The organism is Aureimonas pseudogalii (assembly GCF_014196835.1).
In the GTDB taxonomy this organism is placed as follows: domain Bacteria; phylum Pseudomonadota; class Alphaproteobacteria; order Rhizobiales; family Rhizobiaceae; genus Aureimonas; species Aureimonas pseudogalii.
Genome location: NZ_JACIEK010000009.1, coordinates 1 through 185916 on the forward strand (window position 1 = coordinate 1; position 185916 = coordinate 185916).

A 185916-nucleotide genomic window follows, 5' to 3' on the forward strand; every position below is an offset into this window, starting at 1 on the left:
CTTCAAACTCCTTCCCGAACCGGCGCTGCGGCTTGCCCATGAAATGCTCCTCTTTCCTTCAGAAGAGCTCTCCACTTTCCCGGGGCAAGTCCAGCGCCGCCATGGCGCGGGTGCGCACCAGGCGATGGTCCGACGTCGTGACGCGCACCACCATGAGATCGCCGAAGCGCCGGGCACTCATGCTGGCGGTAAAGGCCTCCGCCTCTTCGGGTGTCAGCACGAGTTCGGCGGTGGGCGCCATGGCGTCGCGCCAGGCGGCGACGCGGCTCGGCGCATCGCCGTCGCCGGGTCCAAGTTGCAGTTGAACGATGCCGTTGCCGTTGGCCTGATCCGTGTCCTCGTTCCCATCCTCGTGCGGCCCGACCATACCCGTTTCCCTCCCGGCTGCCTGCCCGAGCATCGCCAGACCGGACATTACACGCCAAACTTGGCCTTCCGCACCCCCATTGTGTCCGGTGCCCCCATGAGGCGATTGACGCGTCCGGGTTCGATGATCACGCATTCGTGTCGGTGCGACCCCGGGGTCGACCTGCAAGCAAGACACGGGGCATGAGCCGATGACCACGACCTTCCGAGCCCAGCCTGCCATCACGGTAGGAGACCGCCCCTCCTCCATCGTCGCCGCCGACGTGAACGGTGACGGGCTCCTCGACCTCGTCACGGCGGACTCGGGCAGCGGCTCGGTGACGGTGCGACTGGGCACGGGGACCGGCTCGTTCGGGGCGGGACGATCGTTCGGAACCGAGCTTGCCCCGGGATCGGTCGCAGTCGCCGACGTCGATCGCGACGGTGACCTCGATCTCATGGTGACCAACGCGGCCGACGAGAGTGCATCCGTGCTTCTGGGACGCGGCGACGGCACGTTCTCACCTCAGGTATTCTACGGGACCGGCGGGTTTCCGGTCTCGATCGCGGTCGGCGACATCAATCGGGACGGGCACCCCGATTTCGTCACCGCCAACAACTTCAGCCACGTTACGTCGGTCCGTCTGGGGGATGGACGCGGAACGTTCTCGAACGGCACCGACGTCCGCAGCGACGACTTCTCGTCGGCCGTCGGCCTGGCGGACATCGACCGGGACGGACGGTTGGACCTTCTCGTCGCCAGCGAGTTGAATGACCGGGTGTCGGTCTATCGCGGGGCGGGCGACGGCACCTTCGCAGGGCCGCGAACGGTGTCGGTCGGTTTAAGCCCCTCGTCGATGACGATTGCGGACGTGAACGGCGACGGGCACCTCGACATTCTCACGGCCAACGAGAGCGCAGGCACGGTCTCGGTGCGGCTTGGGGACGGCACCGGCGGCTTTTCCGGCTCGACCGAGGTCACGGTCGGCGGCGCTCCCAAATCGGTGGTGGCAGCCGATGTGAACGGTGACGGGCGCCAGGATCTGGTCGTCGCGAACTCGGGCAGCGACACGGTGTCGGTGCGCTTCGGCGCCGGGAACGGCAGCTTCACCGCGGGCGCCGACTTCGCGGTCGGGCACAGGCCGACCTCGGTGACGGTGGCGGACGTCGACGGCGACGGGCGCGCGGACATCGTGGTGGCGAACGGCGATTCGAACACCGCGACGGTGCTGATCAACGCCAACGTCACTGCCGTCACGGCGATCGATACGACGCTTCCCTCCGCATCCGGATCGCCCGCTGCGGTCGGGACGGGCGGAACCTTCATGTTCGCGCTGGGCACGCAGACCCCGGTTTCGGTCTCGACGAGCGGAGGCACGCCGTATCTGACCCTGTCGAACGGCGGGCAGGCGGCCTATTCGGGTGTGGGCACCAGCGGGCGGCTGCAGTTCACCTACACGGTCGCGCCGGGTCACGACACGGCGAACCTGACGGTCACCGGGCTCGAGGCCAATGGCGGGAGCATCCGCGATCCCGGACGGACTAGCTTCGGTACGGCCACGAGTGTCGCAGTCGGGTCGGGTCCCCATTCCGCCACAGTGGCGGACGTGAACGGCGACGGAAAGGCGGACCTTCTTACCGCGAACGTGAACAGTGGCACCGTCTCGGTGCGGCTGGGCGCGGGCAACGGCACCTTCGTCAACGCCGCAGATGTCGCGATCGGGTCGAGTCCCCAATCCGTGGCGGTGGCGGACGTGAACGGCGACGGAAAGGCGGACCTTCTTACCGCGAACGTGAACAGTGGCACCGTCTCGGTGCGGCTGGGCGCGGGCGACGGCACCTTCACCAACGCCGCCGATGTCGCGGTCGGCTCCAGTCCCTCCTCCGTGACGATGGCGGACGTGAACGGCGACGGAAAGGCGGACCTTCTTGCCGCGAACTCTGGCGGCAAAACCGTCTCGGTGCGTCTGGGGGCGGGCGACGGCACCTTCACGGACGCCGCCGATGTCGCGGTCGGGTCGCGTCCCTTCGCCGTGACGGTGGCGGACGTGAACGGCGATGGAAAGGCGGACCTCCTCACCGCGAACTCAGGCAACTACACCGTCTCGGTGCGGCTGGGCGTGGGCAATGGCACCTTCACGGACGCCGCCGATGTCGCGGTCGGGTCGAGTCCCTTCTCGGTAACGACGGCGGATATGAACGGCGACGGAAAGGCGGACCTCCTCACCGCGAACGCTGGCAACAACACGGTCTCGGTGCGGCTGGGCGCGGGCGACGGCACCTTCACGGCCGCCGCCGATATCGCGGTCGGGCGAATTCCCCGATCCGTGACGGCGGCGGACGTGAACGGCGACGGAAAGGCAGACCTCCTCGTTGCGAATAGCAATAGCAACACCGTCTCGGTGATCCCGAATACGTCGCGCTCGTCGGCCGATCTCGACTTCGCCAGCGTCGCCACCGCTACCGGTGCGTCCACCGGCATCGCCGTCGACACGCTCGCCCCTGCCACGCCCCTGATCACCTCCGCGGCGCTGACCAACGACGCAACCCCCGTGCTCGCCGGCACGGCCGAGGCCGGCAGCACCGTCACGCTGACGATCGCCGGCGCGACCTACACGACCGTGGCGGCCAGCGGCGCCTGGAGCCTCGATCTCGGCACCGCGACGCCAGTGTCTGGCACGCTGGCGCTCAATGCCAACGGCGCCAACGCCGTCACCGCCACCGCCACCGCCACCGATGTCGCCGGCAACGTCTCGGCGGTCGCCGCCACGCAGACGCTGACCATCGACACCACCACGCCCGCCGCGCCGACGCTGGCGCTCGCTGCCGACACCGGAGCCAGCGCCAGCGACGGCCTCACCAACAACGATACGGTGACGGTCGCCGGCCTCGAGCCGGGAGCGACCTGGCAATACTCCTTCGATACCGGGAACACCTGGAGCACGGGCAGCGGCACGAGCTTCATGCCGGCGGTCGATGGCGTCTGGACAGCCTCCGTGCGCCAGACCGACTATGCCGGTAACGTCTCATCGTCTTCGGCGACTCTTTCCTTCACGCTCGACACCGCCGCACCGGTGGTCACGGCGGTGTCGATCCCCGACGCGCCGCTGCGCATCGGCGACCTCGCGACTGCGACGATCTCGGTGGCGAGCGACGCCGACACCTACGCGCTCGGAGCGGGCTCGACGATCGCCGGCTTCGCGCTGGGCGCTTTGACGAAGGTGAACGCCACGACCTACACCGCGACGTTCACGGTCGCGGAGGGCGCAAACGTCGCAGCAGGCGCCGATCTGCGGGTGAACCTCGTGCTCGTCGACCGCGCCGGCAACGCGAACGCCGCCTATACCGGCGCGATCGCGCAAGGGAACGACGCGATCGACGCCACGCGGCCCGCCTTCGCCACCGCCGCGGTCGACGGCAGGACGCTGACGCTCACCTACTCGGAGGCGCTGGACGGAACCCGCCTGCCCGCCCCTGCCGCCTTCACCGTTCTGGCGGGAGGACAAGCGGTGGCGGTGACGAGCGTCGCCGCGAGCGGATCGAGCGTGACGCTGACGCTCGCCGCGCCGGTGGCGAACGGCCAGAGCGTGACGGTGGCCTACGCCGACCCCACGACGGGCGACGACGCGGCGGTCCTGCAGGATCTCGTCGGCAACGACGCGACGACGCTCGCCGCCACATCGGCCACCAACGGCACGCCGGTTCCGCCGCCGCCGCCGGTCTCACTCCCGGTGTCCACGACCTCCTCGAACGGCCCCGATCTCCTCGCCGGCTCCATCGGCTCCGACCGTCTCGACGGGGGCGCCGGCGACGACACGCTCGACGGCGGCGCAGGCTCCGACACGCTGATCGGCGGCGCGGGCTCGGACCGGATCACCGCCACCCCCGGCGCGGGCGAGCGGGCCGAGCTCTATGGCGGCAGCGGGCCGGTGGATCCGGGCGACGCGGCCGACACGATCACCGTCTCGGGGGCGGGCTCGGCCACCGTCTGGGGCAATGGCGGCGACGACCTCGTCACCTACACCGCCTCGGGACCGGCCACGATCTACGCCGGCGTCGGCGCCGACGGCGTCGACGTCGCCAACGGCGCGGCCAACCTCGTCTATGGCGGCACCGGAGCCGGCGACGCGATCACCGTTCGCGGCGACGGCGCCAACACCCTCTATGGCGGCTCGCTCGAAGCCGACCCGCTCGACGGGGCGGACCGCATCCTCGTGGTCGGCAACGGCGCCAACACGCTCTTCGGCAATGGCGGCGACGACGTGATCGTCCTCGTGGGCACCGGCGCCAACACGATCTACGGCGGCCTGGGCAACGACACGATCACCGGCGGCTCGGGCGCGGACCGCATTGTCGCGGGACCGGGCTCCAACGTCGTCACCGGCGGGGCGGGCGCCGACCGCTTCGTGTTCACCGCGGGCGGCCAGGACGTCGTCACCGACTTCGATTTCGCAAGCGGCGACCGGATCGAGCTCGGCGGACAGCCCTACAGCTTCACCCAGACCAGCGACGGCTTTGCTGCCATCCTCGTCGGCGTGAACGGCAGCGCCGGTCTCATCGTCCTGCAAGGCATCGCGCCCGGGAGCGTCGCGACGGACTGGTTCGCCTGATCCGCCGACGCGCGTCAGGCACGCAGAGCTTCGATCGCGTCTGAAGGCCGGCGTCTCCGGCCTGACGCGTGGTGATCATCGAACAGCACCGCTCCGGAAGGTCGCCTTCCGGAGACATCGTCCGTTGAGCACAAGTTGAATCAATACAATCGTCCATACTAACTATTACGCAGTAAAGAGGATGCGGAAGCTCGGCCGTTAACTTTCATTCCGGTCTGCGCCAGCCAATTGTCACGGCACATAACGCGATCAAGACGCGCCGGAGCTACCCGCCATGCAGTCCTACCGGATCCTCGGTGTCGACGTCACCGACCAGCCCCTCGACGATGCCCTGGCCCTGATGCAACGCCTCGTACGCGCGCAGGGACCGCGCTCGCTCTTCTTCGTCAATGCCCATACGCTCAACGAGGCCTGTCGTGATCCCGGCTATCGCGCGGTTCTGCGCCGCGCCAGCCGCATCTACGGCGACGGAACGGGCGTGCGCTGGGCGGCTCGTCTCTCGGGTCTGGAACTGCGGGCCAACCTGAACGGGACGGACCTCGTGCCCGCCCTGCTGGAGCGGAGCCAGGGACTGCGCTGCTTCCTGATCGGCAGTTGCCCCGAACGCAACGGGCGCATCCTGGCGACCCTGCGCCAGCGCTTCCCCGATGTCGAGTTCGTGGGCGCCCATCACGGCTATGTCGACGACGCGCAGAGCCGCACCCTGGTCGCCGAGGTGCAGGCGTCGCGCGCCAACCTCGTTCTGGTGGGCATGGGCAACCCGTTGCAGGAACGCTGGATCGACCGCTACGGCCCCGACATGCCGGGCGCCCTGTGTGTTGGCGTCGGCGGCTTGTTCGAATACTGGAGCGGATCGCTGACGCGGGCCCCGGCCTGGGTCCGCCGCCAAGGTATGGAATGGGTGTATCTGATGCTGCGGCAACCCTGGAAGGCGAGGCGTTATCTCCTCGGCAATCCGCTCTACATCGCGCGCGTCCTCGCCAGCCGATGGGCGCACGGCCGGGTGCTTGCAGCCCTGGGCATCCGGCAGATCCCCCTTGGTTGAGCGCCCCATCGATCGCCGACGCTGGCTCGCCAAGAAGAGCGCCCGTCTCGCCGTCGGCGCCCTTGGCGCTCCCGCGACGATCGCGCGCCCGAAAGGTGTCCGCGTTCTCACCTACCACCGCTTCGGCGCGGGCATCCGCATGCCCTTCACGGTTTCGGGCCGCCAATTCGAGCAGGAGATGGCCCATCTGTCGCAAACCGGACGGGCAGTCACGCTCGCCGATGTCGCAGCCCATGCCCTCGGTGAGCGCTCATTGCCTGACGGCTCGGTGCTGGTGTCGATCGACGACGGCGATCCGTCCGTGCACCACCTGGCGCTACCGATCCTCCTGCGCCACGCGATCCCGGCCGTCGTCTACGCGCTGGCGGGACAGCCGGACGGCTTCGACATGATGACAAGTGCGGAGTTGCGAGAGGTGGCGGACGCCGGCCTCGCCATCGGCTCCCATTCGCTGAGCCATCGCTCCATGGCGAAGCTGTCGCCGTCCGAGGCGAAGCGGGAAGCCACGGACTCCCGGCAGCGTCTGGAGGACACGATCGGCCGTCCCGTCTCATCCTTCGCCTATCCCTTCGGCACCCGGACCGACGTCGACGAGAGAACTGCCGCGATCCTGGCAGAGGCCGGCTACCGAACCGCCTTCACCTCGTTGCACGGTGCCATCGTCGCGGGAGCGCCGATCGCGAACCCGCTTCTCCTGCCGCGCATCAAGGTCGAGTCGGGCGACCCGCGATGGCTCTTCCCGCGCCTTTGCGAAGGCGCCATGGATGGTTGGCGACGGATCGACGATAGGATTGGCCTGCCCCGTTAGGTGGCCCGATCGAATCTCATGCATGGTGCGTTTGTCGGCGACGTCTGGGGTGGCCGGAGAAGCGGGTGGGCAGTGGCGCAGCCACGGCACATGATCAGGTCTGTGATACGGAATTGGGCTACATGGATATGCTTCATGAGCCGTCGGCCCGATTTGAAATGGCGCAAGCAGCGCAACGGCGTCTGGCATCTTGGCCAGCGCATCCCGTCGATTGGCTTACGTCAACGAGTGAGGCAGTGCCCGCTTCGGCTGCAAGACCGACGCATTCTCCGAGGCGATTTTCGTTCGGCAGCGCCCTCTCCGCCACGCAAAGCCTGCAGAGGTTCGCGGTATGGAAAGTCGTTGTCTGAATCTCGTGTAACGTCAGATGGCCGGCATCGAGGGATCGGCCCTTCCGCTTCCTGTTCCCGACCTGTTCGATCTGGTCGGGCATCGCGGGTCTCGCGTCTGTCGTGCTCCGTCGACGGCTAGGAGGTCGCCCCGGGTTTGCGCGGGGCGTTCCCTGCTATCTCGACAGCGACTTAGGGTTAGCAGGGCTCGAGACCCATCGGTCGGGCTAACGGCTCAAGCCGCGTTTCGGGTCGATCGCCTGGGTGATGCGCTCGGCGATGTCGGTCACCGAGGCGCCGTACGGGATGCGGTCGAGGACGGTGCCGGCGGGGTCGACCACGAGGAGCGAACTCGTGTGATCGACCGTGTAGGTGACGGCGTCGCTCGCATCGTTGCGCGCGACGTAGATGCCGTTGTTCCAGGCAAAGGCGTCGATGGCTTCGAGCGTGCCGCCGACGCCGACGAAGGCCGGGTCGAAGGATTGCAGATAGGTCTCGAGAACCTCCGGCGTGTCGCGAAGCGGATCGACGGAGACGAAGATCGGCTGCACCCGGATGTGGTCCGCCGGAGCGAGGGAGGCGAGCGCCGCGTGGAGTTCCCACAGCGTCGTCGGACAGATTTCCGGACAGTTCGTGAACCCGAAATAGACGATCCGGACGCGTCCGGCCCCGTCCGAGCCGTCGTAGGGCCGGCCGGCCTGGTCGACCAGGCCGGCTTTGGGAACCACGAACGTTTCGCTCGCTTCTGCCGCACCTGCCGCGCCGAGCAGAGACATGAGGAACAGGGTCAACCCGAGGGCGAGGGTCGGTCGCTTCGATGCCGAGCGTCGGCGATACGACATGATCGAATTCCTTGATGGCATACGGTCCGATGCGCTGCGGGCTTCGAGAGCCCGCAGCGCATCGGCGATCAGTTGGAAACCTGGCACTGCTTGACGGAGCCGGGCGCCGGGTCGCCGAAGGTGGCATTGTCGCAACGCGGGCTCGTGATCGCCTGCCGGGTGGCGTAGGCGCCGTTCAAGCCGTAACGGACAGTCTTCCTACCCGGGAAGTTGCAGACCTGGCCTTCGTTCGCGCAGGTCTGCCAGTTGGCCGACGGAGCCGAGGCCGACCAGGCCTGATTGGCCCCGTTGTGGCAGTTCCACTGCCAAACCTGCGCGCCGCTGGCGGTGGAGACATTGGAAACGTCGAGGCACTTGTTCGTCGCTTTGGACACCAGCGAGAGCCCGGACGTCGTCTGGACCGGCTTCCACACCTGGTTGTCGCCGCCCCAGCAGGGCCACTGCACGAGCTTGGCGCCGTCTTCGGTCTTGGACTGATAGACGTCGACGCACTTGTTCGACTGACCGTTCACCAGCATGAACCCGCCGTTCGCCGCACGCCAGGACCAATTCTGGATGGAGGCGCCGGAGCGACAGGTTTCCTGCACGAGTTCGGCGCCGTCGCCCTGCGACCCGCCCTTGATCGAAAGGCAGAGTTTGGACTGGGACGCGACGATCGGCGTCGTGGAGCCGGCTGCCGGGGATCCGGCCACGGAGCCGGTGGGTACCGGATCGGAATTGGGCGTCGTCGTCGGCGTGGTCGTTGGCGTCGCTCCCGGGTTCGCCGTGCCGATCGAGGCGGGCGAGGTCGGAACGTCGCTCGGAATGTCGGAGCCGTCGTCGCCGAGGGGGCTGGGCAGGCGCACATACTTGCCGACGGAGGCAACGCCCGCCGTGTCGAAGGCGAAGACCATGTAGAGGCCGGGCGTCGCGTTCACCGCGTCGTTGGGGAAGGTGACGGTGTAGTTGTTCCCGTCCGCGCGGAAAGCGGCCTCGAAGAAACGCTGGTCGGTGTTGTAGCCGTGGGTGACCGCGCCGGTCTTGACGATCGTGATGCGCCGGACGGTCTTGTCCGTGGTGATCTGGAAGGGCTGCCCAAGCGCGATCTTCACGGGGCCGCTGAGGATGGACGGGCGCACTGCCGGCTTGCCGGCGGCGTCGAGCAGATAGTCGGGCGTGTAGATCTCGGCATTGCGGCCGACGACCGGCCCCGGCGCGCCGCCGCCGCCCACGAGCACCCGGCCGTCCTTCATCAGAATGGCGGTGGAGTGGTAGAGCCGCGCGACCCGCATCGTCGCGTCGGTCCGCCATTTGTCGGTGTCGGGATTGTAGAGTTCCGCCGTGTTGGCAACGTTCTGGAGTTCGTTGTTGCCCTCGGATCCTCCGACCACGAGGACTTCGCCGTTCGCCAGCACCGTGGCCGTCGGAAAGTGGCGCTTGAAGGCCATCTTCGTGTCGCGTCTGGTTTCCGGACGGTTGCGCAGATCGAAGATGGTCGCGACGTCGGAGCCGGGATGGCCGTCGCCCGTGTTGTTGCCATGCGAGCCGCCGCCGATCTGCATGACGACGCCGGGCCGAACCATGAGGCCACTCGAGGTCGCGCCGTAGTTCGTGCCGGTAAACGGCTTGACGTCGCTCACCGAACCGCGGCCGGAGTAGTTCAGGCGGTAGGTATATTTGCCGGCGATGACGAAGACTTCGTCGTTTCCGACCGGGTAGATGTGCGGGTACCAGAACGGATTTCCGGTCGCGGCCTGATCGCCGCGCCGCATCGGCGAGTTGCCGGTGCCCGGCAGTTCGGTCCAGTTCTGGCCCGGCGTGTAGATCTCGGTGATCTCGGAGGCGTTCGTCTGGTTGCCGTAGGCGGGAGAGCCGCCGTGGACGAGCACGCGGCCGTCGGACAGCGTGACGAGGCTGGCATAGTAGCGCGGATACTTCATGGACGGCATCCGGGCGAGGCCGGACTGGGGAGACTTGAAGCCGAAATCGGCGACCTTCTCGTTCGAGTTGCCGCCGGCGATCATCAGCCGCATGTTACCGGCCTGCAGGATTGCGCCGACGCAAAAACTGTTGAAGTCGGTCAGGTTCGGCAGTTTCAGATGGGCATTGCCGCCCGTTCCCTTCGTGGGATCCCAGATGTCGAAGTCGAAGCCGCCCTGGCCGTTGGTCGGCGTGGCGCCGAACGTCATGATCTTTCCATCGGGCAGCAAGGCTGCATGGATCGGGATGAAGTTCCACTCGAACGGGCCTTCGAAGCTTCCCGCGGATGCGGCGCTCGAAAGGCCCAGCGACACGAGCGCACCGGCCGCAGCCGACCTCAACGCTTTCATGATCGATGATCGTGGGAACATTAACTCATCCGTCCTCTTTTGTATTATCAAGGTCGCCTTGATGACACTCCGTATAAAGCAGATAACAGACGGAGATGTGTTAACGTAATGACGGCTTATGTTTTCGTATCATTGATGAACAATTGACGAAAAATAGTTGCTTCATCGACAAACCATCGTCCACGGAAATTCCGAACGACGACCAGTTGATGGTGGCAACCGCCTGCCGAGGAGCCGACGACACGTGCCAGGAAGGACGAGTGCAGTCTCAGTGGCGGCGCGTCGCTTCCGACATCTTTCTTCGCAGGCGCTGCGACCAAGGTTCTGCGTCGCACGCCGGAATCCAGACGAGGGATGGTCACGTGCTGCCTGCCGGTGAACCTCGTCACCCGCAATTTCGGGGTTCGGCGCCTGGCGCCCGAACTCGACCATCGCAGCCGGTGATGCCGGCATCGCGACCATGACGACGGGTCCGCCGATGAGACCGATGTGACCACGCCGGCAAGCGCGCGGCCTTCAAGGATCGAGAGGCTGAAACCGAACTTCGTCCCGACACGCGATGCGCCGCGAATCCGGTGCTGCACCGGTGTCGCTTCGGAGCGCAATTTTGTCGACGGGATCGCATCGCCTCCCGTTCTACCGGCGGAAGGGGATCGAAGTCTCGACGAACAGGCCTTGCAGGCGCCGGTCCTGGCCCTTCGACGTCCTGCTCGAAAGCCTCGCCGCCGGGAGGGTCCTGCCGGGCGACGCGCGCGAACCGATCCCTTGTCGATCCTGGTCGTACCGCTCGCCTGCGTATCCAGCGTGCTGGCGGATGAACTGGCGGCATTCCTGCGAAGGCTGCCCGGCGTCGGGGTTTGAAGCGGTCGCCTTCGAAGCGACGGAGGTTTGAGGACGACTGGCGTGGCCGGATCGATCGCCGTCCTCGGCGACGACCCTTGTTCAAGGGAGGTCGTTCGACCGTCGAGGCAGCGCCGCCGCGTCGCCACCATCTTATGCCGAGCGGCGCTCACTCGGCGCCGGCCGCATCGCCTTTTGAATGATGCCGCGGCCGAAGTGACCGTTGCCGAGCCGCCAAACCAGACCCGACCCCTCGCCGTCGGCCGGTTTTAGGGGTCAGGTTTCAGGGCTTTCGAAGGATTGCGAAAGACCCGTTCGTGCGAACGAGATCACCGTGCGGGCGTCAGACGTCCTGCGACATGAACGCAACCGCCGCGAAGATCGATCCGATGATCGCGACGACGACGAGCACGAGAGCGAATCCTATGGCGAGCTTCCGACCACGGCCAGCTTCGGGTCGCGGCTCGTCGGGCATCCCGCTCATGGACGATTACGCAGCGCTTGCAGGGCGTCTCGGAGCCAACGTGGGATCCTTTTTCTTCGGAGACGGCAGCAGCCCTTCCTTCTGCAGTGCCTTCCGTGCGGCCTTGCGGGCACGCCGAACGGCTTCCTGCTTCTCGCGAACCCGCTTTTCCGAGGGCTTCTCGTAGAACGAGCGCGCCTTCATCTCCCGGAAAACGCCTTCGCGTTGCAGCTTCTTTTTCAGGGCCCGAAGGGCCTGATCCACATTGTTGTCTCGGACGTCGACTTTCATTGGCTTTCCCAAACCTGCCACTCGAAGGCACTGCGTGTATCGTGTTGCCGGGGCTGGGTCGAGGAGACAGATTGCATTTTCCGCCCGTCTGGGCGATCGACGTCGCTCGCGCATGGAGCCGCGGGGCAGCAGACCGTTCCTCGGCCTCTCGCCGCGAGCATCGCGGTCCCCTCGCCTTGCTCTCTGTTCGATGGGAACAGCCTGCTGCGCCGCTTCGTCGATCGCCCGTTCGCGCAGGTGCAGGACGCCAACGACATTCGGACGTCGCTCGAAACCATGCGCCGCGACGTCCTCGTCTCGTTCTTCACCACCGATCTCGAGACGCCGGGGGGAACCGTCGCGAAATACGCCAGCCGTCGGAAGAACGCCGCCCTCGCCCGGCCCTCCTTTCGCGGCGTTCACGCGGGCGCCGTCTCCCGGCGGGGTGATGCCGAGCCTCCATCCTCGTATCGAAACCCGAGCGCGAGGGCTCTCAACCCTTCACGGCGCCGTTCGACAGGCCTTCCACGAGGAAGCGCTGGAGATAGACGAACCCGATCGCCACGGGCACCACGGCCAGCACGGATGCGGCCGTGAGCGCACCCCAGTCGGTCTGGTGCGAGCCCTTGAAGATCATGATGCCGGGCGTCAGCGTGCGGCGGGCATCCTCGTTGACGAGCACGTAGCCGAACATGAACTCGTTCCAGGCGGCGATGAAGGCGAAGACGGCGGTTGCCAGGATGCCGGGTGCCGACAGGGGAACGAGGATGCGGAGCATGAAGCCGAGGCGCGAGCACCCGTCCATCTCGGCCGCCTCCTCCAGCTCGCGCGGCACCGCGTCGAAGAAGCCCTTCAGCATGAAGGTGACGAGCGGGATCATGAAGGTGCAGTAGACGACGATCAGCGCCGTGTAGGTGCTGAGAAGGCCGAGATTGCGCATCAGCACGTAGAGCGGGATCAGCAGGAGGACGCCGGGGATCATCTGCGACACGACCAGCGCGGAGCCCACGAGGCGGGCCGGAGACAGGTGCCCCCAGCGGCTGAGCGCGTAGGCGGCGAAGATCGCGATCACCAGCGTCAGGATGGTGGACGCGACGGACACGATCACGCTGTTGCGCATGTAGGTCATGAAGGCGCTGTCGAAGACCACCTTGCGGAAGTTCTCCAGCGTCGGGGCGTCGATCCAGAAGGTCGGATCGGTGCTCATCACCTCCGAGGCCGGTTTCAGCGCCGTGTCCAGCATCCAGAGAAAGGGAAACAGGCAGAAGACGGAGAACAGGAGGAGGACGGCGTAGGTGACGCCTTGGGCGGCGAGGCGGTGGCTTCGCGACGTGACCATGGTTCAGCGTGCTCCCCGTGCGCGAGCTGCGTAGAAGTAGACGAAAAAGATCGTCGCCATGAAGGCCATGGACATGGAGGCGAGCGCGCAGGCCGCGCCGACGTCGAAGTCCTGCATGGCATAGCGGTAGATCATGATCGGCAGGGTCTGCGAGGCGTCGAGCGGACCGCCCTGCGTCATCACCCAGATGAAGTCGAAGTTGATGGCGGTCCAGACGACATGGATGAAGATCAGCGTCAGCGACACGACCTTCAGATGCGGGAAGGTGATCACGAAGAAGCGCCGGATCGTGCCCGCTCCGTCCATCGCGGCGGCCTCGTGCAAGTCGTTCGGCACGGCGAGGAGGGCCGCCAGCAGGCTGATCGTGTAGAAGGGAAATGAGCGCCAGACGTTCACGAAGGTGACGGTGAGGAGAGAGGTGTCGATGCCGCCGAGCCAGTCGCGCGGGCTCTCCAGCAGGCCGGCCTTCACCATCCAGGCGTTCAGGATGCCGTAGTCGGGGTTGAGGAGCCACATCCAGTTGAGGCCGGCAATGGCGATCGGGATGACCCAGGGCACCACGACGATCGCCCGGAAGACGACGCGGCCCCGGATGGGCTGGGCGAGAGCCACCGCCGAGGCGAGCCCCAGCGCGTACTCCCCCGCCACCGACAGGATCGTCCAGACGGCGGTGTTGACGAGGGCGGGAAGAAAGGCCTCGTCGTCGAGAATGGTGCGGAAGTTGTCGAGCCCGGCGAAGCCGGCCGTCAGGGGATCGACGAGATTGACGTAGCGCACGCTCTGCCAGACGACGCTGACGAGCGGCCAGGCTATCAGGAGCAGCAGAAGCACCGCCGTCGGCGCCAGAAACAGCGCCGCCACGCCCGTCACGCTCGACCGGCGGGATCGGGAGCGTGCGATCTCGGCGCCCGGCGCGTGCGGAACGGCGGCTTGCGTGGCGGACATGAGAGCCGATCCTTCTCTTGAGCGGACCCGTTGGAACCTGTCGACCGGACTGCTCCGGCGCGGGGGCGGCAGGCCGTCTTCGAAGCCGCACCTGCGCCGGGGCCTCGAACACGGGGCTCCGGCGCCGCATGGCAGCGCGAGAGCCCCCCAACGTCTCGAACAGGCGGACGTCGCATGCCGTCACGCGGCAAGGACGGGACGCCCGTTCCTTACGGGCTCGACATCTGGCCGGACTGGCGCAGGCTCTTGTTGACCGCCTCGCCCAACCGCGCCGCGACCTTCTCGGGCGCCTCGTCCTTCAGGAGGACGCGACCGATCGATTCCTCCATCGAGCGTGTGATGGAGCCGAGCGCCACGGGCGGGAAGGAGACGCCGATCGGGGCCAGCGAGGTGAAGGGCTCGCCCCAGACCTCGTCGCCGACGACGTCGCTGCGCGCGGAACTGTCGGGGTACATCTTCGCCTGCACGTCCTTGTTCAGCATGAAGGACGCGAACTTCCAGACGGCGTCCTCCTTGTCGCCCTTGTAGACGTAGATCGGCGCGATCTCGAAGAAGGTCGCGGCCTTCCTGCCGGCGGGCGGCGCGGCGACGAGGACGTCCTTCATCTCCTTCGGGTTCTGCTCGCTGCGCGAGCGCATCCAGGGGCCGTTGACGACCATCGCATACTGGCCGAGGCCGAAATTGGTGTCCTCCTCCTCCCAGCCCCAGCCGCTCGCCTGCTTGGCGACGACGCCCTCGTCCAGCATGCGGCGATAGAAGGCGAAGACTTCGGCGGCGCGGGCAAGTTCCGCCGGGTCGTCCTTCCAGGTGTTGCGATACTTGCCGTCGGCCTGGCGCCGGGCGATCTCGACGTCGTTCTGCGCCAGGAACATGATGAGCTCCTGCGGCGAACGCACCCCGCGCCCGGCGATGCCGAAGCCCGGCTTGCCGGTCTTCTCGCGGATCGCCTTGGCGGCGGCGACGAGCTCGTCCCAGGTCTTCGGCGGCTCCGAGACCCCGGCCGCCTTCAGCATGTCGGAATGGTAGAGAAGGCCGCGCAGGCCGAGATAGTTCGGCAGCGCGACGAGCTTGCCCTCGACCGAGAGCTGCTCGAGGGCGTTGGGATAGAGCTTGTCGCGATCGGGCCATTCAGCCATCCGGCCGGTGAGGTCTGCAAGCGCGTTCATCCGGTTGAGCTCGCCGAACCATTCGATCAGACCCCAGGACAGATCCGGCGCGTCGCCCGCCGAGATCGCCGTGACCAGCTTGTCGTGGAGGGCGTCGAAGGCGATGACCTGCGTCTTCACCTTGATTTCGGGGTTCGCCGCCTCGAACTCGGCGATCGCGGCCTGCGCGGCCTTGGCGTCCGACTTGCCGGGATCCCAGCCGGTCCAGAAGTCGATGGTGACGGGCTCGGCGACGGCGGAGCCGGCCATGAAGGGCAGACACAGCGTGGCCGCCAAGAGCGAACGGCGAAGGACGTTCATGGTGTTCTACCTCCCGAAAGAACGATGATGGGCAAGCGAGACGCCGGCAGGCTCGGCCGGCGGAAATGGCTCAGGCGACGATCTGCTCGTCCGGCGAGACGGTTTCGTTGCCGGTGCGGCGGGCGCTGCGGATCTCCTCCACCGAGCGCACGGGCAGGCGTGCGGCGCCTTCCCACTCGCGCCGCTTCACGCCGGACCCGGCGAGACGCGCCTTCGCGTCGTCGATCGCCCCGGCATATTGCGGCAGCCATTCGGCCTGCGCCACGAGGAGTTCGTCGACCATCTGCCAGACCTCGTCGGGCGTGCAGACCGCGCCGACCAGCGGATCGTTGAGCACGGCGAGCTTGAGCAGGCCGACGTCGCCCGTCACCGCCGCCTTCACCGCCATGCGCTGCACGTTGATCGAGGCGATGCAGGGCGTGGCGCAGGCGTCGGGCAGCGTCAGGCCCGCCACCATGTTGAGGCCGAAGCGGTCCACGAAGCCGGTGGTCTCGATGATCGCATCCTCCGGCAGGTTGGTGACGAGGCCGCGGTTCTTGACGTTGAAATGCCCGCGATAGACGCGGCCCGTCTCCAGCGCCTCGATGATGTAGCTGGCATGTTCGGTGGAGCGGCGCGCCGGGTCGATCGGCTTGTCGGAACTCGCCAGGAACTGCGGGAACTCCTCCTCGAACCAGTTCCGTCCTTCCGTGCAGACGCGCAGGTAGCCGCCGGTCTCTCCGTGGATCCAGTCGGACATGTCGATCCAGCGCCCGATCTCCTCCGGCCGCTTGCGGTACCAGGGCAGATATTCCGACAGGTGGCCGTTGGATTCCGTGGAATAGACGCCGAACCGGCGGAGAACGTCGATGCGCACCTTCTCCTGCGAGGAGATCACGGGATGGCGCTCGTAGGCCGCCAAGAGCTCGTCGCCCGAGATCTTCCGCCCTTTGACGCGGACGTCGACATACCAGGTCTGATGGTTGATGCCCGTGCAGACATATTCGAGATCGTCGGGATTCTCGACGCCGAGCACCTGCGCCATCTGCCTGGCGCCGTGCTGGATGCCGTGGCAGAGGCCGATCGTGTCGACGCCGCCATGGTCGATCGCCGCCCAGGTGTTCATCGCCATGGGATTGGCATAGTTGATCAGCCGCGCGCCCGGCTCGGCCACCTCGCGGATGTCGCGGCAGAAATCGAGCACCGCGGCGATCGAGCGCTGGCCGTACATGATGCCGCCGGCGCAGAGCGTGTCGCCGACGCACTGGTCGACGCCGTAGCGCAGGGGAATGCGGATGTCCTCGGCGAAGGCCTCCAACCCGCCGATCCGCGTGAGGTTGACGACGTAGCGCGCCCCCGTCAGGGCCTCGCGCCGATCGGGCGTCGCGACGATCCGCGCCGGCAGTCCGTTGGCGGCCACCATCCGCTCCAGGATCTCGCGTACCATCGCGAGGTTGTGGGCGTTGATGTCGGTCAGGACGAACTCGGCACCCTGCAGTTCGGGCACGCAGAGTATATCGCGCACCAGGGTCCGGGTAAAACCGACGCTACCCGCACCGATGATCGCGATTCTCAATCCGCTCATGTTCGTTCCTGCTGTTGAAGGCGCCGCTCGCTCGCGAGGGCCTGCCTTGAAGCGCTACGTCCTCGCTTCGAGCCTCTCCGCATGATTTATGGAAGACCGGATCCGGGAAGAACAGAGGAGGTCCATGCTCTCATGGGTAATTCCATGCTCGATCGGCTGGTGGCGCGCGGACCCTTCCGGCAGACCCTCTCCTTCCCCCGCCGCCATGACGGGTTCCACATCATGGCGACGAGCGCAGGCCATGAGCTTGCAAGCGGCCCCGGCTACGACTGGAACGGCCGCACGCGCGGCCACACCCCGTTTTCGATCCTCCAGCACACGATCTCCGGGGCCGGCCGACTGCGCTACGAGCGGCGGGACTTTCGGATCTCGGCCGGCGAGACCATGCTGGTGTCCATCCCGCATTCGCATCGATACTGGCTCGAAGCCGGCGAGAGCTGGCGCTTCTTCTGGATCGCGATGAGCGGCCAGGAGGCGCTGCGGCTGCACCGGGCCATTCTCGCCGCGTCCGGTCCGGTCTTCCGGCTGAGCGACCAGACCGCAGACATTCTCGCCGGCATCTGCCTGCAGCTCTGTCGCCCCGACACGTCTGCGGGACAGGCGTCGAGCGAGGCCTATCGCGCGACCATGGCGCTTCACGACGACCTGATGGCGCGCATCGACACCGGCACGGGAAGCGCGGTGGCGCACCGCGCCATCGACCGGGCCGCCGCCCACGCCCGCGCCCATCTCGACGCGCCGCTCGACGTCGCCTCGCTCGCCGCGGTGGCCGGCCTCAGCCGCGCCCATTTCGTCCGCCTGTTCACGCGCTTTCAGGGGGTCTCGCCGTCGGAATTCGTGTTGCGAGAACGCATGGGCCGCGCGACGCGCCTGCTCGTCAACGGGCAGCTCAGCATCAAGGACATCGCCGACATCTGCGGATTCGACGACCCCAACTACTTCGCCAAGGTGTTTCGCCGGACCTACGCCATCAGCCCCTCGGAATTCCGCACCACCGGCATGTATTCGGCCGCTGCCCAACCCTCCCCGCCGCCGGCGACCTAGAGCGGACGCGTCCAGCGCCCGCCGCCCGCCGGGCGACGAGCCCATCTGTCCAAAGGCTCCGACAACCTCTAGTCTTGCCACGGGGACTTGGGGGGAAGCGATCATGATGCGCATCGCACGGCGGCTGACGGGCATGGTTCTGGGGCTCGTCCTGGTCGGCGCCTGCCCCGACCCGCTTCTGGCGCAGGTCCCCGAGCGCACGATCGTCGCGGCCCCCGACGCCGACTTCTACGGGCACGACTACGACATCCTCAAGGATGCCGACCAGAACCTCTGCGAGACGGCGTGCCTCGCCGACAACCAGTGCCGGGCCTTCACCTTCAACACCGCCAAGGGCTGGTGCTTCCTGAAGAGCGAGGCGGGAGAGCTGCGCGCGGCGCGCGGCGTCGTGTCCGGCCGCATCGCGGTGGCCGCCACACCGGCCGAAACCGAAACGCTCGAACGTCAACGCAACACCGAGCTCGCGAAGCTTCCCGGCCTCGACCTCGATGCCGCCCGCAGCTTTCGCCTCGCGCTCGCCGACGAGGCGCCGGACGCGAGCGTCCCGGCGGGCGAGGCCTTGTGGAGCCAGGCCGATGCCGCGCTGACGGCGAAGGATTTCGCCCGGGCCATGGCCGCCTATCGCGAGGCGCTGCGGCGCGATCCCGCGTCCGCCCGCGCCTGGCTCGGCCTCGCGCTCGCCAGCCTGTCCTTCACCTCCGACGACGATCAGGCCGTGCAGGACGCCCGGTCCCTGCGCCAGCCCGCCGCCGTCAACGCCTACCAGGCGGCCGGCGACGATCGCGAGAAGGCCGCGGCGCTCGATTTCCTCGCGCAAGGATTTGCGACCGACGAGGACTGGAAGAACGCGATCGGCACCTGGCGCGCGGCGCTGGCGATCGCGGAGCGGCCGGAGGCGCGCACCCGGCTGGAAGCGGCCGTCGCCGAGCACGGGTTCCGCATCGTCGGCAACTCCGTCGACAACAACGCCGCCGCGCCGCGCATCTGCCTGAATTTCTCCGAGGCCCTCAGCCCGTCGATCACCACGGGCGAGACCGCCGGCGACTATCTGCAGGTGGAGGGCGGCGGCACGCTGCCCGTCTCGGCGAGCGGATCGCAGATCTGCGTCGAGGGCGTCACGCACGGCTCGCGCTATCGGCTCGTGGCGCGCAAGGGCATCGCCTCGGCGGGCGGCGAGACGCTCGCCAAGAACGTCGAGACCTCCATCTACGTCCGGGACCGCGACCCCTCGGTGCGCCTGTCGGACAACGCCTACGTGCTGCCGGCGGGCGGCGAGGCGTCGATCCCCGTCACCAGCATCAACACCGACGTGATCGAGGCGCGACTGCTGCGCGTCGGCGACCGGGCGCTCGCCCGCACGATCGGCGCCGGCCGCTTCCTGACTCAGCTCGACGGCTATACGCTGGGCGAGGTGAAGGAGACCGACGGCGAGACGGTCTGGTCGGGCGAGGTGGACGTCAAGCGCACCGCCAACGAGGAGGTGACGACCGCCATTCCGGTGGCCGCGATCCTCACCGAGCGCAAGCCCGGCGTCTACATTCTCTCGTCCAAGGCGAAGAACGCCCGCGCCGAGGACGAGGCGCCAGCGACGCAATGGTTCGTCATGACCGATATCGGCCTTACGAGCTTTGCCGGTGAAGACGGCTTTCACGTCTTCGCCCGATCGCTCGGCACCGCCGAGCCGATGGCCGGTGTGAAACTCGACCTCGTCGCCGTCAACAACGAGATCCTCGGCAGCACCCTGACCGATGCGGCCGGCCATGCGCGCCTCGCGCCCGGCCTCCTCAAGGGCACCGGGGGCGATCGCCCGGCGCTTCTCACCGCGAGCCGCACGGATGGCGACTTCTCCTTCCTCGACATGACCGCCTCGCCCTTCGACCTCGCCGACCGGGGCGTCGAGGGCCGCGAACCCGCCGGGGCGCTCGACGTGTTCGTGACCACCGAACGCGGCATCTACCGGGCCGGCGACACGGCGCATGTCACCGCGCTGATGCGCGACGGGCGCGGCGCGGCGGTGGAGGGACTGTCGGCGACCGCCATCCTCAAGCGACCCGACGGCGTGGAGGATCGCCGCCTCGTGCTGCAGGCATCGGACGCCGGGGGGCTCGCCTTCGACCTGCCGCTTCAGGGCAATGCGATGCGCGGGCTCTGGACCCTCGCCCTCCACACCGACCCGAAGCAGCCCGCGCTCGCCTCCACGTCGCTGCGCGTCGAGGATTTCGAGCCCGAAAAGATCGACTTCGACCTCGCCCTGCCCGATCAGCCGATCGACCCGGCGGCGCCGCCGAGCCTCGACGTCGCCGTGCGCTACCTCTTCGGCGCGCCGGCGGCGGGGCTCGAAATGGCGGGCGAGACGGTACTGAGCGCAGCGGACGGGCTCGCCGCCTATCCTGGCTTCCGCTTCGGCCTCCAAAACGACGCGCCGACGCCAACACGCCTGCCCTTCGAGGCCGATCCGACGGCGGAGGACGGCACGGCCGCCCTCGCCCTTGCGCCCTTCGATCCGCCGGTGACGACCAGGCCGCTGCAGGCCACCGTCCAGCTTCGCGTCACCGACGCAGGCGGCCGGCCGGTGGAGCGGAGCGAGACGCGCCCCCTCCTCGGAACGAAGACGCGCCTCGGCGTGCGCCCGCTCTTCGACGGGGCGCTCGGAGAGAACTCGGAAGGTAGCTTCGAGATCATCGCCCTCGGCGTGGACGGCGCGCGCACGGCGCGTGGCGACGTCGGCTGGGTGCTGAACAAGGTGACGACGGACTTCCAGTGGTATTCCGTCAGCGGGCGCTGGAACTACGAGACCACGCAGCGCAAGGAGCGCGTCGGGAGCGGCACGCTCGCCGTTTCCGCCGGCGAGCCGGCCAAGCTCTCCGTCCCGGTCGCCTGGGGCAGCTACGAACTCGTTCTCACCAACCCCGCCGCGGACGCCCTGCCCACCAGCATCGCCTTCGAGGCCGGCTGGTATGCCGCGCCGAAATCGATGGAAACGCCCGACATCCTCAAGCTCTCGCTCGACAAGCCGCGCTACCGCGTCGGCGACACGGCGATCGTGCACATCGAGCCGCGCTTCGCCGGCAAGGCCGAGGTGCTGGTGATGGACGAGCGCGTGGTGGCCACCGTCGCCGCCGACATTCCGGCCGAGGGCGGCGACGTCCGTCTGGAGGTGACGCGCGACTGGGGGCCGAGCGCCTATGTCGCGGCCGTGCTCTATCGGCCGATGGACCTCGCGCAGAAGCGCATGCCCGGCCGCGCGCTCGGCCTCGCCCATGCCGGCGTCGAGCCGGGCGAGCGGGCGCTGGCCGTCTCCATCGCGGCGCCCGAGCGCATCGCGCCGCGCTCGACGCTCGACGTCGGGGTGCAGATAGCCAACGTCCAGCCGGACGAGACCGCCTACCTGACGCTCGCCGCCGTCGATGTCGGCATCCTCAACATCACGCAGTTCGCGTCGCCCTCGCCGCAGGACCATTATTTCGGGCAGCGGCGACTCGGCGTCGAGATCCGCGACCTCTACTCGCGCCTGATCGACCGGATGCAGGGCGCGCCGGGCTCGGTGCGCTCGGGCGGCGACGCCGGGGCCGACGGCTCGCGCCCGCCGCCGATGGACGATCTCGTCGCGCTCTTCTCCGGCGTCGTCACGGTGGACGCGAACGGGCAGGCCACCGTCCCGCTCGACGTGCCCGACTTCAACGGCACCTTGAAGCTCATGGCGGTCGCCTGGTCGAAATCGGGCGTCGGCGAGGCGAATGCGGAGGTCGTGGTGCGCGATCCCGTGGTGGCGCAGGTCAGCCGCCCCGCCTTCCTCAGCCCCGGCGACCGCTCGCGCATCCAAGTGGACCTCAACCATGTGGAAGGCCCCGCGGGCCGCGTCCGGCTGTCCTTGTCGGGCGGCGGCGAGGCGCTGCGCATCGAGGCGAACGCCGAGGCCGATCTCGAACTGGCGGAGGGCGGCCGCGCGCGGCTTCTCGTGCCGGTGGAGGCGCTGGCGCCCGGCGAGGGCGCGATGGAACTCGCGCTCGTCACGCCCGGCGGCGAGCGGCTGACCAAGAGCTTCTCCCTCCCCGTGCGCTCCATCCAGCCGCATGAGGTGAAGAAGAGCCGGTTCGAGATCGCCGCCGGCGGCACGCTGGAGCTCGGCCCCGACGTCCTCGCCGATTTCCAGAAGGACACCGGCCGCGCCACGCTCTCGGTTACCCGTTTCGGCGGCTTCGACGTGGCGGGCGTCGTCGCGGCGCTCGACCTCTACCCCTACGGCTGCACCGAGCAGCTGACGAGCCGCGCGCTGCCGCTTCTCTATCTCGACCAGACCGTGCTGGCCGCGGGCCTGCCGGGCACGCAGGACGTGGCCGAGCGGGTGAAGACCGCGATCCGCGGCGTTCTCGCCAACCAGGATTCGAGCGGCAGCTTCGGCCTCTGGTCGCCCGGCAGCGGCGACCTCTGGCTCGATGCCTACGTCACCGACTTCCTGACGCGGGCGCGGGAAACGGGCTACGACGTGCCGGGGGAGGGCTTCACGCTCGCGCTCGACAATCTCGCCAACGGGATCGCCTACCTGCCCGACCAGCCCGACTGGTCGAAGGCGGCCTACGCCTACTACGTGCTGGCGCGCAACGGCCGGGCGGCGATCGGCGATCTGCGCTACACCGCCGACAACGAGGCCGCCGGCTTCCAGACGCCGCTCGCGCAGGCCCAGCTCGCCTCCGCCCTCTCCTTCTACGGCGACGCGGCGCGGGCCGAGACGCTGATGCACCTCGCGGCAACCCATGCCGCCAGCGGAGCGGACATGACCGCGCGGAGCGACTACGGCACCCCCCTGCGCGACGGCGCGGCCGTTGCGACGCTGGCGCTCGAAACCGGCGTCGGTGGCGTCGATCTCCAGCCGCTTCTTGCCCGAGTCGCCGCGGAGCGCGCGGCCAAGCGATACACCTCGACGCAGGAGGACGTCTGGTCGCTGCTCGCCGCCCATGCCGCGATCGCCAGCCAGCCCCCGCAGCTCGACGTGGACGGCACGCCCCATGAAGGCGGCTATTCGCAGGCGCTCGATGCCACGCGCCTCGCCACGCCCGTACGGATCGGCAACCGGGGCGACGCGCCGGTGTCGGCCGCCGTCACGGTCGCGGGCGTGCCGCTCGTGGCGCCGCCGGCGGAGGCCTCCGGCTACGAGATCACACGCACCTACTACACGCTGGAGGGCGAGGAAGCCGACCCGGCGGCGATCGCGCAAGGCGACCGGCTGGTGGCGGTGATCGACGTGCTGCCGGTGGACAAGGCGGCGGCGCGGCTGATGATCGACGACCCGCTGCCGGCGGGCCTCGCGATCGACAATCCGTCGATCCTCAAGGGCGGCGACGTCGCGGCGCTCGACTTCCTCGAGCTCACCGGCGAGGCCGCGCATACCGAGTTCCGCGCCGACCGGTTCCTGGTCGCCGTGGACAAGCCGGAGGGCTCCACCGCCGCCCTGCGCTTCGCCTACATCGTGCGGGCGCTGTCGCCGGGCGAGTTCGTGCACCCGGCCGCGATCGTCGAGGATATGTACCGGCCTGAGCGGCGCGGGCGTACGGACGAGGGACACGTGTCCGTCGTCGGCCCGTTGCGCTGAGCGTGCGGCGGCGGCGGCTCCTCGGTGCGGCGCTCGCAAGCGGCCTCGCGCTGGCGGGCGTGCTCATTGGATGGTGGCAGGTGGAACGCGCGGTCGCGACGCGTGCGGCGGCCATCGGCGAGCCCGAGACCGGCTTCGTGGTGGAGGCGCGCGACGGGGCGCTCCTGCGCGCCTTCGCAGCCTCGGACGGGCGCTGGCGCATGGCCGCCGCCGTCGGCGACGTCGATCCCCGCTTCCTCGCCATGCTGGAGGGGTGGGAGGACAAGCGGTTCCGCACGCACGAGGGCATCGACGCCGTGGCGCTGGCGCGCTCCGCCGTCGATTCGCTGCGCCACGCCCGCATCGTCGGCGGCGGCTCGACGCTGACCATGCAGGTGGCGCGCCTCACCGAGCGCCTGCCGACGGGAAGTCTCCGGGCCAAGGGCCGGCAGTTCCTCGGCGCCCTAGCGCTGGAGCGCGCGCTCGGCAAGGACGAGATCCTCTCGCTTTATCTCCAGCTCGCGCCCTATGGCGGAAACGTCGAGGGCATCCGAGCCGCGAGCCTCGTCTGGTTCGGCCATGAGCCGAAGCGCCTGACGGCCGGCGAGGCGGCGCTGCTCGTCGCCCTGCCCCAGTCGCCCGAGCGCCTACGCCCGGACCTCGCACCCGAGCGCGCCCGGGCCGCGCGCGACCGCGTGCTCGACCGGATGGCCGCGATCGGCCTCCTGCCGGCGGCCGAGGTCGATCAGGCCAAGCGCGAACCGATCCCCACGCGCCGTCGCGCCATGCCGATGCTGGCGCCGCACGCTGCGAGCGAGGCGCGCGTGCGGGCGCTGAGCGAGCGCAGCGGCCGCCGCGCCGCCCGGCTGACGATCGACGCCGCGCTGCAGGGGCGACTCGAAGCCTATGCGCGCGAGAAGGCCGCCGCCCTGCCCCGCCCGCAGAGCCTCGCCATCGTCGTCGCCGACCACACGACGGGCGAGATCCTCGCCTCCGTCGGCTCACCCGACGTCTTCGACGCCGGCCGCCAGGGCTATGTCGACCTCACCAAGGCGCAGCGCTCGCCGGGATCGACCTTGAAGCCGCTGATCTACGGTCTCGCCTTCGAGCGCGGCGTCGCGCATCCCGAGTCGCTGATGGACGACCGGCCGACCTCCTTCGCGGGCTACACGCCCGGCAATTTCGACGGCAGGTTCGAGGGCACGCTCACCGCCCGCCGCGCGCTGCAGCTCTCGCGCAACCTGCCGGCGGTCGAGCTGCTCGCCGCGGTCGGCCCCTCGCGCCTCGTCAGCCGCATCCGCCGCGCGGGCGCGAGCCTGGAGCTCGGCAACCGCACGCTGCCGGGCCTGGCCATCGGCCTCGGCGGCCTCGGCATCTCGCTCGAAGACCTCGTGCGCGTCTATGCCGGCATCGCCAATGGCGGCCTCGCCAAGCCGCTGCGCATCGACGCAGACGCGGCGCTGGCAGCGGAACCGGCGAAGCGCATCCTCTCCGAGCAGGCGGCGTGGTACCTCGCCTCGATCCTCGCCGGCGCGCCCGCCACCGCCAAGGGCCCGCCCGGCACGATCGCCTTCAAGACCGGCACCTCCTTCGGCTATCGCGACGCCTGGACGCTGGCCTTCGATGGGCGCCATGTCGTCGGCGTCTGGCTCGGCCGTCCCGATGGCGCGCCGGTGCCGGGCCTCGTCGGCCAGGATGCGGCGGTGCCGGTGATGCGCGACGTCTTCGCCCGGCTGGGCCTGCCCACCCGCCTGCCCGGCCCGCCGCCGGGCATTCTCACCACGGCCGCCCGCCTGCCGCCCGCCATGCGCCACCTCTCGCCGAAGGGCGGGGCAGCACCCGGCGATGCGCCGGAGATCGTGTTTCCGCCCGACGCTACGCGGATCGAGCTCGGCCTGTCGGACGGCGCCCCTTCCGCGCTCAGCCTCAAGGTGCGCAACGGCCGTCCGCCCTTCACCTGGTATGTCGACGGCCATGCCGCCCTCACCGGGCTCTTCGACCGTCAGGCCGCCTGGCGCCCGAGCGAGCCGGGCTTCGTCGAGATTTCCGTGGTGGACGCCGCCGGCGGCGCCGCGACGACGCGCGTCTTCGTGGAGTAGCAAGCGGTTTCGAAAGCTCCCGGCATGGGACCGCATCGGCAGCGATGCGACCGGCGCCGAGTGCCCGCAGCTCGGCCAGGCGGGGTTACGGACCGCCCGCCGGACGCTCGGCGTTCCCGCGTCCCGCCTGCGAGGCCGAGCCCGCCGGGCGGCAGCGAGGACGCCGATGCTACGCCGACTCCAGCAGCAGCAATCGGATCGCGTCGGCCGATCTCGCCTCGGCGTTGAGGAAGGCTTCGAGCTTGGCGTTGCGATCGAGGCGCAGGGAGAGGAGGTCGCGGATCGACGCCTCTTCGTCGGGCGTCCCGGTCCCGAGGCCAAGCGCCGTTTCCAGGCGAACGATCTCGGCGACGCTGGCATGGCCGAGGCGCGTCAGGTCGCTCCGGGTCTTGGGGTCGATCGCGACGTAATCCACCGGCCAGCCCTCTCGCCCGCTCGTCAGGTCCTCGCCGACCACTTGGCCTTCCACGACCACCCGCACGCCCATGTTGCGCAAGGTGGTAAGGTCGGCGCGAATGCGCTCGAGGTCGAAGCGCCCGAGGCCCCGGGCGATCTGCAGCTCGAGCCGCGCGGGCGGCAGGCCCGTCTCGCGCAGCGCCAGTGCGACCGCCCCCGGCAGGTCGCTGCTGAAAAGCTGCACGGAGGAGATGGGAACGCCGACGGTGACGAGCGGCCACTGCGCGGCGGCGCTGCAGGCGGCACGAAGGATCCAATCTCCCAGCGGCACGACGAGACCGCTGCTTTCGGCCAGCGGCATGAAGGCCGGCGCCCTCAATTGACCGCGGTCGGGATGGTTCCACTCGACCTGGGCTTCCACGGCCGTCAGAACCCGATCCTCGGCGGTGAAGCGCGGGCGGAAGAAGAGCGCGAACTGCTCGGCCTTGATGCCGAACTGCATCTCGTCGGCAAGGTGGCGGTTGGCCTCGGATTCGTCGCCGGGCGCCCCGTCCGAGAAGAAGGTGTGCGTGCCGCGATGACCGCCCTTGGAGCGATAGAGCGCGACGTCGGCATGACGCAGCAGCTCGTCCGCGTCCACCGAATCGACCGGCGCCTGCGCGATGCCGATGGACAGGCCGACGCTCAGGCTCGTCTTCTCGTGACGGATGGGATCGCGCACCGCCGCGATCAGCTGCTCGGCAAGTGCACCCGCCGCCTCGCGCGACAGGTTGGGCGCCACGACGACGAACTCGTCGCCGCCGACGCGCGCCCCGAGCTGGTCGGCCGCGAGCGTCAGGCGCAGCCGAGCCGCGATCTCGCGCAGCACGTGGTCTCCGACATGGTGCCCGAACGTGTCGTTGATCGGCTTGAAGTGGTCGAGGTCGAGATAGAGGACGGAGAGCGTGCCGTCCGGCTCGCGCAAGGCTTCGTGCATGAAGTGCGAGAGACCGAGACGGTTGGGCAGCCCCGTCAGACGATCCTGGAGCACCTCGCGCTTCGCCTTCGTCAGGTTGTCGGCGAGCGCCACGTCGGCGGTGATGTCGGTGGCGATCTTGACGACCTTGAACGGACGCCCGTTCAGATCGAAGATCGGATTGTAGCTGGCCTGGATCCAGACGTCGCGTCCGTCCTTGGCCGTGCGACGGAACTTGGAGGACAGGAACGAGCCGCTGCGAAGCCCCTCCCAGAACTGGCGGTACTGATCGCTCTCGGCGAAGCTCGGATCGACGAACATGCTGTGGTGGCGCCCGATGATCTCGTGGCGCTCGTAGCCCATGGCATCGAGGAAGTTCGCGTTGGCATCGAGCAGCGTGCCGTCCATGTCGAACGAGACGACGCATTGCGACTTGCGGATCGCGGCGATCTGGCCCTCGTGATCGGACTGGCGCAGCTTCTGGGCCGTCACGTCGATGGCGTTCTTCACGACCTTGAAGGGCCGCCCGTTCATGTCGAAGATCGGGTTGTAGCTCGCCTGGATCCAGACCTCGCGCCCGTCGCGGCAGATGCGCTTGAACTCGCCGCTCTGGTGCTCGCCGGCCGCGAGCTTGCGCCAGAAGGACGGGTAGTCGTCGCCCGCCTGCTCGGCGTCGGGCACGAACATCCTGTGATGGCGTCCGCGCACCTGCGACAGAGGGTAGCCGGTGAGCTGAAGGAAATTGTCGTTGGCGTCGAGGATCGTGCCGTCGAGGGCGAAGGAGACCACGGCCTGCGACTTGTGCATGGCGGCGATCTGCCCCTGGTGGTCGGCCTGCCGGAGCTTCTCGCGCGTGATGAAGGTCGCGTATTTCATCACCTTGAAGGGCTTGCCGTTCAGGTCGAAGACCGGGTTGTAGGTCGCCTGCAGCCACAGCTCGGAGCCGTCCTTCGCACGCCGCCTGAACTCTCCGGTCTGATGCCGCCCGGCGCAGAGCTCGCTCCAGAAGATCTCGTATTCGAGCGAGTGGGCATGAGAGGGATCGACGAACATGCGGTGATGCCGGCCTTCGATCTCCTCGAACCGATAACCGACCGCCCGAAGGAAGTTCTCGTTGGCGTCCGTGATCGTGCCGTCCATGGCGAAGCTGACGACGCATTGCGACTTGTGGATGGCGGCGATCTGCCCGTCGTGATCGGCTTGGCGCAGCTTCTCGGTCGTCACGTCGGTCGCATATTTCACCACCTTGAACGGGCGACCACGGACATCGAGGATCGGGTTGTAGGTGGCCCGGAGCCAGACGAGACGCCTGTCGCGGCCGAGACGCCGATACTCGCCGGCGCCGTGATGGCCGGCCCGAAGGCGCGTCCAGAACGCTTCGTAGTCCGCGCCCGCCGCCTCGCCCTCTTCGACGAACATCCGGTGATGGCGTCCGACGATCTCGTCCAGCCGATATCCCGTGGCGTCGAGAAACAGCGGATTGGCATCGAGGATCGTGCCGTCGAGCGTGAAGTGGATGACCGCCTGCGAAACGTTGATGGCGGAGATCTGGCCGCCTTCGTCCGCCGTGCGCGCCCTGCGATCGGAGATGTCGCGCAAGAAGACGACGACCTCCTGCAGTTCGCCCGCCTCGTCGCGCATCGGCACATAGGTCGCCTCGGCCCAGAAAGGCGTTCCGTCGCGTTTGCAGCGACGCACTTCGCCCGTGTAGGACAGACCTTGCGTGAACGCCTGCCGCACGCCGTCCTCACCGTCCTCTTCGCCGTCATGAGGCAGAAGGATGCTGCGGCTGCGCCCTGCGAGATCCCAGGCGCTGTAGTCGAAGAGTTCCAGAAACCGCGCGTTGGTTCGCAGAATCGTGCCGTCGGGCGAGAGCGCGACGCGCGCGACGAACCGATCGAGCGCTCCCATGTCCGACGACGTCGCGCGGTTGTCGGTGATCAGCTGGAGCACGAGAACATCCTCTGCGGCGGCAATGAGTTGCTGAACGCGAGGCGGCTCAAGCAAAGTCTATTGAACATGAGGATGCTTACCCGATCGTGAATCGGACGGTCGTGAGTTAAGGATCCTCCCCGGAAAATGCCGCAAACAACGTCGCGTACAAGCAAGTCGCTTTAACATTTGATTGTCGGACAGCATCCACGGTTTCGTGATCCACATTCTTGTCGGGCGGCTCGCCCGACGCGCCGCCCGTTCTCCCGACACTCCGATCGGACGTCCACAGGCGGACGAGACGTCGCCTTCCCCCGGGACCGCAAACCTTGTCCTCGAAAGCCGATCCGACGCGCCGAATTCTGCCAACGGCGCCGCCCGCCGGGGGTTCGGACAAGTGTCGAGGCTTCATCAGCCGAGCCGGCGCCGGCCGCGCAACGGGCTTCGCGAATGGTGCTGCGGTGTCGCGCCGACTTCCCGACAAGTGGGCGGCTATGAAGTCTTCCTTACCATCCGGGTTGGACCCCAGCCGGCATCCCCTAGCTGACCTCGTCTGGAACAGGTCCAATCTGTGATGCGCGAACGTCGGAGCGGCTCATGAAACTCCGGCATGCCGGGATAGGCGGTCTCGCTCTGGCGGCAGCGGCCGGCGCGGGTTTCCTGGCGTTGGCCTGGGAGAGCGAGATCGCTCCGGTCGCCCGCCCCCAGGTCGCCGCGTTCGACCCCGCTTTGGTGAAGCAGGGGGCCGATCTCGCGGCCGTCGGCAACTGCGTCGTCTGCCACACGGCGCCGGGCGGCAAGCCCTTCGCCGGCGGACTTGAATTGCCGACGCCCTTCGGCACCCTCTACTCCACGAACATCACGCCCGACGAGGCGACCGGCATCGGGCGCTGGAGCGAGGCGGCCTTCGGACGATCCATGCGCGAGGGCGTCGATCGGGCGGGCCGCCACCTATATATCCGGCATTCCCCTACGATCATTTCACGCTCGTCTCCGACGACGACAACCGCGCGCTCTACGCCTATCTGATGACGCGCGAGGCGGTGTCGGCCGAGCCGCCCGAGAACGAGCTGCCCTTCCCGCTCGACATGCGGATGATCCTGGCGGGGTGGAAGCTGCTGTTCCTGCGCGAGGGAACTTTCCGGCCCGACCCCACCAAGGACGAGGTCTGGAACCGCGGCGCCTATCTGGCGGAAGGGCTCGGGCATTGCGGCGCCTGCCATACGCCGCGCAACCTCCTCGGCGCGGAGCGCAAGGGCGAGGCGCACTTCGCCGGCGGCGAGGCGGAAGGCTGGACGGCCTACGCCCTGAACGAGGCGTCGCCGGCCCCGATCCCGTGGGACGTCGACAGCCTGACGCACTACCTGCACGGGGGCTGGGAGGCGCGGCACGGCGTGGCGCGCGGCCCGATGGCGCCGGTGAACAGCAATCTCGGCACGCTGCCCGAGGCGGACTCGCGGGCCATCGCCACCTATGTCGTCTCGCTCATGGGCGAGCCGTCGAGCCGGACGCGCGAGCGCGCCGACGCGCTTCTGCGCGAGGACGAAGCCCACCGGCCCGGCGCGCTCCCGGCTTCGGCCGGAAGCCAGACGGCGCCCGTCTCCGCCGACCCGGGCGACCGGGGCGCGGCGATCTATGCCGGCGCCTGTTCGAGCTGCCACGACGCAGGGCGCCCGCTCCCCTACGGCGGGCTCCGGCTCGACCATTCGACGGCGATCAACGGGCCGACCCCGGCCAATCCGATCCACGTCATCCTGAACGGCATTCCCGCGCCCGAAGGCGAGCGGGGGCCGATCATGCCGGGCTATGACGGCGCGCTCGACGACGGACAGATCGCCGATCTCCTCGCCTACATGCGCCGCACCTTCAGCGACCGGCCGCCCTGGGACGATCCGGCCGAGCTGATCGCCACATCGCGCGCCCGCGGCGCGCAGGGCCAGCGCTCGCTCGGCACCGGTTCCGACGCTCCCGCCAACCCTTCGAAGCAGGACACCTCATGGTAAGCCTCGTCGTCAACGGCACCGCGCACGAGATCGAGGCCGACCTCGACACGCCGCTCCTCTACGTTCTGCGCGACGAACTCGGCCTGCACGGTGCCAAATACGGCTGCGGCCTCGGCCAGTGCGGCGCCTGCACGGTGATGGTCGGCGACCAGGCGGTGCTCTCCTGCGTGACGCCGCTCGTGGCGCTGGCGGGAAAGCGGGTCACCACCGTCGAGGGGCTGGGAACGATCGAGGCGCCCGGCCCGATGCAGGCCGCCTTCATCGCCGAACAGGCCGCCCAATGCGGCTACTGCATTCCCGGCATGATGATGCGCGCGCAGGCCCTCCTGCAGCGCGACCCCGACGTTTCCGACGCGGCGATCCGCGCGCACATGGAGCCCAATCTCTGCCGCCGCGGCACGCATATGCGCATCGTGGCAGCGATCCGGCGGGCGGCGGGCGAGATGCGAACGAGGGGCGCGCAGGCAGCCGCGACGAGGGCCGGCTGATGTCGCCCTCTCACACCCCTTCGCTCTCGCGGCGCAGCGTCCTCCTCGGCACGGGCTCGCTCGTGCTGGCCTTCTCGCTTCGCGACGCCTTCGGCCAAACCGTGACCTCGCCGGGCAACGAGGCCCAGAACTTCCAAGCCGTGGAGGAGATCGCTCCCGAGCTTCCCGGCAGTTTGAAGACCAATCCCGATCTCGAATCCTGGATCCGTATCGACGCGGCGGGACACGGCACCGTCTTCACCGGCAAGGCCGAGCTCGGCCAGGGCATCAAGACCGCGCTGCTGCAGATCGCGGCCGAAGAGCTGGAGATGCCGTTCGAGCGCCTTTCGCTGGTTGGCCCCGACACGGACCGGAGCCCGGACGAGGGCTTCACCGCCGGCAGCCACTCGGTGCAGGACAGCGGCACCGCGATCCGTCACGTCGCCGCTCAGATCCGCGACATCCTGATCGCGGAAGGCGCCCGGCGCTGGGGCGTGCCCGTCGAGGGCGTGCGGGCCGAGAACGCCGCCGTGGTGGCGCCGGACGGGCGCAGCCTGCCCTTCGGGGCGCTCGTCTCGGGCGAGCGGATCGAGGGACGCGCCGGGCCGTTCGCCCGGCTGAAGCCGGCCGACGCCTTCCGCGAGATGGGCCGCCCGCGGGCGCGCATCGACATTCCCGGCAAGGTCACGGGCGGCGCGGCCTATGTGCAGGACATGCGCCCCGAGGGCATGGTGCATGGGCGCGTGGTGCGACCGCCGAGCCCGCGGGCGCGCCTCGTCTCCGTCGACACCGCGCCGGTCGAGGCCATGCCGGGCGTGCTCGCCGTCGTGCGCAACGGTTCCTTCCTCGGCCTCCTCGCCGAAAAGGAGTGGCAGGCCATCAAGGCCCTGTGGACCCTTTCGTCGCTGGCCCGCTGGGAGGAGCGCGAGAGCCTGCCCGATGCCGCCGCTCTGTCCGAGGCGATCCTCGCCTTCCCCGCGCAGGACGGCGTCGTCGCGAAGGACGGAGAACTCGGCACCGCCGGTCTCACCCCCTTCGAAGTCACCTTCACGCGGCCCTACCAGCTTCATGCCTCGATCGGCCCCTCCTGCGCGGTGGCCGTTCTGAGCGAGAGCGTCACCACCGTCTGGACGCACACGCAGGGCGTCTATCCCGATCGCGAGGCGATCGCCGAGATGCTAAGGGTCGAGGCGACGGCGGTGCGTTGCATCCACGTCGAAGGGTCGGGCTGCTACGGGCACAACGGGGCGGACGACGCGGCGGCGGATGCGGCCCTCCTGGCGCAGGCGCTGCCTGGCCGTCCCGTGCGCCTCCAGTGGATGCGCGAGCAGGAGCACGCCTTCGAGCCCTTCTCGCCGGGCATGGTGACGCGCGTACGCGCCGGCACCGACGCCGACGGCTCGATCGTCGACTGGCGCTACGAGGTCTGGAGCAACACGCACAACTCGCGGCCCGGCGGCGCGGGCGCCCTCCTCGCCGCGCAGCATCTCGACCCGCCCTTCGCGCCCGCCGCCCCTCGACTGCGCATCACGCCCGAGGGCAACGGCGACCGAAACTCCAACCCGCTCTACGCCTTCCCCAACCGCGACGTCGTCTGGCACTTCGTCGAGGAGATGCCGTTGCGCGTTTCGGCACTGCGCGGCCTCGGCGCCTACATGAACGTCTTCTCCATCGAGAACGCGATGGACGAGCTGGCGGCCCGCGCCGGCGCGGACCCGGTGGCGTTTCGCCTGCGCCACCTCCGCGACGAACGCGCCCGAGCGGTGGTCGAGCGGGCGGCCGCGATGTTCGGCTGGAAGCCCGGCCAGACGGCGCCCGCGCACCACGGCTACGGCTTCGCCTTCGCCCGATACAAGAACCTCGCGGCCTATTGCGCGGTGGCGATGGAGGTCGCAGTCGAGCCCGACACGGGGCGCGTGCGGATGCGTCGGGCCGCCGCGTCCGTGGATGCCGGAGAGGTGGTCAACCCCGACGGGATCGCCAACCAGGTCCAGGGCGGCATCCTGCAGTCGGCCAGCTGGACGCTCTGCGAGGCGGTGACCTTCGACCGCACCCGCGTCACCTCCGTGGACTGGTCGACCTATCCGATCCTGCGCTTCGACGCGCTGCCCGAGGCCATCGACGTCGAGATCGTGCCGCGTCCCGGCCTGCCGTTCCTCGGCGCCGGCGAGTGCAGCCAGGGACCGGGCGGCGCGGCGCTCGCCAACGCCATCGCCAACGCCATCGGCCGCCGCCTCTACGACCTTCCCCTCACCCGCGAACGAATCCGCGCCGCGGCCGAGGCCTAGCCTGCGATGGGTGCGGGGCGATCGAAATGGACGTTCCTGTGGTCGGGTGGAGGTGATCGGCACCCGTCGATCTCTTGCGTGGGGTCACAGGGCGCGGACGACGAGGCCGGATGAAGAGCTGTCGGGAGAGCGATCAGGCCTTCCCCATGTGACCGCGAGCACTCGAACGACTGCGATGGTCAGGCGCCGACGCTTGGCGGTCCGGAGATAACGATCGTACGCCCTCGCGCACGGCCTTCATCGCGCTAGCTATGCCGATCCAGACCGAACGCAAATCGGTTCGGCGGTGCGGTGCGGCGCAAGAAAGATTCGACCCGGCGTCATCGACCCGGAACCTTCCACCGACCTCGTCGGCCCTCGATCAACGGAGCTTCGCATGACGATCGCCACACGGCGCCTCGGCCGCACCAACTGGAACGTCTCGGAAGTCGGCTTCGGGGCCTGGGCCATCGGCGGCTCCTGGGGCAACGTGGACGAGGCCGACGCGCGCGCCAGCGTCCATGCCGCCCTCGACGCCGGCATGACGTTCGTCGACACCGCCGACGTCTACGGCGACGGGCGCTCCGAGCGCATCATTCGCGACGTCCTGAAGGAGCGCGGCGGGGAGCGCCCGATCGTGGCGACGAAGGCCGGTCGCCGCCTGAACCCGCACGTGGCGGACGGCTACACCCGAGCGAACCTCGAAGCCTTCGTCGATCGCAGCCTCTCCAACCTCGGCGTCGATGCTCTCGACCTCGTCCAGTTCCACTGCCCGCCGACCGAGGTCTACTACCGGCCGGAGGTGTTCGGGGCGATGGACGATCTCGTCGCGGCCGGCAAGATCCGGTTCTACGGCGTGTCCGTCGAGAAGGCGGAGGAAGCGCTCAAGGCGATCGCCTTCCCGAACGTCTCCACCGTGCAGATCATCTTCAACATGTTCCGGCACCGTCCCGCCGAACTGTTCTTCCCCGAGGCTGCCCGCCGCGACGTCGGCGTGATCGTGCGCGTGCCTCTGGCCAGCGGCATGCTGACGGGCAAGATGGACGGGGGGTCGGTCTTCGCCGCCGACGATCACCGCAACTTCAATCGGCATGGAGAGGCCTTCGACGTCGGCGAGACGTTCTCCGGCGTGCCCTACGACGCCGCGCTGGAGGCGGTCGAGGCGCTGCGGTCGCTGGTTCCCGGCGACGCCTCCATGGCGCAGTTCGCACTGCGCTGGATCCTGATGGAGGAGGCCGTCTCGGTCGTCATCCCCGGTGCCAAGAACCGCGATCAGGCGGTCGCCAACGCCGGGGCGAGCGCCCTGCCCTCGATCCCGGCCGACGTCATGGACGGCGTGCGGTCGATCTACCATGATCGCATCGCCCCGCACGTCCACCAGCGCTGGTAGCGCGCCGACCACGCGGCTCGGCTGCTCGCCGCTCTTTGTCTCCCGGTGGGATAGATCGGGCGGAGCCGGGCTTCAGCGTTCGGCCCGGCGCGCCCCAACGTGAGATCGCGACGACACTTCGTCCGCGAAATCCTAGACGCTCCACTTGGGATGCGGCGTCGCGGCGAGCAGGGCTCGTGTGTAGGCGGCCTTCGGGGCGGCGAAAAGTTCGGCGGTGTCGTTGTCCTCGACCACCTTGCCGTTCTGCATCACGAGGATGCGGTCGGCGAAGTTGCGCACGACGGGCAGGTCGTGAGTGATGAAGACGTAGGAGAGGCCGAGCCGGTCCCGCAGGTCGGCGAGCAGATCGATCACCTGCGCCTGCACCGACACGTCCAACGCGGAGACCGCTTCGTCGCAGACGATGAGCTCGGGATCGCTCGCGAGCGCGCGGGCGATGGCGATCCGCTGGCGCTGTCCGCCCGAGAACTGGTGCGGATAGCGCTCCGCCCATTCGGGCTTGAGGCCGACGAGATCGAGAAGCTCGCGCACGCGCTCGTTCCACGCGGCCTTCGGCAGGATGTCGCGATGGATGCGCCAGGGCTCGGAGACGATCGCATGGACGCTCATGCGCGGGTTCATCGAGCCGTAGGGGTCCTGGAAGACCATCTGCACCTTGCGGCGCAGCTTCAGGAGGGCGGGCTCGTCCATCGCGAAGATGTCCTCCCCGCGAAACAGCGCCTCGCCCGAACTCGGCTCGTTCAACCGCAGCAGCATGCGCGCGATGCTGGACTTGCCCGAGCCGGATTCGCCGACGATGCCGAGCGTCTCGCCGCGCCGCAGGGTGAAGGACACGCCGTCCACGGCCTTCGTGGCGCTCGCGGCCTTCAGGAAGCCGCGCGACAGGTGGTAGGTCTTGGTGAGGTCGCGGACCTCGAGCAGCGTCTCGCGTCCCGCGTCGACGCCGGCGCGCCGCGGTGCGCCGCTGGCGGGCAGCGCGTTCATCAGCTGCTTCGTGTAGGCGTCCTTCGGGTCGGTAAAGACCTCGCGCGCCGCGCCCTCCTCCACGATCCGGCCGCGCCGCATCACGATGACGCGGTCCGCCATGGCGCTCGCGACTTCGAGGTCGTGCGTGATGAGCACCAGCGCCATGCCGAACTCGCGCTGGAGATCGCGCAGGAGATCGAGGATCTGCGCCTGAACGCTGACGTCGAGCGCCGTGGTCGGCTCGTCGGCGATGAGGAGCATGGGTTCGAGCGCGATCGCCATGGCGATCATGATGCGCTGGCGCTGGCCGCCGGAAAACTCGTGCGGATAGCGATCGACGCGGGTCTCGGGCTCGGGAATGCCGACCCGGTGCAGGAGCTCGATCGTGCGGGTCCGCGCCTCCCGGTCGCCGCAGATGTCGTGCGCCCGGAAGACCTCGGCGATCTGCCAGCCGATCGTGTAGACGGGATTGAGGTGGACGAGCGGGTCCTGGAAGATCATCGCGACCCTGGCACCGTTGAGCGCGCGGCGCTCGGCATCGGGCAGGGACGCGAGATCGCGGCCGCCCAGAAGGACGGTGCCCGAGACGATGTCGGCGGGCGGGCGGTCGAGGATGTCGAGGACGGTCGAGGCGCTGACGCTCTTGCCCGAGCCGCTCTCGCCGAGAATGCAGAGCGTCTCGCCGCGATGGACGCGGAAGCCGATCCCATCCACCGCGCGCACGGGCTGACCGTCCGACAGGAAGTCGACGGTGAGGTCGCGGATCTCGAGCACGGGCGGTTCGATCGGGCTCATCGGGCGGCCTTGCGAAGGGACTGGAGACGCCAGCGTTGCTGCGGATCGGAGGCGGTGCGCGCGAAGCTCGCCACGATGTTGAGCGCGAGCGTCGTCATCATGATGAAGAGGCCCGGCCAGAAGGCGACCCACCAGGCCGTCTGCAGATAGCCGCGGCCCGTTGCGACCATGGCGCCCCAGGTGAAGTCGGGCGGCTGGATGCCGAGGCCGAGGAAGCTCAGCGCGGATTCGGCGAGGATCACCGAGGCGAAGTCGATGGCCGCGATCGTGACGAGGGTCGGGATGGTCAGCGGCGCGATGTGGCGCAGCAGGATGCGCGTGTGGCTCGCACCCATCGACCGCGCGGCTTGGACGAACATGCGCTCGCGCAGCTCCAGCACCTCGGCGCGCGTCGTCCGCAGGTAGATCGGGATGCGCGTGACCGCGAGGACGATGATGAGGTTGGTGACGCTGGGCCCCAGCAAATAGAGGACGATGAGCGCCAGAAGCAGCGAGGGGAAGCTCATGATGACGTCGGCGACGCGCAGGATCACCTGCGAGGTCCAGCGGCGCGAATAGCCGGCGATCAGCCCGAGCAGGCCGCCGACGAGCATGGAGACGACGACGGCCGCCGCCGCGATGCCGAGCGTGTTGCGCGCCCCGACGAGAAGGCGGGCGAGCAGCGAGCGGCCGAGGGTGTCGGCGCCGAGCACGTAGAGCCAGCCGGCTTCGAGCGTGAAGGGCGGCAGGTTGCGCTGGCGCAGGCCGAGCTTCGTCGCGGCATCGCCCATCAGCACCGGCGCGAGGATCGCCGTCAGCGCCAGGACGACGAGGAAGACGACGGAGGCGAAGGCGAGCTTGTCGCGCCACAGCCAACCCGCCGCGACCCTCCAGCCGGCGGTGCGGACGGCCTTTGGCTCGGGCGCGGCGACGTCGCTCATCGTCTCAGGACCGGATGCGGGGATCGAGTGCGGCATAGATGAGGTCGATCATGATGTTCAGGAGGAAGATCGCGCAGGCCGTCACGAGGATCGTGCTCTGCACCACGGCGAAGTCGCGCTGGACGATGGAATCGATCATCAGCTTGCCGATGCCCGGCCAGCCGAAGATGGTCTCGACCACGACGGCCCCGTTGACGAGGCTGGCCGCGAGATCGCCCGCCACGGTGACGACGGGCAGCATCGAATTGCGAAGGCCGTGGCGCAGCAGGATGGAACGGGGCGGCACGCCCTTGGCCTTCGCCGTCTTCACGTGCGGCTGCGAGAGGACGCCGATCATCGTGCCGCGCACGACCTGCACGAGGAGACCGAAGGGGCGGAGGCAGAGGACCGCGATCGGCATGATCCAGTAGATCGGCCCGCCCGTGCCCGATGTCGGCAGCCAGCCGAGGCCGACGGAGAAGACGAGGACGCCGACGATCGCCACCCAGAAATCCGGGGCGCTCGCGCCGGCGAGTGACAGGAACGCGGAGGCGCGGTCGAACCAGCCGCCGGGCTTGGCGGCCGCCAGCGCACCGACGAGAAGCGCGGCGAAGAGCGCGATGCCCATCGCGATCGCCGCCAACTGGAGCGTGCGCGGGAACGCCTCGAGCGCCACCTCCATCGCCGGCCGGTTCTGGCGGAGCGACATGCCGAAATCGAGCCGCGCGAGATCGGCGACGTAGGTGGCGAACTGCACGACGACCGGCTGGTCGAACCCGTTGAGCCGGTTGAACTCCTGCCGGGCCTCCAGGCTGGAATCCAGTGGCAGGAAGAGGGCCGCGGGATCGCCGGTCAGGCGCGTCAGCGCGAAGACGAGAACGAGAAGGCAGAAGATCGAGATCGCGCTGTTGAGGGCGCGCTTGCCGATGAAGCCGAACATGGATGAGCCATCGTCTGGCGACGCGACGGACGGGCCGCAGGCGTCGTGCCCGCGGCCCGTCCGTCGGCGTCGCTACTTGAAGCGGATCTGCGACAGCGGGATCTCGCTGTTGGTGGCCAGGCTCGGGCGCCAGTCGATGCGCGGACCGACCGCCGTGTAGCCCACCATGTGGAACATCGGCACGTCGGCCGCGAGCCCGTCATGGACCTTGCCGAACAGGGTCTGGAAGCCCTTCGTGCGCTCCTCCCCCGTGGCAGCGAGGATGGCGTCGATCTCGCCGTCGAGCGCGGGATCGCCCAGCGTCGCGTAGCTGCCGGAGGAGCGGTAGAGCAGCGGCACGGTGAAGGCCGCGTCGCCCTTGTTGTTGTCGTGCTGCACCTGGAGAAGCGTCGGGCCGCGATCGGCGGGGAACGGCTTCTGGAGGTAGCGCGTCCAGTCCGCGACATCGAGCATCGTGAGCTTCATGTTGAAGCCGGCATCAGCCCACATGGCCATCATGGCTTCCATCGCCTCGGTGCCGTTCGGATAGATGCCGTTGCGCCCGACGAGGTTGATCTCGGTCTCCACCGGCACGCCGGAGGCCTTGGCCTCTGCCAGCAGCGAGCGGGCGCCCTCGGGATCGAAGGCCCAGGGTTTGAGGTCCTTGTCGTGACCGTTGATGCCGGGCACGACCATCTGCGAGGCGCGCAGCGCGTCGTCGCCGAACAGCCCGGCCATGCCCTCCCAGTCGATCGCCATGTTCAGCGCCTTGCGCACCCGAACGTCATCGAGCGGGGCGTAGTCCATGTCGATGCGGACCGCGGTCGTCTCGGAGTTGAGATAGGAGAAGTCGCGTGCCGGATCGGTCGCGTCCTGCAGCGCGATGGTCGGCGTCAGGTCGGCCTCGCCGGTCTGGATCATCGCGACGCGCAGCGAGGATTCGCCGCGCCAGACATAGGTCGCCTTCGCCACTTGCGGCGCCTCGCCCCAGTAGCCGTCGCGACGCGTGAGGACGATGCGCTCGGGCGTCGATTCCGCCAGCGCGAACGGGCCGGTGCCCACCGGCTGGTTGGTTGCCTTGTCGGCAGGCGTCGCGGGCGAGACAATCATCGCGACGCTGATCAGCGTCGGCAGGATCGGCTGCGGCTGCGTGGACTTGATGTCGACCGTCGTGGCGTCCACCGGCGTCACGGTGATCGTGTCCGAGCCGAACTTGGCGAGGTTGTTGCAGGTGAAGGCCTTGCTCGTCAGCCGATCGACGGAGAAGCGCACGGCCTCGGCGTCGAAGGGCTTGCCGTCCTGGAAGGTCACGCCCTCGCGCAGCTTGAAGCGCCAGGTCAGCGGGTCCGTCTGCTCCCACTCCGTCGCGAGCTTGGGATCGACCGAGCCGTCGGCGGGATCGACCACGGTCAGCGTCTCCGTGATGTTCTGGCTCAGCACCTGCCCGACATCGGTGAGGATGGAGCCGCAGGGCTCGAGATTGCTCGGCTGCTCCGGCAGGACGATCGTGATCTCGCCCCTCGCCTGCGCGAGGGCGGGTCCGGCGAGCGCGCCGCTGAGAAGGGCGATCGTGAGGGATCGCAGGCGTTGTCGGGTCATGATCATCCTCCCAAATGATTGAAGTCTCGGCAGAGCCAGCGGGCGGACGCCTCCACGCCCGGCCGGAAGCCACGTCGGATCAGGCGTTGCGTTCGATGAGGGCCGCCAGCATGCCGCGCTCCTCGGAGGTGAGGTCGGTCAGCGGCGGGCGCACGGGGCCCGGCGTCTGGCCGACGATCTCGACGCCGGCCTTGATGATCGACACGGCGTAGCCCGGCTGGCGGTCGCGGATCGCGGCGAACGGGTAGAAGAAGTCCCGGAGGATCCCCTCCATCACGCTCGTCTCCCCTGCCCGCAGCGCCTTGTAGAAGCGCAGCGCGAGGTCCGGCACGAAGTTGAAGACGGCCGAGGAATAGGTCGTGACCTTCGCGGCGTTGAAGGCCTCGGCGTAGAGTTCGTGCGTCGGCATGCCGCCGATGTAGCAGAGCCGGTCGCCGAGCTTCACCGAGACCTCGCGCACGAGCGCGATCTGCCCGGTGCCGTCCTTGAAGCCGATGAGGTTGGGGCAGGCCTCCGCGAGGCGCGCCAGCGTATCGGCGGTGACGACCGAATTGGCGCGGTTGTAGACGACGACGCCGAGGCCCGTGGCATCGCAGACCGCCTTGATGTGGCGGAAGAGCCCCTCCTGCGAGGCGCCCATCAGATAATGCGGCAGAAGCAGAAGGCCGTCGGCGCCTGCCGCTTCGGCGCGGCGCGCGATGTCCTTGGCGAGTTCGGTGCCGAGGCCGCAGCCGGTGACGATGGGAACGCTGCCGGCCGCCTCCTTCGCCGCGCGCGTGACGTCACCAATCTCCTCCGGCGTCAGCGAGAAGAACTCGCCGGTGCCGCCGGCCGCGAAGAGCACGGTCGCGTCGTAATTCGCCAGCCATCCGACATGCCTGCGGTAGCTTTCGAGGTTCAACCGTCCATCGTCGCCGAAATGCGTGACGGGAAAGGACAGGAGCCCAGCGGACAACGCGTGCTTCACTTGGTCAGGGGTCATGCCACACACATATGATGATTTGTATGGCATGACATAATATGACTACGCAGAGCGCGTCAACCCGTCCCCTCGCTCGGCCGCGTGCGCATCAACGCCCGGTAGCGTTTGATGCCGCCCTGCAGGTGGCGGCGCATGGCATCGCGGGCGAGATCGGGATCGCGGGCCGAGATGGCGTCAGCGACCTCCTCGTGCTCGCGCAGGAGAATGGCGTCGCGATTGGGAAGCGGATCGACGCCGCCCATCGCCGAGCGGAACTTCACACGCGGAATGATCCGTCGCCCCACATGCTCGAGGAACCCGCGAAAGCGCGTGTTGTTCGTGGCGGTGGCGACGGCGAGGTGGAAGGCGAAGTCGGCCTCGTCGGTCGATTGCCCGCGCGCCACGAGGTCGCGGAACTGATCGACCAGCGATAGGATCTCGGCCTCCTGCGCCGGCGAACTACGCAAGGCGGCCAGCCCCGCCGCCTCGACCTCGACGCCGACCCGAAGCTCGAGCTCCTCGATGATGTCGGAGATCTTGTCGGTCGCCTGGCGAAAGAGCTCCAGTCCCGCAGGGGGTTGCTTCGGTCCGAGCACGAAGACGCCGACGCCGTGGCGCGAATCGACGAGACCATCCGCCCGCAGCGCTGCAAGCGCTTCGCGGACCACGGTGCGACTATAGCCGAACCGGGCGACCAGCGCCGGTTCGGTGGGCAGCTGGTCGCCCGGCGCATAGTCCCCCTCCTCGATCTGCCGGCGCAGAGCCTCGGCGACGACCTCCCGGAGGGGTTGCGAGTGAGGAGCCTTCGAAATACGGACCACGAGATGCTCCAGGCGTGAGAGGGCAGCGTCTTACCTAAGCCGACGCGTTGCTTCTGTCATCATATGACTTGCGGAAGCGGACGCTCGACGGGACGATCGCGTCCGACGTCGGATGGCACGTTCGATCACGGTGGGTGATGCCCGCGAAGTTCACAGCCAACCTTATCGACCACGTTGACGTGTAAAACGATTTACGGTAAATCGATTTACGGCGTTGGGAGGCGCGAGCGGATGTCGGGCAAGCGGATTTCGATCAAGGACGTGTCGGCGCTCGCCGGCGTTTCCGCCGCCACCGTCTCCAACGTGTTCAGCGGCACCAAGCCCGTGAACGCGGCGCTCGAAGCGCGGGTGCGCGACGCGGCAGCCCAGCTCGGCTACCAGCCCGATCGCGCGGCCTCGCAGCTGCGCTCGGGCCGCACGCGAGTGATCGTGGTGCTCGTGCCCGACTTGCGCGACACGTTCTTCGCCAGTCTCGTCACCCGCATCGAGAGCCTCGCGCAGGACGAGGGCTACGACGTCGTGGTGGCGAGTTCGCGCGACGATCGCGGCGTCGAGGCGTCCCGTCTCGCCGCGCTCCTCGCCTGGCGCCCCGCCGGCATCCTCGCGGTGCCCTGCTCGAACGAGGTTCCCGCCGCTCTGGCGCGGGGGCCGGGCCGCCCGCCGGTTGTGCTGGTGGACCGCGTGTCGCTCCCCTCCCCCTTCGACACGGTGACGCTCGACAATCGCGATGCCGGCGAGATCGCCGCGCGCCATCTTGTGGACCAGGGACACCGCGACATCCTCCTCGTCGCCTCGCGCATGGACGTCGCGCCCGTCGCCGCACGCCTCGAAGCCGCCGCCGAGCATATCGAGCGCGAGACCGGGCACCGGGCGACGATCCTCGAACTCGGCTCCTCGGTGGAGCGCGGCGCGGCGCTCTGCGCGCGCTGGCTGGAGCGCCATTCCGTGCCGGACGCGGTGATCGCCGCGACCAACGTCACGACGCTCGCGGTGCTCACCGCCTTCGCGCAGTTCCGCATCGCGATTCCCGATCGGTCCTCGCTCGTCGCCTTCGACGACGACGCCTGGATGGGCGCCCGCAACACCGGCCTCACCGCCGTGCGCCAGCCCGTCGACGCGATGGCCGAGGCGGCCTGGGCGCGGCTTCTCGTGCGCATGCGCGAGAGCGGCGAGGCGCCGCCCGTCTCCATCGTTCACGAGGCCGAGCTCATCGTGCGCGCGTCCGTGGCGCCGCGCGAGCGGCCTTCGATGCTGGTGAAGCCGAAGGCTCAGGCTCAGGCCAAAGCACCACCCCGCACGCCGCGCGGCACCGCGCCACTACCGAAGGTGCACTAACACCCGTTCGACATTCGCCGGAGCCTCGTTGCTCCACGGTCCGCTGGCGATGGGAGGTGGCGACGCGCGACACGCGGCGCCATCCGGCGGGCCAAACTCATCCACTGGGAGGAAAGCATGAGAGCACATCACACCGCACGCGTAGGTCTCGCCGCTCTGGCACTGAGCCTGACCGCCACGGGCGCCGCCTTCGCGCAGAGCAGCGATCTCGAGGCGACCGTCGCCTTCCTGATGCCCGACCAGGGCTCGACACGCTACGAGGAGCACGACTTCCCCGGCTTCAAGGCCGCGATGGAGAAGCTCTGCCCGAAATGCACGGTGATCTACCAGAACGCCGATGCCGACGTTTCGCGCCAGCAGCAGCAGTTCAACTCGGTGGTCTCGCAGGGCGCCAAGGCGATCGTGCTCGATCCCGTCGATTCCACCGCCGCCGCTTCGCTCGTGCGTCAGGCGCAGAGCCAGGGCATCAAGGTCATCGCCTACGATCGCCCGATCCCGCAGATCAAGGCCGACTACTACGTCTCGTTCGACAACGAGGCCATCGGCAAGTCGATCGGCGACTCGCTCGTCCAGCACCTGAAGGCGAAGAACGTGCCGGCCGGCGAGGGCAGCGGCCTGCTGCAGATCAACGGCTCGCCCACCGACGCGGCGGCCGGCCTCATCAAGAAGGGCGTCCATGCCAGCCTCGACGCCAGCGGCTATCCGATCCTCGCCGAATACGACACGCCGGACTGGACGCCCGCCAAGGCGCAGCAGTGGGCCTCCGGCCAGATCACACGCTTCGGCTCGAAGATCGTCGGCGTCGCGGCGGCCAACGACGGCACCGGCGGCGGCGCGATCGCTGCGCTGAAGGCGGGCGGCGTCAACCCGCTGCCCCCGGTCACCGGCAACGACGCGACCACCGCGGCGCTGCAGCTGATCATCGCCGGCGACCAGTACAACACGGTGTCGAAGCCGAGCGAGACGGTGGCGGCCGCGGCGGCCGACGTCGTGGTGAAGCTCCTCTCCGGCCAGACCCCGGAGGCGACCACCACCCTCTACGACACGCCCTCGCAGCTTTTCGTGCCCGTGGTGGTGACGGCCGAGAACTTCAAGGCCGAGATCATCGACAAGAAGATCGCCGCCGCCGCGGACCTCTGCACCGGGCGCTACGCCGAAGGCTGCAAGAAGCTCGGCATCGCAAACTGACCGTCCCGCACTGACGCCTCGGGCCGCCCGGACGCAACCGTCCGGGCGACCCCGTCCCCTCTCGCGCAGCCGATCTCGAAAGGTCTTCCACAGATGACGGATCCGTCCCACGACGCGACCGGCGGCCGGGTGCCCGTGCTCAGCCTTCGCGAAATCTCCAAGAATTTCGGCGCCGTCTCGGCGCTCACCGACATCGAACTCGACGTCCACGCCGGTGAAGTCGTGGCGCTGGTCGGCGACAACGGCGCCGGCAAGTCGACGCTGGTGAAGATCCTCGCCGGCGTCCACCAGCCGAGCTCGGGCACCATCCGCTTCGCCGGCGAGCCGGTGCGCCTCACCGACCCCGCCGCGGCGCTCTCGCTCGGCATCGCCACGGTGTTCCAGGATCTGGCGCTCTGCGAGAATCTCGACGTCGTCGCCAACATCTTCCTCGGCCAGGAGACCAACCCCGCCGCCCTCGACGAGGTGTCGATGGAGGTGCGCGCCTGGACGCTTCTGAACGAGCTCTCGGCCCGCATTCCCGACGTGCGCGACGTCGTCGCCTCGCTCTCGGGCGGCCAGCGCCAGACCGTCGCCATCGCCCGCTCGCTGCTGACCAACCCCAAGCTCATCATGCTCGACGAGCCCACCGCCGCGCTCGGCGTGGCGCAGACCGCCGAGGTGCTCAACCTCATCGAGCGCGTGCGCGACCGCGGCCTCGGCGTCATCATGATCAGCCACAACATGGAGGACGTGCGCGCCGTCGCCGATCGCATCGTGGTGCTGCGCCTCGGGCGCAACAACGGCGTGTTCGAGCCCGACGCCTCGAACGGCGAGCTTGTCAGCGCCATCACCGGCGCCTCCGACAATTCCGTCTCGCGCCGAGCCGAACGCCGCCGCGCCGCCGGCCCCACCCCGCCCGCGCAGGAGCTGCCGGCATGACCCCCGACACGAAAACTCCCCCGGTCTCGTCCCCGATGGGCCGGCCGCTCCTCGACCGCGCCGACGAGCGCGTGCGCCACGAGGCGGGCGTCGCCGGCGCGATCCGCGCCTTCGTCACCCGCGTGCGCTCGGGCGATCTCGGCTCGCTGCCGGTGATCGTCGGCCTCTTGATCATCTGGACGGTGTTCCAGGCGCTCAACCCGATCTTCCTGTCGAGCAACAACCTCGTCAACCTGCTCTTCGACCTCTCGACGGTCGGCGTGATCTCGCTCGGCATCGTCTGCGTGCTCCTGCTCGGGCAGATCGACCTCTCGGTCGGCTCGATGAGCGGCTTCGCCTCGGCGCTGGTCGGGGTGCTCTGGGTGAACGAGGGCTGGCCGATCGCGGTGGCGATCGTCGCCGCGCTCGCCCTCGGCGCGGCGGTGGGCACGCTCTACGCCTTCTTCCTCAACCGCTTCGGCATGCCGAGCTTCGTCTCGACGCTCTCGGGCCTCCTCGCGATCCTCGGGCTGCAGCTCTACATCCTCGGCTCCACCGGCTCGATCAACCTGCCCTACGATTCCTGGATCGTCGATTTCGGGCAGATCCTCACCATGCCCGACTGGGTGGCCTACGCGCTCGTCGCGCTCGCGGGCCTTGCTACCTTCGCGCTCGGCGCGCGCAACGCGGCCCGCCGCAAGGCGGCCGGTCTCTCCAGTCGCTCCACGGCCAGCCTCCTCCTGCAGGCCGGCACCCTCGTCGTCGTGCTCGAGGCCCTCGCCTGGTATCTCAACCGCGACCGCGGCGTGCCGTGGATGTTCGGGCTCTTCGTGGCGCTGGTGCTGGTGATGCAATACGCGCTCACCCGCACCAAGTGGGGCCGCTCGATGTTCGCGGTCGGCGGCAACCAGGAAGCGGCGCGCCGCGCCGGCATCAACGTGCGCCTGATCTATGCCAGCGCCTTCGCCCTCTGCTCCTCGCTCGCGGCGCTCGGCGGCGTCCTTGCGGCCTCGCGCCTCGCCTCGGCCAGCCAGCAGGCCGGCACGGGCGACGTCAACCTCAACGCCATCGCCGCGGCGGTGATCGGCGGCACCAGCCTCTTCGGCGGCCGGGGCAGCGCCTATTCGGCGCTGCTCGGCATCATCGTGATCCAGTCGATCGCCAGCGGCCTGACGCTGCTCAACCTCTCGTCGTCGCTTCGCTACATGATCACCGGCGGCGTCCTCGCCATCGCCGTGATCGTCGACTCGCTCGCCCGCCGCTCGCGCGTCTCGCACGGCCGGGCCTGATCCCTTCGGGCGCCGCCGGCCGAGCGCGGCGCACCGTCCCTCAATCCTTCGATCGATCGCGGGAACGGCCCCGAGCGCGGCCCTCGCGACAGGAGACAAGCGCCATGAAACAGCAGGATCTCTCCGGCAAGGTCGCCGCCATCACGGGCGGGGCCTCCGGCATCGGCCTCGCCTGCGCCGAGGCGCTGGTGGAAGCCGGCGCCCGCGTCTTCCTCGTCGATCGCTCGCGCGAGGGGCTGGACGCCGCCTGCGCCCGCCTCGGCGAGCGCGCCTCGCCGATCGTGGTCGATCTGCTCGACCCCGCCAGCGTCTCCGGCATGCTGCCGCAGATCCTCGATGCGGCCGGGCAGCTCGACATCTTCCACGCCAATGCCGGCTCCTATGTCGGCGGACCCGTGCTCGAAGGCGATCCCGACGCCTGGGACCGGATGCTCAACCTCAACGTCAACGCCGCCTTCCGCTCCATTCAGGCCGTGCTGCCGCACATGGCCGAGCGCCGGACCGGCGACGTCATCGTCACCAGTTCGGTGGCGGGCATGGTGCCCGTGGTCTGGGAGCCCGTCTACACCGCCTCGAAATTCGCGATCCAGGCCTTCGTCCACACGGTGCGCCGGCAGATGATCCCACATGGCGTGCGGATCGGCGCGGTGTGCCCGGGCCCGGTGGTCACCGCGCTCATCGCCGACTGGCCGGCGGCCAAGCTCGAAGAGGCCAAGGCCAACGGCAGCCTGATGGAGGCCGAGGAGGTGGCGGATGCCGTGATGTTCATGCTGACGCGCCCGCGCCACGTCGTCATCCGCGATCTCGTGATCCTGCCCCACAGCACCGATCTCTGACCACCAACAGCCTTGAACGCTGCGGGGGCGCTCGCCGATAAGGGGCCCGTCCCTCGTTTCCCACGAACCGGACCCGACATCATGGACAGCGTCTTCCTCGGCATCGACGTCGGCACCGGCAGCGCCCGCGCCGGGCTCTTCGACCCCGCCGGCCGGCTTCTCGCCAGCGCCAAGCGGCCGATCCGCATCTGGCACGAGCCCGGCGACATCGTCGAGCAATCGTCCGAGGACATCTGGCAGGCGATCTGCGCGAGCGTGCGCGAGGCGTTGGCGACCGCGAACGTCCGGCCAGAGGCCGTCCGCGGCCTCGGCTTCGACGCCACCTGCTCGCTCGTGGTGGTCGATCCTGCCGGCGCGCCGCTCGCCGTCGGGCCCTCCGGCGACCCGGCGCGCAACGTCGTGGTCTGGATGGATCACCGCGCCATGGACCAGACCGCGCGCATCAACGCCACCGGGCACCGCGTGCTCGACTATGTCGGCGGCACCATCTCGCCGGAGATGGAGACGCCGAAGCTCCTCTGGCTGAACGAGAACCTGCCGCAGACCTATCGCGATGCCGGGCATTTCTTCGACCTCGCCGACTACCTGTCGTGGCGCGCCACTGGCTCCGCCGCGCGCTCGGTCTGCACGCTCACCTGCAAATGGACCTATCTCGCGCATGAAGGTCGCTGGGACGCCGACTATTTCCGCACGATCGGGCTCGGCGATCTCGCCGACGACGGCTTCGCGCGGATCGGCGACACCGTCGTCGACATCGCGACGCCCCTCGGCCAAGGCCTGACGGACGCCGCCGCCGCCGAGCTCGGCCTCGTGCCCGGCCTTCCCGTCGGCGCCTCGCTGATCGACGCGCATGCCGGCGGCGTCGGCACGATCGGCGCGCGGTCGCAGGACGGCGCGGCCGCCGATCCCGCGCGCGAACTGGCCCTCATCATGGGCACCTCGCTCTGCTCGATGGCGCTGACCCGCGATCCCGTCTTCGTGCCGGGCATCTGGGGCCCCTACCGGGGCGCGATGCTGCCGAGTTACTGGCTGCTCGAGGGCGGCCAGTCGGCCTACGGCGCCGCGCTCGACAGGATCGTGTCGCTGCACCCCGCCTATGGTGAAGCGCAGGCTGCCGCGAGCGCCGCCTGCGCGCCGCTTCTCGCCTTCCTGGAGCGGCGCGCGGTGGCGCTGGCCGGCTCGGTCGAAGCGGCCGCGACGCTCGCCGGGAAGCTTCACGTCGTGCCCGAACTGCTCGGCAACCGGGCGCCCGAAGCCGATCCGCACGCCACCGGAATTATCGCCGGCCTGACGCTGGCGAGCGGCATCGACGACCTCGCCAACCTCTTCGTGGCCACGCTCTGCGGCCTCTGCTACGGCACGCGGCAGATCGTCGAGGCGGCGAACGTTCAGGGCGTGTCGTTCGAGCGGATCGTCGTCTCCGGCGGCGCGGCGCGCTCGCCTCTCCTGCGCCGCATCCTCGCCGATGCGACGGGTCTCTCGGTGGCGCTGCCGGTGACCGACGAGCCGGTCCTCCTCGGCAGCGCCATGCTCGGCGCGGTGGCCTCCGGCGCGCATGCCAGCCTCGAGGCCGCCGCCGCCGCGATGAGCCGCAACGGCGAGACGACCGTGCCGGACACCGGTGAGGTCGCGGCCTTCCACGAGCGCAAGTATCGCGCCTTCCGCCTGCTCCAGACCAGCGAACGGCAGATCCGCGCGCTGATGACCGCGGGCTCATGACGGGGCGCTGATCCCGGCCCTGCCCCCCCCCCCGGCGCGGCGAAGCGGCTTTCCGGTCGCGGCGCTGCGGCGTCCAGCACGTGTGGGACACCGGTCTCGTCGCGCGAGGCAATCGCCCGCGCCGTGCAGTTCCCGTAGGAGTGCAAGATCCGGTCCGTCGTCTCCGAACGGCGCACCGATATTCTCAACGATGCCGGCAGCAGGCTATGCCCGCGGGACCTGCGGGACCATCACCAGACGATTTACATCAACTTGTATCTAGTAGTCTTAACGGCAATTTCGTCTTCTGACCGAGATATCTTCGGCTGACAAAAGTGTGATCTCGTGTCATCTAGACACTACAGGACGCGGCGACAAGCCGGCGACGACTTCGATCCCGCCCCACTCGATTGATCACATCACCGTTTCGACCGCGCTTCCGCTTCGCTTGGCGGACGACGATCCCGCTTGTCCGGATCGCGATGCAAGGCGTCGATTCCGAAGGAGGACCTCATGCTGCCCATCGCCATTCTCGGTGCCGGTCTCGCCGGTCTCACCGCCGCCCGCGAGCTTCGCGCGCAGGGCCTTCCGGTGATCGTCTTCGAGGCGGGCGCGGCGGTCGGCGGCATGGCGCGCAGCTTTCAGGACGCGGAGGGCTTCACCTACGATTTCGGCGCGCATTTCATCAACAACCGGCTGGCCGAGGCGCTCGGCGCCGCCGACATCTGCCGCACCGTCAAGCATTACGGCGAGGCCGTCGCCATCGACGGGCGCTCGTGCAGCCACCCGTTCGGCCTGCTCGCCAAGCCCGGTTTCGTCGTCTCGGCGCTCCGCGCCAAGCTGCGCGCTCGCGTGGTGAAGACGGCCGAAGACTGGTTCCGCCAGTCCTACGGCGACGCGCTGGCCGAGCACGTGGCGATGCCGCTCGCCGAAGCCTGGTCCGGCGCCCCCGCATCCTTGCTCTCGCCGGCGGTCGGCGACAAGTTCGGCGCGGGTCTCCTGAAGTCGCTCTATCTCAGCGCTGCCGCGCGCGTCAGCCGCCGCGCCGTCTGCAACGGCTACTCGCACGAGATGCCCGAGAGCGCCGGCATCTACCACGTCTATCCCGAAGGCGGCCTCGCCGCCCTGCTGGAACCCATGGTCCGCGCCCTCGGCGACACCGTCCGCCTCGAGTCGCCGGTGGAAAAGATCGTGGTCGAGAACGAGCGCGTCGTCGCCGTGCGCGTGAAGGGCGAGACGATCGCGGTCTCGGCGGTCATCAGCACCGCGCCGGTGCCGGTGCTACCGAAGATCGTCGAGGGCACGCACGCGCTCGATCATCTCGCGTCCTTCCGCTACCGGCCGATGGTCTTCGTCAACCTCAAGTTCGAGGGCCGCGGCATCCTGCCCGACACGATGCTCTGGACGCCCGACCGCTCGCAGCCCTTCTTCCGCGTCACCGAGGCACCGATCTCGATGCCGTGGCTGGCACCCGAGGGCAAGACGATGGTCACCTTCGACATCGGCTGCGAGGTCGGCGACGAGCATTGGACCCTGTCGGACGAGGCGCTGGCCGAGCGCTGCCTCGCCGGTTTCGCCAAGCTCTATCCCGGCATCGACACGCGCTATCTCGGCGCGGCCGGCGTCATCCGCACGCCCTATGCCTATCCCGTCTATCTCGCGGAATACGAGACGGCGCGCCGCCGCTTCGCCGAGACGACGGGCGTCGCCGGCCTCTACAGCATCGGCCGCAACGGCGAGTTCGCGCACATCCTGATGGAGGACGTCTACTGGCGCACGCTCCGCCGCATGACGGACGTCATGGCCTATGTCGGCGCCACCCGCCGCGAGCGTTTGGACGTCACCGAAGCACAAAAGCCTCGCTCGGCATGGGGTTGGCCCCGCAAGGCCGCCCTGCCCGCGGGCGGCGTCGTCGCCTGACGGCGCACGACCTTCGCCGGGAATGACATGCGACGAAGAAGGATGGCGTCTCCGCGAGGTCCAGCCTTCCGCTTGTCCGGTCGAAGTCGGATCGTCGGCGCGCGATGCAGCGGATCGCGCCGCGCGTACAGTCGGAATGAACGAGCATACCACCCTCGCTCACCACGACTGTCGTTTCGAAGCGATCTCGGTTCCCGCGCGCACGGTAGGCGATGACCAAGATAAGGGAATCCGTTGAGCTTTCCCTTCAAACCAACGAATGTCAGCGAAGTAACATAAGCATCTGCGACCGCGAGTGTTCGAAAAGTAACATCGAGGATATTTGATACAGGCAATCGTCGTCGCCTACGAAAATCCTCGCAACCGATCAGTGTCGGCATCGACTGGCGTCGATGCGACTCCAGACCGGTAACGCACGCTGACCAATCTTCGTAAAACTCGTTTGGCGAAACAGAACGCGTTTGGCGAAGAGCTACCCGTCTAAGGACGACGGACTCTATTGGTCTCAGTCCAGCCACAGGGAACCACGGCGCCCACGCTCGGAGTCGCCACTCTCGCGGTTAACCGCCTCGTCGTCCTCGAACTCCTGCTGGACGATCCAGTTTTCCGTTGGGGTCGCGGCCGCTGGCTCCGCCGCGCAAACATCGCGTTTCTTTTCTGCGCTCTCGACCGTACGCGGAGGAATGGAACTGTGGCTCATCACGGTGCCTCCTATTGTCTAAGGACAACAACCTCCGTGAAGGCTTCGCAGTTCCCCGAGTACGTTCGCCGACGACCGAAAGAGGACGACGGGGAGAACTGCTTTCGCCTCCCCGAGCGAGCGCCACCTCGCAGCTACGGTCGGCTGGCACGGTGGCGGCCTCGCGGCCGCCACCGGCCGATCGTCAGGCCGTTTCGGTCTTGCGCGGGGCGCGGCGCTTGCGGGCGGGCTTCTCGGCCTCCGCGTCCGGCGCGACCTCCGGCTCCATCTCGATTTCGGGAGCCGCGTCCTCCACGGGCTGGGCCTTGCGGCCGAGGCCGATCGACTTGGCCAGTTCCGAGCGCTTGGCCGCGTAGCTCGCCGCCACCATCGGATAATCGGCCGGCAGGCCCCACTTCTGGCGATAGGCCTCCGGCGTCAGGTCGTAATGCGTCATCAGGTGGCGCTTCAGCGACTTGAACTGCTTTCCGTCCTCCAGGCAGATCAGGTAGTCGGGCGTCACCGACTTCTTCACGGGAACGGCCGGAACCAGCGGCTCGGCGACGGCCGGCTCTTCCGCCACGGTCGCCGATAGACCGAGTGCACCGAAGACGCTCGCAATCAGTCCGGCCAGTTCATCGCGCGGAACATGGTTCTTGCTGACATAGGCGGCTACGATTTCCGCAGTCTGCTGACGGCGCTCGGAAACGTCGTCATTCTCTATATCCATTGCCATTTTTCTCTCTTCGCAAACCGAATTCGTCTCCGCTGCTTTAACCCGCAGACGCGAGATTGCAAAGTCGATGTTCGAGATTTGTTTGTTCGGGTCTTCTGCAGGACTGTCAAATTCAGGTTGAAATGACCACCAGTCCGCCGTGCAACCGCCGGGCTGCTTGTATCTCCCCGTCGAGCGGGCGCACCGTCCTTTCACAACGGGCGCATTGGCCGATGGAAGACCGCCGTTTGCGACGACGAATTCGATCGTGCCTCCCCGGTCGTCGATTTCTGCCTTTTCGAGGTCTCGGAATCTTGAACGAATGCAGACCCGAATTTGCGGCGGCATGGCACGAACGAGCGGCCGGCGCGTTGGAGGGCGAACAGGAGGCGCATCATGACGAACGACACCACCGGAGCACCCGCCGCAGGCCCCGATCTGGAGGCCGAGGAACTGGCGGCCAAGACCAACGTATCGCTCGAGGAAGCGCAGGCGATCATCCGCTCCAAGGGCCACGACCGAGCGACGCAGGATGGCGCCGCTCAGGAACTCAAGACCGAGACGACGTCGGACTGACGCGTCGAACCTGACGATCGGCGGGCGGCACAAGTCGTGTCGCCCCGGCAAACCGTCGTCGTAAGACGAGGTCGGCGGGAGATCGACGCTGGCGATCGAAACGTGACGACGTCATCGGATCACCCGCTGGTTTTGTCGCTTGCTCGGAAGGGAGTTGCGTTCAGCCCCGTTCGAGCTTGAGGGTGATCCGCTCGATCACGTCGGACACGCCGAGAAGATGCTGCACGAGGCGCTGGTCGTTCTCCTCCTGGCGGACCTCGACGTCGGCTTCGCTCGAACCTGCCTCGGCCAACTGTCGCTCGAGCGCGGCGATGCGGCCCCGGGCCTCGTCGAGTTCGTCGGTCGCCATGATCGCCGCCATCACGGTGAGGCGCAGGTCGCCGATCTCGCCGAACGACCCGCGCAGTTCCGTCACCCGCCCATCGACCTCGGCGGCCAGCCCTTCGAGATGCGCCTCCTCGCCCTCGGCGCAGGCCATTCGGTAGGTCTTGCCATCGATGGTGACGACGATCTGGGGCATGGGAAATCCTTCTGAAGCCGCGCCGTCGCGCCGAGTGTCGAGAACCCTGACTGAGCGTCACGAACGCTGGCGGGCCAGCACGTCGCGGATCTGCTCCATCGCCGTGACGAGGCGCCGCGACACCTCGCGGTTCGCCGCCTCCAGCCGCTGCGCCCGCGTCAACGCGGTGTCGAGTTCGGCGGCGAGCTTGGAGCGGTCCGCCGTCATGCGCTGCACCTCCTCTTCGGCCGCCAGCACGATGTGGTCGCGAGAGAGGCGTGCGTCGACCGCGCCCTCCAGCCGTTCGAGCACGTGCTGCAGCCGGAGAGTGGCGTCGTGCAGCGGGGTTCCGGCGCCCATCAACGGCCTCCTCGTTCGATTCGCGGCCGGAGGCGGATACGGCGAACCGCGCGGCAAGCATCCGTTCCGCTTTAACCGCATCGCGCGGGCGTGAAAAGCACTCCCTCCCGTATCAACTCGCGGGAGAGCAGCGAGCGGGGCCGTCCGGCTCGCGCTCGCGCCGGCTGCGGCGCTTTTCCGAGCCGGCCGCAGCGGAAAAGCGGCACTGGCCCCTTTCCCCGCCGCGTGAACGCTTTATGAAGCGCAGGAACGGAACCACCGGTCGCCGCACCGGTGGTCCACCCCGAGCTTGCCGCGCCCGGCCACCGGCCGTCGCGGCTGCGGACGGCCCATTCCGGATCCGTCCTTCCAGGAGAAGAAGACCATGGCAGTTCGCGTCGCCATCAACGGATTCGGCCGCATCGGCCGCAACGTTCTCCGCGCCATCGTCGAGTCGGGCCGCACCGACATCGAGGTCGTCGGCATCAACGATCTCGGCCCCGTCGAGACCAACGCCCATCTCATCCGCTTCGATTCGGTGCACGGGCGCTTTCCCGGCACGGTGACCGTCGCGGGCGACACGATCGACGTCGGCCGCGGCCCGATCCACGTCTCGGCCGAGCGCGACCCGAAGAACCTGCCGTGGGCCAAGCTGAACGTCGACGTCGCGCTGGAGTGCACGGGCATCTTCACCGACCCGGCGAAAGCCTCGGCCCATCTGGAGGCCGGCGCCAAGAAGGTCGTGATCTCCGGCCCGCTGACCAACGCGGTAGACCAGAAGACGATCGTCTACGGCGTCAACCACGACACGCTGAAGGCCGGCGACCGGATCGTCTCCAACGCCTCCTGCACCACCAACTGCCTCGCCCCCGTTGCCAAGATCCTGAACGAAGCCATCGGCATCGAAACCGGCTTCATGACCACGATCCACTCCTACACGGGCGACCAGCCGACGCTCGACACGATGCACAAGGATCTTTACCGGGCTCGCGCCGCGGCGCTGTCGATGATCCCGACCTCGACGGGCGCGGCCAAGGCGATCGGCCTCGTGCTGCCCGAGTTGAAGGGCAGGCTCGACGGATCCTCGATCCGCGTGCCCACCCCCAACGTCTCGGTGGTGGACTTCAAGTTCGTCGCCAAGCGCGCGACCAGCGTCGAGGAGATCCAGGGCCTCATCCGCGCCGCCGCCGACGGCCCGCTGAAGGGCATCCTCGGCTACACCGACGCGCCGAACGTCTCCCACGACTTCAACCACGACCCGCATTCCTCGGTCTTCGCCATGGACCAGACCAAGGTCATGGACGGCACGTTCGTTCGCATCCTCTCCTGGTACGACAACGAGTGGGGCTTCTCGAACCGCATGTCGGACACCGCCATCGCCCTCCACCAGGTCGGCTGACGGCCATGCTCTTCCGGCCCCTCGCCGCGCGCAACGTCCGCTGGGCGCCGCTCGCCGGCGAGGGGCTGGAGCATCTGCACCTGACGGCGACGATGGGCGGCATCGCCGCGCGCTCCGTCGTCGTCGGCGAGCGAAGCGGGGTGCCCTACGGCGTCACCTACGACATCCGCTGCGACGGAGACTGGCGCGTGACGCAGTTCCACGTCGAAGCCGTGCATGGCGACCGGCTGGCGATGCGAAGCCCGGCGCCCGGCCTGTGGCTGGCCGACGACGGAACCGAGCGCGCCGATCTCGCCGGCTGTATCGACCTCGATCTTGCCGGCACGCCGTTCACCAACACGCTGCCGATCCGTCGGCTTGGCGCAGCCCTGAGCGAACCCACCGAGCTTCGCATGCTCTACGTGCCGTTCGACACGTTCGAGGCCTTTCCCGACGCGCAGCGCTACCGTGCGATCGAACCCGGCCGGCGCTACCGCTACGAGGCGGTGGACGGCACCTTCGCGGCCGACCTGCCGCTCGACGAGGACGGTCTCGTTCTCGACTATCCCACCCTCTTCCTCCGCCTCTAGCCGCCTTCCCGAAGCGCGCGGCCCGCACCGATGGAGCCTTCGATGACCCCCTTCAAGACGCTCGACATGGCCGATCTCGCGGGCAAGCGCGTGCTGGTGCGCGTCGATCTCAACGTGCCGATGAAGGACGGCGCCGTCACCGATGCGACGCGCATCGAGCGCGTCCTCCCCACCATCCGGGCCGTGACGAGCAAGGGCGGCAAGGCCATCCTCCTTGCCCATTTCGGCCGCCCGAAGGGCAAGGTCGACAAGGCGCAGTCGCTGGAGCCGATCGCCGCGGTGCTGGCCGAGAAGCTCGGCCAGCCCGTGGGCTTCGCCGACGACTGCATCGGCCCGGTGGCCGAGGGCGTCGTCGCCAACATGGCGGCCGGCGACGTTCTGTTGCTGGAGAACACCCGCTTCCACGCGGGCGAAGAGGCCAACGACGAGACCTTCGTCGCCGCCCTCGCCTCGCTCGGCGACGTCTACGTCAACGACGCCTTCTCGGCCGCGCATCGCGCCCACGCCTCCACGGAAGGGCTCGCCCACCACCTGCCCTCCTATGCCGGTCTCACCATGCAGGCCGAGCTGGAAGCGCTGGAAAAGGGCCTCGGCGCGCCTGAGAAGCCCGTCATCGCGATCGTCGGAGGCGCCAAGGTCTCGACCAAGATCGACCTCCTGCAGAACCTCGTGAAAAAGGTCGACTGCCTCGTGATCGGCGGCGGCATGGCCAACACCTTCCTCGCCGCGCAAGGCAAGGACGTCGGCAAGTCGCTCTGCGAGCACGACCTCGCCGATCTCGCCCGCACCATCCTCGCGAACGCGGCCGAGGCCGGCTGCACCATCCTCCTGCCGACCGACGCGGTGGTGGCGCGCGAGTTCAAGGCCAACGCTGCGAGCGAGACCGTCCCGGTGGACGCCGTGCCGGCGGACGCGATGATCCTCGACGTCGGCGCCGACAGCGTCGCCGCCGTCACAGCCTGGATCGACAAGGCGAGGACCCTCGTCTGGAACGGCCCGCTCGGCGCCTTCGAGATCCCGCCCTTCGACGTCGCCACCATGAGTGCCGCCCGCCACGCCGCCGAGCGCACCAAGGCGGGCCGACTGGTCTCGGTCGCCGGCGGCGGCGACACCGTGGCCGCCCTCAACACGGCCGGGGTCGCCGACGAGTTCACCTATGTCTCGACGGCGGGCGGCGCCTTCCTCGAATGGATGGAAGGCAAGCCGCTGCCGGGCGTCGACGCGCTGAAGGCCTGACGCGCCGGTTGTCGGCGCCCTCGATGCGCGACACGCTCCTCTCCTGGCTTCTCCTGCCGGTCTATGTCTGGTAGGGGATCGCCCTTCGCCGCCACGTCGAACGGATGATCCCGCCGGCCGGCCCCGCGCATGGCTCGGTCGGCCTCGCCCTCGTGCAAGGCTCGTTGGCGACGGACGAGGCCGGCGACCTCCCCCAGATCCGGCTTCTCGTCCTCGGCGACAGCTCGGCGGCGGGCGTCGGCGTCGAGCGGATCGAGGACGGGCTCGCCTGCCGGCTGGCCGAACGGCTGCACGACCTCACCGGTCGCCCCGTGCTCTGGCGCGCGGCAGGCTTCAACTCCGCAGCCTCGGCGGATCTGCGCGATCATGTCGTGCCAAACCTCGCGCGCGAACCCTACACGCACGTCCTGCTGACCACCGGCACCAACGACGTGAAGAACTTCCACGGCGCGCGCCGGTTCAAGCGCGAGTTCGGCGGCCTTCTCTACGCGCTGCGCGCCCGCTGGCCGGAGGCGCGCATCGTCTGGTCGCCGCCGGTGGACATGCTGCGCGTGCCCGCGCTGGCGCCTGGGCTGGCGAAGGTGCTGCACCACCGCGAGCAGGTCCTCGGCCGTCTCGGCCGGCGCCTGTGCCTGGAGCGCGGCGTCGTGCCCGCCACCACCCTGCCGCGCGTCGAGCCCGCCGGCTTCGCCCGCGACGGCTTCCACGCCTCGGCGGACGGCGCGGCCTACGCGGCGGGGCATCTGGCGGGCACCGTGCTGGGCACGGGCGACGGCGTGCCGGCTTACCCGCCCTCGATCCGCTGAACCGCGCGACCCATGCCGTGATTTCGGAGCCTCCGATCGCGGCCGGGCAGGCGACGCGCCGCAGCTGAGGCGGCAAGGATCGGCCCTTGGGCGCGCCGGGGACCGCTCGGCTTCAGTCCCCTTCGTCCTCGTAGCCCACGAGATGCAGCGGGCGGGCGCGGACGCCCTGCAGCGCGCACCAGCGCACCAGCGCCTCCTCGCGCCCGTGCGTCACCCACACTTCCCTTGGCGCGATCTCGGCGATGGTCTCGACCAGCTCGTCCCAGTCGCAATGGTCGGAGAGGATGAGCGGCAGTTCGACGCCGCGCTGGCGGGCGCGCTGGCGCACGCGCATCCAGCCCGACGCGAAGCACGAGACGGGATCGGGAAAGCGGCGCGCCCACTTGTCGGCGAAGGCCGAGGGCGGGCCGACGACGATCGCCCCTGCGAAATCGGCCTTGCGCGCGCCGTCGTCGGCCTTCGAGGCGGCGATCGTGGCGGGCCGGAGGTCGCCGAGCGCGATGCCCTCGCTCTCATAGAAGTCGCAGAGCTTCTTCAAGGCGCCGTGGATGTAGATCGGGCGATCGTAGCCTTCCTCGCGCAGCATGCGGATCACCCGCTGCGCCTTGCCGAGCGCATAGGCGCCGACGAGATGGGCGCGCTCGGGAAACTGGCGCGTGGACTGGATAAGCTTTCTCATCTCGGCCCGCGATTCCGGATGGCGGAACACCGGCAGCGCGAAGGTCGCCTCGGTGATGAAGACGTCGCAGGGCACCGGCTCGAAGGGCTCGGCCGTCGGGTCCTCGCGCCGCTTGTAGTCGCCCGACGCCACGATCCGCATGCCGCCCCATTCGACCAGGATCTGCGCCGAGCCGAGCACGTGGCCGGCCGGATGGAACGACACGGCGACGCCGTTAATCACCGTGCGCTCGCCCCATTCGGCGGTCTGGCGCGTCGCCGCGAAGTCCTCGCCGTAGCGCAGCGCCATAATCGCGAGGGTGCGGCGCGTCGCCATCACCGCCTCGTTGCCAGGGCGGGCGTGATCGGCATGGCCGTGCGTCACCAGCGCGCGCGCCACCGGCTTCACGGGATCGATGTAGAAATCGCCGGGCGGGCAGTAGAGGCCCTTCGGCGTCGGTCGCAGCAGGTCTTCGAAACGGGCCATGACGAAGCAGATAGGCGCGGCTTCGCCGGGAGGAAGCGTCCGGCACCGCGCGGTATGCCCGCGAGGGAGAAAGCCCTTGCGCAGCGGCCGTTCCCGCCCGCATAAGCGCCCCATCCCACCCCGGATGGCCCCTCCCGGATGCCCCGCGCTTGACCACCCCGTCCCACCGCTCCGGCGATCCGCTCGCCGACCGCCGCGCCGACTATGCCGAAGCCTATGCCAAGGCCGGCGACGCGGCGGCGGCCGCCGATCTCATGCGCCAGGCGCTGGACCTCGCGCCGGACTGGCCGCTCGGGCGCATGCGTCTGGCGAGCTTCCTCGAAGAATCCGGTGCGGCAGGGGACGCCGCGCGTGTCTACGAAGCGGTGGCGGCGGCCGACCCCGCCGACCCCTACGGCGCCGGGCTGAAGCTCGCCGCACTCGGGCAGGCCCCCGCGCCCGCCGCCCCGCCGCCGCGTTTCGTCGCCGGCCTCTTCGACCAGTATGCCGCGAGCTTCGAGACGCAGCTGGTGGAGCGCCTCGGCTACCGCGTGCCCGAGACCCTGTTCGCGGCGCTGATGGAGGCCGCGGGCGCAGGCGCCCGCTTCGCCCGGGCGCTCGATCTCGGCTGCGGCACAGGCCTGATGGGCCAGCGCCTGCGCCCCGTATCGGACCGGCTCGACGGGATCGACCTGTCCGCGGGCATGCTGGAGAAGGCGCGCGCGAAGGGCATCTACGACGCGCTCACCGAGGGCGACGTCTTGGAGGCGCGCTCCGGCGACGGCTCGCTCTACGATTGCATCGCCGCCGCCGACGTCCTCACCTATCTCGGCGATCTCGCGCCGGTCTTTGCGCGTGTCGCTTCGCTGCTCGCGCCCGGCGGCCTCTTCGCCTTCTCCGTGGAAGCCGACGACGGTGCGAACGGCTTCGCGCTCAAGCCCTCGCTGCGCTACGCCCACGCGCCGGCCGAGCTTGCCGGGATGCTGCGGGAGGCCGGTTTCGAGTTGCAGCTCGACCGCCGCACCGAGCTGCGGCGCGATCGCGGCGAGCCGGTGCCGGGGGCGCTGATGGTGGCCCGCCGGGAGGGGTGACCCGCCCCGTTCCCCGCGATTGCGCTTTGGCGCGAGCGGGCTATTCTCTTCGCACCTGCGAACAAGAAAGGGCCGGCCCCATGTCGAGCGCCGAAGCGGAACCCTCCGCCGAGATCGAGACATTGCGCGAGGCCGAGACGCTGCGCCGTGCCCATCGCTTCGGCAACTGGTCGGCCACCGCCACGCGTCATTCGCCGGTGGAGGACGCGCTCGGCATTCTCGCGGGCGTGACGCTGACGGCGGTCGGCATCGCCGTGCTCGGCCATCTCGGCTTTCTCACCGGCGGCATGGCGGGCCTCGCCTTCGTGGTGCACTACCTCACCGGCTGGAACTTCGGCCTCGTGTTCTTCGTGCTGAACCTGCCCTTCTACGGGCTGGCGATCGGCCGCATGGGCCGCTCCTTCACGGTCAAGACCGCCTTCGCGGTGGGCCTCCTCTCGCTCATGACGGCGTTTTCCGGCGACGTGCTGCGCTTTGCCGGCATTCAGCCGCTGGTCGGCGCCGGCCTCGGTGGGCTGATGATCGGCTTCGGCCTGCTGGCGCTCTTCCGCCACCGCTCCTCGGCGGGCGGCGTCGGCATTCTCGCGGTCTACCTGCAGGACCGCTTCGGCTGGCGCGCCGGGCTGACGCAGATGGCCGTCGATCTTCTCGTGCTCGTCACCGCCTTCGCGGCGGTGCCGCCGCTCGCCGTGTTCTATTCGGTGATCGGCGCGGTGGTGCTGAACCTCTTTCTGGCGATCAACCACCGCACCGACCGCTATCTCGCGGTCTGACGCCTTGGCGCGCCGCCCCTGAGTCTTACCTCAACGGGTGTGACCGTCCTCGCCCCGCCCCCCGCTGACATGCCCCCCGGCTTCGCCCTGCCGGAGCCGTTCCTGCGCTGGTTCGCGGCCAAAGGCTGGGCGCCGCGCCCGCACCAGCTCGACCTTCTCTCGCGTGCCGAGAACGGCGCCTCGGTGCTGCTGATCGCGCCCACCGGCGCCGGCAAGACGCTGGCGGGCTTCCTGCCCTCGCTGGTCGATCTCACGCGCCGGCCGAAGCGCCGGCCGGGCACCCGGCCGCCCGGCATCCACACGCTCTACATCTCGCCGCTGAAGGCGCTCGCCACCGACATCCAGCGCAACCTCACCGGCCCCGTCGAGGAGATGGCGCTGCGCGTCACCATGGAGGCCCGCACCGGCGACACCTCGCAGTCGCGCCGCCAGCGCCAGAAGCTGACGCCGCCCGACATCCTCCTGACGACACCCGAGCAGCTGGCGCTCCTCATCTCCGGGGCCGACGCGGAAGGCTTCTTCTCGGACCTGCGCTACGTCATCTTCGACGAGCTGCACTCGCTCATCACCTCCAAGCGCGGCCATCTCCTGGCGCTCGGCCTCGCGCGGCTGCGCAAGCTGCGTCCCGACCTGCAGACGGTGGGGCTCTCGGCCACGGTCTCCGACCCCGACGAGCTGCGCGAGTGGCTGGTAGCGCAGACGCCCGAACGCAGCGATCCTGACACGGGCGAGGTCTTTCCCGCCGAGCGCCCGCTGGCCGACCTCATCACGGTGGAGGGCGGCGCCAAGCCGGAGATCACCATCCTGAAGTCGCGCGAGCGCGTGCCTTGGCAGGGTCACACCTCGCGCTACGCGATGCCCGAGGTCTACGAGGCCATCAAGGCGCACAAGACGACGCTGCTCTTCGTCAACACGCGCTCCCAGGCCGAGAACCTCTTCCAGGCGCTCTGGCGGATCAACGAGGAGACGCTGCCGATCGCCCTGCATCACGGCTCGCTCGACGTGTCGCAACGCCGCCGCGTTGAGGCGGCGATGGCGGCCAACGAGTTGCGCGCAGTGGTGGCGACCTCGACGCTCGATCTCGGCATCGACTGGGGCGACGTCGACCTCGTGGTGCATGTCGGCGCGCCGAAGGGCGCCTCGCGCTTGGCCCAGCGCATCGGGCGCTCCAACCACCGGATGGACGAGCCCTCGAAGGCCATCCTCGTGCCCGCCAACCGTTTCGAGGTGATGGAGTGTCAGGCGGCGCTCGACGCCAACTACCTTGGCGACCAAGACTCGCCGCCGATGCGCGAGGGCTGCCTTGACGTGCTCGCCCAGCACGTGCTCGGCATGGCCTGCGCCGAGCCCTTCCGCTCCGACGACCTCTTCGCCGAGGTGACGAGCGCCGCGCCCTACGCGAGCCTCGACCGCGCGACCTTCGAAGCTGTGGTGGATTTCGTGGCGACCGGGGGCTACTCGCTGCGCGTCTACGAGCGCTACGCCAAGATCCGCCTGACGGAGGACGGCACGTGGCGGGTGACGCATCCCTCGGTGATCCAGAACTACCGGATGAACGCCGGCACGATCATCGAGTCGGAATCGTTGCTCGTGCGGCTGGTGCGCGCCAAGACCAAGTCGGCGATGGCGCGCGGCGGCCCGGTGCTCGGCAAGATCGAGGAGAACTTCCTTGAGACGCTAGCCGTCGGCGACACGTTCCTCTTCTCCGGCCAGGTGCTGAAGTTCGAGGGCATCCACGAGATGGAATGCCTGGTGACGAAGACACAGAGCGAGGAGGCGAAGGTTCCCTATTACGGCGGCCAGAAGTTCCCGCTTACCACCTTTCTCGCCGAGAAGGTGCGCGAGATGCTGGGCGACCCCGCCAAATGGGGCTCGCTGCCACCGCAGGTCGGCGAATGGCTGGCGATTCAGAGCCGCAAGTCTGTGATCCCCGGCCCGAACGACCTCCTCATCGAGACCTTTCCGAACGGCAACCGCTTCTTCATGGTGGCCTATCCGTTCGAGGGCCGGCTCGCGCACCAGACGCTCGGCATGCTGCTGACGCGGCGGCTGGAGCGCCTGCGCGCCAAGCCGCTCGGCTTCGTCGCCACCGACTACGCGCTCTCGATCTGGGGCCGGGCCGACATGGGCGCGATGATCGCCGACGGGCGGCTGAAGCTCGACGAGCTGTTCGACGAAGACATGCTCGGCGACGATCTCGAAGCCTGGATGGCGGACTCGTGGCTCCTGAAGCGCACCTTCCGGCAATGCGCCATCATCGCCGGCCTCGTGTTGCGCCACCAGCCCGGCAGCGAGAAGACGGGCCGGCAGATGACGGTGTCGTCGGATCTCGTCTACGACGTGTTGCGCGCCCACGAGCCCGACCACATCCTGCTGCGCGCCACCTGGGCGGACGCCGCCACCGGTCTCCTCGACGTGCGCCGCGTCTCCGACCTCCTCGCCCGCATCAAGCACCACATCCTCCACCGCGACCTCGAAGAGATCTCGCCGCTCGCCGTGCCCATCATGCTGGAAGCCGGCCGCGAGCGCGTCGAGGGCGAGGCCCGCGACGAGCTGCTGGAAGAGGCGATGGAGCAGGAAATGGTCATCAAGGCGCTGGGGGAGATGACGGATTTCCGGTCGAACTATCTGTAGTGGGCGCGGCAGCGCGGATTGCGACGAGCGGTTCCGCGGGGAGAGGCGATCGTCCGCAGGCGCAGATCGCCTCTCGCGAACGACGTATCGGCAGCGAGGGGCGAGCCCGAGCTGGACGCCGAGCTTTCCTGAGCCGCTACCGCGTGAGCGCCAAGGGTTTCGAGATGGAACTCACGATCTGTCGGACCGCGCGATCGATGTCGGCCGGGCTGGAGGCATCGTAGTAGTCGCTCTTGGCACTGACGCAAGCGGCCATGTTGCCATCGATAAAGCTGTGGAGCCAATTCGTAATCGCCGTGAATTTGTCATTCACGTCACCTGCCGGTACGATGTACTTCGTGTTGAGCGCAATCAACCTGACCCCTTTGTTTTTGAGGGGTTGACACATTTTTGGATCGAAGGACTGAATTCGCCCACCCCAGTCACCGGCCGTTGGTTCAAAATATTTGAATCTCGGATCCCAAGTAATTCCGTCTCGGTCCGGATACTCCATTTGCGTATCCTCGGTACCATCGGTCATGATGACCACGATAGATTTCGTACTCATCTGCGTCAGCCCGTCGCCCGGTACGCCGACGAGGTCGTTGAGCGCCTCGAAGGCGACATGAGCGTTCGTCCCTCCCTCTCGGGTCGACGTCTCGATACCGGCGATCGCTCTCGTGGCGGCAGTCCGGTCTCCCGTCGGACTCAGCAACGTGGCGAAGGACGAATGAAACGTATGGACTGCCACCCGGTAGCGTTTGTTCTCATTGTCCAAAAGGCTGGTTGCGAGTTCCTTGACGGCGTCCCGCACGACGTCGATCCGCATCCGTGCGCCGTTGTCGTGCGCCATCTCGTAGGTGCTCAGCGTCGGATATCGGGGATCGTTGCTCTTGAACTCGGACTGAAGGATGTGACAGCCGAAAGCGCAGTTGTTGAGTTCGATTCGCGAAGTCCCGTTGCCAAAGCGCCGAACCTTCATTTTCCGGATGATGTCCTGATCGATCTCCGTCGCGCCGATGCCCATGGACTGCGAGACGTCCACGAGGACGTGCACGTCGACATAGGGTGGCAGCGTCATCGACGCTCCCGACGCGCCTGCAACTTGAAATTCCTCCCTCCCGAAGAGCCTTGCGAACACGGTCGGGACGTTGGCTGCGTATTGGGTTTCAGAGCTGATCGTACCGCCGGAGACCGTTATCTTGACGGTCGCAACCTTCAGGGCGGAATCCATGATGCGGCCGGACTGGGCCGCGAGATAAGCCTTCCCCTCCTGCTCGCCCGATGCGATGGCCTCAGCCTGGCTGCGACTACCTTCGTTGATGACGTCGACTGTTCGCCGGACGGCGGCCAGAGCGGCGCTGTCGATGGCAAGCTCAAGGCGCCGCTTCACCAGAACCGACTTCGCGTAATCCGTCGCCAGGCCCGTGAACCCGAGGAGCGGGACGAGCACCAGGCAGAAGATGATGGCGACGCTGCCCCTCTGATCACGACCGAACGTCGCTCTGGGTTTCGATCTCATGGGACGACCCCCGGGCAAATCGTGAAATTCGGATTGGGGGCGCCGATCGCTGAAAGTGCGATATTTGTGGCGTTGCGCGGCAGGAACCAACTCGACTCGACCATCGTGGTGGTCAGCGCGCGCGCCATGCCATCGAGGAAGGAAGCCGTACCTGTCAGATAGGGTTCGTAGGGAAGCGAGGCGCGAACGTGCAGCACGCTGCCCGGCCCGTAGAGCTCGTCCGGTATCACGTCGGACGTCGGCCTGATGGCTCCGCCGCGATAGATCTTCCCGCAGGTGATCGGCGCCTGGCCGACGCTCCAGGAGACGTTGCCATCGTATTGGCAGTCGGTCTGGCAGGATGGGATGCGCTTGGTGAAAGCGATGCTGGTGATGGTGAGCGAGAGGACGTCGCTCCAGCGGGACGCCTTCCGCCGCACGGCGACGCGCTGCGCTTCCGCGGCGATGAGGGGTGCCGCGCTCCAGATGCGCTGGACGTCGGCCACCTTCGCCGCAGCCGGAAGCTGCGAAGCCATCTGTCCGACCATGCTGACGACCTGCACGACCTGGTTGTTGGTCTGGATGTACTTGCTGACCTCGAAGGTTCCCAGAAGCAGGATCAGCAGAACCGGGAGAATCATGGCGAACTCGATCGCGACCGAGCCATCACGCTCGTCGGCAAAGCCCAGGAAGCGCCGGTTGAGCCGCATCACTCGCACGGCCCCGTTCGCCGTGCTTCGACGGGTTCGATGCGCCACGTGGCGAAGGATTGCAGCATGGTTACGCGCTGGCCGCCGTACAGCGTGAACATGCCAGCCGGCAGGAACGCGCCCAGGACCGGGGCCTGGGGATAGGAGACGCGCAGGAACATATACTCGCCTGCGGCGCCAATACAGAACGTCGTTCCCGAACTCGAGCCGATCGGCGTCTTTGCCCAGGTTTCGCTGTCGAAATTGGCGTTCGAAGCCGACAGAATACCGGTGTCCACGATGACGCGCGAGCAGTCCAGGGAGGAGCCCATGGCAGGACAGAGGCGGTTGTTCCGGAACTTCTGGACCGTGTCATCCTGGGCACGCTGGGAGATGCCGAGTTGGATGGTCCGCGAGGCGGCGACGGTCGCATCGTCCAGCCGGTGCTGTAGGAAGAGAAGGTAGCCAACCTCGAAATGCCCGAGGAGCAGCATGAAGAACGTCGAGCCGAGGATGGCGAATTCGACGGCCGCGGTTCCGGCCGTGTTCCTGGCGAATACGGACGTCTTCGACAGCACTTTCGGACCCTTCATCTATCGTGGTGGATTACACCTGCCAGTAGATTAGCGGGGATGGATTAAGACAAGTCTAACAGTTGGTAAGTAATCCTTCCCACATCCGACAAGACATAGAGAACTCGGGTGACGACGACTGGCGAAGACGACGACTGGCGAAGCAGTTGCGCCAGAGGGGAAAGCGGTAACCGTTCCAAGACCCTGCATCCTCAGACGGGGAGTTCCACCCTTATCGACGGCCAGGAGAGGTGGAGGCCGCCCGTGCGAAGCTCGAGCCCGCATAGGCGCCCCCCTCAATGCCCCGCGGGCATTTCCAGAGCGTCCGCGCGGTTCTGGATCGTCAGCTTGTCGACGATCGTCTGCGAGGCGGCGTTGAGGCCGATCGCCTCCGTCTCGACGCCGGCCTTGCGGAAGCGCAGCACCACCTTGTCGAGGGCGCCGACGCCGGTGAGATCCCAGATGTGGGCGCGCGAGACGTCGATCACGACGCGGGCGAGCGGCTCCTTCACGTCGAAGGCTTCGACGAACTGGCCGGCCGAGGCGAAGAAGACCTGCCCCTCCACCACGTAGGTCCGCTCGCGACCGTCCATCGAGCGCGTGGAGGAGACCGCGAAGATCTGGGCGATCTTGGAGGCGAAGAACAGGCCGGAGAGGAGGACGCCGGCGAAGACGCCGAGCGCCAGATTGTGGGTCCAGACGACGATGATCACGGTCGCGAGCATCACCAGCGAGGAGCGACGGGGATGGGTGACGAGGCTCTTCAGCGAGCCCCAGTCGAACGTGCCGATCGAGACCATGATCATGATCGCGACGAGCGCCGGCATCGGGATCACCGCCACCCAGTCGCCGAGCACCACGATCATGAAGAGCAGCGCGACGCCGGCGAGGAAGCACGACAGGCGACCGCGTCCCCCTGAGCGGATGTTGATGCCGGACTGGCCGATCATCGCGCAGCCCGCCATGCCGCCGAAGAAGCCGGTGACGAAATTGGCGATGCCCTGCCCCACGCATTCCCGGTTCTTGTCGGATGGCGTGTCGGTGAGATCGTCGACAACCTGCGCGGTCATCAGCGATTCCAGGAGGCCCACCATCGCGATGCCGATCGAGTAGGGCGCGATGATGCGCAGCGTCTCGAGCGTGAAGGGCACGTCGGGCACGAAGAAGCTCGGGAAGCTCGACGGCAGCTGGCCCATGTCGCCGACCGTGCGCACGTCGATGCCGAAGAGGAGCGCGGCCGCGGTGATCACGACGATCGCCACGAGCGGCGAGGGAATGGCCTTCGTCAGACGCGGAAAGAGATAGATGATGGCGAGCGCGGCCGCGACCAGCACGTAGGTCATGCCGGGAACGCCGATGAGTTCGGGCATCTGCGCCAGGAAGATGAGGATCGCCAGCGCGTTGACGAAGCCGGTCATCACCGAGCGCGAGACGAAGCGCATGAGGTCGCCGAGCCGGGCGAAGCCCGCGATCGCCTGGATGATTCCCGCCAGCACCGTGGCGGCGAAGAGATATGGCAGGCCGTGGTCGCGCACGAGCGTGACCATGAGAACGGCAGTGGCGGCGGTGGCCGCCGAAATCATGCCGGGGCGCCCGCCGAAGATCGAGATCAGCACCGCGATCGAGAAAGAGGCGTAAAGCCCGACCTGCGGATCGACGCCCGCGATGATCGAGAAGGCGATGGCCTCGGGAATGAGGGCGAGCGCCACGACGAGCCCGGAGAGGAGATCTCCCCGGACGTTGCCGAACCAGTCGGCTTTCCAGTTTTGGGTCGAGAACATGGGAACAACGAAAATCTGGACGACGTCCCGCGGGAGCGCATGGATGGCCCGGCGTGGCGGCAATGTCTGAACGTCGTCTGGATGAGCCGAGGGATAGGCGCCCGGCATAGCCACCCGGGAATGACGTCGCCCAGGTCCTTCTGCCAGGGCTTCATGCTGGAAAACCGCGCCGAGATCAACTCCTTCGTGATCGCACGGCCTTGGGCCGCCCGCCGCGATGCCGCAGGGCCTTGCGATCCCCGCGGATTTGGATTCTGAAAAGGGCGAGACGAACGGGCAGGACCGACAGACGCATGAACATGATCCAGCGGCGGCTTCGGCACGGTGAACAGGCGGGGATCGAAACCGAGCTGAACGGCGGGCTGCTGGTCTGCGACCCCTCCGGCGTCGTCTTCGCGCCGGACGAGAGCCTCGTGATCGTCTCCGATCTGCATCTGGAGAAGGGCGCGGCCTTCGCGCGGCGCGGCATGATGCTGCCGCCCTACGACACCGCCGCGACGCTGGCGCTGCTCGACGCGGCGCTCGCTCGCTACGGGCCGCGGCGCGTCGTCTGCCTCGGCGACAGCTTCCACGACCGGCACGGCGCGGCGCTGATGCCCGCCCCCTACCGCGAGACGCTGGCGGCGCTGATGGCGGGGCGGGACTGGACCTGGATCTCCGGCAACCACGACCCGGAACCGCCGGCCGGTCTCGGCGGCACCACCACCGAGGAACTTGGCCTCGGCCCCTGGCACCTGCGTCACGAGCCGACGCCGGGCGGGCGAGCCGGCGAGATCGCCGGGCATCTGCATCCGGTGGCGAAGGTGTCGGGGAACGGGCGCTCGGTGCGCGGCGCCTGTTTCGCCACCGACGGCGCGCGCATGGTGATGCCGAGCTTCGGCGTCACCACGGGCGGGCTCAACGTTCTCGACCGCGCCTTCGACGGGCTCTTTCAGGTCGAGCGCGCACGCGCCTACGTGATCGGCGTCTCGCGCATCTACCCGATCGCCTTCGCCTCGCTCACGGCGCGCTGAGCGCGTCGTCTTAGAAGGCGACGGGCTGGGACGTCGCGAAGGCGACCGCGACGAGGCAGGCGACCACCACGACGGTGAGCACGATGCGCAGCTGCGCGAACCACGGCGTCTCGATGCGGCCCTCGCGGATCGCCGTCACGTCCCACACGCCCTGCACGCAGAAGGCGACGGCGAAGCCGACGAAGTTCCAGGGCTGCGGCAGCTGGACGATGACCCAGGCGGCGATCGAGGGGATCACGGAGAGCGCGATCGTGGTCGGGCTCTTGCGGCCGGTCTCGTTCAGCGCCGCGCCCCAGCGGATGCCGCCGAGGAACGACAGGATCACCGCGGCATAGGCCGAGACGGCGAACCACACGTAAGAGGGATCGGCAACCTCAGAATAGGTCGCGATCAGGTATGTGCCGACGATGAAGGGGATGAGGCCACCCAGCCCCAGAATCCAGGCGGCGCGGACGAGCTGGTCGGCGCGCGAGCGAAGGGGCGCGTCGTGAAGAGGGGTGGTCATGCGTTCAGTCCCGCTTGAAGATGATCCGGCCGAACCAGCCGGTGAAGATGGCGACCGCGACCGCGAGCATGCCGTAGAGGACGCCGTTGCGCGCCGCGAAGACCGAGATCTGGTTCTCGAGGCCGGTTTTCACGACCCAGAGATCCTCGCTGCGCTCGCGCACGAACGTGCCCTCGCGAAACAGGATCGCCCGCGCCACGTGCCGCCCCACCGGCATGTCGGGCGGCAGCACGAGATTGGCCCGGAACAGCGTCGACGACACGAACTCGATCGCGCCGACGGCTTCGGTGTAGAGCCCGCTGCCGATCTTGAGCCGTCGCAGCGCATCGGCATAGTCGGTGCCCTGCCCTGCGCGAGCCTGACCTGCGCTCGCCCTCTCGAAGCCGAGATCGTCCAGCCCGAGCGAGAGCTGGCGCAGCGTCACCGACGGTGCGATGTCGCGCACCGGCCGGGTGCTGGCGAGCGAGTAGGACAGCGGCACGCCTTGGAAGCGCTCCGAGCCGCGATTGACCCAGAGCCCGAAGAAGCGCCGCTTCTCGCGCACCACGAGGTCGCGCTTGGGGCCCTCCAGCACCACCACGATGTCGTAGCGCCCCTGGCGCAGAATGCGCTGGTCGGCATTGTCGAGGGCGCCGAAGACCACGAGCCGCGCACCGCCGAAGCCCGCGCCCACCGAGATCGTCTCGGTGGAGAGGCCGATCTCGAACGTCTCGACGCTCGGCGGGGTGGCGCTGCCGTCGGCGTCCGCGGTCGCCGGGGCGGCGACGGGTGGCGCCGGCTGCTGCGCGGCGGCCGGGCCGACCAGGAGGGCGGCAAGGAGGGCCAGACGACGCGCCGCCTTCACACGCTCTCTCCGCTCGGCAGCGTGATGGAGAAGATCTCGCCGGGCGCCACCACAAGTTCGACGAAGAGGCGCACCGCGACGGCCAGCACCAGCAGCGCCAGCAGCGCGCGCAGCTGCTCGCCGCGCAGCTTGCGCCCGGCATCGGCGCCGAACTGCGCGCCGACGACGCCGCCGAGCATCAGGAGGAAGGCCAGCACCACGTCGATCGTGCCGTTGGTGGCGGCCTGCAGCACCGTGGTGGTGGCCGCCGTGAACATGATCTGCACGAGCGAGGTGCCGATGACGACGCTGGTCGGCACCCGCAGGAGATAGATCATCGCCGGCACCATGATGAAGCCGCCGCCGACGCCCATCACCGAGCCGAGGATGCCGATGGCGAAGCCGAGGCCGAGCACGGGAATGGCGGAGACGTAGAGCTTGGAGCGCTGGAAGCGCATCTTCAGCGGCAGCCGATGCACCCAGCTGTGCTGGCCCGAGCGCCGCACCTCGCCCGAGCCGCCGCCGCGCACCCTTCGCATGGCGCGCAGGCTCTCGCTCAGCATCAGGGCGCCGACGGTGCCGAGCATCACGACGTAGAGGATGGAGACGGCCAGATCGAGCTGACCGACGCGCCGCAGCAGCGTGTAGAACCAGACGCCGAGCGCCGAGCCGACGATGCCGCCCGCGATCAGCATGGCGGCGAGCTTGAGATCGACCGTGCCGCGCTTGTAGTGCGCGAGCGCGCCGGAGAAGGAGGCGGCGATCACCTGATTGGCGCCGGTCGCCACGGCCACCGCCGGCGGGATGTTGTAGAAGATCAGCAGCGGCGTGATGAGGAAGCCGCCGCCCACGCCGAACATGCCCGACAGGAAGCCGACCGCGGCGCCCATGCCCACGATGATGAAGATGTTCACCGAGATCTCGGCGATCGGCAGATAGAGCGTCACGGGCGGCGGCCCCGCAGGCGAGGAAGGAGGCCCGCCGGGCGCTTCGGCGGACGATCGATGCACCGAAAAGGGGCGGACCTGTCTTGGCCCGCCCCTTTTCCCCTGTCAAACGTGTTCGTGCGACCGCGAGCGATCAGGCGTCCTTGCGTTCGAGCAGCGCCCGGATGAGCGGCTCGTCGACCTTTCCGGTGGCCTGCAGACCGGACTTCTCCTGGAACCGGCGGATCGCCGTCTCGGTCTGCTCGCCGACGATGCCGTCGGGCCGGCCAGGGTCGAAGCCGAGCTTGATCAGGATGGCCTGCACGTTGCGGATCGCCCGCGTCATGTCGACCGAGGCGGTCTGGTTGCCCTTGCCGGCCCAGTCGGAGGGGATGTCTACCGTGTTGGCGAACTCGACGCGGGGCGTCGGCTTCCACGCCGCGACTTCCGCGTCGATGCGCGTGCGCACGTCCGGCGCCAGCGACTTGCCGACTTCGCCCATCTTGGCGAGCGCGTCCTTGTCGCCGCTCTGGCCGACGATCTTGAACCAGCGGTAGGATTCGCCGAGATCCTGCGGAACGCCGGCACCGCGGGCATAGAGGATGCCGAGATTGTACTGGCTGTCGGGCATGCCGTGCTGGGCAGCCTTCACGAACCACTGCGCCGCGGTCTCGGGATCGGAGACGCCCTCGATGCCGGTGGCGTAGAGCACGGCGAGATTGTGCATCGCGCGCACGTTGCCCTGGTCGGCCGCCAGGCGATACCAGTCGCGCGCCGCGCCGGTGTCGCGCGCCGCGCCGTTGCCCTTCTCGAACAGGGTGCCGAGCGAATACTGCGCCGGCGCGAAGCCGAGCGAGGCCGAACGAGCGAACCAGGTCATCGCGGCGGCCGGATCGGGCGCGCCGGTGCGCCCTTCCATCAGCCGCAGCCCGACCTCGAAGAGCGCCACGGGCTCGCCCTTCACAGCGGCGTCCGTCAGCGCCTTCGGGCCGATGTCGGCGGGCATGGCCGGCATCGCGCCGCGTGCGTCCGTCGGCAGCTTGGCCTCGGCGCTGGCGAGGAGGGTCGCCCCCGCGGTTGCTGCGGGCGCCGCGATCGCGGCGGCTTCCGCCACGGCAGGTTCGCTTTCGGCAGCTTCCGGCAGAGCCGCGACGGCCGGACCCGCCGCGTCGCCCGCCGGCATCGCAGCCGAAGCCCTTTCCGCTTCGCTCGGCACCGGAGGAGCTTCGGCGGAGGCCGGCTCGGCGACGATGGAGGGGGCGACGGCCAAGGCCGGCGCCACGGTCTCGGCGGCGAGATCCACGACCGGCGCGGCGAGCGACGATGCGGGCTCGGCGCTCGCCGCAGGCGCGGTCGTCGCGGCAATTTCGGTGGAGGGCGCGTCGAGAGTGCGGGCGGGACCGGCGTCGGCGACGATCGCCTCGAGCCCGGCGCCGTCGTCGGCGAGATACTTGGCGCCGAGCGGGATCGCCATGAGCGCCAGAAGAACGGCACCCACCGCCATCAGGATCGGCTTGCGGCGGCCGGCCTTGTCCTCGTGCGGGCCACTCTCGTCGCCCTGGCGATCGCGCTGCGCTTCCGCCTCGGCGGCGGCGGCCATCGCGGCCTTGCGGGCGGCGGCGATGAAGTCCGCCTTGGCGATCGGTTCGGCGGACGCCGGCTCCAGCCCGCGCTGCTGCAGGCGCACGCGCTCGATCAACGCGGCGATGTCGGGTGCGCCGGAGCCCGGCTCGAGCGGTCGGTTGGCTTCGCGCGAGACGAACTGGTCGGCGGCATCCAGCGAGGGGGCGTCGAGCGAGGGAGAGACGGTGGAAGACCAGCTCGGCTCCACCGCATCGTCGAGGGCCTCCTCGGCCGTCAGCAGCGGCGGATGGACCCGCTCGGCCAGCGACGGCGCGGCGTCGGAGACCGCCGGGCGGCGCGACAGACGCCGGTTGATGGCGGCCCGCAAACCCTTGGGTTCGTCGGCAACCACCGAAGCCAGGGCTGCCGTCTCGAAGCTGGACGTGACGGGAGTCTGCGCCGAGGCGGGCGCGACGCTCGCGGCCTCGCCCATTGCGACCTCGGAACTTGCATTCTGGCCGCGCAGTTCGGCCTCGATGCCGGTCAGGCGCTCGACGATCTTGGAGAGCGTGGCGTGCACCGCATCGAAGACGCCGTAGGCGCGCTCGTCGCTGTCGCGGCAGAGCGCTTCGAGATTGCGAAGGTCCTGTGCGAGTTCGCGCACATAGACGTTCTCGCGGCGACCGTCCTCGTCCTGCATGCGACGCACGGCCTCGTCGGCCGCGGTGCGCGCCGCCACGAGGATGCTGTCGCGATTCTCGTCGAGCTGGCGCTCCAGCACGTCGAGGCGGCGGGTGATCTCGGTGCCTTCTTCGCCGCCGAGGCCGGGGGTGCCGGCGAGATGATCCGCCAGCCGTCCGACCTGCATCTCCAACGCCTGGACGACGGTGGGATCGACGCCCTTGGTGCCGGCGGACTCTTCGAGACGCGCGGCAAGCTTGTTCAGACGGTCCTCGAAGGCCGCCGCGCCGGCGCCGCTCTCGGCGCGTGCGAACAAGGTCTCGACCCGCTCCGACAGCGTGTCGATGCGCTGTCCGAGATCGGCGTCGGGACGCGCGCCCATGTCCTCGATGCGCTCGGCGAGCGCGGCGATCTGCACCGACAGGAGATCGGCCTCGCCGCTCTCGGCCAGACGATCGACACGCGAGGCGAGCTCGGCGACGCGGGCCTCGATGCGCTCGATCGGCGCCATGTCGAGCTCGACCTGGCGGTAGGCGGTGGCGGTGACGATGGCGGCGGAGATCTCGTCAAGACGCTCCTCGAGAATGCCGAACTGTTCGAGATCGGGCTCGCGCATTTCGGCGGCCAGCCGCTCGACGCTGTCGGCGAGCGCCTGAATGCGCCCTTCCATCTGGTCGATCTGCAGGATCTCGGGCAGGCCGACGAGCGCCAGCTCGATCTCGCCCATGCGGTCCGAAAGACGCGCGATGCCGGCTTCCAGATCGCCCGTGGAGAAGCGCTCGGCCATGGCGCCGAAGCGCGCGTCGAGCGCCTCGGGCGAGCTCGCCTCGGCGATGAGATCGAGCTTGGTGCGCAGCCCCCCCAGTTCGTCGCGCAGGAACCGGGTCAGCGTCTCTTCGGTCTGGATGCGCGAGGACTCGAGATAGCGCGACTCGAACTCCTCCCAGCGCTGCTGCACGGCGAGGATCTGCTCCTCGGTGGCGAGCGAACGCAGCGATCCGCGCAGCCGCTCCAGCTCCACCCGCAGGTCGCGCTTGGCCTGGTTGTCGAGTTCGATGCGGTCGGCGATGCGGCTCTCGAAATCGTCCCAGCGCCGCTGCACGGCCTCGACCGATTCTTCGCGGGCAAGCTGGCCGACCATCGTGGCCACCGAATCCAGCTCGGTGCGCAGCGCGTCGATGGAGGTCTGGTCGGCGGTGCCGACCGTCAGCTCCGTCAGCGCTTCCATGATCTCGAAGATCTCGGCCCCGATGCGGTCGGCGCCCTGGCGCTCGGCGATCATCGTCTTCAGGTCGGAGAAGGAATGGCGCAGCTCCTCGAGCCGCGGCGACAGGTCGGGCGCGGTCTGGGCGACGATGTCGGCGCGCAGCGCCGTCAGCTCGCTCGCCAGATCCTTGACCATCGTCAGCGTCGCGCTCTGCATCTGCAGCTGCTCGACCTCGCCGGCGATCGTGCCGAAGCGGCGGTCCGACGTGCTCGCCTTGGCGCGCGGCGCGGGCGTGCGGGGCGCCGGCTGCTTCGACACCGGGTCGGCGTTCAGCTGCCGCTCCACCGTCATCGTCGACACCGCCTCTTCGAGCGCGGGCTTGCGGCTGCGGCGGCTGGCCGTCATCGCGCGAAGGCGCACGCTCGGCGAGTCCGGCGTCGGCGCCTCGGCGGCGGCCGGCGTGACCTCGGCATGCGGCGGCTCCACCGAGGCCGCCTCGGCCGGATCGGGACGCCGTCCCACCGCGAGGCGCGACAGGCGTGCTTCCAAGTCTTCGAGCGTCTTCGACAGCGACGAGAACGAGGGATCGGCGGCGCGGGTCTGCGTGTCGGCACGAACCTTCAAGCGGGGCTCATTGGGGGACATGTTGTGCTCCTCTCACCGCCACCTGCCTCGGGTGATCGGCCGACCGGCTCGACCCGGACTATCCTATGCGCGGCCTCGAACACGGCCGGCTCCGCATTAAGGGAATAGTAAGAGAAGCGGGATTGAAGCTGGATTGGCCGTAAAGAAACCTTGCGGTATCATGAGTGCGGTCACAAGATCGACCGTCCAGCCACACGACCGGCGAGATCCGGCGCCCACACGAAGCCAACCTCCGACAGACATCGATGCATCAGACGACATGACCCGATCGACCATGGCAGAGAACGCCGACACCGATCTGCGGATCGGCATTCACCAGTTGTTGAATGCGCAGAGCGGGGATGAACACGCTCCCTCGATCTACCGCATCGGCGACCTCGCGCGCGAATTCGGCGTCAGCCTTCGCACGCTGCGGTTCTACGAGGGGCTCGGCCTCGTCAGCCCGCAGCGGCGCGGAACGACGCGGCTCTACTCGAAGCGCGACCGCATGCGGCTTCGGCTGGTGCTGCTCGCCAAGCTCCTCGGCTTCTCGCTCACCGAGGCCAAGCAGATCATCGAGATCTACCACGAGCCGAATGGGCGCCGAAGGCAGCTCGAGCGCGCCCTGCAGCGGTTCGAGGAGCAGCGCGAGATCCTGCTGGACCAGCGGCGCGACATCGAGGAATCCATCGAGGCGATGGACGTCTCGCTCGATTTCGTTCGCCGTCGGATCGCCGAGAACTATTGAAGCGCACAGCGAAAGAGCACCCGGCCGGCCGCCGCGGATCGCGACAGTTAACGGTTCCCAGCGGCCGAACATCATGAAGGAATGATGAAGATCGGCGGCGAATTGCCTTGCGTTCTCGGCACGCGACCTATGCACGGAACGGCATAGCTCTTTCTGCTGCGGTGCATCATATGTCTTTGCGGGAGACGACACGTCCACCAGCTTGAAGAGACCGACCGATGACTGCCCGTACAGACCGCCTCGAATCGCACCCCACCCGCCTCGGCTTCACGTCGCGCCGGCCCGTGACCCTCGATCGTTCGCGTCCGTCCACCCGTTCGCTGCAGTCCTCGGGCCGTCCCGTGTTTCTCGACATGGACCCGCTGACGCATCTCACCGCCATTCGCGGCTCGATGTTCGAAGCGGCTGCTCCGCACCGCGTCTGAGACTTCCGCGGCGCCAAGCGCTGCGCGAATACATTCCGCGAAGACCCATTCATCCGACGAGGCCCCGTGCGGCAACGCGCGGGGCCTTTTCGTTTCGAACTCGCGATACCGGCCCGGCGAAGGGCCGGCCGACCTCACCGTCCGACGGGATTGAGATTGCGCCGCAGATGCAGCGTGACCCACTCGTCGCGACGCAGCGTCTGATGGTGGAACAGCCCCTGCTGGCGATAGGCCGCGAGCACGCCGTTGCGCTGACGCGCTAGAATCCCTGAGAGGATGACGTCGCCGGCGGGCGCGAGATGGCGGGCGAGCACCGGCGCGAGCCTCATCAGCGGTCCCGCCAGAATGTTGGCGACCACGAGATCGAAGGGCGCGAAATCCCGGAACGCCGGCGCCGAGAAGCCCGTCGCCGTCGCCAGCGTCACGAAGTCGTGGACCTGATTGGCCCGCACGTTCTCCCGCGCCACCGCGACCGCCACCGGATCGATGTCGGTCGCCAGCACCGGCACGCGGGCGAGCTTGGCGATGGCGATCGCCAGAACCGCGCTGCCGGTGCCGAGATCCAGCGCCACCGCGGGCCGGCGCCGGCGGATCACCGTCTCGATCATCGACAGGCACCCCGCCGTGGTGCCGTGGTGTCCGGTTCCGAAGGCCTGCCCCGCCTCGATCTCGATGGCGAGATCGTTGGAGCGCACGCGGTCGCGGTCGTGCGCCCCGTGCACGAGGAAGCGGCCGGCGCGCACCGGCTTCAGGTCGGCGAGCACCTGCGCCATCCAGTCGATCTCCGGCAGATCCTCTCGCTCGCAGCCGAAGCCCGCGAAGGCATGAACCACACCGGCCTCGTCGACCTCGCCGGCCTCCTCGAAATAGACGGAGACCTCGTGGATGTCGGCCGCCTCGTCGATCTCGGTGATCGCGACGGGCGAGCCGTCCTCGCCGAACAGCACGTCGAGGCGCTCGTAGAGCGCTTGCGCGTCGCGGCGTGAACCGCGCGCATGGAAACGAACCTGACCCAATGACGTCTTCCCTGTCTCGGCGAGCGCGATGGCTCAGGCCGCCGCGAGGCGGGCGAGCTTCAGCTTGGCGGCTTCGGGATCCTCGCCATAGGCGATGGTGCCCTTGAAGGCGCCGGCGCGGTCGAGCAGGATCACCGAGGCCGTGTGGTCCATCGTGTAGTCCTCGCCCTGCGGCACCTTCTTGGCATAGATGCCGAACCCGTCCAGCATCGCGGCGACCTTGGCGGGATCGCCGGTTACCGCCGTCACGTCCGCCCCGATCGAGCCGACATAGGTGCGGAGCACATCGGGCGTGTCGCGCTCCGGATCGACCGAGACGAACACGATGGCGAGGTCGCGCCCTTCGGCCTTCAGCGCCTTCTGGTAGCCGGCGAGCTCGTAGAGCGTCGTCGGACAGACGTCCGGGCAATGCGTGAAGCCGAAGAACAGGGCAGTCGGGCGCCCGCGCAGCACCGACTCGCTCACCGGGCCGCCGTTCTGATCGACGAGCTGGAACGACGAGCCGTAGACGCCGGCATCGCGAACCGCGCTCGTCTCCTGCCGCCCGAACACCACCACGAGCACGAGCAGCGCGACGATGGCCGCCACGAGCACCCAGAGCGCCCAGCGCAGCGCATGCGCCTTCCGGCGAGGAGGACGGGATGTCGGATCGGTCATTGCGGCCTCGTGATGCGGATTTCGCCCGGTCCTACAGGAAAGCGGGGCGCCGGGCAAAACACGCCGAGTTTGTCAGCGCGTGCGCCGTTCCGCCCAGCCGAAATAGGCGAGCGCCGCCAGCGGGAAGGCGCAACCCATCGCCGCAACGCCGCGCCAGCCCGCCCATTCGAGCACCGGGCTCGTGAGGGCCGAGCCGAGCGCGCCGCCGAGGAAGAAGGTCGTCATGTAGACGGCGTTCAGCCGGTTGCGGATGCTCTCGTCGAGCTGGAAGATCTCGCGCTGGCCGATCACCAGATTGGCCTGCACGCCGAGATCGAGAAGGATGCCCGCCACCACGAAGGCGGCCAGCGACCCCGCGCCGAGGAAGGCCAGCGCCATCGCGCCGGCCACGAGCGAGATCGCGCCCATCGTGCCGATGCGCGACAGGCCGCGATCGGCGAGCCGCCCAGCGACGGGCGCGGCGAAGACGCCGAGCACGCCGCTCAGCGTGAACAGCGCCACGGCCTGGGGCGACAGCGAGAACGGCGCGTGGAGGAGCACGATCGGCGCGCCCGTCCAGAAGATGCCGAAGGCGGCGAAGAGCGCGGCATGATAGAGCGCGCGCCGGCGCAGCACGGGCTCGCGCACGAAGAGCCGGCCGAGCGACGCGATCAGCGCGCCGTAGCCGACGCGCCCCGCCGGCATCCGCCGCGGGAAGAGCCGCAGCCCGGCGAGCGCGAGACCCGCGACGAGCACGGCCGACAGCACGAAGACGCCGCGCCAGCCGACGAGGCCCGCCAGAAAACTCGACAGCGGGCGGGCCAGGAGAATGCCGCCGAGAAGGCCCGTCATGATGTTGCCGACGACGCGTCCGCGCGTTTCCGGCGGCGCGAAGGAGGCGGCGAGCGGCACGATCATCTGCGCCGCCGCGGAGGCGATGCCGACGCCGAGCGTCGCCGCGAAGAGGATCGCGGCGGTGGGCGCCAGCGCCAGCGCGACGAGGCCGAGGATCGCGGCTCCCATCGTCCCGAGCATCAGCCGCCGGTTCTCCACGACGTCGCCGAGCGGCACGAGCAGCACGAGGCCGATCGCGTAGCCGAGCTGCGAGGCGGTGACGATCGTGCTTTCCAGCGCCGGCGGCAGGCCGAGATCGTCGCCGATGAGGGCGACCACGGGCTGCGCGTAGTAGAGATTGCCCGCGAGCGCGCCGGCGGCCACGGCCATGAGGATCGTGGCGGCGCGCGAGATCGGCGCGGTGGCGGCGGCCTGTGCGGGAGGTTCGAGCGTCGTCATCGCATTTCTATAACCCCTATGCCGCATCGCAAGAAGAGGTGCTGACGACGACGCAGCGTTGCGGATCTTGCCCGGAGCACGGACGCGGCCGTGGCGCTTGAGCGTGCAAGCTGGCGAAATCTTGATCGCGGAAGTGCAGGGAAACGTGTCCCCGCCCTTTCGATCGTTCACCTCACGTCCCTATATCGGTGGACGACTTCAACCAGGAAGGACCTCACTCGATGAAGATCACACGAAACGGGCGCATCGCTGCCGTGGTGGCCGCGCTGACGATGGCGTTCTCGGTCGTGCTCGTCGATCATGCCGAGGCCCGGCGCGGCGGCAGCTTCGGCAGCCGGGGCACGCGCACCTTCCAGTCCGCGCCCGCCACCAACACGGCACCGGCCGCGGCGCCCGTGCAGCGCTCGATGACCTCGCCCGCCCAGACCGCCGGTGCGGCGACCGCCGCGACCGGCGCGCGCTCCGGCATGTTCGGCTCCGGCTTCGGCGGCGCGATGATGCGTGGCCTTCTCATCGGCGGTCTCTTCGGCGTGCTGATGGGCGCGGGCTTCGGCGGCATGGCAGGCATGCTCGGCTTCATCGTGCAGATCGCGCTTCTCGGGCTGCTGGCCTACTTCATCATGCGCTTCCTTCGTCGCCGCTCGGCCAACCCGGCGATGGCCGGCACTTCGCCGGCTGGCGCGGCGGGCAACGGCAACGCGGGTCGCTCGATGTTCGAGGGTCTGAACCCGCGTGCCAATGCCGCCCAGGCGACCGGATACGGCAGTGGCCCGGCCGCAAGCGGGCGTCCGGGCACCGATGCGATCGGCGTCGGCAAGGCCGATCTCGACGAGTTCGAGCGCACGCTGCACGCCCTGCAGGCCGCCTTCTCGCGCGAAGACTACGCGGCGCTGCGCGAGATCACGACGCCGGAGGTCATGTCCTACCTGTCCGAAGAGCTTGCCGGTAACGCCGCCCGCGGCCTCCGCAACGACGTGTCCGACGTCAGCCTGCTGCAGGGCGACGTGGCCGAGAGCTGGCGCGAGGGAACGCGCGACTATGCGACGGTCGCAATGCGCTACGCGATGATCGACACGATGCGCGACCGCACGACGGGCGCCCTCAAGGAAGGCGACGCGTCGCAGCCGGTGGAATCGACGGAGGTCTGGACCTTCGTGCGCGAGCCCGGCGCCGACTGGAAGCTCTCGGCGATTCAGGAAGCCTGATCGTCGTCTCGCACTGAACTTCGACAAGGCCCGCGCGAAACCCGTCGCGCGGGCCTTGTCGCGTCAGGAGAGGCCGACCGAGCGCAGGAAGGCGACCGAGGCCGTGCCGACGATCACGGTCTGCAGGAGCGAGAGGCGCAGCGCGAGAAACCCGCAGAGAACGATGACCACGCGCTCGGCCGTGTCGCCGTCGATCAAGACGGGCGAGACGATGGCGGTGAGCACCGCCGCCGGCACGGCGTTGAGCGCCGCGTCGAGACGCGGGGGAATGCGCTCCATCCGCGCCAGTAGAAGATAGCCGCCGACGCGCGTGCCGTATGTCAGCACCGCCGACAGCGTGATCAGCCACCAGATGTCGTTCATGCTGCCGCTCCCCTTCGGCCGGCGCGCAGCGCCGCCACGGCGACGCCCGCGAGGCCTCCGAGCGTCACGTGCCAGGGCGGCCCGAGCGTCGCCGCGGCGAGAATCGCGACGAGGGCAGACACGCCCGCGACGATCCAGAAGCCGTCGCGCGCGCGGAACGCCATGGTCTGCGCCAGGAAGTAGACGGGGATGGCAAAATCCAGCCCGTAGCGCCGGGGATCGTCGATGAGACCGCCGAACACGGCCCCCGCGAGGCTCGCCAGCGCCCAGCCGACATAGAGCGCGAGGGCGAAGGTGAAGTAGTAGGTCTTGCCGAGCGAACCCCTCGCGGCCCGCGCTTCGGCCGCCGCGAAGGAGGGATCGACCAGAAGGAAGAAGGCGGCGGCCTTCGCCGGCCCGGAGAAGCGCTGGAGATGGCGCCCGACCGACGCGGAATAGAGGATATGGCGGGCGTTGATGGCGAAGACCGCGACGAGAACCGCCCAGAGCGGCGATCCGACGCCGATGAGCTGCAGCGCCAGGAACTGGCTGGCGCCGGCATAGACGATCAGCGAGAAGCCCAGCGTCTGCGTGACACTGAGACCCGACGAGACCGCGAAGGCACCGTAGACCGCGCCGAAGGGCACAAGCGCCACGAGAAGCGGCAGGCTGTCGCGCAGCGCGTCGGAGAAGTCGGAGGTCGGGCGCACGGCGGACAAGCCTTCGATGGAGTCGGGACCGCTTCTACCGCGTTCGGCCGGGAACGGCGTGTCGGCGCGGCCACGCCACCGTGGAAAGTGCGAGGCCCCGATCGTCGCGCGGGAGCATCGCCCCGTCACCCGGCGGGTTCGGCCGCGTTCCCCACCTCCAAAGAACGGCTGCGACTTGCGCTCAGCCGCGAAGCGACGACCCGGTGCGACCCCGGACGAAGGCGGCGAGGACCGCGCGTTCCGCCGGGCCGGCCTCGTGCAGGTTGCGGAAATCGCCGGCCGAGAGTTCGCGCACGTGCCGGCAGTCCGGCCGGAAGCGCGCGCCGACGCAGGAGCACGCGAGGCGCCAGGAGCCGTCGCGCTTCGCCGAGAGGGTCACGTCGTAGGGCGTGCCCTTGGAGCCGAGCACCACGAGGCGATGTGCGCCGTCCGCGGGGCGCGGCAGCCGCGCCGCCATCGCGCGGGCAGCGATCCCCTCCGACGCGCGGGCGCGCATCGCCGCCACGGGCTTGGCGAGCCGGGTGGTGCCCGCGAGATCGCGAATGTCCGCGGCGCCGGTCTCGCGCACCGCCTCCAGCGCGATGCGGGCGCAGGCATAGGCGTCCTCGCCCGCATGGTGATGCGTGAATCCGACCTCGAAGCGCGCGGCGAGCGCCGACAGCCGGCGGCTCGGCATGTCCGGCCACAGTCGGCGCGCCACCGAGACGGTGCAGAGCGAGGCGAAGGCGGGATGCGCCAGCCCGTAGAGCCCCGCCGTCTCGCGGATCACGCCGAGATCGAAGCTTGCGTTGTGGGCGAGCACCAGCGCGCCGTCGAGCTCGTCGGCAAAGCTCTCGAAGACGGCGGGAAATTCCGGCGCGTCCTCCACGTCGCGCGGGCGGATGCCGTGGACGCGGATGTTCATCGGGTCGAAGCGCATGTCGCGCGGACGGATGAGATGATAGGCGCGACGCGTCACGACGCCGCCCTCGACGAAGGCGAGGCCGACGGCGCAGGGGCTGGAGCGCGCCGCATTGGCGGTCTCGAAATCGATGGCGACGACGGTCATCGCGGCTCTCCCCTTCCCGGCTCGAACGCGTCGGTCGCCGGCATTCGGTCGGCATTTTCTCTTCGAATCATCCGGTGCCGATCATGTCCAGCCATTCGTCCTCGCTGACGACGCGCACTCCATGCTTCTGCGCGTCCGTGAGCTTCGAGCCGGCGCCCGGCCCGGCCACGACGAGGTCGGTCTTCTTCGACACCGAGCCCGCCACCTTGGCGCCGAGCGCCTCCGCCCGCTCCTTCGCCTCGATCCGCGTCATCTTCTCCAGCGTGCCGGTGAACACCACCGTCTGCCCGGCGACGGGCGAGCCCGCCGTCACGGGACGCGCCGGCGCCTCGGTCTCGACCCCCGCGGCGAGCAGCGCCGCCACGGCCTCGCGATTGTGCGCCTCCGCAAAGAAGCGGGCGAGCGAGAGCGCCGCCACCGGGCCGACGTCGGGCAGCCCCGCGAGCACCTCGTAGGCCGGGCCCGGCCGGGCCTCTACGGCTTCGGCGAGCGCGGCGCGGCGCTCTGCGGCTTCGGTATAGCGCTCGCGCAGGCTCAGGCGTTGCGCGCTGTTGAGGCGCAGGCGCTCACTGCGGGCCGGGTCGAACTCGGGATCGGCGAGTTCCTCAGGCGTCACGGTCGCCAGCCTCTCCATCGTGCCCTCGCCGATCTTCGGGATGGCGAGGAAGCGCGACCATGCCTCCCCCGGCTGGTCGGCGAAGGCCGCGCGCGCCGCCGCTTCGATGGCGGGAACGTCGGGAAAGCTGCGAGCAAGCGCCTTGGCCGTGGTCTCGCCGATTTCGGGAATGCCGAGCGCGAAGACGAAGCGATCGAGCGCGATCGAGCGCCGGGCGTCGATCCCGTCGACGAGGTTCCGCGTCGCCTTCGTGTAGTCGTAGGCCTTGCGCTTGCCGCGCGTCTTCGGCGCCAGACCTTTGGCCGCCAGCGCCGCGTCCTCCTCGGCTTCGTTGGCGAGGCGCAGCGCCAGCGCCCGCTCCTCGATCAGCGTCTTCAGCGGCTCGACGGGAAGCCGGAAGATGTCGGCGGGCTGCTTCACCAGCCCGGCGTCGAACAGCGCCTCCACGAAGGTCTGACCGAGGCCCTCGATGTCGAAGGCGTTGCGCGAGACGAAGTGCTTCAGCCCTTCCTTGGCCTGTGCCGGGCAGGTCAGGGTCGCGGTACAGCGGCGCATGGAACTTGGCCGCCCTGTGCGAGGGTTGATCTCGCGCTCCGCCTTGGAGCCGCAGACCGGGCAATGGTCGGGAAACCGGAAGGGCTCCGGCCCGCGTTCGCCCTCGGCCACGTCCACCACCTGCGGAATGACGTCGCCGGCGCGCTGGATCACAACGGTGTCGCCGACGCGCACGTCGCGCCCACCCCGGATCGGCTCGCCCTCGGCGTCGCGCCCGGCGATGTAGTCCTCGTTGTGCAGCGTGACGTTGGAGACCACGACGCCGCCGACGGTGACGGGTTTGAGGCGCGCCAGCGGCGCCAGCTTGCCGGTGCGCCCGACATTGATGTCGATCGCCTCGACGATCGTCGTCGCCTGCTCGGCCGAAAACTTGTGGGCGATCGCCCAGCGCGGCGAGCGCGACACGAAGCCGAGATCGCCCTGGAAGCCGAGATCGTCCACCTTGTAGACGACGCCATCGATGTCGTAGCCGAGCGTCGCGCGCTGCGATTCGATGCGGCGATAGTGCTCGACCAGCCCCTCCACCGTCTCGAACCGGCGCATCAGCGGCTGGGCACCTGCATGGGGTTGCAGATTGGTGCGGAAGCCCATGCGCCCGAGCGCCTCGACCACCTCGCTCTGCGTGTCGCCGGGCCTCTCGCTGACCTCGCCCCACGCATAGGCGAAGAAGCGCAGCGGACGCGAGCGGGTGATCTCGGGGTTCTTCTGGCGCAGCGATCCCGCCGCCGCGTTGCGCGGGTTGGCGAACTGGCGGACCTTGCCCGGCGCCGGCTCGCCGTCGTCCTCGTCCGCCCCGTCGTCGGTCTCCGCCGTGCCGGCGAGCCCCGCGTTCAACGCAGCGAAGTCGGCATGGGTCATGTAGACCTCGCCGCGCACCTCGAAGACCGCCGGCCGCGCATGGCTGAGGCGATGGGGAATGTCGTCGATCGTCAGCGCGTTGCGCGTCACGTCCTCGCCCACCGCCCCGTCGCCGCGCGTCGCCGCGGAGACGAGACGCCCGTCCTCGTAGCGTAGCGACAGCGAGAGGCCGTCGATCTTCGGCTCTGCGGTGATCGCCAGCGGCGCGTCGTCGTCGAGCGCCAGGAACCGCCGGACCCGGCGGGCGAAATCCACCACGTCTTCGTCGGAAAAGGCGTTGTCGAGCGAGAGCATCGGCAGCGCGTGCCGGATCTTGGCGAACTTGGCGGAGGGCTCGGCGCCGACCCGCAGCGAGGGCGAGTCGGTCCGCACGAGATCGGGGAAGCGGCGCTCGATCGCGGCGTTGCGACGGCGGAGCGCATCATAGGCAGCATCCGAGATCGTCGGCGCGTCGCGCTCGTGATAGCGCCGGTCGTGCTCGGCGATCTCGCCGGCGAGGCGCTCCAGCTCGGCCGCGGCCTCGCCCGGGTCCAGGGTTTCGACGGCTTTCAGGTCGGGCATGGCGGCGGCAGTCTCGCTCTCGGAACTCGGTCCGAGTTCTAGCGCCGGCGCGCGCCGGAGTCTCGCCCCGCGAGCCTCAGCCGGCCGCGCCGATCAGCCGCGCGGCGGCCGCGCGCGCCTCGTCGGTCACGCTCTCGCCCGCGAGCATGCGCGCGATCTCCTCGCGCCGCGCCGGCACGTCGATCGTCTCGACACGCGTCGACAGGCGCTCCTCGCCGGGCACCGCCTCGCCCTTGGAGATGAGCAGATGCGTCGTCGCGCGCGCTGCCACCTGCGGCGCATGGGTGACGGAGAGCACCTGTACCCGCCCCGCCAATCGCGCCAGCCGCCGGCCGATCGCGTCCGCGACCGCACCGCCGACGCCCGTGTCGATCTCGTCGAAGACCAGCGTCGGCGCCGAGCCCTTGTCGGCGAGCGCCACCTTCACCGCGAGGAGGAAGCGCGAGAGCTCGCCGCCCGAGGCCACCTTCATCATCGGCCCGGCGCGCGTGCCGGGGTTGGTGCGCACCCAAAATTCCGCCGTGTCGATGCCGGCGGCGCTGCGCTGCGCGGCGTCGCTCGCCATCTCCACGATGAAGGCGGCGCGCTCGAGCTTCATGTCGGGCAGCTCGGCCATGACCGCCGCCTCGAGAAGCTTCGCGGCCTCGTGGCGCTTGATGGAAAGGGCGGCGGCCCGCTCGTCGAAGAGCACGCGGCGCTCGCCGACCTCGCCCTCCAGCTGGCCGAGGCGCTCCTCGCCGGCATCGAGCTCGGCGAGATCGGCCACCATGCGCTCGGTGAGCGCGGCGAGATCGTCCACAGGCACATTGTACTTGCGCCCGGCGGCGCGCAGCGCGAAGAGCCGCTCCTCCGTCTGCTCCAGCGCGCGCGGGTCGAACTCAAGGCTGCGCAGCGCGCCCTGCAGGCTCATCTGCACGTCGGACAGCGCGTCGAGCGCGGTGTCGAGGCGGGCCAGCGCCTCGTCCAGCAGGCCCGGCAACTCGTCCTTGCGCCGGTCGAGGCGGCGCGAGAGACCGGCCAGCCCCGGAATGGGCGAGGCCGATCCCGCCAATTCCTCGTGCGCATCGTTGACGTCGGTGGCGATCTTCTCGGAGCGCATCATCCGGCCGCGCGCTTCCGCGAGTTCCTCCTCCTCGCCGACGGCTGGCTTCAGCTCCGTCAACTCCTCGACGGACGAGCGCAGATAGTCGGCCTCGCGGGCCGCTGCTTCCACGCGCTTGCGATGGCGAGTCAATTCGCTCTCGGCCTTGCGCCAGGCTTCGAAGGCGGCCGTCACCTCCCCCGCTTCGCCCGTCAGCCCGCCATACTCGTCGAGAAGCCGGCGGTGGGCCTCTGGGTCCACCAGCGCCCGGTCGTCGTGCTGCCCGTGGATCTCGACCAGCGTCGTGCCGATCTCCTTCATCAGGGAGACGCTGGACGGGCGGTCGTTGATGAAGACGCGCGTGCGCCCGTCGGCGCTCTGGATGCGGCGCAGGATCAGGTCGCCGTCGTCGTCGAAGCCGTTTTCGGTGAGGGCGCGCCGCGCGGGATGGCCGCCCGGCAGGTCGAAGACCGCGGAGACCTCGCCCTGCTTGGCGCCGTGGCGCACGAGGCCGCCGTCGCCGCGCCCGCCCAGCGCCAGCGACAGCGCGTCGAGCAGGATCGACTTGCCGGCGCCGGTCTCGCCGGTCAGCACCGACAGGCCGTCGTTCAGCGCGAGGTCGAGCCGGTCGATGAGGACGATGTCGCGGATCGAAAGGTGAACGAGCATTGAGGGACTGCTAGACCGGCGCGGCTGGATTGGCAATCGGCGCCGTGTCGGCGGCTTGCTCGCTACATAGGCTCCCATCCCACCCGCAGGAAGGCTCGCGCGGCGGCGAAACGGCGGCGCGAACGAAAAAGGCCGCCCGAAGGCGGCCTCGATGCGGGGGTGATTGCGCGGTCAGGAGCGCGGCGGCTGAAGCTCGCCGCTGACCTGCGCCGTGGTCGAGCGCGCCGGTGCCTCGCCCGCTCCGGTGATGCGGCGGGTGGCGTTGGCGAACCATGAACTCGTGCCGCCCGAACGCGGCTCAAGACCCTTCGACTGCAGCAGCGCGTAGCTGTCCTTGTACCACTGCGATTCCGGGAAGTTCTGCCCGAGCACGGAGGCGGAGGCCTGGGCTTCCTGCGTCAGACCCATCGCGTAATAGGCCTCCGTGAGGCGGGCGAGCGCCTCCTCGACATGATTGGTCTGCGGGAAGGTGTCGACGACGTTCTTGAAGCGGTTGATCGCCGCGATGTACTCGCGCCGCTCCAGATAGTAGCGGCCGACCTGCATCTCCTTGCCGGCGAGCTGGTCCTTGCCGACGCGGATCTTGGTGCGGGCGTCCTCGACATATTCGCTGTCGGGGTAGCGATCGACGACCTCCTGCATCGCCTGCACGGCGCGGGCGGTGTCGGTCTGGTCGCGCGTGACGTCGGGGATCTGCCGGAAGTAGGAGAGGCCGATGATGTACTGCGCGTAGGCCGAATCCTCGGCGCCGGGATAGGTGCCGATGTAGCGGCGTGCCGAGGACACGGCCTCGTCGTAGTCGCCCGAGCGGTAGCTCGCGAAGGCGCGCATTACGAGCGCCTTGCGGGCGTATTCCGAATAGGGATGCTGCTTGTCGATCGCCTCGAACTTCTTGGCGGCTTCGCCGAGACGTCCGCCTTCGAGATTGGCGAGGCCCTGGTTGTAGAGCACGTCGGCCGGCTCGGTCTGCGAGGCCAGCGCCAGCGCGTCGATGTCGTTATCCTTCGACGACATGCAACCCGCGAGCGTCAGGGTCGACGCGACGGCCAGCGCCATCGACACGGCCGGAAATCGGCCGGACAGCGGCATCTTGTAACCCATCGGACTGGTTCCCCCTGGTATCCCGGACACGGCGTCCCCACGCCCTGCTTGCACTCTCTATCCCGAGGGTGCGAGCCGCGACAACGCTTCAGGACGTTTTATGATGCCTTTTTTAAGGCATCGTCCGATTGGCCGCTTGGCCGGCGGGCTTCAGAGAACCTGCGGACCGAATGCGGGCGCGGCCGCGGCCGAGACCATCGGGGCCTGCCGAATCGGATCGGTGCGGCGCTTGGCGCCGTTCACGAATTCGAAGGCGGAGCGATCCGCCATCAGCGCCTCGAGGGCCATGGCATTGAGGCGGTGCCCGCCACGGAACGAGCGATAGCAGCCGAGGATGCGTGCGCCGGCCAGCGCCTGATCGCCCACGGCGTCGAGCGTCTTGTGGCGCACGAACTCGTCCACGAAGCGCAGGCCGCCGGGATTGATCACGGTCTCGTCGTCGCCGATCACCACCGAGTTCTCGAGCGAGGAGCCCAGCGCATGGCCGGAGGCCCAGAGCCGCTCGACATCCTTCATGAAGCCGAAGGTGCGGGCGCGCGCCAGTTCGTCGCGAAACAGGGTGGGCGTCAGGTCGGCGGCGAAGCGCTGGCGACCGATGGCGGCGCTGGCGAACTCGATCTCCACCTCGAAGCGGGTGCCCTCGTAGGGCAGATATTCAGCGAAGCCGCCGTTCAGCTCGACGCGCACCGGCTTGAGCACGCGCACGAAGCGGCGCGAGGCGCGCTGCGACACGACGCCGGCGTTCTCGATGGCGCGCACGAAAGCGTCCGCCCCGCCGTCCATGATCGGGATCTCGTTGCCGTCGATCTGCACGACGACGTTGTCGACCTCCATGGCGTAGAGCGCGGCCATGATGTGCTCGATCGTGGCGACATGAGCGCCTTTACGATCGCCGACGATCGTGGAAAGATCGGTGGACGAGACGTTGGCCGAGACGGCCTTGATCTCGTGGATGAGGCCGGAGGCCTGGAAGACATGGAACACGATGCCGGTGTCGGCCTCGGCGGGATGAAGCGACAGTTCCACGAGCGATCCGCTGTGGACGCCGACGCCCTCGAACCCGATCCGTGCACCGATCGTCTGTTGCTTCGTCACCACGCTACGCATCCTTACTCGCCGCCTCCCGGAGCGCGCCCTTGATCGGAGCGAAGCTGTCTCGCGGAGGCTGGAAAACCGCGGCGCGGATCGGAACGGGACCCGGGAACGCACGCGACGAAATCATGATGTCAAACTAGGTCGAAGGCGGATTGTGTCCAAATCACGCTTTCTTACCCAGTGTTACCGCGCACTCGGTTAACCAAAGATTTCCGGTATGGAAAACAATGCCCTAACGAAAACGGCCCGCCCTGGAAGGGGCGGGCCGCGGCCGGATTGCGATGTTCTTGTGAAGGTCAGTTCGACTGGCGGCGCAGGAAGGCCGGGATCTCGAGCTGGTCTTCCTCGCCGGCCGGGCGGCCGAGCGACTGCGGACGAGCCGCCGAGTCGGCTGCCTGACGACGCGGCGCATAGGGGCTCTGCTCCGGCGCGGCGCGGCGCTGGCCTTCGCTCGGGCGGGCCGGACGCACGGGATCGGCGAGGATCGCCTCGTCCTCCTCGCGGCGCGACAGGCCGGTCGTCAGGCGACGCAGGAGACCCATCGGACCCCGCTCCTCGTGCGCGGCGTCGTGCGCGGCGCCGCGGCGCTCGATCTCGGCCTGCACCACCGGCGGGAAGTCCTCGACGCGCGGCATGCGGGCCTGGGCCGGCTGGGTCATCGGCTGGCGCGGCGCGGCAGCGCGCGGCTGAACCTGCGCGATCTCGGCCTCGAGGGCGGCGGTGAAGTCGTCCTCGATGTCGGCCATCGCGGCCACCGGCGCGAAGATCGGCTGCGTCGGCGCGGCCGGCTGCTGCATCGCGGGCTGGGCCTGCACTGGCGCGGCGACGGGTGCCGCGACCTGCACCGGCTGTTCGACGGGAGCATTGCGGATGCCGGAGACGGGCCGTGCCTCGGGCGAGCGGTTGTAGACCTCCATGGCGGCCTTATCGATGCCGGTCGCCACGACGGAGACGCGGATCACGCCTTCGAGGTTCTCGTCGAAGGTCGCGCCGAGGATGATGTTGGCATCCTGGTCGACCTCCTCGCGGATGCGCGTCGCCGCCTCGTCCACCTCGAAGAGGGTGAGGTCGCGCCCGCCGGTGATCGAGATCAGGAGGCCCTTGGCGCCCTTCATCGAGGTCTCGTCGAGCAGCGGGTTGGCGATCGCGGCCTCGGCGGCGGCCATCGCGCGGCCTTCGCCGGACGCTTCGCCCGTGCCCATCATTGCCTTGCCCATCTCGCGCATCACAGAACGCACGTCGGCGAAGTCGAGATTGATGAGGCCTTCCTTGACCATCAGGTCGGTGATGCAGGCGACGCCCGAATAGAGCACCTGATCGGCCATGCCGAAGGCGTCGGCGAAGGTCGTCTTGTCGTTGGCGATCCGGAACAGGTTCTGGTTCGGAATGACGATGAGCGTGTCGACGTTCTTCTGCAGGTCCTCGATGCCCTGCTCGGCGATGCGCAGGCGACGCTGACCCTCGAAGTGGAACGGCTTGGTGACGACGCCGACCGTCAGGATGCCCTTCTCGCGCGCCGCGCGGGCGACGACGGGGGCCGCGCCCGTGCCGGTGCCGCCCCCCATGCCGGCGGTGACGAAGCACATATGCGAGCCGAGGAGGTGGTCGCAGATCTCGTCGAGCGATTCTTCCGCCGCGGCGCGACCGACTTCGGGCTGCGAACCCGCGCCGAGGCCCTCGGTGACGGCGACGCCCATCTGGATGACGCGTTCGGCGCGCGAGGAGCGCAGCGCCTGCGCGTCGGTGTTGGCGATCACGAACTCGACGCCCTCGAGCCCGGCGTTGATCATGTTGTTCACGGCGTTGCAGCCGCCACCGCCCACACCGAACACGGTGATGCGCGGCTTCAGCTCGGTGATGTCGGGCTTCTGCAGGGTGATGCTCATCGTCGTTTCCTTTTTTACAGGCGGCCGCCTCGCCCCGCCGGCCATGTCATTTCGTAGAGATCAGCGATGCGTGGCGTGCACCGTATCGTTCGACGATGGCACGAAGCTTGCCATCGCTAAGGTGTCAGAAGCTCTGGCGCAGCCAGGAGCCGAACCGTCCGACCCGCGTGCGCTGGTCGAAGGCGAAATCGAGGACGGAATGCTCCGGCACGTGCTCGACCGAGGCGATCTGCGGGTAGATCAGCAGGCCCACCGCCGTGGCGAAGGCCGGGCTCTTGTTGGAGGCCGAGAGGCCGGCGACGCCGACCGGGCGTCCGAGGCGCACGTTCCGGTTGAGGAGCGTGCGCGCCGCGTCGTTGAGGCCGGCGAGTTGGCTGGCGCCGCCGGTGAGCACCACGCGCTTGCCGATGACGTGGCCGAGATTGGACGCCGCCAGCCGGTCGCGGATGAGTTCGAGCGTCTCTTCCACCCGCGGGCGGATGATGCGGGCGATGAGCGAGCGCGACACCTGGATCGGCGCATCGTTGCCCTCGTCGCCGAGCGGGGCCACCGACACGGTCTCGCCGTCGGCGAGCTGGCTCGGCAAGGCGTTGCCGTGCATCACCTTCAGCCGCTCGGCCTGCTCGGGCCGGATCGACAGGCCGCGCGCCAGATCCATCGTGATGTGATGGCCGCCGAGCGCCACCGCGTCAGCATAGGCGAAATGGCCGTTCTGAAAGATCGAGATCGTGGTGGAGCCCGCGCCCATGTCGATGCAGGCCGACCCCATGATCGCCTCGTCGTCGACGAGGGTCGAGAGGCCGGAGGCGTAGGGCGTGGCGACGAAGGCCTCGACCACGAGATGGGCGCGGTTGATCGCCGTCTCGAGGTTGCGCAGCGGCGTTTCCTCGGCCGAGAGGATGTGGAGTTCGGCGCCGAGCTGCGAGCCGGTCATGCCGACCGGGTTCTCCAGCCCGCCCTCGCCGTCGAGCAGCAGGTCGAACGGCACCCGATGAAGCGCCACCCGGCCCTCGCGCAGCGGCGTGTGGGCGGCGCGGTCGAGCACCTGACGAAGGTCGAGCTCCGATACGTCGGTGCCCTCCACCGCCACGCGTGCCGAGCCGCGATGCGACTTCAGCCGGCCGGCGGCGACGGAGACGATGAGGGATTCGATGGTCAGCCCGGCCATGCGCTCGGCCGCGTCGACGCAGAAGCGGATCGACTTCTCGGCCGCGTCGAGATCGACCACGACGCCCGACTTCACGCCGCGCGAACGCTGGTGGCCGATGCCGATGACCTCGGCGACATGGGTGCGCCCGGGCAGGATCTCGCTTTCGGGCCGGGGCTTCAGGCGCGCGATCAGGCACGTGACCTTGGAGGAGCCGACGTCGAGCACCGAGATGGTGCGGGTGCGGCGGTCCGAGGGCTTGCGCATGCGCGGCAGCTCGTCCTGGGATTTGGAGAATAGGCTCATACCGGCTTCTCCTTGCGGGCCTGCTTCACGATCTTGTCTCGCTCCTTCAGGGCCTTTTCGCGTCGCTCGCGCGCCGCCGCGGTCAGCTTGACGACGACCCGGTCTTCGAGCCGCATGTCCACCGAGACGATGTCGCGCGACAGGAGCCCCTCGGTGCGGTCGAGCCGCATCACGGCGGCGGCCGCCTCGATCGGCTCGAGTTCGGGCAGGCGCACCACCACGCCGTTGTCGAGCCGCAGGTCCCAGCGCCGGTCGCCGACGCGCACATAGGCCTTCACCCGCGTGTCGAGCTCGGGCACCAGCGCCATCTTATCGAGGATGTCGGAGGCCTCGCGCGCCGCGCCCGGCCCCACCACGAACGGTAGGTCGGTGAAGCGCGTGGTGGCGTAGGGCACGATCTCCTTGCCGTCATGGTCGACGATCCAGAGATCCTTGTCGCGCTGCCACAGCGCGAAGGGCTGCTTCTCGACCACGGCGATGCGCACGCGGTTGGGATATTCCTTGACGATCGTCGCCGTCTCGATCCAGGGCATCGCCTCGATCGACTGGCGGGCGGCGTCGACGTCGAGCGCGGGCAGCGTCTGCGCGCCCGTCATCCAGAGGGTCTGCAGGAGATCGATCTCGCTCGTCTCCGAGAAGCCGGTGACGTCCACGCTGTCGATGGAGAGACCGAGCGGCTCGGCGAGAACGTCGACCACCGCCGCAGTGTGCGAGCCCAGCACCATGCCGTAGAGCGCAGTGGAGCCGAGAAGGCCGACCGCCAGCGTGCGGAAGCGCGGCAGGCGGACGCGATGGACGTTGCGCAGCGAGAACACGACCTTGCGGCCGAGGCGCTGGAGACGGAGCACGAGCGGGCTGACCCGCTGGAAGCTCGGCATGGAGAGGCGGCCACTCAGCGCTTGCACGAGGCGTCCCTCACCATCCAGGCGAGCAGCTCGCCGAACGAGTGGCCGGCGGCGCGCGCGATGTCGGGCACCAGCGAGGTGCCGGTCATGCCGGGCTGGGTGTTGATTTCCAGCCAGGCGAGTTCGCCCGAGAGGTCGTCGTAGCGGAAGTCCGAGCGCGAGACGCCGCGGCAGCCCATCGCCTTGTGGGCGGCGAGCGCGGCCTCCTGCACGCGGCGCGAGACGGCGGCGGGAATCGCTGCGGGAATGACGTGGTTCGACCCGCCGGGCGCATATTTGGCGTCGTAGTCGTAGAAGGCATGGTCGTTGGAGGTGATCTCGCAGACCTCAAGCGCCACGTCGCCCATCACGGCGCAGGTCAGCTCGCGGCCCGGAATATAGCGCTCCACCATCACCGTCTCGCCGAAGGCCCAGTCCGGCGACTGCAGTTCCTGCGGCGGATGGGCGTGGTCGGCCCGCACGATGAAGACGCCGAAGGACGAGCCTTCCGCCACCGGCTTGACAACGTAGGGCGTCGGCATGACATGCGTCCGCCCGGCTTCGCGCCGGTTGACGAGCTTGGATTCGGCCATCGGGATCTTCGCGGCGCGCGCGACGATCTTGGCCTTCTCCTTGTTCATCGCCAGCGCCGAGGCAAGCACGCCGGAATGGGTGTAGGGAATTTCGAGGAATTCGAGGAGGCCCTGGATCGTGCCGTCCTCGCCGAAGGGTCCGTGCAGGGCGTTGAACGCCACGTCCGGCGCCAGATCCTTCAGAACCTGCGCGATGTCGCGACCGACGTCGACCTTGGAGACGCGGAAGCCCTCGGCCTCCAGCGCCTCGGCGCAGGCGTTGCCCGAGGAGAGGCTGACGGGCCGTTCCGTCGAGAAGCCTCCGTACAAGACCGCGACATGCAAGGTCATCGACCCCAGTTCCCATTCATTCCATCACCCGAGACCATTCATCGCCCCCCGATGGTTAAGCGGGCGTTAAAGGATCGGACGGTTCGAAAGAAAATCGTAAGGCCGTTCGAAAAGGCGGCGTTTACCGTGCGGGCGGCACGCCGCGCGAGGGCGCCCAGGACCATTCGCCGAGATCGGGGTGACGACGACGGAACCTCCGGTAGGAGCACTCGTTGGGCTGCCGCGATCACACGATCTTGAAGGGATGGACGCGCCTATGATCTCCTGGCTGCAATTCGGCGACCTCCATGCCTGCGAGCAGGACGACTGGGCCAGTCTCGAACTCTTCCGGCAGCTCGTCGCCTCGGCCAACGCGAACCTCGTCGGTCAGGTCGACGTCGCGGTGCTGCCCGGCGACAACGCCAACCACGCGACCGAAGAGCAGTTCTCGAAGATCGCGGAGATCGCCCGAACGCTTCGCCTGCCGTTGCACGCGCTGCCGGGCGACCATGATTTCGAAGCCGGCTCGCTCGACGGCTTCGCGCGGCATCTTGGGCAGGAGCCCCTGCCCTATGCGCTGACGCTGGCAGGCGCGCGACTTCTCTTTCTCGACATCGTTTCGGCCGGCAGCGGCGGGCCGGATTTCCGGCTCGGCGCCAGCCAGACCCGCTGGCTGAAGCGCGAACTCAATGCCGCGCAGGACTCCGGCCAGTCGGCGATCACCTTCATGCACGCCTATCCCGGCGACCTCCGCGCGGGCGCGGACGAGGTCGCGTCGATCCTCGCGGCGGGCGGCGTACGGTTCGTCGGCACCGGCCACACCCATTACAACGAGCTCCTGAACGACGGCCGGGTGATCTACGCGGCCACCCGCTCCACCGGCGAGATCGAGGAGCCCGGCGGTCCCGGCTTCTCGCTCGGCGCGCTCGACGGCGACGCCGTCAGCTGGCGCTTCAAGGCGCTGGACGCGCCATGGCCGTTCACGCTGATCACCGCGCCGGCGGACGTGCGCCTGATGACCGACCCGCAGTCGCGGACGCAGGTTCCCGAGGCCGAGTTCCCCATCCGGGCGAAGGTCTTCGGCGCCGACGTCGCCGCCGTCTCGGCGCGGCTGGGAACGCGCGAGATCGCGCTGGCCGATGCCGGCGGCGGCGTCTGGTCGGCTTCGTCCGGGGCGGTGGAGCCCGGCCTGCATACGCTCGCCGTCACCGCGCGCTCGTCGGCGGGGAACGAGGACACCGATCGGATCGACGTGCTCGTGCGCCCGCCACGCGAGCGGCCGCGGCGCAGCGAGACCTTCGCGCTCGGGCGCGATCTCCATTCGGTCGGCCCGTGGCCGGCGCGTGGCATTCCCGGCGGCCAGCTCGGGCCCAACAAGAACGGGCTGAAATGGTAGGCGTGCCCGCCCCCGACCTCAGGGGGCGAAGGGTTCCACGGCGGCGCCCTCAGTGAAGCGGCCGAGGCGCTTGATTTCCCATTCGAGGAGGATGCCCGCCGTCTCGAAGACGCGCCGACGCACGGTCTCGCCGAGCGCTTCGAGATCAAAGGCCGAGGCGGCGCCGGCATTGATCATGAAGTTGCAGTGAAGCGCCGACATCTCGGCGTCGCCGATGCGAAGGCCGCGGCAGCCCGCCCGGTCGATCTCCTTCCAGGCCGAGGTGCCCGGCGGGTTCTTGAAGGTCGAGCCGCCGGTCTTCTCGCGAACCGGTTGCACGGTCTCGCGGTGATGCTGGACCTCTGCCATCGCGGCACGGATGGATTCCGGGTCGGCGGGCGGTCCCTCGAAGAGCGCGGAGACGAAGATCAGATCGTCCGGCGCGTCGGCATGGCGGTAGGAATAGCCCATCTCGGCCTTGCTCAGAACGTGCACCCGTCCCGCCCGGTCGAGCGCGCGCGCCTCCACCAGCCGATCGGCAGTCTCGACGCCGTTGGCCCCGCCGTTCATGCGGATGGCGCCGCCGACCGAGCCGGGAATGCCATGCAGGAAGTGGAAGCCGCCGAGCCCGGCCTCCAGCGCCACCGCCGCCACGCGCTTGTCGGACGCCGCAGCCCCGGCGCGGATGCGCCCGTCGCCGAGCGCCTCGACCTCGCCGAAGCCCTTGGCCGGCAGCCGCAGCACCACGCCCCCGACGCCACCGTCGCGGATCAGGAGGTTGGAGCCGATGCCGACCACCGTCAGCGGCACGTCGTCGGGCAGCGCGGCGAGGAAGGCCGCGAGATCGGCCTCATCGGCGGGCTGGAACAGGAGATCGGCCGCCCCGCCGGTGCGGAACCACGTGATCTTGGCGAGATCGGCGCCCGGCGTCAGCCGGCCGCGAAGACCGTGGGCGGGATCGGCGAGGTGATCGCGAAGCGCGGCGGGCGTCATGCCGCGGGCGCGGTGCCGAGCGCGTCGAGCTCCTTCGGCAGGGCGTAGGCCCATTGCGTGATCGAGCCGGCGCCGAGGAAGACCACCATGTCGCCCGGCTGGGCGATCTTGTGGATCAGCGGCGCGAGCTCGGCGGGACCGTCGACGAGACGGGCGTCGCGGTGGCCGCCGAGGCGCAGGCGCTCCACCAGCATCTCGGAATTGACGAACTCGATCGGCTCCTCGCCCGCCGCATAGACCGGCGCCAGGATCACGGTGTCGGCGTCGTTGAAGCAGGCGGCGAAGTCGGCGAAGAGGCTCTGGAGGCGCGTGTAGCGGTGCGGCTGCACCACGGCCACGACGCGGCCTTCGGCGGCCGAGCGCGCCGCCGAGAGCACGGCGCGGATCTCCACCGGGTGGTGCCCGTAATCGTCGTAGACGTCGATGCCGTTGGACTGGCCGGTGTGGGTGAAGCGGCGCTTGACGCCGCCGAAGGCGCCGAGCCCGCGGCGGATCGCCTCCTCCGTGATGCCGATTCGGAAGGCGACGGCCAACGCCGCCGTGGCGTTGGAGACGTTGTGCCGGCCGGGCATCGGCAGCACGAGATCGGTCATCGTCGTGCTCTCGCCGGTGATCCGGTCGCGGATCGTGACGTCGAAGGTGGAGTTCGATCCCTTGGCGCGCACGTTCTCGAAGCGCACGTCGGCCTGCAGATTCTCGCCATAGGTGATGATGCGGCGATCCTCGATCTCGGAGACGAGCGTCTGCACCTCCGGATGGTCGAGGCACATCACTGCGAAGCCGTAGAACGGCACGTTCTCGACGAAGGCACGGAAGGCGGCGCGCACCTTGTCGAACGTGCCGTAATGGTCGAGATGCTCGGGGTCGATGTTGGTGACCACGGCGACGTCGGCGGGCAGCTTGAGGAAGGTGCCGTCGCTCTCGTCGGCCTCCACCACCATCCAGTTGCCCTCGCCCATGCGGGCGTTGGTGCCGTAGGCGTTGATGATGCCGCCGTTGACGACGGTCGGGTCCATGCCGCCGGCATCGAGCAGCGTCGCGACCATCGAGGTCGTGGTGGTCTTGCCGTGGGTGCCGCCGATGGCGATCGCCTGCCGGAAGCGCATCAGCTCGGCCAGCATCTCGGCGCGCCGCACGATCGGCAGCAGCCGCTCGCGCGCGGCCGACAGCTCCGGGTTCGAGCGCTTGATCGCGGTGGACACCACCACGACCTCGGCGAGCCCGAGATTCTCGGCGGCATGGCCGATATGGACGGTGACGCCCTTCTCGCGCAGGCGCTGCACGTTGGCGTTCTCGGAGGCGTCGGAGCCCTGTACGGTATAGCCGAGATTGACGAGCACCTCGGCGATGCCGCTCATGCCGATGCCGCCGATGCCGATGAAATGCACCGGGCCGATATTGGGCGGCATCTTCATGGCGCGCTCCTTCGAAGTCTCATCAAAAAATAGGGCGAAGTCTCGTCAAAAAATCAGGGTCGGTTTCCCGGGCCCGCAATAGACGCCACGAGATCGGCGAGCAACCGGGCGGCATCGGGAATGCCGACCGACTTCGCGGCCTTCGCCATGCCCTCGGCATAGGTCGGCTCCTCGGCGACGCGGCGGATCAGTTCGGCGAGACGCGAGGCCGGCAACTCCCGCTGCGGTGCCACCACCGTGCCGCCCTCGCCCTCGAGCCGCGCCGCGTTGGCGGCTTGGTCGTGGTCGAGCGCATGCGGATAGGGAACGAGCACCGAGGGGCGGCCGATCACGCAGATCTCCGACACGGTGGAGGCGCCGGACCGGCTGACCACGAGATGCGCCGCGCCGATGCGCGCCGCCATGTCGGAAAAGAAGGGCGAGACCTCGGCGGGAATGCCGGCCGCGGCATAGGCGGTGCGCACGTCCGCCTCGTCCTCGGGCCGGGCCTGCTGGGTGACGCGCAGCCGCGCGCGCAACGCCGGGCTCATCAACGCAATTGCGGCCGGCAACGCCTTGGAAAAGAACTGCGCGCCCTGGCTGCCGCCGAACACCACGAGGCGGAACGGCTCGTCGTCCTGGCTGGCCGCATAGGGAATGGAAGCAGCCTCCAGCACGGGCGGGCGCACCGGATTGCCGGTCACGGTCATCTTGGCCTTGATCGCGGCATCGGCGTGATCCTGCGGAATCCCGGCGGCGATGGCGCGCACGCGCGGCGCCAGAAACTTGTTGGCGCGGCCCATCACGGCGTTCTGCTCGTGGATCATGGTGGGAAGGCCCACCTGCACGGCTGCCATCATTGGCGGCACCGTCGGATAGCCGCCGAAGCCGATCACCACGGCCGGGCGCAGGCGCTTCATCAGGGCGATGGCGCCGCGATAGCCCCGCCAGAGCTTGAGGCCGGCCTTGAGGATCGCGACCGGGTTCTTCGAGCCGAAGGTGGCGGAAGGCACGACATGCACCTCGTCCGCCGGGAAGGCACCGGCATAGCGTCCGCCCCGCTCGTCGGTGGCCAGATGCACGGCATAGCCGCGGCTCTTCAGCTCGTGCGCCAGCGCCTCGGCGGGAAACAGATGCCCGCCGGTGCCGCCGGCGCAGAGGAGGATGGTCTGCGTCATGGAATGCTTCTTCGGAGGTCAGCGGGCCGCGGCGAGCGCGCCCTGGAACACCATCGTGCGATCGACCAGGCGGTCGGTCTGCGAGACGTTCTCGGCGCGCTTGCGGGTGAGCGCCAGCACGAAGCCCGCGCCGATCGCCACCGCCAGCATCGACGAGCCGCCATAGGAGATGAAGGGCAGCGTCATGCCCTTGGCGGGCATCAGCTGCAGGTTGACCGCCATGTTGATGATCGACTGCAGGCCGAACAGCATCACGAGGCCGGCGATCGCGAGGCGGCAGAACGTGTCGCGCTGCTGGAAAGCGACGTTCAGCCCGCGCATCACGATGAAGCAGAACACCGCCGTCAGTGCCATGCAGGAGACGATGCCGAACTCCTCGGCGATCACCGAATAGGCGAAGTCGGTATGGCTGTCGGGCAGCAGGCGCTTCACGGTGCCCTCTCCCGGCCCCTGGCCGAGCCAGCCGCCGCGCATGATCGCCTCCTTCGCCGTATCGGTCTGGAACGTGTCGCCCTCGCCCGTCAGGAAGCGGTCGATGCGCGAGGCGACGTGCGGGAACACGAAATAGGCCGAGCAGAAGCCGACGAGCCCGAGCCCGCCGAGCACCACGATCCACAGCCAGGGCAGGCCCGCCATGAAGAACAGGCAGCCCCAGACGCCGGTGGTGAGGATGGTCTGCCCAAGATCGGGCTGCGCGACGAGCAGCGCGCACACCACGAAGAGCAGCATGATGGCGAAGAGGTTGCCGGGCACGTCGTGCCGACGCGAGCGCTCGGCGAAGAGCCAAGCACAGATCACCACGAAGGACGGTTTCATGAACTCGGAGGGCTGGATCGTCAGCGGCCCGAAATCCATCCAGCGGCGCGCGCCCTTCACCTCCATGCCGAAGAACAACGCCATCACCATCAGCACCAGCGAGCCACCCAGCATCAGCGCCGACATGCGCCGGATGCCGCGCGGCGAGAGCAGCGAGGTGGCGAGCATGGCGACGATGGAGGGGAACAGGAACAGCGCGTGGCGCTTCACGAAGTGGAACGGCTCGAGGCCGATCTTCTCGGCCACCGGCGGGCTCGCGGCGAAGGACAGCACCATGCCCCCAATCATCAGGATCAGGAACGCCGCGAGGAACCAGCGGTCGATCGACCACCACCAGTCGCTGATCAGGCCCTTCTTGGCGCGGCTGCCCATGGTCTACCCCTTGCGGAACAGTTGGATCGCGGGGAGTTGCTCCACCGCGCGGCGGAAGCTCTCGCCCCGGACCTCGAAATTGCGGAACTGGTCGAAGCTGGCGCAGGCCGGCGACAGGAGCACGACCTCCTCGACGCCCGAGCGTGCGGCGTCGCGCGCCGCGTTCTCGACCGCGACGTCCAAGGTACCCGAGATTTCGTAAGGAATTCGTTCACCAAGCGTGGCGGCGAAGGACGGCGCGGCCTCGCCGATCAGGTAGGCCTTCGCGATGCGCGGGAAGAGCGGTTCGAGCGCGTCGATCCCGCCCTCCTTGGGCAGGCCGCCGGCGATCCAGTGGATACGCTCGAAGCTCGCCAAGGCGGGCGCGGCCGCATCGGCATTGGTGGCCTTGGAATCGTTGACGAAGAGCACGGGGCCCTGGCGCCCGATCTCCTCCATGCGATGGACGAGGCCGGGAAAGCTCCGGAGGCCCGCGAGGATGGCGTCCTGTGCGACGCCGAGCGCTTCGAGCGTCGCGACGGCGGCGGCCGCGTTCTGCCCGTTGTGGCGCCCGCGCAGCGAGCCGATGCCGGCGAGCGGGTAGCGCCGCGCGATCGTGCCTCCTACGGCTACGAGGATCGATCCGTCCGCGAAGAAGACGCCGCTCTCCAGCGTCTTTTCCTTGGAGATGCGCACGACGACGTTGCCCTCGCTCTCGTGCCAGTCGGCGATTCCAGCGCAGAAATCGTCGTCGACACCGATCACCGCGGTGCCGGCGTCCTTCAGGAGCCGCGCCTTGATCGCCGCGTAGTTTTCCATCGTGCCGTGACGGTCGAGATGGTCGGGCGTGAGGTTCAGGAGGATGCCGACGGTGGGGCGGATCGAGGGCGTGAGGTCGATCTGGTAGGACGAGCACTCGACCACGTAGGTGCGCTCGGGCGCCGGCGGGTCGAGCGTCAGCACGGCGACGCCGATATTGCCGCCGAGCTGCACGTCGCGCCCGGCATGGGCGAGGCAATGGGCGATCAGCGCGGTGGTGGTGGACTTGCCGTTGGTACCGGTGATCGCCACGAAGGGCGCGCGGAGGCCGGACGCGGCGTCACGCTCCCGGGCGAAGATCTCGATGTCGCCGACGATGGGCACGCCCGCCTCGCGTGCCAGATCCACAGCCCAATGGGGCTTGGGATGCGTCAGCGGCACGCCGGGCGACAGGACCAGCGTCTCGACGGCGGACCAGTCGAGCGCGTGCAGATCCCCGGTGATGATCCCCTCGTTCGCGGCGGCCTCGACGCTTTTCGGATTGTCGTCGAAGGCGACGAGACGCGCGCCGCCGGCCTTCAGCGAGCGCGCCGTCGCCAGCCCGGAGCCGCCGAGGCCGAACAGCGCGACCGACCGGTCCTTGAAGGTGCTCGCCGGGATCATCTCGCGGCCCTCAGCGCAGTTTCAACGTGGAGAGGCCGACGAAGGCCAGCAGCAGCGCGATGATCCAGAAGCGCACCACGACCTGGCTCTCGGTCCAGCCGAGCTTCTCGAAATGGTGATGGATCGGCGCCATGAGGAAGACGCGCTTGCCCGTGAGCTTGAAGGAGGCGACTTGGATGATCACGGACAGCGCCTCGATGACGAAGAGGCCGCCGATCACGGCGAGAACCAGCTCGTGCTTGGTCGCCACCGCAATGGTGCCGACGAGACCGCCGAGCGCCAGTGACCCCGTGTCACCCATGAAGATGGCGGCCGGCGGCGCGTTGAACCAGAGGAAGCCGAGCCCCGCCCCGATCACCGCGCCGCAGACCACCGCCAGTTCGCCCGTTCCCACGACGTAGTGGATCTGGAGGTAGTTGGCGAAATTGGTGTTGCCTGCGAGATAGGCGATGAGGCCGAAGGCGGCGGCGGCGATCATGATGGGCATGATGGCGAGGCCGTCGAGCCCGTCGGTCAGGTTCACCGCGTTGCCGGCGGCCACGATCACGAAGGCGGCGAACACGGCATAGAACCAGCCAAGATCGATGAGCAGCGACTTCACGAAGGGGATCGACAGCGAGGTCGCGAAGGTGCCGGTCTGCGCGTAGATCATCATCACCGAGGCAATTGCGGCGATGACGAACTCGAAGGCGAGCCGCAGCTTGCCGGAGAAGCCCATGTGGCTCTGCTTCGTCACCTTCAGGTAGTCGTCGTAGAAGCCGATGGCGCCGAAGCCCATCGTTACCACGAGCACCGTCCAGACATAGAGATTGCTGAGATCGGCCCAGAACAGGGTCGCGACGAGGAAGCCGGACAGGATCATCAGCCCGCCCATCGTCGGCGTGCCCGCCTTCTTGAAGTGGGTCTGCGGCCCATCGGCGCGAATCGGCTGGCCGCGGCCCTGCCGGATGCGCAGGTTCGAGATGATCGCGGGGCCGAACAGGAACACCACGATGAACGAGGTGATCATCGCGCCGCCGGTGCGGAATGTGATGTAGCGGAAGACGTTGAAGAACTGGGCGTCTTCGGCCAGCGCCGCAAGATAGGTGAACATGGCTTCAGGCTCCCTGCCGAAACTCGTGTGGGGCAGGTTCGCCCGAGAGGGGCGCAGCGAATTGCGCGACGAGGTCGTCCACCACCTTCGAGAAGCCGATGCTCTTGGACGCCTTCATCACGACGACGTCGCCGTCGCGAAGATGCGCGAGAAGGCTTGCCCGAACCTCGTCGGGGCCGCCCAGCCACTCATGCCGCACGAGACGCTCCAGCGCGCCATCGAGCGCCTGCATCTCGGCGCCGGCGAGCAGCACGAGATCGGCCCGCGCTTCGAGCACGGGCTCGGCGAGCGCGAGGTGAAGGTCGCGCGAGAAGGTGCCGAGCTCCAGCATATCGCCGAGAACCGCGATGCGTCGGGCGCCCTCGCCGGGCTGGGCCGCGGCCAGCAGCCGAAGCGCGGCGCGCATCGAGGCGGGATTGGCATTGTAGCTCTCGTCGATCAGCGTGGCCGTACCGCCATCGGCGAGCGCCAGCACATGACGCGCGCCCCGCCCCTTGCCAGCGCGCCACGAGGACAGCGCCTCGGCGGCCTGCGTCACGTCGGCGCCGGCGAGATCGGCTGCCCCGAGCACGGCGAGGACGTTCTGCGCCAGATGCCGACCCGCCGAGGGCAGGCGCACCCGCACCTCGGTGCCGTCGATCCGGGCGGCGATTTCCGATCCCTCGCCGGCGCCGGCAAAGCGCAGCAGCCGGTAGTCGGCGCCCTCGTCCTCGCCGAAGGTGGTGATGCGCGTGACGCCCTCGCGCTCGGCCATGAGGCGCAGAAGCGGTTCCAACGGGTCGTCGGCATTGAGGACGGCCGTGCCGCCGGGCACCAGCCCCTCGAAGATCTCGCCCTTGGCCTCGGCGATCTCTTCGAGATCCCGGAAGAAACCGAGATGGGCCGGCGCGATCAGCGTGACGATGGCGACGTGCGGGCGCACGAGCTTCACCAGCGGCCGGATCTCGCCGGGATGGTTCATGCCGATCTCGAACACGGCGAAGCGGGCGTCGACGGGCAGGCGCGATAGCGAGAGTGGCACGCCCCAATGGTTGTTGAACGAGGCGGCGGAGGCATGGACGCTGCCCTGCCCTTCCAGTGCATGGCGCAGCGCCTCCTTCGTGGTGGTCTTGCCGACGCTGCCGGTCACCGCCACGATCCGGGCGGTGGAGCGCGCCCGCGCGGCGGCGCCGAGCTTTTCCAGCGCCACCAAGACGTCGTCGGCCACGAGCATCGGCGTCGCCAGACTTCCGAGCGCCGGCAGCTTCTCCTTGGCGACGACGAGCAGCGCCGCACCGGCCGCGATGGCCTGGCGCAGGAAGGCGTGGCCGTCGAACTGGTCGCCGCGGATCGCGAAGAACACGTCGCCGGGCTCCAGCGAGCGGGTGTCGATCGAGACGCCGCCGACGCTCGACGGCATGGCGCCGATCGGCCGCCCGCCGGTGGCCTCGGCGATCGCGGCGCCCGTCCAGAGCGCGGCGCTCATCGACCTGCCCCCGCGATCGCGGCGCGAACCTCGTCGTGGTCGGAGAAGGGCAGCGTGACGCCGCCCGCCGTCTGGCCGTTCTCGTGGCCCTTGCCGGCGACGATCACGGTGTCGCCGGCCCGCGACATCTCCACCGCGCGGGCGATCGCGGCACGCCGGTCGGCGATCTCCTCGGCGCTCGGCACGGCCTCCAGGATCGCGGCGCGGATTGCCCCCGGCACCTCGGAGCGCGGGTTGTCGTCGGTGACGATCGCCACGTCGGCGAGACGACCGGCGATCTCGCCCATGATCGGCCGCTTGCCGGTGTCGCGGTCGCCGCCGCAGCCGAAGACGCAGATCACCCGGCCGGTGGTGAAGGGGCGCACCGAGGCGAGCACGTTTTCGAGCGCCTCGGGCTTGTGCGCGTAGTCGACGAAGACGGGGACGCCCGCCGCCGTGGTGCCCGCGAGGTCGAGGCGGCCGGGGGCGCCCTTCAGATGCTCCAGCGCGGCGAGCGCGTCGTCGACATTGACGCCGGTCGAGATCGCAAGGCCCGCGGCGACGAGCGCGTTCGCCATTTGGAACTCGCCGGCGAGCGGCAGCACGATGCGGTGGATCCGCCCCATCGCCTCGATCTCGGCGACCTGGCGGTGGCGCTCGTGTTCGAGGCGCTTGAGTTTGAGGAACCCGCCCTCGCGCCCGACCGTGATGACCGTCGCACCCGCGCCCTTGGCCACCTCCACCGCACGCGACGACCAGCGGTCGTCGGCGAAGATCACCGCCGGAGCGCCCTTCGGCAGCAGCGTGTCGAAGAGGCGCATCTTGGCCGCGAAATAGTCGTCCACCGTCGCATGGTAGTCCATGTGGTCGCGGCCGAGATTGATGAAGGCGGCGGCGCGCAGCGGCACGCCGTCGAGCCGGCGCTGCTCCAGCCCGTGGCTCGACGCCTCCATCGCCGCATGCGTCACGCCCTCCGCGGCGAGTTCGCTCATGAGCTTGGCCAGCGCCACGGGCTCGGGCGTCGTCAGCGTGCCGTAGTCGTCCCGGGTCGGCGAGACCACGCCCGTGGTGCCGATCGAGGCCGCAGCCTTGCCGGCGGCGGTCCAGATCTGGCGCGTGAAGGCGGCGATCGAGGTCTTGCCGCTGGTGCCGGTGACGGCCACGACATGGGCGGGTTGGGCGCCGTAGAAGCGGGCCGCGGCCAGCGCCAACGCCCGGCGTGGATCGGGCGCGCTGAGCTGGGGCACGCCGAGCTCGCCGCTCCCCTCGCCGGCGCGCAGGACCGCGGCGGCGCCCGCGGCGAGCGCGTCGGAGACGAAGGCGGCGCCGTCGGCGCGCGTGCCCGGCAGCGCGGCGAAGAGGAAGCCCGGCCGCACCGCGCGCGAGTCCGAGGTCAATCCGGTGATCTCGACGTCGCGGCCGTTACCGCCCGACGCGATACCGTCGGCGAGTTCGCTCAGCTTCATCCAGGCTCTTCCCGCGTCTCATGGAAAAAGCCGGCGTCGGCCGCCGGCCTTTCGTTTTCGTGATGATCGTCGTCGGCGTCTTAGAACACCCAGCCTGGCGAATGAAGCGTTTTGGCGTCAGTAGGAGACGAGGAGCTGCTTGCCGGTCTCGCCGAAGTCCGGCGCCACGTTGAGGAAGGTTGCGGCGCGGCGCACCACGTTGCCCACCATAACGCCTGCGTTGAAGCCGGCGGTGGCGTTCGGATCCTTCTCGAAGCGCTTGGGCTCGTCGATGACGACCGCCACCACGTAGCGCGGCTTCTCGATCGGGAAGGCGCCGATATAGGCGTTGAAGCGCTTGTCCTTGGAGTAGCGACCGTTCTCGACCTTCTCGGCCGTGCCGGTCTTGCCGCCGACATGGTAGCCGGGAACGTTGGCGCGCTTGCCCGAGCCCTGCTCGCCGTTGAGGCGGAAGATGCCGCGCATCTCGTCGGAGGTCTGCTGCGAGACGACCCGCGTCTTGAGCGCATCGGCCTCTTCCTTCGTGCGGGGCAGGAAGGTCGGCGGAATGTACCAGCCGCCGTTGGCGATGGCGGCGGCCGCGACCACCGTCTGCAGCGGCGTCGTGGAGACGCCGTGGCCGAAGGCGATCGTCATCGAGTTGATCTTCTTCCAGACCTTCGGCTGCGTCGGCGTCGCCACCTCGGGCAGCTCGGTCTTCATGCGCGACAGGAGGCCGAGGCGCGTCAGGAACTCCTTGTGCCCGTCGATGCCGATGAGATCGGCCTCGCGTGCCGAACCGACGTTCGAGGAATACTCGAAGATCTCCGGCACCGAGAGCGGCCGCCCCTTGCCGTGGAACTCCTTGATGGTGAAGCCGGCGACGCGGAAGGGCCGGGTGTCGAAGATGTCGGTAACCTTCACCTTGCCCGAATCCAGCGCCATTGCGGTGGTGAAGATCTTGAAGGTCGAGCCCATCTCGAACGTGCCCGCCGACATGCGGTTGAGATTGTCCTTCTTCAGGGCGTCGCCGGGCGTGTTGGGATCGTAGTCGGGCACCGAGGCCATGGCGACGACCTCGCCGGTCTCGACATTGATCACCACGCCGCCCGCGGCGATCGCCTGATAGCGGCCGAGGCCGGCCATCAACTCGTCGCGCAGCACATGCTGAACACGCAAGTCGATCGAGAGCTTTACCGGCTCCATCGCGTCGTTGGAGGCGAAGCCGCTCGTCTGCAGGTCGCGGAACCCGGAGTCGTCGACATACTTCTCCATGCCGGCGATGCCCTGGTTGTCGACGTTCACCGCGCCGACGATGTGCGACGCGGTGGGGCCGCCCGGATAGAAGCGCCGCTTCTCGGTGCGGAAGCCGATGCCGGGAATGCCGAGCGCCAGGATCTCCTGCTGCTGGCGCGGCGTCAGTTCGCGCTTCAGCCAGGCGAAGCCGGCCTTCGACGACAGCCGGGCGTGCAGCACCTTCGGGTTGAGGTCCGGCAGCACGGTCAGCAGCGATTCCGTCGCCTCGTCGGCGTCGACGATGCGCTTGGGCTCGGCGAAGAGCGAGGCGGTCTTGATGTCGGTGGCGAGAACCTCGCCGTTGCGGTCCACAAGGTCGGGCCGCGTAATCGGCCCGGCGCCCGACGCGGCGCGGTAGGTGTCGTTGGGGTCGGACACCGCGCCCCACATCACCAGGCGTCCGCCGATCACGAGATAGACCGAGCAGAACAACGCGGTGGCGATCGCGAAGCGCGCCTTGTTGCGCGGCGCCTCGACGCGGCGGGGCTTCAGCCCCAGCGTCGGCGCGGCCTGTGGTCTGGCCCTCGCGGGCACGAGCTTGCGAAGGTCGATCATCGAGCCTTGGCTCCCGCGGCGGAGGCGAATTTCTGGGGCGAGGTCGCGCTCGGCTCGGGCAGGAGCTGCACGGGCGGCGCGGGAAGCTGGTTCGGCTCGACGATCTGCTCGGGCTGGGTCGGGCGCAGGCGCAGATCACCCTCGAACGCCTTCGCCAGCTCCTCCAGTCGGTTCGGCTGGTTCATCAGGCTCCAGTCGGCCTCGAGCAGCTTGATGGTCTCGCGCTCCAGCGCGATCTTGCGGTCGAGCAGCATCACCTCGTGCTCAACCGCCTCGGCCTGGTACTTCTGGCCGAAGGTCCAGGCGGCGGCGGCGAGCATGATGACGACGAGGAGGACGTCGAACGTCTTCAGGATGGGCATTCAGGCTCCGGACGGCGGCAGGTCTGCGAGGGTCGGCAGATCGGTGAAGTCCATCGCGCCGGCGCCGGAGCGCGCGGGCGCCTCGGTGCGGACGGCGGATCGCAGCTTGGCCGAGCGGGCACGAGGGTTGGAGGCGATCTCCTCGTCCGTGCCGGTGGCGGCCTTGTTGCGCGAGTCGAATGTGCGGTCCTTATGCTGAACATCCGGTAAATGCCGCGACACCGTCGCGGCCTCGGAGCGGTCGCGCAGGAAGCGCTTGACGATGCGGTCCTCCAGCGAATGGAAGGTCACGACGCAGAGCCGGCCGCCGGGCTTGAGCACCCGCTCGGCCGCGACCAGCGCGCGCACGAGTTCGCCGAGCTCGTCGTTGACGAAGATCCGCAGCGCCTGGAAGGTGCGGGTCGCCGGATCGATCTTGTCTTTCGGGTTGCGCCCGATGGTCCTGGCGACGAGGCCGGCGAGATCGAGCGTGCGCTCGAAGGGACGCTCCGCCCGGCGCGCGTCGATGGCGCGGGCGATGCGCCCGGCCTGCCGCTCGTCGCCGAGGAAGTTGAAGATGCGCGCGAGGTCGCCGATCTTAAGCCGGTTCACGACGTCGGCCGCCGTCGGCCCGTCGCGGCTCATGCGCATGTCGAGTGGCCCGTCCTTCTGGAACGAGAAGCCCCGGTCGCCATCGTCGATCTGCATGGAGGAGACGCCGATGTCGAGCACCACGCCGTCGAGCGGCCCCTCGCCGCGCTCGGCGACGATCGCCTCCAGATCGCCGAAGCGACCATGGTGGAGCGCGAGGCCGGGATGGGCGGCCAGCATCGGCGCGGCCGCCGCGATCGCGGTGGGATCGCGGTCGATGCCGACGATGCGGGCGCCGCGCGAGAGAAGGGCGGCCGAATAGCCGCCCGCCCCGAAGGTGCCGTCGACCATGCGGTCGCCGGGCTTCGGGTCCAGGGCGTCGAGAACCTGACCGAGAAGCACCGGAATGTGACGAACCGGTCCGCCATCGGCAGGCTCCTCGGCCATGCCGTGATCCGTCATCATTCCGGTGTACTCTCGGACACGCCCCGACCTTGGCGGCGCGCGGTGAGCCGCGCCCTCGCCTCGGCCCTGTGGGCTTCGAACCGGGATGGCTCCCAGAGTTGAAAGAAGTGGCTGCGCCCCACGAAGGCGACCCGATCGGTGATGCCGGTGTGGGTTCGGATGAAGTCGGTGATCATGATCCGCCCCTCCGAATCGAATTTCAGGAAGGCGCCGTCCCCGTAGGCGAAGAGCGACATGTCGGCGTACTCCTCGCTGAACGGATCCTCCTCGGCCATCCGCGTCTCGTAGCGCTCGAGCAGATCCATGCCGCCGACGTCGATCGCCGACTGCCCGATCGCCTGCAGCGCGTAGAGCTCGCGGAATCCCTTGGCGGCCAGCACCTGCCGGAACGGCGCGGGCACCGACGCCCGCCCCTTGGCGTCGATGTTGTTGATCGAGTTGGACAGAAAGCGGTCCGACACGTTCGACACCCGGCTCCTGTTTCGAACACTCCCGCATTCGGCTGACGCTCGCTCCCGGTTTCGATTCTGAACACGCAAACGCACGCGCAGGGCGGCAGGCCGCCTCGCACCCCCGATCGAACAGACCGAAGCTCGCAACTTCCGATGTATGGAATCGACTCGTGAACGAGCCTTATTTCGATGAAGATTGGGATAACATGGGACCCCATGGGGGTCAATGGGAACGCGGCCGTCGCGATCCACCCGGGCGGGCATACCCAGCGCCCGCACCTGCCGCTCAAGCCATTGAGATCATTATGGTTAATTAGGCGCTTGGTGATGGTGTCGAAAGCCGCCGACGCGGTCTTCGCAGTGCGAAAAGGTCCATCTTTTCAGAGGGTTTGGTCCGCTCTTTCGACCCCGTTCCCGCCGCCACAATTTCCGGCTTGTGCACAATGATCTCGCGCAAAAGGCGCAACGATCCGATGAGCGAGGCGCGATCCCACGCGCTGGAAGAGGCGGCACGCGGGCGCCCTGACAACGAGCCGCCGGTGCACGAAGGGGCCCAGGGTGGGATGCTGTCCCATGGCAAAAACCCCGCCGCGCTCAGAAGCGGACGGGGATGACGGTTCGGCTGTGTGAAAATACCAGTCGGCCTATAAGCCGGGTTCTGTGCACCAGCTTGCGCTGGGCGGCGACCATTCCTCTGGGACGCCGCTCGCGCGGCGCCTCTAGCAACCCACCCGAACGACCGGCCCGGAGAGGGCTGGCGGTTTCCCGCCGCGTCGTTCCTATTCGGTCTTGCTCCCGGTGGGGTTTGCCCTGCCGCCCCTGTTGCCAGCGGCGCGGTGGGCTCTTACCCCACCGTTTCACCCTTACCTCCCATGGGATCGACACCCGGCGGGAAACCCGCCCGGTGCCGCATGGAAGGCGGTCTGTTCTCTGTGGCACTGTCCCTGGGGTCGCCCCCGCCGGACGTTATCCGGCACCGTTTCTCCGTGGAGCCCGGACTTTCCTCCCTCGCCGTCTTTCGACACGTGACGAGAGCGGCCGCCCAGCCGACTGGTGCCCGCGGTGTCGCCCGCCAGGCCGGCCAAGTCAACCGCAGCCGGTCTCAGTGCGGGCTTGTGTGCCCCTGCTAGATCGATGCGAGGACGACCTTGACCTTCTCGCAATAGCGGGCGGAGGTCGGGTTCATGCGCTTGGAATAATGGCCGGCATTGTACTTGAGGATCGTGCCGCAGAGCGTTCCGCCGCCGCGGCGCTCGGCGCCGGCGAGATACTTCATGCCGTATTTGATGTTGACGGCCGGGTTGTAGAGCGCGTTGGCGTCGCCTTCGAAGCCCATGTCGCGGGCCGTGGCGGGCTTGATCTGCATCAGGCCGATCTCGCCGGCGCGGCCGGTCACGTCGATGCGGTAGTTGCTCTCCACCGAGACGATGGCATGGGCGAGTTCCACGGGAACGCCGGCCGCCTTGGCCTCGCGCTCGATGATGTCGGCGAAGGGCCGGCTGCGAAGGCTCGCCGTCTCGGACGCGTTCTGCATCGGGGCAGGATCGGCCGCGTCGGAGGCGGCGGGCTTTCCCATGGGTGCGAGGGAGGTGGAGGAGGCGGTGTCGGCGGCGGCCCCGGAAATCTGGGCAAGCGAAATCGTCACGGCGCAAGCCATGGCAGGCAGTCGTCTCATTTCAGTCCTAGCGGATTGTCGGCACGCCCGCTCTACGCGCCGGCTGCCGTCCCCAGTTCAGCCGCAAGATCCGCAGCGGCGATGACGAGAGGGGTTTTGCCCGCGAAATTCACCGCGAATGTGGTCGTGCGGTAACGGAACATTAAAAGCTGAAACAAAACGAGTTCGAGGCTGGCGGGAACCTTGTGCCCCGCAGCATATTCAGAAGCTCTTGAGCAGCGCATGTAGGGTGGCGACGGTCGCGGCATCCGCCACCCCGTCGATGCGCGATGGCCGAAACCGGCGCTGGAAGGCGATGGTGGCGAGACGCGTGTGTGCCGTGAAAAGTCCATCGACATCAATGGTATAGCCGACCATTCCTAGCATGGACTGATAGGCTGCTACCGGCTCGCCACGGTCGCCCTGCGACAAAAACCGGCCACTGCGCAAGTTCGATGGCGGAACCCAACGCCCGACGCCGGCCCGGAAAAGTTGATCCCAGGGAAAGAGTTCGCCGGGATCTTCCTTCCTCGCTGGCGCGATATCGGAATGCGCCACGATGTTGGCGGCCGGAATCTGCCAGCGATCGACACAATCGCGACACAATCGAACGACCGAGGCGATCTGCTCGGGAGGGAATGGACGGTAGCCGTGCTCATGGCCGGGATTGACGATCTCGATGCCGATCGAGCGCGAGTTGACGTCGCCGTGCCCTGCCCAGTTCGACACACCCGCATGCCAGGCGCGGCGCGCCTCGGGCACGAGTTGCACGACGCTGCCGTCCTCGTCGACGACGTAGTGAGCCGAGACCTCGGCGGCGGGATCGGTCAGCCGTTCGAGTGCTGCCGCGGCACTGACCATGCCGGTGTAGTGGAGGACGAGCATGTCCGGGCGTTCCACGCCCACGCGCTCGCCCTGGTTGGGCGAGGCAAGGATTCGATCAACGAGCCTCGTGTTGGGCGTCACGTGACCGCCAGCTTGCCGACGGTCTCCCACGCGGCGTTGATCGCCTTCATTCGCTCGGTCGCAATCGCCATGAACTCGCTGGGCACGCCGCGCGCGACCAGCCGGTCCGGATGGTTCTCGCGCACCAGCGCGATGTAGTGCTTGCGGATCGTTTCCGGCGAATCGGTCGGCTCGACGCCGAGCACGGCATAGGCTCCGGCTTCCCCGCCCGAGATGTGGCGCGCCTTCAGCCGGTCGAACTGGCGGGCGCTCAAGCCGAAGAGCTGCGAGACGCGTTCGAGGAAGGCGAGTTCGCGCTCGTGCACGAAGCCGTCGGCGCCCGCGATGTGGAAGAGGCCGTCGAGCACATCGACGAGCAGCGCGCACTCGCCCTCGCCGCTCTGGCAGAGACCCCGCATCTTCAGCGCGTAGCTCTCGAAGCCGGCCGTGTCCTGCTTGGCGAGGTCGTAGAGCCGGAAGACGTTGCGCACCTCATCGGGCGGGATCTGGAAAATACGCCGAAAGGCGGAGATCTCGTCCTGGCTCACCACCCCGTCGGCCTTCGCCATCTTGGCCGAGAGGGCGATCATCGCCACCGAGAACGCGACGCGGCGGCGCGTTTCCGCGTCGCCGGAGAAGCTCGACCGGATCCGCTCGACGATCGCCTCGATGGTGGAGAGGCCGCTCGACGCGAGATCGCGCAGCAGCTGGCCAAGGCTGGAGAAGATCGACATGGGGTCCATTCCCATTCGCGACTCTTGCGTCGCACGCTTCTTCTACTGCGTTGCCGTGCTCTCCGAAAGCGGACGAAGCGGATGACGGTGCGTTTCCGCCGCCGGCCGATGGTCAAAACGAAAGAACCCGCAGCGACGGCTGCGGGTTCTCGGGTGCGCTTCGGCGATGCGAAGGGAGAATCAGTTGGCCGGCGCGGTGGTCCCGGTGGTGCCGGTCGCGGGCGTCGTGGTGGTCGTCGTGCCCATCGTTCCCGTGGTGCCCGTTGCGGGCGTGGTGGTGGTGGTCGCGGGCGCGGTGGTCGTCGTGGTCGCAGCCGGCGTCGAGGACGAGTTGTCCGAGCAGGCGGAGAGCGCCAGGAGGGCAGCGGCGCCGAGAGCGAAAGTGAACGTCTTCATGATAAGTGGTTCCTTGGTTCAAGGGTCGTCCCGGCGTTCAACGGGCGGATCGCCGATTGGTTCGCTTAATTCGCCATCACGCATCATTTCCTCCGGTCACGCTTCGGCCATCACGTCGCGGTGTGACGTGCCGACGGCCCAGCTTCGCGAAAGCTGCCGCCGCGAGGGTCGCGAACGGCCGACGGAGGAACGGGAATGCTGGCACGACGACTGGGCGCAGGCACGATGCGGCGCGTCCCGAGAGGCCGAGCGGCGCTGCTCGCGACCGTCTCAGCGGCGCTTCTGACCATTGCCGGCTGCCAGAGCGCCTCGCTCGACGCAGGTGATCTCGGCCTCACCAACATCTCGGGAACACGGCCCGACCATTATCCCGTGCACGGCATCGACGTGTCCAAGTACCAGGGCGAGATCGACTGGCAGGCCGCGCGCCGAGGCGGTGTCGCCTTCGCCTATCTCAAGTCGACCGAGGGCGGCGACCGGGTCGATTCGTCCTTCGCCCGCAACTGGAAGGACGCGCATGCGGCCAACGTGCCGCGCGGCGCCTACCATTTCTTCTACTGGTGCCGGCCGGGCATCGAGCAGGCGCGCTGGTTCATCTCCAACGTGCCGAAGGACCGCGACGCCCTGCCCCCGGTGATCGACGTCGAGTGGACGCCGGATTCGCCGACCTGCACCCGCCGCCCGCCGCGCGACGAGATGGTGCGCGAGATGAGCGCCTTCATGGACGCGCTGGAACGCCATTACGGCGTGCGCCCCATCGTCTACGCGCCGATCGACATCCATCGCGACCGCCTCGTCGGCACCTTCCCGCAGCACCAGTTCTGGCTGCGCGGCGTGAAGGACCATCCCGACGTCAACTATTCCGGACGCGACTTCCGCTTCTGGCAGTGGACGGCGACGGGCACCGTGCCGGGGGTCAAGGGCGAGGTCGACCGCAACGCCTTTTCCGGTAGCCGGGACGACTGGAAGCGCTGGCTCGAAGCGCACCGCGCGCCGTCTTGACGCCTCCGCTTCTTCAAAGCGCCGCTTTTGCCGGGTTGAGCATGCGCCATACCCCATCCTCGCGAGGTTTTCCGCCATCATGACCGCCCATCCCCTGCGTCTTGCCCTTCTGTCCGCCGTGCTTCTCTCCGGCGTGGGTGCGGCCGCCGCGCAGGCGCCCCAGTGCGGCGGCGACTTCGGCCAGTTCCTCCAGGGCGTGCGCGCGGAAGCCGCCGCCAAGGGCATGTCGGCCCGCGCCATCGACGCCTCCCTCGCCAACGTGAACCAGGATCAGAAGGTGCTGGCGCGCGACCGCGGCCAGGCCGTGTTCCAGCAGGCCTGGAGCCAGTTCCAGGGCCGCATGGTCAACAAGGACAGGCTGGCGCGCGGCCGGGCCAACCTCGAAAAATACGCCTCCACCTTCCGTCAGGTCGAAGCGCAGACCGGCGTGCCCGGCGCGGTGATCGCCTCGTTCTGGGGCCTCGAGACCGACTACGGCGCGGTGCTCGGCGACTTCGATACGCTAAGCGCGCTGGCGACGCTCGCGCATGACTGCCGCCGGCCCGAGATCTTCCGCCCGCACCTTCTCTCGGCCATCGAGCTGGTCGATCGCGGCTACCTGCGGCCCGACCAGATGAAGGGCGCCTGGGCCGGCGAGCTCGGCCAGACGCAGATGCTGCCCGAAGACTACGTCGCCTTCGGCACCGACCAAGACGGCAACGGGCAGATCAACCTCCTGACCGACGTGCCGGACGTCTTGATGACCACCGGCAAGTTCATCGAATCCATGGGCTGGCGCCGGGGCGAGCCCTGGCTGGAGGCGATCCGCATTCCCGCCGCCTTCCCGTTCGACAGGGCGGCGCTCGTCAACAAGGAGCCGCGCTCGGAGTTCGCGCGTCTCGGCGTCACCAAGTCCGACGGCTCGCCCCTGGAGCGCGACGGCATGATGGCCTCCATCATCCTGCCGCAAGGCAAGGGCGGCCCCGCCTTCCTCGCCTTCCCCAATTTCGACATCTACCTGCAGTGGAACAACTCGCTGACCTACTCGCTCACCGCCGGCTATTTCGGCACGCGGCTGGACGGCGGCCCGGCGGTGGACATGGGCAATCCGCAGCCCGGCCTCGACGGCGACGGCATGAAGAGCCTGCAGCAGAAGCTGGCGGCCAAGGGCTACGACGTCGGCAAGATCGACGGCATCCTCGGCGCCAACACCCGCGCCGCCGTGCGCGAGGAGCAGCTGAAGATGGGCGTCGCGGCCGATGGCTGGCCCACGGCGACCTTCGCCGCCGCGCTCCGCTAAAGCAGCGCTCGGCGCCTCGCCTTCGCCGGTTGGTCCGGCGGAGGCTCGCTCAGGGCTCAAAGCACACTGCGGATCGCGAAGGACGAGTTGATCCGCACCACGCCCGGCAGGCGCGACAGCACCTCCTTGTGGATGCGCTCGTAGTCGCCCGCCCCGCTCGCGTCCAGCCGCAGCAGATAGTCCTCCTCGCCGGTCATCAGATAGCACTCGCGGATCTCGGGATGCCGGCGCACCTCGGCCTCGAAGCGGTTGAGCACGTCCTCGGTCTGGCGCTCCAGGCCGATGCGCACGATCACCACGTGCCCCTCCCCGGCACCCGGTCCCGCGGTGATCGTGGTGTAGCCGCGGATCACGCCCGTCTCCTCCAGCCGCTGTACGCGGCGAAGGCAGGCCGAGGCCGACAGGCCCGCCGTCTCGGCCAGCGCCACGTTGGTGATGCGGGCGTTGCGCCGCAGCGCGGCCAGAATGCTGCGATCGATCCGGTCGAGACGCTCGGTCATTCCTGCAGCCTTTCGAAGATCGTTGCGTGTGACTGCCGAGAACCGCACGTTCTGCGGCGCTTCGCCAGTACATGCGACGATCCTTCGGCCATCATCACCGTCTCGTGCAAGCGTGCGACGTTGCCTCCGGCTGGAGTTCCCCATGAAGATCGCAGTCCTCGGCAGCGGCGTCATCGGCGTCACCTCCGCTTGGTATTTGGCACAAGCCGGCCACGAGGTGGTGGTGATCGACCGGCAGACGGGGCCGGCGCTGGAAACGAGTTTCGCCAATGCCGGCGAGGTCTCCTTCGGCTACTGCTCGCCCTGGGCGGCGCCGGGCATCCCACGCAAGGCGCTGAAATGGCTGTTCATGGAGCATGCGCCGCTGATCCTGCGGCCCAAGCTCGACGCGGCGATGCTCTCCTGGATGGCGCAGATGCTCGCCAACTGCACGAGCCGACGATACGCCGTAAACAAGAGCCGCATGCTGCGCCTCGCCGACTACAGCCGCACGGCGCTGGCAGAGCTGCGCCGCGACACGAACATCGTCTACGACCAGCGCATGCAGGGCACGCTGCAGCTCTTCCGCACGCAAGCCCAACTCGACGCCTCCGCCAAGGACGTGAAGGCGCTCGCCGCGGACGGCATTCCCTACGAGGTGCTCGACCGCGATGGCTGCATCCGCGTCGAGCCGGCGCTCGCCGCGGCGCGCGACAAGATCGTCGGCGGGCTGCTGACGCCGAAGGACGAAACCGGCGACTGCTTCAAGTTCACCAACGCGCTGGCCGAGATGGCCGAACACCGCGGCGTGCGCTTCGCCTACGGGCGCACGATCCGGCGCATCGTGACCGAGGCCGGGCGCGCCGTCGGCGTCGAGACCGACGCAGGGGTCGAGCGTGCCGACGTCGTGGTGGTGGCGCTCGGCAGCCATTCGCCAGCGCTGGTGCGCCCGCTCGGCATTCGCCTGCCGGTCTATCCGGTGAAGGGCTATTCGATGACGATCCCGATCGTCGATGCGGCGCGCGCGCCCGAATCGACGGTCATGGACGAGACCTACAAGATCGCGATCACCCGCCTCGGCGATCGCATCCGGGTCGGCGGCATGGCCGAGATCTCCGGTTACGACCGCACGCTGCACGAGGCCCGCCGCCGCACCCTCGAGCATTCCGTGACCGATCTCTTTCCCGGCGGCGATCTCGCCCGCGCCAGCTTCTGGTCGGGGTTGCGGCCGATGACGCCGGACGGCACGCCGGTGATCGGCGCGACGAAGGTGGCCGGCCTCTTCCTCAACACCGGACACGGCACGCTCGGCTGGACCATGAGCTGTGGATCGGGTCGCCTGCTGGCCGATCTCGTCGGCGGCCGGCCGGCCGAGATCGACGCGCGCGATCTCGCGGTGGCGCGCTACGCCCGCTGACGCCGCGCGGAGGCCGCCGTCAGGCGCACCATAAGCCTCGAACAACGAAGGCCCCAATCCATCGGATCGGGGCCTTCGCATGTTGGACAAGTAGGAAGATCGCCGCTTACTGCGCGGCCTGCGCGGTCTTCGTGTTTTCCAGCCGCTCACGCACGAGGGTGCGCAGGCTTTCCAGATCCTTGGCGAAGGAGCGGATGCCCTCGGCGAGCTTCTCAGTCGCCATCGCGTCGTCGTTCATCGCCCAGCGGAAACTCTTCTCGTCGAGCTTGATCGGCTCGACCTTCTGCGCCGTCTCCGGCGAGAGCTTGCGCTCCAGCGTTCCCTGGTCCTCGGCGAGTTCCTTGAGGAGCGCAGGCGAAATCGTCAGCCGGTCGCAACCGGCCAGCGCCTCGATCTCGCCCGTGTTGCGGAACGAGGCGCCCATGACCACGGTCTTGATGCCGTTCGACTTGTAGTAGTCGTAGATCGCCCGCACCGAATGGACGCCGGGATCGGTCTCGGCCGTGTAGGTCTTGCCGGTGGACTTGGCGTGCCAGTCCATGATGCGGCCGACGAAGGGCGAGATCAGGAACACGCCGGCTTCGGCGCAGGCGATGGCCTGCGTCTTGTTGAAGATCAACGTCAGATTGCAGTCGATCCCCTCCTTCTGAAGGATCTCCGCGGCGCGGATGCCCTCCCAGGTCGAGGCGAGCTTGATGAGGATGCGCTCGCGTCCGACGCCGCGCTCCTCATAATCGGCGATGATCCGGCGACCCCGGTTGACGGAGGCCTCGACGTCGAAGGACAGGTCGGCGTCGACCTCCGTCGAGACTCGGCCGGGCACGATCGCGGCGAGCGCCGAGCCGACCGAGACGGCGAGGCGATCGGCGACGGCGTTGACGACCTTCTCGCCGGTGCCGCCCTGCGCCGCGCCCCAGTGCAGCGCCTCGTCGATCGCGTCGGAGAAGGCGTCCGACCCGATCGCCTTCAACACGAGCGTCGGATTGGTGGTGCAGTCCACCGGCTTGAGCGCACGAACGGCCTCGATGTCGCCGGTGTCGGCGACGACCGTCGTCATCTCGCGGAGTTGGTCGAGCTTGGATGCCATGATCGCTGCGCCTTCCTGATGGTCGCGTCGCGGATCTTCGGGTCCAGCCCGCGCCGCCGCGCACGAGTCGCGTTTCTGGCTCTTATATAGGCGCTCTGCCCGGCACTCAAAAGCACAACGCGCCTTTCCGAAGGGCAGGATCGTGAAAAAACCCTCCCGGACATCGCGCCGGACGGGATCGGATCGTCCGGCGCGGGCGGGATCAGGCGGCGTTGGCCGCTTCCATCGGCGCGTCTTCCATGGCGCGCATGTAGACGTCGAGCAGCGTGTCGTGCTCGTCGCGCTCGTCCTGGTCCTGCTTGCGCAGCTTGATGATCTCGCGGATGATCTTCACGTCGAACCCCTCGCCCTTGGCCTCCGCGAAGATTTCCTTCTTGCCTTCCGACAGTTCCTGGATCTCGAGTTCGACCTGCTCGATGCGCTCCACGAACGAGCGGATGCGACCGCCTGCGATACCGACCGTGTCCGACATGGTGTCTCCTTTCAGACCTTGCGGCCGCATGATTGCCGCGTCCGGTTAGGAGCGCGTTAACGACGCGCGGTTCGAGCGCCCGATGACAGGGTGTTCCAATGACGGAAACCTCTCTGGCCTGGAGCGTTGTCCCTTCCGAACCCACAACGGGAGTGATCGCATGTCGAACATCGAGCCCAACATCATCGACCCCGCCAAGGGCCCGCCCGTCCCGCCGCCCGACTCCAATCCCGATCTGCCGGGCTACCTCCCCGGCGGGCCGGACGAGGTCCGCGAGCCCGCGTCGGACGTGCCGCCGATCGAGCCTGATCCGGAAGAAGGCGTGCGCCGCGTACCCGACGACATCGAGCGCCTGTGACGACGCCGATCGGGTCGCGGCTGCCAATCGCAGGGGAACGTTCCGAGAGGGGCGGGATTGTCCTGGCAACCGAACGAGCCGCGGCCTTTGCCGCGAAGATCGGATCAGGAGACGAACCATGAAGATGATTCTTGCAGCTGCTGCCTTCACGATGATCGCCGGCGCCGCATCGGCGCAGACCACGACGACCACCACCGCTCCCTCGAACGATTCGTCGGTCATGTCCGGGTCGTCGACGATGAACAACAACGACGCGGCACTGCCGGGCGGAAGCGAAGCCAAGCCGACGACGGCAGCGCCGGTCGTGCGTCCCGAATCGACGGGCGGTGGCGCCTCCAGCCAGCCAACGTCGAGCTCGCCGTCCACCACCGAGCCGGCCAGCGAGTCGACCCCGTCGGGCGGTGTCGTGCCGGGCCAGACCCCCGAGTAAGCTGACGCCGACATCCGGTGATGCAAGCCCCCCGTTCGACGCAGGTCGGGCGGGGGTTTTCGTTTGTCGGCTTTGATGCTGCGATCGGAGTGTCTGACCCTGCAGAGGCAACGCGACCTTCCTATATCGACGCGATGAGCCATCCCGACGCCCCCTCCCCCCGCGTGACCGGCGACACCGAAGCTGCGCCGCCCCGGTTCCGGGATCTCGAAACCTGGAACCGAGGCGATCTTCTCGCCGCGCTTCTCGACGGGCAGGCGGTCAGTCTCGCCGCCGTACGAGCCACCCTGCCCGCGCTGGAGGCGGCGGTGGAAGCCGCTTCGGCACGGCTCGCCGCGTCGGGCGAGGCGCGCCTCGTCTATGCCGGGGCGGGAACGTCGGGTCGCCTCGCGATGCTGGACGGCGTCGAACTCGGACCGACCTTTGGCTGGCCGTTCGAGCGAATGGCCTTCCTGCTGGCCGGCGGCTCACAGAGCGTCGCCCGCGCGCAGGAGGGCGCCGAAGACGACCGCGCCGCCGCCAACCGCGCGCTGGACGATACCGCCGTCGGGCCGGCCGACGTCGTCGTCGCGCTGGCGGCGAGCGGCCGAACGCCCTTCACTTGTGAGGTGGTGGCGCAGGCGCGGCGTCGCGGCGCGCTGACCATCGCGATGGCCAACAATCCCGAGACGCCGCTTCTCGCCGGCGCCGAACACGCCATCCTGCTCGAAACCGGCGTGGAAGTGCTGGCAGGCTCGACGCGCATGGCGGCCGGCACGGCGCAGAAGATCGCGCTCAACCTCTTGTCGACCGCCGTCATGGTGTCGCTCGGCAAGGTGTTTCGCGGGCGCATGGTCGACATGCGCCCGACCAACGAGAAGCTGCGCCGACGCGCCGCGCGCATGATCGCGGACGTCACCGGCTGCGACGAGGCAACGGCGACGGCTTCGCTCACTGCCTGCGGCGACGACATCCGTGCGGCGATCCTGCACGTCGAGGGAGACTCGAACGGCGCGAGCGACTGAGCTTCAGGACCAGCCGAAGAGCTGCGCCACCCGGCGCCGCAGAAGGCGGCGGCGTTGCAGCCGCTGCCGATGGCGCTGAAGATCGCGCGACACCTGCTCGACGCGGCGACCAGCGTCGGCGCCGAGGCCGATCACCAGCGTTCCCAGCGCCATGCGGCCATGCCACAGACGGTTGACGACGCGATGATCGGGCATCGCGCAGCTGTCGACGCGTTCGATGGCGGGATCGGCGATCATCGCCTCGCTCGCCAGCGCCGTCACCAGACTGCCGGGGCCGGCGTTGCGATGGGTTTCGTCGAAGGCGGTCTTCCAGGCCACCGCCTGCCCTTCGCTGACGAGCACCACGAGGCTGGCGACGGGCTGCAATGCGACCCGCAGCGTGTAGATGCGCACGCGCCCCTGCGCGCTGAGGCCGTGCACGGCTTCGCGGGCGAAGGCCACCCGGTGCCGGTCGTCGATGAGCGCCGAGCGCCCGCGCCCCTTCCAGCCGGAAACTTCGAGGGTCAAAAACTCCTCGAAGGCCGTGAGGGTCTCGTCCGGCGACGCCGCGACCTCGAAGGCGACGGGACCGACGGCGGCGAGACGGCGCAGCCGGCGGCGATGGTCGCGAAGCCGCTTCGCGCCGAGCGCGTCGCGCAGGAACGCGGCGGGCGCCCCCGTGGCGTCGAGGACGGCGCGCTCGCTGCGATCGCTGACCGCGACCGACAGGCCATGCGTCGCGGCGGCGCGCAGCATCACCTGCGCCATCTCGCCGTCGAGCGCGAGATCGGGCAGCACGAGCACGTCGGGCAGCGCAAGCTCCGGCTCGCGCATGGCGGCGAAGAGGCTGGCGGCGGTTTCCGTGGGGTCGTCGCGATCGAGCGGCAGCGTGCCGAGGCGGCCGAACGGATGCGTCCAGGCGCGCAACACCGGCCGGCCGCCGAAGCGCCCGGTGCCCTCCACCGAAAACGGCATGAGAAAGCGCAGGCGCGAGCGCCCTTCCCCCTCGTCGCTCGCCACCATCAGGCGGATCGTGCGCTCGTCGAGCCGCGGCATGGCCGGCACGAGAAAACGCGGCGCGAAGAAGACGTTGCTCTCCACCGAGCGCCGGGTCAGGAATTCCAGCTCGTCGATCAGGTCGAAGGCGGCATGCGCCTCGTAGATGCGGGTGCGCCGGATGTCCGGCACGCGTTCGACCGCACGAGGCCAGGGCGAGGCGAGATCGATCGGCGGCGCATCGACGACGCGGCCGGATGCGGCTTCGACATGCGCCGGCGTCGAATCGATCGATATGGCCAGAACCAACTCATTCCCCATTCGCTCGTCCGGCCCATTCGCTCGCCCGGTCGTGACCGTGGCCGAACCTTCAGGAGATGAACGATAAGGTCTGCAGGTTAAGGGAGTCTGTGCTCAGCCCTTGAAACCGCCGGCGTCGAGGAACGCGGTCTCCTCGGCGGACGACGTGCGGCCCAGGATCGCGTTGCGATGCGGAAACCGGCCGAAGCGCTGGACGATGTCGCGGTGCTCCACCGCGAAGGACACGTTTTCCTCGCCGATCTCCTCCATCCAGCGCACGCAGGCCTCCTGATCCTCGAGGTCCTCCGAATGCATCAGCGGCATCGCGAAGAACTGGTTCACGTCCTCGCCGACATGATAGTGGTCGCCGCGCGCGAGCGCCGCCTTGGCGATCGACAGCGCGGCCGCATCGGTGGCGAAGGCGCGGGTCTCGCCGCGAAACATGTTGCGGGGAAACTGGTCGAGCAACAACACGAGCGCCAGGGAACCGTTCGGATCCTGCGCCCACGCATCGAACTCACCCAGCGCGGCGCGCTCGTGGAGATCGCCGAAGCGCTGGCGGATGGTGTCGTCGAGCGCCTCGTCCTTCACGAACCAGCCCTCCGGCCCGAGATCGCGCCAGAAATCGACGATGGTTTGCGGATCCGTGGAATAGTCGCTCATGACACCGCTTGGGGAAGGGAGGAATCGGAAGATGGAGAAGACCGCGAGCGGCGAAGATAGGATGGCCGGCGATCCGGAAAAAGGCGTCGCGGCCGACGCGCTCGATCTTCGCGGCCTGAAATGCCCGCTGCCGGCGATGTGGACCGAGCGGGCGCTGGCGGAGCGGCGGCCCGGCGCCCGGTTGACGGTGACCGCCGACGACCCGCTGGCCCGCCTCGACATCGCCCATCTCTGCGCCGTCGGCGGCCACGAGACCCTCGAGGTCGAAGCGCTCGGCGGCACCGCCGTTCGCTTCGTCATCCGCCGCGGGCCGGACGCCTGAACCCGGTCAGAAGCCCCGCGAGGCGAGCGCCAGGGGGTTGTCGAGAAGCGCCGCTCGGTCGGGCGCGTCGCTGACCGGCGTTCCCGTGAAGGCGGCGAAGAGATCGCGCACCAGCGTCTCGTCCAGTCCGTCGCCGATCAGCACCAGCCGCGAGCCGCGCGCGACGCCCTCTGGCCAGGCGGGCAGCCGCACGGGCGGATGCAGGTAGGTGCGCACGCCGTGCAGCACGAGCGGGCGCGCCTCGTCCTCGCGCAGGCGCACCACCGCCTTCATGCGCAGGAGGCTCGAACCCTGCCGATCGCGCAGGAGGTCGAGAAACGCCTCGATGTCGGCGAGCGCGATCGGCGCCTCGTGCTGCAGAGAAAACGAGCCGACGCCGCCATGCGCGTGGCCGTGCGCATGCCCGTGTCCGTCGTGCGAGCCGGCATGATGGTGATGGGCATGGTCGTGCGTGCAGGACAGATCCTCGCCGAGCCAGCGCGAGAGGTCGGCCTGCCGGGTCCGCGCGTCCACCAGCCCGCAGCCGAACAGGGCGTCCGGCCCGACCTCCGCCACCGCGAGCACGGGCGCGCGCGGGTTGAGCCGCGCGATCAGCGCCCGCAACTCCGCCGTCTCGGGTTCGAGATCGGCCTTCGTCACCACGATCCGGTCGGCGCAGGCGACCTGCCGGCGCGCCTCGTTGCGTTCGCGCAGCGTCGCCACACCTGTCGCGGCATCGACCAGCGTCACCACGGCATCGAGCGAGAAGTGCTGCACGAGCACGGGATGGGCCATGAGCGAGGCGAGGATCGGGGTGGGATCGGCGAGCCCGGTGGTCTCGATCACCACGCGCCGCAGCGCCGCGAGGCGACCGGTCTGCACTCGGTCCACGAGATCGGCCAGCGTGTCGACGAGGTCGCCGCGCACCGTGCAGCAGATGCAGCCGTCGGACAGCTCGATCACGCCCTCGCCGCCGGTCTCGACGAGGAGATGGTCGATGCCGACCTCGCCGAACTCGTTGACGATGACCGCGGTGTCGCGCACCGAGGGATCGCGCAGCAGGCGGTTGAGCAGCGTCGTCTTGCCGCTGCCGAGAAACCCGGTCAGCACGGTCACGGGAACCGGCACCATCGGGGGCATCAGGGCGTCGCCTGCGTGGGGCGAAGCTCGCTGCCGAGTTCGGCGCCGGCCGGCGCGCTCTCGTTGCTCGCTGCGGCGCTGGCCGGCGCCTCGGCCGGCGGCCCGCCGGGCTCGCCCGGCCGGGCGGGCCGGGCCGTGGGCAGCGGAATGCCGTAGGCGGCGATGAGTGAGACGTTCGGCTCGATGTCGCCGCGCCCCGCCGCACCGCCGAGCGAGACGGGAACGGCAGCGGGCGGGCGATCGAGTTCGCTCATGTAGGGCGAGCCGAACGTCTCCTCGCGCTTGTCCTCGGTCTCGCGCTCGTTCGCCCGCGCCGTGCGCCCGGCCGGCGAGCAGATCTCCGCGCTGACGTCGGCGGGCGGTCCGGCGGAGGGCGGCAGGTCGGTCACCACGTCGCGGATCGAGCGCGGGTTGGTGTTGAAGCCGTTCTCGATCACCTCGGCGGCGGCGCGCTCGCGCACGATCGGCCCCTCGGCGCCCAGCACCACGGCCACGATGGTGCGCCCGTCGCGCGTGGCGGAGGCCACGAGATTGAAGCCCGACGCGCAGATATAGCCGGTCTTCATGCCGTCGGCGCCGCGATAGCGCCCGAGCAGCCCGTTGCCGTTCTTCATGATCCCCTGCCCCACCACGATCGCCTCGGTGGAGAAATAGTCGGCATAGGTCGGAAACTCGCGGCGGATCGCGGTGCCGAGAATCGCAAGATCCTTGGCGCTCGAATATTGCCCGTCCTGCGGCAGACCGTTGGGATTGACGAAATGCGTGTCGAGCATCTGCAACGCCGCGGCGTCGGCATTCATCCGGCCGACGAAGGTTTCGAGCGAGCCGTCGCCGAGGGTCTGCGCGATGGCGTAGGCGACGTCGTTGGCCGACTTCACCAGCATCATGCGCAGCGCCATGTCGAGCCGCATCACCGAGCCGGGCTTGTAGCCCATCTTCGAGGGCGCCTGCGCGGTGGCGGCGCGCGTCATCACCACGGGCGTGTCCGGCGCGACCTCGCCCGCCTGCAGCGCCTTCAGCGTGACATAGGCGGTCATCAGCTTGGTGGTGGACGCCGGATACCAGCGCTGGGTGGCGTTGTGCTGCGACAGGACCTTGCCCGTCGCCACGTCCACCGCGATCGTGTTGAGGGCGCTGGCCGGCGTTGCCACCGCCAGGAGACCGAACAGGATGAGACCCCGCGCCATGAGGCTGCGGACCCGGGCATCGCGGCGCGTCGTCGTCATGAGGTCTCCGTCGAGGGGCGACGGGTCGACGCCCTTCGCGCGAGCAGACATAACAAGTGCGTTCAGAAGAATCGACCGGTCCGCCGGTCGGACGGATCGCTCGCCATGCTATCAAGCGTCCGTTTACCGCCATTTCAAGGCATCGACCGGAAACGCCCATGCCCGTCCACGACCGCATCGCCGCAGACGCCACTGAAATCGCCGGTTGGCGACGAGAGCTGCATCGCCGACCGGAGATTCTCTACGAGGTTCACGACACGGCCGCCTTCGTGGCGGAGAAGCTCCGCGCGTTCGGCTGCGACGAGGTGGCGACGGGGATCGGGCGCACCGGCGTGGTGGGCGTGGTGCACGGCCGGGGCGGCGCGGGCGGACGGATGATCGGCCTTCGCGCCGACATGGACGCCCTGCCGATCGAGGAGGAGACCGGCGTGCCTCACGCCTCGCAGAGGCCGGGCGCGATGCATGCCTGCGGCCATGACGGGCACATGGCGATGCTGCTCGGCGCCGCGCGCACGCTCGCCCGCACCCGGCAGTTCGACGGCAGCGTCGCCTTCGTGTTCCAGCCGGCCGAGGAAGGCGGCGCGGGGGCGCGCACGATGATCGAGGACGGGCTGTTCGAGCGCTTCGCGATCGAGGAGGTCTACGGGATGCACAACATTCCCGGCATGCCGGTCGGCTCGTTCGGCATCGGCGACGGCGCGATGATGGCGGCGACCGACGAGTTCTCGATCACGCTGCGCGGGCGGGGCGGCCACGCCGCCATCCCTCAGCAGTCGCGCGACCCGATCCTCGCCGGCGCCACGCTCGTGCAGGCGCTGCAGCAGATCGTCTCGCGCAATGCCGATCCGCTGGATTCGCTGGTGGTCTCGGTCACCCAGTTCCACGCGGGCTTCGCGCACAACGTCATTCCCGGCGAGGCGTTGGTCTCGGGCACCGTGCGCTCGCTTCGGGCCGAGACGCGGGCGCTCGCCGAGCGGCGCCTGCGCGAGATCGCCGACGGCATCGGAGCGATCCACGGCCTGACGGCCGAGATGGCGTACATGCCGAACTATCCGGTGACGCGCAACGACACGGCGCGGGCGCGCTTCTGCGGCGACGTCGCCGCGCTCGTCGCGGGCGAGGCGCAGGTGAACCGCACGGTCGCCCCGCTGATGGGCGGCGAGGACTTCTCGTTCATGCTGGAGCAGCGGCCCGGCGCGTTCATCTTCATCGGAAACGGGCCGAGCGCCGGGCTCCACCATCCCGCCTACGACTTCGACGACGAGGCCATCGTCTTCGGCTCGTCTTACTGGGTGGAGATCGCCCAGCGCGCGCTCTCGGGCTGACGCGAGCGTCGGCGCAAACGAAGGCCGTGGTGTCCAGAGACGCTCCGGGCACCGCGGTTCATCTGGGACTCAGCGCCCCGCGTCGGGATCGAGCGCGTCGATGAGCATGCGCAGGCGATGGCGAACCTCGACGTCCTGGATGCGCCCCAGCGCCATCGAGGACTGGAGGGTCTCGCGACTCGCCATCGGCTCGTTGGCCTCGCCGTCGGTCTCGCTCTCGCTCAACCCGTCGAAGAAGAAGGTGGGGCTGGTGTCGAAGATCTGCGCGATCCGATAGAGCGACGCCGCGCTGATGCGATTGGCACCGGTCTCGTATTTCTGGATCTGCTGGTAGGTGACGCCGATGCGCCGACCGAGCTCTTCCAGTGACAACCGCTTGGCTGTCCGGATCAGCCGTAGACGGCTGCCGACATGCACATCGATTGGATCACGCACTGCCTTCACCACTGTTACTCCAAACATATTCAACAAGTATTTTAGCGTTTACGACGTCAATTTCAACACGAAAGCGTACCAATATTACGTCGAAACGCGCGGCTTCTTGATAGCCAAATCCCATTGGTTCATGGCTTTTCCGCGTCACGGCATCGCTTGCCAACTCCCCAAATCAGTGTCGCCAAAACTGACATGCGTCAAATCACAAGAAAGCGTGATGAGCCGGAGTCTTGAAAGCTCTTCACGTGCGTAAGTTAGCCTTTCGGAAGTGGCGAGTGGCTCGGCCGGGGGGCTGAGGCCACACTTCTACCGTCTATCCGCGACGTCCCGGGTCGCCAACAGCCGGAGCCCGACGATCGCGAGCCAGGTCGAGATCCACACTGGGTTGTTGCGCGAGAACAGGAAGCTTTCCAGCATCGCGTTCAGGAGCGAGAAGGCCAGCACCATGAGGAAGAAGTCGCCGAGGCGGACTTCCTCCCTGCCCCGGCCGATCCGCAGGAAGTCTCGGAACGGAAGCACCACGATCACCGCCACCGCGCAGGCGAGCCCCGGCCAACCAAGCGCGATCGCGACGTCGAGAAAGCCGTTATGGGCGTTGACGATACCGCGCGGATCCCAGCTGAGCTCCATCGAGATCTCCGCGCCCTTCACCACCGGCGTCGCCCAGAAGGATTCGAAGCCGAGCCCGGTCCAGCCACGATCGCCGAGCACGCCGATCGCGAATCGCCAGAGGTCGAGGCGCCCGGTGAAGGTGGTGCCGGGCAGGATCCACTGCAGCCCGTCGTAGAGCACGGGCGAGATCGCCGCGCCGAGCGTCAGCAGCGCCATCGCCGCCAGGAGAACCGCGAGCGCCGCGACGGGCAGGATGCGGCCGCCGAACATGCGGCCGAAGGTGACGAGGACGGCGACGGCCGGCAGCAGCGCGGCGGTGGTCTTCGACCCCGTCTGGATCGCGAAGATCGCCGCCAGCACGGCGATGGCGCCGCCGACGAGACGCCAGCGGCAGCGCAGGAGGTAGAGCCCGGCGAAGAACAGCGTCGCCATCACCGGGCCGGCCATGTTCTTGTGCGGATAGACGCCACGCCAGAGCCCGGCATGTGCCGCCTCCGGCCCGCTGGCGTCGTGGATCGCGGCGCCCGGCAGGGCGACGATGCCGCCGTAGCAGAGGCCGAGCACGGCGAGCGCCGCGCCCGCCAGCACGAGGCGGAAGGCGGCGACGCTCGGCGTCAGGCAGAGCACCGCGGTGGCGCTCGTCATGGCGGCGAGCGCGAAGAGGACGGCCCGCAGCGACGCGTCGGGCGTGGGCGAATGCGCCGCGGACTGCACGAGCACCAGCGCCATTACGATCCAGACCGGCGAAGCCAGCGCCCGCAGCGCCGGGCGCGGCGTCGCCGTCAGCAGCACGAGACCGCCGACGAGCGCGAGGAGGCCGTAGCCGAGCTGATTGACGGGGCTGCCCGAGGTCGCCCCTTCCACGAACTTGGTCTGGAAGGGCTGCATCGTCACCCAGAGGCAGGAGAGCATCAGGGTCGCGAGCGCCGTTCGCCCGAGATCGCTCAGCGCCCGGGGCGATGCGACGATTTCGGGCGTGCGGTCGAGGGCGAAGGACGACGGCGTCGTCGATGTCATGGTCTGGCCCTCGTCCCGCTGCGACGCGGCGACGCCACGCGCCCGGCGAGAATGGCGGAACGGCCTGAACCTTTTCTTAAGACGCCGCTGCCGCGCGCCTGGACCGGCATTGGCACCTCGACTCCCGGCCGCGGGCCTTGCGGGCGTGATCATTCCGCCCGAGAATGACGTCACGAACAATCATCGCTTGGCGCATGACCTCGCCGCCTGACAAGAAGAGGTCGACGATCGGGACCGCGGCCGTGCGGGTCCGAGCCAGACGCCCCCGAGCCAGACGCCGCGGAGACACGAGATGACATCGACCGCCCCTGTCGGATCCGACGAGATCCGCAGCCTCTTCTCCCGCGCCATGTCCGAGATGTACCGCGCCGAGGTGCCGCAATACGGCACGTTGATGTCGCTCGTGGCCGAGGTGAACGAGGCGACGCTCGAAGCCGGGCCCGACCTCGCCGAGCAGTTGCGCCGGGCGGGTGAACTCGGCCGCCTCTCCGACGAGCGCCACGGGGCGATCCGCCTCGGCACAGCGGCCGAGCTCGCCACGATCGCCCGCCTCTTCGCGGTGATGGGCATGGCGCCGGTCGGCTATTACGATCTCTCCGTCGCCGGCATTCCCGTGCATTCCACCGCCTTCCGGCCGCTGGGCGACGCGGCGCTGGCGGCCAACCCGTTCCGGGTCTTCACCTCGCTGCTGCGGCTCGATCTCGTCGCCGACGAGGCGCTGCGGGCAGAAGCGGCCGCGATCCTCTCGCGCCGCGCGATCTTCACGCCCGGTGCGATCGAACTGATCGAGACCGCGGAGCGTCAGGGCGGACTGACGCGACCCCAGGCCGAACGTTTCGTGCGCGAGGCGCTGGAGACCTTCCGCTGGCATTCCGAGGCCACCGTCGACCGCGAGACCTACGAGCGACTCGCGAGCGCGCATCGCCTGGTCGCCGACGTCGTGTGCTTCAAGGGCCCGCACATCAACCACCTGACCCCACGCACGCTCGACATCGAGGCCGTGCAGCGCGCCATGCCCGAGCGCGGCATCGAGCCGAAGGCGGTGATCGAAGGCCCGCCCGAGCGGCGCTGCCCGGTGCTCCTACGCCAGACCAGTTTCAAGGCGCTGGAAGAGCCGATCCGCTTCCTGGGCGAAGGCGCGGCCGAAGCCGGCCGTCATTCGGCGCGCTTCGGCGAGATCGAGCAGCGCGGCGTGGCGCTGACGCCCGAAGGGCGGGCGATCTACGATGCGCTTCTGTCCGGCGTTCGCGGCGAGGTGCGGGTGGACGCCGGCGGCGGCGGCGCAAGCGACTATGCCGGCGAACTCGCCGCGCGCTTCCACGCCCTGCCGGACGACTGGAACGAACTGCGCGGGGGCGGTCTCGCCTTCTTCCGCTACGCCGCGACCCCGGCGGGCCTCGCCGCCGCCACCCGAGACGGGACGGTGGCCCCGCTGGAGGATCTCGTCGCCGCCGGTCACGTCGCCTTCGATCCCATCGTCTACGAGGATTTCCTGCCCGTTTCGGCCGCCGGCATCTTCCAGTCCAATCTCGGATCGGACGCACAGGCGAACGCCGCCGGCAGCGGCAATCGGGCGGTGTTCGAGGCCGCGCTCGGGCAGCCCGTACACGACGAGATCGCGCTCTACGCCGCCGCGCAAGCCACCTCGATCGAGCGCGCGCTCGCCGCGCTAAGCGCCGCCCCGCGCCGCGCCGTCGCATGAAGCGGCCGGCCCTCGCGCGCGCCCGCCCATGCTGAACGATCCAAGATCCCATGGCCTGTGGGAGCGCACGGCGCCGCCCGCGCCGCAGACGCAGGCTCTCGAAGGCGACCGCGTCGCCTCCGTCGTTGTGGTGGGCGCCGGGTTCACCGGCTGCTCGGCGGCGCTGCACCTCGCCGAGGCCGGCGTCGACGTGGCATTGATCGAAGGCGCCGAGATCGGCTTCGGCGGCTCGGGCCGCAATGTCGGGCTGGTCAATGCCGGGCTCTGGATCCTGCCCGACGACGTGCCGGCCGCGCTCGGCGAGGTCCATGGCGAGCGGCTGCTGACCCTCCTCGGCGACGCCCCGCACCTCGTGTTCGAGCTCGTGGAGCGCCACGCCATCGCCTGCGAGCCCGTGCGATCGGGCACGCTGCACTGCGCGGTGGGCGAGACGGGCGTCGAGGAGATCGCCGAGCGCGCCCGGCAATGGCAGCGCCGCGGCGCCGACGTCGAGTTGCTGGATGCCGACGACGCGCGGCGCCGCATCGGCTCGCCCGCCTATCGCGGGGCGCTTCTCGACCGGCGCGCCGGCACCATCCAGCCGCTCGCCTACGTGCGCGGTCTGGCGAGCGCCGCACAGAAGGCTGGGGCTGCGATCTTCACCGGCAGCCCGGTCGGCGCGGTCTCGAAGGCGGGTGCGCGCTGGCGCGTCGAGACGCCGCGTGGCTCCGTCACGGCCGATTGGATCGTCGTCGCGACCAACGCCTACACGAAAGCGCCGTGGCCGGAGATCCGCGAGGAGATCGTCCACCTCCCCTATTTCAACATCGCCACCCGGCCGCTCTCCTCCAATCTCGCGGCAACGATCCTGCCGGAGCGCCAGGGCTGCTGGGACACCAAGGACGTCCTCTCCTCCTTCCGCTTCGACAAGGCGGGGCGCCTCGTGATCGGCAGCGTCGGCGCGCTGCGGGGCGGCGGCGCGGCGATCCATCGCCGCTGGGCGCGGGCGAGCCTCGCGCGTCTGTTTCCGCAGCTCGGCGAAATCGCATTCGAGGCCGAGTGGTATGGGCAAATCGGCATGACCGCCGATTCCGCGCCGCGTTTCCATCGCCTCGCCGAGCGCGTGATATCCTTCAGCGGCTACAACGGGCGCGGCATCGCGCCCGGAACCGCCTTCGGGCGCCTCGCGGCCGAATACGTGCTCGGCCGGCTCGCGGAAGACGACCTGCCCCTGCCTGTGACCGCCGCGGTGCCGCAGCGCTTCCGCGCCGCACGCGCCGCCGGCTACGAGGTCGGTGCCGCCCTCGCCCATCTCTCGTCCCGCATCTGATCCGTCCGGCGCCCCGCCGCGCCTATCCGAACCGCTTCCGGAGTTCCGCCATGACCCTTCACCATACCCCGACCTCGGCCGACGGCCTCGTGGGCGAGACCGCCGCGATCCTCGCCGCGTTCGGGATTGCTCCCGAGGCCCTCCAGAGCGGCGATCTCGCGGTGCGCTCCCCCCTCACCGGCGAGACGCTGGCGCATCTTCCCACCGCCGGCGCGCAGGCCGCCCAGGGCGCCGTCGAGGTCGCGCACGCCGCGTTCCTGCAATGGCGGGTGGTGCCCGCGCCCAAACGCGGCGAACTCGTGCGGCTGCTCGGCGAGGAGCTGCGGACCCACAAGGCGGCGCTCGGGCGGCTCGTCTCGATCGAGGTCGGCAAGGTGCCCTCCGAAGGGCTCGGCGAAGTGCAGGAGATGATCGACATCTGCGACTTCGCGGTGGGCCTGTCGCGCCAGCTCTACGGGCTGACCATCGCCACCGAGCGCGGCGAGCACCGGATGATGGAGAGCTGGCATCCGCTCGGCCCCGTGGCGATCATCTCGGCCTTCAACTTCCCCGTCGCGGTCTGGTCGTGGAACGCCGCGCTGGCGCTCATCTGCGGCAATTCCTGCCTGTGGAAGCCCTCCGAGAAGACGCCGCTGACGGCGCTGGCGACGCAGGCGCTCTTCGAGCGCGCGCTCGCGCGCTACCGGGCGGAGGGCGGCGAGGCGCCGGACGGGCTCTCGCAGCTTCTCGTGGGCGGCCGCGATCTCGGCGAGGCGCTGGTCGATCACCCGCGCGTGGCGCTGGTCTCGGCCACCGGCTCCACCGCCATGGGCCGCGCGGTCGGCCCGCGCGTCGCCGCGCGCTTCGGCCGCTCGCTCTTGGAGCTCGGCGGCAACAACGCCGCGATCGTCTGCCCCTCCGCCGATCTCGACCTGACGCTGCGCGGCGTCGCCTTCGCGGCGATGGGCACCGCCGGCCAGCGCTGCACCACGCTGCGCCGCCTCTTCGTGCACGACGCCGTCTACGACGCGCTCGTGCCGCGCCTCGCCGCCGCCTACGCCTCGGTGTCCGTCGGCAACCCGCTGGCGGGGAACCATCTCGTCGGCCCGTTGATCGACGCGACGGCCTTCGAGGGCATGAGCCGGGCGCTGGACGAGGCGCGCGCGAGCGGTGGAACGGTGCTGGCCGGCGGCGAGCGTGTCGCGGTGGAGGGCGCCGACGAGGCGTTCTACGCCCGGCCGGCCCTCGTCGCGATGCCCGGACAGGACGGGCCGGTGCGCCACGAGACCTTCGCGCCCATCCTCTACGTCATCCGCATCCGCGATCTCGACGAGGCGATCGCGCTGCAGAACGACGTGCCGCAGGGCCTCTCCTCGTCGATCTTCACCAACGACCTGCGCGAGGCCGAGACCTTCCTCTCGGCGCGCGGCTCCGACTGCGGCATCGCCAACGTCAACATCGGGCCCTCCGGCGCCGAGATCGGCGGGGCCTTCGGCGGCGAGAAGGAGACCGGCGGCGGGCGCGAGAGCGGCTCCGACGCGTGGCGCGCCTACATGCGCCGCGCCACCAACACGATCAACTATGGGCGCACCCTGCCGCTGGCGCAGGGCGTGACGTTCGACGTCGGCTGACGGCATCGGGGGCGGCTCGCGATGCTCATCCCCCGGCGGTTCCTGCCCGCGATCGGTCTGCTCACGGCCTTCGAGGCCGCCGCGCGCACCGCGAGCTTCACCGCCGCGGCGCGCGAGCTGTCGCTGACGCAGAGCGCCGTCAGCCGGCAGATCCGCGCGCTGGAGGAGCAGATCGGCGTCGTGCTGTTCCACCGCGAGCGCCAGACAGTGCGCCTGACACCGGCGGGCGAGGCCTATGCGCGCGACATCCGCGACGCGCTGCGGCGCATCGCGGCGGCCTCGCTCAACCTGCGGGCCAACCCGCAAGGGGGCACGCTGAACCTCGCGATCCTGCCGACCTTCGGCACGCGCTGGCTGGCGCCGCGCCTGCCCGGCTTCCTCGCCGCCCATCCCGAGATGCGCGTCAATCTCGCGACGCGCCTCGTGGAGTTCGACTTTCGCCTCGACACGATGGACGCCGCCCTGCATTTCGGCGCGCCGGACTGGCCGGGCGCCCATCACCTGCGCCTCGCCGGCGAGACGGTGATGCCGATGGCGAGCCCCGACTTTCTCGCGCGATACGAGGCGATCGGCGATCCGCGTGCGCTGATGCGCCTGCCCCTGCTGCACGTCACCTCGCGGCCCGACGCCTGGGAGTTCTGGCTCGAGGCGAACGACGCGCCGTCCGACGGCGTCACCGGCATGCTGTTCGACCAGTTCGCGACGGTGGCGGAGGCGGCGGTCGCCGGGCTCGGCGTGGCGCTGCTGCCGCTCTTCCTGTTCGAGCGCGAGATCGCGGCGGGATCGCTGGTGCCCGCCCTCGCCCGGCCGATCCGCTCGCGCGGGCATTATCACCTCGTGTGGCCGGGCGAGCGCGACGCCTACCCGCCGCTCGCCGCCTTTCGCGAGTGGATCGCCGCCGAGACCGCGCCCCTGCGCACCGAGGATCGCGGTGGCTGAACGCGCCTTCAGTCCGGCAGCGAGACCGTCGCCCGCCCGCCGGTGAGATCGGCGATCCGCCGGACGATCTCGTCCGCCTCGGCCATGGGCAGCGCGAGGGTCAGCACCGCACCGGCCGGTCCGAAGGTCTCGGCCTCGACGGCGAGACCGGGAATGCCCGCGAGCCGCGCCTTCAAGAGCGCCAGATCGGCGAAGGGACAATCGACGAGCGCAGCACGCGTCGGCGTGACCACGCGCTTGCGCGCAGCCCGAAGGCAGGCCGCGGCCGTGCCGCCATAGGCGCGCACGAGACCGCCGCCGCCGAGGAGGATGCCGCCGAACCAGCGTGTCACCACCACGGCCGTGCCGTCGAGATCCTGCCCGTCGATCGCCTGCAGGATGGGCTTGCCCGCGGTGCCGCTCGGCTCGCCGTCGTCGCTGAACCGGTAGCGGGGCCCGATCCGCCAGGCCCAGCAATTGTGGGTCGCGTCGCGGTCGGAGCGCGCGTCCACGAAGGCCTTCGCCACCCCCTCGTCGGCCACGGGCGCGGCATGGGCCAGAAAGCGGCTGCGCCGGATCTCCTGCGCGAACGAGGCGGCGCTCTCCAGCGTCAGCACGCCGCGTTCTCGCCGCTCAAGGGTTCGAGACGATCGTGATGATGCGGCGCGCGAGATCGTCCATGTTGAAGGGCTTGGTCAGCACCTGCATCCCTGCGTCGAGATGGCCGTTGTTCAGCACCGCGTTCTCGGCATAGCCGGTGACGAACAGGATCTTCAGGTCCGGCCGCAGCACCCGCGCGGCATCCGCCACCTGGCGCCCGTTCATGCCGTTCGGCAGCCCGACATCGGTGACGAGGAGATCGATCCGGGTGTCCGACTGGATGATCTTCATGCCGGACGGCCCGTCGCCGGCCTCGATGGCGGTGTAGCCGAGCTCCTCCAGGACGTCGACCACGAGCATGCGCACCAGCGGCTCGTCGTCGATCACCAGCACGGTCTCGCCGCCCGCCGTTGCCATCGGCGCCGGCCCTGCCACTGCTGCGTCCGCCGTGCCGACCTCGCCCCGGTGGCGGGGCAGGAAGAGACAGATGGTGGTGCCCCGTCCCAGCGCCGAGTCGATGGCGACGTGCCCGTCCGACTGGCGGGTGAACCCGTAGATCATCGACAGGCCAAGGCCGGTGCCGACGCCGATCGGCTTGGTGGTGAAGAAGGGCTCCATGGCACGGCGCACCACCTCCGGCGACATGCCGGTGCCGGTGTCGGCGACGCACATCGCTACGTAGTCGCCGGGCGTCAGGTCACGCGCCTGCGCCTCGCGTTCGTCCAGCGTGCGATTGTCCGTGGTGATCGTCAGGCGCCCGCCGTCCGGCATGGCGTCGCGCGCGTTGATGCAGAGGTTGAGAAGCGCGTTCTCCAGCTGGTTGGCGTCCACCCGCACCGGCCACACGGCCTCGCCGGGCTGTGTCTCCACGCGGATCTGCGGGCCCATCGTGCGCCGCACGAGATCGTCCATGCCGGCGACGAGCGCGTCGATGTCGATCGGCTTGGGATCGAGCGTCTGGCGACGCGAAAAGGCCAGCAGCCGGTGCGTCAGCGCGGCCGCGCGCTTGGCCGCGCCCTGCGCCGCGTTGAGATAGCGCTCGGTGTCGCCGGTGCGCCCCTGTGCCAGCCGGGCCTGCAGCAGCTCCAGACTGCCCGAGATGCCTGCGAGCAGATTGTTGAAGTCGTGCGCGAGGCCGCCGGTCAGTTGGCCCACCGCCTCCATCTTCAGGGACTGGCGAAGCTGCTCCTCCATGCGCCGCTGGTCGGTGACGTCGCGGCCCACCACATGGAAGACCCCGGCCGCGATCTCGGGCGTCGCGGACCACATGATCACATGCTCGATCCCGTCGCGGCCGCGCAGCGTGTCGACGAACTCGGCGATCTCCTCGCCTGCTCGCAGCCGCCGGACGATGTCGGCCATGGCGGCGTGGTCGGCGGGGTCGACGAGCTCGGCGTAGGGATGGGCGAGAAGCTCGGCCTCGCTCCAGCCGAGCATGCGCGGCCAGGCCGGGTTGATCGACTTGAGGAATCCGTCGAAGCCGACCGTTCCCATGAGGTCGGTGGTGGCGTGCCAGACCCGGTCGCGCTCGCGCGTGCGCGCTTCCACCTGCGTCTCCAGCACGCTGTTCTGCCGCTGCAGCGCGGCTTCGGCCGCCTTGCGGGCGGATATGTCGACGACCGAACCGATATAGCCGAGGAACTCGCCCTCGTCGTTGAAGCGCGGCGTCGCGGCGTCGATCGCCCAGCGGTAGGTGCCGTCGGCCGCCCGTATCCGGTATTCGAGGCTGAAGGGCTCGCGCCGGGCATTGGCGGCGAGGAACGTCTCGCCCGACCAGCCGCGATCGTCGGGATGCACGGCGTCCAGCCACGAGAACCCGTCCATCGTCTCGGGCGTCTGGCCGGTGAAGGCGTACCAACTCGCGTTGAGATAGGTGCAGCGGCCCTCGGGATCGGTGACCCACATCATGACCGGCGCGTGGTCGGCCATGTTGCGGAACCGCGTCTCGCTCTCGCGCAGCGCCGCGTCGCTCAAGACCTTGTCGGTGGTCTCGTTGGTGAGGATGAAGAGCCCGGCGATCGCGCCGTCGGCGGCCAGAACCCGCGAATAGGAGAAGGTCCACCAGCCGTCCGCCGGCCCGCGATCGGTCTCCAGCCGCCAGGGCAGATCGACGAAGCGCTTCGGCCGGCCCGCCATGGCATCGTCGATGATCGGTTTGGCCTGGTCCCAGCCGTCGGCCCAGACCTTGTCGAAGCGCTCGCCCATCGCCCACGCGACGCGCGGCCCGAGCAGCGGGAAGTAGGTTTCGTTGAAGAAGAAATGGAGGTCCGGTCCCCAGGCGAGAATCATCGATTCCGGCGAGTTGAGGATCAGGCTGAGCGCGACCCGCAGGTCCTCCGGCCAGGTCTGCGGGGGCCCCAGCGGATGGGACGACCAGTCGCGCTCGCGGATCATCCGCGCCGCTTCGCCGCCGCCGGCCAGAAAGGAGAGTTCGTCGCTCATCGATGGGCTTCCGCAAGGGGCGGTTCCGTCGAAGGCGGCGCGGGGGCGTGACGTCGACGATGGGTTTCAACGGTCCGCAAGCCTATCGCGCGGTCCCGCCCTTCCGGCAAGTCCCCCTGCCCGTCATCCTGCCTATCCTTCGGTGCCGGGGGCGCGGCAGAGCCTTTGCACGAAGGGAGCGGTCTTTTGCCGGAAGCCTCCTATCTGGTCCTCTGTCGTTCCCGCCGCCGCCCGCCCCTTCGGATCCCCTTCGCGATGCGCCTGTCCTTCCTGCCCCCCTATGTCAGGCAATCGCTCTCGGTGCCGACCGCGCTGCGGCTCGTTCCGATCAGCGTGGTGCTCCTCGCTGGCATCGTGCTGACGACGCTGACGCATCGAATCCTCGACGATCACCGCGACCTCGTGGTCCACACACACGAGGTGATCGAGACGACGAAGGACGTGCTCATCGGCCTCGACGACGCCGAGACGGGACAGCGCGGCTACCTCCTCAGCGGCGACCGCCGTTATCTCGAGCCTTATGTGCGGGCGCTCGAGCGTCTCGCGACCCTGCAGACGACGCTGCGCGAGCAGATCTCCGACAATGACGACCAGCTCGCGCTGGCCAAGCGTCTCGAAGGTCTGATCGCGGTGAAGCTCGGCGAGTTGAACGATTCGATCGAGCTGCACGACCGCGACGGCTTCGAGGCCGCGCGCGGCCGCGAGATCGCGATGATGGAGCGTGGCACGATGGATACGATCCGCCAGGAGATCGGCGCCATCACCGAGGGCGAGAAGGCGCTGCTGCGCGAGCGCGACACGCAGGTCGAGGAGGCCGAGCGCTGGGTGCGCCTCGTCGCGATCCTCGTCGGCCTCGCCTCGGTGCTGACCCGTGCCGGCGTCGAGTTCTACCTCACGCGGCGCGGGCTCGACGTGCGCGTGATTGCGCCGGACGGGACGCCCCTGCCCCGTCCGCCCTCCTGATTCAGCCCGTCAGGCACCGAGCCGGGCGAGAAGGCGCGTCCAGGCGACGAGACCTGTGCGAAAGCTCGCGAGGCGGAAGAACTCGTTCGGCGCGTGATAATCCTCGTCGGCGGTGGAAAACGAGAAGAACACGGGGTCGCGCTCGAGGTGACGCCGAAACACCGCCCCGATCGGCACCGTCGCCCCCATCGCCACGCGCACCGGGCGCTGGCCGAGGAGCTCCGTCAGCACCGCCTCGCAGGCTTCGAGCGCGGGCAGCGCCGGGTCGAGCGCGAAGGCCGGCGATCCCGGACCATGGCGGTGCGTCTCCAGCCGGTAGCCCGGCGGACAGTGCCGTTCGAGATGCGCGACGATCGCGGCGACCACGGCGTCGGGCTCCTGTCCCGCCACCAGCCGACAGGTGATCTTGGCCGAGGCCTCGGCGGGAATCACGGTCTTGGTGCCCGCTCCCGCATAGCCGCCGGAAATGCCGTTGAACTCCAGCGTCGGCGTCAGCCACTGGCGCAGGAGCAGCGCCTCGCCGTCCGGCAGCGGCTCGGGCGCGCTCGCGCCGATCTCGCGGAAATAGGCGCCCGCGTCGAAACGCACGGAGCGGATGGTGTCGAGAAGCGCGGGATCGGGCGCCGTGACGCCGGCCGCGAACCCCTCCACCGCCACCGCGCCGTCCGCGTCGTGAAGCGTCGCGAGCAGCCGGACGAGACCGGCCACCGCGTTCGGCGCCGCGCCCCCGTGGCGACCGGAATGCAAGTCCTTGCCGGCGCCGTGCAGCGTCACGTCGAGCGCGGCGAGGCCGCGGCTCGCGACGGTGACCGAGGGCCGGTCGGCACGCCACATCGCCCCGTCGGCCGAGACGACGACATCAGCGGCGAGTTCCTCGCGCAGCCGCTCGACGCTTCCCTCGAAATGCGGCGAGCCCGTCTCCTCCTCGCCCTCGATCACGAATTTGAGGTTCACCGGCAGCCGGCCGACGGTGCGCAGGAACGCCTCCGCCACGAAGACGGTCATCAGCATCGGCCCCTTGTCGTCGGACACGCCGCGCGCATAGAGGCGGTCGTCGCGCACGGTAGGCTCGAAGGGCGGCGTCGTCCACTTGGCCAGCGGATCGGGCGGCTGCACGTCGTAGTGGCCGTAGACGAGCACGGTGGGCGCGCCCGAGGCGTGCAGCCAGTCGGCGAGGACGAGCGGCGAGCCGCCGGTCGGCTCGATGCGCACGTTCTCCAGGCCGGCGATGCGCATGCGCTCGGCAAGGAACCCGGCGGCCCGCAGCACGTCCTCGCGATAGGCGGGATCGGTGCTGACGCTGGGAATGCGGCAGAAGGCCTTCAGCTCCTCGAGCCAGGCGTCGCGGTGCGCCTCGCAATGGGCCTCGACATCGGCGGTCATCGACGGTTCCTCTTCGCAGACGAGACGGACCGGGACGCAGCGGAGATCCCGCGCCTGCTGCCCCGCACCATGCGCGGGGGAATGGGCGCCCTTGCGGCGGGCGTCAAGCTGGGGAAGAAGTGCCCGGGCACGCCTCGCCCTTCCCGCCGGACCGATCCGGCCCCCGCGCCCGCGACACCTCGTGCGGCGCGCATCGCACCGCCGGTCCCATCCGCCATGACCGCTTTTCTCGACGGCCCGATCTCGACCCCGCTCGGCCTCGTGCTCGCCCTTCTCGCCGCCTTCTTCGTCGGGCTTTCGAAAGGCGGGCTGCCGGTCGTGGGCATGCTCAGCGTGCCGATCCTGGCGCTCGCCATGCCCCCGCTCGCGGCGGCCGCGCTCATCCTGCCGATCTACGTCGCCTCCGACATCGTCGGCGTCTACCTCTACCGGCACCGCTTCAACCTGCGGAACCTCGCGATCCTGGTTCCCGCGAGCTTCGTCGGCGTGGCGATCGGCTGGGCCACGGTCTCGATGATTCCTGACCGCGCGATCACGCTGATCATCGGACTGCTCGGGCTGCTCTTCTGCCTCGACGGCTGGCGCAAGCGGCGGCGGCCGGTGAGCCCAAGACCGGCGGACGTGCCGCGCGGCGTCTTCTGGGGCGTGCTGTCGGGCCTGTCGAGCTTCGTCTCGCATGCGGGCGGCCCGCCCTACCAGATGTACGTGCTGCCGCAGAAGCTGGAGAAGCTCGAATATGCGGGCACCACCACCATTCTCTTCGCGCTCGTCAACGCGCTGAAGCTGGTGTTCTATGCGCAGCTCGGCCAGATCTCGTTGTCAGGCAACCTGAAATCCACCCTGACGCTCGTTCCCATCAGCGTCGCCGCGGCGTTTCTCGGCGCCTGGGCGACGCGGCGGATCGACGAGACACTGTTCTTCCGCCTCGTGGAACTGGTGCTGCTCCTGTCGTCGCTGCTCCTCGTCGCCAAGGCCCTGCGCGGCTGAGCGCTGCCGTCGTCACCCGGCGAGGGCGAGCATCGGCCCGATGGTCGTCTCGTGCGACGCCGACCGGTCGGGCGACGCTTCCTGCAGCAGGCGGGCGAGGCTCGCCGGGGGCGCGAGCGGACGGTCGAAGAGATAGCCCTGCGCCAGATGGCATCCCGCCTCGGCCACGAGCCGGCGGTGGTCCTCGGTCTCGACGCCCTCGGCGACGATCGTCAGGTTCAGGCGGCGCGCCAGATTGCAGGTGCCCGCGATGATGGCGCCGCCCTCGTCGCGCTCGTCCACGCCCGGCAGGAACGAGCGGTCGATTTTGATCTTGTCGAAGGGAAACCGCCGGAGATAGCTGAGCGAGGCGTAGCCGGTGCCGAAATCGTCGAGCGCGACGCGGCATCCCATGCCGCGCAGTTCGTGCAGCACGCGCAGCGCCATCTCGTCGTTCTCGATCAACGTCGATTCGGTGATCTCGATCTCCAGCCGCGACGGCGAGATCAGGTGGCGCGCCAGACAAGCGGCGACGTGCGACACGAGATCGGCATCCACCAGTTGTACCGCCGAGACGTTGACGGTGACGAACGGGTCGCCCGGCCACAACGCGACCTGCCGGCAGGCCGCCTCGATTACCCAGCGCCCGACCCGAACGATCTCGCCGCTGCGCTCGGCCAGCGGAATGAACTCGGACGGGGACACCGGGCCGAATTCACCGTGATCCCAACGAAGGAGTGCCTCGAAGCCTTGCGTGGCGCCGGTCTCGAGCGAGACGATCGGCTGGAAGAGGAGATGCAGCTCGAGCCGCTCGATCGCGTGGCGCAGATCCTCGGACAGGCGCTGATTGCGCAAGTGCTCCTCGCTCATGTCCGGCCGATAGACGAGGAACCGGCCGCGCCCCTCGGCCTTGGCCGCGTAGAGTGCCAGATCGGCGTCGCGGAAGAGAACCTCGACACTTTGCGCCACATGCTCGCTCCGCAGGGCGACGCCCATCGTCACGCCGAGGGCGATCTGCTGTCCATCGAGCACGAAATCCCCGCGCATTACCTCGACGATGCGCGCGGCGGCGGCCTGGCTGCGACGATCGGCATTCCTGCCCTCGTAGAGAATGGCGAACTCGTCGCCGCCGATACGCCCGATGAGCGCGGCATCGGCGCAGGCCTTGCGCAGGCGACGGGCGATCTCGCGCAGCAGGCGGTCGCCCGCCGCGTGACCGAACGTGTCGTTCAGCGACTTGAAGTGATCGACGTCGACGAGAATGAGGCCCTGGTCGCCGCGACCGGGCGCCTGCATCGCGGCGTTGAAGGCGAGCCGGTTGGCCAGTTGCGTCAACGGATCGATGCGCACGACGAGATCGAGCCTGGCGTTCTGCCGGACGACGCAGACCACGAGCCAGACGCCGAACACGACGAGGCCGAGCGTCACGAGGCAGAGGACGGCGAAGATCGTCGTCAGCACGCGTTGGCTTGCGAGCACCTCGTCGCCGAGGCCGGCGTGGGATTGCGAGGCCAGACGCAGCAGCCCGACCACGAAGGGCGCCAGTTCGTCGGCGGCGAGCCGTGCGCCGCGAAGGTCGCCGGGATCATCGACGGCCGCCCGGACGAGAACCATCGCGTCACGCAGGCGATCGACGAGATCGGCCGCCCCCGGCTCGGCAAGCCCGGCGCGGAGAACGCCGAGCCGATTGGCGAGGATCGAGGCCCGCAGGGAGACTTCATCGCTTGCGGCACCGTTGACCCGCCGTTCGAGCGCCAGTTGTAGGCGCAGCAACTCGGTAGCGGACTGGCTGAAGTCGAACGTCAGGTTGTAGCGGGCGGCCTGCGTCATCTGCCGCAGATACCCCACCGACAGGAGCGAACACAGAATGGCGAGAACGGCGAGAACGGCCGTCACGCCCGTCAATGCGATCCTCAGACCACGGCGGCTGGCCGGAAGCTCGAAGGCGGACCGAGGCCCGATCACCGAAGCACGATCTCGCTCAGCTGCCACACCGAGCGGCTGTAATAGGTCTGGTGTTTCAGTTCGCTTCGTTCGTCGAAGGGAAAGACGACGAAGACCGGCCCCTTGTCGGTCAGCGGCAGAGGCTGGCCGTTCTGTCGCGTCGCCAGAAGCGCGTCGGCCTCGATCAGTTCGGACAGCTTGGCATCGACCGCATAGTCGTTGAGCGCGATCAGTTCGAGCTGCCGGGCTTCGACGCCGGCAAAGGCCACGAGATCCTTCAACGACACGCCGCTGAACTCGACGGCGCCCTGATGCCAGGGCGTGGTCGTGCGAAAACTCGTCTGCGGCAGCGCATCCAGCGCTTCGAGGTCGAACGCCAGCGGTGCCTTGGCCCCGAAGGCTGCGCCACCGACGCGTAGGATGGGCGAGGCCGCCCAGGAAGGACGGGGCCAGACGGCCGATCCCAGACACGACATCGCCGACGACACGACGAATTGGCGACGATTGAGCACGCAGAACCTCCCCGGGAGACATGGGATCAGGCTCGGCAGGCCGCGTTCGCGGTCCCGTTCGCCATCGTTCGCTCAACTTAGATGACGCCGCGTAACTTTCTAGTGAATCACCCGGCCCGGTCGTACGCACGCAACTCGCGCTTTACGCCGCTCAGCTGAAGAGGCGATCGGCCGGTTGCCGCGAGCCGGCGATCGCTTCGGTGGAAGGATGCGCGAGACGCACGATCCGGTCCGCCGCCGGGTGCCAGTCGATCAGCCCGGCGTCGCGGAACTGGCCGAGCCAGTAGTCCATGCACCAGCGCCCATGCCGGGCATGGAAGCGTGCGGCGTTGCGCAGGATGTGGTCGAACTGGTGCAACGGCGGAACGTGGACGGAATGGTGCTGGTGGTAGGCTCGTGCGTCGGCGGTCCAGTAGAAATCGACGCCCGACGCCGCGAGCCGGGCCGCGAAGTCGGTCTCCTCGCCGCCATAGCCGACGAAGCCTTCGTCCATGCCGCCGATGGCCTGATAGTCCGTCCGCGCCAGTGCGAAGGACAGCCCCCAAAGCTCCCCGGCATCGGGCTCGCGCCGTGTGCCCGTCGCGGGCATGGCGGGCTTGGCAGGGTGCGGAATGCCGATCGCGTCGAGCCGATCGAAATCGAGCGGTCCGTCGATGGCGCCGCCGGGCAGGTAGAGCACCTCGCCGAGAAACAGCCCGCGCGCCTGCGCCTGCGCCGCCGCGACGTAGGATGCGATGAGCGTCGGCGAGGCCACGCAGTCGACGTCGAGGAAGACCAACGTCTCGCCGGTGGCGGCATCGGCCGCGCGGTTGCGCGCCGCGGCGAGCGGCATCGGCTCGCCCGGAACGATCACGTGTCGCACGGGGATGCCGATGCCGGGCAGACCGCCATGCGGTGTGTCCTGCATCCAGGCGATCACCAGTTCGGCCGGCTTCACCGTCTGCCTGTCGAGGCTCAGCATGAGGTTGACGAGATGCTCGCGGCGCCCGCGAACGAGGGTCAGAGCGCTCGCAGCCACGAGGCCCCGCGTGCCTTCCGGCGGAAATGATCGACGCCCTCGATGATGCCGCGCGCGTATTTCTCGCGCGCCACGTAGGAATGTTGCAGCCCCGGCAGCGAGGCGAGGTCGTCGGAAAAGTTGGCGACGATGATCGCCTGCGGGATCGTGCGCAGCATCTCGATGTCGTTGCCGCTGTCGCCGGCGACATAGACCGCGTCCGGCGCCAGCCCGTAATGGGCCTGCACGAAGGCGACCGCCGTGCCCTTCGACGCACGGATCGGCAGCACGTCGAGATAGCGCCCGTGGCTGTGGATCACCGAGCAGCGCAGCCCGCAGGCCTCCAGCCGCGCCCGCACGCGGGCGCCGATTTCGCGATCGCCATCGGAGAAGTAGGAGAGCTTGTGCGAGCGCTGCTCCAGCGGGGCCTGCGGCACCAGCCCCTCGAACCCGGCGAGCGCCGCGTGGACGGCGGCCCGGTCCCAGCCGCGCGAGACCACCGCGCGCCAGTCCGCGTCGGCCCGGTAGGTCGTGCCGTCCGGCTGCAGATGGTAGATTTCGGACCCGACCGAGGTGATCATCACCTGCGGGCGCGGCGCGTTCTGCTGTTCGAGAATCGCCATGGCGCTATGGAACGAGCGCCCGGTGGCGACGCCGAAGGCGAGGCCATCCTGCTCGCGGTGCCATTCGCCGAAGGTGGCGATGCAGTCGGCGCAGCCGACCAGCGTGTTGTCGATGTCGCAGATGAGAAGCTGCTCGGGCGCAGCCGCCGGGCCGGCGCCCGCCTGCAGCGCGCCGAGGAGATCGTGATAGCGCCGGGCGTGCCGATCCCAGTCGAAGGCCGCGACGGCCACGGCGCCGGCTGCCGCGTAGCGGTCCCACAGGGCATCGTCGCCGAGGATCTTCAACGCGGCGGCGGCAATGGCCTGCGTCGAGCGCGGGTCCACCAGCTCGCCGTTGCCGCACATCTCGATGATGTCGTTGGGGCCGCCGCTGTCGGTGGCGATGAGCGGCAGGCCGACGGCCGAGGCTTCGAGCAGCGTCAGCCCGAAGGGCTCGTTCAGCGCGGGATTGACGAAGATGCCGCGCCGGTCGCGGGCGAAGGCGTAGATCGCCGCGACGTCGTCGGGCCGATGCGATTTGGGATAGGCGACCTTGCCGTAGAGATCGTAGCGATCGACGAGCGCCAGGATCTCGCGGACCTCGCCGGCCATCTCGGCATCGAGGTCGCCGAGATCGCGCCGGTTGCCGGCCATGATCACGAGATTGGCACGGGCCCGCAACTCCGGCGACTCGCCGTAGGCGCGCACCAGCGCCGGCAGGTTCTTCTTGGCGACGGGACGCGACAGCGCCAGAAGCGCCGGCTTGTCCGGCTCGCGCAAGAAGCGCGCGATCGAGGCTTCGAGACGCGGGCACGCCTCGGCGTGGCCGAAGCGTGCGAGATCGCTGCCCGGCGGCAAGATGCGGATGCGGCCGGGATCATAGGCCTCGTAGCCGGCATATTGCACCTCGGCCTCGTCGCGCGAGGAGGCCACCACGAGCGCGGCGCGGGCGAGCGCGGTCTCCTCGATGGCGATCCGTCGCGCCAGCCGTGCGTCGTCCGAAGCGCCCATCGCCGCAGCCTTCACGCGGCCGAGCGAATGGGCGGTGAAGACGAAGGGGATGCCGAGCCGGTCCTCCACCAGCGCCGCGACGCTGGCGGCATCGGCATAATGAGCGTGGAGGAAATCGGGACGCACGGGCTGGCGTTCGATCCAAGCGATCAGCGCCTCGGCGAAGGACGGCACCTCCGGCCAGAGATCCTCCTTGGCCAGATAGTCCGGCGAGGCGGTGGCGAAACGCAGGATCTCCACCCCGTCCTCGATCCCCTCGCCCGGCTCGTAATGCGCGCCGTGAACGCTGCGGAAGCCGCGGGTGGCGACCGCGATGCGCGGCTGGGGCTCGGCGCGTGCGGATGCTGCCACGAGGTCGAGCAGGTAGCGGATGTGGCCGCCGGTGTCGGCGGTCAAGCCGTAGTCGACGTTCTCGGTGCGAAGGCAACCCTGCAGGGCGACATGAAGCACGAACATGACGAGTCTCCCTTTCCAATCGTTCCGCAGGTGCCTAAAGCCAGATCATGCTCACCCGCCGGGGCCAGTCATGCTCACAGTCGCTCAAGTCGCACCTAACATATTTCCAGTTCCGCCTACCGATCACGGCGGCACCGAAAGAATCGTTCAAGATCTCGGCGCAGCACTTCGAAGACTTGGAGTTGAGATAACGCTCTTCGCCCCCACGGACAGTGCGACGGATTTGCCACGGGCGGGGTCTCTTCCGAGTCTATCGGCGCTGGAGGCGCGATATGGACAAGTACCGCCGTCGATCCCCGCGGTGCTGGAAGCCGTGCAGATGGAGCATCTGCGCCGCCGGCTGTCCGAGTTCGACATCGTCCACTGCCATGGCGAGTTCTCGCACGCCGCGCTGCTCGGCGACCGGCGCCCGCACAGCCTGACGACGATCCACTGGCGGGTGGACGAGCTCGACCGCGAACTCTTCTTCGCCGCCTTTCCCGACCTGCCGGTGGCCGCGATCTCGGCGGCGCAGGAGACGGGTATTCCCGCTTCGAACCGCGCCGGCATCGTCCATCACGGCATCGAGCGCGACCGCTATGCGCTCACCGAGAGCCCCGGCGCCTATCTCGCCTTCGTCGGCCGGATGACCGACCAGAAGCGCCCCGACACCGCGATTCGCGTGGCCCGCGCGGCAGGCCGCCCGATCCGCCTCGCCGGCACGCTGGATGTTGGCAATCCCCTCTATTTCGAGCGCGAGGTGCGCCCGCTGCTCGGCGAGGACGCCGTCTATGTCGGGCCGGTGGGCGACGCGGCGAAGGGCACGCTGCTGGCGGGCGCCGAGGCGCTGCTCTTCCCGATCGACTGGCCGGAGCCTTTCGGCCTCGTGATGATCGAGGCGATGGCCTGCGGGACGCCGGTGATCGCCTGGAACCGGGGCAGCGTGCCCGAGATCGTGGAGGACGGCGTCACCGGTTTCGTGGTGAACTCGGAGGCCGAGGCGGTGGCGGCGCTCGGCCGCGTGGGCGCGATCGACCGGCGCGGCGTGCGCCGGCGCTTCGAGGAACGCTTCACCAGCGACCGGATGGCCGCCGACTATCTCGCCCTCTACCGGAGGCTCCTCCAGCGATGATGCGCATCGGACTGATCGCCTGGGACTATCCGCCCTCGCCGAGCGGGCTCTCCACCGCCGCGCGCGAGATCGCCGAGAGCCTCGCCGCCGCCGGCATGGACGTGACCGTCTTTGCGCTCGACCGCACGGGCACCGCGCGCCAGGGCGCCGTGACGGTGGTGGGTTGCGCGATCCCCGAGCGCTCCGGCCTCGCCTTCCTGCGACGGCGCGGCGGGATCGGCCATCTCGCGGCGCCGCTGGCCTTCCGCCGCGCCGTGCGCGCCGAGCACCGGCGCCGGCCCTTCGATCTCGTCGAGGCCACCAACTGGTATGCGCCGGCGGTCCTTCTGGGTGGGCGCGGCGACCCGCCGCTCGTCACCCGCAACTCGACGCCGGCCGCCTATTCGCGCGAGCGCCCCACCAGCCTTCGCGACCGTTTCGACGCCGCCACCGCCGACCGGCTGGAGGCGCGCCAGGCCCAGCGCAGCGCGGCCTTCCTCTCCAACACCGCCGAGCACGCCCGGCGCATCGCCGCCGAATACCGCCTCGGCGCCGACCGGCGGCCGCATGCGGTGGCCGGCCTCAGCCTGCCGCCCGAGACGATCCGGCGCGGGGCGATCGCGCCCTATCCGCCGCTTGGCACAGGCGATCCCGTGCAGCTGCTCTTCGTCGGCCGGGCCGAGCATCGCAAGGGCTTCGACCTCGTGACCGGGGCGGCCGCGATCCTCGGCGCCGAGGCCGAGGCCGGCACCCTGCCGCCCTTCGCGATCCGCCTCGTCGGCGTGCCCGCCGCCGACCTGCCGGCGACCCTCTCGCCGCTGGCGCGCGCGCGGATCACGCCGCTCGGGCGCCTGCCGGAGGGCGAACTGGCGCGCGAATACGAGGCCGCACACGTCGTGCTCGCGCCCTCGCGCTACGAGAGCTTTGGCCTCGTCTATCAGGAGGCCATCGCCTACGGCCGGCCGATGGTGGCCTGCGCGGTGGATGCGAGCGGCCAGCTCTTCGTCGGCGACACCGGCGCGGGAGCGATGGCCGCGAGCGACACGCCCGAAGCCATGGCCGAGGCGCTGCGACCGCTGATCCGCGATGCCAACGTTCGCGAGAGCTTCCGCGCCCACGCGCTGAAGGCGGCCGGCCGCTTCGACCGCGAGCGCCTCGCCGCCGAAACTCTGGCGCTCTACCGGCAGGCGTTGCTCGCCGCCGCGCCTCAGGGCCGGTAGGGCCGGAGCAGCGCGTCGCGCTCGAACACGCGCCCCTCGCCCGGCGCCATCGCCTCGTAGATGGCGGAGCGCCGCGCGACATGCTCGGCGGTCAGACGATGTGCGATGGCGGGACCGGCGGCGATCGTGGAGCGCTGCCACGGCCGGTTCGGCCGCTCGTGGACGCGGCCGATATAGGGGATCTCCCGGCGGTTGAGCCGGTACTGCGTATCGGGAAAGAGGTCCGACAACGCCCCGTCCACGAGATTGCGGCGGGGAAAGCCGACCGACACCGTGCCGGCGGCATCCGCAGTCGCGGCGAGCGCGCCGAGCCGATCGGCGAAGGCGGCGTCGATCATCTCGTCGCTGTCGAGCTGAAGCACCCAAGAATGGCGGCAGAGCGCCTGCACCCGGTTGCGCTGCGCCGCGAAGTCGCCGCCATGCGGATGCGACGCGACGCGCACGGTTCCCTGCGAGGCCTCGGCCCGTTCAGCACGATCGACGAGCAGAAGAACGTCGTCGCACCAGCTGGCATGCGCGGCGATCTCGACCGCCAAGGCCTCCGCTTCTTCCTCTCGGCAAAGGACGGCGAGGCTGACCGGCGCCGGCGCGACGCGGGCGAGCGGACGCAGCCGGGCGGCGGCGGCGAGCGGCGAATGGGGCTCGCGCAGCCCGGCCTCTTGATCGGCGTCGGCGGGTTCGGCGACGAGGTCTCGCGCGCTGGCGGCGATCCGCAACGTGAAGAGATCGAGTCCGATCAGGCTTGCGGGATCGCAGCGCGCAGACGCCCCCCCGAGAAGCGCCGCGAGGCTCAAGCGATGGTCGTCCACCGCGCCGGGGTCGTCGACCAGCAGCCCGCAGCTTTCGCAAGCGAAACCGAACCGCCTCTCGAAGCCGTCCGGAAAGACGAGCATACGCTGGGACGGCGCGAAGGCGCGGGCATCGCAACAGGGGCAGCGTGTCGCGGAAGTCACGGGCATGGTAGGAACCTCCGATCGCGCGCATCCGGCCGGGATTCGCTGGACCCGCACATAGGACTGTCGGGCAGCGCCGTCTCCGCTAATTGATCGGTCTTGCCAACAATCGGCCGCGTCGCCTTCGGAGCCGCCATGACGAAAGCGCTGAGATGACCGACCTGCCCCCGATCGACCCCTTCGCCCCCATCCTCGACGCGGTCGCGACCCGCGCCGCCCTGCGGCCCGACCCGCAGACCGGCGCTGGCGACGACGGCCTCGACCGCGAGATCGCGGCGCTGGCCGAGGCCGGCATCCTGCGCGCGCCGATCCGGCGCACCGGGCAAGGCTTCTCCTACGATTTCGACCGGCGCCGCTCGCTGCCGCTTCTCGTGCGGCTCGGCGGCGCCGATCTCTCCCTCGGGCGGCTGGTGGAAGGCCATCTCAACGCGCTCCAGCTCGTGGCACTCTACGGCGGCGCCGCGCAGCAGCGGCGGGTCGCCGAGGCTGTGGACGGCGGCGCGCTGATGGGTGTCTGGGGCGCGGATGGCGCGGCGCCGCTGCGCTGCGAGCGCGGGAGCGACGGATCGCTGCGGCTCCATGGCGCCAAGCGCTACTGCTCCGGCCTCGGCCTCGTGTCGCTCGCGGTGGTCTCGCACACGGCCGAGGACGGCACGCTGAACCTCCTCCTCGTCGATGTCGCCGAGCCGGCGCGCGCAGACCGCGCGCCCTGGCGCATGCGCGGCATGCGCGCCTCGCGCTCGGGCGACTACGATTTCGAGGGAATGGCGCTCGGCGCCGACGCGGTGCTCGGCGCGCCCGACGACTACCGCCGCGAACCCTTCTTCGTCGGTGGCATCTGGCGCTGCGCCGCCGTGCAGCTCGGCGCGATCGAGCGGATCGTGAGCGGCACCGTGGAAGCGCTGCAGGTGGCGGGCCGGGCTGATCATCCGCTGCAGCTCGCGCGCATCGGCGAGGCGATCCTCGCGGCCCGCGACGCGCGGCTGCAGGTCACGGCGGCGGCGGAGGCCGTGGAGGAAGCCGGTGAGGGCCGCGGCGATGCCGCACTCGCCACCTCGCTCGCCGGCTTCGCGCGGCTTCGCGTCGAATCCGCGGGCATGACGGCGGTCGCGCTGGCCGAGCGTTCGGTCGGCCTCGGGATGTTTTGCGAGGGCCATGCGCTGGAGCGGCCGACACGCGATCTCAGCGTCTATCTGCGGCAGGCCAATCCCGACCAGCTGCTGCTCGGCCACACCCGCCACCTTCTGACGCGGCTGCCGGAGATCTTCCGATGACGATACCCTACGGCGAATGGCGTGCGCGCCAGGAAGCCGCGCCGCTCGCCGACGCGCTGACGCTGATCGGCCCGGGCGGGCTCGTGGTGATCGCCCCTCATCCCGACGACGAGAGCCTCGGCGCCGCCGCGCTCATCACCGCCGCGGCCTTCGCCGGGCGCCCCGTCGCGCTCGTGGCGCTGACGGACGGCGAGGGCTCGCATCGGGGCTCGCGGGAGTGGCCGGCCGAGCGGATCGCCGAGCGCCGCCGCGCCGAGCAGGAACTGGCGATGCGCGAGCTCGGCGTCGCCGAACCGCGCATCCTGCGCCTGTCCCTACCCGACGGCGCCTCGCGCTGGCACGAAGGCTTCGCATCCGCAGCCGAGACGGTGGCGCAGCTCGCCGACGAGATCGGCGCCACCGCGATCGTCACGACGGCCGGCATCGACCCCCATCCCGACCACGAGGCGGCGGCGATCCTCGGCGAGGCCGTGCACGAGGTCCGGCCCGCGCTGCGGCTGCTTTTCTACCCCGTCTGGTCGCTGCGTCACGACGACGACCATCCGGTCGAGGTCGAGGGCCTGCATCCGTTCCGCCTCGCCGCGCCCTTGGCCGAGAAGGCCCGCGCCATCGCCCGGCACGAGACGCAGATGGGCGCCCTCATCACCGACGACCCCGACAGCTTCGCCCTGCCCGACTGGTTCCTGCGCCACCACCAGTCGCCGCACGAGCACGTGTTCTGGCGGCGCATGCCCGGCCGCCCGCCCAGCGCCGAACATTTCGCCCGGCTCTATGCCAATGGCGGCGATCCTTGGCATGCGCGCACGGCGCCCTACGAGCGCGAGAAGCGCGAGGCCACGCTCGCGATGCTCGGCGACGAGCGCTTCGCCTCGGTGATCGAGATCGGCTGCGGCGAGGGCCATCTCAGCGCGGCGCTGGCAGGGCGCGCGTCGCGCACGCTCGGGCTCGACCTCGACGCTTCCATCGTGGCGCGGGCGACGGCGAGGCATGCCGGCACTGCCCGACTCGAGTTCCGGCAAGGGCGCCTGCCCGCGGACTTTCCGCCCGAGCGCTTCGACCTGCTCGTTCTCTCCGAGGTTCTCTACTTTCTCGACGAGGCCGAGATCGAGGCGCTGCTGCTGGCGGCACGCCGTCAGGGCGAGCACGACGCTTCGATCCTCCTCGTGAACTATCTCGGCGAGACGGGGACACCGCTGTCAGGCGACGCTGCCGCCGACTTCTTTCTGTCGATGGCCGCCCATGGCTGGGTGGTCGAGCGCTCCGAGCGGCGCGAGGGCTACCGGCTCGATCGGCTCAGGCGCCGCGCGCACGGCTGAGCAGCGCCGCCATCGCCGGCCATTCGCGCCGGAGATCGCCATGCCGAAACCGGCGCCGCGCGAGAACCGGACTGGCCGCTTCCGCCGCCTGCCAAGCGAGGCCCGGCCGAGGCTCGGCCAGCGCCCCGGCGAGATCGGCGGGCTCCAAGGCTAACGTCTCCAGCGCCGCGCGGCGCGCCGCGTCATCAGTGGCACCGCGGAAGGCGGCGCGAGCGCGAAGCCGTCGCTCCAGCGTCGCCGCGGGCTCCAACGCCTCGTCCACCACCGGGTCGGCGTCGCGCCGGGCGCGCGCCAACTCGTCCGACAGGCCGCCGACCGCGCGCCCGTCGAGGCGCGGCGAGGTCCAGACGAGCGGCACGTCGGAGAAGCGCACCGGTAGGCCCAAGGCGTCGACCCGGCGCAGCAGCGCGCGATCCTCGCCGAAGGCGACGTCCGGCAGGCCGCCGACGGCGGCATGGACACCCGGCGCCAGCCCGAAATTGGCGCCGCCGATATTGCCGTGATGGGGCCAGGGATTGCGCGGATCGGGATCGAGGAGCGCCGCGATCTCGCGCGAGGCGGCGCGGTAGTCGCGCAGCAGCCGCTCGTCGGCCTCCGGCAACGGCGGCAAGAACGCCGCCTCCTCGGGAATGAAGCCGATGGCACCGCAGACCAGCGCGAAGCCGCGGGCGAACTCCCCCGCGTAGGCCGCGCGCCAGCCCGGCTGAACGAGCGTATCGGCATCGAGCGAGAGGATCGCGGCGTCGGGCGCGAGCCGGGCGGCGGCCGCCGTGGCGAGGCGCCGGGCGCGCGGCGCGGAGCCCTCGCCCGGCATCCAGTCGATCTCGGCCAAAAGGAACGGGCGGCCGCCCGCTTCGAGGATCGGGAGCGCCCGCACGGCCGTCTCGTCGCGCGAGCCGTTGACGGCGAGCACCACACCGTCGCCGGGCAGGAGTTCACTGAAAAGCGCTCCGAGGCACGTGCCGATGCGTTCCGCCTCGTCGCGCGCCGGGATCACCGCGACGGCGCTGGCCGCCGTGAACGTGCCGCGGTGGCGCACCTCGCAGCGCGCGACCGCAGGGTCTTCGAAGGGGCGGCGGGCGTCGTCGCCGGCACCCGCCGCCCCGCTCAATGCCTCAGCCCTTCGGCGCGACGAGCTTGCCGTCGTGGCGGCGCCAGAGGCCGAGCGGGTTGGCGTCCTTCAAGGCGTCGGGCAGCAGCGCGTCCGGCACGTCCTGGTAGGACACCGGGCGCAGGAAGCGTTCGATCGCCTTGGAGCCGACCGAGGTCGAGCGCCCGTCGGCCGTGGACGGGTACGGGCCGCCATGCACCATCGCATGGCCGACCTCGACGCCGGTGCCGAAACCGTTGACGAGGATGCGCCCGACCTTGCGCTCGAGCAGCGGCAGCATCGCCTTCGCGGCCTCGTGGTCGCCTTCCTCGATGTGGATCGCGGCGGTCAGCTGGCCTTCGAGCGAGCGCACCACCTTGTGCAGCTCGGCCTCGTCGCGGCAGGCGATCACGATCGACGCGGCGCCGAACACTTCGTCCTGCAGCTCGGGATGGGCCAGGAAGTCGGTGGCCGAGACCCGGAACAGGGCGGCCTGCCCGCGTAGTTCGCCACCCGCCTGGCCCTTGGCCACCGTCTTCACCGCATCATGGCTCTCGATCGCCGCGACGCCGTCGGCATAGGCCTTGTGGATGCCAGGCGTCAGCATGACCGCCGCCGGCATGGCGGAGAGCGCTTCGGAAGCCGCCGCGACGAAGGCGTCGAGATCGGGGCCCTCCACCGCCAGCACGAGGCCGGGATTGGTGCAGAACTGGCCGGCGCCGAGCGTCAGCGAACCCGCGAAGGCCTTGCCGGTGGCGGCGGCATGGGCGGCGAGCGCGGCCGGGAAGAGAATCACCGGGTTGATCGAGCTCATCTCGGCATAGACCGGAATCGGCTCGGGCCGGGCGGCGGCGACCTTCATCAGCGCCGTGCCGCCGGCGCGCGAGCCGGTGAAGCCGACGGCCTTGATGCGGTGGTCGGCGACGAGGCCCTGGCCGATCTCGCGGCCCGTTCCGAAGAGCAGCGAGAACACGCCCTCGGGCATGCCGCAACGCTGCGCCGCCTTCAAGACGGCGCGCCCGACGAGCTCCGACGTGCCGGGATGGGCGGAATGGGCCTTGGCGACCACCGGGCAACCGGCCGCGAGCGCCGAGGCCGTGTCGCCGCCGGCCACCGAGAAGGCCAGCGGGAAGTTGGAAGCGCCGAACACGGCGACGGGGCCGAGGCCGATGTTGCGCAGACGCAGGTCGACGCGGGCCATCGGCTTGCGGTCGGGCATGGCGGGATCGACGCGCGCGTCGAGGAAGCCGCCGTCGCGCAAGACGCCCGCGAACATCTTCAGCTGGCCCATCGTGCGGCCACGCTCGCCCTCGATGCGCGGGCGCGGCAGGCCGCTTTCCTGGCAGCAACGCTCGATCAGCTCGTCGCCGAGCGCCAGGATCTCGTCGGCGATCGCCTCGAGGAAGGCGGCGCGCGCCTCCAGGCTCGTCTCGCGATAGGCGTCGAAGGCCTCGTCCGCGAGCGCGCATGCGCGGTCGAGATCGGCGAGCGAAGCGCCGCCGAAGGCCGGCTCGATCGCCTGGCCGGTCGCCGCGTCGAGACCCTTCAGCTCTCCGTTGGTCCCCTTGGCGACCGCATGTCCGATGATCTGTTCGCCGAGAATCGTCATGTTCGTTCGTCCTTGCCGTTCGGGCGGGGGTTTCCCGTCCGCTTCTGGAAGCATCGGCAGGCCATAGCGCGCTTGAAGCCGAAGGGGAACCGTTTGGGGGCCATCGCCGATGGAAATGTCTGATGATTGTCCCGATCGGCGATGCCGAGCGAACGTCGTGCGCGTCCTTTCTCGTCTGCTCTTGATACTCCGGGCATCCGCCCTTTCTTGGCTGAACCGAGGGGTCGGATACGAGGGGGCGGGACGAGGTGACTGACGGGTCGATGGGATGGAGCGAGCCGATGTCCGGCCTGCGCCTCCTCGTGCGTTCGCGGACGCCGATACGCCATATTCAGGTCTACGGTCAGCGATGCAGCGGCACGCACGCGATCGTGCGCACGCTGCAGGCCAATCTGGGCGCAGATGCGGTGACGCAGGATTACGGCTTCAAGCACTGGTTCGTGCCCGAGCAGGTTCTGTTTCGCGACGACGTCCTCGTGCTGGTGATCGCCCGCAGCGCGTTCGACTGGCTGCGCAGCCTGCACCGCCAGCCCTGGCACGCCCATGACGACATCAAGCGCCTACCCTTCTCGCAGTTCATCCGCTCGCCCTGGCACGCCTATTGGGACGACGAGTTCTGGGGCGTCGATGCCCTTCATCCCTCGCGCGGACGCGAGATGATGCACGAGCGCGACCCGGCGACGGGCCTGCGCTTCGCTGATCCCATCGCCAAGCGGACGGCGAAGCTGCGTCACTGGTCGGACCTGCACCAACGCGCCCACAACGTCGCGCTTCTGTCGCTGGAGACCCTGCAGGCTCAGCCGCGACGCGTGATCGAAAGCCTTGCCGACGCCACCGGGTTGGCCGCCGCCGCGGAGTTCGAGGCGCTCTGGTCCTACAAGGGCAACGGCAACCGCGTCTTCGAGCCGACGCGCTACGAGCCCCTGACCGAAGAGGACGCCGACTGGATCGCCGGGCGGCTGGACCCGGAGATCGAGGCCCGGTTCTCCCTCCCCGTCCGTGTCGGCGAAATGGCCTGACGCGGGTGAGATTGACGCGCAACTTCGGTCGGTTCGCGGTCGGCGCCGTCACGGCGGGCTTCGCCCTGCTCGTGCTGGTGGGGCTGGCGATCGGCTGGCTGGTGCTGAAGACGCAGGAGAACACCGCGCTCGTCGCGCACTCCCTGGAGGTCGAACTGTCGCTCGCGCAGTTCCGGACGATGGCCGAGCGCGTCGAGACCTCCCGGCGCGGCTTTCTGCTCGATCCCGACGAAAACTTCGCCCGCGTCTTCGAGGAGACGGCATCGCAGATCCCGGCGGCTCTCGACCGGCTCCACACGCTGGTCGCCGACAATTCCGACCAGACGGACCGCTTCGAGCAACTGGAGGCCACCAGCCGACAGCATCTGGCGATTCTTCGCCAGTCGATCGAGACCCGGCGCACTTTGCCGCCCGGACAGGCCGCCCCCTTCGCCTTCGACCGCACGACGCAGCTGATCGCGGGCATCCGCGAGATCGGAGACGAGATCTCGGGGGAGGAACGGCAGCTTCTGGCGGCGCGCACGCAGCGGCTGAACCGGGCGGTGGCGACCTCCTATCTCGTCATCGGCGTCGGCGCCCTCGTGCTGGCCTTCGTCGCGGGAGGCACGATCTGGGCGACGCGGCGCGTCATGCGGGCGCTGAAATCGTCGAGCGAGCGCCTCGCGGTGCTGAACGGCGATCTCGAAGGCGCGGTCGAGGCCCGCACTGCCGAGTTGCAGCGCGCCAACGACGAGATCCAGCGCTTCGCCTACATCGTCAGCCACGACCTGCGCTCGCCGCTCGTCAACGTCATGGGATTCACGAGCGAGCTCGAAAGCGTCACGGCGACGCTCCGGCGCCTCGTCGACCGCGCTGAGGCGGAGGCCCCCGCGATCCTCGACGAGGAGACGCGGCTCGCCGTGCGCGAGGACCTGCCCGAGGCGACCGGCTTCATCCGCTCGTCGACGCAGAAGATGGACCGGCTGATCAATGCGATCCTCCGCCTGTCGCGCGAGGGACGCCGGGTTCTCGCGCCCGAGCGGCTCGACATGAACGCCGTGATCGCCGGCATCACCGAGAGCTTGCAGCACCGGCTGAGCGAGACCGGCGCACGGGTGGAGGTCGAGCGCCTTCCCGCGATCTCCAGCGACCGGGTGGCGGTGGAGCAGATCTTCTCCAACCTCGTCGAGAACGCCCTCAAATACGGGAAGGCGGGCCAGACGAGCGTGGTGAAGATCCGCGGGCGGCGCCTCGGCAATCGCGCCGTGTTCGAGGTGGAGGACAACGGTCGCGGCATCGACCCCAAGGATCACGACCGGGTGTTCGACCTCTTCCGGCGCTCCGGCGCGCAGGACCAGCCGGGCGAAGGCATCGGCCTCGCGCATGTGCGGGCACTCGTCTATCGGCTCGGCGGCGTCATCTCCTGCGACTCGGCGCTTGACGCGGGTGCGACATTCCGCGTTTCCATGCTCGCGGATCTCGCCATCGCCGAAGGAGCGCACGCATCGTGACGAAGAACAGCGTGACCATCGTGATGGTCGAGGACGACGAGGGCCACGCGCGCCTCATCGAGAAGAACATCCGGCGCGCCGGGGTCAACAACGAGATCCGCCATTTCACCGACGGAACCTCGGCGCTGCGCTATCTTCTCGAAGCACCGGAAGGCCCTTCGCACAACGGCCCGGCGCTCGTGCTGCTCGATCTCAACCTGCCGGACATGAGCGGCACCGACATCCTGACGCGGATGAAGGACTCCACCGGTCCGCTCCGGCGCACGCCCGTGGTGGTGTTGACCACCACCGACGACAAGATCGAGATCCAACGGTGCTACGATCTCGGCGCCAACGTCTACATCACCAAGCCGGTAAACTACGAGAGCTTTGCCCAGGCGATCCGCCAGCTCGGCCTCTTCCTGTCGGTGATCCAGCTTCCCGATCCCCTCGGCGACGGACACTGAACCGATTGCCCCGCATCCTCTACATCGACGACGACGACGGCCTGCGGCTCCTCATCCGGCGCGCGATGCGTCGGCGCGACTTCGACATGGAGACGGCGGCGAGCGCGGAAGAGGGCATCGCCCGGCTCACGGCCGAGCCGTTCGACCTCGTGGCGGTCGATCACTACATGCCGGGCAAGGACGGACTGGAGACGATGGCGCTGATCGCCGCCTTCGCCAACCCGCCGCCGATCGTCTACGTCACCGGATCGGAGGAGAGCCGCGTCGCGGTGGCCGCGCTGAAGGCGGGCGCCGCAGACTACGTGGTGAAGACCATCGGCGAGGACTTCTTCGATCTCCTCGCCTCCAGCTTTCGCCAGGTTCTCGAACGCGCGCATCTGGTGCGCGACAAGGCCCGCGCCGAGGCCGATCTGCGACTGAGCAACGAGCGTCTCGCCGCGCTCCTCAAGGAGGCCAACCACCGGGTCGCCAACTCCTTGCAGATCGTCTCCGCCCTCGTTCGCATGCAGGCCTCGTCGGCGACGGGCGAAGAGGCGCGCGCGGCGCTGCGTGACACGCAGCAGCGGATCACCGCCATCGCGCAGGTCCACAAGCGGCTCTATTCGTCGGGCGAGATCGATACGGTCGATCTGCCCGACTACCTCTCGACGCTTCTCAGCGAGGTGGAGACCACCTGGATCGCGCCGGGCGCGCCCGGTCGCCTGCGGTTCGAGATCGCGCCGATCCGCCTGGCCACCGACAAGGCGGTGTCGGTGGGCGTCATCGTCACCGAGCTCGTGTCGAACGCGTTCAAATATGCCTATCGCGAAGACGAGCCCGGCGAGATCCGGGTCAGCCTCCTGGCGGACGGCGAGCAGACCTTCGTGCTGCAGGTCGAAGACGACGGTTGCGGCTACACGGCGGGCGAAGGCCCCAAGGGCACGGGAACGGGCTCCAAGCTGGTGCGGATCATGGCGCAGAGTCTGGGATCGGACATCGCCATCGAGCACGGCGAACGCGGCGTTCGCGCACGTCTGCACGCGGCGATCTGACGAGCGGTTCCGCGATCCGCGTCGGGCGCGGTATCGGGGGCGGCGCTCGGGCTCACAAGGCGCGGCAAAGCCCGGAAAAGGTCGGGGGCAAGCGAGCGCAAACCGACCGGCATGGGTCAGGGGGGACCGCGGAGCACGGCGAGGACCGAGGCGTCCGAAGACCATGCCTCCCTGCTGCAGCCCCTCCCCATGACGAGCGCTTCACGAGATATCACCCAAGCGCCAGAGCATCACGAAGGCTCGCGGGTGCATCGCGATAGTCGTTTCGCGCATCCTGCAAAAGTATATCGCCTGCGATACTCGGAAAGGGCGAGATTTGTCTCGCGCCCCATCGAATTTCCTTTAAGATCGTGTCATAACGCCGGCTCGTGTTTTTGAACGATCACCGGCATCGTTCGCGGAGGCGTATGATGGTCAACGACGGCAAGTTCCAGCTCGACGAGCAACTCTGCTTCGCGGTCTACTCGACTGCACACGCCTTCAACCGGCTCTACAAGCCGCGACTGGACACGCTCGGCATCACCTATCCGCAATATCTGGTGATGCTGATCCTATGGCGGTCCGAGCCGCAGACGGTCGGGAGCCTCGGCGAAAAGATGTTGCTGGACTCTTCGACGCTCACGCCGTTGCTCAAGCGGCTGGAAGCCGCCGGACTGGTGTCTCGCACGCGATCGACGCGCGACGAACGCGTCGTCGACATCACGCTGACGGATGCGGGCCAGGCGATGCGCGAAAAGGCGCGAACCATTCCGGCCGAGATCGAAGCGGCGACGGGAGAGTCCCATGCCGAGGCGACGAGGTTGCGCCAGGCGATCCTGCGGGTCCGTGATTCGCTGAACGGATCGACCCTGGCCTGAACCTCGCGGCGTCCGCACGACCGGACAAGTCTCAATCATAGGGAGCCGGCCGAGCCGGCGGCGTCCACGACGAGAGGCTTTCGCGCCCGCCGAAGACCTCGCAACAGCGGACCGTCGCCGCCGATGCACCGCAGCCTTCGCATCGGAAGGCGATCGACCCGACGTCGGCGCCCGGCCTCACCCATCCCCGAAGCGAGCGTGCGGCGATCAGCACCTCGCGCGCGCAGCGCCCGCAGACGATTCGCATCGCCAGATTGCGGCCCACGGCCTCGTCGAAATCTCGGATCGGTTGCGCCATGGCGGAGACCCTGCCCGTCGCCCATTCGGAACGCAACGGGAACATGCGTGCGCGGCGATCCATCCGGCGCTGCAACCCGGCGCTTCTCGCGAGCGCGCCGCCTCCCGTTCCGGTAGAGCGATGCACGTGAAATCGATTCCGCATCGCGGAGCGATGATGTAGGAGCAGGCCGGATCGGCGAACCGGCTCGAAACCCGTCGGACGGGCACCCGGATCGTCGCGAGCACACGCGGATGGGATCAGCGGACATGACCGACGTTTCGAACGCCACGTTGAAGGAATTGGGCGAGCGGGTCGCCGTGCCCGCCTACGATCGCTCGGGGCTGCGCTCGGGGCTGGTCCATATCGGCGTCGGCAACTTCCACCGCGCCCATCAATGCGTCTATCTCGACGATCTCTTCGCCACGGGAACCGGCCATGAATGGGGCGTCACCGGCCTCAGCGTGCGCTCCGAGGACAAGGCGCTGCGCGACGACCTGACGGCGCAGGACGGCCTCTACACGGTGACCGAGGTCGACGAGGGCGTGTCGCGCACCCGCGTCGTCGGCTCGATCCTGCGCTTCGTCGAGCCCGGCGACCGCGCCGGAATGCTCGCCGCGCTGACCGCGCCCGAGACCCGCATCGTGTCGCTGACGATCACCGAGGGCGGCTACTACATGAACGGCGACACGCCCGATCTGTCGCATCCCGATCTCGCCGCCGACGCGGCCGATCTGTCGGCGCCGAAGACCGTGTTCGGCCTCGTGCTCGCCGCCATCCGCGCGCGGCGCGACGCCGGCATCGCGTCGTTCACGGTGCTCTCCTGCGACAACCTTCCGCATAACGGCGTGCTGACGCGCCGGCTCGTCGAGGGTCTGGCGGAGCGGGTGGACGCCGATCTCGCCGCCTTCGTCGGCCGCGAGATCGCCTTCCCCAACTCGATGGTCGACCGCATCACGCCCGCCACCCATCCGAGCCAGATCGATGCGCTCGCGCGCGACCATGCGATTTCGGACCGGCGCCCGGTCTTCTGCGAGCCGTTCCGGCAATGGGTGATCGAGGACCGCTTCTCGTCCGGTCGCCCGGCGCTGGAGACGGTCGGCGTCACCTTCGTCGAGGACGTGACGCCCTACGAGCTGATGAAGCTGCGCATCCTCAACGCCGGCCACGCGACGATCGCCTACCCGGCCGCCCTCGTCGGCCTGACCTACGCGCACGAGGCGATGCGAGACCCGCTGATCCTGCGCTTCTTCGAGCGTGTGGAGACCGGCTACCTGCTGCCCGCCTCGCCGGAGATCGAAGGGGTGAGCCGCGAGGACTATCTGGCCACCGTCGCCCACCGCTTCGCCAACCCGGCGATCGGCGACACGATCCGGCGCCTGGCGCTGGACGGCTCGAACCGCCAGCCGAAATTCGTGCTGCCGGCGGTGCGCGAGCTGCGCGCGCGCGGCGACGACGTTTCGGGTCTGGCGCTCGTCGGCGCGCTCTGGTGCCGCTACTGCGAGGGAACGATGGAGGACGGCACCGTGGTGGAGCCGAACGATCCGAACTGGGACCAGCTCCAGAGCGCCGCGAAGGCCGCCCGCAGCGAGCCGCGACGCTTTCTCGAGCAGCGCGTGATCTTCGGCGATCTCGTCGACGACGCCGTCTATGCCGGCCTCTTCTCCGACCACCTCGCCTCGCTCTGGAGCCGGGGCGTGCGCCCGACGCTCACCGCGTTCCTCGAGGCGCCCCAAGGCTGAGGCCGAGGCTGGTCAGCCGGTCGCGGCATTCGCGGCCGGCCAGCGGCCTTCGAGGGCGGCGATCGGCTCGGGTCGGCCGATGAGATAGCCTTGCGCGAACCGGCAGCCCAGGCGACGCAACGTCGCGAGCTGCGCCTCGGTCTCGACGCCCTCCGCGATGCAGTCGAGCGACAGGTTCTGCGAGAGATCGAGGACCGTCGCCACGATGCTGCGCCCGGAGCGTGCGTCGATGTCGGCCATGAAGGACCGGTCGATCTTGATCTTGTCCAGCGCCAGCCGGTGGACGTAGCCGAGGCTCGAATAGCCGGTGCCGAAATCGTCGAGCGCGATGCGCATGCCGAGCGCGCGCAGAACCTCGATCGAGCGCTGCGCCAGATCGAAGTCGCGCATCAGCGCGGTCTCGGTCAGTTCCAGCGTGATGCGGCCCGGCTCGATGCCGCTGTTGCGCACCGCCGACATGATCGCCAGCACCGTCTCGGGCGAGGTGAGATCGTGGGACGAGAGATTGAACGAGAGGCCGATATCGGCGGGAAGCCGCCGGATGTCGGCGAGCGCCTTGCGCAGCAGCAGCAGCGTCAGGCGGTGGATCAGGCCGCACCGCTCGGCGGCGGCGATGAACCGGTCGGGCGGGATGCGGCCGAGCAGCGGGTTGGTCCAGCGGGCCAGAGCTTCCAACATGACGATGCGGTCGGTCTGGAGATCGCAGATCGGCTGAAAGTGGACCTCCATCTCGCGTTCGAGATCGGAAATCTGCAGGGCGGTCTCCACGGAGCGCTCGGAGCGGATCGCGTCCTCGTGGTCCTGCGAGAACAGCGTCACCGCGCCGCGGGCCTTTTCCTTGGAATGGTAGAGCGCATAGTCGGCGCGGTCGAAGAGCGCCGCGGCGGTGCGTCCGGCCGCCGGATAGAAAGCGACGCCGGCCGAGCAGCCGGGCGCCACCACCGTCTCACCGCAGTCGATGGGCGCGGCCAGCGCCTCGCACAGGCTGCGGCAGAGCTGCGCCACCGCCTCGCTCGACGTCGCATCCAGGATCAGCAGGCCGAACTCGTCGCCCCCCAGCCGCACGGCTAAAACGCCCTCGCCGACGAAGGCGGCGAGGCGGCGGCCGGTTTCGACGAGCACCCGATCGCCGACGAGATGGCCATGGGTGTCGTTGATCGGCTTGAACCGGTCGAGGTCGAGGATCGCGAGGGCGAAGGGCTCGCCGGTCTCGCCGCGCGCCTCGAGCGTTTCCTCGAGCGACTGGAAGAAGAAGCGTCGATTGGGCAGCAGCGTCAGGCTGTCGGTGAAGGCGAGATGGCGGTTCTCCTCCATCAGGCGCTGCGTCTCGTCCTGCTTGTCGGCGAGGGCCGAGCGCGACTCGATGAGCTGGACGAAGCCCTGGAAATTGTTCTCGACCACGCGCACCATCACGATCATGACGAAGGTGATGTTGAAGGCGATGGCGATGAGCACGGGTTCGCCGGAGGAGATGTAGTAGACGAGGAGCGGACCGCTGACCGCGAGCACCACCCAGCGGGCCGCCGAGGGCAGATGCATCAGGCAGAAGATGCAGCCGACGACCGTGACGGCGATGAAGTTGGCGACATGCGCCTTCTCGTAGGGGCCGCCATACTGGCCGAGAGCCAGCGCCCAGGCGAGGAACACGACGCTGATTCCGACGCCGAGGCGCGTGGTGCGGCGAAGCTGGGTGCGGGACTGCGCCGGCGTGAACTGCTCCGGGCGCACGGCGGACCATTGCAAGCCGCGGATCAGGCAGACGACCGACAGAACCATCACCGCTCCCGGGCCGAGCCAGAAGGGCACGGACGACAGATGCGTGAAGACGATCGCCGCCGCGTTGATGACGAGGAGCGAGTACAGGAGCGGGATCTGCTTGCGCAGCTCGATCACCTGGCACGACACGAGGCGATCGCTGGCCGCATCCGATTTCGTGGCGATGGCGCGTCCGGTCAGCTTCGTCCAAAAGGTCATGATTGCTCCCGTCAGGTGTCCGACGACAGGTGCAGAATAAAATGACACACGTTAAAAAGCTGGCTCTGCCGACGTGGACGCTAAAGAAAACCTACGGTCCGAATTGGTCGCAGGCGGATTTCGCGCCGCGAAACTGGTCAACCCGCATCGGGCGTTTACATAGGGTTCGTCGTCCCCTTCAAACGCTTGCATGCCGAGCGCCGCTGCCATTGGAAATTTGCCGGCCGCCATGTCTCTTCTTCATATCAGCTACGTCAGCCGGATCGGCTCCGACATGCATCTGGCCGAGCTGATGGGCGAGATGGAGCGGTTCCGCACGCGCAACCTCGCTCTCGGCGTCACCGGGTGCATCGCCTTCGAGGGCCACCGCGTGATGCAGATCCTCGAGGGGCCGGATGCGGCCGTCATGGCGCTGTTCGACAAGATCAAGGCCGACCCGCGCCACGAGGATCTGGAGGAACTCGAACACAAGACGGTGGAGCGGATGAGCTTCCGATACTGGGGCATGGTGCGACGCCCGCTCGCCGACGTGGTGTTCCTGACACAGCTGACCTGAGGTCGATCGCCTAGGGTCGCAGGCTGTCGCCGCCTGCAACGGCGCGGCGCAGAGCGCGGACGGCCTCCATTTCGGTTTCGGTCTGGCTGGGCAAGGCAAAGCCGAAGCGCAGCAGCGCTAAGTCGGGCGGCACCGGCAGCGGACGCGCGCAGGAGGCGTGGATCTCGCGAAGACCTCGATCGAGAAGCTTCGCGACCGTTTCGGCTCGCACGCCGCTTCCCGCCATGATGGCGATGCGCCCGCCGGCCTGGTTCACGAGTTCGCCGAGCGCCGCCGCGCCCTCGGGTGCCGTGATCGCGCCGCCCGACGTCAGGATCCGCTCGAAGCCAAGCGCTACGGCGGTTTCGAGCGCCGCCGCCCGGTCGGGCACGAGATCGAAGGCGCGGTGGAGCGTCGTGCCGAGCCCCCGCGCCTCCGCGAGGAGGAGGTCGAGCAGGGTTTGATCGAGCGTCAGATCGTCTCGCGAGGCGCCGAGGACGACGCCAGCGAGGCCGACGGCGCGCACCGCGCGGATCTCCGCTCGCATCGCCTCCACCTCGTCCGCGCTCCAGCGGAACGACCCCGCCCGCGGGCGGATCATCGCGTAGACGGGAACCGGCGCACGGGCGGCGAGATGCATCAGCCCCGGCGTCGGCGTCAGGCCGCCGAGCGCCAGCGCCGAGCAGAGTTCGATGCGGTCGGCGCCGCCCTCGATCGCCGCGGCGAGGCCCGCCGGCGTGTCGACGCAGATCTCCAGGGTCACCATCCGCCGTCCTCCCGTTCGCGGGCCTGCCATCGCATGGCCGCCCTCGCCGTTCCAGCGCGATCGCAGGGCGAGGTGCGAGCGGACAGGTGATTTTCGCGAGCGTCCGCATTATGAGCGTCGCGAGGCGGCCTTTCCGGCCCTGTCGGAGGAATCCATGGATTTCGAGCTTTCGGATTTCTCTCGGCAGGCGCGCGAGGCCGGCGCCGCCGTGCTGGCCGCCGACATCGGCGGCTCCTTCATCAAGTTCGCGGCGGCCGACCGGACGGGCCGGCCGCTCGCGCTCCTGCACCGGCCGAACCCCGCACACGACTGGGCCGCCTTCACGGCGACGATGGCGGCGCTGGCGGAGGCCGCCGACCCCGGCGGCACCCTGCCGCTGGCGCTGTCGGTCGCCGGCACGATCGATCCCGAAAGCGGCATCTCCATCGCCGCCAACATCGGCTGCATCAACGGGCGACCGGTGGCGCGCGAACTCGGGCCGGCCCTCGCCCGCCCGGTGCTCGCCGCCAACGATGCCGACTGCTTCGCGCTGGCCGAAGCCCTGCAGGGCGCCGGCGCCGGCCATCGCACGGTATTTGGCATCATTCTCGGCACCGGCGTCGGCGGCGGACTGGTGATCGACGGTCGCATCCTGGAGGGAGCGGGGGGCGTCTCCGGCGAGTGGGGCCACGGGCCGGTGGTGGGCGAGCGCATCGTCGGTGGCATCGCCGTTCCCGTGCTTCGCTGCGGCTGCGGGCAGATCGGCTGCCTCGACACGGTGGGCGGCGCGCGCGGGCTGGAGCGGCTCGACAGCGTGCTGAACGGCACCATGCGCGACAGCCGCGCCCTCCTCGCGGCCTGGCTCGCGGGCGAGGCGCAGGCGCGCGCCGCGGTGGAGCTCTATCTCGATCTTCTCGCCGGCCCGCTGGCGATGGTGCTCAACCTCACCGGCGCCTCGCTCGTGCCGGTGGGCGGGGGCCTGTCGAACGTCGCGCCGCTGGTGGACGCGCTCGACCGCGCGGTGCGGGCGCGCATCCTGCGCCGGACCGCCGATCCCGTGGTGCGCCCGGCGATCCTCGGCGCGGATGCCGGTCTGATCGGCGCAGCGTTGCTGGCGCTCGGGTCCGCGGCAAGCGGCTAACCCGCGGGCGCCCGTGAACGCGGCTCACGCCCCGCCGGCGGCAGCGCGGGCCAGCACGTCGGCCGCCTCGTTGGCGGGGTCGCCCGCATGGCCCTTCGTCCACACCCATTCGAGATCGCGGCCGGTCGCCAGCGCGTCGAGTTCGCGCCAGAGATCGCGATTGGCGACGCGCCGCCCGCGCCCGTTCTTCCAGCCCCGCGCCCGCCAGGGGCCGACCCATTGCGTGATGCCGGTGACGAGATAGCGGCTGTCGCTGACGATCGTCGCGGGCAGCGCCGGAAACCCGGCGAGCGCGGCGATCGCGCCGGCCAACTCCATCCGGTTGTTGGTGCTCGGGCTCTCCCGGCCCGTCATCACCACGCGATCGACGACATGCCCCTGCGCATCGAGCCGGTCGATCAGCGCCGCCCAGCCGCCCGGCCCCGCAGGACCGAAGCAGGAGCCGTCGACGTGAATGACGAGGCGCACCACCGGAGCGGAGCGGAAGACGAGAGGTCCGGCGGGATCGGTCGGTGACGACATGCCCGCTTCTCGCCTGCATCCAGCGTCCCGTCCAACACTCTTGCAGTGCATAACAAACGGGCATGCTCAAGGATTGACGGTCTAAAGCCAACCTGCAAGATGTCAGACCAATTCAGAGGGTCGAATCGCACGCATGGACGGATTGGAAAGGCTCCCGCCAGTGGACCGGATGCGCGACGTTCTCGCGGCACTCGGCGCCTTCGTCGGCGGCTCCGACCTCAAGCCCGGCGACCGCCTGCCGGCCGAGCGCGAGATGATGCAGGCGCTGGCCGTCGGCCGCTCCACCATCCGCGAGGCGATCCGCCAGCTTCAGGCGCTCGGCATGGTGGAGACGCGCAAGGGCAGCGGCTCCTACCTGCTGCGGCCGATCTCGGCCTCCACCGTGCACATGCCGCTGTCCTTCGACACCGGCATCCTTCGCGACGCCCTCTTGCAAACGCTGGACGTACGGCGCGGCTTGGAGGTCGAGGCCAGCATGCTCGCAGCCCGCCGCGCCGGGCCGGACGACATCGCGCTGATGGAGCGGCGGCTTGACCACATGGAGGCCGTGCACCACGCCGAGGGCACGGCGGGCGAGGCCGACCTCGCCTTCCACCTCTCGATCTACGCGGCCACCGGCAATCCGCTCTTCGGCCAGCTTCTTGAGCAGATGCGCGGCGCCTTCGAGCGCTTCTTCGCCAAGCCCTTCGACCGGCCGGACTTCGCGGCCCGGTCTTTCCCCTTTCACCGCGAGCTCTTCGACGCCATCGCCGACGGCGACGCCGAGACGGCCCGCGCCAAGACGCTCTCGATCCTCGCCATCGTCGAGGAAGACATCAAGGACATGTCGCAATGACGGACGCCCTCACCGCGGCCGAACGCCGATCGCTCGCCCTCGCCCATGACGAGCACAACCCCTACGAGGCGGTGGTGCCGCCGATCGTGCAGACCTCGCTCTTCACCTTCGGCTCCTACGCCGAGATGGAGGAGACCTACAAGGGGCTGAAGACCCGCCCGACCTATACGCGCGGCCTCAACCCCACCGTCCGCATCTTCGAGGACAAGCTCGCCGCGCTGGAGGGCGCCGAGGACGCGATGGGGTTCGCCAGCGGCATGGCGGCGATCTCCTCCACCGTTCTCGCCTTCGTGGAGCCCGGCGACCGCATCGTGGCGGTGCGCCACGTCTACCCGGACGCCTACCGCCTGTTCGAGACGCTGCTGCGGCGCATGCGGATCGAGGTCGAGTATGTCGACGGCCACGACGAGGACGCCGTAGCGAAGGCCCTGCCCGGCGCCAAGCTCTTCTACATGGAGAGCCCGACGAGCTGGGTGATGGACGCCCACGACGTCGGCGCGCTGGCCGCGCTCGCCAAGGCCCACGGCGTTCTCACCATCATCGACAATTCCTGGGCGACGCCGGTCTTCCAGAACCCGATCGCGCTCGGCGTCGATCTCGTGGTGCATTCGGCCTCCAAGTATCTCGGCGGCCATTCCGACGTGGTGGCCGGCGTCGTGGCGGGCTCGAAGGCCCATATCCGGGAGATCCGCGCGCAGACCTATCCCTATCTCGGGGGCAAGCTCTCGCCCTTCGACGCCTGGCTGCTGGTGCGCGGCCTTCGCACTCTGCCGCTACGCATGAAAGCGCACGAGGCGGACGCGCTCGACGTCGCGCATTGGCTGAAGGCCCATGACGCCGTGGAGTCGGTGCAGCATCCCGGCCTGCTCAACGCGCTTCCCGCCGGTCTCACCGGCACCTCCGGCCTCTTCTCCTTCACCTTCAAGGACGGGATCGACGTACCGCGCTTCGCCGACATGCTGCAGCTGTTCCAGCTCGGCGTCTCCTGGGGCGGCCATGAAAGCCTCTGCGTGCCCGGCCAGGTCGTGCTGTCGCAGAACCAGGGACCGAATTCCGGCCATGCCTTCGGCATCCACCCGCGCTCCGTGCGCCTCCATGTCGGCCTGGAGGGCGCCAACGCGCTGAAGGCCGATCTCCAGACCGCCATCCAAGCGGCGCTCGCCTGAAACTTCCAACCCCGACATGAGGTCGACCGGCATGATGAAATCCCTGATCACCGCATCGCTCGCCACCTTGCTCCTTTCCGGCACGGCGATGGCGGCCACCACGCTGAAGCTGACCGAGGTCATCACCTCGCCGGCGCGCACCGAGACGCTGAAGGAGATCGTGGCGAAGTTCGAGGCCGCCAATCCCGGCGTCACCGTGGAGATCACCTCGCTGCCCTGGGGCGAGGCGTTCGAGAAGTTCGCGACGATGGTCTCGGCCGGCGAGACGCCGGACGTGATGGAGATGCCCGACACCTGGGTGGCGCTCTACGCAAAGAACGGCGCGCTGGAGAGCCTGGAGCCCTATCTCGCCAAGTGGCAGGGCGCTTCCGATCTCAACGACCGCGCGCTCGAATTCGGCCGCCAGGTCGACGGCAAGACCGCCTACATGCTGCCCTACGGCTTCTACATGGGCGCCATGTTCTACAACAAGAAGCTGTTCGAGGAGGCTGGCGTCGCCGGGCCGCCCGCCACGATCGACGAGTTCCTCGAGGCCTCGAAGAAGGTCTCGGCGCTGCCGGGCAAGTACGGCTACTGCCTGCGCGGCGCGCGCGGCGGCCTGAACGACTGGACCGTCTTCGCCAACGCGGTGTCCGGCGACAACACGTTCTTCAAGGACGACGGCACCTCGACCTTCGCCGATCCCGACAAGGTGGCCGGCCTCAAGTTCTTCATCGACTACTACAAGCAGGGCCTCGCGCCGAAGGACTCGATCTCCTGGGGCTTCAACGAGACGGTGGCGGGCTTCTATTCGGGCACCTGCGCCATGCTCAACCAGGACCCGGACGCGCTCATCGCCATCGACGAGCGCATGAAGCCCGAGGATTACGGCGTGGTGCCGCTGCCCAAGGGCTCGTCCGGCAAGGCCTATCCGGTGATCGGCTATGCCGGCTGGTCGATGTTCGCGGCCTCCGAGAACAAGGACCTCTCCTGGAAGCTGATCGAGGCGCTGGAGGGCACCGAGGGCAACGTCGCCTGGAACAAGCGCACCGGCGCGCTGCCGGCGCTCAAATCCGCCGAGAAGGACCCCTTCTACGCCACCGACAAGTTCAAAGGCTGGTTCGACGAGTTGAAGGACGCCAACACCGTCCCGACCCCGTTGCCGAGCTATCTCGAGGAGTTCGCCTTCTTCAAGGACAGCCTCGTACCGACCTCCTCGCAGCGCGCGCTCCTCGGCGAGATCACGCCCGAGGAAATGGGCAAGGAATGGGCCGACTACCTGACGGCCGCGCAGCAGAAGTTCCTCGCCGCGCAGTGAGCCCTCCCGCGATGCGGCGGGTCGCCCTGCCGCATCGCTTTTCTCCCGCACCGCCGGGCCTCTCGACGGGACAGACGCCGTGACCCTCACCGCCGCCCCCCAATCGCTGCCGATGCGCGACCGGCGCACGCCGCTGCAGCGCCTCGCCCGCAACGCCGAGCCCTATCTCTATTCGGCGCCCGCGCTGATCCTCATCCTCGCGGTCATGCTGGTGCCGCTGGCGATCGGCGTCTCCTACGCCTTCCGCGACATGCGCCTCCTCAATCCGTTCAGCGGCGGCTTCGTCGGCCTCAAGCACTTTCAGGCGCTGGCGGCCGACCGCAACTTCGCCGTCGCGCTCAAGAACACCGTGTTCTGGACGGCCTCCTCGGTCTTCCTGCAGTTCACGCTGGGGCTGATCCTCGCGCTGCTCCTCAACCGCCCCTTCGCCGGGCGCGGCATCGCGCAGGCGCTGGTCTTCCTGCCCTGGGCGGTGCCGACCTTCCTCTCCGGCCTCAACTGGGCCTGGATGTTCAACCCGGTGGTCGGGCCGATCCCGCACTGGCTCTTCGCGCTCGGGCTGATGAGTGCCCCGACCAACATCCTCGCCGATCCCGACACCGCCATGTGGGGCCCGATCGTCGCCAACGTCTGGTGGGGCATTCCCTTCTTCGCCATCACCATGCTGGCCGCGCTGCAATCCATCCCGAAAGATCTCTACGAGGCCGCCTCGATCGACGGCGCCAACGGCGTGCAGCAGTTCTGGTCGATCACCCTGCCGTTCCTCGCGCCGACCATGGCGATCACGGTGCTCTTGCGCACCGTGTGGGTGGCCAATTTCGCCGATCTCATCGTGGTGATGACCGGCGGCGGCCCGGCCGACCGCACGCAGATCGTGGCGAGCTACATCTTCACCACCGCCTTTCGAAAGCTCGACTTCGGCTACGCCTCGGCGATTTCGCTCGTGCTCCTGGCGCTGCTTCTCGTCTACTCACTCGCGCTCGTCAGCCTGCGCCAGATGCTCCTGCGGAAGGACTGACCGCCATGCGCACCCGCCGCCTCGCCGGAGCGATCGCCCACCGCGCCGCGATCCTCGCCTTCATCGTCTTCGCGCTGTTTCCGCTGTTCTGGCTGCTCAAGGTGTCGCTGACGCCGAACGACCTGATGTATTCCGAGGGGGTGCGGATGTGGCCCTCGCGGATCAGCTTCGAGCATTTCGCCTTCGTGCTGAAGGCCTCGAACTTCCCGCTCTTCTTCCAGAACAGCGTGATCGTCTCGCTCTCCACCGCCGCCATCGTCACGGTGATCGCGGCTTTCGGCGGCTACGCGTTCTCGCGCTTCCAGTTTCGCGGCAAGCTCTGGATCGTTGGCCTGCTCCTCGTCACCCAGATGTTCCCGCTGGTGATGCTCATCGCCCCGATCTTCAAGATGCTGGCGCCGCTCGGGCTCACCAACTCGCTCACCGGCCTCGTCGTCGTCTACACCGCCTTCAACGTGCCCTTCGCGATCTTCCTCATGCAGTCCTTCTTCGACGGCATCCCGCGCGATCTCGAAGAGGCCGCGATGATCGACGGCGCCAGCCGCTTCACCGCCTTCCGGCAGATCATCGTGCCGCTGACGCTGCCCGGTATGGCCGCGACGCTCGGCTTCGTCTTCACCGCCGCCTGGAGCGAGCTTCTCTTCGCGCTGATGCTGATCTCCAAGGTCGACGCCTCGACCTTTCCGGTCGGGCTCCTTTCCTTCGTGTCGAAGTTCGGCGTCGATTTCGGGCAGATGATGGCCGCCGGCATCCTCGCGCTCATTCCCGCCGTCCTGTTCTTCCTCCTCATCCAGCGCTTCCTCGTGCAGGGCCTCACGGCCGGCGCGGTGAAGGGCTGAGGGACCTCCCGTCATGGCCACCATCGACATCCGCGCCGTCCAGAAGAGCTACGGCCCGATCTCCGTCCTGAAATCGGTGGACCTGCAGATTCGCTCCGGCGAGTTCGTGGTGCTGGTCGGCCCCTCCGGCTGCGGCAAGTCCACGCTGCTGCGCATGATCGCCGGGCTGGAGGACGTCACCGACGGCGAGATCGCCATCGCGGGGGTGCGCGTCAACGAGATGGCGCCGAAGGACCGCAACCTCGCCATGGTGTTCCAGTCCTACGCGCTCTATCCGCACATGAGCGTCGGCGCCAACATGAGCTATGCGCTGAAGCTGCGGAAGACCGCCAAGGACAAGATCGTCGGCGCCGTCTCGGGCGCCGCCGCGACGCTCGGCCTCACCGCGCTGATCGAGCGCCGGCCGAAAGCGCTCTCCGGCGGCCAGCGCCAGCGCGTCGCCATGGGGCGCGCCATCGTGCGCGACCCGCAGGCCTTCCTCTTCGACGAGCCGCTCTCCAATCTCGACGCGCGCCTGCGCGAGCAGATGCGCGCCGAGATCAAGAAGCTGCACGCCCGCCTCGGCGCGACCTCGATCTACGTGACGCACGACCAGATCGAGGCGATGACACTGGCCGACCGGATCGTGGCGATGGAGGGTGGCGAGATCCGCCAGATCGGCACGCCGCTCGACCTCTACGAGCGCCCGGCCAACCGCTTCGTCGCCGGCTTCATCGGCTCGCCCGCGATGAACTTCTTCACCGGGCGCATCCACCGCGTCGGCGACGACGCCTGGCTGGATCTCGGCGAGAAACGTCGCATCCCGCTGCCCGGCGGCGCGCGTAGCGCGAGCGACGCCGAGCTCACCATCGGCATCCGGCCCGAACACGTCGTCATCGGCGAGGCCGCGCGCGGCTCGGGCGTCGAGTGCCCGGTGGAACTGGTCGAGCCCACCGGCGTCGGCACCATCGTCCATGCCGATCTCGGCGGCGTCTCGATGAAGGTCTTCGTCGCGGGCCTCAGCCCGTTGCGAGCCGGCGAGACGGTGCCGCTGATGCTGCCCGCCGACCGGCTGCACCTGTTCGAGCCCGGCACCGGTGCCCGCCTGAACTGACGGACGCCGTGTGACGAAACGTCGCGCCGACGCGACGATCGGCACGAAGGCAGCGGCTTCGGTGCCCAGCTAAACAACGAGCAGTGGCACGGCGGTGGCCGAGACCGGCAAAGTCCGGAGATGGTCCCGATGTCGGGCAAGAGCCCGCACGAGGTCGAGATTGCGCATGCCAGACGAAGCGGCTTCCCGTTCCCGCCCGCGGTCGATCGTCGTGGTCGGCGATCTCGTGGAGGGCTGGCCGCCACATGATCTCTCCCCGAACGACCTGACCGCGCGCGCCGCGGCGGACATCGCCGCCGACGCGGCCGCCACCGAGAACGACGCCTGGAGCCGCGAGGACGTCGCGGTGGTCGGCGGCTATCTCGAACGTCTTCCGCTCGCCTGCGTGCGCGCTGGGCTCGTGGATCGCGCCGAGATCTGGCACCATGCCCGCTCGGACGACGTGCCGGCGCCGCGCCGCGAGGCGCCCTGGCTGACGCGCCGCGTCTTCCGGCTGGACGAGGACCGCGCGCCCTTCCCCTCCGCCCACATGCTCGCCCATGTCGAACGCTTCGGCGCGCCGGAGATCCTCGTGGTGCTCGGCCTCGGAGTGGACGAGCGCCTGCTCAAGGCCTGCAAGGGCAGCGTGCGCATCTACAATTCGATCGACGCGCCGTCCTTGCGGGTGCCACCCGAGGTCAGCCGCCATTTCGATCTCGTGCTGACCGGCGCCGAATGGCAGTCCGAGGAGGTGCGCGCCCTTCATCCCGGCATGCCCTGCGCGGTCATGCCGATCGGGCCGGAATTCGCCGATCCCGAGACGTTCCGCCCGCTTGGGCACCCGAAACGCTACGACGTCGTCTATGTCGCGGCGGCCCAGCCCTACAAGCGCCACGACCTTCTCTTCGACGCGTTGGCGAACGCGCCGCGCCGGCTGAGTGCGCTCTGCGTCTGCGGCTATGGCGAGATGGGCGAGGCGCTGCGGCGCGAGGCCGGCGAGCGCGGGCTCGACGTCACCTTCGTCGGACCGCCCGGCGTTCCCTTCGCCGAGGTCAACGCGCTGATGAACGAGGCCCGCATCGGCATAGTCTGCGGCGTCGACGACGGGGCCCCGGCGATCCTCACCGAATACATGCTCGCCGGCTTGCCGGTGCTCGCGAACGAGCGGCTCGCCTGCGGTCTCCAATACATCCAGCCCGAAACGGGCCGCGCCGCGCCGGCGACGCGCTTCGGCGAAGTGCTGGTGGAGATGCTGGACGAGCCCGGCGCCACCGATCCGCGGCAAGCGGTGCTCGACCGCTGGGCGTGGCCGCACACGGTGGGGCGTCTTGCCGCAGCAATCGAACCCCTGCGCGCCGTTGTTGCGTCGCGGAACCGAACGTAAGACGCGCAGTTGATCCGAGATCACGAGGGGTTCCCATTGCCGTCACCGATGCCCGAAGCCCCGACCCGTCGGGCGGCCACCGCCGGTGATGGCGGATTGCCGACGCCGAACCCGATCATCTGCTTCTCGCATCTGCGCTGGGACTTCGTCACGCAGCGGCCGCAGCACCTCATGCGGCGCTTCGCGAGGGAGCGGACGGTGTTCGTGTTCGAGGAGTTCATCCCCTGCGACCACCCTCTCCCCTATCTCGAATACCACCCCTTCCCCGCCGACGGCGTGATCGCGCTGCGCCCCCGCCTACCGCACTGGTGGGGCGTCGAGGAACGTGAGACCGCGCTGCGCGGGCTGCTCGACATGCTGGTGGAGACGGGTTGCCGCAGCCAGCCGGTGCTCTGGTTCTACACGCCGATGATGTTCGCCTTCGCCGACGGCGTCGAGGCGGCAGCCGTGGTCTACGACTGCATGGACGAGCTAACGGGCTTCCGCTTCGCCGATCCGCGCCTCGTCGAGTGCGAGACGGCGCTCCTGGCGCGGGCCGACGCCGTGTTCACCGGCGGCTGGAGCCTCTACGAGGCCAAGCGCCACCGCCATTCCAACATCCACGCCTTCCCCTCCGCCGTCGACGCCGACCACTTCGGCCGGGCGCGCGACCGCGATCTGCCGGCCCCGGCCGATCAGGCAGGACTTTCCGGGCCGATCCTGGGCTTTTACGGCGTCATCGACGAGCGGCTCGACCTGGCGCTCATCCGCGAGGTCGCGGCGCTGCGGCCGGACTGGACGATCGTGATGCTCGGGCCGGTGGCCAAGCTCGACCCCGCCGAGCTTCCGCGCGCGCCCAACCTGCACTGGCTCGGCAACAAGCGTTACGACGAGCTGCCCGCCTATCTCGCAGGCTGGAACGTCGCGCTGATGCCCTTCGCCATCAACGAGGCGACGCGCTTCATCAGCCCCACCAAGACGCCGGAATATCTGGCGGCCGGGCGGCCCGTGGTCTCCACCGGCATCGCCGACGTCATCCGCCACTACGGAGACCTCGAAGGCTGCGCGATCGCGAGCGACGCCGCCGGCTTCGTCGCGGCCTGCGAGGCGGCGCTGGCGCTGTCGCCCGATGGCGCATGGCGCGACGCCGCCGACCGGACCCTCGCGGAGATCTCGTGGGACCGCACGCAGGCGCGCATGGCGGCGATCGTCGGCGACGCCGTCACCGCCGCGAAGATCACCAGGGCCCATGCGGCGAACGACGCGACGCGCGTGCCGACCCGCGTGCCTGCGCGGCGCGAGCGGTTCGACACGCTCGTCGTCGGCGCCGGGTTCGCAGGCGCGGTGCTGGCCGAGCGGCTGGCGGCCGATGCCGGCCAGCGCGTGCTGGTGGTCGATCGGCGCGACCACATCGCCGGCAACGCCTACGACCATCACGACGCCGCAGGCGTCCTCGTCCATCGCTACGGTCCGCACATCTTCCACACCAACAGCCAGATGGTGGTGGACTATCTCTCGCGCTTCACGGCGTGGCGGCCCTACGAGCATCGGGTGCTGGCGCGTGTCGGCGACCAGCTGTTGCCGGTCCCCATCAACCGCACCACGCTCAACGAGCTCTACGGGCTCGGCCTCTCGACCGACGCGGAAGCCGAGGCATTTCTCGCGGCGCGCGCCGAGCCCGTCGCGGAGATCCGCACCTCCGAGGACGTGGTGGTGTCGAGCGTCGGGCGCGAACTCTACGAGACCTTCTTCCGCGGCTACACGCGCAAGCAATGGGGGCTCGACCCCTCAGAGCTCGACCGCTCGGTCACCGCGCGCGTGCCGACGCGCACCGACACCGACGACCGCTACTTCCTCGATCGCTTCCAGGCGATGCCGGCGGGCGGCTACACCGCTATGTTCGCGCGCATGCTCGACCACCCCAACATCACCGTGCGCACCGGGGTCGACTATCGCGACGTGCGCGAGCGCGTGGAGGTCGGGCACACCGTCTTCACCGGGCCGGTGGACGAGTTCTTCGACCACCGCTTCGGCAAGCTGCCCTATCGCTGCCTCGACTTCCGGCACGAGACGCACGAGCGCGAGACCTTCCAGCCGGTGGCGGTGGTGAACTATCCCGGCGAGGACGTCGCCTTCACCCGCATCACCGAATACAAGCACCTCACCGGCCAGAGCCACCCGAAGACCAGCGTCTCCTACGAATTCCCGAGCGACCAGGGCGATCCCTACTATCCCGTGCCGCGCGACGAGAACCAGGCGCTCTACCGGCGCTACGAGGCGCTGGCCAGGGCGACGCCGGACGTGAGCTTCGTCGGCCGCCTCGCGACCTACCGCTACTACAACATGGACCAGGTGGTGGCGCAGGCGCTCGCGACCTACCGGCGGATGTGCGAGCGCGCGCCGATGGCCGGCGCGGTTCCCGTGTCGTCCTCGGTGCCGGCAGGGCCGTCCACTTGAGATCAGCGGGCGGCGAGGCGCCGCGCGTGCGCCTCTGCCTTGCCACCGACAGCCTCGTGCCCTCGGGCGTCGGCGCCCACATGCTGGCGCTGGCGGCGGAACTCGGGGCCGAGTTCGACGTGACGATCGCCGCCGATCCGCGAAGCGGCCTCGTCTCGCAGGCGCTTCGGGCCGGCCACGCAGCGGTGGCGCTCACCGTGGGCGACGAGGCCTCGCTCCGGGCGGCGCTGGAGCTGGCGCGGCCCGATCTCCTGCATATCCACGCCGGCATCGGCTGGGAGGGACACGGGATCGCGGAGGCCGGACGGGCCGTCGGCGTCTTTCCGATCGTGCGCACCGAGCACCTGCCCTTCGTGCTCACCGACCCCGCCGAGGCCAGCGCCTATCTCGAGGCCGTCGCCGGCCTCGATGCGGTGATCTGCGTCTCGATGAGCGCGGCGCAGAGCTTCGCGGCCGCCGGCGTCGATCCCGGCGCCATCACCGCCATCCGCAACGGCCTCGCGGATCGCCTTGCGCGGCGCGACCGGGCGAGCACCCGCGCCGCCCTCGGGATCGCCGAGGACACCTGCCTCCTCCTCTGCGTCGCCCGCCTCACCGAGCAGAAGGGCCACGCGGTCCTCCTCGACGCGCTCGCCCTCCTGCCGACTCATGTGGCGCGCGACATGCTCTGCCTCGTCGCCGGCGACGGTCCGCTGCGCACCGCCTTGGCGGCGCAGGCCGAGACGCTGGGGCTCGGCGCGCGCCTGCGCTTCCTGGGGGCGCGCGACGACGTTCCCGACCTCATGGCCGCCGCCGACCTTCTCGTGCTGCCCTCTCTGTTCGAAGGCCTGCCGTTGGTGGCGATCGAAGCGATGGCCGCCGGGCTGCCGGTCGTGGCCACCCGCATCGGCGGCACCGACGAGGCCATAATCCATGGCGAGACCGGTTGGCTCGCCGACCCCGGCGATCCCCGGGCGCTTGCTGCCGCCATCGCCGTAGCGCTCGAAGATCCCGAGGCGCTGGCCCAAGCCGGCGCGGCCGGGCGCCGACGCTTCGAAACGCACTTCCAGGCCTCGCGCATGGCGGCGGAGACCGCCGGTCTCTACCGCCGGCTCCGCGCCTCTTCTCATGACATCATCCAGGACGCAGACATGAAGACCATCCGCATCGGCTTCGTCGGAGCCGGGGGCATCGCCCACCGCCATCTCGGCATTCTCGAAGGCTTCCAGGACGTCGCGATCGTCGGCTTCGCCGACACCGACCGCGCCCGCGCGGAAGAGGCGGCGCTGCGCTTCGGCGCGCGCGCCTTCACCGACGCGGCCGAGATGATGGACGCCTGCGCCCTCGACGCGGTCTATATCTGCATCCCGCCCTTCGCCCATGGCGCGCCGGAGCGCGCCGCCATCGCGCGCGGCCTGCCCTTCTTCGTCGAGAAGCCGGTGGCGCTCGACATCGAGACCGCCGAGGCGATCGCTGCCGAGATCGAGGCCAAGGGCCTCGTCACGGGCGTCGGCTACCACTGGCGCTATCTCGACACGGTGGACGAGGCGCGCGCGCTCCTGAGGGACAACCCGGCGCAGCTGCTGTCGGGCTACTGGCTGGATTCGACTCCCCCGCCGCAATGGTGGTGGCACGAGGACCGCTCGGGCGGCCAGATGGTAGAGCAGGCGACGCATCTTCTCGATCTCGCCCGCTTCCTCGTCGGCGAAGTGACGGAGGTCTACGGCCGCGCCGCGCACAAGGAACGGCCGGACTTCCCCGGGCTCGACGTGCCCACCACCTCCACCGCCAGCCTCACCTTCGCGAGCGGCACGGTCGCCAACGTCGCCTCCACCTGCCTTCTCGGCTGGAACCACCGCGTCGGGCTCCACATCTTCGCCGACAAGCTGGCGATCGAGCTGACCGACCGCGAGATCATGGTGGATGTCGGGCGCGGACGCCCCGTCCGCGGCGCCGACGGCGATCCCGTCTGGCGCGAGGACCGCGACTTCGTCGATGCCGTGGCGGGCGGCGAGAACCGCATCCGCTGCACCTATGCCGATGCCGTCGCGACGCACCGGCTGGCGCTCGCCGTGGTGGAGTCGGGGCGCACCGGCGAGGTCGTGCATCTCACGGCCCCGGTGCCGACGCGCGCGCCCCTCGCCCCGCTGCAGTTTCCGCCGCGTCCGGAGCCCGGCCAGCTGCCGCACGGCCACCGCCACATCCGCTCGCTCGGCGTCGAGCGGCCCGGCGAGGCCTATCACTTCCAGTATGAAGAAGGCCCGCCCGGCGAGAGCCAAGTGCGGCTCGACACGCTCTACACCGGCTTCTCCGCCGGCACCGAACTCACCTTCTACAAGAACACCAATCCGTACCTGCATTCGCGCTGGGACGGCGGGCGCGGCGTCTTCGTGCCGGGCGAGGCCGGTCAGCACTTTCCGGTGCCGTTCCTCGGCTACATGGAGGTCGCCCGCGTGACCGAGGCGCGCGCCCCGGGCTTCGCGCCAGGCGAGATCGTCGCTTCCACCTACGCGCACAAGAGCGGCCACACGGCCGACCCGTTCCACGATCTCCTCGTGAAGTTGCCCGCCGGCATCGACCCGATGCTCGGCATCTATGTCGCGCAGATGGGCCCGATCGCGGCGAACGGCCTGCTACATGCCGACGCCGAACTTGCCGGCGCCCATGTCGAGCGGCTCGGCCAGGGCGTTACGGGGCGCCCCGTGCTCGTGATGGGCGGCGGTGTCGTCGGGCTTCTCGTCGCGCTCTTCGCGGCGCGCGCGGGCGCGGCCGAGATCGTCGTCGCCGACCCATCGCCCTTCCGGCGCGCGCGCATCGAGGCGCTCGGCTTCCGGGCGATGGAGGAGGACGAGGCCTGGGCCTACGCCAAGGCCAACTGGCACCATGGCGGCGGCGACCGCGGCGCCGACTTCGTGTTCCAGACGCGCGCCGACGCGCGGTCGCTGCATGCCTCGCTCCGGGCACTGCGCCCGCAGGGCACGGTGATCGACCTCGCCTTCTACCAGGGCGGCGCGGAGGCGGTGCGGCTCGGCGAGGAGTTCCACCACAACGGCCTCGCCATCCGCTGCGCGCAGATCAACCGCGTGCCACGCGGCCTTGCCTTCGAGTGGAACAAGCGGCGGCTGGCGCAGGAGACGATCGGGCTCTTGGGCGCGCGTGGGCGCGACATCGCCGAGCACATGATCACCCATGTCGTGCCCTTCGAGGAGGCGCCGGCGTTCCTGCGCCACCTCGTGGAGGAGCGGCCCGATTTCCTGCAGATCGTGTTCAAGGTCCGCGACTGATGTCGGCACTGGCTGGAAGCCCGGCGGCCCTCGTGGACGAGGCGGGGCCGATCCGCGTCCTCTTCGTCTTCGCCTGGCTGGTGGTGGGCGGAGAGGAGACGGAGGTGCGCCTGCTCGCGCGGCACCTCGACCCCGCACGCTACCGCATCGAGGTCATTGCCTGCTTCCGAAAGGAGGGCATGCCCGAGCAGACGCACCAGCAGCTGGAGGTGCTCGGCGTCGCAGTCGACCGCACGCCCTACACGCTCTCCTTCGAGGACACGGTCTCCTATCTCGCCGGCAAGCTGGCCGGCGCCGACATCGTCGTCTCCTGCCAGAACGTCGCCGACATCTATCCCGCGCTCGAGCGCTTGCACCACCGGCCGGCGCTGATCGAGCACGGCGGGCTGGTGTCGGAGGCGCTTGGCGGCCCCAAGCACTTCACCCACCGCTATGTCGGCGTCTGCCGCTCGATCCGCGACGCGGCGGCCTCGCGCATGCCCGGCCGCGAGGCGCATGCGATCGAGATCCCCTCGATGGTGGATCTCGCCGCCTTCGATCCGGCCGCACGCGGACCCATGCGACGCGCGCTTGGGCTCGACGATGCCACGCCGGTGATCGGCTGGGTCGGGCGGCTCGACCCGAAGAAGCGCGTCGACGACTTTCTCGACGCCGCCGCGATCGTCCTGCGGACCCGCCCGGACGCGCGCTTCCTTGTGATAGGCGGGCCCGACGCGTTCCTGCCCGACTATGCGGAAGCGTTGAAGGCGCGCGCCGGCACGCTTGGCCTAGGGTCGGCGCTGCGCTTCCTCGGCGACTGCACCGAGATCCCCGAACTTCTCGCCGCGCTCGACGTCTTCGTCTGGCTGTCGCGCGGCGAGGGCATGCCGCATGTCGTTGTCGAGGCGGGCGCCGCCGGCCTGCCGGTGGTGGCGACCGCCGACAACGGCACGCTGCAGCAGATCGAGGACGGCGTCAGCGGCCTCTTCGTCGATCACGAAAGCCCTGCGGCGGTGGCGACGGCGGTTCTGTCCCTCCTCGCCGATCCCACCCGCGCTACACGGCTTGGCGCGGCGCTGCGGGCGAAGGTCGAGCGCGAGTATGGCGTGCCGGTGGTTGTGGCGCAGTGGCAGTCGCTACTCGACGAGGTGAGCGCCGAAACGCGGCGCCCAGCCCACGTGCCCGGCCTCTTCCGCTCGTTCTTCCACGGCGGCTTCGAATCTTCTACCCACCGGCGCGCCCACGACCGGCGGCGGATCGACATGATCGCGGCGAGCTACCACGATCGCTTCGCGCGCGAGGACTACGCGGCGCTGAAGGCGCAGGGCATCGCCACGGTGCGCGACGGCCTGCGCTGGCACCTGATCGAGCCCGAGCCCGGCCGCTACGACTGGTCGAGCCTGGCAGCGCAGCTCGCAGCCGCGAAGGCGACGGGCACGCAGGTCGTCTGGGACATTCTCCACTACGGCTGGCCGGACGATCTCGACATCTGGCGCCCCGAGTTCGTGGAGCGGTTCACCCGCTTCGCCGCCGAGGCGGCGCGGGTGATCGGCGCGGAAACGGACGGCGCGCCCTTCTACGCGCCGGTGAACGAGATCTCCTTCTTCGCCTGGGGCGGCGGCGACGCCGGCTATCTCAACCCCTTCGCGCATGGCCGCGCGCACGAGCTGAAGGTGCAGCTATCGCGCGCCTCCATCTCGGCGATGGAGGCGATCTGGCGCCTCGACCCGCGCGCCCGCTTCGTGCACGCCGACCCCGTCATCAACGTGATCTGCGACCCCTCGCGCCCACACGAGGCCGCGCATGCGGAAGGCCACCGGCAGGCGCAGTTCCAGGGCTGGGACATGCTGGCCGGCCGCGCCTGGCCGCAGATCGGCGGTCGCGAGGCGCTGCTCGATCTCGTCGGCGTCAACTACTACTTCAACAACCAGTGGATCCACGGCGGGCCGCCGATCGACATCGGCCACCCCCTCTACAAGCCCTTCCGGACGATGCTGACCGAGACGCATGCCCGCTACGGCCGCCCGATCTTCGTCGCCGAGACCGGCATCGAGGGCGATCGGCGGGCGGAATGGCTGGCCTATGTCGGCGCCGAGACGCGCGCGGCGATGCGGGCGGGCGTGCCGGTGGAGGGGATCTGCCTCTATCCCGTGCTCGATCATCCCGGCTGGGACGACGATCGCTACTGCCCGAACGGCCTCCTGCGCTTCTCGGCCGAACTCGCGAAGCGGGTGCCCGAGCCGGCGGTGGAGCGCGAACTCGCCCGGCAGCGCCGGCTCTTCGGCGCCTGACGCAGAACCGTACGCCCAGCGACGACAATGCGTCGCGCCGCACTGCGGCAACCAAGCGCGTGCTTCGGCCTTCTATCCCTTCAATGAAGGGATCGAGAATGGCCAACACGGTTGTCATCACCGGCGGAACCGCCGGCATCGGGCTCGCGACGGCGGAGAAGTTCGCACGCGAGGGCTGGAATGTCGGCGTCGTCGCCCGGCACGAGGGCCGGCTGGCGGAGGTCGAGGTGCGGCTTCGCGGGCTCGGCGCCCGTGCCGTCGCGGTGAAGGCCGACGTCGCGGATCGCGATCAGGTGGATGCGGCGGCCGACCGGATCGCCCGCGAGTTCGGTCCCATCGACGTCTGGGTCAACAACGCGATGTCGACGCTCGTCTCGCCTGCCGGCGAGATCGCGATGGACGAATTTCGGCGCGTGACGGAAGTGACCTATCACGGACAGGTCTTCGGCACGCTCGCGGCCCTGCGCCACATGCGCCCGCGTGGTCGCGGCGCGGTGATCCAGATCAACTCGGTTCTCGGCATTCGCCCCTTCCCGCTCCAGTCCGCCTATGCCGGCGCCAAGGCGGCGGCGCTCGGCTTCACGAATGCGCTGCGAGCCGAACTCGACCACGAGGGCGTCGCGGTGTCGCTCTCGACCATTTTCCTCCCGGCGGTGAACACGCCGCAGTTCGGCGGCTGGGCGCGCAACCGCACCGGCCGGCGCCAGATCGCGCCCAATCCGGTCTACGATCCCCGCCTTTGCGCCAACGCCGTCTTTTTCACCGCGCTGCATCCGCGCCGCGACGTCTGGGTCGGACGCACGACCATGATGGCGAGCGTGCTGCAGCGTCTCTGGCCCAATGTCGGCGACCTGCAGGCGCGCAGCGGCTGGGAAGGGCAGCTTTCCAACGAGCCGATGCCGGAGCTGCCCGGCAATCTCTTCGAGCCCGGCCCCGGCTCGGCCGTGATCGACGGTCCCTTCTCGGATCAGGTGCTGGGCTCGCGCCACACCTTCGTCACCAGCCGCCAGCGCGACATCGCGGTCATCGGCGGCATCGGTGGACTGGCGGTCGCGGCCGCTGCGCTCGTCGGCGCCTTGCGGCGGCGCTGACGGGATGGACCGTCTCTCCGATTTCGAAAGTCCGTTGCGTATGAAAAAGACCGATGCGGCCCGTCAGGATGGCTACCTACCGTTGAAATCCTACACTGCGCTCGGCGACGGCCGCTCGGTCGCCCTCTCGGGCGCCGACGGCTCGATCGACTGGTGGTGCGTACCCAACATGGATTCGCCGCCCCTGTTCGATCGGCTTTTGAGCGCCGAGGAGGGCGGGCGGTTCTCGATCACCCCGGCGGACGCCTATACCTCCGAGCGCCGCTATATCGAGGGCAGCAACGTTCACGAGACCGTCTTCACCACCGCGGGCGGGCGGGCGAAGATCACCGAGGCGATCAACAGCGGCTCGGCGGGGCGCCTGCCTTGGTGCGAACTCGCCCGGCGCGTCGAGGGGCTGGAGGGCGAAGTCCGGTTCCAAGTGGAGATGCGCATCGGCACGCGCGCTGAGACCTGCTCGCCCTATCTCGTCGCCAATCGCAACGGCACGGTCTTCCACGCCGGATCGGTGCTCGGCCTTCTGCGGCGCAGCGAGGGCGTGGTGGTGTCGCGCGAGGACGATCTCGCCTTCGAGGCCGAGATCGTCACACGGCCGGGCTCGCGCGAGGTGTTGGCGATCGTCGCCGGCGAAAACGAGCCATTGGTCGTACCCTCGATCGCGGAGATCGATCGGCGGATCGACGTGTCCGACAAGGAATGGCGCGAGTGGAGCGAGCGCATCGGCTATGCCGGGCCGCATCGCGAGGCCGTGCTGCGCAGCGCGCTGGCGCTGAAGCTGCTGCTTTACTCCCCCTCCGGCGCCATCGCGGCGGCGGCGACGACCTCCTTGCCCGAGCGCATCGGCGGCAACAAGAACTACGACTACCGTTACGCCTGGGTGCGCGACGCCGGCTACACGATCAAGGCCTTCCTCAAGATCGGCGCCGACGCCGAGGCGAAGGCGGCCTTCACCTGGCTGATCCAGCGCCTCGCCGAACACGGCAGCGAGGTCTTCTACACGCTGTCCGGCGATCCGCCGCCGGAGGACCGCGAGATCGACCTGCCGGGATACCGGAACTCGAGCCCGGTGCGGATCGGCAACGCCGCTGCCTCGCAGCACCAGCACGGCATCTACGGCGACATCTTCGAAGTGGCGTTCCGCTTCGTGGAGGCCGGCAACATTCTCGACGATCATTCCGCTCGCACCCTGTCGGACCTCGCCGACGAATGCGCCGAAGGCTGGCGGCAGGTCGATGCCGGCATCTGGGAGCTGGAGGAGCAGCGCCACTACACGATGTCGAAGATCTCCTGCTGGCAGGCGCTGGCGCGGGCCGTCGAGATGGCGGAGGACGGGCACCTGCCCACCACCTGCCAGCCGCGATGGACGCGCGAGCGCGACCGCGTGGCCGAATGGATCGACGGGCACTGCTGGTCGGAGCGTAAGCAGGCCTATGTCGCCTATGCCGGGAGCGAGGATCTCGACGCCTCGCTGGCGCTTGCGGTGCGCTTCGGCTTCGACGGGCGCGACCGGCTGTCGACGACGATCGACGCGATCGACCGTGAGCTCGGCGCCGGCCCCTTCCACTATCGCTACACCGGCGTCTCCGCGGAGGAAGGCTGCTTCATCGCCTGCTCCTTCTGGATCGCGGAGGCCAAGGCGCTGCTCGGGCGGCGTGACGAGGCGCGGGAGGACTTCGCCGAACTGCTCGGCGTTCTCGATGCCGAGGGCGTCTATCCCGAGATGATCGACGCCGACACTGGCGAGTGGCTCGGCAATTTGCCGCAGGGCCTGACGCATCTGGCGCTGATCCACGCCGCGGCGTCGCTGGGCGAGGAATGAGGCCCGTTCGTAGCCGCGCAAGCATTGAAGACATTCTGTCCCACGCTTCGGGGGGAACGTTGGACGGGTCCACGGAGTCGTTCTCCTCGAAGGAGACGCACATCATGACCACTTCGAGCGACAACCTCACCGACACGGCCACCCGCTGGTCGCGCGACACCGACGAGCTGTTCGGCAGTTCCCGCACGAGCATCGCCGCCAAGACGAGCACGCGGATCTTCCTGCCGCGGCAGAGCCCGTCCTCGCCCACGGCCGACCGGCCGTCCGCCTGAGCATTGCACCTGACGCAAGGCTACCATGCGTCAGGTGCGCTGTGGGGCTGTTGAAGAAGTCGGCGTTTGAAGCGTCGCGGGGGGCGAAAGGAAGGCCTTCCCGGTGCGAGCTCGGCGGCGCCTTTTACCAAACACG

At 69.3% G+C, this 185916-nt stretch carries 151 protein-coding genes, 1 other RNA gene, 1 pseudogene and 1 other annotated feature; of the genes and pseudogenes, 71 read left to right on the forward strand and 82 right to left on the reverse strand.

Annotated elements, in window-relative coordinates; genetic code table 11:
- Positions 1-58 precede the first annotated feature (58 nt).
- The gene (locus GGR04_RS15390) at positions 59-367 is read right to left on the reverse strand and encodes a cupin domain-containing protein (protein ID WP_210291821.1); all 309 of its coding nucleotides are present in this window, start codon (positions 365-367) and stop codon (positions 59-61) included.
- 190 nt (positions 368-557) lie between these two features.
- Between GGR04_RS15390 and GGR04_RS15395 the strand changes: the two genes are divergently transcribed.
- The 3 genes from GGR04_RS15395 (at position 558) to GGR04_RS15405 (ending at position 6808) form a co-directional block, all read left to right on the forward strand.
- Positions 558-4955: a beta strand repeat-containing protein gene (locus tag GGR04_RS15395; protein WP_183200817.1), complete on the forward strand. Its 4398-nt coding sequence runs from the start codon at positions 558-560 to the stop codon at positions 4953-4955.
- 274 nt (positions 4956-5229) lie between these two features.
- Entirely contained in the window at positions 5230-6000 is a 771-nt protein-coding gene (locus GGR04_RS15400; protein ID WP_183200818.1) for a WecB/TagA/CpsF family glycosyltransferase, read from the forward strand.
- A complete protein-coding gene (locus GGR04_RS15405) occupies positions 5993-6808 on the forward strand; it encodes a polysaccharide deacetylase family protein (protein WP_183200819.1) in 816 nt (271 codons plus the stop codon). The genes GGR04_RS15400 and GGR04_RS15405 overlap by 8 nt, the downstream gene beginning before the upstream one ends.
- Positions 6809-7364: 556 nt before the next feature.
- Here GGR04_RS15405 and GGR04_RS15410 read toward each other — a convergent pair.
- The 7 genes from GGR04_RS15410 to GGR04_RS15440 form a co-directional block, all read right to left on the reverse strand.
- The gene (locus GGR04_RS15410) at positions 7365-7979 is read right to left on the reverse strand and encodes an SCO family protein (protein WP_183200820.1); all 615 of its coding nucleotides are present in this window, start codon (positions 7977-7979) and stop codon (positions 7365-7367) included.
- Between the two features lie 68 nt (positions 7980-8047).
- The gene (locus GGR04_RS15415; RefSeq protein WP_183200821.1) at positions 8048-10288 is read right to left on the reverse strand and encodes an RICIN domain-containing protein; all 2241 of its coding nucleotides are present in this window, start codon (positions 10286-10288) and stop codon (positions 8048-8050) included.
- A 1330-nt stretch (positions 10289-11618) separates the two neighbouring features.
- Complete coding sequence (rpsU, locus tag GGR04_RS15420) at positions 11619-11882, reverse strand: 30S ribosomal protein S21 (RefSeq protein ID WP_183200941.1); 264 nt, start codon at positions 11880-11882, stop codon at positions 11619-11621.
- A gap of 472 nt (positions 11883-12354) precedes the next feature.
- Positions 12355-13200: a carbohydrate ABC transporter permease gene (locus GGR04_RS15425; RefSeq protein WP_183200822.1), complete on the reverse strand. Its 846-nt coding sequence runs from the start codon at positions 13198-13200 to the stop codon at positions 12355-12357.
- A gap of 3 nt (positions 13201-13203) precedes the next feature.
- Complete coding sequence (locus tag GGR04_RS15430; RefSeq protein ID WP_183200823.1) at positions 13204-14145, reverse strand: carbohydrate ABC transporter permease; 942 nt, start codon at positions 14143-14145, stop codon at positions 13204-13206.
- A gap of 209 nt (positions 14146-14354) precedes the next feature.
- The gene (locus tag GGR04_RS15435; protein WP_183200824.1) at positions 14355-15611 is read right to left on the reverse strand and encodes an ABC transporter substrate-binding protein; all 1257 of its coding nucleotides are present in this window, start codon (positions 15609-15611) and stop codon (positions 14355-14357) included.
- A 70-nt stretch (positions 15612-15681) separates the two neighbouring features.
- Positions 15682-17175, reverse strand: coding sequence for an alpha-glucosidase/alpha-galactosidase (locus GGR04_RS15440; RefSeq protein ID WP_183200825.1), 1494 nt, complete (start codon positions 17173-17175; stop codon positions 15682-15684).
- A gap of 132 nt (positions 17176-17307) precedes the next feature.
- On the opposite strand from GGR04_RS15440, the gene GGR04_RS15445 reads away from it, so the two are divergent.
- The 3 genes from GGR04_RS15445 to pbpC all read left to right on the forward strand — a co-directional run bounded on the left by GGR04_RS15445 (position 17308) and on the right by pbpC (position 25887).
- Positions 17308-18219: a helix-turn-helix transcriptional regulator gene (locus GGR04_RS15445; RefSeq protein WP_183200826.1), complete on the forward strand. Its 912-nt coding sequence runs from the start codon at positions 17308-17310 to the stop codon at positions 18217-18219.
- A gap of 103 nt (positions 18220-18322) precedes the next feature.
- Positions 18323-23809 carry an alpha-2-macroglobulin family protein gene (locus GGR04_RS15450; RefSeq protein WP_246393193.1) on the forward strand — a complete coding sequence of 1829 codons (5487 nt, stop codon included), beginning with the start codon at positions 18323-18325 and terminating at the stop codon, positions 23807-23809.
- An 80-nt stretch (positions 23810-23889) separates the two neighbouring features.
- Positions 23890-25887: a penicillin-binding protein 1C gene (gene pbpC, locus GGR04_RS15455; RefSeq protein WP_312857467.1), complete on the forward strand. Its 1998-nt coding sequence runs from the start codon at positions 23890-23892 to the stop codon at positions 25885-25887.
- Positions 25888-26056: 169 nt separating this feature from the next.
- Here pbpC and GGR04_RS15460 read toward each other — a convergent pair whose 3' ends face one another.
- Positions 26057-29191, reverse strand: a complete 3135-nt coding sequence (locus tag GGR04_RS15460) for a PAS domain S-box protein (protein WP_183200828.1) — start codon at positions 29189-29191, stop codon at positions 26057-26059.
- 576 nt (positions 29192-29767) lie between these two features.
- Between GGR04_RS15460 and GGR04_RS24010 the strand changes: the two genes are divergently transcribed.
- The 5 genes from GGR04_RS24010 to GGR04_RS15480 all read left to right on the forward strand — a co-directional run bounded on the left by GGR04_RS24010 (position 29768) and on the right by GGR04_RS15480 (position 35297).
- A complete protein-coding gene (locus GGR04_RS24010) occupies positions 29768-30199 on the forward strand; it encodes a hypothetical protein (protein ID WP_246393195.1) in 432 nt (143 codons plus the stop codon).
- Positions 30199-31173, forward strand: a complete 975-nt coding sequence (locus GGR04_RS15465) for a cytochrome c (protein WP_246393197.1) — start codon at positions 30199-30201, stop codon at positions 31171-31173. Before GGR04_RS24010 ends, GGR04_RS15465 begins: the two co-directional genes overlap by 1 nt.
- Positions 31167-31661 carry a (2Fe-2S)-binding protein gene (locus GGR04_RS15470; protein WP_183200829.1) on the forward strand — a complete coding sequence of 165 codons (495 nt, stop codon included), beginning with the start codon at positions 31167-31169 and terminating at the stop codon, positions 31659-31661. The genes GGR04_RS15465 and GGR04_RS15470 overlap by 7 nt, the downstream gene beginning before the upstream one ends.
- Complete coding sequence (locus tag GGR04_RS15475) at positions 31661-33928, forward strand: xanthine dehydrogenase family protein molybdopterin-binding subunit (protein ID WP_183200830.1); 2268 nt, start codon at positions 31661-31663, stop codon at positions 33926-33928. Before GGR04_RS15470 ends, GGR04_RS15475 begins: the two co-directional genes overlap by 1 nt.
- Before the next feature lie 376 nt (positions 33929-34304).
- Entirely contained in the window at positions 34305-35297 is a 993-nt protein-coding gene (locus tag GGR04_RS15480; protein WP_210291822.1) for an aldo/keto reductase, read from the forward strand.
- 132 nt (positions 35298-35429) lie between these two features.
- Here GGR04_RS15480 and GGR04_RS15485 read toward each other — a convergent pair whose 3' ends face one another.
- From GGR04_RS15485 to GGR04_RS15510, 6 genes are all read right to left on the reverse strand, one after another.
- Positions 35430-37058, reverse strand: coding sequence for an ABC transporter ATP-binding protein (locus GGR04_RS15485; RefSeq protein WP_183200831.1), 1629 nt, complete (start codon positions 37056-37058; stop codon positions 35430-35432).
- On the reverse strand, positions 37055-37978 hold the full coding sequence (locus tag GGR04_RS15490) for an ABC transporter permease (protein WP_183200832.1): 924 nt from the start codon (positions 37976-37978) through the stop codon (positions 37055-37057). The genes GGR04_RS15485 and GGR04_RS15490 overlap by 4 nt, the downstream gene beginning before the upstream one ends.
- Before the next feature lie 4 nt (positions 37979-37982).
- Positions 37983-38897: an ABC transporter permease gene (locus GGR04_RS15495; protein ID WP_183200833.1), complete on the reverse strand. Its 915-nt coding sequence runs from the start codon at positions 38895-38897 to the stop codon at positions 37983-37985.
- A gap of 72 nt (positions 38898-38969) precedes the next feature.
- A complete protein-coding gene (locus GGR04_RS15500) occupies positions 38970-40475 on the reverse strand; it encodes an ABC transporter substrate-binding protein (RefSeq protein WP_183200834.1) in 1506 nt (501 codons plus the stop codon).
- A 79-nt stretch (positions 40476-40554) separates the two neighbouring features.
- A complete protein-coding gene (gene kdgD / locus GGR04_RS15505; protein ID WP_183200835.1) occupies positions 40555-41457 on the reverse strand; it encodes a 5-dehydro-4-deoxyglucarate dehydratase in 903 nt (300 codons plus the stop codon).
- A 56-nt stretch (positions 41458-41513) separates the two neighbouring features.
- Positions 41514-42257 carry a FadR/GntR family transcriptional regulator gene (locus GGR04_RS15510; RefSeq protein ID WP_312857468.1) on the reverse strand — a complete coding sequence of 248 codons (744 nt, stop codon included), beginning with the start codon at positions 42255-42257 and terminating at the stop codon, positions 41514-41516.
- A 231-nt stretch (positions 42258-42488) separates the two neighbouring features.
- Between GGR04_RS15510 and GGR04_RS15515 the strand changes: the two genes are divergently transcribed.
- The 7 genes from GGR04_RS15515 to GGR04_RS15545 all read left to right on the forward strand — a co-directional run bounded on the left by GGR04_RS15515 (position 42489) and on the right by GGR04_RS15545 (position 51423).
- A complete protein-coding gene (locus tag GGR04_RS15515) occupies positions 42489-43592 on the forward strand; it encodes a LacI family DNA-binding transcriptional regulator (protein ID WP_183200836.1) in 1104 nt (367 codons plus the stop codon).
- Positions 43593-43709: 117 nt separating this feature from the next.
- Entirely contained in the window at positions 43710-44780 is a 1071-nt protein-coding gene (locus GGR04_RS15520) for an ABC transporter substrate-binding protein (protein WP_183200837.1), read from the forward strand.
- 93 nt (positions 44781-44873) lie between these two features.
- A complete protein-coding gene (locus GGR04_RS15525; protein ID WP_183200838.1) occupies positions 44874-45701 on the forward strand; it encodes an ATP-binding cassette domain-containing protein in 828 nt (275 codons plus the stop codon).
- 35 nt (positions 45702-45736) lie between these two features.
- Positions 45737-46969 (forward strand): sugar ABC transporter permease, encoded by a 1233-nt coding sequence (locus GGR04_RS15530; RefSeq protein WP_376769869.1) that lies wholly within the window; start codon positions 45737-45739, stop codon positions 46967-46969.
- A gap of 104 nt (positions 46970-47073) precedes the next feature.
- Positions 47074-47805 (forward strand): SDR family oxidoreductase, encoded by a 732-nt coding sequence (locus tag GGR04_RS15535; protein ID WP_183200840.1) that lies wholly within the window; start codon positions 47074-47076, stop codon positions 47803-47805.
- Between the two features lie 81 nt (positions 47806-47886).
- Complete coding sequence (locus tag GGR04_RS15540; RefSeq protein WP_183200841.1) at positions 47887-49524, forward strand: FGGY-family carbohydrate kinase; 1638 nt, start codon at positions 47887-47889, stop codon at positions 49522-49524.
- 492 nt (positions 49525-50016) lie between these two features.
- Positions 50017-51423, forward strand: coding sequence for a protoporphyrinogen/coproporphyrinogen oxidase (locus tag GGR04_RS15545; RefSeq protein WP_183200842.1), 1407 nt, complete (start codon positions 50017-50019; stop codon positions 51421-51423).
- A 505-nt stretch (positions 51424-51928) separates the two neighbouring features.
- On the opposite strand, the gene GGR04_RS15550 is transcribed toward GGR04_RS15545, so the two are convergent.
- A complete protein-coding gene (locus tag GGR04_RS15550; protein WP_183200843.1) occupies positions 51929-52123 on the reverse strand; it encodes a hypothetical protein in 195 nt (64 codons plus the stop codon).
- A gap of 184 nt (positions 52124-52307) precedes the next feature.
- Complete coding sequence (locus tag GGR04_RS24445; RefSeq protein ID WP_312857469.1) at positions 52308-53165, reverse strand: Ros/MucR family transcriptional regulator; 858 nt, start codon at positions 53163-53165, stop codon at positions 52308-52310.
- Between the two features lie 48 nt (positions 53166-53213).
- Here GGR04_RS24445 and GGR04_RS15560 point away from each other — a divergent pair, with 48 nt between their 5' ends.
- On the forward strand, positions 53214-53393 hold the full coding sequence (locus GGR04_RS15560; RefSeq protein ID WP_183200844.1) for a hypothetical protein: 180 nt from the start codon (positions 53214-53216) through the stop codon (positions 53391-53393).
- A gap of 160 nt (positions 53394-53553) precedes the next feature.
- Here GGR04_RS15560 and GGR04_RS15565 read toward each other — a convergent pair whose 3' ends face one another.
- Together GGR04_RS15565 and GGR04_RS15570 are read right to left on the reverse strand one after the other, a co-directional pair.
- Entirely contained in the window at positions 53554-53913 is a 360-nt protein-coding gene (locus tag GGR04_RS15565; protein ID WP_183200845.1) for a cell division protein ZapA, read from the reverse strand.
- A 57-nt stretch (positions 53914-53970) separates the two neighbouring features.
- Complete coding sequence (locus GGR04_RS15570; protein WP_183200846.1) at positions 53971-54252, reverse strand: DUF4164 domain-containing protein; 282 nt, start codon at positions 54250-54252, stop codon at positions 53971-53973.
- A 364-nt stretch (positions 54253-54616) separates the two neighbouring features.
- Here GGR04_RS15570 and gap point away from each other — a divergent pair, with 364 nt between their 5' ends.
- From gap to GGR04_RS15590, 4 genes are all read left to right on the forward strand, one after another.
- Positions 54617-55630 (forward strand): type I glyceraldehyde-3-phosphate dehydrogenase, encoded by a 1014-nt coding sequence (gap, locus tag GGR04_RS15575; RefSeq protein ID WP_183200847.1) that lies wholly within the window; start codon positions 54617-54619, stop codon positions 55628-55630.
- A gap of 5 nt (positions 55631-55635) precedes the next feature.
- Positions 55636-56199 carry a putative glycolipid-binding domain-containing protein gene (locus tag GGR04_RS15580; protein ID WP_183200848.1) on the forward strand — a complete coding sequence of 188 codons (564 nt, stop codon included), beginning with the start codon at positions 55636-55638 and terminating at the stop codon, positions 56197-56199.
- Between the two features lie 42 nt (positions 56200-56241).
- The gene (locus GGR04_RS15585) at positions 56242-57435 is read left to right on the forward strand and encodes a phosphoglycerate kinase (protein ID WP_183200849.1); all 1194 of its coding nucleotides are present in this window, start codon (positions 56242-56244) and stop codon (positions 57433-57435) included.
- Positions 57436-57539: 104 nt separating this feature from the next.
- Positions 57540-58241, forward strand: a complete 702-nt coding sequence (locus GGR04_RS15590; protein WP_312857470.1) for an SGNH/GDSL hydrolase family protein — start codon at positions 57540-57542, stop codon at positions 58239-58241.
- A gap of 112 nt (positions 58242-58353) precedes the next feature.
- Here the strand turns inward: GGR04_RS15590 and GGR04_RS15595 are convergent, their stop codons facing one another.
- Positions 58354-59385 carry a ligase-associated DNA damage response exonuclease gene (locus GGR04_RS15595; RefSeq protein ID WP_183200850.1) on the reverse strand — a complete coding sequence of 344 codons (1032 nt, stop codon included), beginning with the start codon at positions 59383-59385 and terminating at the stop codon, positions 58354-58356.
- A 149-nt stretch (positions 59386-59534) separates the two neighbouring features.
- Here GGR04_RS15595 and GGR04_RS15600 point away from each other — a divergent pair, with 149 nt between their 5' ends.
- The 3 genes from GGR04_RS15600 to GGR04_RS15610 all read left to right on the forward strand — a co-directional run bounded on the left by GGR04_RS15600 (position 59535) and on the right by GGR04_RS15610 (position 63862).
- Positions 59535-60455 carry a class I SAM-dependent DNA methyltransferase gene (locus tag GGR04_RS15600; RefSeq protein WP_246393200.1) on the forward strand — a complete coding sequence of 307 codons (921 nt, stop codon included), beginning with the start codon at positions 59535-59537 and terminating at the stop codon, positions 60453-60455.
- An 80-nt stretch (positions 60456-60535) separates the two neighbouring features.
- Entirely contained in the window at positions 60536-61228 is a 693-nt protein-coding gene (locus GGR04_RS15605; RefSeq protein WP_183200851.1) for a YitT family protein, read from the forward strand.
- Positions 61229-61297: 69 nt separating this feature from the next.
- Positions 61298-63862 carry a ligase-associated DNA damage response DEXH box helicase gene (locus GGR04_RS15610; protein ID WP_183200852.1) on the forward strand — a complete coding sequence of 855 codons (2565 nt, stop codon included), beginning with the start codon at positions 61298-61300 and terminating at the stop codon, positions 63860-63862.
- Between the two features lie 136 nt (positions 63863-63998).
- Here the strand turns inward: GGR04_RS15610 and GGR04_RS15615 are convergent, their stop codons facing one another.
- The 4 genes from GGR04_RS15615 to GGR04_RS15630 all read right to left on the reverse strand — a co-directional run bounded on the left by GGR04_RS15615 (position 63999) and on the right by GGR04_RS15630 (position 68384).
- Positions 63999-65363: a TadE/TadG family protein gene (locus GGR04_RS15615; protein ID WP_183200853.1), complete on the reverse strand. Its 1365-nt coding sequence runs from the start codon at positions 65361-65363 to the stop codon at positions 63999-64001.
- On the reverse strand, positions 65360-66052 hold the full coding sequence (locus GGR04_RS15620) for a TadE/TadG family type IV pilus assembly protein (RefSeq protein WP_246393220.1): 693 nt from the start codon (positions 66050-66052) through the stop codon (positions 65360-65362). The genes GGR04_RS15615 and GGR04_RS15620 overlap by 4 nt, the downstream gene beginning before the upstream one ends.
- Positions 66052-66609: a TadE/TadG family type IV pilus assembly protein gene (locus tag GGR04_RS15625; protein ID WP_183200855.1), complete on the reverse strand. Its 558-nt coding sequence runs from the start codon at positions 66607-66609 to the stop codon at positions 66052-66054. The genes GGR04_RS15620 and GGR04_RS15625 overlap by 1 nt, the downstream gene beginning before the upstream one ends.
- A gap of 290 nt (positions 66610-66899) precedes the next feature.
- Positions 66900-68384 carry a SulP family inorganic anion transporter gene (locus GGR04_RS15630; RefSeq protein ID WP_183200856.1) on the reverse strand — a complete coding sequence of 495 codons (1485 nt, stop codon included), beginning with the start codon at positions 68382-68384 and terminating at the stop codon, positions 66900-66902.
- 80 nt (positions 68385-68464) lie between these two features.
- Positions 68465-68525: a sequence feature (sul1 is cis-regulatory element that is thought to sense ions involved in sulfur or methionine metabolism; They are found in Alphaproteobacteria), on the reverse strand.
- A 152-nt stretch (positions 68526-68677) separates the two neighbouring features.
- On the opposite strand from GGR04_RS15630, the gene pdeM reads away from it, so the two are divergent.
- Positions 68678-69397 carry a ligase-associated DNA damage response endonuclease PdeM gene (gene pdeM, locus GGR04_RS15635; protein WP_183200857.1) on the forward strand — a complete coding sequence of 240 codons (720 nt, stop codon included), beginning with the start codon at positions 68678-68680 and terminating at the stop codon, positions 69395-69397.
- A gap of 10 nt (positions 69398-69407) precedes the next feature.
- Here pdeM and GGR04_RS15640 read toward each other — a convergent pair whose 3' ends face one another.
- From GGR04_RS15640 to GGR04_RS15655, 4 genes are all read right to left on the reverse strand, one after another.
- A complete protein-coding gene (locus GGR04_RS15640; RefSeq protein WP_183200858.1) occupies positions 69408-69902 on the reverse strand; it encodes a DUF3429 domain-containing protein in 495 nt (164 codons plus the stop codon).
- 4 nt (positions 69903-69906) lie between these two features.
- Entirely contained in the window at positions 69907-70746 is an 840-nt protein-coding gene (locus GGR04_RS15645) for a TIGR02186 family protein (RefSeq protein ID WP_183200859.1), read from the reverse strand.
- Positions 70743-71672: a sulfite exporter TauE/SafE family protein gene (locus GGR04_RS15650; protein WP_183200860.1), complete on the reverse strand. Its 930-nt coding sequence runs from the start codon at positions 71670-71672 to the stop codon at positions 70743-70745. Before GGR04_RS15650 ends, GGR04_RS15645 begins: the two co-directional genes overlap by 4 nt.
- 133 nt (positions 71673-71805) lie before the next feature.
- Positions 71806-75747 carry a peptidoglycan-binding protein gene (locus tag GGR04_RS15655; RefSeq protein WP_183200861.1) on the reverse strand — a complete coding sequence of 1314 codons (3942 nt, stop codon included), beginning with the start codon at positions 75745-75747 and terminating at the stop codon, positions 71806-71808.
- Positions 75748-76006: 259 nt separating this feature from the next.
- On the opposite strand from GGR04_RS15655, the gene GGR04_RS15660 reads away from it, so the two are divergent.
- Both GGR04_RS15660 and GGR04_RS15665 read left to right on the forward strand, forming a co-directional pair.
- Positions 76007-76474: a MerR family transcriptional regulator gene (locus tag GGR04_RS15660; protein WP_183200862.1), complete on the forward strand. Its 468-nt coding sequence runs from the start codon at positions 76007-76009 to the stop codon at positions 76472-76474.
- A 218-nt stretch (positions 76475-76692) separates the two neighbouring features.
- On the forward strand, positions 76693-76899 hold the full coding sequence (locus GGR04_RS15665) for a hypothetical protein (protein WP_183200863.1): 207 nt from the start codon (positions 76693-76695) through the stop codon (positions 76897-76899).
- A 134-nt stretch (positions 76900-77033) separates the two neighbouring features.
- Here the strand turns inward: GGR04_RS15665 and GGR04_RS15670 are convergent, their stop codons facing one another.
- The 3 genes from GGR04_RS15670 to GGR04_RS15680 form a co-directional block, all read right to left on the reverse strand.
- Positions 77034-77915: a 50S ribosomal protein L11 methyltransferase gene (locus tag GGR04_RS15670; protein WP_183200864.1), complete on the reverse strand. Its 882-nt coding sequence runs from the start codon at positions 77913-77915 to the stop codon at positions 77034-77036.
- A gap of 33 nt (positions 77916-77948) precedes the next feature.
- Positions 77949-78572 (reverse strand): SCO family protein, encoded by a 624-nt coding sequence (locus tag GGR04_RS15675; RefSeq protein ID WP_183200865.1) that lies wholly within the window; start codon positions 78570-78572, stop codon positions 77949-77951.
- Between the two features lie 72 nt (positions 78573-78644).
- Positions 78645-79844 (reverse strand): MFS transporter, encoded by a 1200-nt coding sequence (locus GGR04_RS15680; RefSeq protein ID WP_183200866.1) that lies wholly within the window; start codon positions 79842-79844, stop codon positions 78645-78647.
- 221 nt (positions 79845-80065) lie between these two features.
- Between GGR04_RS15680 and GGR04_RS15685 the strand changes: the two genes are divergently transcribed.
- Entirely contained in the window at positions 80066-81049 is a 984-nt protein-coding gene (locus GGR04_RS15685; RefSeq protein WP_183200867.1) for a Tim44 domain-containing protein, read from the forward strand.
- A 63-nt stretch (positions 81050-81112) separates the two neighbouring features.
- Here the strand turns inward: GGR04_RS15685 and GGR04_RS15690 are convergent, their stop codons facing one another.
- From GGR04_RS15690 to GGR04_RS15740, 11 genes are all read right to left on the reverse strand, one after another.
- Complete coding sequence (locus GGR04_RS15690; protein WP_183200868.1) at positions 81113-81412, reverse strand: branched-chain amino acid transport AzlD family protein; 300 nt, start codon at positions 81410-81412, stop codon at positions 81113-81115.
- Positions 81409-82101 carry an AzlC family ABC transporter permease gene (locus tag GGR04_RS15695; protein WP_183200869.1) on the reverse strand — a complete coding sequence of 231 codons (693 nt, stop codon included), beginning with the start codon at positions 82099-82101 and terminating at the stop codon, positions 81409-81411. Before GGR04_RS15695 ends, GGR04_RS15690 begins: the two co-directional genes overlap by 4 nt.
- A 181-nt stretch (positions 82102-82282) precedes the next feature.
- The gene (locus GGR04_RS15700) at positions 82283-83149 is read right to left on the reverse strand and encodes a 3'-5' exonuclease (protein ID WP_183200870.1); all 867 of its coding nucleotides are present in this window, start codon (positions 83147-83149) and stop codon (positions 82283-82285) included.
- A 67-nt stretch (positions 83150-83216) separates the two neighbouring features.
- Entirely contained in the window at positions 83217-85739 is a 2523-nt protein-coding gene (gene ligA, locus GGR04_RS15705) for an NAD-dependent DNA ligase LigA (protein ID WP_183200871.1), read from the reverse strand.
- A gap of 76 nt (positions 85740-85815) precedes the next feature.
- On the reverse strand, positions 85816-87489 hold the full coding sequence (gene recN, locus GGR04_RS15710; protein WP_183200872.1) for a DNA repair protein RecN: 1674 nt from the start codon (positions 87487-87489) through the stop codon (positions 85816-85818).
- 171 nt (positions 87490-87660) lie between these two features.
- On the reverse strand, positions 87661-88590 hold the full coding sequence (locus GGR04_RS15715; protein WP_183200873.1) for an outer membrane protein assembly factor BamD: 930 nt from the start codon (positions 88588-88590) through the stop codon (positions 87661-87663).
- Between the two features lie 150 nt (positions 88591-88740).
- Positions 88741-89688 (reverse strand): UDP-3-O-acyl-N-acetylglucosamine deacetylase, encoded by a 948-nt coding sequence (lpxC, locus tag GGR04_RS15720; protein ID WP_376769865.1) that lies wholly within the window; start codon positions 89686-89688, stop codon positions 88741-88743.
- Positions 89689-89981: 293 nt separating this feature from the next.
- Positions 89982-91571, reverse strand: a complete 1590-nt coding sequence (ftsZ, locus tag GGR04_RS15725) for a cell division protein FtsZ (protein WP_183200875.1) — start codon at positions 91569-91571, stop codon at positions 89982-89984.
- Between the two features lie 124 nt (positions 91572-91695).
- Positions 91696-93024 (reverse strand): cell division protein FtsA, encoded by a 1329-nt coding sequence (gene ftsA / locus GGR04_RS15730; RefSeq protein WP_183200876.1) that lies wholly within the window; start codon positions 93022-93024, stop codon positions 91696-91698.
- Positions 93021-93929, reverse strand: coding sequence for a cell division protein FtsQ/DivIB (locus GGR04_RS15735; RefSeq protein WP_183200877.1), 909 nt, complete (start codon positions 93927-93929; stop codon positions 93021-93023). The genes ftsA and GGR04_RS15735 overlap by 4 nt, the downstream gene beginning before the upstream one ends.
- Positions 93917-94831, reverse strand: a complete 915-nt coding sequence (locus GGR04_RS15740) for a D-alanine--D-alanine ligase (protein ID WP_183200878.1) — start codon at positions 94829-94831, stop codon at positions 93917-93919. The genes GGR04_RS15735 and GGR04_RS15740 overlap by 13 nt, the downstream gene beginning before the upstream one ends.
- Positions 94832-95087: 256 nt before the next feature.
- Here GGR04_RS15740 and GGR04_RS15745 point away from each other — a divergent pair, with 256 nt between their 5' ends.
- Positions 95088-96206 carry a metallophosphoesterase family protein gene (locus GGR04_RS15745; RefSeq protein ID WP_183200879.1) on the forward strand — a complete coding sequence of 373 codons (1119 nt, stop codon included), beginning with the start codon at positions 95088-95090 and terminating at the stop codon, positions 96204-96206.
- 18 nt (positions 96207-96224) lie between these two features.
- On the opposite strand, the gene murB is transcribed toward GGR04_RS15745, so the two are convergent.
- From murB to GGR04_RS15815, 14 genes are all read right to left on the reverse strand, one after another.
- On the reverse strand, positions 96225-97178 hold the full coding sequence (gene murB, locus GGR04_RS15750; protein ID WP_183200880.1) for a UDP-N-acetylmuramate dehydrogenase: 954 nt from the start codon (positions 97176-97178) through the stop codon (positions 96225-96227).
- Positions 97175-98593, reverse strand: coding sequence for a UDP-N-acetylmuramate--L-alanine ligase (murC, locus tag GGR04_RS15755; protein WP_183200881.1), 1419 nt, complete (start codon positions 98591-98593; stop codon positions 97175-97177). Before murC ends, murB begins: the two co-directional genes overlap by 4 nt.
- Before the next feature lie 53 nt (positions 98594-98646).
- Positions 98647-99750 carry an undecaprenyldiphospho-muramoylpentapeptide beta-N-acetylglucosaminyltransferase gene (murG, locus tag GGR04_RS15760; RefSeq protein WP_183200882.1) on the reverse strand — a complete coding sequence of 368 codons (1104 nt, stop codon included), beginning with the start codon at positions 99748-99750 and terminating at the stop codon, positions 98647-98649.
- An 18-nt stretch (positions 99751-99768) separates the two neighbouring features.
- Complete coding sequence (gene ftsW / locus GGR04_RS15765; RefSeq protein ID WP_183200883.1) at positions 99769-100938, reverse strand: putative lipid II flippase FtsW; 1170 nt, start codon at positions 100936-100938, stop codon at positions 99769-99771.
- Between the two features lie 3 nt (positions 100939-100941).
- Complete coding sequence (gene murD, locus GGR04_RS15770; protein ID WP_183200884.1) at positions 100942-102339, reverse strand: UDP-N-acetylmuramoyl-L-alanine--D-glutamate ligase; 1398 nt, start codon at positions 102337-102339, stop codon at positions 100942-100944.
- A 10-nt stretch (positions 102340-102349) separates the two neighbouring features.
- Positions 102350-103432 carry a phospho-N-acetylmuramoyl-pentapeptide-transferase gene (mraY, locus tag GGR04_RS15775; protein ID WP_183200885.1) on the reverse strand — a complete coding sequence of 361 codons (1083 nt, stop codon included), beginning with the start codon at positions 103430-103432 and terminating at the stop codon, positions 102350-102352.
- A gap of 4 nt (positions 103433-103436) precedes the next feature.
- Positions 103437-104897, reverse strand: coding sequence for a UDP-N-acetylmuramoylalanyl-D-glutamyl-2,6-diaminopimelate--D-alanyl-D-alanine ligase (locus GGR04_RS15780; RefSeq protein ID WP_183200886.1), 1461 nt, complete (start codon positions 104895-104897; stop codon positions 103437-103439).
- The gene (locus GGR04_RS15785) at positions 104894-106342 is read right to left on the reverse strand and encodes a UDP-N-acetylmuramoyl-L-alanyl-D-glutamate--2,6-diaminopimelate ligase (protein WP_183200887.1); all 1449 of its coding nucleotides are present in this window, start codon (positions 106340-106342) and stop codon (positions 104894-104896) included. The genes GGR04_RS15780 and GGR04_RS15785 overlap by 4 nt, the downstream gene beginning before the upstream one ends.
- A gap of 117 nt (positions 106343-106459) precedes the next feature.
- Positions 106460-108172: a peptidoglycan D,D-transpeptidase FtsI family protein gene (locus GGR04_RS15790; RefSeq protein ID WP_183200888.1), complete on the reverse strand. Its 1713-nt coding sequence runs from the start codon at positions 108170-108172 to the stop codon at positions 106460-106462.
- The gene (gene ftsL, locus GGR04_RS15795; RefSeq protein ID WP_210291824.1) at positions 108169-108534 is read right to left on the reverse strand and encodes a cell division protein FtsL; all 366 of its coding nucleotides are present in this window, start codon (positions 108532-108534) and stop codon (positions 108169-108171) included. Before ftsL ends, GGR04_RS15790 begins: the two co-directional genes overlap by 4 nt.
- Positions 108535-109569, reverse strand: coding sequence for a 16S rRNA (cytosine(1402)-N(4))-methyltransferase RsmH (gene rsmH, locus GGR04_RS15800; RefSeq protein ID WP_183200889.1), 1035 nt, complete (start codon positions 109567-109569; stop codon positions 108535-108537).
- Positions 109566-110030, reverse strand: a complete 465-nt coding sequence (mraZ, locus tag GGR04_RS15805; protein ID WP_183200890.1) for a division/cell wall cluster transcriptional repressor MraZ — start codon at positions 110028-110030, stop codon at positions 109566-109568. The genes rsmH and mraZ overlap by 4 nt, the downstream gene beginning before the upstream one ends.
- 622 nt (positions 110031-110652) lie before the next feature.
- Positions 110653-111075, reverse strand: an RNA gene (gene rnpB, locus GGR04_RS15810) — RNase P RNA component class A.
- 72 nt (positions 111076-111147) lie between these two features.
- Positions 111148-111666: a lytic transglycosylase domain-containing protein gene (locus GGR04_RS15815; RefSeq protein WP_312857471.1), complete on the reverse strand. Its 519-nt coding sequence runs from the start codon at positions 111664-111666 to the stop codon at positions 111148-111150.
- Positions 111667-111814: 148 nt separating this feature from the next.
- Here GGR04_RS15815 and GGR04_RS24580 point away from each other — a divergent pair.
- A pseudogene (locus tag GGR04_RS24580) lies at positions 111815-111976 on the forward strand (hypothetical protein); the annotation flags it as partial.
- Here GGR04_RS24580 and GGR04_RS15820 read toward each other — a convergent pair.
- From GGR04_RS15820 to GGR04_RS15830, 3 genes are all read right to left on the reverse strand, one after another.
- Positions 111898-112641, reverse strand: a complete 744-nt coding sequence (locus GGR04_RS15820) for a peptidoglycan recognition protein family protein (RefSeq protein WP_312857472.1) — start codon at positions 112639-112641, stop codon at positions 111898-111900. The pseudogene GGR04_RS24580 and the gene GGR04_RS15820 overlap by 79 nt on opposite strands.
- A complete protein-coding gene (locus GGR04_RS15825; RefSeq protein ID WP_183200892.1) occupies positions 112638-113354 on the reverse strand; it encodes a J domain-containing protein in 717 nt (238 codons plus the stop codon). Before GGR04_RS15825 ends, GGR04_RS15820 begins: the two co-directional genes overlap by 4 nt.
- Positions 113355-113534: 180 nt before the next feature.
- Entirely contained in the window at positions 113535-113750 is a 216-nt protein-coding gene (locus GGR04_RS15830) for a hypothetical protein (RefSeq protein WP_183200893.1), read from the reverse strand.
- 195 nt (positions 113751-113945) lie between these two features.
- On the opposite strand from GGR04_RS15830, the gene GGR04_RS15835 reads away from it, so the two are divergent.
- Together GGR04_RS15835 and GGR04_RS15840 are read left to right on the forward strand one after the other, a co-directional pair.
- Positions 113946-114752 (forward strand): glycoside hydrolase family 25 protein, encoded by an 807-nt coding sequence (locus GGR04_RS15835; RefSeq protein WP_246393202.1) that lies wholly within the window; start codon positions 113946-113948, stop codon positions 114750-114752.
- Between the two features lie 79 nt (positions 114753-114831).
- Positions 114832-116031: a lytic murein transglycosylase gene (locus tag GGR04_RS15840; protein WP_183200894.1), complete on the forward strand. Its 1200-nt coding sequence runs from the start codon at positions 114832-114834 to the stop codon at positions 116029-116031.
- 56 nt (positions 116032-116087) lie between these two features.
- Here the strand turns inward: GGR04_RS15840 and GGR04_RS15845 are convergent, their stop codons facing one another.
- Positions 116088-116531: an Lrp/AsnC family transcriptional regulator gene (locus GGR04_RS15845; protein ID WP_183200895.1), complete on the reverse strand. Its 444-nt coding sequence runs from the start codon at positions 116529-116531 to the stop codon at positions 116088-116090.
- Positions 116532-116673: 142 nt separating this feature from the next.
- On the opposite strand from GGR04_RS15845, the gene GGR04_RS15850 reads away from it, so the two are divergent.
- Positions 116674-117927, forward strand: coding sequence for a D-amino acid dehydrogenase (locus tag GGR04_RS15850; RefSeq protein WP_183200896.1), 1254 nt, complete (start codon positions 116674-116676; stop codon positions 117925-117927).
- A gap of 106 nt (positions 117928-118033) precedes the next feature.
- Here GGR04_RS15850 and tal read toward each other — a convergent pair whose 3' ends face one another.
- Together tal and GGR04_RS15860 are read right to left on the reverse strand one after the other, a co-directional pair.
- Positions 118034-119014 (reverse strand): transaldolase, encoded by a 981-nt coding sequence (gene tal, locus GGR04_RS15855; protein ID WP_183200897.1) that lies wholly within the window; start codon positions 119012-119014, stop codon positions 118034-118036.
- Between the two features lie 202 nt (positions 119015-119216).
- Entirely contained in the window at positions 119217-119486 is a 270-nt protein-coding gene (locus tag GGR04_RS15860) for a DUF2312 domain-containing protein (RefSeq protein WP_183200898.1), read from the reverse strand.
- A 160-nt stretch (positions 119487-119646) separates the two neighbouring features.
- Between GGR04_RS15860 and GGR04_RS15865 the strand changes: the two genes are divergently transcribed.
- From GGR04_RS15865 to GGR04_RS15875, 3 genes are all read left to right on the forward strand, one after another.
- On the forward strand, positions 119647-119844 hold the full coding sequence (locus tag GGR04_RS15865) for a hypothetical protein (protein ID WP_183200899.1): 198 nt from the start codon (positions 119647-119649) through the stop codon (positions 119842-119844).
- A gap of 118 nt (positions 119845-119962) precedes the next feature.
- Entirely contained in the window at positions 119963-120274 is a 312-nt protein-coding gene (locus GGR04_RS15870) for a hypothetical protein (RefSeq protein WP_183200900.1), read from the forward strand.
- A 134-nt stretch (positions 120275-120408) separates the two neighbouring features.
- On the forward strand, positions 120409-121278 hold the full coding sequence (locus tag GGR04_RS15875) for an N-acetylmuramic acid 6-phosphate etherase (RefSeq protein ID WP_183200901.1): 870 nt from the start codon (positions 120409-120411) through the stop codon (positions 121276-121278).
- A gap of 3 nt (positions 121279-121281) precedes the next feature.
- Here the strand turns inward: GGR04_RS15875 and GGR04_RS15880 are convergent, their stop codons facing one another.
- Together GGR04_RS15880 and GGR04_RS15885 are read right to left on the reverse strand one after the other, a co-directional pair.
- Positions 121282-122562 (reverse strand): GNAT family N-acetyltransferase, encoded by a 1281-nt coding sequence (locus GGR04_RS15880; protein ID WP_183200902.1) that lies wholly within the window; start codon positions 122560-122562, stop codon positions 121282-121284.
- A 105-nt stretch (positions 122563-122667) separates the two neighbouring features.
- The gene (locus tag GGR04_RS15885) at positions 122668-123216 is read right to left on the reverse strand and encodes a DUF924 family protein (protein ID WP_183200903.1); all 549 of its coding nucleotides are present in this window, start codon (positions 123214-123216) and stop codon (positions 122668-122670) included.
- A gap of 31 nt (positions 123217-123247) precedes the next feature.
- Between GGR04_RS15885 and GGR04_RS15890 the strand changes: the two genes are divergently transcribed.
- Positions 123248-123538, forward strand: a complete 291-nt coding sequence (locus tag GGR04_RS15890; RefSeq protein WP_376769866.1) for a sulfurtransferase TusA family protein — start codon at positions 123248-123250, stop codon at positions 123536-123538.
- A gap of 6 nt (positions 123539-123544) precedes the next feature.
- Here the strand turns inward: GGR04_RS15890 and GGR04_RS15895 are convergent, their stop codons facing one another.
- Together GGR04_RS15895 and GGR04_RS15900 are read right to left on the reverse strand one after the other, a co-directional pair.
- Positions 123545-124657 (reverse strand): CobW family GTP-binding protein, encoded by a 1113-nt coding sequence (locus GGR04_RS15895; protein WP_246393205.1) that lies wholly within the window; start codon positions 124655-124657, stop codon positions 123545-123547.
- Positions 124657-125883: a D-alanyl-D-alanine carboxypeptidase family protein gene (locus GGR04_RS15900; protein ID WP_246393207.1), complete on the reverse strand. Its 1227-nt coding sequence runs from the start codon at positions 125881-125883 to the stop codon at positions 124657-124659. Before GGR04_RS15900 ends, GGR04_RS15895 begins: the two co-directional genes overlap by 1 nt.
- 158 nt (positions 125884-126041) lie before the next feature.
- Between GGR04_RS15900 and GGR04_RS15905 the strand changes: the two genes are divergently transcribed.
- Positions 126042-127208, forward strand: coding sequence for a M20 aminoacylase family protein (locus GGR04_RS15905; RefSeq protein ID WP_183200904.1), 1167 nt, complete (start codon positions 126042-126044; stop codon positions 127206-127208).
- Between the two features lie 69 nt (positions 127209-127277).
- Here GGR04_RS15905 and GGR04_RS15910 read toward each other — a convergent pair whose 3' ends face one another.
- Complete coding sequence (locus GGR04_RS15910) at positions 127278-127643, reverse strand: helix-turn-helix domain-containing protein (RefSeq protein ID WP_210291825.1); 366 nt, start codon at positions 127641-127643, stop codon at positions 127278-127280.
- Between the two features lie 306 nt (positions 127644-127949).
- Positions 127950-129272: an O-antigen ligase family protein gene (locus GGR04_RS15915; RefSeq protein ID WP_183200905.1), complete on the reverse strand. Its 1323-nt coding sequence runs from the start codon at positions 129270-129272 to the stop codon at positions 127950-127952.
- 292 nt (positions 129273-129564) lie between these two features.
- Between GGR04_RS15915 and hglS the strand changes: the two genes are divergently transcribed.
- The 4 genes from hglS to GGR04_RS15935 are packed head-to-tail and all read left to right on the forward strand — an operon-like array spanning position 129565 to position 134832.
- Positions 129565-130974, forward strand: coding sequence for a 2-oxoadipate dioxygenase/decarboxylase HglS (gene hglS / locus GGR04_RS15920; RefSeq protein WP_183200906.1), 1410 nt, complete (start codon positions 129565-129567; stop codon positions 130972-130974).
- Positions 130975-131002: 28 nt separating this feature from the next.
- On the forward strand, positions 131003-132283 hold the full coding sequence (locus tag GGR04_RS15925; RefSeq protein WP_183200907.1) for an NAD(P)/FAD-dependent oxidoreductase: 1281 nt from the start codon (positions 131003-131005) through the stop codon (positions 132281-132283).
- A gap of 50 nt (positions 132284-132333) precedes the next feature.
- Positions 132334-133893 carry an L-piperidine-6-carboxylate dehydrogenase gene (gene amaB, locus GGR04_RS15930; RefSeq protein WP_183200908.1) on the forward strand — a complete coding sequence of 520 codons (1560 nt, stop codon included), beginning with the start codon at positions 132334-132336 and terminating at the stop codon, positions 133891-133893.
- 21 nt (positions 133894-133914) lie between these two features.
- Positions 133915-134832, forward strand: a complete 918-nt coding sequence (locus GGR04_RS15935) for a LysR substrate-binding domain-containing protein (RefSeq protein ID WP_183200909.1) — start codon at positions 133915-133917, stop codon at positions 134830-134832.
- A gap of 8 nt (positions 134833-134840) precedes the next feature.
- On the opposite strand, the gene GGR04_RS15940 is transcribed toward GGR04_RS15935, so the two are convergent.
- Together GGR04_RS15940 and GGR04_RS15945 are read right to left on the reverse strand one after the other, a co-directional pair.
- Positions 134841-135428 (reverse strand): IMPACT family protein, encoded by a 588-nt coding sequence (locus tag GGR04_RS15940; protein ID WP_183200910.1) that lies wholly within the window; start codon positions 135426-135428, stop codon positions 134841-134843.
- Positions 135429-135444: 16 nt separating this feature from the next.
- On the reverse strand, positions 135445-137853 hold the full coding sequence (locus GGR04_RS15945) for a hybrid sensor histidine kinase/response regulator (protein WP_183200911.1): 2409 nt from the start codon (positions 137851-137853) through the stop codon (positions 135445-135447).
- Between the two features lie 255 nt (positions 137854-138108).
- On the opposite strand from GGR04_RS15945, the gene GGR04_RS15950 reads away from it, so the two are divergent.
- On the forward strand, positions 138109-138816 hold the full coding sequence (locus tag GGR04_RS15950; RefSeq protein ID WP_183200912.1) for a CHASE3 domain-containing protein: 708 nt from the start codon (positions 138109-138111) through the stop codon (positions 138814-138816).
- Between the two features lie 9 nt (positions 138817-138825).
- On the opposite strand, the gene GGR04_RS15955 is transcribed toward GGR04_RS15950, so the two are convergent.
- On the reverse strand, positions 138826-140199 hold the full coding sequence (locus GGR04_RS15955; protein WP_183200913.1) for a dipeptidase: 1374 nt from the start codon (positions 140197-140199) through the stop codon (positions 138826-138828).
- Between the two features lie 216 nt (positions 140200-140415).
- Here GGR04_RS15955 and GGR04_RS15960 point away from each other — a divergent pair, with 216 nt between their 5' ends.
- Entirely contained in the window at positions 140416-141186 is a 771-nt protein-coding gene (locus tag GGR04_RS15960; protein WP_183200914.1) for a sulfite exporter TauE/SafE family protein, read from the forward strand.
- 12 nt (positions 141187-141198) lie between these two features.
- Here GGR04_RS15960 and GGR04_RS15965 read toward each other — a convergent pair whose 3' ends face one another.
- The 4 genes from GGR04_RS15965 to GGR04_RS15980 form a co-directional block, all read right to left on the reverse strand.
- Positions 141199-143061 carry a putative bifunctional diguanylate cyclase/phosphodiesterase gene (locus GGR04_RS15965; RefSeq protein ID WP_183200915.1) on the reverse strand — a complete coding sequence of 621 codons (1863 nt, stop codon included), beginning with the start codon at positions 143059-143061 and terminating at the stop codon, positions 141199-141201.
- A gap of 65 nt (positions 143062-143126) precedes the next feature.
- A complete protein-coding gene (locus GGR04_RS15970; RefSeq protein WP_183200916.1) occupies positions 143127-143621 on the reverse strand; it encodes a putative pterin-binding protein in 495 nt (164 codons plus the stop codon).
- 151 nt (positions 143622-143772) lie between these two features.
- Entirely contained in the window at positions 143773-144639 is an 867-nt protein-coding gene (locus tag GGR04_RS15975; RefSeq protein ID WP_376769867.1) for a glycosyltransferase family 2 protein, read from the reverse strand.
- The gene (locus tag GGR04_RS15980; RefSeq protein ID WP_183200917.1) at positions 144621-146687 is read right to left on the reverse strand and encodes an HAD-IIB family hydrolase; all 2067 of its coding nucleotides are present in this window, start codon (positions 146685-146687) and stop codon (positions 144621-144623) included. Before GGR04_RS15980 ends, GGR04_RS15975 begins: the two co-directional genes overlap by 19 nt.
- A gap of 70 nt (positions 146688-146757) precedes the next feature.
- Between GGR04_RS15980 and GGR04_RS15985 the strand changes: the two genes are divergently transcribed.
- Together GGR04_RS15985 and GGR04_RS15990 are read left to right on the forward strand one after the other, a co-directional pair.
- On the forward strand, positions 146758-147798 hold the full coding sequence (locus GGR04_RS15985) for a glycosyltransferase family 4 protein (RefSeq protein ID WP_183200918.1): 1041 nt from the start codon (positions 146758-146760) through the stop codon (positions 147796-147798).
- On the forward strand, positions 147798-148997 hold the full coding sequence (locus tag GGR04_RS15990) for a glycosyltransferase family 4 protein (protein ID WP_183200953.1): 1200 nt from the start codon (positions 147798-147800) through the stop codon (positions 148995-148997). The genes GGR04_RS15985 and GGR04_RS15990 overlap by 1 nt, the downstream gene beginning before the upstream one ends.
- Here GGR04_RS15990 and GGR04_RS15995 read toward each other — a convergent pair.
- Entirely contained in the window at positions 148985-149956 is a 972-nt protein-coding gene (locus GGR04_RS15995; protein ID WP_246393210.1) for a glycosyltransferase family protein, read from the reverse strand. The genes GGR04_RS15990 and GGR04_RS15995 overlap by 13 nt on opposite strands.
- Positions 149957-150102: 146 nt before the next feature.
- On the opposite strand from GGR04_RS15995, the gene GGR04_RS16000 reads away from it, so the two are divergent.
- Positions 150103-151224 carry an acyl-CoA dehydrogenase family protein gene (locus tag GGR04_RS16000; protein ID WP_183200919.1) on the forward strand — a complete coding sequence of 374 codons (1122 nt, stop codon included), beginning with the start codon at positions 150103-150105 and terminating at the stop codon, positions 151222-151224.
- Positions 151221-152540 carry a bifunctional PIG-L family deacetylase/class I SAM-dependent methyltransferase gene (locus GGR04_RS16005; RefSeq protein ID WP_183200920.1) on the forward strand — a complete coding sequence of 440 codons (1320 nt, stop codon included), beginning with the start codon at positions 151221-151223 and terminating at the stop codon, positions 152538-152540. The genes GGR04_RS16000 and GGR04_RS16005 overlap by 4 nt, the downstream gene beginning before the upstream one ends.
- Here GGR04_RS16005 and GGR04_RS16010 read toward each other — a convergent pair.
- Both GGR04_RS16010 and GGR04_RS16015 read right to left on the reverse strand, forming a co-directional pair.
- The gene (locus GGR04_RS16010; protein ID WP_183200921.1) at positions 152518-153651 is read right to left on the reverse strand and encodes a glycosyltransferase family 2 protein; all 1134 of its coding nucleotides are present in this window, start codon (positions 153649-153651) and stop codon (positions 152518-152520) included. The genes GGR04_RS16005 and GGR04_RS16010 overlap by 23 nt on opposite strands.
- 4 nt (positions 153652-153655) lie before the next feature.
- Positions 153656-155239 carry an aldehyde dehydrogenase (NADP(+)) gene (locus GGR04_RS16015; protein WP_183200922.1) on the reverse strand — a complete coding sequence of 528 codons (1584 nt, stop codon included), beginning with the start codon at positions 155237-155239 and terminating at the stop codon, positions 153656-153658.
- 281 nt (positions 155240-155520) lie between these two features.
- Here GGR04_RS16015 and GGR04_RS16020 point away from each other — a divergent pair, with 281 nt between their 5' ends.
- The 5 genes from GGR04_RS16020 to GGR04_RS16040 all read left to right on the forward strand — a co-directional run bounded on the left by GGR04_RS16020 (position 155521) and on the right by GGR04_RS16040 (position 160082).
- A complete protein-coding gene (locus GGR04_RS16020; RefSeq protein ID WP_183200923.1) occupies positions 155521-156258 on the forward strand; it encodes a hypothetical protein in 738 nt (245 codons plus the stop codon).
- A 5-nt stretch (positions 156259-156263) separates the two neighbouring features.
- Positions 156264-157748 carry a sensor histidine kinase gene (locus GGR04_RS16025; protein WP_210291827.1) on the forward strand — a complete coding sequence of 495 codons (1485 nt, stop codon included), beginning with the start codon at positions 156264-156266 and terminating at the stop codon, positions 157746-157748.
- A 23-nt stretch (positions 157749-157771) separates the two neighbouring features.
- Entirely contained in the window at positions 157772-158194 is a 423-nt protein-coding gene (locus GGR04_RS16030) for a response regulator (protein ID WP_183200957.1), read from the forward strand.
- A gap of 5 nt (positions 158195-158199) precedes the next feature.
- Positions 158200-159225 carry a sensor histidine kinase gene (locus tag GGR04_RS16035; protein ID WP_183200924.1) on the forward strand — a complete coding sequence of 342 codons (1026 nt, stop codon included), beginning with the start codon at positions 158200-158202 and terminating at the stop codon, positions 159223-159225.
- Positions 159226-159632: 407 nt separating this feature from the next.
- A complete protein-coding gene (locus GGR04_RS16040) occupies positions 159633-160082 on the forward strand; it encodes a MarR family winged helix-turn-helix transcriptional regulator (protein ID WP_210291828.1) in 450 nt (149 codons plus the stop codon).
- 31 nt (positions 160083-160113) lie between these two features.
- Here the strand turns inward: GGR04_RS16040 and GGR04_RS23725 are convergent, their stop codons facing one another.
- Complete coding sequence (locus tag GGR04_RS23725; RefSeq protein ID WP_210291829.1) at positions 160114-160380, reverse strand: hypothetical protein; 267 nt, start codon at positions 160378-160380, stop codon at positions 160114-160116.
- Positions 160381-160628: 248 nt separating this feature from the next.
- Between GGR04_RS23725 and GGR04_RS16045 the strand changes: the two genes are divergently transcribed.
- Positions 160629-162101 (forward strand): mannitol dehydrogenase family protein, encoded by a 1473-nt coding sequence (locus GGR04_RS16045; protein ID WP_183200926.1) that lies wholly within the window; start codon positions 160629-160631, stop codon positions 162099-162101.
- A 12-nt stretch (positions 162102-162113) separates the two neighbouring features.
- On the opposite strand, the gene GGR04_RS16050 is transcribed toward GGR04_RS16045, so the two are convergent.
- Positions 162114-164075, reverse strand: a complete 1962-nt coding sequence (locus GGR04_RS16050; protein WP_183200927.1) for a putative bifunctional diguanylate cyclase/phosphodiesterase — start codon at positions 164073-164075, stop codon at positions 162114-162116.
- A gap of 229 nt (positions 164076-164304) precedes the next feature.
- Here GGR04_RS16050 and GGR04_RS16055 point away from each other — a divergent pair, with 229 nt between their 5' ends.
- Complete coding sequence (locus GGR04_RS16055; protein WP_183200928.1) at positions 164305-164631, forward strand: BLUF domain-containing protein; 327 nt, start codon at positions 164305-164307, stop codon at positions 164629-164631.
- A gap of 10 nt (positions 164632-164641) precedes the next feature.
- Here GGR04_RS16055 and GGR04_RS16060 read toward each other — a convergent pair whose 3' ends face one another.
- Complete coding sequence (locus GGR04_RS16060) at positions 164642-165376, reverse strand: copper homeostasis protein CutC (RefSeq protein WP_183200929.1); 735 nt, start codon at positions 165374-165376, stop codon at positions 164642-164644.
- A gap of 154 nt (positions 165377-165530) precedes the next feature.
- Between GGR04_RS16060 and GGR04_RS16065 the strand changes: the two genes are divergently transcribed.
- On the forward strand, positions 165531-166496 hold the full coding sequence (locus GGR04_RS16065; RefSeq protein WP_183200930.1) for an ROK family protein: 966 nt from the start codon (positions 165531-165533) through the stop codon (positions 166494-166496).
- A 24-nt stretch (positions 166497-166520) separates the two neighbouring features.
- Here the strand turns inward: GGR04_RS16065 and GGR04_RS16070 are convergent, their stop codons facing one another.
- Complete coding sequence (locus GGR04_RS16070; RefSeq protein ID WP_183200931.1) at positions 166521-167018, reverse strand: ribonuclease H family protein; 498 nt, start codon at positions 167016-167018, stop codon at positions 166521-166523.
- Between the two features lie 169 nt (positions 167019-167187).
- On the opposite strand from GGR04_RS16070, the gene GGR04_RS16075 reads away from it, so the two are divergent.
- The 13 genes from GGR04_RS16075 to GGR04_RS16135 all read left to right on the forward strand — a co-directional run bounded on the left by GGR04_RS16075 (position 167188) and on the right by GGR04_RS16135 (position 185780).
- Positions 167188-167853: a FadR/GntR family transcriptional regulator gene (locus GGR04_RS16075; protein WP_376769868.1), complete on the forward strand. Its 666-nt coding sequence runs from the start codon at positions 167188-167190 to the stop codon at positions 167851-167853.
- Positions 167850-169019, forward strand: coding sequence for a PLP-dependent transferase (locus GGR04_RS16080; RefSeq protein WP_183200933.1), 1170 nt, complete (start codon positions 167850-167852; stop codon positions 169017-169019). Before GGR04_RS16075 ends, GGR04_RS16080 begins: the two co-directional genes overlap by 4 nt.
- A 34-nt stretch (positions 169020-169053) precedes the next feature.
- The gene (locus tag GGR04_RS16085; protein ID WP_183200958.1) at positions 169054-170316 is read left to right on the forward strand and encodes an ABC transporter substrate-binding protein; all 1263 of its coding nucleotides are present in this window, start codon (positions 169054-169056) and stop codon (positions 170314-170316) included.
- Between the two features lie 112 nt (positions 170317-170428).
- The gene (locus tag GGR04_RS16090; RefSeq protein WP_183200959.1) at positions 170429-171334 is read left to right on the forward strand and encodes a carbohydrate ABC transporter permease; all 906 of its coding nucleotides are present in this window, start codon (positions 170429-170431) and stop codon (positions 171332-171334) included.
- A 5-nt stretch (positions 171335-171339) separates the two neighbouring features.
- Complete coding sequence (locus tag GGR04_RS16095; protein ID WP_183200934.1) at positions 171340-172173, forward strand: carbohydrate ABC transporter permease; 834 nt, start codon at positions 171340-171342, stop codon at positions 172171-172173.
- Between the two features lie 13 nt (positions 172174-172186).
- The gene (locus GGR04_RS16100; protein WP_183200935.1) at positions 172187-173266 is read left to right on the forward strand and encodes an ABC transporter ATP-binding protein; all 1080 of its coding nucleotides are present in this window, start codon (positions 172187-172189) and stop codon (positions 173264-173266) included.
- A gap of 166 nt (positions 173267-173432) precedes the next feature.
- Positions 173433-174629, forward strand: a complete 1197-nt coding sequence (locus GGR04_RS16105) for a glycosyltransferase family 4 protein (protein ID WP_183200936.1) — start codon at positions 173433-173435, stop codon at positions 174627-174629.
- Between the two features lie 171 nt (positions 174630-174800).
- Positions 174801-177065 carry a UDP-galactopyranose mutase gene (gene glf / locus GGR04_RS16110; protein ID WP_183200960.1) on the forward strand — a complete coding sequence of 755 codons (2265 nt, stop codon included), beginning with the start codon at positions 174801-174803 and terminating at the stop codon, positions 177063-177065.
- 80 nt (positions 177066-177145) lie between these two features.
- Entirely contained in the window at positions 177146-180328 is a 3183-nt protein-coding gene (locus GGR04_RS16115; RefSeq protein WP_183200961.1) for a glycosyltransferase, read from the forward strand.
- Positions 180328-182598, forward strand: a complete 2271-nt coding sequence (locus GGR04_RS16120; protein ID WP_183200937.1) for a glycosyltransferase family 4 protein — start codon at positions 180328-180330, stop codon at positions 182596-182598. Before GGR04_RS16115 ends, GGR04_RS16120 begins: the two co-directional genes overlap by 1 nt.
- Positions 182599-182696: 98 nt before the next feature.
- Positions 182697-183689 carry an SDR family oxidoreductase gene (locus GGR04_RS16125; RefSeq protein WP_183200938.1) on the forward strand — a complete coding sequence of 331 codons (993 nt, stop codon included), beginning with the start codon at positions 182697-182699 and terminating at the stop codon, positions 183687-183689.
- A gap of 40 nt (positions 183690-183729) precedes the next feature.
- Positions 183730-185508: a glycoside hydrolase family 15 protein gene (locus tag GGR04_RS16130; RefSeq protein ID WP_183200939.1), complete on the forward strand. Its 1779-nt coding sequence runs from the start codon at positions 183730-183732 to the stop codon at positions 185506-185508.
- A gap of 104 nt (positions 185509-185612) precedes the next feature.
- The gene (locus GGR04_RS16135; protein WP_183200940.1) at positions 185613-185780 is read left to right on the forward strand and encodes a hypothetical protein; all 168 of its coding nucleotides are present in this window, start codon (positions 185613-185615) and stop codon (positions 185778-185780) included.
- The last annotated feature ends 136 nt before the right edge of the window (positions 185781-185916 follow it).

What these genes read in the sequence shown, in the direction of transcription:
- GGR04_RS16060 (WP_183200929.1), bottom strand. Translation starts at nt 165,376, where the DNA reads ATGGTGACCCTGGAGATCTGCGTCGACACGCCGGCGGGCCTCGCCGCG.
- GGR04_RS15655 (WP_183200861.1), bottom strand. Translation starts at nt 75,747, where the DNA reads ATGTCCCCCAATGAGCCCCGCTTGAAGGTTCGTGCCGACACGCAGACC.
- GGR04_RS16100 (WP_183200935.1), top strand. Translation starts at nt 172,187, where the DNA reads ATGGCCACCATCGACATCCGCGCCGTCCAGAAGAGCTACGGCCCGATC.
- GGR04_RS15850 (WP_183200896.1), top strand. Translation starts at nt 116,674, where the DNA reads ATGAAGATCGCAGTCCTCGGCAGCGGCGTCATCGGCGTCACCTCCGCT.
- GGR04_RS15570 (WP_183200846.1), bottom strand. Translation starts at nt 54,252, where the DNA reads ATGGGCGCCGGAACCCCGCTGCACGACGCCACTCTCCGGCTGCAGCAC.
- GGR04_RS15860 (WP_183200898.1), bottom strand. Translation starts at nt 119,486, where the DNA reads ATGTCGGACACGGTCGGTATCGCAGGCGGTCGCATCCGCTCGTTCGTG.
- GGR04_RS15620 (WP_246393220.1), bottom strand. Translation starts at nt 66,052, where the DNA reads ATGCGGCTCAACCGGCGCTTCCTGGGCTTTGCCGACGAGCGTGATGGC.
- tal (WP_183200897.1), bottom strand. Translation starts at nt 119,014, where the DNA reads ATGGCATCCAAGCTCGACCAACTCCGCGAGATGACGACGGTCGTCGCC.
- GGR04_RS15675 (WP_183200865.1), bottom strand. Translation starts at nt 78,572, where the DNA reads ATGACCGATCCGACATCCCGTCCTCCTCGCCGGAAGGCGCATGCGCTG.
- GGR04_RS15495 (WP_183200833.1), bottom strand. Translation starts at nt 38,897, where the DNA reads ATGTTCGGCTTCATCGGCAAGCGCGCCCTCAACAGCGCGATCTCGATC.
- GGR04_RS15990 (WP_183200953.1), top strand. Translation starts at nt 147,798, where the DNA reads ATGCGCATCGGACTGATCGCCTGGGACTATCCGCCCTCGCCGAGCGGG.
- GGR04_RS15610 (WP_183200852.1), top strand. Translation starts at nt 61,298, where the DNA reads ATGCCCCCCGGCTTCGCCCTGCCGGAGCCGTTCCTGCGCTGGTTCGCG.
- GGR04_RS16055 (WP_183200928.1), top strand. Translation starts at nt 164,305, where the DNA reads ATGTCTCTTCTTCATATCAGCTACGTCAGCCGGATCGGCTCCGACATG.
- GGR04_RS16085 (WP_183200958.1), top strand. Translation starts at nt 169,054, where the DNA reads ATGAAATCCCTGATCACCGCATCGCTCGCCACCTTGCTCCTTTCCGGC.
- GGR04_RS15895 (WP_246393205.1), bottom strand. Translation starts at nt 124,657, where the DNA reads ATGCCCCCGATGGTGCCGGTTCCCGTGACCGTGCTGACCGGGTTTCTC.
- GGR04_RS15740 (WP_183200878.1), bottom strand. Translation starts at nt 94,831, where the DNA reads ATGACCTTGCATGTCGCGGTCTTGTACGGAGGCTTCTCGACGGAACGG.
- GGR04_RS15475 (WP_183200830.1), top strand. Translation starts at nt 31,661, where the DNA reads ATGTCGCCCTCTCACACCCCTTCGCTCTCGCGGCGCAGCGTCCTCCTC.
- GGR04_RS16115 (WP_183200961.1), top strand. Translation starts at nt 177,146, where the DNA reads ATGCTGGCGCTGGCGGCGGAACTCGGGGCCGAGTTCGACGTGACGATC.
- GGR04_RS16075 (WP_376769868.1), top strand. Translation starts at nt 167,188, where the DNA reads ATGCGCGACGTTCTCGCGGCACTCGGCGCCTTCGTCGGCGGCTCCGAC.
- ftsA (WP_183200876.1), bottom strand. Translation starts at nt 93,024, where the DNA reads ATGAGCCTATTCTCCAAATCCCAGGACGAGCTGCCGCGCATGCGCAAG.
- GGR04_RS15535 (WP_183200840.1), top strand. Translation starts at nt 47,074, where the DNA reads ATGAAACAGCAGGATCTCTCCGGCAAGGTCGCCGCCATCACGGGCGGG.
- GGR04_RS15925 (WP_183200907.1), top strand. Translation starts at nt 131,003, where the DNA reads ATGCTGAACGATCCAAGATCCCATGGCCTGTGGGAGCGCACGGCGCCG.
- murB (WP_183200880.1), bottom strand. Translation starts at nt 97,178, where the DNA reads ATGACGCCCGCCGCGCTTCGCGATCACCTCGCCGATCCCGCCCACGGT.
- GGR04_RS15395 (WP_183200817.1), top strand. Translation starts at nt 558, where the DNA reads ATGACCACGACCTTCCGAGCCCAGCCTGCCATCACGGTAGGAGACCGC.
- GGR04_RS24010 (WP_246393195.1), top strand. Translation starts at nt 29,768, where the DNA reads ATGAAACTCCGGCATGCCGGGATAGGCGGTCTCGCTCTGGCGGCAGCG.
- GGR04_RS16020 (WP_183200923.1), top strand. Translation starts at nt 155,521, where the DNA reads ATGTCCGGCCTGCGCCTCCTCGTGCGTTCGCGGACGCCGATACGCCAT.
- GGR04_RS15830 (WP_183200893.1), bottom strand. Translation starts at nt 113,750, where the DNA reads ATGAAGACGTTCACTTTCGCTCTCGGCGCCGCTGCCCTCCTGGCGCTC.
- GGR04_RS15530 (WP_376769869.1), top strand. Translation starts at nt 45,737, where the DNA reads ATGGGCCGGCCGCTCCTCGACCGCGCCGACGAGCGCGTGCGCCACGAG.
- GGR04_RS15870 (WP_183200900.1), top strand. Translation starts at nt 119,963, where the DNA reads ATGAAGATGATTCTTGCAGCTGCTGCCTTCACGATGATCGCCGGCGCC.
- GGR04_RS15435 (WP_183200824.1), bottom strand. Translation starts at nt 15,611, where the DNA reads ATGAACGTCCTTCGCCGTTCGCTCTTGGCGGCCACGCTGTGTCTGCCC.
- GGR04_RS16070 (WP_183200931.1), bottom strand. Translation starts at nt 167,018, where the DNA reads ATGTCGTCACCGACCGATCCCGCCGGACCTCTCGTCTTCCGCTCCGCT.
- GGR04_RS15425 (WP_183200822.1), bottom strand. Translation starts at nt 13,200, where the DNA reads ATGGTCACGTCGCGAAGCCACCGCCTCGCCGCCCAAGGCGTCACCTAC.
- GGR04_RS15410 (WP_183200820.1), bottom strand. Translation starts at nt 7,979, where the DNA reads ATGTCGTATCGCCGACGCTCGGCATCGAAGCGACCGACCCTCGCCCTC.
- hglS (WP_183200906.1), top strand. Translation starts at nt 129,565, where the DNA reads ATGACATCGACCGCCCCTGTCGGATCCGACGAGATCCGCAGCCTCTTC.
- GGR04_RS15430 (WP_183200823.1), bottom strand. Translation starts at nt 14,145, where the DNA reads ATGTCCGCCACGCAAGCCGCCGTTCCGCACGCGCCGGGCGCCGAGATC.
- GGR04_RS15590 (WP_312857470.1), top strand. Translation starts at nt 57,540, where the DNA reads ATGATCCCGCCGGCCGGCCCCGCGCATGGCTCGGTCGGCCTCGCCCTC.
- GGR04_RS15790 (WP_183200888.1), bottom strand. Translation starts at nt 108,172, where the DNA reads ATGATCGACCTTCGCAAGCTCGTGCCCGCGAGGGCCAGACCACAGGCC.
- GGR04_RS15515 (WP_183200836.1), top strand. Translation starts at nt 42,489, where the DNA reads ATGTCGGGCAAGCGGATTTCGATCAAGGACGTGTCGGCGCTCGCCGGC.
- GGR04_RS15630 (WP_183200856.1), bottom strand. Translation starts at nt 68,384, where the DNA reads ATGTTCTCGACCCAAAACTGGAAAGCCGACTGGTTCGGCAACGTCCGG.
- GGR04_RS15490 (WP_183200832.1), bottom strand. Translation starts at nt 37,978, where the DNA reads ATGAGCGACGTCGCCGCGCCCGAGCCAAAGGCCGTCCGCACCGCCGGC.
- GGR04_RS15485 (WP_183200831.1), bottom strand. Translation starts at nt 37,058, where the DNA reads ATGAGCCCGATCGAACCGCCCGTGCTCGAGATCCGCGACCTCACCGTC.
- GGR04_RS15955 (WP_183200913.1), bottom strand. Translation starts at nt 140,199, where the DNA reads ATGACCGCCGATGTCGAGGCCCATTGCGAGGCGCACCGCGACGCCTGG.
- GGR04_RS15700 (WP_183200870.1), bottom strand. Translation starts at nt 83,149, where the DNA reads ATGACCGTCGTCGCCATCGATTTCGAGACCGCCAATGCGGCGCGCTCC.
- rsmH (WP_183200889.1), bottom strand. Translation starts at nt 109,569, where the DNA reads ATGATGACGGATCACGGCATGGCCGAGGAGCCTGCCGATGGCGGACCG.
- GGR04_RS15785 (WP_183200887.1), bottom strand. Translation starts at nt 106,342, where the DNA reads ATGAAGCTGAGCGAACTCGCCGACGGTATCGCGTCGGGCGGTAACGGC.
- murD (WP_183200884.1), bottom strand. Translation starts at nt 102,339, where the DNA reads ATGATCCCGGCGAGCACCTTCAAGGACCGGTCGGTCGCGCTGTTCGGC.
- GGR04_RS16050 (WP_183200927.1), bottom strand. Translation starts at nt 164,075, where the DNA reads ATGACCTTTTGGACGAAGCTGACCGGACGCGCCATCGCCACGAAATCG.
- GGR04_RS15585 (WP_183200849.1), top strand. Translation starts at nt 56,242, where the DNA reads ATGACCCCCTTCAAGACGCTCGACATGGCCGATCTCGCGGGCAAGCGC.
- GGR04_RS15690 (WP_183200868.1), bottom strand. Translation starts at nt 81,412, where the DNA reads ATGAACGACATCTGGTGGCTGATCACGCTGTCGGCGGTGCTGACATAC.
- rpsU (WP_183200941.1), bottom strand. Translation starts at nt 11,882, where the DNA reads ATGAAAGTCGACGTCCGAGACAACAATGTGGATCAGGCCCTTCGGGCC.
- GGR04_RS15885 (WP_183200903.1), bottom strand. Translation starts at nt 123,216, where the DNA reads ATGAGCGACTATTCCACGGATCCGCAAACCATCGTCGATTTCTGGCGC.
- GGR04_RS15980 (WP_183200917.1), bottom strand. Translation starts at nt 146,687, where the DNA reads ATGTTCGTGCTTCATGTCGCCCTGCAGGGTTGCCTTCGCACCGAGAAC.
- GGR04_RS15540 (WP_183200841.1), top strand. Translation starts at nt 47,887, where the DNA reads ATGGACAGCGTCTTCCTCGGCATCGACGTCGGCACCGGCAGCGCCCGC.
- ftsW (WP_183200883.1), bottom strand. Translation starts at nt 100,938, where the DNA reads ATGGGCAGCCGCGCCAAGAAGGGCCTGATCAGCGACTGGTGGTGGTCG.
- GGR04_RS15905 (WP_183200904.1), top strand. Translation starts at nt 126,042, where the DNA reads ATGCCCGTCCACGACCGCATCGCCGCAGACGCCACTGAAATCGCCGGT.
- GGR04_RS16005 (WP_183200920.1), top strand. Translation starts at nt 151,221, where the DNA reads ATGACGATACCCTACGGCGAATGGCGTGCGCGCCAGGAAGCCGCGCCG.
- GGR04_RS15745 (WP_183200879.1), top strand. Translation starts at nt 95,088, where the DNA reads ATGATCTCCTGGCTGCAATTCGGCGACCTCCATGCCTGCGAGCAGGAC.
- GGR04_RS15825 (WP_183200892.1), bottom strand. Translation starts at nt 113,354, where the DNA reads ATGTCGATCTTCTCCAGCCTTGGCCAGCTGCTGCGCGATCTCGCGTCG.
- GGR04_RS16000 (WP_183200919.1), top strand. Translation starts at nt 150,103, where the DNA reads ATGACCGACCTGCCCCCGATCGACCCCTTCGCCCCCATCCTCGACGCG.
- GGR04_RS15660 (WP_183200862.1), top strand. Translation starts at nt 76,007, where the DNA reads ATGACCCGATCGACCATGGCAGAGAACGCCGACACCGATCTGCGGATC.
- GGR04_RS23725 (WP_210291829.1), bottom strand. Translation starts at nt 160,380, where the DNA reads ATGGCGCAACCGATCCGAGATTTCGACGAGGCCGTGGGCCGCAATCTG.
- GGR04_RS16135 (WP_183200940.1), top strand. Translation starts at nt 185,613, where the DNA reads ATGACCACTTCGAGCGACAACCTCACCGACACGGCCACCCGCTGGTCG.
- GGR04_RS16045 (WP_183200926.1), top strand. Translation starts at nt 160,629, where the DNA reads ATGACCGACGTTTCGAACGCCACGTTGAAGGAATTGGGCGAGCGGGTC.
- GGR04_RS15595 (WP_183200850.1), bottom strand. Translation starts at nt 59,385, where the DNA reads ATGGCCCGTTTCGAAGACCTGCTGCGACCGACGCCGAAGGGCCTCTAC.
- GGR04_RS15520 (WP_183200837.1), top strand. Translation starts at nt 43,710, where the DNA reads ATGAGAGCACATCACACCGCACGCGTAGGTCTCGCCGCTCTGGCACTG.
- GGR04_RS15470 (WP_183200829.1), top strand. Translation starts at nt 31,167, where the DNA reads ATGGTAAGCCTCGTCGTCAACGGCACCGCGCACGAGATCGAGGCCGAC.
- GGR04_RS15665 (WP_183200863.1), top strand. Translation starts at nt 76,693, where the DNA reads ATGACTGCCCGTACAGACCGCCTCGAATCGCACCCCACCCGCCTCGGC.
- GGR04_RS15835 (WP_246393202.1), top strand. Translation starts at nt 113,946, where the DNA reads ATGCTGGCACGACGACTGGGCGCAGGCACGATGCGGCGCGTCCCGAGA.
- GGR04_RS15890 (WP_376769866.1), top strand. Translation starts at nt 123,248, where the DNA reads ATGGAGAAGACCGCGAGCGGCGAAGATAGGATGGCCGGCGATCCGGAA.
- GGR04_RS15525 (WP_183200838.1), top strand. Translation starts at nt 44,874, where the DNA reads ATGACGGATCCGTCCCACGACGCGACCGGCGGCCGGGTGCCCGTGCTC.
- amaB (WP_183200908.1), top strand. Translation starts at nt 132,334, where the DNA reads ATGACCCTTCACCATACCCCGACCTCGGCCGACGGCCTCGTGGGCGAG.
- GGR04_RS16040 (WP_210291828.1), top strand. Translation starts at nt 159,633, where the DNA reads ATGATGGTCAACGACGGCAAGTTCCAGCTCGACGAGCAACTCTGCTTC.
- GGR04_RS15565 (WP_183200845.1), bottom strand. Translation starts at nt 53,913, where the DNA reads ATGCCCCAGATCGTCGTCACCATCGATGGCAAGACCTACCGAATGGCC.
- GGR04_RS15900 (WP_246393207.1), bottom strand. Translation starts at nt 125,883, where the DNA reads ATGACGACGACGCGCCGCGATGCCCGGGTCCGCAGCCTCATGGCGCGG.
- GGR04_RS16095 (WP_183200934.1), top strand. Translation starts at nt 171,340, where the DNA reads ATGCGCACCCGCCGCCTCGCCGGAGCGATCGCCCACCGCGCCGCGATC.
- GGR04_RS24445 (WP_312857469.1), bottom strand. Translation starts at nt 53,165, where the DNA reads ATGCCGCCGCAAATTCGGGTCTGCATTCGTTCAAGATTCCGAGACCTC.
- GGR04_RS15845 (WP_183200895.1), bottom strand. Translation starts at nt 116,531, where the DNA reads ATGACCGAGCGTCTCGACCGGATCGATCGCAGCATTCTGGCCGCGCTG.
- GGR04_RS16030 (WP_183200957.1), top strand. Translation starts at nt 157,772, where the DNA reads ATGGTCGAGGACGACGAGGGCCACGCGCGCCTCATCGAGAAGAACATC.
- GGR04_RS15615 (WP_183200853.1), bottom strand. Translation starts at nt 65,363, where the DNA reads ATGAGATCGAAACCCAGAGCGACGTTCGGTCGTGATCAGAGGGGCAGC.
- glf (WP_183200960.1), top strand. Translation starts at nt 174,801, where the DNA reads ATGCGGCGCTTCGCGAGGGAGCGGACGGTGTTCGTGTTCGAGGAGTTC.
- GGR04_RS15400 (WP_183200818.1), top strand. Translation starts at nt 5,230, where the DNA reads ATGCAGTCCTACCGGATCCTCGGTGTCGACGTCACCGACCAGCCCCTC.
- ftsL (WP_210291824.1), bottom strand. Translation starts at nt 108,534, where the DNA reads ATGCCCATCCTGAAGACGTTCGACGTCCTCCTCGTCGTCATCATGCTC.
- GGR04_RS15935 (WP_183200909.1), top strand. Translation starts at nt 133,915, where the DNA reads ATGCTCATCCCCCGGCGGTTCCTGCCCGCGATCGGTCTGCTCACGGCC.
- GGR04_RS16105 (WP_183200936.1), top strand. Translation starts at nt 173,433, where the DNA reads ATGCCAGACGAAGCGGCTTCCCGTTCCCGCCCGCGGTCGATCGTCGTG.
- mraY (WP_183200885.1), bottom strand. Translation starts at nt 103,432, where the DNA reads ATGTTCACCTATCTTGCGGCGCTGGCCGAAGACGCCCAGTTCTTCAAC.
- GGR04_RS15915 (WP_183200905.1), bottom strand. Translation starts at nt 129,272, where the DNA reads ATGACATCGACGACGCCGTCGTCCTTCGCCCTCGACCGCACGCCCGAA.
- GGR04_RS16130 (WP_183200939.1), top strand. Translation starts at nt 183,730, where the DNA reads ATGAAAAAGACCGATGCGGCCCGTCAGGATGGCTACCTACCGTTGAAA.
- GGR04_RS15550 (WP_183200843.1), bottom strand. Translation starts at nt 52,123, where the DNA reads ATGAGCCACAGTTCCATTCCTCCGCGTACGGTCGAGAGCGCAGAAAAG.
- GGR04_RS15415 (WP_183200821.1), bottom strand. Translation starts at nt 10,288, where the DNA reads ATGAAAGCGTTGAGGTCGGCTGCGGCCGGTGCGCTCGTGTCGCTGGGC.
- gap (WP_183200847.1), top strand. Translation starts at nt 54,617, where the DNA reads ATGGCAGTTCGCGTCGCCATCAACGGATTCGGCCGCATCGGCCGCAAC.
- pdeM (WP_183200857.1), top strand. Translation starts at nt 68,678, where the DNA reads ATGAACATGATCCAGCGGCGGCTTCGGCACGGTGAACAGGCGGGGATC.
- GGR04_RS15995 (WP_246393210.1), bottom strand. Translation starts at nt 149,956, where the DNA reads ATGCCCGTGACTTCCGCGACACGCTGCCCCTGTTGCGATGCCCGCGCC.
- GGR04_RS15960 (WP_183200914.1), top strand. Translation starts at nt 140,416, where the DNA reads ATGACCGCTTTTCTCGACGGCCCGATCTCGACCCCGCTCGGCCTCGTG.
- GGR04_RS15465 (WP_246393197.1), top strand. Translation starts at nt 30,199, where the DNA reads ATGACGCGCGAGGCGGTGTCGGCCGAGCCGCCCGAGAACGAGCTGCCC.
- GGR04_RS15715 (WP_183200873.1), bottom strand. Translation starts at nt 88,590, where the DNA reads ATGGGTTACAAGATGCCGCTGTCCGGCCGATTTCCGGCCGTGTCGATG.
- GGR04_RS16125 (WP_183200938.1), top strand. Translation starts at nt 182,697, where the DNA reads ATGGCCAACACGGTTGTCATCACCGGCGGAACCGCCGGCATCGGGCTC.
- GGR04_RS15685 (WP_183200867.1), top strand. Translation starts at nt 80,066, where the DNA reads ATGAAGATCACACGAAACGGGCGCATCGCTGCCGTGGTGGCCGCGCTG.
- GGR04_RS15780 (WP_183200886.1), bottom strand. Translation starts at nt 104,897, where the DNA reads ATGAGCGCCGCGCTCTGGACGGGCGCCGCGATCGCCGAGGCCACCGGC.
- murC (WP_183200881.1), bottom strand. Translation starts at nt 98,593, where the DNA reads ATGAAGATGCCGCCCAATATCGGCCCGGTGCATTTCATCGGCATCGGC.
- GGR04_RS15450 (WP_246393193.1), top strand. Translation starts at nt 18,323, where the DNA reads ATGATGCGCATCGCACGGCGGCTGACGGGCATGGTTCTGGGGCTCGTC.
- GGR04_RS15950 (WP_183200912.1), top strand. Translation starts at nt 138,109, where the DNA reads ATGCGCCTGTCCTTCCTGCCCCCCTATGTCAGGCAATCGCTCTCGGTG.
- GGR04_RS15605 (WP_183200851.1), top strand. Translation starts at nt 60,536, where the DNA reads ATGTCGAGCGCCGAAGCGGAACCCTCCGCCGAGATCGAGACATTGCGC.
- kdgD (WP_183200835.1), bottom strand. Translation starts at nt 41,457, where the DNA reads ATGACCCCTGACCAAGTGAAGCACGCGTTGTCCGCTGGGCTCCTGTCC.
- ligA (WP_183200871.1), bottom strand. Translation starts at nt 85,739, where the DNA reads ATGCCCGACCTGAAAGCCGTCGAAACCCTGGACCCGGGCGAGGCCGCG.
- GGR04_RS15945 (WP_183200911.1), bottom strand. Translation starts at nt 137,853, where the DNA reads ATGAGCGACGAACTCTCCTTTCTGGCCGGCGGCGGCGAAGCGGCGCGG.
- murG (WP_183200882.1), bottom strand. Translation starts at nt 99,750, where the DNA reads ATGACGCAGACCATCCTCCTCTGCGCCGGCGGCACCGGCGGGCATCTG.
- GGR04_RS16120 (WP_183200937.1), top strand. Translation starts at nt 180,328, where the DNA reads ATGTCGGCACTGGCTGGAAGCCCGGCGGCCCTCGTGGACGAGGCGGGG.
- GGR04_RS15440 (WP_183200825.1), bottom strand. Translation starts at nt 17,175, where the DNA reads ATGAGCGGATTGAGAATCGCGATCATCGGTGCGGGTAGCGTCGGTTTT.
- GGR04_RS16080 (WP_183200933.1), top strand. Translation starts at nt 167,850, where the DNA reads ATGACGGACGCCCTCACCGCGGCCGAACGCCGATCGCTCGCCCTCGCC.
- GGR04_RS16065 (WP_183200930.1), top strand. Translation starts at nt 165,531, where the DNA reads ATGGATTTCGAGCTTTCGGATTTCTCTCGGCAGGCGCGCGAGGCCGGC.
- GGR04_RS15545 (WP_183200842.1), top strand. Translation starts at nt 50,017, where the DNA reads ATGCTGCCCATCGCCATTCTCGGTGCCGGTCTCGCCGGTCTCACCGCC.
- ftsZ (WP_183200875.1), bottom strand. Translation starts at nt 91,571, where the DNA reads ATGAGCATCACCCTGCAGAAGCCCGACATCACCGAGCTGAAGCCGCGC.
- GGR04_RS15680 (WP_183200866.1), bottom strand. Translation starts at nt 79,844, where the DNA reads ATGACGACGCTCGAACCTCCCGCACAGGCCGCCGCCACCGCGCCGATC.
- GGR04_RS16090 (WP_183200959.1), top strand. Translation starts at nt 170,429, where the DNA reads ATGCGCGACCGGCGCACGCCGCTGCAGCGCCTCGCCCGCAACGCCGAG.
- GGR04_RS15985 (WP_183200918.1), top strand. Translation starts at nt 146,758, where the DNA reads ATGCTCACAGTCGCTCAAGTCGCACCTAACATATTTCCAGTTCCGCCT.
- recN (WP_183200872.1), bottom strand. Translation starts at nt 87,489, where the DNA reads ATGCTCGTTCACCTTTCGATCCGCGACATCGTCCTCATCGACCGGCTC.
- GGR04_RS15875 (WP_183200901.1), top strand. Translation starts at nt 120,409, where the DNA reads ATGAGCCATCCCGACGCCCCCTCCCCCCGCGTGACCGGCGACACCGAA.
- GGR04_RS15390 (WP_210291821.1), bottom strand. Translation starts at nt 367, where the DNA reads ATGGTCGGGCCGCACGAGGATGGGAACGAGGACACGGATCAGGCCAAC.
- GGR04_RS15865 (WP_183200899.1), top strand. Translation starts at nt 119,647, where the DNA reads ATGTCGAACATCGAGCCCAACATCATCGACCCCGCCAAGGGCCCGCCC.
- GGR04_RS15580 (WP_183200848.1), top strand. Translation starts at nt 55,636, where the DNA reads ATGCTCTTCCGGCCCCTCGCCGCGCGCAACGTCCGCTGGGCGCCGCTC.
- GGR04_RS15840 (WP_183200894.1), top strand. Translation starts at nt 114,832, where the DNA reads ATGACCGCCCATCCCCTGCGTCTTGCCCTTCTGTCCGCCGTGCTTCTC.
- GGR04_RS15560 (WP_183200844.1), top strand. Translation starts at nt 53,214, where the DNA reads ATGACGAACGACACCACCGGAGCACCCGCCGCAGGCCCCGATCTGGAG.
- GGR04_RS15445 (WP_183200826.1), top strand. Translation starts at nt 17,308, where the DNA reads ATGGGTAATTCCATGCTCGATCGGCTGGTGGCGCGCGGACCCTTCCGG.
- GGR04_RS15500 (WP_183200834.1), bottom strand. Translation starts at nt 40,475, where the DNA reads ATGACCCGACAACGCCTGCGATCCCTCACGATCGCCCTTCTCAGCGGC.
- GGR04_RS15640 (WP_183200858.1), bottom strand. Translation starts at nt 69,902, where the DNA reads ATGACCACCCCTCTTCACGACGCGCCCCTTCGCTCGCGCGCCGACCAG.
- GGR04_RS16015 (WP_183200922.1), bottom strand. Translation starts at nt 155,239, where the DNA reads ATGACGATTCTCGGCGAACAGATCATCGGACATGCGGTCGCCAAGGGG.
- GGR04_RS15480 (WP_210291822.1), top strand. Translation starts at nt 34,305, where the DNA reads ATGACGATCGCCACACGGCGCCTCGGCCGCACCAACTGGAACGTCTCG.